Source organism: Hymenobacter sp. BT188 (genome assembly GCF_014333585.1).
GTDB lineage: Bacteria > Bacteroidota > Bacteroidia > Cytophagales > Hymenobacteraceae > Hymenobacter.
On sequence record NZ_JACSCW010000002.1, the window covers coordinates 748,681 to 964,827 of the forward strand.

Annotated in this window: 173 protein-coding genes and 2 tRNA genes (1 of these 175 only partly in view); 92 read left to right on the forward strand and 83 right to left on the reverse strand. The window is 53.6% G+C overall.

Annotation, left to right across the window (positions count from 1 at the left end):
* From H8B13_RS07275 to H8B13_RS07285, 3 genes are all read right to left on the reverse strand, one after another.
* Positions 1-183, reverse strand: partial view of a response regulator gene (locus tag H8B13_RS07275; RefSeq protein ID WP_187310125.1) — the start only. Its footprint begins 264 nt before the window's first position; 183 of the gene's 447 nt are visible here — the first part of the coding sequence; it begins with the start codon at positions 181-183; its stop codon lies off the left edge, out of view.
* A gap of 65 nt (positions 184-248) precedes the next feature.
* Positions 249-1,781 (reverse strand): sensor histidine kinase, encoded by a 1,533-nt coding sequence (locus tag H8B13_RS07280; protein ID WP_187310126.1) that lies wholly within the window; start codon positions 1,779-1,781, stop codon positions 249-251.
* A gap of 21 nt (positions 1,782-1,802) precedes the next feature.
* Positions 1,803-2,183 carry a CZB domain-containing protein gene (locus H8B13_RS07285; RefSeq protein WP_187310127.1) on the reverse strand — a complete coding sequence of 127 codons (381 nt, stop codon included), beginning with the start codon at positions 2,181-2,183 and terminating at the stop codon, positions 1,803-1,805.
* A gap of 218 nt (positions 2,184-2,401) precedes the next feature.
* Here H8B13_RS07285 and gcvT point away from each other — a divergent pair, with 218 nt between their 5' ends.
* Positions 2,402-3,505: a glycine cleavage system aminomethyltransferase GcvT gene (gcvT, locus tag H8B13_RS07290; RefSeq protein ID WP_187310128.1), complete on the forward strand. Its 1,104-nt coding sequence runs from the start codon at positions 2,402-2,404 to the stop codon at positions 3,503-3,505.
* 141 nt (positions 3,506-3,646) lie between these two features.
* Positions 3,647-4,360 (forward strand): 2-phosphosulfolactate phosphatase, encoded by a 714-nt coding sequence (locus H8B13_RS07295; RefSeq protein ID WP_187310129.1) that lies wholly within the window; start codon positions 3,647-3,649, stop codon positions 4,358-4,360.
* Positions 4,361-4,530: 170 nt separating this feature from the next.
* Here the strand turns inward: H8B13_RS07295 and H8B13_RS07300 are convergent, their stop codons facing one another.
* The 4 genes from H8B13_RS07300 to dtd form a co-directional block, all read right to left on the reverse strand.
* Positions 4,531-5,442: a bestrophin family protein gene (locus H8B13_RS07300; RefSeq protein ID WP_187310130.1), complete on the reverse strand. Its 912-nt coding sequence runs from the start codon at positions 5,440-5,442 to the stop codon at positions 4,531-4,533.
* A gap of 87 nt (positions 5,443-5,529) precedes the next feature.
* Entirely contained in the window at positions 5,530-5,925 is a 396-nt protein-coding gene (locus tag H8B13_RS07305) for a hypothetical protein (RefSeq protein WP_187310131.1), read from the reverse strand.
* 264 nt (positions 5,926-6,189) lie between these two features.
* Complete coding sequence (locus H8B13_RS07310) at positions 6,190-6,516, reverse strand: nucleotide pyrophosphohydrolase (RefSeq protein WP_187310132.1); 327 nt, start codon at positions 6,514-6,516, stop codon at positions 6,190-6,192.
* Positions 6,517-6,542: 26 nt separating this feature from the next.
* On the reverse strand, positions 6,543-6,992 hold the full coding sequence (dtd, locus tag H8B13_RS07315) for a D-aminoacyl-tRNA deacylase (protein WP_187310133.1): 450 nt from the start codon (positions 6,990-6,992) through the stop codon (positions 6,543-6,545).
* A 146-nt stretch (positions 6,993-7,138) separates the two neighbouring features.
* Here dtd and H8B13_RS07320 point away from each other — a divergent pair, with 146 nt between their 5' ends.
* Positions 7,139-8,596 (forward strand): hypothetical protein, encoded by a 1,458-nt coding sequence (locus H8B13_RS07320; protein WP_187310134.1) that lies wholly within the window; start codon positions 7,139-7,141, stop codon positions 8,594-8,596.
* Between the two features lie 167 nt (positions 8,597-8,763).
* Here the strand turns inward: H8B13_RS07320 and mltG are convergent, their stop codons facing one another.
* The 3 genes from mltG to H8B13_RS07335 are packed head-to-tail and all read right to left on the reverse strand — an operon-like array spanning position 8,764 to position 12,185.
* Positions 8,764-9,837: an endolytic transglycosylase MltG gene (mltG, locus tag H8B13_RS07325; RefSeq protein ID WP_187310135.1), complete on the reverse strand. Its 1,074-nt coding sequence runs from the start codon at positions 9,835-9,837 to the stop codon at positions 8,764-8,766.
* Positions 9,838-9,876: 39 nt separating this feature from the next.
* Positions 9,877-10,656: a class I SAM-dependent methyltransferase gene (locus tag H8B13_RS07330; protein ID WP_187310136.1), complete on the reverse strand. Its 780-nt coding sequence runs from the start codon at positions 10,654-10,656 to the stop codon at positions 9,877-9,879.
* Between the two features lie 41 nt (positions 10,657-10,697).
* Complete coding sequence (locus H8B13_RS07335; RefSeq protein WP_187310137.1) at positions 10,698-12,185, reverse strand: helix-turn-helix domain-containing protein; 1,488 nt, start codon at positions 12,183-12,185, stop codon at positions 10,698-10,700.
* Positions 12,186-12,366: 181 nt separating this feature from the next.
* On the opposite strand from H8B13_RS07335, the gene aceB reads away from it, so the two are divergent.
* On the forward strand, positions 12,367-13,995 hold the full coding sequence (gene aceB, locus H8B13_RS07340; protein WP_187310138.1) for a malate synthase A: 1,629 nt from the start codon (positions 12,367-12,369) through the stop codon (positions 13,993-13,995).
* Between the two features lie 150 nt (positions 13,996-14,145).
* Positions 14,146-15,432, forward strand: coding sequence for an isocitrate lyase (gene aceA / locus H8B13_RS07345; RefSeq protein ID WP_187310139.1), 1,287 nt, complete (start codon positions 14,146-14,148; stop codon positions 15,430-15,432).
* An 85-nt stretch (positions 15,433-15,517) separates the two neighbouring features.
* Here aceA and H8B13_RS07350 read toward each other — a convergent pair whose 3' ends face one another.
* The 4 genes from H8B13_RS07350 to argB all read right to left on the reverse strand — a co-directional run bounded on the left by H8B13_RS07350 (position 15,518) and on the right by argB (position 19,980).
* On the reverse strand, positions 15,518-16,711 hold the full coding sequence (locus H8B13_RS07350) for a ribonuclease D (RefSeq protein WP_187310140.1): 1,194 nt from the start codon (positions 16,709-16,711) through the stop codon (positions 15,518-15,520).
* 108 nt (positions 16,712-16,819) lie between these two features.
* Complete coding sequence (gene argH, locus H8B13_RS07355; protein ID WP_187310141.1) at positions 16,820-18,139, reverse strand: argininosuccinate lyase; 1,320 nt, start codon at positions 18,137-18,139, stop codon at positions 16,820-16,822.
* A 3-nt stretch (positions 18,140-18,142) separates the two neighbouring features.
* On the reverse strand, positions 18,143-19,210 hold the full coding sequence (locus H8B13_RS07360) for a M20 family metallo-hydrolase (RefSeq protein WP_187310142.1): 1,068 nt from the start codon (positions 19,208-19,210) through the stop codon (positions 18,143-18,145).
* Entirely contained in the window at positions 19,198-19,980 is a 783-nt protein-coding gene (argB, locus tag H8B13_RS07365; protein WP_187310143.1) for an acetylglutamate kinase, read from the reverse strand. The genes H8B13_RS07360 and argB overlap by 13 nt, the downstream gene beginning before the upstream one ends.
* A 582-nt stretch (positions 19,981-20,562) precedes the next feature.
* Here argB and H8B13_RS07370 point away from each other — a divergent pair.
* The 13 genes from H8B13_RS07370 (at position 20,563) to H8B13_RS07430 (ending at position 36,756) form a co-directional block, all read left to right on the forward strand.
* Complete coding sequence (locus H8B13_RS07370; protein ID WP_187310144.1) at positions 20,563-21,132, forward strand: GNAT family N-acetyltransferase; 570 nt, start codon at positions 20,563-20,565, stop codon at positions 21,130-21,132.
* Between the two features lie 58 nt (positions 21,133-21,190).
* Positions 21,191-22,378, forward strand: a complete 1,188-nt coding sequence (argG, locus tag H8B13_RS07375; protein ID WP_187310145.1) for an argininosuccinate synthase — start codon at positions 21,191-21,193, stop codon at positions 22,376-22,378.
* Positions 22,365-23,348 carry an N-acetyl-gamma-glutamyl-phosphate reductase gene (argC, locus tag H8B13_RS07380; protein ID WP_187310146.1) on the forward strand — a complete coding sequence of 328 codons (984 nt, stop codon included), beginning with the start codon at positions 22,365-22,367 and terminating at the stop codon, positions 23,346-23,348. Before argG ends, argC begins: the two co-directional genes overlap by 14 nt.
* Complete coding sequence (locus tag H8B13_RS07385) at positions 23,348-24,511, forward strand: aspartate aminotransferase family protein (protein WP_187310147.1); 1,164 nt, start codon at positions 23,348-23,350, stop codon at positions 24,509-24,511. The genes argC and H8B13_RS07385 overlap by 1 nt, the downstream gene beginning before the upstream one ends.
* A gap of 125 nt (positions 24,512-24,636) precedes the next feature.
* A complete protein-coding gene (gene carA, locus H8B13_RS07390; protein WP_187310148.1) occupies positions 24,637-25,713 on the forward strand; it encodes a glutamine-hydrolyzing carbamoyl-phosphate synthase small subunit in 1,077 nt (358 codons plus the stop codon).
* 10 nt (positions 25,714-25,723) lie between these two features.
* Positions 25,724-26,338 (forward strand): GrpB family protein, encoded by a 615-nt coding sequence (locus tag H8B13_RS07395; protein WP_187310149.1) that lies wholly within the window; start codon positions 25,724-25,726, stop codon positions 26,336-26,338.
* Positions 26,339-26,395: 57 nt separating this feature from the next.
* Complete coding sequence (locus tag H8B13_RS07400) at positions 26,396-26,764, forward strand: hypothetical protein (protein WP_187310150.1); 369 nt, start codon at positions 26,396-26,398, stop codon at positions 26,762-26,764.
* A gap of 92 nt (positions 26,765-26,856) precedes the next feature.
* On the forward strand, positions 26,857-30,087 hold the full coding sequence (gene carB / locus H8B13_RS07405) for a carbamoyl-phosphate synthase (glutamine-hydrolyzing) large subunit (protein ID WP_187310151.1): 3,231 nt from the start codon (positions 26,857-26,859) through the stop codon (positions 30,085-30,087).
* Positions 30,088-30,119: 32 nt separating this feature from the next.
* Positions 30,120-30,398 carry a hypothetical protein gene (locus H8B13_RS07410; RefSeq protein ID WP_187310152.1) on the forward strand — a complete coding sequence of 93 codons (279 nt, stop codon included), beginning with the start codon at positions 30,120-30,122 and terminating at the stop codon, positions 30,396-30,398.
* An 18-nt stretch (positions 30,399-30,416) separates the two neighbouring features.
* Entirely contained in the window at positions 30,417-30,809 is a 393-nt protein-coding gene (locus tag H8B13_RS07415) for an Imm44 family immunity protein (RefSeq protein WP_187310153.1), read from the forward strand.
* A gap of 25 nt (positions 30,810-30,834) precedes the next feature.
* A complete protein-coding gene (locus tag H8B13_RS07420) occupies positions 30,835-31,779 on the forward strand; it encodes an acetylornithine carbamoyltransferase (RefSeq protein WP_187310154.1) in 945 nt (314 codons plus the stop codon).
* A gap of 586 nt (positions 31,780-32,365) precedes the next feature.
* Entirely contained in the window at positions 32,366-35,332 is a 2,967-nt protein-coding gene (locus tag H8B13_RS07425; RefSeq protein ID WP_187310155.1) for a SusC/RagA family TonB-linked outer membrane protein, read from the forward strand.
* Between the two features lie 17 nt (positions 35,333-35,349).
* Positions 35,350-36,756, forward strand: a complete 1,407-nt coding sequence (locus H8B13_RS07430; RefSeq protein ID WP_187310156.1) for a RagB/SusD family nutrient uptake outer membrane protein — start codon at positions 35,350-35,352, stop codon at positions 36,754-36,756.
* Positions 36,757-36,822: 66 nt separating this feature from the next.
* Here H8B13_RS07430 and H8B13_RS07435 read toward each other — a convergent pair whose 3' ends face one another.
* Together H8B13_RS07435 and H8B13_RS07440 are read right to left on the reverse strand one after the other, a co-directional pair.
* Positions 36,823-37,731 (reverse strand): prohibitin family protein, encoded by a 909-nt coding sequence (locus H8B13_RS07435; RefSeq protein WP_187310157.1) that lies wholly within the window; start codon positions 37,729-37,731, stop codon positions 36,823-36,825.
* 129 nt (positions 37,732-37,860) lie between these two features.
* Positions 37,861-38,346, reverse strand: a complete 486-nt coding sequence (locus H8B13_RS07440) for a hypothetical protein (protein ID WP_187310158.1) — start codon at positions 38,344-38,346, stop codon at positions 37,861-37,863.
* Positions 38,347-38,572: 226 nt separating this feature from the next.
* Here H8B13_RS07440 and H8B13_RS07445 point away from each other — a divergent pair, with 226 nt between their 5' ends.
* Positions 38,573-38,836: a hypothetical protein gene (locus H8B13_RS07445; protein WP_187310159.1), complete on the forward strand. Its 264-nt coding sequence runs from the start codon at positions 38,573-38,575 to the stop codon at positions 38,834-38,836.
* A 129-nt stretch (positions 38,837-38,965) separates the two neighbouring features.
* Here the strand turns inward: H8B13_RS07445 and H8B13_RS07450 are convergent, their stop codons facing one another.
* The gene (locus H8B13_RS07450) at positions 38,966-39,418 is read right to left on the reverse strand and encodes a DUF2721 domain-containing protein (protein ID WP_187310160.1); all 453 of its coding nucleotides are present in this window, start codon (positions 39,416-39,418) and stop codon (positions 38,966-38,968) included.
* 42 nt (positions 39,419-39,460) lie between these two features.
* The gene (locus H8B13_RS07455; RefSeq protein ID WP_187310161.1) at positions 39,461-41,359 is read right to left on the reverse strand and encodes a CocE/NonD family hydrolase; all 1,899 of its coding nucleotides are present in this window, start codon (positions 41,357-41,359) and stop codon (positions 39,461-39,463) included.
* Between the two features lie 173 nt (positions 41,360-41,532).
* Here H8B13_RS07455 and H8B13_RS07460 point away from each other — a divergent pair, with 173 nt between their 5' ends.
* Entirely contained in the window at positions 41,533-44,145 is a 2,613-nt protein-coding gene (locus tag H8B13_RS07460; RefSeq protein WP_187310162.1) for a M14 family metallopeptidase, read from the forward strand.
* 78 nt (positions 44,146-44,223) lie between these two features.
* Here H8B13_RS07460 and H8B13_RS07465 read toward each other — a convergent pair whose 3' ends face one another.
* The 3 genes from H8B13_RS07465 to H8B13_RS07475 all read right to left on the reverse strand — a co-directional run bounded on the left by H8B13_RS07465 (position 44,224) and on the right by H8B13_RS07475 (position 46,799).
* Complete coding sequence (locus tag H8B13_RS07465) at positions 44,224-44,553, reverse strand: hypothetical protein (RefSeq protein WP_187310163.1); 330 nt, start codon at positions 44,551-44,553, stop codon at positions 44,224-44,226.
* A 103-nt stretch (positions 44,554-44,656) separates the two neighbouring features.
* The gene (locus H8B13_RS07470) at positions 44,657-45,907 is read right to left on the reverse strand and encodes an S-adenosylmethionine:tRNA ribosyltransferase-isomerase (protein WP_187310164.1); all 1,251 of its coding nucleotides are present in this window, start codon (positions 45,905-45,907) and stop codon (positions 44,657-44,659) included.
* A gap of 109 nt (positions 45,908-46,016) precedes the next feature.
* Complete coding sequence (locus H8B13_RS07475; RefSeq protein ID WP_187310165.1) at positions 46,017-46,799, reverse strand: class I SAM-dependent methyltransferase; 783 nt, start codon at positions 46,797-46,799, stop codon at positions 46,017-46,019.
* 227 nt (positions 46,800-47,026) lie between these two features.
* On the opposite strand from H8B13_RS07475, the gene H8B13_RS07480 reads away from it, so the two are divergent.
* Positions 47,027-47,638: a hypothetical protein gene (locus H8B13_RS07480; protein WP_187310166.1), complete on the forward strand. Its 612-nt coding sequence runs from the start codon at positions 47,027-47,029 to the stop codon at positions 47,636-47,638.
* A gap of 75 nt (positions 47,639-47,713) precedes the next feature.
* Here H8B13_RS07480 and priA read toward each other — a convergent pair whose 3' ends face one another.
* The 6 genes from priA to rpsF form a co-directional block, all read right to left on the reverse strand.
* A complete protein-coding gene (gene priA / locus H8B13_RS07485; protein ID WP_187310167.1) occupies positions 47,714-50,251 on the reverse strand; it encodes a primosomal protein N' in 2,538 nt (845 codons plus the stop codon).
* Between the two features lie 158 nt (positions 50,252-50,409).
* A complete protein-coding gene (locus H8B13_RS07490) occupies positions 50,410-52,449 on the reverse strand; it encodes a thioredoxin domain-containing protein (RefSeq protein WP_187310168.1) in 2,040 nt (679 codons plus the stop codon).
* Positions 52,450-52,512: 63 nt separating this feature from the next.
* Positions 52,513-54,333: a GSCFA domain-containing protein gene (locus H8B13_RS07495; RefSeq protein WP_187310169.1), complete on the reverse strand. Its 1,821-nt coding sequence runs from the start codon at positions 54,331-54,333 to the stop codon at positions 52,513-52,515.
* Positions 54,334-54,556: 223 nt separating this feature from the next.
* On the reverse strand, positions 54,557-55,000 hold the full coding sequence (rplI, locus tag H8B13_RS07500; protein ID WP_187310170.1) for a 50S ribosomal protein L9: 444 nt from the start codon (positions 54,998-55,000) through the stop codon (positions 54,557-54,559).
* 109 nt (positions 55,001-55,109) lie between these two features.
* The gene (gene rpsR, locus H8B13_RS07505; RefSeq protein WP_086593116.1) at positions 55,110-55,361 is read right to left on the reverse strand and encodes a 30S ribosomal protein S18; all 252 of its coding nucleotides are present in this window, start codon (positions 55,359-55,361) and stop codon (positions 55,110-55,112) included.
* Positions 55,362-55,368: 7 nt separating this feature from the next.
* Complete coding sequence (gene rpsF / locus H8B13_RS07510; RefSeq protein ID WP_133271966.1) at positions 55,369-55,746, reverse strand: 30S ribosomal protein S6; 378 nt, start codon at positions 55,744-55,746, stop codon at positions 55,369-55,371.
* Between the two features lie 442 nt (positions 55,747-56,188).
* Between rpsF and H8B13_RS07515 the strand changes: the two genes are divergently transcribed.
* The 18 genes from H8B13_RS07515 (at position 56,189) to H8B13_RS07600 (ending at position 80,859) form a co-directional block, all read left to right on the forward strand.
* Entirely contained in the window at positions 56,189-57,535 is a 1,347-nt protein-coding gene (locus H8B13_RS07515; protein ID WP_187310171.1) for a c-type cytochrome, read from the forward strand.
* Between the two features lie 136 nt (positions 57,536-57,671).
* Positions 57,672-60,713 (forward strand): TAT-variant-translocated molybdopterin oxidoreductase, encoded by a 3,042-nt coding sequence (locus H8B13_RS07520; protein ID WP_187310319.1) that lies wholly within the window; start codon positions 57,672-57,674, stop codon positions 60,711-60,713.
* Positions 60,714-60,784: 71 nt separating this feature from the next.
* Positions 60,785-62,251 (forward strand): NrfD/PsrC family molybdoenzyme membrane anchor subunit, encoded by a 1,467-nt coding sequence (gene nrfD, locus H8B13_RS07525; protein ID WP_261990257.1) that lies wholly within the window; start codon positions 60,785-60,787, stop codon positions 62,249-62,251.
* Complete coding sequence (locus H8B13_RS07530) at positions 62,244-62,771, forward strand: DUF3341 domain-containing protein (RefSeq protein ID WP_187310172.1); 528 nt, start codon at positions 62,244-62,246, stop codon at positions 62,769-62,771. The genes nrfD and H8B13_RS07530 overlap by 8 nt, the downstream gene beginning before the upstream one ends.
* Entirely contained in the window at positions 62,771-63,496 is a 726-nt protein-coding gene (locus tag H8B13_RS07535) for a c-type cytochrome (protein ID WP_187310173.1), read from the forward strand. The genes H8B13_RS07530 and H8B13_RS07535 overlap by 1 nt, the downstream gene beginning before the upstream one ends.
* Before the next feature lie 4 nt (positions 63,497-63,500).
* Positions 63,501-64,817 (forward strand): quinol:cytochrome C oxidoreductase, encoded by a 1,317-nt coding sequence (locus tag H8B13_RS07540; protein ID WP_222841358.1) that lies wholly within the window; start codon positions 63,501-63,503, stop codon positions 64,815-64,817.
* Positions 64,818-64,913: 96 nt separating this feature from the next.
* Entirely contained in the window at positions 64,914-65,981 is a 1,068-nt protein-coding gene (locus H8B13_RS07545) for a cytochrome c oxidase subunit II (protein WP_187310174.1), read from the forward strand.
* A gap of 75 nt (positions 65,982-66,056) precedes the next feature.
* Positions 66,057-67,865 (forward strand): cbb3-type cytochrome c oxidase subunit I, encoded by a 1,809-nt coding sequence (locus tag H8B13_RS07550; protein WP_410054431.1) that lies wholly within the window; start codon positions 66,057-66,059, stop codon positions 67,863-67,865.
* A gap of 167 nt (positions 67,866-68,032) precedes the next feature.
* Positions 68,033-69,109, forward strand: a complete 1,077-nt coding sequence (locus H8B13_RS07555) for a COX15/CtaA family protein (RefSeq protein ID WP_222841359.1) — start codon at positions 68,033-68,035, stop codon at positions 69,107-69,109.
* 52 nt (positions 69,110-69,161) lie between these two features.
* A complete protein-coding gene (gene cyoE, locus H8B13_RS07560) occupies positions 69,162-70,013 on the forward strand; it encodes a heme o synthase (RefSeq protein WP_187310175.1) in 852 nt (283 codons plus the stop codon).
* A 12-nt stretch (positions 70,014-70,025) separates the two neighbouring features.
* Positions 70,026-70,613: a heme-copper oxidase subunit III gene (locus H8B13_RS07565; protein ID WP_187310176.1), complete on the forward strand. Its 588-nt coding sequence runs from the start codon at positions 70,026-70,028 to the stop codon at positions 70,611-70,613.
* 21 nt (positions 70,614-70,634) lie between these two features.
* Complete coding sequence (locus H8B13_RS07570; RefSeq protein WP_187310177.1) at positions 70,635-71,408, forward strand: cytochrome c oxidase subunit 3; 774 nt, start codon at positions 70,635-70,637, stop codon at positions 71,406-71,408.
* 74 nt (positions 71,409-71,482) lie between these two features.
* Positions 71,483-71,824 carry a cytochrome C oxidase subunit IV family protein gene (locus H8B13_RS07575; RefSeq protein ID WP_187310178.1) on the forward strand — a complete coding sequence of 114 codons (342 nt, stop codon included), beginning with the start codon at positions 71,483-71,485 and terminating at the stop codon, positions 71,822-71,824.
* A 45-nt stretch (positions 71,825-71,869) separates the two neighbouring features.
* Positions 71,870-72,505 (forward strand): SCO family protein, encoded by a 636-nt coding sequence (locus tag H8B13_RS07580; RefSeq protein WP_187310179.1) that lies wholly within the window; start codon positions 71,870-71,872, stop codon positions 72,503-72,505.
* On the forward strand, positions 72,477-73,034 hold the full coding sequence (locus H8B13_RS07585) for a DUF420 domain-containing protein (RefSeq protein ID WP_187310180.1): 558 nt from the start codon (positions 72,477-72,479) through the stop codon (positions 73,032-73,034). The genes H8B13_RS07580 and H8B13_RS07585 overlap by 29 nt, the downstream gene beginning before the upstream one ends.
* Positions 73,035-73,074: 40 nt before the next feature.
* Positions 73,075-73,326 carry a hypothetical protein gene (locus H8B13_RS07590; RefSeq protein WP_187310181.1) on the forward strand — a complete coding sequence of 84 codons (252 nt, stop codon included), beginning with the start codon at positions 73,075-73,077 and terminating at the stop codon, positions 73,324-73,326.
* A 128-nt stretch (positions 73,327-73,454) separates the two neighbouring features.
* The gene (locus H8B13_RS07595) at positions 73,455-77,180 is read left to right on the forward strand and encodes a sensor histidine kinase (protein WP_187310182.1); all 3,726 of its coding nucleotides are present in this window, start codon (positions 73,455-73,457) and stop codon (positions 77,178-77,180) included.
* A 127-nt stretch (positions 77,181-77,307) separates the two neighbouring features.
* Entirely contained in the window at positions 77,308-80,859 is a 3,552-nt protein-coding gene (locus tag H8B13_RS07600; protein WP_187310183.1) for a hypothetical protein, read from the forward strand.
* 6 nt (positions 80,860-80,865) lie between these two features.
* Here the strand turns inward: H8B13_RS07600 and H8B13_RS07605 are convergent, their stop codons facing one another.
* Together H8B13_RS07605 and H8B13_RS07610 are read right to left on the reverse strand one after the other, a co-directional pair.
* Entirely contained in the window at positions 80,866-82,965 is a 2,100-nt protein-coding gene (locus H8B13_RS07605; protein WP_187310184.1) for a beta-N-acetylhexosaminidase, read from the reverse strand.
* A 142-nt stretch (positions 82,966-83,107) separates the two neighbouring features.
* Positions 83,108-84,646 (reverse strand): bifunctional GNAT family N-acetyltransferase/carbon-nitrogen hydrolase family protein, encoded by a 1,539-nt coding sequence (locus H8B13_RS07610; RefSeq protein ID WP_261990288.1) that lies wholly within the window; start codon positions 84,644-84,646, stop codon positions 83,108-83,110.
* Positions 84,647-85,176: 530 nt separating this feature from the next.
* Between H8B13_RS07610 and H8B13_RS07615 the strand changes: the two genes are divergently transcribed.
* Positions 85,177-85,392, forward strand: a complete 216-nt coding sequence (locus tag H8B13_RS07615) for a hypothetical protein (RefSeq protein ID WP_187310186.1) — start codon at positions 85,177-85,179, stop codon at positions 85,390-85,392.
* Positions 85,393-85,476: 84 nt separating this feature from the next.
* Here the strand turns inward: H8B13_RS07615 and H8B13_RS07620 are convergent, their stop codons facing one another.
* The 9 genes from H8B13_RS07620 to H8B13_RS21530 form a co-directional block, all read right to left on the reverse strand.
* Complete coding sequence (locus H8B13_RS07620) at positions 85,477-86,133, reverse strand: CoA transferase subunit B (protein ID WP_187310187.1); 657 nt, start codon at positions 86,131-86,133, stop codon at positions 85,477-85,479.
* Positions 86,134-86,214: 81 nt separating this feature from the next.
* The gene (locus H8B13_RS07625; protein ID WP_187310188.1) at positions 86,215-87,549 is read right to left on the reverse strand and encodes a serine hydrolase domain-containing protein; all 1,335 of its coding nucleotides are present in this window, start codon (positions 87,547-87,549) and stop codon (positions 86,215-86,217) included.
* A gap of 73 nt (positions 87,550-87,622) precedes the next feature.
* A complete protein-coding gene (locus H8B13_RS07630; protein WP_187310189.1) occupies positions 87,623-88,318 on the reverse strand; it encodes a CoA transferase subunit A in 696 nt (231 codons plus the stop codon).
* 70 nt (positions 88,319-88,388) lie between these two features.
* Positions 88,389-89,342: a bifunctional riboflavin kinase/FAD synthetase gene (locus H8B13_RS07635; RefSeq protein ID WP_187310190.1), complete on the reverse strand. Its 954-nt coding sequence runs from the start codon at positions 89,340-89,342 to the stop codon at positions 88,389-88,391.
* Between the two features lie 28 nt (positions 89,343-89,370).
* Entirely contained in the window at positions 89,371-90,183 is an 813-nt protein-coding gene (truB, locus tag H8B13_RS07640) for a tRNA pseudouridine(55) synthase TruB (protein ID WP_187310191.1), read from the reverse strand.
* The gene (locus H8B13_RS07645) at positions 90,180-90,968 is read right to left on the reverse strand and encodes an undecaprenyl-diphosphate phosphatase (protein ID WP_187310192.1); all 789 of its coding nucleotides are present in this window, start codon (positions 90,966-90,968) and stop codon (positions 90,180-90,182) included. The genes truB and H8B13_RS07645 overlap by 4 nt, the downstream gene beginning before the upstream one ends.
* A gap of 3 nt (positions 90,969-90,971) precedes the next feature.
* On the reverse strand, positions 90,972-91,295 hold the full coding sequence (locus tag H8B13_RS07650; protein ID WP_187310193.1) for a DUF3098 domain-containing protein: 324 nt from the start codon (positions 91,293-91,295) through the stop codon (positions 90,972-90,974).
* A 59-nt stretch (positions 91,296-91,354) separates the two neighbouring features.
* On the reverse strand, positions 91,355-92,254 hold the full coding sequence (locus H8B13_RS07655; RefSeq protein WP_187310194.1) for a cell division protein FtsX: 900 nt from the start codon (positions 92,252-92,254) through the stop codon (positions 91,355-91,357).
* Between the two features lie 131 nt (positions 92,255-92,385).
* Positions 92,386-96,954, reverse strand: coding sequence for a translocation/assembly module TamB domain-containing protein (locus H8B13_RS21530; RefSeq protein ID WP_187310195.1), 4,569 nt, complete (start codon positions 96,952-96,954; stop codon positions 92,386-92,388).
* Positions 96,955-97,306: 352 nt separating this feature from the next.
* Here H8B13_RS21530 and H8B13_RS07665 point away from each other — a divergent pair, with 352 nt between their 5' ends.
* From H8B13_RS07665 to cphA, 10 genes are all read left to right on the forward strand, one after another.
* On the forward strand, positions 97,307-98,917 hold the full coding sequence (locus H8B13_RS07665; protein ID WP_187310196.1) for a DUF4394 domain-containing protein: 1,611 nt from the start codon (positions 97,307-97,309) through the stop codon (positions 98,915-98,917).
* A gap of 246 nt (positions 98,918-99,163) precedes the next feature.
* The gene (gene tsaD / locus H8B13_RS07670) at positions 99,164-100,177 is read left to right on the forward strand and encodes a tRNA (adenosine(37)-N6)-threonylcarbamoyltransferase complex transferase subunit TsaD (protein WP_187310197.1); all 1,014 of its coding nucleotides are present in this window, start codon (positions 99,164-99,166) and stop codon (positions 100,175-100,177) included.
* Between the two features lie 155 nt (positions 100,178-100,332).
* Entirely contained in the window at positions 100,333-100,746 is a 414-nt protein-coding gene (locus H8B13_RS07675) for a thioesterase family protein (protein ID WP_187310198.1), read from the forward strand.
* Positions 100,747-100,774: 28 nt separating this feature from the next.
* Complete coding sequence (gene smpB / locus H8B13_RS07680) at positions 100,775-101,245, forward strand: SsrA-binding protein SmpB (protein ID WP_084446556.1); 471 nt, start codon at positions 100,775-100,777, stop codon at positions 101,243-101,245.
* A 137-nt stretch (positions 101,246-101,382) separates the two neighbouring features.
* Positions 101,383-102,174, forward strand: coding sequence for a C40 family peptidase (locus H8B13_RS07685; protein ID WP_261990258.1), 792 nt, complete (start codon positions 101,383-101,385; stop codon positions 102,172-102,174).
* A 140-nt stretch (positions 102,175-102,314) separates the two neighbouring features.
* Entirely contained in the window at positions 102,315-102,806 is a 492-nt protein-coding gene (locus H8B13_RS07690; RefSeq protein ID WP_187310199.1) for an HNH endonuclease, read from the forward strand.
* A gap of 142 nt (positions 102,807-102,948) precedes the next feature.
* On the forward strand, positions 102,949-104,013 hold the full coding sequence (locus H8B13_RS07695) for a fatty acid desaturase family protein (RefSeq protein WP_187310200.1): 1,065 nt from the start codon (positions 102,949-102,951) through the stop codon (positions 104,011-104,013).
* Positions 104,014-104,405: 392 nt separating this feature from the next.
* Positions 104,406-106,535: a 30S ribosomal protein S1 gene (gene rpsA, locus H8B13_RS07700; RefSeq protein WP_261990259.1), complete on the forward strand. Its 2,130-nt coding sequence runs from the start codon at positions 104,406-104,408 to the stop codon at positions 106,533-106,535.
* Between the two features lie 186 nt (positions 106,536-106,721).
* Positions 106,722-106,792: transfer RNA gene (locus H8B13_RS07705), tRNA-Cys, on the forward strand.
* Between the two features lie 291 nt (positions 106,793-107,083).
* Entirely contained in the window at positions 107,084-109,723 is a 2,640-nt protein-coding gene (gene cphA, locus H8B13_RS07710; RefSeq protein WP_187310201.1) for a cyanophycin synthetase, read from the forward strand.
* 86 nt (positions 109,724-109,809) lie between these two features.
* Here the strand turns inward: cphA and H8B13_RS07715 are convergent, their stop codons facing one another.
* Complete coding sequence (locus tag H8B13_RS07715; RefSeq protein ID WP_187310202.1) at positions 109,810-110,757, reverse strand: hypothetical protein; 948 nt, start codon at positions 110,755-110,757, stop codon at positions 109,810-109,812.
* 131 nt (positions 110,758-110,888) lie between these two features.
* Between H8B13_RS07715 and H8B13_RS07720 the strand changes: the two genes are divergently transcribed.
* Positions 110,889-111,488: a methyltransferase gene (locus tag H8B13_RS07720; protein WP_187310203.1), complete on the forward strand. Its 600-nt coding sequence runs from the start codon at positions 110,889-110,891 to the stop codon at positions 111,486-111,488.
* A gap of 16 nt (positions 111,489-111,504) precedes the next feature.
* A complete protein-coding gene (gene kdsA, locus H8B13_RS07725; protein ID WP_187310204.1) occupies positions 111,505-112,329 on the forward strand; it encodes a 3-deoxy-8-phosphooctulonate synthase in 825 nt (274 codons plus the stop codon).
* A 19-nt stretch (positions 112,330-112,348) separates the two neighbouring features.
* Here kdsA and H8B13_RS07730 read toward each other — a convergent pair whose 3' ends face one another.
* A complete protein-coding gene (locus tag H8B13_RS07730; RefSeq protein WP_315985115.1) occupies positions 112,349-113,083 on the reverse strand; it encodes a class I SAM-dependent methyltransferase in 735 nt (244 codons plus the stop codon).
* Positions 113,084-113,237: 154 nt separating this feature from the next.
* A complete protein-coding gene (gene apaG / locus H8B13_RS07735; protein ID WP_133272011.1) occupies positions 113,238-113,624 on the reverse strand; it encodes a Co2+/Mg2+ efflux protein ApaG in 387 nt (128 codons plus the stop codon).
* Between the two features lie 107 nt (positions 113,625-113,731).
* Between apaG and H8B13_RS07740 the strand changes: the two genes are divergently transcribed.
* The gene (locus H8B13_RS07740; protein ID WP_166073003.1) at positions 113,732-114,397 is read left to right on the forward strand and encodes a uracil-DNA glycosylase; all 666 of its coding nucleotides are present in this window, start codon (positions 113,732-113,734) and stop codon (positions 114,395-114,397) included.
* An 87-nt stretch (positions 114,398-114,484) separates the two neighbouring features.
* On the opposite strand, the gene lepB is transcribed toward H8B13_RS07740, so the two are convergent.
* The 6 genes from lepB to H8B13_RS07770 form a co-directional block, all read right to left on the reverse strand.
* Positions 114,485-115,645, reverse strand: a complete 1,161-nt coding sequence (gene lepB, locus H8B13_RS07745) for a signal peptidase I (protein ID WP_187310206.1) — start codon at positions 115,643-115,645, stop codon at positions 114,485-114,487.
* 149 nt (positions 115,646-115,794) lie between these two features.
* Positions 115,795-116,514 carry a 4-hydroxy-tetrahydrodipicolinate reductase gene (dapB, locus tag H8B13_RS07750; protein ID WP_187310207.1) on the reverse strand — a complete coding sequence of 240 codons (720 nt, stop codon included), beginning with the start codon at positions 116,512-116,514 and terminating at the stop codon, positions 115,795-115,797.
* Positions 116,511-117,119: a DUF5683 domain-containing protein gene (locus tag H8B13_RS07755; protein WP_187310208.1), complete on the reverse strand. Its 609-nt coding sequence runs from the start codon at positions 117,117-117,119 to the stop codon at positions 116,511-116,513. Before H8B13_RS07755 ends, dapB begins: the two co-directional genes overlap by 4 nt.
* Positions 117,120-117,174: 55 nt before the next feature.
* Positions 117,175-118,122, reverse strand: a complete 948-nt coding sequence (locus tag H8B13_RS07760) for a ParB/RepB/Spo0J family partition protein (RefSeq protein WP_187310209.1) — start codon at positions 118,120-118,122, stop codon at positions 117,175-117,177.
* Positions 118,123-118,292: 170 nt separating this feature from the next.
* A complete protein-coding gene (locus H8B13_RS07765) occupies positions 118,293-119,099 on the reverse strand; it encodes a ParA family protein (protein WP_133272017.1) in 807 nt (268 codons plus the stop codon).
* 99 nt (positions 119,100-119,198) lie between these two features.
* Positions 119,199-119,879, reverse strand: a complete 681-nt coding sequence (locus H8B13_RS07770; RefSeq protein ID WP_187310210.1) for a metal-dependent hydrolase — start codon at positions 119,877-119,879, stop codon at positions 119,199-119,201.
* Between the two features lie 93 nt (positions 119,880-119,972).
* Here H8B13_RS07770 and H8B13_RS07775 point away from each other — a divergent pair, with 93 nt between their 5' ends.
* Complete coding sequence (locus tag H8B13_RS07775) at positions 119,973-121,640, forward strand: ABC transporter substrate-binding protein (protein ID WP_187310211.1); 1,668 nt, start codon at positions 119,973-119,975, stop codon at positions 121,638-121,640.
* Between the two features lie 87 nt (positions 121,641-121,727).
* On the opposite strand, the gene yidC is transcribed toward H8B13_RS07775, so the two are convergent.
* Complete coding sequence (gene yidC / locus H8B13_RS07780) at positions 121,728-123,587, reverse strand: membrane protein insertase YidC (protein ID WP_187310212.1); 1,860 nt, start codon at positions 123,585-123,587, stop codon at positions 121,728-121,730.
* Positions 123,588-123,839: 252 nt separating this feature from the next.
* On the reverse strand, positions 123,840-125,489 hold the full coding sequence (locus H8B13_RS07785; RefSeq protein WP_187310213.1) for a CTP synthase: 1,650 nt from the start codon (positions 125,487-125,489) through the stop codon (positions 123,840-123,842).
* A gap of 308 nt (positions 125,490-125,797) precedes the next feature.
* On the opposite strand from H8B13_RS07785, the gene H8B13_RS07790 reads away from it, so the two are divergent.
* Positions 125,798-127,174 (forward strand): D-alanyl-D-alanine carboxypeptidase/D-alanyl-D-alanine-endopeptidase, encoded by a 1,377-nt coding sequence (locus tag H8B13_RS07790; protein ID WP_187310214.1) that lies wholly within the window; start codon positions 125,798-125,800, stop codon positions 127,172-127,174.
* A 3-nt stretch (positions 127,175-127,177) separates the two neighbouring features.
* Here the strand turns inward: H8B13_RS07790 and serA are convergent, their stop codons facing one another.
* The 4 genes from serA to H8B13_RS07810 all read right to left on the reverse strand — a co-directional run bounded on the left by serA (position 127,178) and on the right by H8B13_RS07810 (position 132,250).
* Positions 127,178-129,079, reverse strand: a complete 1,902-nt coding sequence (serA, locus tag H8B13_RS07795) for a phosphoglycerate dehydrogenase (protein WP_187310215.1) — start codon at positions 129,077-129,079, stop codon at positions 127,178-127,180.
* 172 nt (positions 129,080-129,251) lie between these two features.
* Complete coding sequence (locus H8B13_RS07800) at positions 129,252-129,968, reverse strand: DUF421 domain-containing protein (protein ID WP_187310216.1); 717 nt, start codon at positions 129,966-129,968, stop codon at positions 129,252-129,254.
* A gap of 87 nt (positions 129,969-130,055) precedes the next feature.
* Positions 130,056-130,961, reverse strand: coding sequence for a YitT family protein (locus tag H8B13_RS07805; protein WP_261990261.1), 906 nt, complete (start codon positions 130,959-130,961; stop codon positions 130,056-130,058).
* A gap of 116 nt (positions 130,962-131,077) precedes the next feature.
* A complete protein-coding gene (locus tag H8B13_RS07810; RefSeq protein WP_187310217.1) occupies positions 131,078-132,250 on the reverse strand; it encodes a serine hydrolase domain-containing protein in 1,173 nt (390 codons plus the stop codon).
* Between the two features lie 42 nt (positions 132,251-132,292).
* Here H8B13_RS07810 and H8B13_RS07815 point away from each other — a divergent pair, with 42 nt between their 5' ends.
* The 4 genes from H8B13_RS07815 (at position 132,293) to H8B13_RS07830 (ending at position 136,071) form a co-directional block, all read left to right on the forward strand.
* Positions 132,293-133,498: a helix-turn-helix domain-containing protein gene (locus H8B13_RS07815; protein WP_187310218.1), complete on the forward strand. Its 1,206-nt coding sequence runs from the start codon at positions 132,293-132,295 to the stop codon at positions 133,496-133,498.
* 169 nt (positions 133,499-133,667) lie between these two features.
* Positions 133,668-134,174, forward strand: coding sequence for a hypothetical protein (locus H8B13_RS07820; protein WP_187310219.1), 507 nt, complete (start codon positions 133,668-133,670; stop codon positions 134,172-134,174).
* An 80-nt stretch (positions 134,175-134,254) separates the two neighbouring features.
* Positions 134,255-134,812 (forward strand): YceI family protein, encoded by a 558-nt coding sequence (locus H8B13_RS07825; RefSeq protein WP_187310220.1) that lies wholly within the window; start codon positions 134,255-134,257, stop codon positions 134,810-134,812.
* Positions 134,813-134,880: 68 nt separating this feature from the next.
* On the forward strand, positions 134,881-136,071 hold the full coding sequence (locus tag H8B13_RS07830) for a serine hydrolase domain-containing protein (protein ID WP_187310221.1): 1,191 nt from the start codon (positions 134,881-134,883) through the stop codon (positions 136,069-136,071).
* 108 nt (positions 136,072-136,179) lie between these two features.
* Here the strand turns inward: H8B13_RS07830 and H8B13_RS07835 are convergent, their stop codons facing one another.
* Positions 136,180-137,136: an aldo/keto reductase gene (locus tag H8B13_RS07835; protein ID WP_187310222.1), complete on the reverse strand. Its 957-nt coding sequence runs from the start codon at positions 137,134-137,136 to the stop codon at positions 136,180-136,182.
* A gap of 134 nt (positions 137,137-137,270) precedes the next feature.
* On the reverse strand, positions 137,271-140,033 hold the full coding sequence (locus tag H8B13_RS07840) for a TIM-barrel domain-containing protein (RefSeq protein ID WP_187310223.1): 2,763 nt from the start codon (positions 140,031-140,033) through the stop codon (positions 137,271-137,273).
* Positions 140,034-140,456: 423 nt separating this feature from the next.
* On the opposite strand from H8B13_RS07840, the gene H8B13_RS07845 reads away from it, so the two are divergent.
* Positions 140,457-140,807 (forward strand): hypothetical protein, encoded by a 351-nt coding sequence (locus H8B13_RS07845; RefSeq protein WP_187310224.1) that lies wholly within the window; start codon positions 140,457-140,459, stop codon positions 140,805-140,807.
* Positions 140,808-140,905: 98 nt separating this feature from the next.
* Positions 140,906-141,247, forward strand: a complete 342-nt coding sequence (locus tag H8B13_RS07850; protein WP_187310225.1) for a hypothetical protein — start codon at positions 140,906-140,908, stop codon at positions 141,245-141,247.
* Positions 141,248-141,334: 87 nt separating this feature from the next.
* Here H8B13_RS07850 and ggt read toward each other — a convergent pair whose 3' ends face one another.
* Positions 141,335-143,086, reverse strand: a complete 1,752-nt coding sequence (gene ggt, locus H8B13_RS07855; RefSeq protein ID WP_222841360.1) for a gamma-glutamyltransferase — start codon at positions 143,084-143,086, stop codon at positions 141,335-141,337.
* A gap of 250 nt (positions 143,087-143,336) precedes the next feature.
* On the opposite strand from ggt, the gene H8B13_RS07860 reads away from it, so the two are divergent.
* A complete protein-coding gene (locus tag H8B13_RS07860) occupies positions 143,337-145,379 on the forward strand; it encodes an alpha-amylase family glycosyl hydrolase (RefSeq protein ID WP_187310226.1) in 2,043 nt (680 codons plus the stop codon).
* A 151-nt stretch (positions 145,380-145,530) separates the two neighbouring features.
* On the forward strand, positions 145,531-145,965 hold the full coding sequence (locus H8B13_RS07865) for a VOC family protein (RefSeq protein ID WP_187310227.1): 435 nt from the start codon (positions 145,531-145,533) through the stop codon (positions 145,963-145,965).
* A gap of 72 nt (positions 145,966-146,037) precedes the next feature.
* Here H8B13_RS07865 and H8B13_RS07870 read toward each other — a convergent pair whose 3' ends face one another.
* On the reverse strand, positions 146,038-146,523 hold the full coding sequence (locus tag H8B13_RS07870; protein WP_187310228.1) for a DUF1905 domain-containing protein: 486 nt from the start codon (positions 146,521-146,523) through the stop codon (positions 146,038-146,040).
* A 41-nt stretch (positions 146,524-146,564) separates the two neighbouring features.
* On the reverse strand, positions 146,565-147,494 hold the full coding sequence (locus H8B13_RS07875) for a glycosyltransferase (protein ID WP_187310229.1): 930 nt from the start codon (positions 147,492-147,494) through the stop codon (positions 146,565-146,567).
* A 194-nt stretch (positions 147,495-147,688) separates the two neighbouring features.
* On the opposite strand from H8B13_RS07875, the gene H8B13_RS07880 reads away from it, so the two are divergent.
* On the forward strand, positions 147,689-150,118 hold the full coding sequence (locus H8B13_RS07880; RefSeq protein ID WP_222841361.1) for a TIM-barrel domain-containing protein: 2,430 nt from the start codon (positions 147,689-147,691) through the stop codon (positions 150,116-150,118).
* A 64-nt stretch (positions 150,119-150,182) separates the two neighbouring features.
* Here H8B13_RS07880 and H8B13_RS07885 read toward each other — a convergent pair whose 3' ends face one another.
* From H8B13_RS07885 to H8B13_RS07900, 4 genes are all read right to left on the reverse strand, one after another.
* A complete protein-coding gene (locus H8B13_RS07885; RefSeq protein ID WP_187310230.1) occupies positions 150,183-151,289 on the reverse strand; it encodes an esterase/lipase family protein in 1,107 nt (368 codons plus the stop codon).
* On the reverse strand, positions 151,286-152,248 hold the full coding sequence (locus H8B13_RS07890; protein WP_187310231.1) for a T9SS type A sorting domain-containing protein: 963 nt from the start codon (positions 152,246-152,248) through the stop codon (positions 151,286-151,288). The genes H8B13_RS07885 and H8B13_RS07890 overlap by 4 nt, the downstream gene beginning before the upstream one ends.
* A gap of 165 nt (positions 152,249-152,413) precedes the next feature.
* Positions 152,414-153,256, reverse strand: a complete 843-nt coding sequence (locus H8B13_RS07895; protein ID WP_187310232.1) for a rhomboid family intramembrane serine protease — start codon at positions 153,254-153,256, stop codon at positions 152,414-152,416.
* A gap of 19 nt (positions 153,257-153,275) precedes the next feature.
* Positions 153,276-154,100: a hypothetical protein gene (locus H8B13_RS07900; protein ID WP_187310233.1), complete on the reverse strand. Its 825-nt coding sequence runs from the start codon at positions 154,098-154,100 to the stop codon at positions 153,276-153,278.
* A gap of 139 nt (positions 154,101-154,239) precedes the next feature.
* Between H8B13_RS07900 and H8B13_RS07905 the strand changes: the two genes are divergently transcribed.
* The 7 genes from H8B13_RS07905 to H8B13_RS07935 all read left to right on the forward strand — a co-directional run bounded on the left by H8B13_RS07905 (position 154,240) and on the right by H8B13_RS07935 (position 164,012).
* Positions 154,240-154,563 carry a hypothetical protein gene (locus H8B13_RS07905; RefSeq protein WP_187310234.1) on the forward strand — a complete coding sequence of 108 codons (324 nt, stop codon included), beginning with the start codon at positions 154,240-154,242 and terminating at the stop codon, positions 154,561-154,563.
* Between the two features lie 49 nt (positions 154,564-154,612).
* A complete protein-coding gene (locus tag H8B13_RS07910; RefSeq protein WP_187310235.1) occupies positions 154,613-154,906 on the forward strand; it encodes a hypothetical protein in 294 nt (97 codons plus the stop codon).
* Positions 154,907-155,029: 123 nt separating this feature from the next.
* Entirely contained in the window at positions 155,030-156,331 is a 1,302-nt protein-coding gene (locus H8B13_RS07915; protein ID WP_261990262.1) for a class A beta-lactamase-related serine hydrolase, read from the forward strand.
* Between the two features lie 317 nt (positions 156,332-156,648).
* The gene (locus H8B13_RS07920) at positions 156,649-157,266 is read left to right on the forward strand and encodes a M15 family metallopeptidase (protein ID WP_187310236.1); all 618 of its coding nucleotides are present in this window, start codon (positions 156,649-156,651) and stop codon (positions 157,264-157,266) included.
* Positions 157,267-157,502: 236 nt separating this feature from the next.
* Positions 157,503-159,170 carry a glycoside hydrolase family 10 protein gene (locus H8B13_RS07925; protein WP_261990263.1) on the forward strand — a complete coding sequence of 556 codons (1,668 nt, stop codon included), beginning with the start codon at positions 157,503-157,505 and terminating at the stop codon, positions 159,168-159,170.
* A gap of 295 nt (positions 159,171-159,465) precedes the next feature.
* The gene (locus H8B13_RS07930; protein ID WP_187310238.1) at positions 159,466-162,660 is read left to right on the forward strand and encodes a SusC/RagA family TonB-linked outer membrane protein; all 3,195 of its coding nucleotides are present in this window, start codon (positions 159,466-159,468) and stop codon (positions 162,658-162,660) included.
* A 32-nt stretch (positions 162,661-162,692) separates the two neighbouring features.
* Complete coding sequence (locus tag H8B13_RS07935; RefSeq protein WP_187310239.1) at positions 162,693-164,012, forward strand: RagB/SusD family nutrient uptake outer membrane protein; 1,320 nt, start codon at positions 162,693-162,695, stop codon at positions 164,010-164,012.
* A 71-nt stretch (positions 164,013-164,083) separates the two neighbouring features.
* On the opposite strand, the gene H8B13_RS07940 is transcribed toward H8B13_RS07935, so the two are convergent.
* The 3 genes from H8B13_RS07940 to H8B13_RS07950 are packed head-to-tail and all read right to left on the reverse strand — an operon-like array spanning position 164,084 to position 170,118.
* Positions 164,084-165,337, reverse strand: coding sequence for a hypothetical protein (locus H8B13_RS07940; RefSeq protein WP_187310240.1), 1,254 nt, complete (start codon positions 165,335-165,337; stop codon positions 164,084-164,086).
* A gap of 56 nt (positions 165,338-165,393) precedes the next feature.
* On the reverse strand, positions 165,394-166,935 hold the full coding sequence (locus H8B13_RS07945) for a SusD/RagB family nutrient-binding outer membrane lipoprotein (RefSeq protein WP_187310241.1): 1,542 nt from the start codon (positions 166,933-166,935) through the stop codon (positions 165,394-165,396).
* A 60-nt stretch (positions 166,936-166,995) separates the two neighbouring features.
* On the reverse strand, positions 166,996-170,118 hold the full coding sequence (locus H8B13_RS07950) for a SusC/RagA family TonB-linked outer membrane protein (protein ID WP_187310242.1): 3,123 nt from the start codon (positions 170,116-170,118) through the stop codon (positions 166,996-166,998).
* A gap of 370 nt (positions 170,119-170,488) precedes the next feature.
* Here H8B13_RS07950 and H8B13_RS07955 point away from each other — a divergent pair, with 370 nt between their 5' ends.
* On the forward strand, positions 170,489-171,667 hold the full coding sequence (locus tag H8B13_RS07955) for an acyltransferase family protein (RefSeq protein ID WP_187310243.1): 1,179 nt from the start codon (positions 170,489-170,491) through the stop codon (positions 171,665-171,667).
* Between the two features lie 55 nt (positions 171,668-171,722).
* On the opposite strand, the gene H8B13_RS07960 is transcribed toward H8B13_RS07955, so the two are convergent.
* The 3 genes from H8B13_RS07960 to H8B13_RS07970 all read right to left on the reverse strand — a co-directional run bounded on the left by H8B13_RS07960 (position 171,723) and on the right by H8B13_RS07970 (position 178,143).
* A complete protein-coding gene (locus H8B13_RS07960) occupies positions 171,723-173,348 on the reverse strand; it encodes a 3-(methylthio)propionyl-CoA ligase (protein WP_187310244.1) in 1,626 nt (541 codons plus the stop codon).
* A 333-nt stretch (positions 173,349-173,681) separates the two neighbouring features.
* Complete coding sequence (locus tag H8B13_RS07965) at positions 173,682-176,810, reverse strand: glycoside hydrolase family 3 N-terminal domain-containing protein (RefSeq protein ID WP_187310245.1); 3,129 nt, start codon at positions 176,808-176,810, stop codon at positions 173,682-173,684.
* 325 nt (positions 176,811-177,135) lie between these two features.
* Positions 177,136-178,143 (reverse strand): alkaline phosphatase D family protein, encoded by a 1,008-nt coding sequence (locus H8B13_RS07970; RefSeq protein WP_187310246.1) that lies wholly within the window; start codon positions 178,141-178,143, stop codon positions 177,136-177,138.
* A gap of 183 nt (positions 178,144-178,326) precedes the next feature.
* On the opposite strand from H8B13_RS07970, the gene H8B13_RS07975 reads away from it, so the two are divergent.
* Complete coding sequence (locus H8B13_RS07975) at positions 178,327-179,628, forward strand: carboxypeptidase-like regulatory domain-containing protein (protein ID WP_187310247.1); 1,302 nt, start codon at positions 178,327-178,329, stop codon at positions 179,626-179,628.
* A gap of 102 nt (positions 179,629-179,730) precedes the next feature.
* On the opposite strand, the gene H8B13_RS07980 is transcribed toward H8B13_RS07975, so the two are convergent.
* Positions 179,731-181,266, reverse strand: a complete 1,536-nt coding sequence (locus H8B13_RS07980) for a glycosyltransferase family 39 protein (RefSeq protein ID WP_187310248.1) — start codon at positions 181,264-181,266, stop codon at positions 179,731-179,733.
* 232 nt (positions 181,267-181,498) lie between these two features.
* Here H8B13_RS07980 and H8B13_RS07985 point away from each other — a divergent pair, with 232 nt between their 5' ends.
* The 5 genes from H8B13_RS07985 to H8B13_RS08005 all read left to right on the forward strand — a co-directional run bounded on the left by H8B13_RS07985 (position 181,499) and on the right by H8B13_RS08005 (position 189,644).
* Entirely contained in the window at positions 181,499-183,307 is a 1,809-nt protein-coding gene (locus H8B13_RS07985) for a DUF885 domain-containing protein (RefSeq protein WP_187310249.1), read from the forward strand.
* 138 nt (positions 183,308-183,445) lie between these two features.
* Positions 183,446-185,269: a DUF885 domain-containing protein gene (locus tag H8B13_RS07990; RefSeq protein WP_187310250.1), complete on the forward strand. Its 1,824-nt coding sequence runs from the start codon at positions 183,446-183,448 to the stop codon at positions 185,267-185,269.
* Between the two features lie 116 nt (positions 185,270-185,385).
* Positions 185,386-187,215, forward strand: a complete 1,830-nt coding sequence (locus tag H8B13_RS07995; protein ID WP_187310251.1) for a DUF885 domain-containing protein — start codon at positions 185,386-185,388, stop codon at positions 187,213-187,215.
* 65 nt (positions 187,216-187,280) lie between these two features.
* Positions 187,281-188,888, forward strand: coding sequence for a serine hydrolase (locus H8B13_RS08000; protein WP_187310252.1), 1,608 nt, complete (start codon positions 187,281-187,283; stop codon positions 188,886-188,888).
* Positions 188,889-189,143: 255 nt separating this feature from the next.
* Complete coding sequence (locus H8B13_RS08005; RefSeq protein ID WP_187310253.1) at positions 189,144-189,644, forward strand: DUF4126 family protein; 501 nt, start codon at positions 189,144-189,146, stop codon at positions 189,642-189,644.
* 90 nt (positions 189,645-189,734) lie between these two features.
* Here H8B13_RS08005 and H8B13_RS08010 read toward each other — a convergent pair whose 3' ends face one another.
* Complete coding sequence (locus H8B13_RS08010) at positions 189,735-190,205, reverse strand: hypothetical protein (RefSeq protein ID WP_187310254.1); 471 nt, start codon at positions 190,203-190,205, stop codon at positions 189,735-189,737.
* Between the two features lie 146 nt (positions 190,206-190,351).
* Between H8B13_RS08010 and H8B13_RS08015 the strand changes: the two genes are divergently transcribed.
* Positions 190,352-191,050, forward strand: coding sequence for a diphthine--ammonia ligase (locus H8B13_RS08015; RefSeq protein ID WP_261990264.1), 699 nt, complete (start codon positions 190,352-190,354; stop codon positions 191,048-191,050).
* A gap of 97 nt (positions 191,051-191,147) precedes the next feature.
* The gene (locus H8B13_RS08020) at positions 191,148-191,639 is read left to right on the forward strand and encodes a VOC family protein (RefSeq protein WP_187310255.1); all 492 of its coding nucleotides are present in this window, start codon (positions 191,148-191,150) and stop codon (positions 191,637-191,639) included.
* Between the two features lie 52 nt (positions 191,640-191,691).
* Here the strand turns inward: H8B13_RS08020 and H8B13_RS08025 are convergent, their stop codons facing one another.
* The 6 genes from H8B13_RS08025 to H8B13_RS08050 form a co-directional block, all read right to left on the reverse strand.
* Positions 191,692-192,561, reverse strand: coding sequence for an RES domain-containing protein (locus H8B13_RS08025; protein WP_187310256.1), 870 nt, complete (start codon positions 192,559-192,561; stop codon positions 191,692-191,694).
* A gap of 132 nt (positions 192,562-192,693) precedes the next feature.
* Positions 192,694-193,653, reverse strand: coding sequence for an MBL fold metallo-hydrolase (locus tag H8B13_RS08030; RefSeq protein WP_187310257.1), 960 nt, complete (start codon positions 193,651-193,653; stop codon positions 192,694-192,696).
* Positions 193,654-193,802: 149 nt separating this feature from the next.
* Entirely contained in the window at positions 193,803-195,314 is a 1,512-nt protein-coding gene (locus tag H8B13_RS08035; protein WP_187310258.1) for an HTTM domain-containing protein, read from the reverse strand.
* 122 nt (positions 195,315-195,436) lie between these two features.
* Positions 195,437-196,099, reverse strand: a complete 663-nt coding sequence (locus H8B13_RS08040; protein ID WP_187310259.1) for a hypothetical protein — start codon at positions 196,097-196,099, stop codon at positions 195,437-195,439.
* A gap of 210 nt (positions 196,100-196,309) precedes the next feature.
* A complete protein-coding gene (locus H8B13_RS08045; RefSeq protein ID WP_187310260.1) occupies positions 196,310-196,723 on the reverse strand; it encodes a hypothetical protein in 414 nt (137 codons plus the stop codon).
* Positions 196,724-197,000: 277 nt separating this feature from the next.
* Entirely contained in the window at positions 197,001-197,198 is a 198-nt protein-coding gene (locus H8B13_RS08050) for a hypothetical protein (RefSeq protein ID WP_187310261.1), read from the reverse strand.
* Positions 197,199-197,202: 4 nt separating this feature from the next.
* On the opposite strand from H8B13_RS08050, the gene H8B13_RS08055 reads away from it, so the two are divergent.
* Positions 197,203-197,445 (forward strand): hypothetical protein, encoded by a 243-nt coding sequence (locus tag H8B13_RS08055; RefSeq protein WP_187310262.1) that lies wholly within the window; start codon positions 197,203-197,205, stop codon positions 197,443-197,445.
* 229 nt (positions 197,446-197,674) lie between these two features.
* Positions 197,675-198,079 carry a thiol-disulfide oxidoreductase DCC family protein gene (locus H8B13_RS08060; RefSeq protein ID WP_187310263.1) on the forward strand — a complete coding sequence of 135 codons (405 nt, stop codon included), beginning with the start codon at positions 197,675-197,677 and terminating at the stop codon, positions 198,077-198,079.
* A 65-nt stretch (positions 198,080-198,144) separates the two neighbouring features.
* Here H8B13_RS08060 and H8B13_RS08065 read toward each other — a convergent pair whose 3' ends face one another.
* On the reverse strand, positions 198,145-198,609 hold the full coding sequence (locus H8B13_RS08065; protein WP_187310264.1) for a MarR family winged helix-turn-helix transcriptional regulator: 465 nt from the start codon (positions 198,607-198,609) through the stop codon (positions 198,145-198,147).
* A gap of 365 nt (positions 198,610-198,974) precedes the next feature.
* On the opposite strand from H8B13_RS08065, the gene H8B13_RS08070 reads away from it, so the two are divergent.
* Positions 198,975-199,979, forward strand: coding sequence for a zinc-binding dehydrogenase (locus H8B13_RS08070; RefSeq protein WP_187310265.1), 1,005 nt, complete (start codon positions 198,975-198,977; stop codon positions 199,977-199,979).
* Between the two features lie 173 nt (positions 199,980-200,152).
* A complete protein-coding gene (locus H8B13_RS08075; protein WP_187310266.1) occupies positions 200,153-200,410 on the forward strand; it encodes a hypothetical protein in 258 nt (85 codons plus the stop codon).
* 67 nt (positions 200,411-200,477) lie between these two features.
* Here H8B13_RS08075 and H8B13_RS08080 read toward each other — a convergent pair whose 3' ends face one another.
* Entirely contained in the window at positions 200,478-201,860 is a 1,383-nt protein-coding gene (locus H8B13_RS08080) for an FAD/NAD(P)-binding protein (RefSeq protein WP_187310267.1), read from the reverse strand.
* A 109-nt stretch (positions 201,861-201,969) separates the two neighbouring features.
* Entirely contained in the window at positions 201,970-202,935 is a 966-nt protein-coding gene (rfaD, locus tag H8B13_RS08085; protein WP_187310268.1) for an ADP-glyceromanno-heptose 6-epimerase, read from the reverse strand.
* 143 nt (positions 202,936-203,078) lie between these two features.
* Here rfaD and H8B13_RS08090 point away from each other — a divergent pair, with 143 nt between their 5' ends.
* From H8B13_RS08090 to lpxB, 4 genes are all read left to right on the forward strand, one after another.
* Positions 203,079-204,008: an ABC transporter substrate-binding protein gene (locus tag H8B13_RS08090; protein WP_187310269.1), complete on the forward strand. Its 930-nt coding sequence runs from the start codon at positions 203,079-203,081 to the stop codon at positions 204,006-204,008.
* Positions 204,005-205,012, forward strand: a complete 1,008-nt coding sequence (locus tag H8B13_RS08095; RefSeq protein WP_187310270.1) for a FecCD family ABC transporter permease — start codon at positions 204,005-204,007, stop codon at positions 205,010-205,012. Before H8B13_RS08090 ends, H8B13_RS08095 begins: the two co-directional genes overlap by 4 nt.
* Positions 205,013-205,141: 129 nt before the next feature.
* Entirely contained in the window at positions 205,142-205,558 is a 417-nt protein-coding gene (locus H8B13_RS08100) for a 6-pyruvoyl trahydropterin synthase family protein (RefSeq protein WP_166072939.1), read from the forward strand.
* Positions 205,559-205,616: 58 nt separating this feature from the next.
* A complete protein-coding gene (lpxB, locus tag H8B13_RS08105) occupies positions 205,617-206,726 on the forward strand; it encodes a lipid-A-disaccharide synthase (RefSeq protein WP_187310271.1) in 1,110 nt (369 codons plus the stop codon).
* A 107-nt stretch (positions 206,727-206,833) separates the two neighbouring features.
* Here lpxB and clpX read toward each other — a convergent pair whose 3' ends face one another.
* The 4 genes from clpX to H8B13_RS08125 form a co-directional block, all read right to left on the reverse strand.
* A complete protein-coding gene (clpX, locus tag H8B13_RS08110; RefSeq protein WP_166072936.1) occupies positions 206,834-208,060 on the reverse strand; it encodes an ATP-dependent Clp protease ATP-binding subunit ClpX in 1,227 nt (408 codons plus the stop codon).
* A gap of 208 nt (positions 208,061-208,268) precedes the next feature.
* Positions 208,269-208,967, reverse strand: a complete 699-nt coding sequence (locus H8B13_RS08115; protein ID WP_133272071.1) for a ClpP family protease — start codon at positions 208,965-208,967, stop codon at positions 208,269-208,271.
* Positions 208,968-209,075: 108 nt separating this feature from the next.
* Entirely contained in the window at positions 209,076-210,410 is a 1,335-nt protein-coding gene (gene tig / locus H8B13_RS08120; RefSeq protein WP_187310272.1) for a trigger factor, read from the reverse strand.
* Between the two features lie 108 nt (positions 210,411-210,518).
* A tRNA-Leu gene (locus H8B13_RS08125) sits at positions 210,519-210,600 on the reverse strand.
* A 313-nt stretch (positions 210,601-210,913) separates the two neighbouring features.
* Between H8B13_RS08125 and H8B13_RS08130 the strand changes: the two genes are divergently transcribed.
* The 4 genes from H8B13_RS08130 (at position 210,914) to H8B13_RS08145 (ending at position 215,423) form a co-directional block, all read left to right on the forward strand.
* Complete coding sequence (locus H8B13_RS08130) at positions 210,914-213,124, forward strand: RelA/SpoT family protein (RefSeq protein WP_187310273.1); 2,211 nt, start codon at positions 210,914-210,916, stop codon at positions 213,122-213,124.
* A 213-nt stretch (positions 213,125-213,337) separates the two neighbouring features.
* A complete protein-coding gene (locus H8B13_RS08135; protein WP_187310274.1) occupies positions 213,338-213,808 on the forward strand; it encodes a Fur family transcriptional regulator in 471 nt (156 codons plus the stop codon).
* Entirely contained in the window at positions 213,805-214,152 is a 348-nt protein-coding gene (locus H8B13_RS08140) for an STAS domain-containing protein (protein ID WP_187310275.1), read from the forward strand. The genes H8B13_RS08135 and H8B13_RS08140 overlap by 4 nt, the downstream gene beginning before the upstream one ends.
* A complete protein-coding gene (locus H8B13_RS08145) occupies positions 214,152-215,423 on the forward strand; it encodes an adenylosuccinate synthase (protein ID WP_187310276.1) in 1,272 nt (423 codons plus the stop codon). Before H8B13_RS08140 ends, H8B13_RS08145 begins: the two co-directional genes overlap by 1 nt.
* Positions 215,424-216,147: the final 724 nt, after the last annotated feature.

Here is a 216,147-nt window from a genome sequence, read left to right on the forward strand (position 1 = left end):
CTTAGCTATCTTATCCTGTCCATTTTCGCCGCGCAGCAGATTAAGCGCCTCACGGCCGTTGCGGGCCAGATGGAGCGGCACGTCGATGTCGTGCTTACGCAGTTCGCGCTGCACGTTCATGACATCCATCTGGTCATCTTCAACAAGCAGGATACTAGGGGTAATAGTGGTTTCGAGCGACATAGAACACAGAAACTAAAGCGGGAAAACAGACTCGTTTCTGGCTCCCTATACGACCGGGGGGCAAATTAGGCTGTCCGAACACCAGTTTCAATAGCGCGGCCTACCTCCGCCACGGCTAATTTGGGCCAGGTAAACGTGAAAATCGCCCCCTTTCCTTCCTCCGATTCTATCTTGATAGTGCCACCCTGGCGCTCCACTATCTTTTTTACAATAGCCAGGCCTACTCCAGTGCTTTCCAGCGTATCACGATCGGTGAGGGTCTGAAAAATCACAAATATTCGCTCGTGGTACTCCGGATCGATGCCCGGCCCGTCGTCAGCAATGGAGAAGGTGTATTGTTGGCGGTCTTCGCGGCAGCCAATGCGAACGGTGCCCGTTTCTGGGTGGTCGTGGTACTTGAAGGCGTTGCTGATCAGGTTGGTGAATACCTGCTGTAGCTGCACCCGGTTGGTAATGAGCGTGGGCAGATAACTAGGCAAATCAACTGTAAACCCGTCCGGGGGAGCCAAAGAGTCGACAATTTCGGTGAGCAGCTCCCGAACATTTACGCGCTCCTGAGTCTGAGCTGTGCGACCCACGCGGGCCAGTTCCAGAATGCCGCTAATCAGGTTTTCCATGCGATGTACACGGATCCGCATAAGCTGCAGGAACTCGCGGATATGATCGGGCAACTCCTGTCCCAGATCCTCCTCAATCCAGCGGGAAGCGCTTTCAATGCCGCGCAGAGGTGCTTTCAAATCGTGGGAAACGACATAGGCAAATTGATCCAGCTCATTATTGCGCCGCTCCAGTTGCGTAATAGTTGAGCCGATGGTGCGGGCCATCATATTCAGCGAGTTTACCAACTCGCTTAGCTCATCTTGGTCCGTGTCCTTCAGTTGGGTTTGATAATCGCCCCCCGCCACGCGCCGAGACAAATCCAGCATCATCGCAATGCGCTGAGCTAGTAGGCGGGTGATATAGGTAGCCCACACAATGCCCATGGTGATGGCAATGATAGTGAGAGAGATAGACAGCATGCGGGTTTGCTGAATACTATCGGTGAGCTTGTCGCGCCGCTCCAGGCGGGCCGCCAGTTCATCGGCTTCAAACCCATTAAACAAGGCCCGAATCTGATCCATGAGCAGTTTGCCTGTCAGACCTTCCGCTAGCAATCTGTGCTCTAGTCCTTCAAGTGCTACCTGATCGGGGTTGCGGCGTAGGGCCTCACGCTTCTCACTGATCATTAAGTGTGAGTATGACGCCCACTGCTGAAATAAGTGCTGGGCCCGTTCCAAGCGGCCGCGCTGGGGGCTGTCGAGGGGCATTTGTTGGCGGAGATTCACGAATCGACCCAACAGATTACGCTCGCCCATGTGATAAGGCTCCAGCATAGCCTCATTACCCACCAGCATATAGCCCCGAAAGCCCGTTTCCATGTCAATGATATTGCGGAGCAGCGTGGTGGCTTCTTCTGTACGCAGCTGCGATTCTTCTACCCTGAGTGAGTTGCGCAGAACTTTGCGCGACAGCTGATAATTAATAATTACCACTGCCGCGAACAAAACTGAAATGGCCAGAAAGCCGGCGAAGAGTTTAGTAGAAAGCTTGAGCTTCATGCGGGGCGGTAACAAGAGGAACTACCGGCCCAGACCTGGGCTTTCGGCGCGCAATTTCTGTTCCATGATACGTAGCAGGCGCGTAATTTCATCGACGTAGCCTTGTACGGAGGTCAGGCCAGCAATGGCTTGGTCTACCTTACCCTGCTGGTGCAAATCAAGTAAGCGGTTGGCTTCCTGATGAATCTGCTGGTGCACTTTATCCAGCTCGCGGCTTTCGGGCAGATGGGCATAGGCTATCAAGGCCCGTTCCCGAATCCAGACACCAAGGGCGCATACTTGCGCATCCCGAATGGGCGCTTCGGCGGTACCACTGCCGTAAAGCGCGGAGCGGAGCTTCGATTTAAACAACAGGTGCCGAACCTGCGCCATTTCAAAGTCCTGTTTTAAATCTTCGTGCATAGAAACCTTGCCCATGAAACGCCAAAGTCTCACTGGGCTAATGCAGACTTTCTATACCGATGCGCCCCGACCAACGAGAAAAACAGGGTCTTTGTTCACGCGTTGAGCACTCTGGCTATAATAACTCAAAGGTAGTAGACGCGCATACGCAGCCCAGCCGATAGAATTGGCTAGTTTTGCCCTCCAGAACCCACCCTTGTATCTCACTCATTTTACCGATGGCCGAAGACCTCAAAACCGTTATCCTCAACGACGTACACCAGCAGCTGGGGGCCAAAATGGTGCCCTTCGCGGGCTACAACATGCCTGTGCGCTACTCTTCCGACCTCGACGAGCACCACACGGTGCGTCGGGCCGTCGGTATTTTCGATGTGTCGCACATGGGCGAATTTCGGGTGCGTGGCCCCAAAGCTCTCGACCTAATTCAGCGCGTAACCAGCAACGACGCCAGCAAGCTTGTAGATGGCAAAGCTCAATATGCGTGCCTGCCAAACAATGAAGGCGGTATTGTTGACGATTTGCTCGTATATCGCCTGGCCGAAAACGATTACCTGCTGGTGGTAAACGCGTCCAATATTGAGAAGGACTGGAACTGGATCAGTCAGCACAACACGGAAGGCGTGGAGATGGAAAATATCTCGGATCAGATCAGCCTGTTTGCCGTGCAAGGACCCAAAGCGGCGGCCGCGCTGCAAAGCCTGACCGACGTAGATCTGGGGGGCATTTCGTACTACTCTTTCGTACAAGGTACATTTGCTGGCGCGCCCAACGTCATCATTTCGGCCACAGGCTACACCGGCGCGGGCGGATTCGAGCTGTATGTGCCCAATGAAAATGCCCGCGAAGTGTGGGAGAAAATAATGGCCGCCGGCGCGGCGTTTGGTATAAAGCCCATCGGCCTGGGTGCCCGCGATACGCTACGCCTCGAAATGGGCTATTGCCTCTACGGCAATGACATCGACGATGCTACTTCGCCCTTGGAGGCTGGGTTAGGTTGGGTAACCAAGTTTACCAAAGACTTCACCAACGCCGAAAACCTCAAAAAGCAGAAAGAGCAGGGCGTGAGCCGCAAGCTAGTCGGCTTCCTGATGGATAGCGGCGGCATTCCCCGCAGCCACTACGAGCTGGTAGACGAGGCGGGAACCAAGATTGGCGAAGTAACCTCTGGCACGCAGTCGCCATCGTTGGGCAAAGGCGTGGGCTTGGGCTACGTAAAAATGGAGTTCAGCACGCCCGGCAGCAAGGTTTTCGTGCAAGTGCGCGGCAAAAACCTGCCTGCGACGGTCGTGAAGCTGCCTTTTGTAAAAGGCACGGAAGAGTAAAAATCTGTGCTGTATAAGAACGTCATGCAGAGCGGCAGCGAAGCATCTCGCGTGTTTGGTTGAGTTACTACTCTCATCTACCGCACGCGAGATGCTTCGCTGCCGCTCTGCATGACGTCCTATTTTTAATGAATTTCATTTATGCCTACTCTCGACGTTTGCTTTTCGCCTGAGTTGCTGCCACTCTATAATCTGCGGGGTAAGGTGGCCGTGGTGGTCGATATTCTGCGGGCTACTTCCTCCATGGTTACGGCGCTGGCGGCGGGCGTTACGCATATCGTGCCAGTGGCGGAGCTAGCCGAATGCCGCGAATTTGCCCCCCAGGGCTACCTCACCGCTGCCGAGCGCGACGGTCTGCAAGCGGAAGGCGTCGATTTGGGCAATTCACCTTTTGGCTACCTCGATGGCAAAGTGGCCGTGCGCGGCCTTGCCGTGGCTATCACGACTACCAATGGTACCCGCGCCATCCATCTCTCCTTGAGCGCTGATGCAGTGGTGTTGGGAGCCTTTTTGAACCTGGATGCAGTAGCCCAATTCCTGCGCCAGCAGAACAAAGACGTAGTCGTTGTGTGCGCCGGGTGGAAGGGAATGTTCAACCTGGAAGACACGCTCTACGGTGGCGCTTTAGCCGAACGCTTGGCCGACGATTTCGATATCCGCAGCAGCGATGCGACGCTGGCCGCGCTGCATTTGTGGCAACTCGCCAAGCCTGACCTGGCGGGCTACTTGCTCCAATCATCCCACGTGCGCCGCCTCAATAGCCTAGAAGTAAATCAGGATATGGAGTTCTGCATTCGCCTCGATGAGTATAATATTGTTCCTGTCTGGCAAGAAGGCCAAATCGTGGCCCTGTAACGCGAAGCGCCAGCTTCGTGGTCGAGAAAAGCGAGAAGCCACGTTCATGCGGGCGTGTGGCTGACGTGCTGCTGGCATCCCAGTCCCGCAGAAGTCAATAGCCTGGCGTATCGCGATGGACTGCCTTCTGAGAGAAAAAACGCAGGACTCAGGTGGTTCCCAAACATGAACTACATCCGGTAAAAGGTCTCGTGCACTGCCGGAAATACGGGCGTGGGCTCGCCCACCAGTTGCCGCAGGTTGGCTTCTACGGTACGGGCCAGGGTGGTGACCGGCGTATCGGTGGGCTTGTTGTTGAAAGGGTCTTGGAGGTAGCGGGCGGTGCGCTCCAGCAGAAAAAACGATGAAGACAGGGTGAGCAGCACCGGAATCTCCCACAGCCCGATGGCCTTGACCAGCCCGAGGGAAAGCGTCATCAGAAACAGGTAGATAAAACTGTACACCAGCAGTCGGTAGCTGACGGGAAATACGGTAGTTTTAATGCGCTCTGCCTGTCCCATGGCGTCGGCCAGGCGCACCAGCGTGGCGTCGAGCTGTACCTGTTGGTACGCGTTGAGCGCCCCTTGCTGATATAGGCCACGAAATTGGTCGGCGTGCAGCGTCAGCAGGGCCAAGGGCTTGTGGCCTTCCTGCCTGAGGCCAGCCAGCTCCGATTCTGTGAGGTAAGCTTCTAGCCCGGCCAGGGGAGCTAACCCGCGCAGGCGCTGCCCCAGACAATAGCACCACGCCATCTGCCGATAAGCCAGCATTTGCAGCGGTGCGGTCGGGCCGGTCTGCTGCCGGTAGGCATCGGGCAGAAACGTGCGCGCCTGTAGTACCAGCGTACGCGAGTCGTTGACGATGGCTCCCCATATTTTGCGCGCTTCCCACCACCGGTCATAAGACTGACCGGTCTTAAAGGCTAACAGCAGCGAAATCAGACTCCCCAGGATTGTCGGCAGCTGTAAGGGAATCAAGGGTAGATACGTGCCTAACGCCAGCTTGAGCAGGTGAAAGAAGATGGAAATCAGCAGCACGCGCATCACATCGGCCCGGATATGCCTGAAGATGTAGCCGACGGGAAAAGACTTGTTGAGTAGCATATGCCCAGTAAGAAAGAGGTCTGCGACAGGTATGTTTGAACATCACATCCAACTGCCTGAAAGGGCAAATGTGTATCGGCAGAGAACTCAGAAAGCCAACAGGGCCCGCCGCGCTACCTCCACATCCTCGAAGCCGACAATGACCCCGCCCGCGATGCGGCGCAAGACTTCCTCCGTCGAACGCCGACCGAAAAATTCGGTCGCGAAAACGACGGTGTGCGCTTCCAGGCCCGCCCGCCGGGCTCGTGGATACCAGTTCTGACTGAGCCAATCAGCTGAATCGGTCCAGATGCCATGAATGGCGCCATGATTGTCCAGCAGCCGGTGGCAATGCTCGCGTTGAAGCGTGAGCAGGATTTGCTCGTAGCCGGCCTGAATGGTCTCCAACGTCTGCTCCCGCCCCCAGATAGCATGCAGGTAGTTAGCTAAAGCGTCATATTCTAATACCAGGTGGTCAGCCACAAACAGAATACGGTGATGCATGAGGCAAACAGAAAGGCGCCAATGGAAGTAGCCTCGGATTCAAGTACCCGCTAAAGGCGGTAAAAGTACGGAATAGCGCAACACGAGGCAGTGTGATGTAGTTAGCTGTGGCTCAGACTGCTGGAAGGGGGTAAAATTGTCGGAGCAGGCTGTCTAGCCGGGCGTAGCCTACCTAGCCGCATAAATAAAGACCCGCTGAGGTACTAAGAGGGACAAGCAGTTGAAAGTAAAGCGGCCGTCTGAATCCGCTCTTCAACCCGGTGTCTAACGTAGCTTCTCGTTGTCGTGGTGACGCGTGGCGTCGCGCTTCGTTTTTTTCTCCAGGTTCTTTGCCAGCGCTTCGGTCAGATTAACGCCGGTTTGATTCGCTAGGCAAATCACTACGAACAGCACATCGGCCAGCTCGTCGGCTAATACTTTGTCTTTATCGGATTCTTTAAACGATTGCTCGCCGTACTGACGAGCAATAATGCGGGCTACTTCGCCCACTTCTTCCGTGAGCATAGCCATATTGGTCAGCTCGTTGAAATACCGCACGCCGGTAGTTTGAATCCAGGTGTCGACGGTTTGTTGGGCTTGTTCGATGGTCATAAGGGGAAAGAAAAGGTTGAGTTGGATTAGCTCGGGGGCGAATCGAGCACGAGCGTTACCGGGCCGTCGTTGAGCAAGCTTACCTGCATATCGGCCCCAAACTCGCCGGTGGGCACGGGCTGGCCGAGCAGTTCTTCCACTTGCCGTACGAATTGTTGGTAGAGTGCATCGGCCACAGGAGGCGGGGCGGCGCCTATGTAGCTGGGACGGTTGCCTTTGCGTGCATCTGCAAGCAGCGTGAACTGGCTGACCACCAGTATTTGCCCCCCAGTGTCCTGCACGCTGCGGTTCATCTTGCCCTCCTCGTCGGAGAAGATGCGTAGCTGCACGAGCTTACGCGCCATCCAGTCCAGAGACTTTGAGTCATCATGAGGGCTGAATCCGGCTAGCACAAGCAATCCTGGCCCTATCTCTCCCACCGTTCGGTCATCCACTACCACGCGGGCCTCACGCACCCGCTGAACTACTACGCGCATTTTGGATCTCTAAAGTAAGAAGGAAGCAATACGCCCCGAGTCGCAACGGATAAGCAAGTAAACCCTTAATCTTGCCTTCTCAAATGAAAGGGCCTGATTTGGGTCGCTCATCACTAACGGTTAGATGCCCCTTGAATCAGCGTTCGTTGCTACTGTTCCTGGCTTTAGTGGTAGTAGCGGCCGTGCGGCTGTACGGATTGACGGGTGCCTCTTTGCCCGATTACGACTCAGTCCGCAACTGGCAAATTGTGCAGGAAGTAGCCACGGGCAACCTCACGCATTTGTTTCATCAGGGCGCCCCGCTGTTTTATTTGATTTTTGCGCCTTTTGTCTGGCTGGGGGGCAATTTTCATGTTCTCCAACACGTCAATTCCTTGTTAAGCGTGGCTGCTGTCGGCGGCTTAGCAACGTTTGTTGGGCGCGAAGCTCGTCTTTCCACTTGGGAAATGGCTGGCTTAGCGCTGTTCATCGGTACCTCTGTATTTCTGACTTTCTCCGGCCGCGACTTCACCATGAATTCCGGCAATCTGCTGGTATTGGCCGGCCTGCTACGGGCTTATTATCATCGTTTGCAAGCACCCAGCCGCCAAACCTTACTGCGGGCAGCCATCTGGCTCATGCTGGGAATCGGCTTTAATTACCGCTTTCTATTTACCGTTCCGATTCTGGTTGCCTTCGAGTTGCTGGCTGCCGACGGTCTGCTGTTGCGTCGTGGCAATGCATGGCGAGTAATAGGTGTTCTAATCGCGCCCTTTGTGGTGCTGGGCTTGATGAGTTTGGTGGCTGGATTGCCTTTGCAGCGCCATTGGCCAGCCGTTTATTATGGCCTGATCATGCGAGGCGAGCCTAATCTGGCCGGCAACGTTGGCATCTTCCACTTCGACTTGCTCTACTACGTCTACTTTCTGTGCGACTTTGAGTCGCCGCTGGTGCTGCTGACGCTACTGGTGGCGCCGGTGCTGTGGCGGCGGGAGCTGTTTCAGCAGCTGCGGCAGCCTAATCTGGTGCGCTACCTGGCCGTATGGGGCTATTGTTTCCTGGCCGGTATGTCGCTGCTCATAAAAGCCCCCCGCGGCCTTTTGCTGGCCTATGGTGTGTTCTATGCCCTGGCCTTCCTTAGTCTGCGCCGACAGGTTTCCGGTAAAGGGTTAGCCGTGCTGGTGCTGCTGGCAGCGGGGTTTAATGTGTACCGGATTGAGCGTGAAGTATATGCGTATGCGCCCACCAATTACCCGCAGGTAGCGGCGTGGCTTCAGAACCAACAGGTTGATAAGCTGCTCAGTACGATAGGGCAGGGGGTGGCTCCGTTCGTCGAACCGATGCCAGTTGCGGTTATTACCGATGAAAAGCAACTGCCTGCCCTGCGCCAACAAGGCTACCGCTACGTGCTGCTCGATTCCTATTGGCGAGTAGCTGGTGTCCATCGGTTTGATGACGTGCGCCGACAGCCGGTAGTAGCTGCCTGGCCCGAGTTGCAGCTTATCTCACCCTTACTTTTTCTGGAACACTCAGAATACACCGGCCTGACGTATCATCAAACCCTAGCCCGCCAGCAAGCTGCTGCCCGCGACTCTTTTCAGCTCCGGTTAATCAGGCTTGATTAAGTAAATATCGAGAAGCTAATTTTTTTAAGTGACTGTCATGCAGAGCGCAGCGAAGCATCTCGCTCACGTATTTAGATTACTAATCTAAATACGTGAGCGAGATGCTTCGCTGCGCTCTGCATGATGGCCTTTAGGGATGAATTATACTAATTAGGACCTCTTAATTCTTACCGCCTAATCTTCAAACTGTCCAGCGTGCGCTGGTAGCGGCGGGCGTTGCGGCGGTGCTCGGCGTAGGTGGAGGCAAAATCGGAGTAGCCGCTAAAATCGGGGCGGGCGCAGAAGAAAAGGTAGTCGTGGGCGGTGGGCTTGAGCACCGCGTTCAGGCTCTGCCGGTTGGCTGAGGTAATGGGGCCGGGGGGCAAACCCTTGCGCTTGTAGGTGTTATAAGGCGAGTCTACCAACTTGTCTTTGTTGAGCACGCGCCGCACCCCAAAGTTGCCAATGGCCCAGAGCAGCGTCGGATCGGCCTGTAGGCGCATGCCCTGGCGCAACCGATTTAGATATACGCCCGCAATAATGGGCTTATCCTCCGGCTTGGCCGTTTCACGCTGCACAATGCTGGCCAGCACATGGACCTGCACGGGCGTAAGCTTCAGAGAATCGGCCCGCTGGCGGCGCTCCGGCGTCCAGAAGCGACGATGCACGGCCGCAGCCGAATCGAGAAACTGCTCGGCCGACGTATTCCACAGAAAACGGTAAGGGCCAGGCAAAAACATAGTCAGGACGGTGGTCGTGTCGAGCTGGTAGCGACGGCGCAAAAAGCTGTTGTCCTGCAGCAAAGCGCGCAGCTTAGCCGAGTCAGCTTCTATCTGGGGGACAATTTGGCTTACCAGTTGCGGCTTGTACTTAAACGCGTTCAGCTCAAAAGCTACCGTATCCTGCTGGCCATTCATCAGCTTATCTAGCAAGGCATCATTGCCCAGGCCAAACTCCAACCGGTAGCGGCCCGGTTTTACCTGTCGCGGATATTCCCGATGCTCGGCCAGCCAGGTAAAAGTCTCAGTATCAATGAGTAGCTCTTGCTGTTGAATAGAATCGAGCACTGCCTGAAACGAAGAACCCGTGCGGATATATAAATAAGCGGGCCCAAAAGGCGACACGGCCACATTGGGTTTCCACCACACGCGCCAAGCTGCATACAGCCCCACGCCTCCCGTTACTAAAACGAGGGCCAGCAAAAAGCCCCCCAGCCAGCGCCAGCGCCGTGTTGAGGAGTGAGAAGAAGCTACTTTATTCAAACCTGATTCGTATCAACAAATGCCTATTAGCGTGGTCAACTAGCCAAGCTTTTCTGCTCTCGCAACGAGGCGCTGCCACACAAAAGTATAATCATCGGGCGGCGCTACCTGAATTTGAAACGCTTCTACGGCTGCGGCCGCTGCTTCGGCGAAGGCTTGTCGTACGGCTGCGGCCGGCGCATTCGCACAACCTGCTTTTTCAAGCCAATCGTTCAGCGACATAGGCGTAGTGCCGCCCGCTAATGTCATTGCCTGTAACGTCAGGCCCGCATCGGTCATCGCCTGCCGCCACTCACTCGGGGCCAGATTGCGGGCGTGTGAGGGGTCGCGGAGAGCTTCCACGCGGTTTTGCCACTCGCCGGTTGTCGGGTCATCGTCTGGAATAGACGTATCAGCCAGCAAAAAACGCCCCCCAGGTGTCAGTACTCGGTTTACTTCAGCCAAAAAAATCGGCACCGACTGAAAATGGTGGGGCGCAATCCGGCACGTAACCACGGAGAAGCTGGCTTCTGGAAAAGGCAGCGCCTCCGCCGCGCCTTCCCACCAGCTCACATTCGTAATCCCACGCGCCGCCTGATTCTGCTCCGCCTGCGCTAGCATTCCCGGCGATACGTCCAGCCCCACCACCGACTGCACGTGGGGGGCAAATGCCAGCGCCGTGAAGCCCGTGCCGGTAGCCACATCCAGCACCGTATCGGTGGGCTGGCACGCGGCCTGTGCCAGCATCCAATCCAGAGAGGAAGCCGTCCACGAGTTCCACTGCGCGTTGTAGTGCGTGGCTTGGCGGTCAAACTGTTCTTTTGCGGAGCTGGGGGGCATTTTGCTGGGGTTTCAGGGTGAAAGTGTCCTTTTACTGCCTTCTACGCGCCATGCACCAGCGCGGCTACCGCGTCCGCGAGCTGCTGCTGCCGCTGCTGCCGCTCAATTTCCACAGGTGGCGCCGAGCGCACTTCGCAGTCCGGAATCGGGCACCGCTCACAGGTTTCATTCACGATGCGCAGCGGAATAGCCGGATCGTCGATAAAACGAACTTTGCGCTTCAGATTCTCATCGCAGAGCAAGCCAACGGTCACGCTTACCGCCGGTTCAGTTGCAGTCGAGGCTCGAGCCAGCGTCAGGCAGATATACTCGTTATCGGTGCCATAGTAGCGGGAACGTTGGGCGCCAATGGCCACCGTAGGCGCGCCCGGCTTCGCCTGCTGACGCAACTCAGCCAGCAGCCTAAGCGAAATCCAGCGCCGGCAATAGTGCTCGTGCAGCTCATTGCCGTGCGGGTTGTGCAGGCGCGAGAGGTGCAGCTCCTTAGTCAGTTCGTAGGGCGCGGTGGCATTTGCCTGGTCAAAACGGAGGAAAAACAGGCTTTGAAGGCCAAAATGCCTGGGCAGCAGATTGGTGAGGCGCTGCATAAACATCTCCGGCGACACATTATACTTGGTCAGTAGGCCCAGCCATTGGCCGGCATCCCATTTGGTGGCGTCAAACAGTTTTTGTAGGTCCCGCACCAGGGCTTCTTCCTCCATCAAGAGCGCCCCAGCGAAATAGGAAGCTTTAAAATTGTTCAGCACCTCATCAAACGAGCGTACCGGAAAGCTGGCATTTACATAGGGCCGCTCCCGCAGGTTGAGGTAGTGAAACGCTACCTCCCGCCCCAACACAAAAGCCTCCTGCGCACTACTTAAGCCAGGCCGCAGCAACAATCGGCGGGTTTTGGGCTGGAACACCGACCGCAGCCGCCCCAGCGAAGCGTACTCACCAAGCAGCGTGCGATCCAGGGAATACCCGTACTTCTCGGTCAGTACACGCTCCAGTTGGCACGTGTCGAAGGGCGCGGCAGCGTTGAGTTTTTGCTCCACGGTGAAGGTGCGGACGTCCTGCTCCAATTCCTCAAAGTAGTTGTCGTGCATTTCCTGGTAGGAGCGCAGCGCCGCCAGAAAAAAGTGCTCCTGCCGCATCTCGTAGTTGCGACCAATCTCGAACAGCGTGCTGATAAAAGCATTCATCTTGGCCGGCGCATCCGCAATCAGCTCCACAATGCGCATCGGATCCAGCCCGAACATCTCCAGCGGAAATTCCTTGAGTAAATCTGACTGAAGTAGCTCCGAGATGGGCTCCAGCTTGCGGCTCAGCGTGAGCGACGTAAGCTGATCGTAGCTTACACCCAGGACCTTGCTCAAGCTCAGAATCTTGTCCGCCTTTGGGTACTTCTTGCCCTTCTCAATCTCATTGAGGTACGAAACCGACACATCGCAGGCGCGAGCCATTTCGGCAGGAGTAAGCCCGCTCTCTTGCCGCAGCTCGCGGAGCTTCAACCCAAAAATCAATCGTACTATCTGGCCGTGACTCAGCATATTAATATGTATAGGACAGGAAGGAGTGTTATTTCTGTTCTAATTCTTAAGAAGTGAAAGTGTAACAAATTTAGGCTTTATGAGCGATTATTAAATATTAGCGAATATTCGCTTGTTTTATAAAATTCGCTTATGTATGTTTGGTGAGTACTTTATCAACTTCACCAAATCACCTTGAGCCATGACTTTTTCCGAGCCACACACATTGGTTTCTCACCCGAAATATTTGGCCCCCGAGCGTGTGAAAGTTCTGGGCGCTTATACATCGGAGTTTGCCGAGATTTTGACTCCGTCAGCGCTGGCTTTTGTAGCCGAGCTGCATCGGCGCTTCGACCGCACCCGCCGCGAACTGCTAGCTCGTCGGGAAGCGCGCCAACGGGAGTTTGCGGCTGGTATTCTCCCCGATTTTTTGCCCGAAACCCGTTTGATCCGCGAAAAGCCGTGGACAGTTGCGCCCCTGCCAGCCGATCTGCTCGACCGGCGCGTAGAAATTACCGGGCCCGTGGAGCGGAAGATGATTATCAACGCTCTGAACTCGGGGGCTAAAGTATTCATGGCCGATTTGGAGGACTCGAATGCTCCTACCTGGGAGAACGTCATTGGGGGGCAAATTAACCTGCGCGACGCGGTACGGCGCACTATTTCACTCAGTACACCTACCAAAGAATATCGTCTGAATGAGGAGGTCGCCACGCTCATCGTACGCCCTCGGGGTTGGCATCTGCTCGAAAAACATGTGCTAGTGGACGGAGAGCCCATCAGCGCTGCGCTGTTTGACTTTGGCCTGTACTTTTTCCACAACGCCCACGAGTTGCTAGCGCGGGGTAGCGGACCCTATTTCTACCTTCCCAAAATCGAAAGCCACCTGGAGGCCCGCCTGTGGAATGATGTGTTTAGCATTGCCCAATGGTCGCTCAAGATTCCGAAAGGCAGCATCAAAGCAACCGTACTGATTGAGACGCTGCCCGCCAGTTTTGAGCTTAATGAGATTCTGTATGAGTTGCGGGAGCACTCCGCTGGCCTGAACTGCGGACGCTGGGATTATATTTTCTCCTATATCAAGCGTCTGGGACTGAATCCAAACTTTCGTTTGCCTGACCGCGCCCAGGTTACCATGACGGTGCCTTTCATGGCGGCTTATTCCCAGCTTGTTATCCAAACCTGCCACCGGCGCGGCGTACACGCTATTGGGGGTATGGCTGCCCAGATTCCTATCAAGAATGACCCAGAAGCTAATGAAGCTGCCTTAGAGAAAGTGCGGCTGGATAAAGTGCGCGAGGCCAAAAATGGCCACGATGGCACGTGGGTAGCGCATCCGGGCTTGGTGCCTATCGCCCTAGCCGTTTTTGATGAGCTGATGCCTAATGCGAACCAGATAGAGCGCAAGCGCGAAGATGTGCACGTAACCGCCGCCGACTTGGTGCAAGCGCCCGAAGGCACTATCACAGAAGCTGGCTTGAGGCTTAACATCGATGTGGCTATTCGCTACCTCGAAGCCTGGCTGGGGGGCAATGGTTGCGTGCCGATTTATAATTTGATGGAAGATGCGGCTACAGCCGAAATCTCGCGAGCACAGGTGTGGCAGTGGCTACACACGCCCGGCACTACTTTGCAGGATGGTCGCCCCGTCACGCTAGAGCTATACCGTTCCCTCATTACTGATCAGATAGCGCAGATGCGCAAAGCAGTAGGGGAGGAGCAATTCGCGCAAGGGCACTACGAACAAGCCGCCCGCCTCTTCGATCGCCTCGTGACCAGCAAGGAATTTACCGAGTTTCTGACGCTGCCCGCCTACGAACAACTGGCCTAAACAGCCCACTGTGGTACCACAACTTTAGATTCGTAGTACTACTACCACTCCACCACGCTGCTGTCTTTTTATCGCTAAAAAAGCCGCTCTTCTGAGCAGCCTGGGCCTGCCTTGCCTTTTCTCACCGTCACATCCTAAACCATAACTGCCATGAACAAGCTCGAACGTATCGCCGCCATCAACCACGACTGGACGACCAATCCCCGCTGGGCAGGCATCACCCGTCCTTACACTGCCGAGGAGGTAGTGAAGCTGCAAAACTCTATCAAGATCGAGTATTCGTTGGCTCGGCAAGGGGCTGAGCGTTTGTGGCAGCTGTTGCACTCGGAGGAATATGTAGCTGGACTAGGCGCGCTCACCGGCAACCAGGCCGTGCAGGAAGTACAGGCCGGCCTGAACGCTATCTACCTCAGCGGCTGGCAGGTAGCCGCCGATGCCAACGGGGCCGGCCAGATGTACCCCGACCAAAGCCTGTACCCCGCCGATAGTGTACCCAACGTGGTGAAGCGCATCAACAACGCCCTGCTGCGAGCCGATCAAATTCAGAATCTGACCGGCGATGGCAATGTGCATTGGCTGGTGCCCATCGTAGCTGATGCGGAAGCTGGTTTTGGCGGCAACCTGAATGCCTTTGAGTTGATGAAAATGATGATTGAGGCGGGTGCTGCTGGGGTGCATTTTGAGGATCAGCTGTCATCGGCGAAGAAATGCGGGCATCTGGGGGGCAAAGTTCTGGTGCCTACGCAGGAAGCCATCAACAAACTGGTGGCCGCCCGCCTCGCTGCGGATGTACTGGGTGTGCCTACGCTGGTAGTAGCCCGCACCGACGCCGATGCCGCCGACCTCATCACCAGCGACGTAGATGAGCGCGACCAGCCCTTTGTAATTACACATGATGGTCGTACCAATGAAGGGTTTTACCGCGTACGCCCTGGCGTAGAATCGTGCATAGCCCGCGGTCTGGCCTACGCTCCCTACGCTGACCTGCTGTGGATGGAAACTTCGCATCCTGATTTGGGGCAAGCGCGGCAGTTTGCGGAGGCCATTCATGCTCAGTATCCGGGTAAGCTGCTTGCTTATAACTGCTCGCCTTCCTTCAACTGGGCCAGCAAGCTAAGCGTGGAACAGATGGAAAGCTTCCGGGAAGAACTAGCTGCGCTGGGCTACAAGTTTCAATTTATTACGCTGGCTGGCTTCCATGCTTTGAATACCAGCATGTTTGAGCTTGCCCAAGCCTACCGTGAGCGCGGCATGGCTGGCTACTCGGAACTGCAAGAGCGGGAGTTTGCTTTGCAAAAATCTGGCTTCAAAGCCGTAAAGCATCAGGCATTTGTAGGCACTGGCTACTTCGATGCTGTGCAAAATGTAGTTTCGGGGGGCAAAACCAGCACGGCCGCATTGGTTGGCTCAACAGAGGAAGCTCAGTTTCATGGGTAGTACCAAGCGTTGACGTTTAGTTACATAAACCAAAAAGGGCGTCAGGTATATACCTGACGCCCTTTTTGGTTAGCGAGCTAGTCACTTAAACTTGACTCGAGTGATCAAAAGGCTGAGCAATCAGAGCGTAGTCTAGGGAATGACGCTGAGCAGTTTCGCGCAGGATAGTTTGTTGCCAGGGACGTAGGACTTGCTCGGCGCCTAGCTCAATGATATCCGCTACGAGCCGGTTAGAAAGCACGAGGTTCGCCACGTAGCTATTCATGTCAGTTGTAATGAGGTTTTTCAAATGAAGCAAAAGCTGCTCGCGGGCATCGGCTCGGGCGGCTTTTTCGCCGCTGAGGCGGCGGCGAAACGGGAAGCGCCGCTGCTCACCAGTAGCGGCGGGCTCAGGCGCGGGCACAAAAGTATCAGATGAAAGTGCCGCTAATTGATCTAGATAAGGTGCACGCTTCAGTTCTGGATGTAAACCACGAGCCGCTTTCCAGTCGCTGAGGTCACGAGGAGTATCGCGCACCAGCTCCGACAGGCGATCATTGGCAAACACCATGTAAGGCGGCCGGTCCAATTGCTTCGCCACTTGATCGCGCAGCATATACAGGTCGCGGAATAACGGCAGCTCGCCGGGAAGAATCCGGTATTTGCCGGCAATGCGCAGGTACGGGCGCTCGTCGCGGGTGTAGCGCACCAGCTCCAAGGCAGCATTTTCTTCGTCAGCCCAATGTGCCCGGCCCAGTGCTTCCAGTTTAGTCTTCAGCCGGTCAGCCAGCTCAAACAGATAAATAACGTCGTTGGCCGCGTACACTTTTTGGGCCTCCGTCAGCGGACGCTTCAGCCAGTTCGACTTCTGCTCGCCTTTGTCCACTTCCAATCCTAACTCACTTTGAATCAGACGACCCAAGGAGATATTGTTATCAGCTTCCGCCAGCAGCGTGTACTGCACGCTGGTGTCGGTGATGTGGCGTACGTGCACGCCATACAGCTCATCGAGCAGCAGAATATCCGATTTGCAGCTGTGGAATACCTTCTCAATGGCCGGGTCGCGCAGCAATTCCCAGATGGGCTCCAACTCTTCGGCCGGATTGGTGAGCGGCAGCGGATCAATCAGATAGGCGGTTGAGCCGTCAAAAATCTGGATCAGAGCAAGATTGCGGCCGTAGCGGTGGCGCATATCATCAAACTCCAGATCCACGGCCAGACGCGATGCTTTCCGCATGGCATCGGCCGCGGCCTGTACGGCGCCATGGGTGGTTAGGTATTGTATATCAGGTTGTAACATGGAAAAGCAAAACGAAAAACGAGCCGCGAAAGTCAGGAAGTAGGCCGGGGGGCATTTTACCAAAGGTAGGCAGGACTGGGGGGCAAAAGCAACGTGGATACCCTGCCGCTAAGTGCCGCTTTGGGAGCGCTGCAACACGGCGCTACGCTGTTGCACTTGCTCGACTTTTGCCCGAATTTCGGCCAGCCCCAGATTGTGCACGCTGCCCAGGTGCGTGGTCGCGAACTCCCGGTGGGGCACGTAACTGCCGTCATTCACTGCCCGGCCCACCTGCTGATAAGCCTCGCGAAAAGGCACCCCAGACTGTATAAGCTGATTGATATTTTCTACGGAGAAAACACCGTCGTATTTGGCCTGGTTCAGTAAGTCAGGCTTGATTTTAAGCTGCGGCAAAGCAAACAGCAGCATGTCCAGAATATCCCCGAACTGCATCATCGGCTCGAAAAGCAGTTCTTTCAGCAACTGGAAGTCGCGGTGGTAACCGCTGGGCAGGTTGTTCACGCATAGCGTAATGGTGTTGGGCAAAGACTGTAAGGCATTGCAACGCGCCCGCACCAACTCAAATACATCCGGGTTCTTCTTGTGAGGCATGATGCTGGAGCCCGTGGTAAAGGCGGGGGGCAATTCTACAAACGCAAGATCCTGACTGTTGTAGAGCACTAAGTCATATGCCATTTTCGAAAGCGTAGCCCCCACGCCGGCCAGCGCGAAAGCCACCGTTTTCTCGGTTTTGCCGCGTAGCATTTGTGCCCCCACGGCACTAACAGCTAGGTTGCCAAAGCCCATCTGCTGAGTTGTCAGCTTGCGGTCGATGGGGAAGCTGCTGCCAAAGCCGGCTCCAGAGCCTAAAGGGTTTTGATTGGCGACGGTATAGGCGGCTTCAAACAGCGCAATATCCAGCAGCAAATGTTCGGCGTAGGCCGAAAACCACAAGCCGAAGCTGCTGGGCATAGCGGCCTGGAAGTGCGTGTAGCCGGGCATTAAATCAGCTTGGTGGGTTTCAGCTTTTTGCAGCAGCACATCCACCAGCGCCATAATCTTCGTGGCAGTTTGCTCCGTGTAATCTTTCAGGAAAAGCTGAATGGCCGTCAGCACCTGGTCGTTGCGGGAGCGGGCTGTATGAATTTTTTTGCCGGCATCACCGAATTTCTCCGTCAGGTAGAATTCAATTTTCGAATGAACATCTTCGAAGCTTTCCTCAATAACAAACCTTCCCGCCGCAATTTCCGCTTCCAATTCGTTGAGTCCTTGGACCAACTGGTCTTTTTCCTCGACCGAAATCAGTCCAACCTGCGCCAACATTACGGCTTGCGCCTTGGAAGCCAGCACGTCGAAATGAGCCAGGTACATATCCAACTCCCGATCTCTGCCGATGGTGAACCGCTCTATTTTTTCGTCAACCGCAATGCCCTTTTCCCAGATTTTCATGTCTTATAAACTAAAGCCTTCCAGCAACTCGATGTAGCCCTTGATGCCGGCTCTCATCTCGCTAAGGTAAATGTATTCGTTGGGGGTGTGGGAGCGGGCCGAATCGCCGGGCCCAATTTTGACCGTGTCAAACGGCATCACCGCTTGGTCGGAGAGCGTAGCGGAACCGAAAAGCTTACGGCCCAAATTTGCCCCCCGCAGCACCAGCGGGTGTGTCGGAGCGATGCGCGAAGAGTTCAAATGCACGGACCGTGGCGTCACGTCGGCTTGTACATGCTCACGCACGATGCGCACTATTTCTTCATTGGAGTATAGCTCGTTGGTGCGCACATCGACCACAAACCGGCAGGTATCGGGCACCACGTTATGCTGCGAGCCAGCCTGTATCTGCGTCACCGTCATCTTCACGGGCCCCAACAACTCTGACTCATTGGGAAAACGGTAGCTCCGCAGCCATTGTATATCGTCCAGGGCTTTGTAGAGGGCGTTTTCGCCTTCGTCGCGGGCGGCGTGGCCGGTGCGGCCGTGGGCTACGCAATCCAATACAACCAAGCCTTTTTCCGCAATAGCCAGATCCATTTGGGTGGGCTCACCAACAATACCTAAGTCAATTTTGCCTAATTGGGGCAAAATACTGCGAATGCCATTTGTACCCGAAACTTCCTCCTCAGCGGTAATAGCGCAGATGAGGTTAAAGGCTGATTCTTTGTCTTGGAAATAAAGAAATGTAGCCAGTAAGCTCACAGCCGAGGCACCCGCGTCATTGCTGCCTAGCCCAATTAGTTTGTCGCCTTCGAACACAGCGCCGAAAGGATCGGCAGTCCAGCTTGCGCCGGGCTTTACGGTATCGTGGTGGGAGTTGAGCAGGATGGTAGGCTTGTGGGGGGCAAAATGCTTCGATACCGCCCACACATTGTTGCCTGAACGCTGAGGCTGAGCGCCATGCGCTGTCAGAAAACCGAAAAGCAACTCGGCCGTCTTGTCTTCCTCACGCGAAAAAGAAGGCGTTTGAATCAGTTTAATTAATAAAGCAATAGCGTCTTCGGAAAGCTGCTCGATTAGTCCCGGCATAGAATGGTTTTTACCGGTTCGTTGATTTTTAGTGCGTTCTCAATAATCACTTTCGATACGCCCTCATCCATCGCTGCAAACGCATTGTCAAGCTTGGGCAGCATACCGGCGGCAATGGCACCGCTAGCTTTCATGTCGGCATAAAGGGCCGGCGTGATTTGCGGAATGACGGAGCTTTCGTCATTTACATCAGCTAGCACGCCATCTTTCTCAAAACAGAAATGTAGCTCTACTTGGTAGGAATGCGCTAGCGCGCGAGCCAAAGTGCTGGCAATGGTATCGGCGTTGGTGTTGAGGAGCTGGCCCTGGCCATCGTGGGTAATAGCGCAGAATACGGGCGTCAAATTGCCCCCCAGCAGCAGTTCTATCAACTCTGTATTGACACTTTGCTTCTGCAAATCGCCCACAAAGCCGTAATCAATTTCTCCCACGACGCGCATGGTGGCTTGAATAGCATTGCCGTCGGCGCCGGAGAGGCCTAGCGCATTTACGCCGACTTGCTGGAGCAAGGCCACAATCTGCTTGTTGGTTTTGCCGGCATAAAACATCGTTACTACATCCAGCGTGGCTGCATCGGTGATGCGGCGGCCGCTCACCATGTTGGGCAGCATGCCGAGGCTGGCTAGCAGCTCGTTGGCACCCTTGCCGCCGCCGTGCACCACGATTTTTTTGCCCCCCACCTGCGCTAGCTCCGTTAAGAACTGAGTAAGCTGGACCGTGTCATCGATAATTCCCCCACCGATCTTAAATATTTTCAGGACTTCGCTCATGCAGATAAAAAGTAAAAAAGGGACTGTGGTCCATGAAATGCGAGGCTTTCTATATACCCCAACTGCCAGCTGACTCAGGGCTCACTATACTCAGCACGTATTTTTAGAGTCGGGCCGGTAAAGTTTCCAAAAAAAAACATCTAGTTTTGCAACGATTTAGCGGTCTATTCAATTTAAACCGCATAAACCCACACCGTGTCCCGGTAGCCGTCATGATTCTTCTCTCTTCTATTGCACTTCTGCCGCGGCCCACATTGGCCCTGCGAACAATGCCAGCTTGATAGCTGGCTTGCAATATTTCGCCTGCGTTTTTCAGAACGATAAAAACCGGCACCGGGGACTTGGAATACCCCAGTAAAGAGAACTTCTACTGAATCATTGATTGACACGAGTGTAAGCCAAAGCGTGCCCTTTCCCGACTACTTACCGTAATAACCTTCTATAGTCGGGCTCCCAAGCTGGATCCTTTTCTTCTGGGTCTCTCTTACCGCCGGTTTCGGTTGCTGCGTAGGCTTGTTCGTAAGCTGCGCTTTTCTACTACATCCTTTTCTGCCTGTCTATCAGGCATCTAGTAGTTATCCCATGATAATACGAGTAGCCAATGCCGACGATGCGCGGTATGTGGAAACACTTTGTCAATGGTACGAGGAATCGGCCAAACAGCGGGGCGTTGGTATTGCCAAACGCGACCCCGAGTATGTGCGCAAGAAAATGCTGAAAGGCGACTCCATCATTGCTTTTATTGATGATCAGTTGGCTGGTTTCTGCTACATCGAGACTTTCGAGGACAATAAGTTTGTGGTCAACTCGGGCCTGATTGTGAACACCGCTTTGCGCAAGGAAGGCTTGGGCCGCGCCATCAAGCACGAGGTGTTCAAACTCTCGCGCACCAAGTACCCGGCAGCCAAGATTTTCGGTATCACCACCAGTCTGGCGGTAATGAAAATCAATACGGAGCTGGGCTATAAGCCCGTGACTTTCACGGAGCTAACCCGAAGCGACGACTTCTGGAAGGGCTGCTCCAGTTGCAAAAACTACCCCATCCTAATGGAGAATGAGCGCAAAATGTGCTTGTGCACCGGCATGGTCTACGACACGTTGAACGACCAATTCAGCCAGCAGACAATCGAAATTTTAAGTCAAGAGAAATAAAGTTGGTTGTCATGCTTTGCGGTGCTCGGCATGACGTTTCCCTTCAGTTAATCAAGAAATGAAAAAGGTAGTTTTAGCGTACAGTGGCGGCCTGGATACGTCGTATTGCGTGGTGTATCTGACCAAAGAATTAGGCTTGGAAGTACACACGGTTATTGTCAACTCAGGGGGCTTTTCTGCCGAGGAATTGCAAAGTATCGAGACGCGAGCCTACGAGTTGGGTTCATCCAAGCACGAAGTAATCGACGTCACGGAGCGCTTCTATCAAGACTGCCTACGGTTCTTGCTGTTCGGCAACGTCCTAAAAAACGATACTTATCCGCTCTCCGTTAGTGCCGAGCGTATGTTTCAGTCGTTGGCCCTGGCCGAGTACGCCCGCGAGCATAAAGCCGACTATATTGCTCACGGCAGCACCGGCGCCGGCAACGACCAGGTGCGCTTCGACGTGGCATTCTCGGTAATTGCCCCCCAGACCGAAATTATCACGCCCATCCGCGACCAGAAACTCTCCCGCCAAGCCGAGATTGAATATCTGCGAAGCCACGGCGTGGAAATGAGCTGGGAAAAGGCCAAATACTCCATTAACAAAGGTATTTGGGGCACGAGCGTAGGCGGCGTAGAAACGCTGACTTCGCACCAAGCGCTGCCCGAAACGGCTTATCCCACCCAGCTTCAGCAAACCGAACCGATTTCTATCGAAGTCGCTTTCGAGAAAGGCGAACCTGTAGCCTTGAACGGCCAAAAAATGCCCCCCGTGCAGCTTATTCAAGAATTGAACGAGCTAGCTGGTCAGTACGCTATCGGCCGCGACATCCACGTGGGCGACACGATTCTGGGTATCAAGGGCCGCGTAGGCTTTGAGGCCCCGGCTCCGCTGATTCTTATTAAAGCGCACCATTTGCTAGAAAAGCACACGTCGTCGCGCTGGCAGCTGTTGCACAAAGACTACATCGCCAACTGGTACGGCACGCTGCTACACGAAGCCCAGTACTTAGATCCAGTAATGCGCGATATGGAAGCTTTCTTAGAGTCGTCGCAGGCGCGGGTGTCGGGCACGGTGTTTATCAAGCTGAAACCGTATCAGTTTGAACTGCAAGGTATTGATTCCAAATATGATATGATGCGCTCCAAAGTGGCGACCTACGGCGAGGAAAACGACGCCTGGGATGCCCGCGATGCGCAGGGCTTCATCAAAATATTCAGCAACCAGCTCAAAATTCACAGCAGCTTCAATGGCGAAGGTTAAGGTAGGCATCGTGGGCGGGGCCGGCTACACGGCCGGCGAGCTGATCCGCATTCTGCTATATCATCCGCAGGTGACCATCGGGGCGGTGGTCAGCTCCTCCAACGCCGGCAACCCCGTATACCAGGTGCACGACGACTTAGTGGGTGAAACCGACCTGCGCTTCCAAAGCGACCTGAATGGCGACGAAGAAGTCGTTTTCCTGTGCCTGGGCCACGGCAATTCTCGCAGCTTTCTGGAAAAGAACAGTGTGCCCGTGGGGGCCAAAATCATTGACCTGAGCAATGATTTTCGGCTGAATGCAGATAATGATGTGGCCGGTCGCAGCTTCGTGTATGGTTTGCCGGAGCTGAATAAAGTGGCCATACAAGCGGCTCAAAACATTGCCAATCCCGGCTGCTTTGCCACGGCTATTCAAATGACTTTGCTGCCGCTTGCCCAAGCTGGCCTGCTTACCGACGACGTGCACGTGTCGGCCATAACGGGTTCTACGGGTGCCGGACAAAGCTTGTCGGAAACAGTTCACTTCTCGTGGCGCACCAACAATGTGTCCATTTACAAGCCCTTCACACACCAGCACCTTGGCGAAATAGGGGAGAGCCTGACGCAATTGCAGCCGCACCTGGAAGGCGATATTCACTTTATTCCCTACCGCGGCAATTTCTCGCGAGGTATTTTTGCGAGTGTGTATACGCCTTCGGATTTAAGCCAAGATGAAGCGCGGCAGCTGTTCAAGGATTTCTACGCTGATGCGCCTTTTACTACAGTGTCAGACAAGGAAGTTCACCTGAAGCAAGTGGTAAATACAAATAAGTGCGTCCTACACGTGCAGAAATTCGGCAAGCAGCTGCTCATAACGTCTGTTATCGATAATCTAGTGAAGGGTGCCTCCGGGCAGGCTGTGCAGAACATGAATCTGCTGTTCGGGTACCCAGAAAATGAAGGTCTTCAGCTTAAATCAGTTGCTTTCTAATGGATTTATTCAACGTTTACCCGCTCGTTAATATCACACCGGTAAAGGCGCTGGGAGCCACGCTGTGGGATGAGAACGGCCAGGAGTACCTGGATTTTTACGGCGGTCACGCCGTTATTTCTATCGGCCACAGTCACCCGCATTACGTTCGTCGCATCAGTGAGCAGCTAAACCAGATTGGGTTTTATTCTAACTCCGTTCAAATCCCGATTCAGGCTGAGCTAGCGCAGAAGCTTGGTGAGGTGTCGGGGTATCCTGACTACAGTTTGTTCTTATGTAACTCCGGTGCCGAAGCCAACGAAAACGCCCTGAAGCTGGCCTCGTTTCACACGGGCAAAAAGCACGTCATTGCCTTCAAAGGTGCCTTCCACGGCCGCACATCTGGCGCTGTAGCTGCCACCGACAACGCCAAGATCGTAGCGCCCTTCAACGCGGGCCACGGCATTTCCTTCGTCGGCTACGACTTGGCCGAGGTGGAGCGCGTAATACAGACCGAAGAGGTTTGCGCCGTCATCGTTGAGCCAATTCAAGGCGTGGGGGGCATTATTGTGCCATCCGATGAGTTTCTGCAAGGCCTCGCTGCACTGTGCAAAATGCACGGTGTCATTCTCATTGCCGACGAAGTGCAAAGCGGCTACGGCCGTAGCGGCCGTTTCTTCGCCCATCAGCACGTGGGCATTCAACCCGATATTATTTCAGTAGCCAAAGGCATGGGCAATGGCTTCCCCATCGGTGGCATCCTGATTTCGCCCGCACTGAAGGCGTCATACGGCTTGCTAGGAACCACGTTTGGCGGCAACCATCTGGCTTGCGCCGCAGCGTTGGCTGTGCTGGAAGTTATTGAGCAGGAAAACCTGATAGCCCACGCCGACGAGCTGGGGGGCTTTTTGCGCGCTGATTTAGAAGTCAACGCCGGCGCCCAGGAAATCCGCGGCCGCGGCCTGATGGTCGGCATCAAGTACGACTTCCCTATTAAAGACCTGCGCGACAAGCTGCTATCGGATTACCGCATTTTCGTAGGCAACGCCTCCGACCCAACGGTGCTGCGCCTGCTGCCGCCGCTGAATATCACGCGGGCGGAAGTGGACCGGTTCCTACTAGCGCTGTATTCGCTGACGGAAAAGTCGGTAAATGTCATTCAGCAAGCTTCGGCGTTGGATTAGGACGGTGTAGAGACGCAATATTTTGCGTCTCTTTGTTTAATGGCTTGCGCCAGAATGATGCGGCAATAACAACATCAGCAACGATTGAGACTCCAACTAGTGCGTCTCTACAATCAAAACGATAGATGTCCCAAACAGTAAAACTAGTTCTCGAAGACGGCACCGAAATCCAGGGCGAATCCTTCGGCGCGTTTACGTCCGTTGCCGGTGAGGTGGTGTTCAGTACAGCCATGACCGGCTACCCCGAAAACCTGACCGATCCATCGTTCAGGGGGCAAATTCTGGTGTTGACCTACCCGATGGTGGGCAACTACGGCGTGCCCGGAGAGGAACTGTACGAGTCAATTTCCAAGATTTTCGAGTCGGATAAGATTCATATTTCTGGGCTGGTCGTCAACTATTACTCTGAGGAGCACAGCCACTGGAACGCCGCCAAAAGCCTCGGCGACTGGCTCAAGGAGTACAACATCCCCGGCATTTTCGGCGTGGATACGCGCATGCTCACCAAAAAGCTCCGCGAGAAAGGCGCTATGCTCGGCAAGATCGTAGCCGAAGCCGACGTTCCCCTCCACGACCCCAACCAGGAAAACTTGGTAGCCCAAGTAAGCCCCACCGAGGTAAAGCACTACGGCAAGGGTCAGCACAAAATCGTGCTCGTCGACTGCGGCACCAAGACCAATATTATCCGTTGCTTCCTGGAGCGCGATGTGGAGCTGATCCGTGTGCCCTGGGACTACGATTTCACCACGCTCGACTACGACGGCCTATTCCTCAGCAATGGCCCCGGCGACCCAAAGATGTGTGAAGCTACCATCGGTCACCTGCAAACCGCTCTCCAGCAGGACAAGCCCATTTTCGGCATCTGCCTGGGTAGCCAACTTATGGGGCTAGCCGCTGGCGGCGATACGTTCAAACTCAAGTACGGTCACCGCAGCCACAACCAGCCGGTGAAGCTCACCGGCACCCAGCGCAGCTACATCACCAGCCAAAACCACGGCTTCGCGGTAGACACCGACACGCTGCCCGCCGAGTGGACCATGCTATTCGAAAACCTGAACGACGGCACCTGCGAAGGCATCAAGCACAAAACCAAGCCGTTCTTCTCCACCCAGTTCCACCCCGAAGCCGCTGGCGGCCCCGAGGATACGGAGTATCTGTTTGATGACTTCTTGAAAGCGGTAGCGGAGCATAAAAACCGATAATGTGTAACACATGCTTCATCATCAGTTTGCAAGCTCCCGGCCGGTAGTGCTTCTACCGCATCAAGCATCTTGGACTAGCGAGTTCACTGAAATGGCTAGGCGTATTGATGATATTACTGATGATACTGTATTGCACATCGATCATATTGGCTCTACTGCTGTGCCCTCTCTGACTGCGAAGGATGTGATTGATGTGCAATTGACAGTGGCGGATCTTGCGGATACAACTGCCCTGATAAATTCCTTGGAGGAAGCTGGGTTTCGACCAAAGAAATCATTTGAATACGATGAGTTTCATGGGTTACCGTCTCAATCTCCAGAGCTACGCAAACGCTACATTCGTGAACCACTTGGCGAGCGACGCGCCCACATTCATGTGCGTGAAGCAGGCCGGTTTAATACTCGCTATGCGCTGCTATTCCGGGATTATCTGCGCGCAAATGCTAATGCGCGTGAGGAATATGAGCTAGTAAAGTGTCGTGCCGCCAAGCTATTTCCGAATAGTATAGAAGGGTACCTCTTCCTAAAAGAACCAGCGTTTCATTTAATCTACTATGCTGCCGACTTGTGGGCCGAAAAAGTAGGATGGGAGCCCCATACAGAGAAGAGCCGAGGTTCTGACTAATAGCTTGATCGATAATCGGCCTTTTTAAATTTCATCACTTCCCAACGCACTACTCTTATGCCAGCAAAACATAGAGGTTTTCCGAACTGGGGATATCTGGTGTTGGGAGCTTTGGCTTTCGCAGGGTTCTATTTCGTCAAGAACATGGGCCAGCGGACGATAATGAAAGCAGTGCTTGGCGAACCGGGTGGGTTGATTACAAAAGCCATGAGTTCGGCCCGAGTTTCACAGCGGATAACCAGTAGAACAGGAAAAATAACTGCCAAAAACTTCAAGGTGGAGAAACTCGGCGCTACAAAAGATTCTCTCTCCTTCCGCTTCTTCTTGGATGGTGAGCGTGCCGATGCCACCGTCAGACTTTGGATGGCCAGACGCTCGTCTGGCGAATGGCACATAGTGAAAAGTGACACCATCTTTACCGAATAGAAGCCACTCACCTAAACCATCGGCTGTAGCCGACTTAACACGACTGCCTTTGAACATGACCGCACCAGCGGCCTGTTACCCCAACCCTTAGAATGGAAAAACCCAACAAAGTTCTCATCCTCGGTTCCGGCGCGCTGAAAATTGGCGAGGCCGGTGAGTTCGATTACTCCGGCTCCCAAGCCCTCAAGGCGCTGAAAGAGGAAGGTATCCGCACTATCCTCATCAACCCCAACATCGCCACCGTGCAGACGTCGGACAACATTGCCGACGACGTGTACTTCCTGCCCGTGACGCCCTACTTCGTGGAGGAAGTCATCAAAAAGGAAAAGCCCGATGGTATTCTGGTAGCCTTTGGGGGGCAAACTGCCCTGAACTGCGCCGTGGCATTGTTCCGCGACGGAGTGTTTGAGAAGTATAACGTGAAGGTGCTGGGCACGCCCGTGCAAAGCATCATCGACACCGAGGACCGGGATATTTTCAAGGAGAAGCTCGAACAGATTGGGGTGCTTTCGGCCCGCAGTGTAGCCGTGACGAACATGGAGGATGCGCTGGCCGCAGCCGAGAAAATCGGTTTCCCGATTATCGTACGGGCGGCGTTCGCGCTGGGTGGCTTGGGCAGCGGCTTTGCCAATGACATGGACGAACTGCGGGCCCTGGCGCAGAAATCCTTCACCACATCCGACCAAATTCTGGTGGAGGAGTCGCTGAAGGGCTGGAAGGAAGTGGAGTACGAAGTGGTGCGCGACCAGTATGACAACTGCATCACGGTCTGCAACATGGAGAACTTCGACCCCATTGGCATTCATACTGGGGAGAGCATCGTGGTGGCGCCGTCGCAGACGCTGAGCAACCGCGAGTACCACAAGCTGCGCAGCATCGGCATCAAGACCATTCGCCACCTCGGCATTGTGGGCGAGTGCAACATTCAGTACGCCCTCGACCCCGTTTCGGAGGACTACCGCGTGATTGAGGTGAATGCCCGCTTGTCGCGCTCCTCGGCGCTGGCTTCCAAGGCGACGGGCTACCCACTGGCGTTTGTGGCGGCCAAGCTGAGCTTAGGCTACTCGCTGTCGGAGCTTAAAAACAGCGTGACGCAGACGACTTCGGCTTTCTTTGAACCGGCTCTAGACTACGTGGTAGTGAAGCTGCCGCGCTGGGATCTGGCCAAGTTTGAGGGCGTGAACCGGCAGATTGGCTCGGCCATGAAGAGCGTGGGTGAGGTTATGGCCATCGGTAAATCCTTCGAGGAAGCTATTCAGAAGGGCCTGCGCATGCTGGATACCGGCAAGCGCGGCTTCGTGGCCAACAAGCCCGAGCAGGTGGATAACGCTACCATCGACAAGCTGCTGAGCGAGCCGAACGAGGAGCGCATCTTCGCCATCAACTTGGCGTTTGAGGCCGGCTATACGCTCAACCAAGTGCACGATCTGACCAGGATTGACCACTGGTTCTTGCAGCGGCTGCTGACCATTTTCGAGTTGGGCAAGAAGCTGGCCGCTAAGCGCGGCAACGGCCTAGATGCCCTGGAAACTGGCCTGCTGCGTGACGTGAAGAAAGCCGGCTTCTCGGACCAGCAAATAGCCGTGAAGCTGCTCGGCGAAGGCGACGTAAAAGCCGACGAGCTACTCGTGCGGGCCCGCCGCAAGGCCCTGGGTGTGCTGCCCGTCATCAAGCAGATTGACACGCTGGCCGCCGAATTTCCGGCCAAAACCAACTACCTCTACAGCACCTACCACGGCACCGAAAACGACCTGGAGCCCGAAACCGCTAAGTCGGTGGTGGTGCTGGGCTCGGGCGTGTACCGCATCGGCAGCTCTGTGGAATTCGACTGGTGCGGCGTGCAGGCTGTGCAGACGGCTGCTGAGGAGGGCTACAAAACCATTATCATCAACTACAACCCCGAAACTGTCAGCACCGACTACGACGTTAGCGACCGGCTGTACTTCGAGGAGCTGAGCTTCGAGCGGGTGATGGATATTCTGGATTTTGAGCAGCCGGGGGGCATTATTTTGTCTACTGGGGGGCAAATTCCGAACAACCTCGCCACTCGTTTGGCCGATGCGAATGCGCCCATCCTAGGTACAGCGCCGGCTCGCATTGATGAAGCTGAGAACCGCCACAAGTTCAGCAGCATCATGGACGAGCTGGGCATTGCGCAGCCCCGCTGGAAAGAGCTGACTTCGCTGGACGCCATGTTTGAGTTCGTGAACGAGGTGGGCTACCCCGTACTGATTCGTCCGAGCTACGTGTTGTCGGGAGCTTCTATGAACGTGGTTTCCAACGCGTTTGAGATGGAAGCATTTCTGCGGGCGGCTACTGAGGTAAGCGCCGAATACCCCGTGGTGGTGTCGGAGTTTATCCAGGAAGCGAAGGAGATTGAGCTGGACGCGGTGGCCGACAAGGGCCAAATCGTGAGCTATGCCATTTCCGAGCACGTGGAGTTTGCCGGGGTGCACTCCGGCGACGCCACCATGTACTACCCGCCCCAGCGCGTGTACGTGGGCACGGTGCGCAAGCTCAAAATCATTGCTGAGAAGATTGCCAAACGCTATGAAATCAGCGGGCCATTCAACATCCAATTCCTGGAGAAAAACCGTGAAATCCGGGTGATTGAGTGCAACATCCGCGCCTCCCGCTCCTTCCCGTTCGTGTCCAAGGTGTCGGGCCACAACCTCATTCGCAAGGCCACCCAGGTGTTGCTGGGCAAGAAAGTGGAGCGCGACGCGAGCGAGCTGGTCTACGACCTGCCCTTCGTGGGTGTAAAAGCCCCCCAGTTCTCGTTTACTCGCCTGCCCGGCGCCGATCCGGTACTGCGGGTGGACATGGTGAGCACCGGCGAAGTGGGCTGCCTGGGCGACACGGCCGAGGAAGCCCTGTTGAAATCGATGCTAAGCGTGGGCTACAAGATTCCGCAGAAGTCGGTGCTGATTTCCAGCGGCCCTATCCTCTCTAAGATAGCGTTGCTAGAATCGGCGCGGCTGCTGTTGCAAAGCGGCTACACCATCTACGCCACGCAGGGCACGCACCGCTTTTTTGCCGAAAACAACGTGCCAAGCTCCCTGGTCTTCTGGCCCGACGACCACCAGGAGCCTAACGTACTAACTTACCTCAAGGAGAAGAAAATCGACTTGGTCATCAACATCCCCAAGAACCTCTCAAAAGGCGAGCTGGACAACGACTACAAAATCCGCCGCACCGCCGTGGACTTCGGCGTAGGCTTGCTAACGAATGCCCGGTTGGCCAAAGCGTTTATTCAAGCCTTCTGCACGCTGAAACTGGAGGATCTGAAGATCAAGAGTTGGAACGAGTATAAGGCGATGTAGAGACGCATAGTTGCGTCTTACCGTTGAACATTATGCGCCAAGAAGACCTGCCAGAGCGCTGGAAGATCAAGCTTCAAGACTATTTAACTGCTAAAGGAAGCATCGAGCAGCATAAGCTCGATGCTTCCGATTTTCCCCTGGAAGGTATAGTAAGAATTCAGTTTGAAGACGACTCCAAAGTTGAATTCCATTACGCTTTTGCCATTGAGGCACCGGAATTCCGAGAAGTTGCAGTTTTCACTGAGCACTGTGGCTATCATGTGTTTCCGCTGTATGAGGGACTTCAGTTGACAGTTGAGGCTAATTCTTAGTCTAAGAATATCGTGCTTATGAAGCTTTGGATAGGCGGGATTATTGAATCTGATATTGGTGACGCATTCAGAGAGATCAGAAGTTCAACGGAAAAGGTTGTTAATTCTAAAATCGAATCTGTGTATTACGGCTCTGGAATTTCGACCTGGGATGTGGTGCTAGTTATTCTTGAGTCCAATCATCCTAAAGAGCATACTAGAATTTCCAAGGCCAGCCGTGAAACAGACGTAAGAATCGTAATAGATTACTTCGCTTTTCTACATGGCTCAATCCCACAAAGAGAACTACTGCTTCAATCAGCTTTATTAGAATCAATCCGACGTCTCTCAAATAAGCGAATACCTGGTTTTGATTTTAGTAGGCTTGAGCAAGACACAACAGCAGCCTTTCGTCTCCGTGCCTCAGTCTGACGCCATTTCCCTTTGTGCACATCCCATGAAAAACTTCACCTCCTTCGCCGATGCAGGCGACTACAAAGCCCTGTTGCAGCAAGCCCTAGAAATCAAGGCGAACCCCTACGGCTACCAGCACATCGGCAAGAACAAAACCGTCGGGCTGATCTTCTTCAATCCCAGCCTACGCACCCGCCTTAGCTCCATCAAAGCGGCTTACAACCTTGGTGCGCAAGCCTGGGTGCTCAACGCCGGCGCCGATTCCTGGACGCTGGAAATGGCCGATGGCGCGGTGATGAACGGCGGCACCCAAGAGCATATCAAGGAGGCTATTGCCGTGATGAGCCAGTATTGCGATGTACTGGGCGTGCGCACCTTCCCCACGCTCAAAGACCGCGAGGCTGACTACAGCGAGGAAGTATTCAACAAGATTCTGACGTACGCGACCGTGCCCATTATCAGTCTGGAAAGCGCCACCCTGCACCCGCTCCAGTCGTTCGCTGACCTGATTACGGTGGCCGAGCATAAGCAGAAGGAGCGCGTGAAAGTGGTGCTGACCTGGGCTCCGCACGTGCGCGCCCTGCCCCAATGCGTGCCCAACTCTTTCGCCGACTGGTTCTCAGAAATCGATTGGGTCGACTTTGTCATCACCCACCCCAAAGGCTACGAATTAGCCCCCCAGTTTACCAAAGGAGCCCGCATCGAGTATGACCAGAAGAAGGCCCTAGAAGGCGCCGACTTCGTGCAGGCCAAGAACTGGAGCAGCTATTTAGATTACGGCCAAGTCATCAGCAACGACCCCGCGTGGATGCTCACGCCCGAGTATATGGCTGGTACCCACGATGCCAAATTTCTGCACTGTCTGCCCGTGCGCCGCAACGTGGAAGTGTCGGACGCTATTCTGGATTCGCCCAATTCACTTGTGATTCAGGAAGCTGGCAACCGCGTGTTTTCTATGCAAACCGTGCTTCACGAGATGCTAAAGTAGTTATCAGTTACAACACTCAAAAAAAGCCCCCCAGAGTTATCTTGGGGGGCTTTTTTGAGCATGTGCAGCAGTCAGCATATTAATTGTGCTGATGTGCGCGAATCGTTATTTAATAAGACAGAACAGCAGTAAGTATGCATATTACTTACGCTTTTTATAACTTGTTAAAATAATACTAGAAATGAGTAACTCTATCTAAAGTCACTCTAGCGGTTGGATAAGGCGATAGACTGACAAATGGGGGCTTTTTGATAGAATAGGGATCAGGAAACCGCTCTCGCGCTTGAAGACGTATGTCCAAAGAAGGCTATAATAGGGAAGAGGAGGTTAGGTCGGCAATAGAGGAAGGAGAAATAAAAAAGCCCAAAAGCACGAGTTGGCCCTCGCTAAGATGGCTGCCATAGCATCCAACACTAAAGAAAATGCATTTATTCCTTAATTTAAGCGCCACATACGCTAATGCAGGCTTGCATTGGCAAAAACGGTAGTAACATTTCTTTCACTTTTTCCACTCTTTCACACTTATGCTGCCGGTTTGGCAAATCGGTATTTGTTCACTCTAACTGGGCCACAAGCCAATCTCTAAATGAAACAAAAATTTTTACTCTCTCTTGTCTGGTGCTTACTGCTGGTGACAACCGCGTGGGCTCAAACCCGGACGGTGACTGGCCGCATAACCGATGCTGATGGATCGGGCCTACCCGGTGTAACAGTGCTTGAGCGCGGCACCACCAATGGTGTTAGCACGAGCGCCGATGGCGCTTTCTCGCTCACCGTGCAGCCTAATGCTACCTTGATTGTTAGCTCTATCGGGTTTAACACCCAGACTATCCCAGTCGGCGAGCAATCAGTGGTTAATGTGCGTTTGGCTACCAATGAAACGGTACTCAACGAAGCCGTAGTAGTAGGTTATGGTAGCCAAGCCAAGTCAGAAGTGACCGGCTCCGTAACGCAGCTCAGCAGCAAGGACGTAGAAAATGTGCCAACTGTAAGCTTTGAGCAAGCCATTCAAGGTCGTACACCTGGTGTTACAATCAACCAAGGTTCGGGGAAGCTCGGATCCGGGGTGCAAATCCGGGTGCGAGGCTCTTCGTCCGTAACTGCTTCCAACCAGCCTTTGTATGTAATTGATGGTATTCCTGTGACTTCGCAGGATGTTGGCTCGGATACGGAGCCTTTGAACCCGCTAGCTGATTTAAACCCAAACGACATTGAGTCCATTACTATTCTAAAGGATGCGGCTTCATCAGCGATTTATGGCTCACGCGCGTCTAACGGCGTTATTCTCGTAACCACCAAAAGTGGTCGTCAAGGTCAGACCAAAGTCAACCTAGGCTATTATGTAGGTACCAGCGAAACCACTCGTCGGCAAGAGTTTCTGAACGCGGAGCAGTATAAAGAGCTGTTTACAGAAGCTGCCGACAACGAAGGCTATGATGCTGCAGAAGAGTTTGAAGCTAGCGGCTTAGATATTAATTCTGACGTTGATCAAAAATGGTCCGATGAGCCTTTCCGCAAGGGTAAAGTAGCTCAGTATGATGTGAACGTAAGTGGAGGGGATGCCAAAACGCGCTTCTATCTTAGTACAACTTACAACGACCAGACGGGTATCATCGTTGGTAACCGCTATCGCCGGGGTAGTGCCCGCATCAACCTCGACCACTCTATTACGGAGAAACTGCGCGTAGGCTTAAACTTATCTTTAACGCGTTCGGTGAATGATCGTACGCCTAATGATAATGCGTTCTCTAACCCTGTGCAGTTAAACGCCTTACCACCTATTCAGCCCAAGATCGATCCTGAGACAAATGAGCTGAACCGGAACACGCTTTACTACAATAACCTGATTGACTTGGCAAGAGGCCAAAATCGTGCTGGCACATATCGTTCATTCAGCAATTTTAACCTCTCTTATCAACCTATCAAGAACTTGACGCTGCGCACAGAAGCAGGTGCTGACTTTCTCAACCTAAACGAAAACCTATACCGTGCAGCTGGTACCCAGGACGGTGGTAACACAGGCTATGGCTTCAGCAACCAAGTGCAGGTTATTAACTACACCACCAACAACACGGCTGTTTATAACACTACTTTTAACGAAGACCACAACGTAGAGGCACTGCTCGGTTTCTCCTTCCAGCGTTCTGATACGAAAGAGACTTCAGCCGAGGGCCGGGGCTTTCCTAATCCTGAGTTTACCAAGGTCGCCAGTGCGGCCATCAAAACAGCAGGCTCAGCTTCTGAGCAGACTGGCTTCTCATTCGTCTCTTACTTCGGTCGACTCAACTATGCGTTCAAAGGTAAATACCTGTTGTCAGGTAGCGTACGCCGCGACGGCTCGTCGCGCTTTGGCGCGAATAACAAATACGGCAACTTCGGCGCTGGTTCAATCGGCTGGGTAATTTCGGAAGAAGGCTTCCTACAAGATAATTCCGTCCTGAACTTCCTTAAGCTGCGCGCCAGCTATGGCCTCACGGGTAACGCCGAAATCGGCAACTTCGCTTCGCGCGGTTTGTTCCTGGCAGTTCCTTACGCCGACCAGGCCGGTATCCGTCCGAGCACGGTGGTAGGTAATCCCGATTTGTCGTGGGAGAGCACCGCCCAGGCTGACCTCGGCTTAGAGTTCGGTTTCTTCGATAACCGCATTTCGGGTGAGATAGACGTGTATGAGAAGAAAACCACCGACCTGCTGCTCAGCCGTCCGTTGGCCTTCAGCAATGGCTACACCAGCATCACCGAAAACGTTGGCTCATTGCAGAACCGCGGTCTGGAAATCGCGCTGAACACGCGCAACTTCGATGGCGACTTCAAGTGGAGCACCAACTTCAATATCTCTTTCAACCGCAACGAAATCACTTCATTAGCCGCGCCTATTCAGAGCCAGTATCTGGGTAGTGTGCGCCAGGGTGAGCCAATTGGTGTGTTCTACGGTCGTAAGTACGCCGGGGTAGACCCCGCAAATGGTGATGCTCTTTACTTCGCAGAAGACGGCAGCACGACAAACCTTGCTTCGGGGGCATTCCTGCAGAAAGTAGGTGACCCAACGCCGGATTACACGGGTGGTATCACGAATACTTTCTCGTTCAAAGGCTTTGATTTGAGCGTACTGGGCCAGTTTGTGTACGGCAACGACATCTACAATTCAGCTGGTATCTTCCAGTCGGCCAACGGTGACTACTTCGATAACCAGACCATCGACCAGCTGGATCGGTGGCAGAACCCCGGCGATATTACGGATGTGCCCCAGGCCCGCTTGTATGCTGGTAATGGCACCGTGCAGTCGTCGCGCTGGGTAAGCAAAGGGTCTTTCCTGCGGGTAAAGAACCTGACCCTGGGCTATACGCTACCTCAGACGCTGGCTAAGCGCGGCTACGCACAATCGGCCCGTATCTACGTGTCGGCTCAAAACCTGGCCACCATCACCAACTACGATGGCTATGACCCAGAGGTAAACACCGCTGCTTTCGGTCAGGCTAACTTCCTGATTGGTCATGACTTTTACACCCCGCCACTGGCCAAGACTATCTTGGTGGGTATTAACGTAGGCTTTTAATCTCAACGGAATTACTGATGAAAACGATATTTTTCCGGTCGGCCGCTATTACAGCCCTGAGCTTGAGCTTGGGCTTGGGGGCGTGCGACGATAAACTTGATATTGAACCGCTGCAAGCCATTGATGCCACTACGGCGTTGAGCTCAGAGGATAACGTAACCAGTGCAGTTACTGGCTTGTACTCTTCCATTGGGGGCTCCAACCTGTACGGCACCAACCTGATTCTGGTACCGGAGCTTATGGCGGCCGATGGCTACATCAACTTCCAGGGTACCTTTGCCAACTACCGGCAGCTGGCCCGCCGAACTACTAACTCGGAAAACGCTTCGGCCCAAGGTATTTGGCAGGCCGCATATCAGACCATCAACCAGGCTAATTTGGTTATTGATGCGCTGCCAGTAGTAACCACGGCCGGCCTAAAGGCGCGATACGAAGGCGAAGCTCGGTTTATCCGGGCGGCAATGTATTTCGAGCTGGTACGCTTGTATGCCAAACAGTACACCCCCGGAACGACCAACACACAGTTGGGAGTGGCCATTAATTTAGTGCCTGTGAAGTCGCCTATGGAGGCTTCGGTGCTGGGCGCACGGGCTACGGTAGAAGAGGTGTATACACAAGTAATTACTGACTTGACCCAAGCTTCCACGCTACTGCCAGTTAACAATGGCTCGCGGGCTTCACGCTTTACGGCCAGGGCTTTATTGGCCCGCGTGTATTTGCAGCAAAGCAACTTCACGGCTGCCCGTACGCAAGCCAACGACGTAATTACAAATAGCGGCAAATCATTGTCGCCAACTTTGCAATCGGTGTTCACGGGCCGCAATACCTCTGAGACGCTGCTGGAAATTCAACAGAACGATCAGAATAATGCAGGTGCTGCTAATACGGGTCTGGCTACGCTGTTCTCCAGCATCGGACAGCAGGGCCGCGGCGACGTACAGGTTCTGACTGCTTTTGCTAACCAGTATGAGGCAAATGATGCCCGTGGTCGTTCACAGCTTATCTATGTAGGAACGGGTGCCAACAGCTTTAGTGGACAGCTTCGCTCGGGCAAGTACACGACATTCGGTCAGAATATTCCCGTAATTCGGTTGGCTGAAATGTACTTGATCAGAGCTGAGGCTGCCTTCAGAGCTGGGGACATCCCTTCTGCCTTGGTTGATATCAACCGTGTTCGTACTCGCTCTGGTGCTACTACACTTACGGCTCCTCAATTGACGTTGGCCACTATCTTGCGTGAGCGGCAATTGGAGCTAGCTTTCGAAGGCTTCCGCATTCACGATTTGAAGCGTACTGGTACCAACATCGTAACTACAGGTACGCCGCCGGTCATCATTCCAATTACCAGCAACATTTTGGTGCTTCCAATTCCGAAGCGCGAAACGGATCTGAACTCCAACTTAGTCCAGAATCCAGGATACTAAGTTATTTATCTTAAAAAAAGCCCCCCAGAAGAAATCTGGGGGGCTTTTCTATGAAATATATTGAAGCTATTTATCCGTCATCAACACTTGGGGGGCATTTTGGCTGTTGCCCATGATGATGACCTTGCTGTTGGCGGAAGTGGCAATAGCCTGATTGGCCTTGATAGTTTCGTATTGCAGGAGCCGGTCGCTGAGCTCGGCGCTGATGATTTTCTGGTAGTCGGCGATGCCCTGGGCTTCAAGGCGCTTACGCTCGGCTTCCTGACGTTCTTTTTGGAGTACAAACTGCATTTTCTGGGCTTCCTGTTCGGCCGAAATCTTGCTTTCGATGCTCCGCTTGACGGGTGCGGGGAGTTGAATATTGCGAATCAGAAGCTGCTCTAGCTGAAGGCCACGCTGCTGGAAGTCGCGGTTGATGGTGTTATAGATGCGGCTCTGAAATTCGTCGCGGCGGGTGGAGTAGAGCGCTACGGCATCGTAGTACACGGCATTGTCGCGGATGCGGGTGCGCGCGACGGGCCGAACAATGGCATCCTGATAATTGGGGCCGATGGTGGAGAGAATATGCGGCGTCCGGGCGGGCACTACGCGGTAGAGCACCGTTAGGTCGATGACAACTTCCAGCCCGTCGGCCGTCAGCACCTGAATGGCATCATCGCCGGCGCGCTGGCCTTCCTCGCGCTGCACCGACATGGTATAGTTCTGCGTGCGCGTGTCAAACTTGGTCACGTTCACCAAAGGGTTCACCACATTCAGACCACTGACAAGAATGCGCGGCTGCACCTTGCCAAACAACGTCTGAACGCCCACCTGCCCGGCATCAATCTGCACGACGGTGCTCAGCGCCAGCCCCAGTACTACCAGCGTTGCGCCCGCAAACAGCAGCAGGCTGCGAAACCGATGAACGGAATACGATATCTTACTCGCATTGTACCCCACAATAAGTAGCACGAGGCCAACGAAAACCAGGGTCATAGCGGAGGGAGTTGGGTGGAACAGGACGCGGCAAAGTGAGCGCAAATTGCCCCTCAGCCGCTACGAAAAGATAAGCTTTTGCCGGCTGTTTTGGAAGCAGTGCCCCGACTTCGCTATTTCCCCTGCTTCCTACTCATCCTCGTCGTCCTCGTCTTCATTCAGGGCATCGAAGTCGATTTCCTGGGCCAATTCCAGGGCTTCTTCAATGACAGCATCCATCATGGGCTTAGTAGCCGCGTCGAGGGTGCGCTCGAAAAGCTGCAGAATCTGCTCGCCCTCGTCGTTCACGTACAGATTGGTGTAAAGGCGTTCAAACAGCTTGGCGTCGCGGGTAATGACGTTGTCGATGTCGGCGACCGAGCGGGCGCCCAGCGCGCGGTGCAGCACATCGAGCACACGGCGGCTTTCTTCGTGGTCGCCTAGGTCGGTGAGCAGCTTGAGCAAGGACATGGCGACGCCCAGGCGCACGCGTTCAAACCGAAAGGGGACATCGGCGCGGGTGGCATGCTCGAAAGTGGCGTATGCAGCCGTGTCGGGCTCAGTGAGATAATAAGCAGCATCGGCGTCGGTGCGAAAAGCAGCGCGCAGCAGTTGTTCGTAGCGAAGAGAACTCATGGTGGCAGTGAAATAAGGCGAAGGAAGAGAAGGCGGCGCTTGGTCTGAGTTGGCTCTGAAAAAGCCCCCCAGCTACGAAAGACGTAACCTAAAGGGCGAAAGGTACGATTGAAGAAAAGACGCGCGCGTTTTTTAGTCGTCACTTCATTCCTGCCTCTCGCTCAGATCCCCTGAGGCGGCGACAAGATTCTTTCATTTATATCCTATCATTCCAACCTTCCTACAGATGACACATAAGAAAAAATGGCTGCTATTTGCCCCGTCCGGGCTCATGATTATTGGTTTTGGAACCTGCCTTATTCAGTGGGCTACCGCCTTGCAGCGCAAACAAGTGCCTACCGGCGAATGGGTAGCCGCCGGCACAGTAGCGCTGGGCGTATTTAACGCCGGTTTGTGTGTATTCGGCCGGGGCGTGGCTGAAGGCGTGCTGCACGAAATCCGGGAGAAAGGCCCATCGGCTGTTGTAGCAGCTGAAATTCCGCAGGAGTAATCATTCAATCGGCTCCAGATAGCATTCGGAGTGCCGACGTCACTTCTTAATTATTAGAGAAGATTAAGAATAAAAAAGCCCCCCAGAGCGCACTTTGGGGGGCTTTTTCGTGCCTTTTAAAAGCGTGAACTATTCTGTTTCATCGTGGTTTTGCAGCGGAGACAGGCCCGCCGCTTCGCGCCGGCGCTCTTCATCATTCTCCATATCGTTGAGCTCGATATTAAGTGCATCGCCGGAAATCTGAATTTCACGCAGCGACATTGCCAACGATACCAGCAGCGCCAGCAAACTCGCGCCGAAGATAAACTGACCAGCCTGCACGAAGCCCGCAAACAGCAGAAACATACACAGCACGCAGCCAAACATGCTGGCTATACCCACTGCCTGCATATTGCGCACAATCACGAGACGCTGTCGCAGGTTCTGAATCTGTAGCATCAGGTGCGAGCTATGCGTGGTCTGATACTGCGATTTGAGCGTGCGCACGCGGTTGGCCAAGGCCATAAAGCGGTTGGTGTAAGCCAGCAGCAGCAGCGACAATGCCGGAAATAGTAGCGCCGGGGTAGTAAGCGTAATTTCCATGGAAAGAGAGTAATACGCGGCCTGAGCCGCAGAGGTATTCTTCTACAGTACCTTCACCACCAGCTGCGAAGCGTGCTCCGGCGAGTGGTAGAGGCGGTGCGTGGCTTTCTGGAAATCCTCGTCTTTGGCTTCGTAAATATTAGGCACAAAGGTCTGCGGATTGCGGTCGACGAGCGGAAACCAGGAGCTTTGCACCTGCACCATCAGGCGGTGGCCTTTCTTGAAGGTGTGACACAAGTCCTGCAAGGCAAAGGGTACGGCCGTTACTTCATTGGGTGTGAAGGCTTTGGGCTGCGAAAAGCTTTCCCGGAAGCGGCCGCGCATCACCTCAGAGCGCACGAGCTGCTGGTAGCCAGCAAGTTTCACATTGGGCAGGTTGCGTGGGTTGTCGGGCGTATCGTTTGGGTACACATCAATGATTTTGACAACCCAATCCGCATCGGTTCCGGTGGTAGCTACTTGCAACAGCGCCTGAATAGGGCCAGCCAGGGTCAGGTCTTCGGTGAGCACGTCGGTTTGGTAGGTGAGCACATCGGGGCGGCGGCTGGCGAAGCGCTGGTCGTCGGTCATGTACTCACGCGTCATACCGGTGGCTGTAGCTTCAGTGAAGGGAACCGGCTTGGCGGGGTCGCTGATGTATTCGTCAAAAGGCCCCCCAGCGGCAGTAGTGGTTGGCTTACTGAACGAAATTTGCCCCCCAGGCTGGAAAAATAAAGTCCGGTCCTGCGCCTGCTTGGGCGGCCACGCATCAAAAGTGCGCCAGCGGTTTGTGCCACTCTCGAAGATGTAGGCTTCGGGCAGCTTTGGGTCCGTTGGCTTCTCTGCTTTCAAGTGCGCCCGGAAAAACGGCGCTTCAATGCTATCCTGGTAGAAAAGCGACGGCGACGCGCCGTAGGCCACGTTGCCCACCATTTCGCCGGTGCCCCGCGCCCAGCCGCCGTGTACCCACGGCCCCATCACGATGCGATTAGAGAGCTTAGGGTTCTGATTTTCGATGGTTTTATAGGTTTGCAGCGCTCCAAACAGGTTTTCGGCATCGTTGAAGCCGCCCACGGTGAGCACGGCCGTCTTCGGGTTCAGATCTTTCAGGTGCGGGCGCAGGTTGCGCGCCTGCCAGAACTCGTCGTAGTTGGGGTGAGCCATCAGGTCGTTCCAGAAGGCAACATTGTTCTTGAAATAGCGCTCATTGGCGTTTTTAAGCGGACCCAGGAGCAGGAAGAAGTCGTAGCCATCGGGTGTGCCGTGCTGAAACGACGGGTTGCGGTTGGGAGTGGGCTGGGGGCGGGGCAGCCCGAAGCTGGCCAGGAAGTTGAAAGCGTGGGGTAGGAAGAAAGCGCCGTTGTGGTGAAAGTCGTCCCAAAACCAATCCGCAATCGGGGCCTGCGGTGAGGAAGCCCTAAGCGCTGGATGCCGGCTAGTCAGGCCCACCGACGTGTAGAAGCCCGGATACGAAATGCCCCACTGACCCACGCGGCCATTGTTGCGAGGGCCTTTTTTGACCAGCCACTCAATGGTATCAAACGTGTCGGTGCCTTCGTCGATGTCCTGCTTGCCGCGCGGCTTATCCTTAGCTGGGCGCATATTCACGAACTCGCCCTCCGACATATATGCGCCTCGAACATCCTGATACACAAAAATGTAGCCCTCGCGCATCATGGTAGGCGACGGGCCGAGCGCTGTTTTATAGGTATCAGCACCATAAGGGCCGGCTGAGTACGGCGTGCGGTTCATGAGCACTGGGTAGCGCTTCGTGGCCGCATCGATGGGAGCGTAGATAATGGTGTGCAACTTGCGGCCGTCGCGCATGGGTACCAGCTGCTCTGTTTTGGTGTAATGCTGACGCACATACACCGAGTCAGCATTGATTTTCTGTCCATACGCGGTAGTGCTGGTCAGCAGCGCGGCGGTAGTCAGCAAGCGGAAGAATAACGGTAGCTTCATCGGCGGAAGAAAAAAGTGGACAGTCGGCAGAAAGAATACGACGAAAGTAACAGAGATTCGCGCACTGCTACCAGCGGAATAGCACCTTGCTTTAAAAGTAGCGATGAGCTGCTTGAGCCGCTGAGTTATTTGTCCTTTTTGTTGTTCCAGCAATAGCTGGTCATTTTTAATCTATGAAGAAACCTGCTACCTGGCGGACCCACCTCTCTGCCGGCTCTTTCCAAACCCTGTTTTTCCTTTTACTGCTACCACTTTGGAGCCTGAGCGCGACGCAGGCCCAAACGACCCCGTCAGCTTCCAATGCTGGTACTCTACTCACGCCTTCTCAATTCTTAGGCTATCCGCTGGGGGGCAATTTTACGCCCCATTCAGAGCTGCTGCGCTATGTAGACCATGTAGTGCAGCACTCCGGTGGTCGGATGCGCCTACAGCCCTACGGCCGCACCTATGAAAATCGGCTGTTGGAAGTGGTACAAATCGCTTCGCCCGAGAACCTAAGCCGGCTAGACGAAATCCGCCGCAATAACCTGCGTCGGGCTGGCTTGGAAAGCGGCGCAGCTAGAGCCTCTGATCCCGCCATCGTTTGGTTGAGCTACAACATTCACGGCAACGAAGCCGTGTCGTCGGAAGCCATGATGCAGGTGCTTTACGACCTGGCTAACCCTCAGAACCAACAGACCCAACAGTGGCTCCAGAATACGGTGGTACTACTGGACCCGTGCGTGAACCCCGATGGGCGTGAGCGGTATGCGCAGTGGTATAACCGCGTCCGCAACCGCACGCCCAACGCTTCACCTTATGCCTGGGAGCACCACGAGCCGTGGCCTGGGGGGCGTTTTAACCATTATTACTTCGATCTGAACCGCGACTGGGCTTGGCAAACGCAACAGGAAAGTCAGCAGCGAGTGGCGCTGTATAGCCAGTGGCTGCCCCAGGTGCACGCCGACTTTCACGAGATGGGCGTGGATAACCCGTATTACTTCTCGCCAGCTGCTAAGCCTTTTCATGCGGATATCACGCCCTTTCAGCGGGAGTTCCAAAATACGATTGGCGAGTACAATCGCAAGGTGTTCGACCAAAACAACTGGCTGTACTTCACCCGCGAAACCTACGACCTGTTCTACCCCAGCTACGGCGACACGTATCCATCGTTCAACGGCGCCATCGGCATGACCTATGAGCAGGGCGGTTCAGGCCGGGCGGGGGTCCAGATTCTGAAATCCGATGGCGACACGCTCACGCTCAGCCAGCGGATTGCCCACCACCACGCCGCCAGCATGGCCACCATTCAGGCCACGGCCGAGCGCCACGACCCGCTAGTGCGGGAGTTTGAGAAATACTATACCACCGCTCGCACCAAGCCAGGAGGTGACTACAAAACGTACGTGCTGGCCGCCTCCAACGATCCTGGCCAGCTGGAAAGCCTTCGCAAATACCTCGATCGGCAGCAGATCAGCTATGGCTATGCGCCGCGCAAAATGCGTACGAAGGGCTTCAACTACACCACTGGCAAAAATGAATCGGTGGAAATACAGCCCCGCGACCTTGTGGTGAGCATGTACCAGCCTAAGTCGACACTGGTGAAGGTGCTGTTTGAGCCGCGCCCCGCGCTGGAAGATTCACTGACCTATGATATTACCGCCTGGGCCTTGCCATATGCCTACGGCTTGAAGGCGTACGCGCTGAAAGAACAGTTGAGAGGTGACGACGCGACAACTGCCAGAGCACCTGCAGCACCAGTTCGCAATGCGCCTGCCACTGGTACTCCGTATGCCTATGTAGCTCGCTGGACTAATATTCAGGACTTGCGCTTTTTGAGTCAACTGTTGCAGAAAAAGGTGAAAGTACGGGTGGCAGAGCTGCCATTTGAAGCCGAAGGACAAAAGTATCAGGCCGGTACGCTGGTTATTACCCGCACCGGCAACGAAAACATGGGCCCACGCTTCGACCAAATTGTACGCGCCCAAGCCGATTCGATGGGGGTGATGGTGCAGGCCGTGCGCTCGGGATTCTCAACGACAGGTGCTGATTTGGGGTCTAGCTCGGTGCGCTATGTGAAGCAGCCTACGGTGGGTCTGGTGGCTGGTGAAGGCATTTCGCCTACCGCGTTTGGCGAGATATGGCACTTCTTTGAGCAGCAAATCGGCTACCCTATTACCGTAATAGGCACGGACTACCTGAATAGTATTCCGCTGCAAAAATTCGACGTGCTCATTCTGCCCGATGGGAATTATGCCGATATCTACCCCGAAAAGGGCTTGGAAAACCTGAAAACCTGGGTGCGGGCTGGTGGTAAGCTGATTGCGATGGAAGGGGCCGCCGCTTACCTCGCCAACCGCAAGGATTTCCTCCTGAAAACAAAGCCCGCCGATACCGCTGCCGCCAAAAAAGCGGCTCCTTACGCGCCACTGCGGCGCTACGCCGATGCGGAGCGGCGCCAGATAGAGGAGCGTGTGCAGGGCAGCGTGTACCGGGTGCAGCTCGATAATACGCACCCGCTGGCTTTCGGCTACGGCTCTACTTACTACGCTTTGGTGCGCGATACGCTCAATTACCGCTTTTTGGGCGACGGTGGTTGGAATGTTGGTATTCTTAAAAAGGAGGGCTCTGCCGCAGGCTTCACCGGCCGTCGTGCCCGCCAAAAGCTCACCGATACGTTTGTGCTCGGTACCCAGAGCATGGGTCGGGGTCAGGTGGTGTACCTGGCCGACAACCCGTTGTTCCGTGGGTTCTGGCAGGGTGGTAAGCTGCTGTTTGGCAATGCGTTGTTCTTTGTTGGGCAGTAGTCTGAAACATCCTAACTGACACAAAAAAGCCCCCCAGAAGTTCTGGGGGGCTTTTTAATGCACAAAAACTAAAAAATACTAATCAACAACGTCTTCAACTTTGTTGCCGACTTTGTTAGCACCTTTCTTCACGGCTTTGCCGGTTTTCTTGGCGCCTTTTTCAACGGCTTTGCCAGTTTTCTTGCCAGCACGCTTCACGTCCTGGGTGGTGTTGTAGCGCTTCTGGCCAACTTCGGTGCGACCGGTGCGGGTGGTGGTTTCTGCTTTTACAGTACCATTGTCACGCACATCAACTTCCGTTTTGGTAGTGTTGCCGGTAGCTTCGTTGCCAGTAGTAGTGGTAGTAGTCTGCGCGAAGGCAGCGGAAGAAAAAGCTGTTGCAAAGAACAGCAAAAGAGCCTTTTTCATAACGAGTTTAATAATTAAGGGAGAAGACAAATGTGTCTTACGGGGCCTTATACGGCAGGCTCGCAAATAAGTATGGCTTATTCCTTTCTTTCTTCTGATAGAGCTACAACTTGGGCTCAGGTGGCAGCAGCAGCGAGCTGTCGCCGTAGCTCAAAAACCGATACTCGTGCGCTAAAGCATGGTCGTAAACTCGACGCCAATCGGGGCCGATAAGTGCTGCCACAAGCAGCAACAGTGTGCTTTCCGGTTGGTGGAAGTTGGTTACTAAGCCATTCACTACCCGGAACTGGTAGCCGGGCGCAATGAGCAACTGAGTGGTAGCTCGAAGAAAGGAGCTGCCCGTGCTATCCAGGTACTGAAGCAGCGTCTGGAACGCCTCCGTAAGAGAAACTGTGGCCGTTCCCTCGTAAGGCTGCCATTGTGCAATGTGCAGTTCAGTGGCTGGCCCCTTAGTGGATTGGGTGGCCAGCTTAGCACCCAGCCAATACATGCTCTCAAGGGTACGCAGGCTGGTGGTGCCTACTGCAATGATGGGTAAGGGCGCATGTGCCAGCAACTGCCGGAGTACGGCCGCTTCTACCACAAACGACTCGCCGTGCATGGCATGGCCCGCCATGTTTTCCGCTTTTACCGGTTGGAAGGTGCCGGCGCCCACATGCAGCGTAACGCGGGCCGTATGAAAGTCGCGGGCAGTCAGGTCGGCCAAAACGGCGTCGGAGAAGTGCAGGCCAGCCGTCGGGGCCGCTACCGCCCCCTCATTAGCAGCGTACACGGTTTGGTAGCGTACGGCATCTACGTCTGTGTCCTCGCGATTGAGGTAGGGCGGCAACGGCAGATGCCCGGCGTAGCGTAGCACATCTGCGAACGGCACAGCGGCCGGCTCCCAACTGAACTGAATAAGTGAATAGCCCTCGGCGGCCTCCAAACGCTCGGCTGTGAGCATGGCGGGCTTATCATCAACAGTGAAAGCCAGCTGTACGGGCCCGCTTTTCCAGCGCTTGCCATTCCCAACCAGGCATTTCCAGATACAGTTGCCAGTTTGTTGCATGGCTGGCTCCACGGCCCGGTGGGGCGCTACGGGCTCCAGACAAAACAACTCTACTAAGCCACCTGTGGGCTTTTGGCAAAATAATCGGGCCCGCACCACTTTCGTATCGTTGAAGACCAGCAGGGCGCCGGGGGGCAATTCGGAGGGTAGCTCGTGGAAGCGTTGATCGGAAATTTGCCCCCCACGATACACCAGCAGGCGCGACTGGTCGCGGTTGGGCAAGGGCTCCGGCGCAATACGGCCGGGGGGCAATTCGTAGGTGAAATCCTGGATGGAAAGCTGACGAGGATCGGGGAAGGCGGACATAGCTGCAAAGGTAAGCAGGCAGTCGGCGGCTGGCGCGCAAAAGTCAGCCGCCCCGGAACAGCGGCCTGTGCGCTACTCCGGGGCGGCTCAATCTTTCACTCAAAACAGGCTAATCAGCCCGTTGGAAAAACATCAGATGTTGTTGCGGCAGGCTTTCCACGCTTTCAATAAACTCCAGCCCCACGGCGGCCATTTCCTTGCGTGCCTGCTCTATGCTCATTTTATGAATGCGCTTGATGGGCACATTTACGTCCTCGGCACGGTACTCCACCAGCGCCAGCCGACCCGTAGGCGTGAGGCTTTTGCGAATGGCGGTCATCATTTCGCGCGGGTAGTCAAACTCGTGGTAGGCATCCACGATGAGTACTAAATCGACACTATTGGGGGGCAAATTGGGGTTTTGCTTGGTGCTTAGAATGGGCTCTACGTTAGATACTTTGTTGCGAGCCTTGTTCTCTTTCAAATAAGCAATCATCTCGGGCTGAATATCCACCGCAAGTACTTTACCCTGTGGAACCAGTCGGCTCATCTGAAAGGTAAAGTAACCGGTACCCGCGCCGATATCGGCCACCACATCAGTGGGCTTCAGCTTGAGCTCGCGCAGCAGAATATCGGTGCCTTCTTCCTGCTGCCGATCATCGCGCTCCAACCAGCCCGCGCCCTCGTGGCCCATTACGTGGGCAATCTGGCGGCCCATATAGTACTTGCCAATGCCATTGGGGTCGGTGGGGAGCTTTATTACATAGCCGCTGGTATCGCGCGATGAGCTCAGACGCTGCTCCGTTTCGAGCGGGAAACGGCTTTCGGTGGGGGGCTGCGTGCAGGACGTTGTCTGGATAAGCAGCGCGGCTGGCAATACAACCCACGAAAAAATCAGCGAAACGATATGCATAGAAAATAAACAGAGATGCTACGGATGAGCTAAACAGACAAGCGGCCCGAAGCGTTCGGAAAATAAATCTGCCCGCACTTTCTTACTTCGCCACAAGGTCGAGCAGGTAATATAACGCTGGTCAATTCAGAAAAAATATATTCAAAACGACGATTTTATCCACCCCTTTCTACCTTTGGCCCGTACAGAACATCGTTTTTGTTTCTTTTAACCACATTTTACGCCTTATGAAACACTTATCCGGACTCTGGCACAAGCTGACGCTCGTTGTAGCCGTAACTGCCGCGTTGAGCAGCTGTAATCGCGCCGAATACGCTATGCTGCCCAAAACAACATCGTATCATGGCCCCGCGCAGCGCGCCGTAACGGTAGCTCCGGCCACCAAAGAAACTGCCGAAATCGAAGCTGCTCCCGTTGCCGAAGCTCCTGTAGAAGTTTCAGAGGAAGTAGCTATGGCTCGTCCAGTAGAGTCTACTGCTGCCACTGTAGCCGCAACCGAAGCCCCTGCTCAGGTAGTAGCTCCCGCAGTTGCTGCCGCGCCCGCAAAGGCTACTACTGCTCAAAAGCTGAGCATAGTGCAGAAAGCACTGGTACAAAAGGTGGTTAACAAAGCTGATAAAATGGCGGGCAAGCTGGCGTTCAAGCAGCGTTCGGAAATAGCTTCTGCTGATGACACAACGGCTCTCAATAGCAACATCCGGAATGGTATCATCCTCTTGTTGGTTGGTCTGTTGGTATCGCTATTCAGCGGTATCAGCGGTATTTTCGGCGTGCTAGGTGGTATAATCTCCATCATTGGTATTGTCTTGATTATTCTTGGCTTGCTCGATTCGCTGTAAGTCAACTGATCTTTTAGATAAAAAAAGCCCCCCAGCGTCGTGCTGGGGGGGCTTTTTTGTGAAATATTGGTAAGCTTACATCGGGTCTACATCAGCAACAATGCGCGCTTGCTTAAACTCTTTTTGGTCTTTGACCACGTTTATAGCCGCCAGAACTTCCGCTTTGGCCTGCTTCAGCACCGTGTGTTCCCGGTCAATCTTGACGGTAATTTCCTGCAAGTAGAAGTTGCGAATGCGGAAGATGTACGGCGCCTCAGGTCCTAAAACTGCCTCCCGTCCCAGCCTTTCCACTAGTTCCTGCGTGAGCAGAATGGCCGCTTGCTCCGCCAGCAGCTGGTCGACGTGCTTCACCGTGAGCCGAATCACGCGCATAAACGGCGGGAAGCCGTACTCACGGCGCTGCCCGATTTCGTACTCGTAAAACTCGAGGTAGTCGTTGCGGATTACCTTATCGAAGATGACTTGGGTGGGGTCAGCGGTCTGAATAATGACTTTGCCTTTCTTGCCCTTACGCCCGGCTCGGCCACTTACCTGCACAAACATCTGGAAAGCTCGCTCGTGCGCCCGAAAATCGGGGTAGTGAATGATGCTGTCGGCGTTGATAATGCCTACTAGGCTCACGTTGGCGAAGTCGAGGCCCTTAGTCACCATCTGCGTACCCACCAGCACGTTCGTTACCTGATTCTCGAAGTCCGCAATGATTTGCTGATAGGAGTTTTTGGCGCGCGTCGTGTCCAGGTCCATGCGCTGCACGTTGGCGGCGGGCAGCATGATTTTGAGGTCATCTTCGATTTTCTCCGTACCAAAACCCACGGTTTTCAACGCCCGCGAGCCGCAAGCAGGACATTCAACCGGCATGCGGTCGTTGTAGCCGCAGTAGTGGCAGCGTAGCTCGTGGCTGTGCTTGTGGTAGCTCAAGCTCACGGCGCAGTTCTTACACTTCGGAATCCAGCCGCAGTCTAAGCAGTTAATGAAGGGGGAGTAGCCGCGCCGGTTTTGAAACAGAATTACCTGCTCCTTCAAGCCCAGCTTACGCTCAATCTCGCTAAGTAACTCGGGCGTGAAGTGGTTGTGCATCTTCTTCGCCTCGCGCTGCTTACGCGTATCTACCAGCTCAATTTCGGGTAAACCCGCCTCGCCGAAGCGCTTTGTGAGCTGCACTAAGCCCCAACGTCCGGCGCGGGTCTGGTAATAGGTTTCGACGGCCGGCGTAGCTGAGCCAAGCAGCGTTTTTGCCCCCTGAAAGTTGGCCATCATCAACGCTACCTCGCGGGCATTATAGCGCGGCGCCGGCTCATACTGCTTATAGCTCGACTCGTGCTCCTCATCCACGATAATCAGCGCGAGGTTATCGAAGGGCAGAAACACGGCCGAACGCACGCCTACCACCACCTGAAACCGGCCCGAAAGCACGCCATTCCACACTTCCACGCGCTCATTGTCTGAGAATTTGGAGTGGTATACGCCCAGCCGCGTTCCAAATACGCGCATCAGGCGAGTTACTATCTGGGCGGTGAGGGCAATTTCAGGCAGCAGATACAGTACTTGCCCTCCGCCGTCCAGGGCATTGCGAATGAGGTCAATGTAGATTTCGGTTTTGCCCGCGCCTGTTACGCCGTGCAAGAGCACGATGTAGCGCTGGCTAAACTGGGTCAACACCTCATCGCGGGCGGTAGTTTGGGCTTCGCTGAGGGTAAAGTGGAGCTTGGCTTCGGGCTCATCATCGAGCGGGAAGCGTGATACAATCACGTCGAACTGCTCCAATACACCGTTTTTGATGAGCGTATTCACCGCGGAGGGCGAAAGGTGCGGACTGCTGGTCAGGGCATTTTTCTCTAGGCCCCGATGATTAGCGTAGATATTCTGGTACACTGGCACACGCTGCAAATAGCGCATGAGCACATCAAGCTGCTTGGGCCGACCAGCCAGTTGACTGAATAACGCTTCCAGAGCGCTTTCCTCAATAAAATGATGAGCCAGCCGCACCTTCTTCACCACTTTCGGCGAGTACTTATCAGCCAGATGCTCAAACAGAAAGATGATATCCTTCTGCATCAAAGACTTAATCACCTTGTGGAAATTGCTGCTACCAAGCAGCTCCCCAACTTCGGTAAACGTCATCGACTTGCCATCCTCTGTGCTCAGCGCCGTCAGAATCTGCTGTTCCTGCTCCGAAATAGGGTAGGGGCTGCCATCGGCTATGTAAGCCGGATGTAGCTGAATGCGCGACTCGGAGCTAAGCTTCAGCGCGGAAGGCAGGGCCGCGTTGATAACCTCGCCCAGCGTACACATATAATAATCAGCCATCCAGCGAAATAGCTTCAACTGCGGCTGCGTCACGACGGGGGCATCGTCGATAAATTCGAGAATGTACTTGGCCTGATACTGGGCTGGCGGTGTTTCGTGTACAGCCGCTACGATGCAGCTAAGCGTTTTTTTGGCCCCAAACTGCACAATCACCCGTCCCCCGATCACGACCTCGTCGTTCATCTCGTAGGGCACGCGGTAGGTGTACAGCTTGGGTAGGGGCAAGGGCAAGATTACGTCGGCAAACAGCGTGACGCGGTCGGTAGCCGCCGGCTCCGGCGAAACAAAATCAAAAGTGAGGCTCAACGGAAAGAATAGGCAAGGTCGGAAGGTAAAGATAACAGGAGATGCGGCGCGAACCCGCGCTTACTGCCTGCTATTCGTAAGAATGCAGCAGCACAAGCACTCGTTTTACTTAACAGCCAACGGGCCTAAATGCAGCCAAAAACACCTGCCAATTACTACTAAAGTTGCGCTAATGCCTCAACCACAGTATGAACCGGCTGCTGGCAAGCCCTATTGAAACACACGTAAAGCGTAGTCTGGCCGCCAAGCGTCGAGCGCTGCTGCAATAGCGGAAGCTCGTCGGTAGGAGTGAGGCTACCTGCTAACACCACATTAGGCAAAAAGTGCTGGCTTAATTCTTTTCGGGCTTCTTCCGCCTCGGGGCCAACCATAGCAATCTCGGCTGTCGGCCGTAGGAAGGCAGCATACAGACTAGCCCAATTGGTAAGATGCTGGGGCTCTTTTATCATCAGATCCTGCACTTGTGCCAGCATGGTAGCGGCCAGTTCGCTTTGGGGGGCTTTTTCTAAGTGCAAACCCAGCCGGTGCATATTATGCGCCATGAGCGAGTTCGAGGCAGGAATGACATTATCAAACAGCTCCTTCTTGCGGGCAATTAAAGCCTCAACATTGGCATCGGTATAGAAAAACAGGTTCTCTGTTGGGTCGAAGAAGTTTTCCTGCACATAATCAGTAAGTGCCTCGGCCTCACGCAGCCATTGAAGATCAAAAGTGGCTTCGTACAAGTTGATATAAGCTTGAATAACCAAGGCATAATCTTCCAGAAAGCCCGCAATTGTGGCCCGGCCGGCCTTGTAGTTGCGCCACAAACCAGGCCCATTGCGCAGGTTCGTTTGAATAAATTGTGCGTTCCGCAGGGCTAATTCCAGAAACTCCTTGTCGCCAAAAGCGCGGTACGCGTCAATGAGACCATTAAGCATAAGCGCATTCCAAGCCGTCAGAATCTTGTCGTCTGTAGCAGGACGGACACGCTTGGCACGAGCCGCTATGATCTTTTTCTTCCAACCCTCCACCAGCTCCGCGAGAACCTGGGGGGCAATTTCGTGGGCTACTGCAAAGTCCTCGTTCGACTGACGGCGATGCAGGATGTTCTGACCGTGCTCCCAATTTCCCGCAGCCGTGCAGTTGAAGTAGGCAGAGAACAGCAGTTCTTCATCACTCAAAATGTCGCGCAACTCGTTTTTGGTGAAAACATAGAATCTTCCCTCAACGCCCTCGCTGTCGGCATCCAGAGAGGAGTAAAAGCCTCCTTCCGGACTCGTCAGCTCCCGGCGTACGAACTCAACCGTATCATACACTACTTTCTTGTACAGCTCATCCTTGGTCGCCTGATACGCCTCAGCATATAGACTAATGAGCTGCCCATTATCATAAAGCATCTTCTCAAAATGAGGCGCGAGCCACTCCCCGTCAACCGAGTAACGGGCAAATCCACCGCCCACCTGATCATAAATGCCTCCCCACGCCATTTCACGCAAGGTTCGATTTATCTGGTCGAAGATGCTTTGGCTGCCTGTCAGACGGTGGGCACGCAACAGAAAGCGCCATATACTGGGCATCGGAAACTTGGGCGCCCGGTTCATGCCGCCCCATTCTCTGTCAAATTTGCTCCCCAGATTATCCAGTAGCAACTCAAATTGCTCATCCGATACCGTAGCCGCCGCAGATCCTAGACTGTACTTAGCCAAGTCGCTGGCTTGCAGAACACTCGCAAACTGCTCCGCCGATTCATCCAGCTCCGCCCGGTGCTCACCCTGATATGCTTGGCCGATACTGGTGAGCAACTGCGTCCAGTTGCGCGGCGGAAAATAGGTGCCGCCATAAAACGGCTTCGCATCGGGGTTCAAAAATACATTTAGCGGCCAGCCGCCTTGTACACCCATCGCGTGTACAGCATCCATATACACCTGGTCCACGTCGGGACGCTCCTCGCGGTCCACTTTGATGCACACGAAATACTCGTTCATTATCTCCGCAACGGGCTCATTTTCAAAGGATTCACGCTCCATTACGTGGCACCAGTGGCAGGCGGCGTAGCCAATACTTACCAGTATCGGCTTCTGCTCGGTTTTGGCCTTTTGCAACGCCTCCTCACCCCACGGGTACCAGTTTACCGGATTGTGCGCGTGCTGGAGCAGATAGGGGCTGGTTTCGCGGCTAAGAAGATTGGTATAAGCGGGCGTTTGAGAGCTAGACATGGGATAAAATAAAATATGATGCTATCTAAAGAAGAAACCCGGCGAAAAAGGCCGGGTTTCAGTTTACGTTTCAGAAGTTGGTTGGTCGGCAGATGGCGTTGGCTTTTTGCGTGGGGGTCTTGCGCGGCGCTTCGGTGACGCTTTAGCAGCCTTTTTCTCCTTTATAGGAGAAGTTTCCAAAGCTAGTGCCGTAGGAACTTCTATTGCAGGCAGGCCAGCCGCGTCTATCATAGGTGCTGACTGCTCTACTGCAGGTAAAGCAAGTGGGCCGGTTGGCTTACGTCGGGCCGGGCGAGCAGTTCTTGGCTTGCTTTCCGCTTTTGCCGTTACTGTTTTAGTCGGTTTGCGCGAGGTTTTGGCAGCTTTCACTTGAGCTGCTGTTCGCCGTTTAGGCCGCGCCGATGCAGGTGTGGGAGTGGCAGCCGACGTTATTTCGGACTCCGGTACCTCGGTAGTCGCCTGTTCTTCCGCAGCAACGGTCTGAATAGAAGCTTCAACAATTGTGTCCGTATAGTCGGTCGTCTCGATTGGTAAGCTGGGGGGCATCTCTACCGCCGCATCTACTATTTCTGGTTGCTCTGACGAGTCATCAGCAATCGGAAGTTCGTCATTTGCTGAATTAGCTAATGATGCTGCCAACTGTGCTGCCTTCTTGCGGCCACTGCGCTTAGCTCCACCCCGCGACCGACGTTTCTTCTTGAAAGGAGCAGCTTCTGTCACCTCCGGTATTGCTCCCTCACTAACGGCTTTATTCAAGGCAGGAGAAAGGTAAGCAGTAGGTGGAGAAGCAACCACAGCCGGGCTTATTACACGCTGGGGGGTATTTTCAGGTTCTCCTATATCAATACGCTCTTCTTGATCCTCGTCAGCTTCAGGTACAGGAACTGGCAGAGGCTTGAGTGGTACTGGCAGCGAATGAAGCTGTTTCTGCACCTCCCGAATCTCTGGGCGTACGTCCACTTGGTTGCCAAGCCGTTGCAGTCGAGTGAGAGTTGCCTCCAAAAACTGCCGGTGCTCGGGAGCAGCTGGGTACAACGGGCGGTGAGCCATTGCCTGGCGCACAGCATCCCATTCCTTCTGAAAGCGCCCAAAATTGCTGTCGAAATATTCACGCGAGAAACGCTCCCAGACGTATTCTTCCGCCACTGCCGACGGATGAATCATGTCGGCAGCATAGAATCGATAATCCCGCAAATCATCCATTAGCAACTCATACGCCGGGAAATACGTCACATCGGGCAACAACTCACTGAGGTAGTGACAAGCCACTCGCAGTATCGATTTGCTGACCGCGTTCAGTGGCAGCGTATCCTTGATATGACGTACAGGACTCACGGTCAGCACAAAGCGCAGCTTCGGATTGCGCCGCCGCAACAAAGCATGAGTCTCAGCTATGGCATTAATAATTTCGTCGGGAGTGAGAAGCTCTTTCTCAAACTGGTCAGCAGGTACTTTATGACAATTGCTTACTATTTCCTGCGTTTCACGCAACCGATACGCGTAAGCCGTTCCCAGAGTCAAAACAACTACATCAGCCGTTTCGAGAAACTGGCCAGTACGCTGCATAAGATCCTGAATGTGCTGTAGTAGCTCCACGGGCGAGTCGGACCCTACCGCAGCATGCAAATCATAGCTCTGCCAGCGTCCCCGAGCAGGCACTAAGTGCTGTTGCCAATCCGTTTCCTCTCCAGCTGCGGCACGTAGCAGTTTGCAGGCCGACAGTGGATTAAAAACGGTCCCAAACGGATTGGCAAGAGACCGTACTTTATAGCTGCTCAGGCGATTACCCAGTACATCTGAAAAGCAGGAGCCTATCGTCAGCACGCGAGCCGCGAGCGAAAAGGGGGTAGGGTGAGGGGTTAGCGGTATTTCAGTACGAAACATCAGAATAATAAATGACCAGAAATGGGTCAATGGGTAAGCAACCTACTCAACTCTCCTCTTTTAGCCAAAACAGCGGTTTTCACCTCATGCAATGCTTACCTTTTATCCAGCCAATAGACATAGCATTATCAAAGTTACTGTCCTTGATCAAATGAGTAACGATGATTAATAAAAAAGCCCCCCAGCGCGGCGCTGGGGGGCTTTTTTATTAAAGCGAGGCAGATTACTCAGCTACAACATTAAAGCGAACCTGATGCTTTACTTCTTTGTGCAGGTTGATAGTAGCAGTGTACTCACCAACAGCAGTTGGCTCCTGATCAAAAGAAATACGCTTGCGGTCCACGTCGATGCTTTTGGCTTTTAGTGCCTCAGCAAGCTGAAGCGTAGTCACACGGCCGAAGATCTTACCGCTCTCACCTACTTTGGCGCGAATGTCGAAAGCAACGTCACCGATCTGGTTGGCGATACCTTGAGCTTCGGTTTTGATCTTTTCAGCTTTGTGCGCCGCTTGGCGTACGTTTTCAGCTACAATCTTCTTGTTAGTCTTGTCGGCTAGAATAGCCAAACCCTGCGGGAGCAGGAAGTTGCGACCATATCCAGGCTTTACCGTCACGATGTCGTTCTTGTAGCCCAGGTTCTTTACGTCGTCTTTCAGAATTACTTCCATTGTCTGTATAAGAAGTGAGAAAGAAGAAAGTAAGGTAAGATGGTCCTGCTGCTGCTAAGCCTCATCAGGAATTCTCATATCTTATTTCTGCCCTTCTCAGGTCTACAATCTATTTCAAAGAGTCGGTTACGTAGGGCATAAGAGCGAGGTGACGGGCTTTAGCCACGGCCTGAGCCACTTTGCGCTGGAATTTCAGGCTAGTGCCCGTGATACGGCGGGGCAGCACGCGGCCCTGCTCGTTTACAAACTTCAGAAGGAAGTTAGGGTCTTTGTAGTCCACGTACTTAATACCGTTCTTCTTGAAGCGGCAGTACTTTTTGCGGGTATCCTGCTTGTGGATCTTTTCGTTGGCGAGGCTCATCTTCTTGTTATTGGGCAACTGCTTCCGATTGTTTCTGGGCTTTCTGCTGATTCATTTCTCCGTTGCGACGGCGCTCGTTATAGGCTACTGCGTGCTTGTCCAGCACCGTAGTCAAAAAACGAATCACACGCTCATCGCGGCGAAATGCTAGCTCCAGCTGGTCCACTATATTACCCGAGCCAGAGAACTCTACCAAGTGATAATACCCGGTTGATTTCTTCTGAATTGGGTAAGCAAGCTTTTTGAGGCCCCAGTTTTCAGTGTTGATAATGTCGGCGCCATTTTCCTTAAGCACCTGCGAGAACTTCTCGATCGTCTCTTGCACCTGACCTTCGTTCAGAACGGGCGTCAGGAGAAAGACCGTCTCGTAATTTCTTACTTCCATTAGACGGGATGAAAAAATTAAGTGAAAAACTAAATTAGGGGGCAAAGGTAGCTAAATCGCAGGATATCTGTGCTAAGCACTGTGCTTATTTTTCCTTAGATGGCAAATCAACCTCTTGTCAAACACCTATATAGAGGTGCTAAAAGGAAAACTTTACGTAAACATTACTTAGTATTAAGTAAGTAAAACCTTTCACACAGAACATGAGTTGGATAACTAACGGCCAACTGCCAAGTGTGCTAGTATATTGGACTAATGTCTGGTCAGTTGAGCTACAACACCTTATTTAGTGTCTAGGTGCTACGAAGTGGGTTTTTGATGGGTTTTGCTGTGTTTTCCTTTCCCAAAAATTAGAAGTATCGCTTTTGTTTCCTGCAATTCCCGACCTACATTTGTGGCCTTAAGGCACCCCTGCGTTTCTTTTCCCCAGTGAATTTGTGCTATGGATAGCATCCGACTTCGTACCCTCCCCCATTTCTTTCTTGCTCTGTTTCTGACGTTTGCCTCCGTCGGCCGTGCTTCGGCACAAGACGTTGGCGACGCTCCGGCCGTGAGTAAAGAAGGGGTGGCTCCCGGAGCTGCAGCTCAGGCTGCGCCCGCTGCCGCCGCAGGCACTACTACCGGCGACGCTGCTGCAATCGCTGCTGGCGACGCATTATATAAAGGTAACTGCGCCCAATGCCACGCCATCAACGAGGTTGTGGTAGGTCCGGCACTGAAGGACGTCCACAAACGCCGCCCTATTTCCTGGCTGATTCCCTGGATCAAGAATTCTAGCAAGATGGTCGCCAGCGGGGATGAATATGCCGTGAAGATCTTTAATCAGTACCAGAAGCAGCAGATGCCCAGCTTCGCGCTGACTGATGCTGAAATCACTTCTATTATATCCTACATCGCTGCCGAAAGCGAGAAGCCGTCTCAAGTGACTGCCGGTGGTGCTACTGCCGGAAATGCTGGCCAGGTTGATGGTCAGGAAACTGGAGGGGCAGCCTCTGCTGGTACAGGCGCCGGTCAATACGTTGATCTGCTCTTAATCGTATTAGTAGTAGTTCTGATTGTATTGGTTGTAACGCTGGTTATCATTGCCAATATCATGGGCGATGTGCTGAAAGGTAGAAAAGACCTTGATGGCCGCGACGTAGAGCTACTCGATCAGAAATTCGATTTCAGTAAAATATATAAGTCTAACCTAGTACGCGGCTTAGCTGTGGGGCTTTTTGTTCTCGTAGTTTTATATGAGTCAGTACAAGGTGTAATGGCTATTGGCTTGGACCAAGGATATCAGCCCACACAACCAATCGCCTTCTCGCACAAGCTGCATGCCGGCGAGAATCAGATTAACTGTGCTTATTGTCATACTAGCGTTTACAAAAGCAAGAGCGCTAACATTCCTTCGGCTAATATCTGTATGAACTGCCACTCGCAGATCAAAACAGAATCGCCTGAAATCAAAAAGATTTACCGTGCCATTGAGCGCAAGCAGCCTATCCAGTGGGTACGTGTGCACAACCTGCCAGATCTAGCTTACTTCAACCACTCCCAGCACACGCAGGTAGGAGGTATTGAGTGCCAGACGTGCCACGGTCCCATCCAGAATATGGAGGTAGTGTATCAATATTCGCCCTTAACTATGGGCTGGTGCATCAACTGCCACCGTGAGCAACCGCTTAATACAAAGGGCAACGGCTATTATGATAACCTCGTGAAATTGCACGATGCTGCCAACCAAGGTGCCGCATTTACTGTGTCATCAAATGGTGGTACTGAGTGCTCTAAGTGCCACTACTAAGTTGTCATATAGCCTAAGTGTCAGCAGGTTTTCACTGATACGTTAAGTCCAGTATCTCAAAATAATACGTCTTACTTAGAGATCTAACTGATTTGCTCTCAGACTTTTGAATCTCCAAGAATATAAGTCAAACAAAATGCAAGAGTCGCCCAAGTACTGGAAAGGAATCGAAGAGCTAGAAAACTCACCAGAGTTTGCAAAGAATGCTTTCAGCGAATTCGCCGATTTCCTGCCGGTTAGCGAAAAAAATAGCTCTACTGACGCCACTGTTTCTCCACGGCGTGATTTTTTGAAGCTAATGGGATTCAGCTTAGCCGCAGCCACTTTGGCTAGCTGTGAAGCACCCATTCATAAGGCAATTCCATACCTGAATAAACCCGAGGAGGTCGATCCAGGCATTGCTAACTTCTATGCTTCGACTTATTTCAACGGTGCAGATTACAACAGCGTATTAGTAAAGACCCGGGACGGTCGTCCAATTAAGCTGGAGGGAAACCCAGAGTCACCAATTACGCGTGGCGGTTTGTCAGCCCGTGCTCAAGCCTCCGTTTTGAGCTTGTATGATAGCGCTCGTCTGCAGCATTTTGCCATCAAAGGTCAACAGGCCGATAAGGACCGCGTTGACCAAGAGATTCGCAGCAAGCTTGCAGCTACGGGGGGCAAAATTGCTATCGTATCCCCAACTATTATTAGCCCGTCGACTAAAAGAGCTATTGCTGAGTTCGCCTCACGCTATCCTACTACCGAACACGTGATGTACGATGCTCAATCGCAATCGGCATTGATACAGGCTAATGGAGGTGTACTGCCTTCTTTCGACTTTAGCAAAGCTAATGTGATTGTGAGCATAGGAGCTGACTTCCTGGGTACTTGGATATCGCCAGTTGAGCATGCTCATCAGTATATCACTAATCGAAAAGTATCAAGCGAAAAAAGGACAATGTCGCGTCATTTTCAGTTTGAGCCCAATCTTTCTTTAACTGGCTCTAATGCTGATGTGCGCGTACCACTCAAGCCGTCAGAAATGGGGCAGGCTACGCTGGCACTCTATAATGAGGTGGTAGGTGGCGGTTCTGCATCAACATATAATAATGCACAACTGAAAAAGGCCGCATCTGAGCTGAAAGCTAATAGAGGACGTAGCTTAGTTGTAGCTGGCTCAAACGATGTAGCTATCCAGACGCTTGTAGCTGCTATCAACCAGTCGCTAGGCAACGTAGGCGCAGCTATAGATACTGCAAATCCTTCTTTGCTACGCCAGGGAGATGATGCACGCATGATCCGCTTGGTAAATGAGATGAATGCAGGCAGCGTTGGCGCTGTAATATTCTATCATGCCAATCCCATTTATGATCACCCACTAGCTGCTAAGGTAAAAACGGGGATTGCTAAAGTGCCCCTGAGTATTTCTCTCAACGACCGCTTGGATGAGACAGGTAGCCTCTGTTATTACGCTGCTCCTGACCATCACTACCTAGAGTCGTGGAACGACTATGAGCCCAAGCGTGGCTCATTGAGCTTAGCTCAACCTACGATTTCGCCCTTATTTGCTACTCGTCAGGCTCAAGATAGTTTGCTAACTTGGGCGGGGAATTCCCAGAGCTACTATAATTTCTTGCGTGCCAACTGGAGAAGCATTCTAGGGGGCAATTTCCAGCAAGGTTGGGATAAGGCTGTCCATGATGGAGTTGCTGCTGGTACTCTCTCTCCTGCATCTGTTGCCCCGGTTGCTGCTTCAATTGATATTAACCAAGCAATCAGTTCTATATCCCGCGCACCAAAAGGTGCCGGCGTTGAATTCTCGCTTTATGAGAAGGTAGGTATCGGCAATGGTTTTGAAGCCAATAACCCTTGGTTACAAGAGTTACCTGACCCAATATCGAAAGCTACTTGGGGTAATTACGTAGCCGTACCACGGGATATGGCCGTAGCAAATGAGTGGGAGCAAGGTGATGTAGTTAAGATTACCGCGAACGGTATATCTATTGAACTTCCTGTTCTTATTCAGCCGGGTCAAGCAAAAGGAGCAGTTAGTATTGCTGTCGGCTATGGCCGGGAGTTAGCTGGAAAAGTAGGTAGCAAAGTGGGAGCCAACGCTTATCCATTAGCCACCGTACGCGGCAATTCATTACAATATAATGGTACTGTCACGCTTGAGAAGACCGGCGCAAAGTCCCCTATAGCTCAAACGCAAACGCATCATACGGTCATGGACCGTAAGCCAGTAGTACAGGAAGCTACCTTGGCTGAGTATATAAAGAACCCTAAAGAAGTAACTGAATACGACAAAATAGCCACTCCTGATGGTTTAGAGAAGCCAAATAAGGTTTCTCTATGGCAGGACTACGAATACAAGAACCATCACTGGGGTATGGTCATCGATCTGAACTCCTGTATCGGTTGCGGTGCATGCGTGATTGGTTGCCAAGTAGAAAACAACATAGCAGTAGTAGGTAAGCAGGAAGTAATCAATCGTCGTGAGATGCATTGGTTGCGTATTGACCGCTACTATAGCTCAGATACCACCAAAGAGGATTTCGCTGAAAAAGGTAAGCTAGATACTTATGCAGCAATGGAAGATCCATCGGAAAACCCGAGTGTGATCTTCGAGCCAATGCTGTGTCAGCACTGCAACCATGCCCCCTGCGAGACGGTTTGCCCAGTGCTTGCTACAACGCACAGCAGCGAAGGCTTAAACCAGATGACTTACAACCGTTGTGTAGGTACTCGCTATTGCGCTAACAACTGTCCTTACAAAGTGCGGCGCTTTAACTGGTTCTCTTATTACACAAACGAAAAGTTTGAGGCAGTGAACGGTCATATGTTCACGGATCTCGGTCGCATGGTTCTGAACCCCGATGTAACTGTACGGGCACGTGGTGTAATGGAGAAGTGCAGCTTCTGTGTACAGCGTATTCAACTTGCGAAGCTTGAAGCTAAAAAAGAGCGTCGTCGTCCGGTGGATGGTGAAGTAGTAACTGCTTGCGCGCAATCTTGCCCTACTCAAGCCATCATTTTTGGTGACTTACGTGATCCAAACTCACGTGTATCACAAGTTACTCGTCGTGAAGATGGCGAGCGTGGCTTCCACGTACTTGATGCAATTAACGTGCAGCCAAACATCACGTATCTAACGAAGATCCGTAATGTGGAGCCAAACAAAGAGCTAACAGTCTAGAAACAGCGAAGGGACAAGGGGTTTATCACGGTATAAAATAGCTTGTCTCGCCACTTTTTACATTCAATATTATGCAGCACGTATCGCCAGTAAGAGAGCCGCTCGTTACGGGGGGCAAAACTTACCACGACATCACACAGGACGTGTGCCGCCAAGTGGAAGCTAAGCCAAACATCCGGTGGATGGCAGCTCTGAGCGTGGCGCTCTTTTTTCTGGGTATATTCTTCTATTCTGTATACCGCACCTTATGGTACGGTATCGGAGAATGGGGGCTGAATAAAACAGTTGGCTGGGCTTGGGACATCACCAATTTTGTATGGTGGGTAGGTATCGGCCACGCTGGTACTCTGATTTCAGCTGTATTGTTGCTATTCCGTCAGAAGTGGCGCAGCTCAATTAACCGCGCAGCTGAGGCAATGACCATATTCGCTGTAATATGTGCGGCGATGTTCCCAGTACTACACATGGGCCGTCCCTGGTTAGCCTATTGGGTATTCCCGTTCCAGAATACATTTGGTTCGTTATGGGTAAACTTTAACTCTCCACTTCTGTGGGACGTTTTTGCCATCTCCACATACTTCTCCGTTTCACTGGTTTTCTGGTATATCGGTCTCATCCCCGATTTCGCTACTATTCGTGATCGAGCCAAAGGCCCTATAGCTAAGCGCGCTTATGCATTGTTAAGCTTTGGATGGAAAGGATCTGCAAAGGCTTGGTCACGTTATGAGACTGTATCTTTAATCTTAGCTGGTGTTGCTACGCCTTTGGTGCTCTCAGTACACACTATTGTATCAATGGACTTTGCTACCTCTGTGGTACCAGGATGGCACACTACTATCTTCCCTCCTTACTTCGTTGCAGGGGCCATTTTCTCAGGCTTTGCGATGGTTTTAACATTGATGCTTATCACGCGGGTAGTCTTCAAACTCGAAGATTATATTACTATAGAACACATCGCTCTCATGAATAAAATCATGATGATTACGGGCTCTATTGTAGGTGTCGCATACATCACTGAATTCTTTATTGCTTGGTATTCACAGGTTGAATTTGAGCAGTATGCATTCATCAACCGAGCCACAGGGCCATACTGGTGGGCATATGCATCTATGATGACTTGCAACGTAATTACACCTCAGTTGGTGTGGTTCCGTCGCATCCGCTATAGCATTCCCGCTACGTTCATTCTTTCCATTATCGTGAACATCGGTATGTGGTTCGAACGCTTCGTAATTATTGTGACGTCCTTGCACCGGGATTATTTGCCTTCAAGCTGGGTGATGTTCTCACCAACTTGGGTCGATATTGGAATTTATGTAGGTACGCTGGGCTTATTCTTTACTCTGTTCTTACTCTTTGCGAAGTTCTTTCCAGTAGTGAATATGGCTGAGGTTAAGACCATCCTTAAGTATGGGGTGGATAATGGCCCAACATATACTGGTCATCATGGCCATGGCCACCAAGTAACTCCAGCTCATCAACCCGTTGCTCCTGCTATCCCAGCTTCTGCTCCCGTAAATTATAATAAGCATGACTAAGCGCTTCGCCCTCGGCATCTTCGACGACGAGGACGTGCTATTGCACGCCATCGAGAACATCCGCGCCGCTGGGGTTAAGATCCACGATGTGTTCTCTCCTTACCCAGTTCACGGTATTGACGACGCTCTCGGTATTGAGCGCTCACGCTTACCAATCGCAGCATTCTTCTTTGGTCTAACAGGCTTGTCATTTGCCCTGTGGATGCAGATTTATATGCTAGGTTTCGATTGGCCAATGATCATTGGTGGTAAACCTCATATTGCTCTACCAGCATTTATTCCTGTGAGCTTTGAAATGACGGTTCTTTTCTGTGCTCATGGAATGGTACTTACCTTCTTTACAATCAGTAAACTATATCCACGTTGGAAGGTGCCAGTGATGGATGTGCGTGCTACAGACGATAAGTTTGTAATGGCCATAGAATTAAAAGATGATGCTTCTGAATTGAGTCGCTTGACTCAACTACTCCGCGAAAACGGTGCATCAGAAGTCAACGAAAAAGAAATGACCCAGAAATAATGATGCACTGGCTGAAATTAAGTCTTCAGGGGTCTACGATGCTCTTTGCTGCAGTATTAGCTACTAGCTGCAATCGTGCTGATGTTCCGGCTATTCAATATGCCCCCGAAATGTATGAGCCTATTCCATATGAAGCGCTCAAACAAACAAACGTCAATGTAATTAACCCACTGGGGACCAACCAACGTGTTCCAGTTGTGGGAACCGTTCCATTGGGTAAACTAGATTACTACACACACATACCTAAGGATAGTGTTGGTATTGCGGAACGCGTGCTACGTAATCCTCATCCTTATTCGAAGGCCAACTTAGAAGAAGGAAAAGCACTCTATACTAGAGTTTGCTCTCATTGCCACGGTGAAGACGGAAAAGGTCAGGGCCCTGTAGGCATTAAGTTTAAGGGTGTGCCGAGTTACTCTGCAGGCGCTTACAAAACAATGAATGATGGGCATATCTATCACGTCATTCAATGGGGACGTAACCGCATGATGCCACATGGCTCCATTGTTAATCCTGAGGAGCGTTGGAAAATAGCTATGTACGTTCGTGTACTACAGCAAGGTGAAGGTCCTGATGGTTTAGCTAAATTAGTAGACATTAGCCAAGATTCAACTGAGATGACTGATCGTGCTAACCAAAGTCCAATAGAAGAGGCTCAAGCTGACAAAGCCTCTAAGACCCCAGGACAAGGTGGCACGGAAGCAAGAAACGGAACGGCGAACTAATAATATGGCAACTCTGACGCACCAAGACAGTGTTACGGCTGAACATTTACAGCTTCCGCCCAGCACTCGTAAGAAATTTATTATAATAATTGCGGCAGGTATTATCCTGTTGATAATTGGAGCTGTACTAGCTGCTCTCGGAATAGGAGAGGAGCATAGTGCTGTTGCAGGACATGAAGCCGGGACAGGAGCAGGAGCTTCTGCAGAACACCATGAAGGCAGTCCTACTTGGGTCAAGCGAATTCTTGTAAGCCTTTGGCATAGCAATGTGTACTTCATTGGTATTGCTGTAATCGGCACATTCTTCGTTGCACTACAGTATGTGGCTTACGCTGGTTGGTCAGTATTAATTAAGCGTATTTCAGAGGCATTGAGTGCTTGGCTACTACCGGGCGCGATCATTATGCTTATCGTGTTCTTCGTTGGTCGCCATGATCTTTTTCACTGGACGCATGATGGCATTATGACTCCTGGTCACGAAAATTATGACGCTATAGTTGCTGGCAAAAGTGGTTTTTTGAACTTGCCATTCTATGTTATTCGAATGGTCATATACCTGGGTATCTGGTGGTTCTTTTCAGAAAGGCTAAGAAAACTTTCGATTGAGGAAGACCTTAATGGCGGAACTGAGTATTTTCATAAAAGCATAAATGTTGGTGCTCTATTTCTAGTTCTATTTGCTGTTTCATCTTCTATGGCGGCGTGGGATTGGGTCATGTCAATTGACGTACATTGGTTCAGTACAATGTTTGGGTGGTATGTATTCGCAAGTTGGTGGGTATCAGGCCTAGCAGCTGTAACACTCACAGCCATTTATCTAAAGCAAGCCGGTTACCTACACTTCCTGAATGCTAACCATCTGCATGATCTAGGTAAATTCATGTTTGGCTTTAGTATCTTCTGGACATACATCTGGTTCTCGCAATTTATGTTGATCTGGTATGCCAACTTGCCAGAAGAAGCAGTTTATTTCAATCAGCGCTTGGGGGGCTTTAATGGCCACTATACTTGGATCTTCTATTTCAATTTGATTATCAACTTTGCTTTCCCATTTCTGGTGATGATGACCCGGGATGCAAAGCGTCAAATGATCATGCTGAAAATTGTATGTATTGCCATCTTGATAGGTCATTGGTTTGATTTCTACTTGATGATCATGCCCGCCACTATGAAAGGTGAAAGTGGATTTGTAATTGAAATAGGCATTGCACTGATCTTTTTGGGCTCTTTTCTGTTGTTATTTACGAAACGTTTAAGTCAGGCCTCATTGGTGCCTGTGAATCACCCTTTCCTCGATGAAAGTGTGCATCATACAACCTAAAATTGATTTGAGTATTAGGTGATAAATTACCTAAGTAGATAGTCTCAATACTATTTACACACTCAGTATCGCTGTATTCACATCTATCCCTAGATAATGATTGCTCTTGGTATTCTACTGGTACTGGTGCTACTTCTAGTCGTATTCGGCTTGTTGTTCCGCCTCCAGATCCTTACTTCCATCTTTTCTGGTAGCTTGACCCGCGAAATCGGTATGAGCAACCGTGTTAATGCTATACTGATGATCATCTTCATGGTGGTCGGCGGAGGCGCTTTCGCATGGTCGTTTATTGAAAATTACGCCAAGATGAATCCTCCTATTGCATCCATTCATGGGTATGCGGTGGAAAATATGTTTTGGACTACGATGATCATTTTGGGTGTAGCGTTCGCGCTTACCCATCTTATGTTGTTCATCTTCTCATATCGTTATCAGCATAAGGATGGACGGAGAGCATTCTTCTTTTCTCACAATAACAAGATCGAGATTATCTGGACACTGATTCCAGCCATCGTAATGGCTAGCCTCGTGTTCGCAGGTTGGAAGGAGTGGACTAAGATTACAGGTCCGGCCCCTAAGGATGCCATTGTACTTGAAGTAATGGGCAAGCAGTTCAACTGGCTGGTACGTTATCCCGGTCGTGATCAGAAATTAGGAGTTGTTAACTACCGCCTAATTGATGCTACTAATGAGTTCGGATTCGACTTGAATGACAACAATGCCATGGATGATTTCACTGTGAACGAAATCCATGTGCCAAAGGGCCATCCTGTTTTGCTGAAGATTCGCTCGCGCGACGTACTGCACGGCGTCTATATGCCAAACTTCCGGGTTCAGATGTACGCGGTACCAGGCATGCCAACCAAGTTTTGGTTCACTCCCACTAAGACGACGGACGAGATGCGCGCGCAGTTGGGTAATCCAAAATTCAACTATGAGTTAGCATGCTCACAGATCTGTGGCCGAGGTCACTTTGCCATGAAAGCGATCATAGTTGTAGATGAGCCAGACGATTATGTAGCTTGGTTTGCTCAGCAAAAGTCATTTGCAGAGCAGAATCCTGATGTTTTAGCTAGCTTCAAACAGAAGTCGGATAAACTTGTTAAAAGCAAGAATGCTGATGCTGCCGCTGTCATGACTCAGACTACCAAAGCCTCGCTTTAACTTACCTTATAACGCACGCTCCACTGTATGGCTGCTAATATTCCCACCAATGCTCCAGTGCATGGAATGCCCATCATGCCTCGTATCGAGCATGATGAGCACACGCATCATGATGAGCACCATGAGCAAAGCTTTCTGACTAAATATATATTCAGTCAGGATCATAAAGTCATTGCTAAGCAATTTCTCATAACTGGTATTTTTTGGGCCATTTTAGGAGGAGCGCTTTCTAGCCTGTTCCGGATTCAATTAGGATGGCCTGAGTCAACTATGTCATGGTTGACACCTGTATTAGGTAAATGGGTTGAAGCCGGTAAGCTCAACCCAGAGTTTTATCTTGCTCTCGTTACGATGCACGGCACTATCATGGTGTTCTTTGTGCTAACTGCCGGATTAAGTGGTACATTTTCCAACTTCCTGATTCCATTACAGATTGGAGCGCGTGATATGGCTTCAGGATTTATGAACATGCTTTCGTACTGGTTTTTCTTCGCTTCCAGTATCATCATGTTCATCTCTATTTTTCTTGAGACTGGCCCTGCTTCAGCTGGTTGGACTATTTATCCCCCGTTGAGTGCATTACCTCAAGCAATTCCTGGTTCAGGGGCTGGCATGACGCTTTGGCTAGTGAGTATGGCTTTGTTCATCATATCTCAGTTGCTAGGTGGAGTTAACTATATTACCACGGTCATCAACCTGCGGACTCGTGGAATGTCGATGTCCAAATTGCCACTTACGATTTGGTCATTCTTTTTGACAGCTGTATTAGGCTTGCTTTCATTCCCTGTATTATTTTCAGCTGCTCTATTGCTGATATTTGACCGTTCGTTTGGTACTAGCTTCTTTTTGTCAGACATATATATTGCTGGTCAAGCACTAAGCAACACAGGTGGTAGCCCTATCTTGTTCCAGCACTTATTTTGGTTCTTGGGTCACCCAGAGGTATACATTGTTATCATGCCTGCCATGGGTATGGTTTCAGAGATTCTTGCTACGAACTCACGTAAGCCTATTTTCGGCTATCGTGCTATGATTGGCTCGTTGCTCGGTATTTCTCTGCTCTCATTCGTAGTGTGGGCCCACCATATGTTTGTGACGGGCATGAACCCATTCTTAGGGTCAGTGTTCATGTTTCTAACATTGATCATTGCTGTGCCTTCTGGTGTAAAGGTGTTTAACTGGCTGGCTACGTTGTGGCGGGGTAACATTCGCTTCACTACGGCTATGCTGTTCTCGATTGGCTTTGTATCGTTGTTTATTTCAGGTGGTTTGACCGGTATTGTTCTGGGTAATGCTGCTCTGGATATTCAGATGCATAACACATATTTTGTAGTGGCCCACTTTCACCTTGTGATGGGTAGCTCAGCGTTCTTTGGTCTGTTTGCTGGTGTGTATCACTGGTTCCCAAAGATGTTTGGACGTATGCTTGATGAAAAACTAGGTTACGTTCACTTCTGGCTCACCTTCATTGGTGTATACTTGGTGTTTATGCCGATGCACTACGTTGGTATAGCTGGTTTCCCACGTCGCTATTATGCTTTCACAGGATTTGACAGCTTTAGCCAATTTGCTGACTTGAATAAGTTCATATCCGCTGCTGCCATATTCGCTTTCTTTGGTCAATTCGTCTTTATCTTCAACTTCTTCTATAGTATCTGGCGAGGCCGCCGTGCTACTGAGAACCCATGGAACTCGAATACCTTGGAATGGACCACTCCAATTAATCCTGGTCATGGTAACTGGCCCGGTGCTATTCCAGCTGTACATCGTTGGCCTTACGATTATAGCAAGCCCGGTGCTGAAAAGGACTTTATTCCTCAGAACGTACCATATTCACAAACGCAGTCGTCTAACCTGCCCAACGAGCGGGAGATGGCGGAATAATTGCCCCCCAATCAAATAAAAGGAGCCGCTGTATTTACGGCGGCTCCGTTTTTTATTAAAAGGGAAGTTCAGTGTCGGCTGGTCGACCTGAATTTCCCTTCTTTTTTGGGCAAAAAGTCAGTTATGATTGTTATATATCCAAACGTACTCGACAACCCTTGAGCATAATGATTCCTGCCTTCGTGCGCCGCTTTCGCTTTATTGGTATCCTGACAGTTGCTGCTGTTTACTTACTAATTCTAGTAGGTGGAGTGGTGAGAAGTACTGGTTCAGGAATGGGTTGCCCTGACTGGCCTAAGTGCTTTGGTACTTGGATACCACCAACTCATATAAGTCAACTCCCTTCTGATTACAAAGAAATTTATACAGCCCAACGAGTAGCCAAAAACAAACGGCTGGCTGCTACGCTGGAGCGTTTTGGATTTGCCCAAGTAGCCGGCGACATCTTCGCGCACCCAACGCAGTACATTGAAACAGACTTCAATGTCACCAAAACTTGGATCGAGTATCTGAACAGGTTATTAGGAGCTTTAATTGGAGTCTTTGTTTTCCTAACAGTGGTTTTTGCATTGCCCTATTGGCGACTCGACAAAACCGTCTTTTGGCTTGCCTTCGGAAGTTTTGTTCTGGTAGGGGTGCAAGGATGGTTGGGTTCATTAGTCGTCTCCACGAACTTACTGCCTATTATGGTGACTATCCATATGGGATTAGCACTTGTTATCGTAGCTATGCTATTATATGCTGTCGATCGTTCTCAGCAATCCGCTGAGCGTACAGAAACAATACAGTTCTCTCCTGCCTTAGCAGTTGGGCTATGGGTAGTTGTTTTGCTCACGTTCGGCCAAATTGTACTAGGTACACAGGTACGTGAAGAAGTAGACCTAGTGGCATCATCAATGAATTATAGCAATCGTTCAGAATGGGTTGAGCAACTGGGGGGCATTTTTAAGGTACATAGGACTTTCTCTTTGGTGTTATTGATTCTTAACATCTATGTCGCTTATCAATTGTACCAGCTACCATCCAAGCGGCTACACAAGTTAACTAGCGCAATGCTTGGCTTCTTGGGTTTGGAGATTCTAGCTGGTATTATCCTCGCTTATTTTGCGGTACCTGCCGCTGTGCAGCCTGTGCACCTTACGGTAGCTACTTTATTATTTGGGGGGCAATTCTTGTTGTTGGTAGCTTATCATAGAAGGGCGAAATCAGTAGTAAAGCCCACTTATCCGCATGTTGTTGCGTAACTTTGCGGCCCCGTTTGACAAAGTTCAGGCGGGCGTTTTGTACCCATCCTTGATGACGAAACTCAAAGCTTATTTTCAGCTACTCAAATTCCGGCTTTCAATCACTGTTGCCTTCTCAAGTGCTATCGGTTACCTTCTTGGGGTACACGAACTAGACTGGAGTCGGGCCTTGCTGGTAATGCTCGGTGGGTTAGCCGTAACAGGTTCGGCCAATACAATTAACCAGATCCATGAGCGGGATTTAGACAAGCTCATGAAGCGCACTGCTAAACGGCCTTTACCAACGGGAGTGCTCAGCATTCCAGAGGCTTGGGTATTCGCAGTAGTCTTAGGATTGGCAGGTTTAGGCCTATTGGCTTATTATTTTAACCCTTTGACTGCGGCCCTTTCTCTCCTGTCGCTCATTCTATACGGTTTCATTTATACGCCCCTAAAAACCATTTCACCAATCTGCGTTTTTGTGGGGGCCATTCCTGGTGGTATGCCACCACTTATAGGTTGGGTAGCCGCCACAGGGGTGTTAGGAGTAGAGGCCTGGGTGCTATTTGGGATCCAGTTTATGTGGCAGTTTCCGCACTTTTGGGCCATAGCTTGGGTTCTAGATGAGGACTACAAGCGTGCGGGATTTAAGATGCTGCCTACTCCGGGGGGCAAAGATTTGCGCACCGCTTTCCAGATAATGACCTACACGCTTCTGCTGATTCCACTGAGCCTATTGCCACTTCAGTTTGGGATGGCCGGCAAGGTATCAGCCATGATCGCGGTTGTGTGTGGAGTATTATTTCTCATGCAGACTTTTTACCTGATGCGCACCTGCTCCAAAAAAGCGGCGATGAACATCATGTTTGGGTCTTTTCTGTACCTGCCAATCGTTCAGATTGCGCTGGTATTCGACAAAATATAAAGCTTTTGCTGTATGCATCCTTCTGAAACGCTTACCGACAAAGAGACCGGCACTGGCTTGCATCCGTTGCGGCTACTTCTCATTCTGCTAATTATCAGTATTCTGATGATGTTTGCAGGCTTAACCAGCGGCTACATTGTCCGTCGAGACGAGGGTAACTGGCTGGAGTTCGATCTGCCTACCGGGTTACTGTTTAACACGATCATCATTGCCATTAGCTCTGCTACTATGCAATGGGCTTGGTTTTCTGCCCGCAAAGACAATCTACGACAGGTTAAAATCGGAATGCTTGTTACCCTGGCTTTAGGGATACTTTTTCTGATTGGGCAGTGGCAGGTGTGGAGCGAATTAGTGAGTAACAGGGTATACTTTGGCGGGGCTGATTCTAATCCGTCGGGCTCCTTTATGTATGTACTCACGGGGCTTCACGGATTTCACTTAATCACTGGACTTATTTTTCTCGTACTGGTAGTAGTTAAGAGTCTGCGCTATCAGGTGCATTCTCGCCAAATGCTAGCCATAACGAATGGAACTATCTACTGGCACTTCTTAGGAGCGCTTTGGTTGTACTTGTATTTGTTCCTACTTTTGAACCACTGATTTCGTCCTTACCCGCTTTATATGGCCACTACCTCCACGACACAGACTCTATCCTCGCCATCTACCCAAGAGCAGCCACGCACTGGCACCTGGGATGGGGGCAATGAGCCTTTTAAGGCTAGCTATGGCAAGCTGATGATGTGGTTCTTCCTGTTGTCGGATGCCTTTACGTTTGCTGCCTTTCTAACTACCTATGGCTTGATGCGTCATCGCCATTTGGCTTACACCGGCACCAACGAAGCTTTCGAGTTCTCAACAGCTTATTGGCCTATTCCGGATAAAGTTTTTAACGCTTTTCCTGGACTCCACGGCATAGATTTGCCTCTAGGATTCGTGGCTCTAATGACCATGATTCTCATTTTCAGCTCTGTTACAATGGTGTTAGCTGTAGAGGCTGGCCATCGTATGGATAAGAACGATGTTCAGAAGTGGTTGCTATGGACTATTTTGTTTGGTGCCACCTTTTTGAGTTGCCAAGCTTGGGAGTGGTCTCACTTTATTGCCGGAACTGATGAAGGTACCGTAATGGAAGATGGGACGCGTTTCTTCGGCGCTAACCTGCAAAGAAACCAGTACGGTCCAGTGCTTTTCGCTGATCTCTTCTTCTTCATCACCGGCTTCCATGGTACCCACGTATTCAGTGGTATTTGCTTACTAATCTGGTCGTTTATTGCTACTACTAATGGTACCTTCGAAAAAAGGGGCCATTATGAGATGGTAGAGAAGATCGGTTTGTACTGGCACTTTGTAGACTTAGTATGGGTGTTCGTGTTTACCTTCTTCTACCTCGTTTAATACCTTAGAAGCTAAAACCCTAATAAAAACGATCTGCATTTGATCGTTTGAGTTAAGATCTAAATTCAAAAGTTATGGCTCAACATAGCAACAATCAGCCGCCACAGCTAGGCGAAATTCCAAAGCCTAATACGGGCTGGATATGGAAGACATTTTGGGTACTTGTAGGTATTACAGCACTTGAGTTCGTGTTCGTGTTCCTTATGGATCCGGGCACTCTGCGTAATACAATCTTCATCATCCTCACAATTTTCAAGGCTTTCTTTATTGTGGCCGAATTCATGCACTTAAAGCATGAAACGAAAGGACTGATTTGGACTATTCTTATTCCAATGGGCCTCCTGATTTGGCTATTGGTAGCTTTAGTTAGTGAAGGCTCTTATGTGGGAGAGTCGATCCAAAACGCTCTTAATTAAGTAATGAGGCCCAAACAAACACTGTTTCTGGGCCTTATTCTTTTGGTGCCTGTACTGGCTTTTTTGTTTCTTAAATCATTCGGTACAAACCGTTTCGCGCTGCCAACTTACCTACCCAACAGTGTTGACTCAACACAGGTCGATGGTAAGTGGCAGCGCGATACTGTTTTTCACCAATTGCAGGATTACAGCTTTCTGTCTCAAACGGGAAGGATTATAGGCCAAAAGGATCTGAAAGACGGTCTTTATGTAACCAGTTTCTTTTACACAGCCTGTTCTCAGGATTGTGCACAGCGGAACAGCCAGCTTACGCGTGTACAGGAGAAATTTCGCCTTGAGCCAAGAGTTCGGTTGGTTTCTTATACCGTGAACCCAGCGCAGGATTCAGTAGCTGTGCTGGAGCGCTATGCCGAGCGATACGGAGCTATTGCCGGCAAATGGTTTTTTCTAACTGGTGACAAAAACCAACTCAACCGGTTATTAACGGAAGAGTATCGACTTCCTGCCCTTACGGGAGAGGCGCCTACAATACAGCATAGTCAACAGTTGTTCTTAGTAGATCGCAACCACCGGGTACGGGGCATTTATGACGGTACGAAAGCAAGAGAGATTGATCGCCTGATCACCGAAATTACCGTGTTGCTTTACACCTATGACCACAACGACGAACCCCGCACTTAAGCCGGGCGATTTTACCAAGTATAAAATCATCCTGGGTATTCTAGCGGCTGTTGTACCTCTGCTAGTTGCTGTCCTCCATTATTTCCCCCATACTTTCCGTATTCCGGGCGCAGAAGTAAAGTTTTTACCTGCCCTAAATGCCGTGCTTAACTCGCTAACGGCATTGTGCTTATTACTAGGGTTCTACTTTATTAGAAACAAACAAGTAGCTCGTCACCGAGCTATGATGGCTACTGCTTTCACGCTGGGGGGTATTTTTTTGCTCTCTTATGTGGTGTACCACTCTCAGGTAGATTCTACTCGGTTTGGGGGAGTCGGTGCTATACGATATGTGTACTTCTTTCTTCTGCTTACGCACATTGCTTTAGCAGTTGTAACAGTAGGGTTGGTGTTGTTCACACTCTATTTTGCTTTGACGGAGCAGTTCGTCAAACACCGCAAAATAGCTCGCTGGGCTTTTCCGGTCTGGCTGTATGTATCGGTCACGGGCGTTATCGTGTACTTCATGATATCGCCTTATTACACCTAGCAATAAAGAAACTTTGTCTTATTAAATATGTTGAAATAGTATGAAAAAGGCAGTTGTTACCGGTTTGTATACCTTCCTGTTGGGCTTATTACTTTGTATAGCTCCAATTTCGGCACAAGCTCAATGCTCAATGTGCAAAACGCAGGTTGAGTCGGCGCGGGGCGATAAAGATGAGTACGATGCTTCCGGCTTAAATAAAGGAATATTGATGCTTATGACGGTGCCCTATGTTCTGATGGGGGTCGTCGGATTTATTTGGTATCGGCATAGCCAGGCTAAAAAACAGGGCTAAGAAGCACTGATTATCTAGTGTTGATAAAGAGCATGGCTTTTAATAGAATAGGAAATGCCGCCGAATGGCGGCATTTTTGTTGAAACCCTATTCTCATTTCTGGTGGTGCCTTAGCATCCTGATTGCCTTTGAAGCTAGTCCGTTCCTCTCCGTTGGTCTTGCTGTTAGCTGCCACGCTTTGCTTCGTAGCGGCTTATCTGAGCAATCGATATGGCCAAGTGCCGGAGGTGTTATTGCGTGCCGAAACGACGCGTCTGCAAAACCTGGTAATTGAAGCTCAGCGCACCGCCGAACGCGAAGCCGACGAAGTGGCTGAGCGCTTGCAGGGCCAAGCACTCAATTTCAACTCCCTTATTGGTTTAACGACTTACCCTTGCTTCGTATTTGAGGGCGAGAAGCTATTGTATTGGTCGGACCATACTATCCGGCCGGAGGTAGCTAACGCAGGCCAAGACTTCCGCGAGAAGCTGGTAGATATGCGTTTTGGGCAATACCTGGTGTTGCGCCGCTCCGTTGGGCGGCACGTTATTCTGACGTATGTGCCCCTGGAAAAGCGGTATGGCATCAGCAACCGCTATCTGCGCGAGGGAGCTGAGCAAGCTCTGTTCCGGGGGGCAAATGTGCGTTTAGTAGTCAATAATAACCCCCGATTACCACGCCTGTTTTCTGAAGAAGGTGATTATCTCTTCTCGATAGAAAGCTCTGCTCCCGACCCTGTTACGGGTAAATACCTGCCCGTGGCGTTCCTGCTATTGGGTTTCGGGTTGTATCTGGCGGGTTGCCTTCGTTTGGCCATCGGGTTGTTCTCTACCGGTCGGGTATTTGCCGGCGTCGGTTCCGTCGTACTGTCGCTCATGGCGATGCGAGCGGCTCTGCTATTTTTAGGGCTTCCCTTCTCACTGGTGGAAGTGCCCTTGTTCGATCCGCGCTTGTATGCGGCTTCGTGGCTTTCCCCCTCACTGGGCGACTTGTTGATCAATGCCTTCCTGTTTGTGGCCCTGGCGTATTATGCCCTGTTATTGTTTCGGCGCTTTGGAATAGTGCGCCGGGTGCGGCAAATCCGTCGTTTTTACTTGCTTTTTATCATAGGTACTGCGGCAGTACTGAGCTTCTATGGCTTATTACAACTGCTGTTTAGTTTCTATTCCAATAGCTTCAATAACTCTCAGTTAGTTCTCGATGTGACCCAAAGTATCGATGTATCGGTATTCAAGGGGTTGTTGTGTCTGGCTATCATTCTGCATACCGGCAGCTATCTGGTTGGGTTTTACATGCTGTCGCAGTTGTTCATAGCAGCAGTTCGGCCAGCTACACGCAGTGCAGGCATTATCTTGTTAGGGCTCGCTACGCTTACAATACTGCCTTTGGGGCTTGCCTTTGGCCTGACCAACGGAATACTGTTTGGGCTCACCCTGCTCTTCTTCTTCATCGTACGGCTGACGGGTCTGCGCCAAGTAGCGTCGGTGGTGCCTTATCAGGTCTACCTGTTTATCTTCCTGATGCTGGGGGTGAGCTCGGTAGTAGGCGCTTTGGCTTTGTATGAGCATTTTGATCGTCAGCTGGTTATTAATAAACAGCGTATTGCTAGCAATCTTCTGGTCGATAATGACTTGCAGGGCGAGTACCTGTTAGCGGAGCGCTCCCGCCAGATGGCCGCCGACCCATTGATCCAGACCATGCTGGCGCGACCATTTGCCAACCAGGATGTGGTGCGTCAGAAGATCATTAAGTATTATCTCCGTGACTATTTCGATAAGTATGAAATTGTAGTCACGCTCTTCGACCCAGCGGGGCGCTCGTTGGATGGGAACGAGGAAACGCTGAATCTGCCTCAGTTGCGGCGGCGCCTTCTGCGCACGGCCTTGTCCACGGACCATCCCGACCTGTATCTGATTCACAACAGCAACTCCTTTAGCTCCCGGCGCTATGTGGCTTTTGTGCCGGTTGTTACTTCTGCGGGCGGTACGAGCACCGTTCTGCTGGAGCTTTCGCTGAAAAAACTGACAGCCTATAGCGTAGTACCTGAACTGTTGGTCGATCAGAAGTTTTTCCAGCCTGGCCTGGGCTCTGATTTAAGTTATGCCGGCTACGAAAACGGACGGCTAATTTATAAGGAAGGCGACTTTGATTACGTAAATCAGCTTACCTCAGCTCAACGGCAGGATCCGCGCCTGTTTAGCGTGGGGTTGTCTGTTGATGGCTTCCATCATCTGGCTGTTCGTGGTGCACAGCGTCGCATGGTAGTCGTAACGACGGCCACTTATGCCTTCAACGACTGGCTAGCTAATTTCTCCTTCCTCTTCTTGCTGCATACTTTCTTTAGCTTGTTGGTAATAGGAGGCTACATGCTGGCGCGCGGGCAATACTTTCAGGTTTTTCGTACCACGTTCAGCACCAAGATTCAGCTGTTTCTCAACTTCGGTATTCTCGTTCCGCTCCTCATTGTGAGTATCGCCACGGCTAGCCAGGTTACGTCGTCGTACCAGCGAGATTTGCGGCGTACGTATGAGCGCAGGGGCAAAACGGTACAGGAAAACCTGCTGAAAAATCGGGCGCTGCTGGCCGATTCCTCCGGCCGGGCCGCTCTGATTGATTTGGCGGAAAACGTGTCGGATCTGACCGAAACGGATCTTAACCTGTACGGCGCCGATGGCACCCTGCAAGTGAGCAGTCAGCCCTTGATTTTTGAGTCAGGGCTGTTGAGCACCTTAATGCACCCGCGTGCGGTAGCCGAATTGGCAGAGAAAGGGCAACCACAAGTGCTACTCACTGAAACGGCCGGTTCATTGTCCTTCAATACGCTGTATCTGCCACTGCGGGCAGTGGTGCGGCCCGGCCGCCCCGACGTGGTCGTTGGCTACGTCGGTATTCCATTCTTCGATTCCGAGAAAGAGCTTGATAATAAGCTCATTGAGTTGATTTCTACTATCCTGAACATCTTCACGGTGATGTTCATTATCTTTTTGGTGCTGGCTTTTGTCGCTTCCCGTATTCTGACGGCCCCGCTCAAAATCATCACGGAAAAGCTTAAGCAAACTACGCTTACGGGGCAAAACGAGATGCTGGCCTACGAATCGTCGGATGAGATTGGGCTGCTGGTGCGGGAATACAATGCCATGCTGCTGAAGCTGGAGGAAAGTAAGCAGGAGCTGGCAACTCAGGAAAAGGAAGCCGCGTGGCGCGAAATGGCCCGCCAAGTGGCCCACGAAATCAAGAACCCGTTGACGCCGATGAAGCTTTCCCTACAGTATTTGCAGAAAGCCATTGCGGAGCGCCGCCCGAATACGGAGGAACTGATAGGTAAAATATCCCAAACGCTCATCACCCAAATCGATGTGCTCAGCGACATCGCTACGTCGTTTTCTACCTTCACCAACCTGCCAGCCATGCGCCCCGAGCGCTTGGATGTAGTGCCTATTTTGCGGCGTTGCGTGAGTTTGCACAAAGGCGGAGTGGGCGAAGGCAGCATTCGATTGAAAGTGCCAGCTGACGCGAAGAACGGCCGGTATATTGTTTTTGCCGACGAAAACCTGTTGGTGCGTACCTTTAACAACTTGCTGATCAACGCGCTACAATCGGTGCCGGAGGGGCGCAAGCCGCAGATAAATGCCAGTCTGGAACTCCGTGGTACCGACCGCATCGTGATTTGCATAGCCGACAACGGGGCCGGTATTCCCGAGGAGGTGCAGGCGAAGGTGTTCGTGCCCAATTTCACCACCAAGACGTCCGGGTCGGGAATTGGCTTAGCTGTTGCCCGGCGAGGAATCGAAAGCGCTGGGGGGCAAATATGGTTTGAAACGGAGGAAAATGTGGGTACGCGGTTCTGTATTGAGCTGCCATTGGCACCGGAATAAAAATTGGTAGTGGCCCTCCACTTCTTTTGTCCGCGCGTTATCCCTGATTCTAGCATAGCGGCACGAATCTGGCGGCTTCGCACGTTGTGGGGCTGAAAAAAAGCCCCCCGCTTGTAACATACCTAGCATGAGTAGCAGCATTACGCAAAGTCTTCCGCGTTTCAGCCTGCTACTCACGTTTTTACTGTTGGCTCAGGTAGTAGCGGCTCAGCAAATTGGGCCGCCTACTACGCGGCGCTGCCATTGGGTGCGCCTGCTACCCAACCGCGACACCACCAACTTTTCGTTGCCCGATACCCTAACGATTGTTCCGGCGTCGGTAACGGCTAATGGGCGCTCCGTCGGCTACAACCCAAACACGGATCAGTACCGTATTATCCGGCCGTCCCGACGATTTCCGGCCCCCGACCCCGGCCAGCCGGATATTGTGTTTCAGCCTACTGGTCCCGATTCAGTGCTAGTTTGTTATCGGGTGCTGCCACTACGGCTGGCGGCGCCGGTAGCTCGGCGCCCGCGTACGCTTATTGATAGCGTCAATTTTGCCCCCCGGTCTTTCGGCTACAATGATTTTGCAGTGAAAGAGCAGATTCTGGCCACGCCGGGCATCAACAAAACGGGTAGTCTGGCGCGGGGCATTTCCTTCGGCAACACGCAGAACGTATTTGTGAACTCGGCTCTGAACCTACAGTTGGAGGGCAAGCTTACCGATCAGATCAACCTCACGGCTGCTATTTCCGACCAGAATGTGCCATTTCAGCCCGAAGGCAATACCCAGCAATTGCAGGAGTTTGACCGACTTTATATTACGCTCACGCATCCGCGCTGGAGCCTGACGGCCGGTGACGTGGTGTTGCGCAACCGCCCCGATTATTTTCTGCGCTTCTACAAAAACGTGCAAGGAGCCGCCATAGAAGCAAAATTAACGCAAGGCGTCGGCAAGCGTAGCGTGACCACCGCCGCGGCCGGCGTAGCCAAGGGAAAATTTGCTTCCATCGAATTGCCCCCTCTGGAAAATGTTCAGGGCCCGTACCGGCTGCGCGGCACAAATGGCGAGCAGTTTATCGTGGTTCTGGCTAATTCAGAGCGGGTGTACCTCGATGGTCGACTGATGACGCGAGGCTTCGATTTCGATTATATCATTGACTACAACCAAGCCGAAATTACGTTTTCGCCCCAGCACCTGATCACTCGTAATTCCCGCATTCGGGTCGATTTCGAGTATTCAGATTTCAACTATGCCCGCTCCCTGTTTGATCTGAGCCATTATCAGGAGTTGGGAAAGCTGAGTGTGCACCTGAATTATTACCGCGAGTCTGACAATCCAGACAACTCACCCAACCTGATTCTGAACGAAAGCGACCGTGAGCTGCTGCGCAATATCGGCGACAACGTGAGCCTGGCAACCACACCCGGCGCCGATTCAGTTGCCTACGACCGTCGCCAGGTGCAGTACCGCCGCGAAGTGCTGACGCGGCCCGGCGAAGAGCCCGTGCCCATATTTGTGTACAGCACCGACTCCACGCGCGGCGTGTATAATGTGCGCTTTACGAGCGTGACTCAGAATGAAGGAGATTATATTCTGAGCACCAGCGCGGAGAATATCAACGCCAATGGCCGCGTATTTCAATACGTAGGAGCGGGGAGGGGAAACTACCGGGCCGAGCGCCGCTTGCCCACGCCCCTGCAAAAGCAGCTCGTGACGGCCGGGGCCAGCTATCGTCTTGATTCGACCTCTACCGTGTTCATGGATCTGGCCTCCTCAGAGCTGGATTTGAATCGATTTTCGCCTCAGTCAGATCAAGGCCGCGCTTTTCGGGTGGGCTACGCAGTGCTTGATAAACCGGTGAATCTGCCCTTTATGAAGCAATACAAGCTACGTTCTACGCTGGACTATGAATATAGCAGTCGGCAGTTTGCCCCCATCGACCGCTACCGCGATATTGAGTTTGACCGCAACTGGAGCACTGCCAGCACGGTGCAGGGCAATGCCGCTTTCCGACCCGCCCGCGAGGATAATATTTTTAACTTCTCGGCTGGCTTAGTCAAAAATGAGAAGAACGCTTTTTCCTATCGTCTGAGTCGGCGCTACCGGGCCGGCGAGGTGAGTGGCGTGCAGCACTGGGTGGATGCGGCCCAACAAATTGGCGACGTGGAGCTGCGTGGGGGGCTTTTTGTATTGAACTCGCAGGCGGGGGCGCGCCAGTCCAACTGGGCAAGGGGCGAGGCCACGGCGCGTTTCGTGCGGGGGGAAATTGTGCCGGGCTACGCGTATCGTTTCGACAAAAACCGGGTGTCGTTGCCTGATGGCACTGCGCTCACGTCGGCTAACTATTTCGATGAGCACTCCGTGTTTGTGCAAAGCCGCGACAGCGCGACCACGCGCTTTCGCCTCGACTACACCTACCGCCGCGACCAAGCGCCACTTAATGACGAGCTGCGCACGCGCGGCCGGGCCCAAACCTGGCAAGGAATGTTTGCGAGTCGCTTGGGCAAAAACCAGGACTTATCCGTGCTGCTTACCTACCGCGACCTGGCCGCCCGCGACAGTGCTCGCCAACGCACTGTACTGGGTAAGCTCGACTGGAACGCTTCTTTCTTCAATAATCTGCTGCGCTCGGAGCTAAGCTACAGCGTGGCTACAGGCCGCGAGCTGCGACGTGACTACTCTTTCCTGCCCGTGCCCAACGGGCAGGGAACCCACTTTTACGCGGGCGATGCCAACGCCAACAATCGGCAGGACAAGGAGGAGTTTTTTGAGGCCCAAACGCCCGACGCGCAGTATCGCACGCATATCAAGGTGTTTTTGCCCACCGATGACTATATCATCGCCTTCACCAACCGCTTCAGCTACCGCCTCACCAGCAGTTTGCCCCGGCAATGGCGCGATCAGCCAGGCATTCGTGGTTTTGCTGCCCGGTTTACTAGCATCAGCACTGTATCACTGGACCGGCGCACTACCGAGCGTGACCTGAGCTCCCGTCTCAATCCATTTGCCTTTCAGACCGAAGATCAGTTTTTGCTTTCGCTCAATAAAATGCTGCGTAATACGCTGTATTTCAATCGTTCCAATCCCATTTTTGGGGCTGAGTTCACGGTGCAGCAAACCCAGCAAAAGGCGCTGCTCACCCAAGGCACTGACATTCGCAATCTGGCCAGCCAGTCGGTGTTGTTGCGGCGGACGCTGGCGCAGTCATTCACAGGCCGTCTTATCACCACCCGCAGTATTCGGGAAAACACTTCAAACTACCTCGAAGCCCGCAACTTTCGGGTGCTCCTATACGAAGTTGCTCCCGAGCTGAGCTACCAGCCAAGCCCGGCCCTGCGCTTTACCGGTACCTATATGCATTCCAACAAACGCAACACCTTTGCCGGGCCCGATGAGAATACCCGCGGCGTGTTCGACGAACTAGGAGTAGAAACCCGTCTGAGTCAGGTGAGTAAGCGCACCCTTACGGCGGCCACGCGGTACGTGCGCATCGATTTTGAAGGTAATCAAGCTTCGGTAGTAGCTCTGGAAATCCTGAATGCACTGCGCCCCGGCAACAACGTGACATGGAATTTGAACGTGGAGCAACGGCTGAGCAACGGTCTGAACGTGACGTTAGCCTATGATGGCCGTAAGCCCAATGGCCTGAGCGCCGTCCATACGGGTCGGATGCAGGTATCGGTGCTGTTTTAGTGGGGGTTATTTGCTCTCGATCAACTTTCGTACGCTTGCCACTACCGCCAGTTCTGCCTGTCCGGCCGGTGCTTTGGCAGCGTCGAGTTGCTTGAGCGCTGCGGCTTGCCAGGCAGTTGAAGGCGTTTCGCCTTTCTCCATTTGCCGTAGCCGCTCCAGCGCCAGCGCTGAAATACTGCTTAGCTGCGCTGACAACGGTGCGTATTCCTGCAAGCTAGGCTGAGCCAGTAGCATCGGGCGCACAAGGGCGTCATTCAATTGCCATTGGCGCAACGACGTCGCGACGGGTACGGCGGCCACCTTGGCTTCAGCATGGAGAGCAGAACCAGTCTGGGGGGCATTTTGGCGCAGCCGCAACAGATTATCGACTGCTATACCGAACTCGCGGGCCGCGTCCGACTCCGCGGGCGCGGCATCGACTAGCCGGTTTAAGGGCGTCTGGGTTGTGTATTTCATGCCCTGGAAATGGCGCTTGTATTCTTTCACCGGCTCCAGCACGCTGGCAAATGTGCGTAGCGGAGCCACCTCCCGACCCGCGGCCAGCTGAGTCAGGAGTTTCTCCGGCGCACGCTTATGCTGGAGGCCCAGCGTTTCGAGCAGAGTAGAAATGCCCCCCAGGCGCCGGTACATATCCGGTACATCCTTCACAGTAGCCGGCGACCAAAGCCGTTCAGCGATAGCGGCCGCGCGTGGCCAAATGCGACTGTCGACAATGACCGAATCGGTAAACTCGGCCCACATCGTAGCCTCACCGCCCAGGATGCGCTGCTTTTCAACGGCCGTAAGTGGCGCGTCGGCGGGCAGCGGATCGTTGAGGTAATGCGAAGCAGCACTGTAGTTTAGGTCGATGTAATAGCCATTTGATAAAATAGTGGCGTGACCAGCTTTTGCAGCTTCGTAAAGGCCCTTACGGCCGCGCCAGCTCTGAATAACGGCACTGGGGGGCAAACCTGGACCAAGAATCTCGTCCCAACCCACCATCTTCTTATTCCGCGCCGTTACCGATTCCAGAATGCGCCGATTAAAATAGGTTTGCAAAGCGTGTTTGTCGGGCTGCCCCTTTGCGGTCATAAAGCCTTTCTGCTTCATAAACTCCACGATGCGCGGATTGCGCTTCCACTGCCGACCGTCATTCTCATCGCCGCCAATATGAAAGTAGGGGTCCGGAAATAGCGCCGTCATTTCGCCAACTAAGGTGTCGAGCATCTGATAGGTCGTTTCCCGGCTTGGGTCCATGGCAATGTTGAGTACTCCCCAGCGTTGGGCCACGCCATAGGTTGAGTCGTTGCTGGCCAGCACGGGATATGCAGCTAGCCAGCTGGTAGCATGGCCGGGCATATCGAACTCCGGGATAACCCGAATGCCGCGGGCGGCAGCGTAGCGTATTACCTCTCGCACTTGCGCCTGGGTATAGTACTGCCCTTCGCTTCCTACTTCGTGAAGGCGGGGTAATGTTTTGCTCTCCACCCTAAAGCCTTGATCATCTGATAGATGCCAGTGCATCACGTTCAGCTTCACCGCCGCCATACCATCCAGGTTGCGCTTGATCACGGCTACCGGCATAAAGTGTCGAGCCGCATCAATGAGAAGGCCCCGCCAACCAAACCGGGGCTGATCGGTGATGTATACTTCAGCGAAATAGAAGTTCTTTTTGTCCTTGGTCAGCAGTTGCCGAAGCGTTTCCAGCCCCCGCAAGGCTCCTAAGCTCGTAGGCGCATCCAGTGCAATGCCCGCCGGAGTTACACACAGACTATAGCGCTCCTCGTCGCCAGCCTCCATACGACCTACCTTACCGTAACGAATGGTAAGATCGGCGGCGCCGGAAGTAGTAAACTCAGGAGTTAAGCGCTTTCCATCGGTTTGCTGAACTAGCCAGGTGCCAAGGCGCTGAGCAGCGGCTCGCACAGCAGAGTCAGAAGTGGCCGGAGCATTAAGCTGTATGCGCCAAGTATTTTTCAGCGCAAAACGGCTTGCTCCCCATTTTACCTGAGCTGGCACCGGCAATAAGTTGCGCGTTTCCGTCGCAGGCTGGGCGTAGCTGTTATGGCCGAGAAGCAGTAGGAAACAGGTAAACAGGAAAGGAATATAGGCGAAAGAACGGAGCATATGGACAGGAGCAGATAGGTGTCAAAATTAAACAGCTTATTTTATCTCAACTGTTTGTTACGCATTCTAAGCTTTTTGAGAAGAAAAAGCCCCTCACAAGACTATGTGGGGGGCTTTTGTACCTTATCGACAATAAACTAGCTTATCCAGCCGCAATAGCTTTGCGCTTGCTCGTGCGGGGCGCACGCTCTTCGCCCTGACTTAGCAGTTCGTCATCACGCTCGGCTTTCTTTACCACCCAACTCACCGAGTACAAATCCTTACGACGGTCGCGGAGGTTGCGCACGGCGCCGCTGCTGTTCAGATCCTTGAGCAAGTCCAGGTCGAGGTCAGCAATAAGAGTCATCTCGGTATTAGGCGTTGCCTCGGCCACGATGGCGTCGTGGGGGAAAGCAAAGTCGGAGGGACTAAACACAGCTGATTGCGAATATTGAATGTCCATGTTCTCAACGCGGGGCAAGTTGCCAACCGAGCCTGTAATAGCAACATAGCACTCATTTTCAATGGCCCGCGCCTGCGCACAAAGCCGCACCCGCTGGTAGGCATTTTTAGTGTCCGTCCAGAAGGGTACGAACAGAATTTTCATGCCTTCATCGGAGAGCATGCGGGCCAGTTCAGGAAACTCTACATCGTAGCACACGAGAATACCGATTTTGCCGAAGTCGGTATCAAAGCATTTGAGCTTATCACCGCCACGCATACCCCAATAACTCGCTTCATCAGGCGTTACGTGGAGCTTGTACTGCTCGTCCATGGTGCCGTCGCGGCGGCAGAGGAAAGCCACGTTGTGCAGCTTACCATCTTCATACACAGGCATAGAGCCGGCCACAATGTTGATGTTGTAGCTTACTGCCAGCTCCATCATTTTGGCTTTGATGGGCTCTGTGAAAGCAGCCATGGCCCGGATAGCTACCGAAGGCGAATCCTCGTTGGTAAGCGCCATCAGCGGAGCATTGAAGAACTCCGGGAACATCACACAGTCCGACTTATAGCCGCTGACCGTGTCCACGAAGAACTCAATTTGCTGCAATAAATCTTCCAAGCTGCGAGTAGCACGCATTTGCCACTGTACAATGCCAATGCGCACGTTGCTTTTCTGGTTACCGATGAGCTTTTCTTCCTCCTCGTAGTACACATTCAGCCATTCCAGAAGCGTAGCAAAGGCTTTCGACTCAGAATCATAAGGCAGGTAGCCACGAATGATTTTGCGAACGTGAAACTCGTTGGAAAGCTGGAAAGTCAGGATCGGGTCCGTGATTTCCTTGTTACGCACCATTTCCACGTACTTGGCTGGGGTCATTTGATCGGCATAAGCCGCGTAGCCCGGAATTCGCCCCCCAGCTACCATCGCACGCAGGTTCAGGTTCTCGCAAAGCTCCTTACGGGCATCATAAAGCCGCCGACCCAGCCGTAGGGAACGGTACTCGGGGTCAACGAATACGTCAACTCCATACAGCGTATCCCCGTCAGGATTGTGAGTGTCGAACTTGCCGTTGCCCGTGATTTTGGCGTAGGTATGGCGGTCTCCGAAGTCGCTGTATTGCACGATGATAGCCAAAGCGGCAGCTACTAAAGTGCCGTTGTCCTCAATGCCAATTTGCCCCTCCGGAAATTTCCGGATCAAAGCCGCGTACTCGTCTGACGACCAGGAGCCCTCCATGTTGGAGTACACCTTGTCCATGATGCCTTTCACCGCCTTGAAATCGGAGCGGCGCAGGGTCCGGAGTACCAACTTGTGGGCTGGTACTGCTGTCGGCGTAAGCAACTCAGGAATTGGCAGCGATGGTTTATCCGTTATTTTTTTGGCGTGGCTGCCACCAGTGCCAGCCTTACTGTTTGAACTTGTTGCCATAGGTATTATGTGATTTTGTAAACGCAAGCGAAAGCCCAGTATCCTATTGGAAGTATACTGTTAGAACGTGGCTTGTGGGTAGGGTACTCTGCTTTGGCCCCTAAGGTTTATAGAAGGGCCATCCAAAACCGGAAAGATTGCCACAATTTTAAGGTTCAGCTTGTTAGCAAGCCCAGTTCCTTGAAGTGCAGCGGCCTGCTACATTAGAGCAGAGTGGAGAACAGCCACTAGGCTTAAAGCAAGATAAGCACGTGCCGTGGGAGATAACTACAAGGTGCAAAGATTCGTTTCGGGTAGTAGTAATTCACTCTTAGCACCCTAGCCTTATGCGCGCTGCTCGCTTTCTTCTCCTATTCTTTGTGCTTGCGTCCGTTGGGGCGTGTACTGCTGATCCTGCCGCTTCCGATGCGCCAACAACCGGCGCCGATATGACGCCAGCAGCCACTTCCAACGATACATCAGCCGTTGCTGAACGCGTTGATTCAGCCGGGCCGGTACCCGACATGCCCCAGAATGTTCGCTCAGAGGAATATTCTGCCCCTCCCCGCAAAACGACAACAACCGGCAACCAGTAATGCCACACGTTGGTAGTGCGATAAATAGTAAAAGCGGGCTGTTGCGGCCCGCTTTTACTATTTATCGCACTACCAGTTATTAGACTATAGTTGCATTTCCGGCACGTCGCCCTCAGGTACTACGAGCTTGCCGGCTGTCGCGGCTTTAATTTGTTCTACACTCACGCCGGGTGCTCGTTCACGGAGCACAAAGCCATCGGGCGTAACGTCGATTACGGCCAACTCAGTTACAATTTTCTTCACGCAGCGCAAACCAGTAATCGGCAAGGTGCAGTCAGTCAATAGCTTGCTGCTGCCGTCCTTGGCTACGTGCTGCATGGCTACAATAATGTTTTTGGCTGAGGCTACTAAGTCCATGGCGCCGCCCATGCCCTTCACCATCTTGCCCGGAATCTTCCAGTTGGCAATGTCGCCGCGCTCGGATACTTCCATAGCTCCCAAAATGGTCAGGTCCACGTGCTCGCCCCGAATCATGCCGAAGCTGTCGGCTGAGCTGAAGAGGCTGGAGCCGGGGAGCGTGGTTACGGTTTGCTTGCCCGCGTTGATAAGGTCAGGATCTACTTCGGCCTCGGTAGGGAAGGGCCCCATGCCCAGCAAGCCATTTTCGGACTGTAGCTCGACGTTGATTCCCGCCGGAATATAATTCGCTACCAGCGTGGGAATGCCGATGCCAAGGTTGACGTAAGAACCATCGCGCACTTCCTGAGCGATGCGTTTAGCGATGCCGTGTTTATCAAGCATAAGAAGTGTCATGAACCACTGATTCGACGTATGGGTCGGAGTCGCGGATTATGTGGGTGGGAAAGTGGGAGGGTTACAGAATTACTTCGCTGCGGGAGCCGCCACCGCTGCGGGAGCCGTTTGCTGGGGTGCCAGCGACTGATAAACAGCCGTTTTGAACTTATCGGCCAGGGCGCGGGCCGTGCCACTTGGGTACTTCTGGGTATAAATCAGGGCTACCAGCTTTTCTTTAGGGTCGACCCAGTAAGTAGTGCCAAAAATGCCCCCCCACTCGTATGAGCCTTCCGATAAGCCGGGCTGTTTGGCAGCCGCGCTCTGGGCGGTAGTGATACTGAAACCCAGGCCGAACTTGTTGTTGCCCTGGTTAACTTCACCCATCTGGTTCTGAGTTATCAAGGCGACTGTGGCAGGCTTGAGCAGACGGCGGCCGTTGTGCGTGCCGTTGTTGAGCATCATTTGCAGGAAGACAGCGTAGTCATCGATGGTTGACGATAAGCCCGCGCCGCCCGAAAAGTATGTGCCTGCCGCCTTGGGATAATCTGGTATCATGCCCTGGCGCGGACGCATAAGCACAGTGGTTTTCGTAGCCTCATCCTCGGTGTAGAGCTTGGCTAAGCGCGCTTGCTTGGCTTCGGGCAGGTAGAAATACGTGTCCCGCATACCCAGCGGCTCGAAAAGTCGCGTGCGCAGGTACTGGTCCAGCGACTGGCCCGACAGCACCTCAATTAAGCGGCCCAGCACGTCTACGCTCAGCCCGTAGGTGAACCGCTCGCCCGGCTGGTGCATGAGCGGCAGCGGTCCTAGCGCGTCCATGGACTTAGCCAAATTGCCCCCCGGCGTACCGATGCCGCTGGGAATGTTGGCCTTTGCATAAATGGCCTGCGCTTCCTTGCTGCCGATTACCGGATAGCTGATGCCCGACGTATGCGTAAACAGCTGTCGGATGGTGATTTCGCTTTTGGCCGGTACAGTGGTGTATGTGGAATCCTGCTCATTAAATGTTGCCAGTACTTTGGGGTTGGCGAAGGCTGGCAAATACTTCGAAATAGGGTCGTCGAGCTGAAACTTCCCTTCGTCATAGAGCAACATTAGGCCAACGCTGGCCACCGCTTTGGTTTGGGAGGCAATGCGCATAATGGCATCGGGGCGTAGTGGGGTTTTGGCCGCCATGTCGTCCACCCCGAAAGCTTTGCGGTACACTACTTTGCCGTCGCGCATCACCAGAGCAATAGCGCCGGGCACGCGACTGTCGGTCGTGTATTCTTGCAGTAATTGGTCGATGCGCTGGAAGTGGGCTGGCTTCGGCGCCATCATCGCCTTGCTCGGGCGAGTGGTCTTTTTAGCCGGTGCCGCAACCTGAGCAAAAGTGCCGTAGCTACTCAGCGCCAACAACAGAATAAGGGAAGTCTTTTTCATAGTACCGTCTAAAACTTCAGTCAACGCCAATCAGCTGGGCTGAATCACAACTTCCGCAAACCAGCCACTAAACTTAGCTGCGCACGGTCCGTTGCTCGATGCGCTTCTCGTAATTCTTGCCCTCAAATATGCGCTGCACGAAGATACCGGGCGTATGAATCTGGTTGGGATCAAGTTCGCCGGCGGGCACAAGTTCCTCTACTTCGGCCACGGTAATCTTGCCGGCCGTCGCCATCATGGGATTGAAATTGCGGGCGGTGCCTTTATAAATGAGGTTACCTGCCGTATCGCCGCGCCAGGCCTTTACGAAGGCGTAATCAGCGGTGAGGCCGGTTTCGAGTAGGTACATCTTGCTTTTAAACTCCCGGCTTTCCTTGCCTTCGCCCACTTCGGTGCCGTAGCCAGCGGGCGTATAAAAGGCTGGAATACCGGCTCCACCCGCCCGGATGCGCTCAGCCAGGGTGCCCTGCGGAATTAGCTCTACCTCAAGCTCACCCGATAATAGCTGCCGCTCAAACTCTGCATTCTCCCCCACATAGCTCGATATCATCTTGCGCACCTGCTTGGTTTGCAGCAAAAGCCCGATGCCAAAATCGTCGACACCGGCGTTGTTGCTGATGCAGGTTAAGTTTTTAACACCGAGGCGCAGCAGCTCCTGAATAGCGTTTTCGGGGATGCCACAGAGGCCAAAGCCGCCGAGCATGAGCGTCATGCCGTCGGTGATGCCTTGTAGTGCCGCATGGGCGTCGGCTACAACTTTGTTTATCATATCAGGTGGGTGGGGTAATTGGGAGCGGGAAGTTAAAAGGATAATAGGTTTCGCGGAAGCAGGCTGCAAATTAGCCCCCCACTAAGTGCTGGCGGGCAGCATCGGCGTCTTTGGCCAATTGTGCCTTCAACTCATCCAGGTTCGCAAATTTCTGCTCATCGCGGAGGCGGGCTATCAACTGAATAGTCAGCGGCTGGTCGTAAATGTCGTCCGAGAAATCCAGCAGATGTACTTCAATAGTCTGCGCTAAATTGCCCCCCACAGTAGGGCGCACGCCAATATTGAGCATGCCCTGTTGCACGTCGCCGTCGGCGGTGGTAGCCAGTACGGCGTACACGCCATGAGCCGGCACCAGCTTAGAAGCCTCTGCCAGTTCCAGATTGGCCGTAGGAAAACCGATGGTGCGGCCGAGCTGCTGACCACGTACCACTTTGCCAGTCAGTGAATAAGCGTAGCCGAGGTGACGGTTGGCCGTGGCAATATCGCCGCTCAGCAGGGCGCGACGGATACGAGTGCTGCTCACACCCACGGCATCCACGTCTTCGCGTGGAATCTCTTCTACTTCCAGGCCGTAGCGGTCGGCGTGCTTGCTGAGATATTCAAATCCTCCTTCGCGGTTTTTGCCAAAACGATGATCGTAGCCAATTACTAATTTCTTGGTGCCAACGGTCCGCAGCAATAGCTGCTGAATATATTCTTCGGAAGTCAGCTGCGCGAACTCGCGGGTGAATGGCACAATCAGCAAGTAATCGACGCCAAACTGTTCGAGGCGCTCAATTCGCTCATCCAAGGTAGAAAGCAGCTGTAAATCAAGCGGCTCTGGGTGAGTGGGTGGCGGGTCGAGCACCAGGCGCGGGTGCGGCCAGTAGGTAATAACTACGGCAGGGCCACCGCTTTGACGGGCCACTTCCAGCAGCCGATGCAGAATTTTCTGGTGCCCTACGTGTACGCCATCGAAGGTGCCGCTCGTCACGACGGCTTGACCTAGAAAGGGAAATTGCGCCGGGTCGCGGAAAACTTGCATCTGCTTGGGTGGCTAAATGACGGGGAAATTATTCCTGGGGGGCTTTTTCGTCGGGGGCGGAAGCTGCCGCGGCAGTAGAAGCGTCGTAGTAAGCTAAGCCTTGGCGCACGGGCCGCCGCCGATTATCGGCTGGCCGTGGTGGCTTGGCTAAGTCAGCTTCTGAGCGGGGTGGGCGCAGGGCCTCAATATCAGCTATAGTAAGAGCATCCGATAACGAGTACTCCCCAATACGAGTACGAGCGAGCTGGGTAAGATGGGCGCCGCAGCCAAGGGCGGCACCAAAATCGCGGGCCAGGCTGCGGATGTAAGTGCCTTTGGAACACACCACCCGAAACTGAACGGTAGGCAAATCAATGCTGGTTAGCTCGAAGGCAGTAATGTTAATCTGCTTACTCTTAATTTCGACAGTATCGCCACGGCGGGCTACTTCGTAGGCGCGCTCGCCGTTGATTTTTACAGCTGAGAATAGCGGTGGCGTCTGCTCGATAAGGCCAATAAAAGGCGCAGTAGCTGCTTGCAGATCGGCCTCGGTGAGGTGAGCGTAGGGGAGCTCGGCATCGACGGGCGTTTCCAGATCGAAGCTGGGCGTGGTCTGGCCGAGGCGGAAGGTGCCGGTGTACTCTTTTTCCTGCGCCTGAATGGTGTCAATTTCCTTAGTTTTCTTGCCCGTGCACAAAATGAGCAGGCCCGTCGCCAGCGGATCGAGGGTGCCCGCGTGCCCGATTTTCTTGATGCGCAACATGTTCTTCACCTTGCGCACCACGTCAAACGACGTCCAGGTAAGCGGCTTGTCCAGCAATAGAACCTCACCGGTCTCAAAGTCAAATTCTTTCTGCTTCATATCAATTGCAAATCAATACCCAACCCTATCATTAGCAGAATAATAACGCCGATACCAATGCGATATATGCCAAAGGACCGGAAGCCGAAGCGCGAGACAAAGTTTACAAACGAATTAACCGCCAACAGCGCCACCACAAACGCTACCACATTGCCAAACGCCAGCACCTGCAGGTCGCCGGGCTGTAGCGGCGTGATTTTGTAGGCTTTATAGAGTTGATACGCAGTAATAACAAACATGGTGGGCACCGCCAGCAGAAACGAAAAGTCGGCGGCGGAGCGGCGGTCGAAGCCCTGGCTAAGTCCACCGACGATGGTGGCCGCCGAGCGCGACACGCCCGGAATCAGGGCGATACACTGAAACAACCCGATTTTGAACGCCTGCTTGATGTTGGGCGTCGTCACTTGCTTGCGCTCCCCATCAAACCACTTATCAACGAACAGCAGAATAAGGCCCCCCAGCACCAAGGAAACGGCTACCACCGTCACGCTCTTCAATAATTCGGTAATAACATCTTTGAGCACGAAGCCCAGAATACCAAATGGAATAAAGGCAACGGCCAGCTTCAGGTAGAAATCAAAGCTCTGCAAAAAACGGCGCCAGTACAGCGCTACCACCGACAGAATGGCCCCAAACTGAATAGAGGTGATGTAAACTTCCGTAAACGGAGCCTGCCCGATTCCGAGCAGATTGGCCACAATAATCATGTGGCCGGTGCTTGATACCGGTAAAAACTCCGTCAGACCCTCCACAATCGCGAGGATCAGCGCATGCCAATAATTCATCTATTAACGCTTGTAAGTAGGGCGAGCTGCCGGGGTAGGGGCAACCACTGGTGGCGAGACACTGGCAGTTGAGGATGCCTCCACTGAAATAGTCTCGGCGGGGTTTGAACTTTGCCCTCCAGGCTTAGCCATAATGGCAAAAAACTCAATAATGAACCCAACAACCAATAAGATGGGACCAAGTGTGATGCCCAGAAACCCAAGGCCGTAGTCCGCAGTGTCGAGGGTCATGGTGATAAAGCCCGCCACCAATACGGCCAAGCCTATGAACATGAGCCGATAATTACGGGGCCCAAATGCGAAATGGGAAGTGGGGCGTTGTTCCATGGAATCCAAATGGGGTTTCAAGCGGTGGTTCAATACAGCTTGATAAAAGTGAATTGATGTTAATATAAATCGTCGAGCGACATGCCTAGGTACTTACGCACGGCGCGGTAGGAGCTGAAAAAACCGATGACGCAGCCTAGCACGACCATCAGCACCAGCAAAGCACCAATTAGACGCTCATCGAGCAAAAGCCGAAGCTCATCTACCTGCAAGTAAGCGTATTGCTGCAGCGCCAGCAAAATAAGAGCCGCCAGCGTGCCACTGACAAAGCCTTGCCAGGTAGCGCGCCGCAAAAACGGGCGTTGAATAAAGAAGGAAGTAGCCCCCACCAGCTGCATACTCCGAATCAGGAAACGCTGGGAGAAAAGAGCCAACTTGATGGTGTTGTTAATCAGGATGGTTACAACGAGCGTAAGCACTACGGCAAAACCGAGCAGTACCAAGCTGAGCTTGCGTACGTTTTGATTGATGCTGGTAATCAGGCTTTGTACGTATTGTACCTCATGCACGCCGCTTTCGGCCCGCAGCTCCTGCTCTATTTTGCGCAGATTGAGCGAATCAGTATACTCCGAATTTATGCGCAAGATATAAGCATCGCGCAACGGATTATCGCCCAGAAACTGCTGAAAGTCCTCGCCGGTTTGCTCGATGAACTGACGAGCTCCTTCTTCTTTGGATAGGAAGCGCACTTGGGGTTGCCGGTCGCGGAAGGCGATGTAGGGCTTGCTCGAAAAGGCTTGCTGCAAGCGCAGGAGCTGCGCTTCGGGCAGGTCGCGGTCTAGGTACACCTGCATTTCCAGGTTCTCTTTTACCAGGTTGGAAAGCTTGTGGGCGTGAACCAGCAGCAGCCCAAAAAGCCCAATTACCAGCAACGCCAGTGTGATACTAAACACGACCATCGTGTGCGGATAGTTACCCAGCTTTTTCTTACGAGTGGACGAACGGGGAGGGGAAGCCATGCCGCAAAGGTAGGATTAGCAATTAGCAATGAACGCAATTACCAGGTTTGAATTCGAAAAAAGCCCCCCAGAGCTATTTGAGCGTCATGCACAGAATGCTCTGCATGACACTTACCTGGGCAACAACCCTATCACATGATCGTGCGAGGATCATCGTCTACGATGAGGGCTTCGCGGGCTTTGCGGGCGGCCTCGTCGCGGCGACGAACGCGCTTACGAGCGAACAGCTCTTGTAACGAATCGAACTGCTCCGTATGAAGCAAGCTGACAGCCGCGCGGGGCTGGTTAATAGTTTCCAGGTCGCGAGGCGTAGTTTGGTAGCGCAAACGAGCCCGAAAGCGACCATCGGGCTGTAGGTAATATTCCAAGCTAAGGTCGCCGAGCAAGGACGTTTGGGCCGTTTGGTCGATGTCGCCGGAGCCCGGTACGGTGCCCAGGTTGGTTGAATTCGTAAAGCCGCCTTCGCGCGTCACGCGCAGGCGGCCATTCATAAAGCTGTAGCTCAGCCGCACCTGCAACGCTTGAAGCTGCTCCTGGGAAAGCCCGTTGAGGTTAAAATCAATCTCCAGATTCTGGTCAATCTGAGAGGTGAGCAGACCCAACTGCGTAGAAAGAACCTGCCCCAGGCTATTGCCCACCGTGTTGTTGCTGCCGCTCAGTGAAAGCTGAGCAAAAGAGCCGGGGGGCGAAAGCTGCTTAAATACCAGTAAGCTGAATACCTGACGGTTAAGCTCCTGTTCGTCGTTGCGTAGCGAGTTAGTAAACGAAGCCAAATCGCCCTCTAAAGCGGAAGGCGCGTCATTAAACTCCAGCCCCAGCTGAATGGCTGGCAGCAGCAATGGACCCGTCAGATTCATAACGGCCGTAACAGGAACTACCGCACCCGCGCTGGGAGTAGCCGTGCCCAACACCGGCGCAAGGGAGGTGCGCTGCGTGTAAGCGGCCGTCACGTTCATCTGGCCATCCAGCGGGTTGCCATTCCACGAAATGGTGCCGCCGGGCCGCACCACAAATTCCTTATTGATAAGGCCTTGCAAAGTGAAATTATAAGCCCCCCGCACAATCTCAATCTGGCCATACATATTGAATTCGCCGCGGGTATCCACGTTTAGTCGCAACTGGCCCACGGCCGTGCCCCGAATTACGTCGCCGGTGCTTTCATCGAGAATAATCTCCACGTAAGCATCCTCGGTGACTGTCAGGTTGAAGTTGAGCTGCAAGCCCGACAGATCCACACGGCCAGCGGCGGCCGCTACAATGGGCACAGTGGAAGTAGTATCGGTAGGCAGGTTGCGGTTTACGAACTTGATATAGCTGGCCTGCTCGGCCTTGGCTGCATTATCCAAGGGAAGTGAAACCCGGGTGCCCGCCTCGCTACGTGCCGTAACGTTCACAGTCAGGTTATCGACCGGGCCAAACACACGTGCCTCGCCCGTACCGTAGGCTCGGCCGAAGTACAGCTCGTTTTCCTTACGGGTGGTATTAAGCAGCTGGAGCTTGCGGAAATCGGCGCTCAGATTAAGCACCATGTTTTGAAAGCCCTGATGTCGAATTTCCCCGTCGAGCGTGCCCGTGTTGCCGAACACGTCGCGCAGAGTTACCTCCCGGAAAACAATACGGTCTTCGCGGAAGGAAATACGGTCGGTAAAACGGTAGGTGGTGCCCAGGTAAATAAACTTGAAGCGACCATTGCTCACATCCACATCACCCACAAGGTTGGGGCCGGCCAGCGGGCCAGTCAGCCGCAGCCGACCGACGGCCGTGCCACGCATATTATCGAAGAGCGTGCCTAGTAAAGGCTCCGCTATTTTCACTGGCGCACTGTCGAGCACGGCGGTAAGATCGAGCTGGCGTATGGGCTCGCGCGGCGCTACAGTGCCGGTGACCGTGAGCACACGCTGCTCGCTGTTCATCACATCCAGGTTCACTCCTAGCTTACTAGTAGTGTTATCCCAGTCGCTGCTGCCCGTAACGTTACCGATCAGAATATCATCAAAGCGAAGCGAATCGACAACCAGCGAGCTGTTCACAACCAGGGCGCCAAAAACGCCACTCACGGTTCCCTGCGCATTGGCCACGCCCGTAATGTTCTGCTTGGTCAGCGAGCTTAGCGTAGCCAGCTCCAAGTTCTGAACGGCCAACTGCAAGGTTTTGGCCGGATCGGTGGAAATGAAGCCCTGGGCACTTACCTGTTGGGCACCATTCGATAGGGTGAGGCTGCGGATATCAATCTCTTTGCCTCCATTGGAAATCAAGACTACGTTTTCAGGCGCCAGCGTCCAGTCTTTCCCCAAAAGGTTGAGGCCCGACTGCCGGAATATCACTTGCACGGCCCGCGGCAGAAACGCAACCGAGCCATTAATTGCCCCCCGGTTGGTGGTGCCGGTTTGGGCGAGCGAGGTCGAGAAATTGATTTTATCCTGATCCCAAACTCCCTCCACGTAGAAGTTTTCCGTCTGATTCAGAAGAGGAAGTTTTTGCTTTGCGGAAGTAATATTAGCCTGCGCGAGTATTTCGGGTTGATAAGGCAGCTTGGAGGTGAGCAGTTCCATTGACGTATTCACGGCCCGAATGCTGTCGTAGCGCAGGCTGTCAAATTGCCCGGCCAGGGTGAAAATAGAAGTAGGGCCATTGCGGAAAGAGCCATCCACCCGTGAGTAGTCGGATATCTCCAGCTTGGGCACAAATAGCTGAATAACCGGATTAGCCCGCTTCAGATAAAGGTCTAAATCGATAGCATACTCGGAAATTGCCCCCTGGCGCTTGCGGCGGTAGTAGTTGGCGGTTTCAGTGTCGTTGCTTTCGAAGTTGAGCTGATATTCCTTGATGAGCGTTTGTACGTCGCGGGCTACGGTGGTGAAAATGAAGTCGCCGTTGGCGGTAAGGTTCAGCACTTCGGAGCGCACGGCTACGCTGCGCTGCCCGTTCTGGCGCTGGCTTACGATGTCGAGGGTGTCGATGGCTACGTTGCGGCCGGCGTAGCCCACCTTGGTTTCGCGCAGGATAATGCGCCCAATCAGATCATCAAGCTTCAATCCTTGAAACCGCAAATCAGCTTTGGTGGCAACGGTAACGGCCTGATCGGTGAGGCCAAGGGCGCGCAGATCGGCGCGACGTACCTGCGCCCGCAAATCGAAAGCCTGGCGTTTTTTGTTCAGGTCTACGCGGCCGTCGGCGGATATCTGCAGGGCGGGATCGTTCACGGTCAGCTTGCCCTCAAAGGTTTCGCGGCTGAACTGCCCATTGGTGGTGATGTTGCGAAGACGGTAGCCTTTCAGCCAAATGCTTTGCACGGTTGCATTGGCCCGCAGGCGGGCACCTTCAGGCGTAAAACCTATGCCTTCTACACGTCCACTAAAGGCAATGTCGCGCACGGTGCTTTGGTCGCCCAGAAACTTGCCCAGCTGGAAGCCGGTAGTTTTTACTTGCCCTTCATAATTAGAATAGCGAGGGTCAGTCTTGAACTTGATATTAACATCCGAAACTACATCACCCAAAGCCGTATTGAAGGAGCCGTTGGCGACGAAGTCGTTGTAGAAGCCCAAAAATTGCCCCTTGAGCCGCACTGTACCTAGGCGCTGCACATAGGCCCAACCCTTGGCCGGTACGAATTTGCGGATGTCGCGTCCGTCTATCACGGAGGGCTGCAGACGCATTTCCACGAAGCTTTCCTTAATATTGGGCAGCCCTTCCACGTTAATGCTGCCTACCACGTGCGTGCTTTGCCCGTAGCGCACGTCGAGGTTGCGGGTCGTGAAATTGGTGACGTAGCCTTTGGCTTCCCCTGAGAGCAGCACCGTTTCGTTCAGGTCGCGTAGCTGGGGGGCAAAATGGGCGATGTCGTCGGAGAAAAGCCGCGTTGGACCCAGTCGTGCCGTTACGCGTACCGAGTCGTTGAAGTGGGTGAAGTTGAGAAAGCGCTTATAATCAAAGCGCACGTAGTCTTTGAGGTAGCTGCGGCCCACGCGCAGGTCGGTATTGGCAAACTCCCAATACGTAGGCGCAAACGTCATGTCGGTATCCCAGTGCTGCACGCGGGTTTTTGAGGGCTTTTCTACGGCGCGCATATCCCGAATGCGGGTGACGATGGTGTCGCCGTGCATTTTGATGCCCGAGAAATCAGCATAGATGCTGTCGACTCGCATGTGCGCGTAGTCGATGCCGTATTTGACGCGCGGCTGGTTCTGCCTCTCTAATACGAAGCGGCCATTGCGCAGCCCAACGCTTCTAATTTGAAAATCGAAGGGCTTCTTGACTTTAGTGGTGTCGGTGGGGCCAAGAAGGCGGCGCACGGCAGACACAAACTGACTTAAGTTGGTAGAATCAGGTGCGTCGGCGTAAGTGACTAGAGCAAAGCGTGGCTCATTCAGGATTAGCTGGCCCACATGCAGACGGCGCGGATTCAACAGCGAAAACAGCTGAATATCCGCCTCCGCCTGCCCTATGTGAAATAGCTCACCGCCGCGCCGGTCCAGCACTTGCACGTTCTGGAGCAGCACCCGCGAAAACGGCCGCACATCTAACCGCCCAATACTAACGCGCTGCCCCAGCTTATCCGACAAAAAAGTGGCTGCCCGCTGCGCTACCCGCGTCTGCACGCTCGGTATCCGCAGCGCCACCAACACCGTGCCCACCGCCAGCACCACAAGCAGGAGCAGCCCCAGCAGGATTTTGAGCAGAACGGAGATAAAACGGGGCACGGGGAGAGGATAAGCAGAAAGGAATGTAACGACGAAGATGCTGCTTTTCGCCTAATCGTTGGCTGACGCTGCCATAAGTACGAATCAGGGACTTAAACGTGGCCCCAAGAATTCATTATTTCCTTAGAGAGTTTAACGCGCCTGTTTAGTTTAATCGACAGCTCGGCTTTTTTGATTTTAAAGTAGAAAACGTGCCTGACATATTCTCCAAAAAGCCCCCCAATGAGCCAAATTAGAGCCTCTGAAATATTCTTTAAGTAAGACCATAAATAGTGCATCCTTAGCAAATCTCTCTACGTTAGAAAATATATAAGTTAAATTTTTATTGTTTAAATCCTAAAAGATTAGATGAATGAAAAAAGCCATTTACTTATCGAAGCTCTGCATTTGCCTGCTGCTATTAGCTTCTCTGACTAGTTGTGAGGATATTCTGGAGCAGTACTTTCCAAAGCCCACTCCACCACCACCTGCTTTTCCTAGTCTAGGTTTAGATATTCCATTCTATACCTTGTCTGGTGGTACCAAGTTAGATGCCTATTCTACCAAAGATCCTGCTGTCCGTACTTCATCGGTAAACATTACAGGTTTGCAGAGTGGAGAGCGCATCTTAGCTATCGATTTTCGGCCCGCCTCAGGTCAGCTTTATGGCGTAAGTAGCTCTAACCGCATTTATATAATTAACCATCTGACTGGCCGAGCCCATGCTGTTGGTTCGGGAGCGTTTACGCCTGGATTAGAGGGTAACTTAGTTGGGTTTGACTTTAATCCTACGGTAGACCGCATCCGGATCGTGACCAGCACGGGGCAGAACCTGCGGCTGAATCCGGAAACTGGAGCCGGAACTATCGTTGACGGAACTATTAATGGCGCCGCCGGAGCCACTATCACGGCTTCCGCTTATACAAATAACGTGGCTGGTGCAAGTACCACTGTGCTCTACGACCTCGACCCAGCCACCGACAAGCTCTACCGCCAGGATCCGCCCAACAATGGTACGCTGGCGGCCGTGGGCAATTTGAACTTAGACATCACAGGTGAGGGCGGCTTCGACATTGATGCCAAAAGTGGTGCCGCTTTGGGCTTATTTGAGGTAGCAGGCAAAATCACCTTATTTACTGTCAACCTGACTTCGGGTGACAGCCAACCGCTCGCGCAATACAGTCAGAGCCTTGGGTATTCAGGCCTAGCTATTCCAACGCAACCCGTGGCCTATGCTATACTTGCTAATTTTGAGAATACAAACCCTATCAAATTCAACGATTTAGTAATTTTTAATCCGACTAATCCCGCTGCTCGCATCATCAAACCCATTACCGGATTACTCACCAACGAATTTATTCAGGGAATAGACTTCCGTCCGGCTAATGGGCAGATTTATGCAATCACTACGAATAACCGGCTTATTACGCTGAACGCAGCCACGGCCGCGGCTACGTTTGTTGGCTCCTTAAATGTACCGCTTACAAGATTCTTCCTTGGCTTTGATTTTAATCCCGTAACGGATCAAATCCGCATCACGGAGGCTTACACTAACACCAATCTGCGTATAAATCCACTTAAAGCAACTGTTACTGTAGATGGGAGTTATAATCAGCTCTTTGATTCCTTTAGGCCATTCGTTGTCGCAGCGGCCTATGATAACAACTTTGTGGGGGCTACATCCACGAATTTGTATGTAATTAGTATCAATGCTAATAAGCTATATCTGGAGAATCCGCCAAACGCGGGCACGTTGGTAGAAATCGGTAGCCTAGGTGTTAGAAACGGCAGGACCGATTTCGACATCGGTAGCACCAGCAATACTGGTTATGCTATCATGAATGCGAGTGGTAGCAGCTTTACGAGCGGTCTCTACACCATTAGTCTGTCGACGGGTAGGGCAACGTTCGTAAGTAACATTGAATCGTTTGTTCCTAATTCTGATAAAGACATTAGTGGTTTCACAATGGGTTTAGGCTTTTAAGGCTAACCATCCTTATTGTTGAACTCTGATACAAAAAGCCTTGGCCCGTAAGCCAAGGCTTTTTAAGTTTCTCAATCAATTGTCGAGTCAGGTTACCATGGCCCCAAGTGTCGACAGCAGAGCAGAAATCTAGGTATTTAGACGACCTTTGGGTGATAAATCTGGTGGCGGTTGGTTAACAAAATGCTAACTGCTGTTTACTCTCTTTTGACGCCAATAGCACTAAGGCACATTGGCTTGCGACATATGAATCCTTATCCTATCATTCTGGCCATCGAATCATCCTGCGACGATACCTCGGCCGCCGTGCTGGCTGGGGGGCAAATTCGCTCCAATGTAGTAGCCACCCAGCGTGTGCACGAACAATATGGCGGCGTGGTGCCGGAGCTGGCCTCGCGTGCCCACCAGCAGCACCTGATTCCGGTGGTGCAGGAGGCGCTGCGCCAAGCCGGCGTAACCAAAACGGAACTCGACGCGGTGGCTTTCACCCAAGGGCCGGGGCTGCTGGGCTCGTTGCTGGTCGGCAGCATGTTTGCCAAAACCTTTGCGCTAGCGCTCGGCAAGCCGTTGCTGGCCGTGAATCATATGCGGGCGCACATTCTGGCGCACTTTATCAATGAGCCACGCCCCACGTTTCCCTTTCTCTGCCTGACAGTGAGTGGTGGCCACACGCAGCTGGTGGTTGTAAAAAGCCCCCCAGACATGCAGGTAATTGGCCAGACCATCGACGACGCAGCTGGCGAAGCTTTCGACAAAACCGGTAAGCTACTCGGCCTGCCGTATCCTGCCGGTCCGCACCTAGATAAGCTGGCCAGCACCGGCAATCCCACGCGCTTCCCGTTTCCGGTAGGCGCTATGCCCGGCTACGATTTCTCGTTCAGCGGCCTCAAAACGGCCGTGATGTACTTTCTGCGCCAGCAAACGGCTAAGAATCCGGAGTTTATTCGGGAAAACCTGTCCGACCTGTGCGCCAGCATTCAGTACACGATTATTCAAACCTTGCTGCGCCAGCTTCAGCGCGCCGCTGCAGATCTGGGTCTGACGCAGATTGCCTTGGCTGGTGGCGTGGCTGCTAATTCCGGCTTGCGCGCCGCTTTGCAGGAATTAGCGTTGGAAAAAGGTTGGGCTGTATTTATTCCCGAGTTTCAGTACTGCACCGACAACGCTGCTATGGTCGCCATGACAGCGCATTTCCAGTTCGAGGCCGGCGATTTTGCCCCCCAGCTTGTTAGCCCGGACCCTCGGTTGAAGTTGGGGTAGGGGGATTTAAGTGGAGTTAATAACTGAAAAAAAGGCGGTCATGCAGAGCGGAGCATCTCGCGTGCTGATGAGAGGTTAGTAATTCAACCAAACACGCGAGATGCTTCGCTGCGCTCTGCATGACCGCCTTTAGTGTAATATTCTCTTAGTGTTTGATGAAAATCCCTTTTCAGCCCGGCGACGTCAAAACCTATTCTCTCATTGTGACAGCTTCTGACTTTGCAACAATGGAGGGCCACACAGTACACGAAGTATTGAGCACATTTGCGCTGGGGCGGGGCATGGAGTGGGTGGGGCGGTTGTTTGTGCTGGAAATGCTGGAGGCGGGGGAGGAGGGCATTGGCACGATGCTGCACGTGGAGCACCACGCGCCGGCCTTTGCGGGCGAAACCGTCGAATTTCGCGCTACTTTTGCGGCCCTGGAAAATCGGGAACTGACTTGCGCCGTAGAAGTCCGTGTGGGCGAGCGGCTGGTAGCAACTGGTCGCACCGGACAGCGCATCGTACGGAGCGAAAAGCTGGCAGCTCGTTTTGCTGCCTTGCGCGCCAACTCCCCAACATCTGCTTAATCAGCGCCTCACCGCGCTTTCAATTATTATGGCCAAAGAAAAAGACGCTCCGCGCAAAGTCAATATTGTTAATCGCCGGGCCAGCCACGAGTATTCTTTCCTGACGAAGTACGACGCTGGTATGATGCTGCAAGGCACCGAAATAAAGAGTATCCGCGACGGCAACGTGAACATGCAGGACGGCTTCTGCATTTTCCACCCCGATGGCAGTCTGTGGGTGCACAATCTCTCCATATCTAAGTACACCGAAGGTACTTACAACAACCACGAGCCCACCCGCGAACGGAAGTTGCTGCTCACCAAGCGCGAGCTGCGCCAGCTTTCCGACAAAAGTCAGGAGCAGGGCCTCACTATTGTTCCCATTCGCTTATTTGTGAGCGACCGGGGCTTTGCGAAGCTGGAAATTGCGCTGGCCAAAGGCAAAAAGCTCTACGACAAGCGCGAAGATATCAAAGCCAAAGACCAGAAGCGCGAAATGGACCGGGCGCGCGACTACTAAAGTTTAGAGCTGAATAGGGTGCATTTCCCTTATTAGGAATATAGCTTTGCCGGTGGTTTTTAAAAACCGTTGCTACCAGACCGAATGGCCGCTAGTAGCTAGCTTTCTGGCTTCAAAACTTAAACCTTCAAATTTCCTTGGAATACGGAATTTGCCCCCTGAGCGTGGTGCCGGTGCGGGCCGAGCCTAATGATCGGGCCGAAATTGTCACCCAGCTCATTTTTGGCGAGTGCTACACCGTTAAGCTTATTCAGGGCAATTGGTGCCAGGTCCGCATTGCCGCCGACCAATACGTGGGCTGGATGGACGTGAAGCAACACCAGCCCGTGACCGGTACTTACTTTGCCGAATGGGGCGCGCATGCTCACCCGCGCAGCCTCGATGTAGTCCAAATGGTAAGCGATGCTGACTCGCGCCAGCCTATTTCATTGGGCGCCCGCCTGCCTTTTTTTGATGGCATGACCTTTCGTCTGGGTGAGCGGCAACTCTTTTATAATGGAGCCGCCACCAATCCTACGTCTAACGGGGACCCGGGGCGCAAGGCCGCGCTGCTTCAAAAAATGGGCTTGGCCTTTCTGAAAGCGCCTTATCTGTGGGGAGGCAAAACGCTGTTCGGTATCGACTGTTCGGGGCTTATGCAGCAATTGTATGGCTTGGTTGATATCCAACTGCCCCGCGACGCCCGTCAGCAGATTGACCACGGCCGCACTGTCCATTTCGTTTCGCAGACCCAGCCTGGTGATCTGGCCTTTTTTGATAATGCTGAAGGCAACATCGTGCACGTAGGCATGCTGCTGGAAGACCAACAAATTCTGCACGCCAGCGGTGAAGTTCGTATCGACCCGCTCGACCACAACGGCATCTATAACCGGCAGCGCCAGAAATACTCGCATAAGCTGCGCCTGATTAAGCGGCTGTTGCCGGATTGAAATAGTACCAAGCCTAGGCTTGGTACTATTGCTTTAAAAAAGCCCCCCACAGCCCTGGACTAAAGGAAACTTAACCCAGCGGCTGTTGTTAATGCGCTAAGAATCACCTAGCTTTCGCTAACCGGATTCTCCCTGAGCGTATGGATCAAAAAGTGCTTGTCTTAAACGGTGACTACACCGCGATTACGCTTTGCAGCGTGCAGAAGGCTTTTGTGTTGCTTTTTTTGGATAAGGCGGAGATGATTGCCAAGTCTGATGGCACGCTGCGTACTATTAGCCAAGCTTTCCCAAAGCCCAGCATTATCCGCTTGCAGCGCTATGTGCGCGTGCCTTACAAAGGCATTGCCTTGAGTCGCCACAACATTATGAAACGCGACCATTTTGAGTGTCAGTACTGCGGATCTACCAAAAACCTGACGCTGGACCACGTACTGCCCCGTTCTCGCGGTGGCGAATCGTCGTGGACTAATCTGCTCACGGCGTGTGCCCGCTGCAACCACGCCAAAGGGCATCGCACACCACACGAAGCGGGCCTCACGGTGCGGCAGCAGCCCAAGAAGCCTACCTTGGCGGGCTTCCTGAAGCTCTCGGCCGGTACGATAGATCAGAACTGGCATGATTACCTTAATTGAACTAAGAATGGGTCGGTAAACAAAGGTTTGCCGACCCATTTTCTTCTCGTACCAAAAGGAATTACTGCTCTGCTTTAAACTAACCGTCGCTGGTTGAGGTTAGAGGCATACCTTTGCCCCCCGTTCCACCCAATTAGCGTTCATGTCAGTTCCTAAGTTTGCGGCTTCCCGCTCTTTTCATACCGAACTAAAGTCTCGGATTAACGCCTACTTCGAGGAAGCGGGCAAATCGCAAACCGGTAATTCTGGGCTTTTCGTCAAAGCGCTTATTCTGACGACTGCTTTTGTGCTGGTGTATCTGCACTTAGTGTTTTTCACACCAAGCGCCTTCATAGGTATTCTGGAGTGTATTCTGCTCGGTGGTATTGGGGCGGCTATCGGCTTCAACGTCATGCACGACGGCGCCCACGGCAGCTTCAGTAAATCGAAGTGGCTCAACCAGTTCGCGGCGTTTACCCTGAATGTGCTGGGCGGCAATAGCTTCATGTGGAATATGAAGCACAACCTCATTCACCACATGTATACCAATGTGGACGGCGTAGACGACGACCTCGACGTGCAGCCGTGGATGCGCATGAGCAGCACTCAGCCCCGCCGTAAGCTCCACCGCTTCCAGCACCTTTACTTTTGGTTTCTATACGCCCTGCTCTACATCGCCTGGATCTTCTTTATGGACTACCAGAAGTATTTCAAAGGCAAAATCGGTGGCATGCCCATCAAAAAAATGACGGCCACCGACCAATCGGTTTTCTGGGGCTTCAAGGTGATTCATCTCTTACTCTTTATGGCCCTTCCCATCTACACGGTAGGGTTTGTGTCGTGGCTAGTAGGTTTCGTAGTATTCGCGGCAGTAGCTGGTTTCACTCTTAGTTTGGTGTTCCAACTGGCACATACAGTAGAGCACGCCGCCTTTCCCATGCCCGATGAAATCACGAATAAGTTAGAGGACGAATGGGCTATTCACCAGATTAAAACTACTGCCAACTTCGCCACGCATAATAAAGTCATCAGCTGGCTAGTTGGTGGCCTGAATTTTCAGGTAGAACATCACTTGTTTCCTAAGATTTCGCACGTACACTACCCAGCCATCAGTAAGATCATCAAGCAGATGTGCGAGGAGTTTGACATTACTTACAACGAGTATCCCAAGATGCGCTACGCTGTAGCCTCGCACGTATCGTATCTGCGCGAAATGGGCCGTAAGTAATATGTATTATTTATAAAAAAGCCCCTCAGAAATGTTTCTGGGGGGCTTTTTTATGCAAGCGGTAACCTATCCTCAATAATAACTTGGCCACATAAAGCAATAAGAACGTTGTCTTCCTGCTGCTGATAGAAAACGGAATTGGGGTGATGTACATCGATTTCCTTATCACAACCCATAAGTGTAAACAGGAAGCTAAATAGGAGGCAGTACTTCATAGTCTGAAAGTAAGTAGATTCTGCTCCAAACAGTGCTTAGTTTCCTGCATCAAACTCCGTATCTTTGCCGCCCCGCCAGGGTGGTGGGTCTGAAGCCTCAGCTTCAGCGAGTTACTCATAACGCGTTCCGGTAGGTGGCCCTGAGCCGGACGTGTAGATAAGGGCCAAACAGTAACTATGGCAGAAGTAGCAGATAACTTCGACTGGGACAACGTCGGAGCGACCGGCTTTGGTGGCAATTATAGCCCCGAGCAGCGCGCCGAGATGGAGAAAATGTACGGCGACACGCTGACCACCGTCCAGGAGGAAGAAGTTGTGAAGGGCACCGTAGTCGGCATCACCGACCGCGACGTGATCCTTAACATTGGCTTCAAATCAGACGGCCTCGTGCCCCTGTCCGAATTCCGCGATTTGGTTGACCTGAAAATTGGTGACCAAGTAGAGGTATTCATTGAAGACCAGGAAGATTTGAACGGTCAGTTGATCCTTTCGCGCAAGAAGGCGAAGATCAAGCAGGCTTGGAAGTCGATTTACGACGCTCTGGAGTTTGATAACATCCTGGAAGGTGTAGTAAAGCGTCGGACCAAAGGTGGTCTGATCATGGAATTGGATGGCGTTGAAGCCTTCCTACCCGGCTCGCAGATTGACGTGAAGCCTATCCGTGACTTCGACATTTATGTTGGTCGCCGCATGGAAGTGAAAGTGGTAAAAATCAATGCCGCTTTCGACAACGTAGTTGTTTCGCACAAAGTCCTGATTGAGAAGGACCTGGAGAAGCAGCGCGAAGCCATCCTGAACAACCTCGAAAAAGGTCAGATTCTGGAAGGTGTGATCAAGAACATGACAAACTTCGGTGTGTTCATCGACCTCGGCGGTGTCGACGGTCTGTTGCACATCACCGATATCTCGTGGGGCCGCATCGCTCATCCAAGCGAAGTATTGCAGCTTGACCAGAAACTCAACGTGGTTGTTCTTGACTTCGACGAAGCCAAGAAGCGTATCTCGTTGGGCCTGAAGCAGCTGACTCCTCACCCATGGGATTCGCTGCCTGCCGATATGGGCGTAGGCTCGAAAGTAAAAGGCCGTATCGTGAACGTAGCCGACTATGGCGCATTCATGGAAATCGTGCCTGGCGTAGAAGGCCTGATCCACGTTTCAGAAATGAGCTGGAGCCAGCACCTGCGCAACCCGCAGGATTTCATCAAGCAGGGCGACGTAGTTGAAGCGCAGATTTTGACGCTGGACCGCGAAGACCGCAAGATGAGCTTGGGTATCAAGCAATTGAGCGAAGATCCATGGACTCGTGGTGACTTCGGCGGCAAGTACGCTGTGGGTACCAAGCACAACGGCCTCGTGCGCAACCTGACCAACTTCGGCCTGTTCGTAGAACTGGAAGAGGGTGTAGACGGCCTAGTACACGTGTCTGACCTGTCATGGACCAAAAAGATCAAGCACCCATCCGAAGTGGTGAAGGTGGGCGACCGTCTGGACGTGCTCGTGTTGGAGCTGGACGTTGCTAACCGTCGTTTGGCCCTTGGTCACAAGCAATTGGAGGAAAACCCATGGGATACGTTCCAGACGGTATTCACTCCTGGTTCGGTGCACAAAGCCACTATCACGGAGAAAAACGACCGTGGCGCGGTACTCGAGTTGCCTTATGGCATCGAAGGTTTCGCTTACCCCAAGTCGTTGGTGAAGGAAGATGGTTCGAACGCCGAAAACGGCGAATCGCTCGACTTCCGTGTGGTTGAGTTCTCGAAGGATGATCGTCGTATCGTGTTGTCGCACACTGCCGTCTTCAATCAGGCGCAGCAGGAAGAAGACACCCGTGCTTCGAAGTTCGCGAAGAAGAAGCCAGCCGGTGGCCAAGCTGCTGGTGCCGCACAAGGCGAAGGCAAGCTGAGCGACCTCAAAAAGCCGGCAACGGCTGACAAGTCTACCCTCGGTGACCTGGATGCTTTGTCCGCTCTGCGCGATAAGATGATGGGCAACGAGCGCGACGCTGGTGTTCAGAAGCTAGAAGCAAAAGCTCCTAAGGCTGCTAAAGCCGAAGAAGCTCCTGCTGCTGAAGCTGACACTACCGAAGATGCTCCGGCCGCTGAAGGTGGTATCCTTGCTGCCGTAACCGGCGCTGCATCCGCTGCTTTCGACAAAGTAACTGAAGTAGCTGGCGACGTAGTTGACACTGTAGCTGATTCGGCCGCTTTCGCAAAAGCGAAGGAAGTAGCTGGTGATGTTGTAGAGAAAGCAAAAGACCTCCTACCTGGCAACGAAGATGCCGACAAGAAGGACGAAGAGAAAGCCTAGGCTTTTGTAGCTTATGATTAATAAAAAGGCCCTGACAGTTGTCAGGGCCTTTTTTGTGAGCTGCAGGCGCTAGTGATTTGAATCTACTTCGCACGCAACCAATAGCTTAGGATGCCAATGGTTGAAAAAAGCCCCCCAGGTTTGGCGAAGGTCAGATAATGGCGTAAGTTTGCACCCTCATTACCCGGTGACGTGACCGAGTGGCTAGGTAGAGGTCTGCAAAACCTCCTACGGCGGTTCGAATCCGCCCGTCACCTCTTTCCTGTTCCTGTTTTCTTTTGCCTAGTGCCCCGGTTGATTAGCCCCAACCGGGGTTTTTTGCTTTTTTCCCTAATTACTTTAGCAAAGAAGCAGTTGCGCCAGACGTATTTGTGAATCCTGTGCGTGGCAGGTAGTGAAGAATGGTCGTAAAGCCAATATGTTAGCTAAAAGCTAGTCTGAGGGCTTACATTGCACCTCGACACATGGCTTTATGGGCGCATTATCCATACATTTCATTTGTGCGTACAACCGCCCGCTAGCATTCCCTCTTTTCGCCTCTATTTCCTATGAAAATTACCGATCTCCGCACCATGCGCGGCCCAAGCTATTGGTCTGTTAAGCACCTGAAGCTTATTGTGATGAAAGTAGACCTCGAGGATCTGGCCGAAAAATGGTCTAATTCCATACCAGGCTTAGCAGGCCGACTCACAAAACTGCTACCTGGAGTAGGTCAGCCTTGTGCCACGCCCGACTCATCCAAACAGGCTACTAAGCATCCGCCTTTAACTCAAGAGCAACTCATGGATGGCGAGCCGCTGGGCCACGTGATTCAGCACGTAGCATTAGAACTGCAGCGCTTAGCAGGCATGCCGGTGTACTGGGGCAAATCGTATCCGGCCACGCAGGAGCAAGGAGTCGAGTACGTCGTATTTACGTACCAAGAAGAGCGCGCCGGACGCGTGGCTGCTAATGCTGCCGTAGAGATTGTGGATGCCTTATGCCACAAGCAGAAGGTAGATATAAAGCCCATTATTGCGGAGCTGCACAATATTCGTGAGGAAGAATTTTTCGGACCTAGTACCTATAGTATTGTGTCGGAGGCAGTGTCGCGCAAGATTCCTTATATCCGGCTTAGAAATACTTCGGTTATTCAACTCGGCTACGGTGTGAATCAAAAGCGTATTCAGGCCACTACGTCGTCCAATACAAGCTATTTCGCCGTTGAAATCGCCGGCAATAAGAACCGCACAAAAGCAATGCTTGCTGATGCCGGTGTGCCTGTGCCGCGTGGTACCACGGTTTATTCACTTGATGGATTGCGCGATGCCATTGAAGAACTAGGTTTTCCTATCGTGACGAAGCCACTGGATGGGAATCATGGCAAAGGAGCTAGTATTAATATTATGGACTGGAAATCGGCCCAAACTGGCTTTAAAGAGGCGCAGGAATACTCGCGCGCCGTTATCGTAGAGCAATTTATCGAAGGGTTTGACCACCGGCTATTGGTGGTAAATGGCAAGTTGGTAGCTGCCGCTAAGCGTACCCCAGCGGCCGTGGTTGGTGATGGGCACAGCACGATTCAGGAACTGATTGACCAAGTAAATTTGGACCCACGTCGGGGGGAAGGCCATGAGAAAGTACTCACCAAAATCAAAGCCGACAAGCATACCAGCGCTATTCTTAAGGCCCGCGACTTGACGCTAAAATCAGTGTTGCCGGAAGGGGAGGAGCTATTTCTGAAGAGCACTGCCAATATCAGCACGGGTGGTACCGCTACCGATGTTACCGACTTGGTACATCCTTATAATGTGCTATTAGCGGAGCGCGCGGCCGGTATTATCGGCCTCGATATCTGCGGCATTGACTTGCTGACCTCAGATATTGCCATTCCGTTGAATGAAACGCGCGGCGCGGTGATTGAGGTGAATGCTGCTCCTGGCTTCCGCATGCATATCTCACCTACCAAAGGCTTGCCGCGCAATGTGGCAGCGCCTGTAGTAGATATGCTTTTCCCACGCGACTCTACTTCGCGCATTCCCATTATTGCTGTAACGGGCACCAATGGCAAAACCACCACTACTCGCCTGATTGCTCATATGGTGGCGGCCCAAGGCTATAAAGTAGGCTTTACGACTACCGATGGCATTTATATCCAAGGTAACCAGTTGCAGAAAGGCGACTGCACGGGTAGCCAAAGCACGGAGTTTGTGTTGCGCGACCCAACTGTAAACTATGCAGTGCTGGAAGTAGCACGTGGCGGCATGCTACGGTCAGGCTTGGGGTTTGACACTTGTGATATTGCCGTGGTTACCAACGTAGCCGCTGACCACTTGGGCATGCGGGACATTTATACGGTAGAGGATATGGCCGCTGTTAAGGGTGTGCTGCCTCGCACGGTTAACAAAAGCGGCTGGGCCATTCTGAACGCCGACGACGACTTGGTGTACGCTATGGGCGAACGGCTGCAGTGCAGGGTAGCGTTCTTTAGTATGAACGAAAACAACCCGCGCATCCTCGATCACGTGGAAGCGGGTGGCGTAGCAGCCGTGTACGAGGAAGGCTACGTAACCATCTATCAGAATAGCTATAAGCTGCGCATAGATCGGGCAGCTGAGTTCCCAGTTACACTAGGCGGGCGCGCTGGGTTTAACATTGAAAACTGCCTAGCTGTGGCCCTAACAGGCTATGTAGCCGGCTTTGAGCGCGATGACATAAAGACCGCCCTGCGCACCTTTGTGCCGTCAGCGGCCAAGACGCCGGGTCGGATGAACGTGTTCAAATTTCCCAATTTTGAGGTCATTGTCGACTACGCGCACAACACAGCGGGTATCAGCAAGTATGCTGAGTTCTTGAATAACACGCCGGCTACGCACAAAGTCGGGATAGTGTCAGGGCTGGGAGATCGGCGCGATGAAGACACACTAGGCTTTGCGCGCATCGCGGGAAGTATTTTCGACGAAGTCGTATTGCGCCAAGACCGCGACTTGCGAGGAAAAACGGCTGAATACCTCAAGGAGATTATGATGCGAGGGCTGCGCTTAGATAAGCCTGATCTGCCAATTACCTATATCGAAAACGAAGTGGACGCCATTCGCCATGTGCTGACCACGGCCCGCGATGGATCGGTTGTTACTATTTTCACAGAGAACATCAGTGCGACTATAAAGCAGATTGAGGAGTTTGAAGCGCAGATTATGCAGGCGTAAGTAACATTCATTTATTCGCTATTAACTACAAAAAAGCCCCCCAGAAATAATCTGGGGGGCTTTTTATAAGCAAAAAGATCTGCGACCTACTTCAAAGTGAAAGTTGATTTGCCAATCATTACGCCGCCTTCATACAGCTCAACGGTGTGCAAACCAGTCTTATAGGCTGCACCTTTGGCGTACACAAACTGCACAGGCTGACGGGTGTTGTCGTACACGATGTCCTGCTTAGCGGTGTAAAAGGCTTCTGAGCCATCAATCATGAAAGTGCCACCACCGGTGCTCAGATTATACAGTGCCGAGCCATCAGGCTCCACAAGACGCATCATAATCTGTTTGGTTTCCTTGGGCGATACGTCGTTGCGAGCAAGGTTGAAAGTAACCTTGATTTTCTCTACACGCTTAGCCCGAAACTCGTTATCGTCGTCGTCCTTCTCTTTGTTCCGGGCGTTAATCACGTTCACCCGAATGTTGTCGGCCTGAAGGCGGGATGCTACGGCCACCTTCTCCGAAAGCTCCTGGTTGGTGCGAGCAATAGTCGAAATAGTGTCAGTCAGCTTGTTCTGACGCTCTTTTAGCGTAGTCGTTTCGGTGTACAACACCTCGTTATCAGCTTTTAGCTGAGCAATCTCCTCGTCTTTCTTTCGCAGCTGCTGCTCCAAGTTGGTAGCGCGGTTGCGGAAGCGAGCTTGCTCAGCCAGCGAGAAGCTGCCTTTGCGGAAGGAGCGAAGTTTCAGCAAATCAGAGTTGATCGTAGCAATGCGGGCTTCCAACGAGTCATTGGCAAGACCCATCGCCTGTACTTCTTGGCTTTGACGCTCAAAATCAGCCTTGAGGGTCTCGTACTGTTTAATCTGTTCTTCAAGCCGTACATCCTTTGCTTTTACCTCAGCTGTCAACTGCTCATTCTGCTTGCCTTTCTGATTGTTCATGTAGAAAAGCAGGGCATTAATACCGGCCAGAACCAGAAATAGAGCCACTATTAGCAAAAGACGGCTCTTGTTTTTAGGCTCCGTGTTTTCGTTTTGTTCCATTGAGGAAGGGAATTGGTTAATTAATGTGGGAGTACGCGGCTAGTTAGGACGGTACGCTACCTTTACGCACAAAAATAAAGGACTTACCCACGTGGGCAAGTTTCGGCACTAAATACTGCATTTGCGCGAATATGGATTTACTGCTTGATGAGACCTACTGGCGAGCCCGTTACGCTACTGGCCAAACAGGTTGGGATGTGGGAGCAATAACGCCTCCGCTACAGGATTATTTTAAGCAACTAGGTCCGCCCGATGCTCGGCGTATCCTCATTCCAGGTGCGGGAAGGGCGTACGAAGCCGAATGCCTACACAATCAAGGATTTAGTGAAGTGTTTGTAATTGACCTGGCGCCAGAGGCGCTGGAAGCGTTGCAGCAGCGTGTGCCCAGCTTTCCTGGGGGGCATTTATTGCAGCATGATTTTTTTACGCTGTCGGCTGAGCCCCCTTACGATTTAATTGTAGAGCAAACGTTTTTTTGCGCACTGCCCCGCACGCTTCGTCCGGATTATGCCCGTCAGTGTGCGCATTTACTGCGGCCGGGGGGCAAATTGGTAGGCTTGCTCTTCGAAACGGATTTTGGCCCCTCATCCGAACCTCCCTTCGGCGGCACCCGCGACGAATACCGAGCGTACTTTGAGCCGTATTTTAAGTTCGTCCATTTTGATACTGCCTACAACTCTATTCGGCCCCGGCAGGATAGGGAGTTGTTTATTTGTTTAGAGAAAAAGTAAATCATATACCCAGCTCATGTTTGACTCACTCGCCAACGCGCTTCCTCATTTTCGTAATACCAACTCCGGCCAGTTTTTTCTGATGGCTGGCCCCTGCGTAATTGAGGGTGAAGACATGGCCTTACGCATCGCGGAGCGCGTGCGCCATATCACGGATAAGCTGCAAATTCCATATATCTTCAAAGGCTCTTATCGGAAGGCAAACCGCTCCCGCCTCGATTCTTACACTGGCATTGGTGATGAAACGGCGCTGCGCATCCTGCAGAAAGTAGGACGCGAAATTGGAGTGCCGACCGTCACGGATATTCACGAGTCGGATGAAGCGGCTCTCGCGGCCGAGTATGTGGATGTCCTTCAGATTCCCGCCTTCCTGTGCCGCCAGACGGATTTGCTCATAGCAGCGGCCAAGACCGGCAAGGTGGTCAATATCAAAAAAGGCCAGTTCCTGTCGGGCGAGGCTATGCAATTTGCGGTAGACAAAGTGCGCCAGTCGGGCAACGAGCACGTGGTGCTCACCGACCGTGGTAACTCCTTTGGGTATGCCGATTTGGTGGTCGATTTTCGCAATTTGCCTGTTATGCAGCGCTTCGAAGTACCCGTGGTGATGGACGTAACGCACTCATTACAGCAGCCCAACCAAGCCAGTGGTGTCACGGGCGGTCAGCCGGCTCTTATTGAAACCATCGCTAAGGCCGCTATTGCCGTTGGCGCTGATGGTTTGTTTATCGAAACGCATCCTACGCCAGCCACTGCCAAATCGGATGGGGCCAATATGTTGCCTTTGGATCAGCTGGAAGCGTTGATGGTGAAGCTCACACGGGTTCGGGATGCGATTCGGTAGCTAACAGTCTACCTCTAGCTTACGCAGACAAGCGGCGGGCTCTATCTAACAAATTGTCCAACACATTATCGAACCGAAGCGAGAAATGCTGTTTTGGCTGGTTTTTTCTGAAAAACACTAACCCCATAAAAAATAGGTCAACGGTCAACATCACTTCCGGGTGCACTTTAATGGTTTGCCAGGCGCCTTCCATTTCCGCTGACCAATGAATATCGTCGAAGACGAACACACTTTGATCGGTGCGGCGAGTTAGGCACTGCTCAAAGTAGCGTACCGTTGGCTCGTAGCGGTGGTTACCGTCGAAAAAAACGAAGTCGACGGGTGTATCTAGCGCGGCTAGGGTAGGAGCAAGGGTAGCGTCGAGGTTGCCTTCAATAAGCTCCGCATTGCGAAGTCCCAAACTGCTGAATGTTTCGCGGGCCACAGCAGCGGTAGCTGGACAGCCCTCAAACGTAATGACACGGCTGTGGCTGTTTGGCGTAGCTAAGTAGGCAGTAGTGAGCCCCAATGATGTGCCTAGCTCCAGCACCGTGCGCGGCTGAAAATGGTTAACCAACCGAAACAGAAGCTGCCCAAGCTGCCGCGACTTAGCGGCGGTGCGCGCAATGTCACGCACGCGGCGCTGCTGACCGGCACCCGTATGAGAGCCAGCACCAAAGTCGGTTACGGTTATCGTTTGCTCACTGGCTTGCAATTCAGTGCGGCGGTGCTCCACAGCCTCATAGGGAGCAAAAAAGCCCGTGTGGCGAACCACATGGTTGTAGAGGGCAAAAACGAACGGGGAATGCAGTCCGTGTGCATTCCCCGATCGGAGCAAAAATCGGATGTAACTGAATGCTTGGTAAAGCAAGTACTTGGGGTTGCGGGTTGAAAGAAGTGAGTTAGAAAATGAAACTCACAGCTTGCCGCTAATTTAGGCGATATGGTACAACCAGCGTGAATTCGGGAATCTCAACTGTGAATTCGCGGCCGTCGGCGAGGCGCTCCATCTGGTAGGTGCCCCGCATCTTACCCAGACCGGTCTTAAGATTACAGCCCGATACGTACTGATGTGCCTCACTGGGCTCCAGTACGGGTTGCTGGCCTACCACACCTTCGCCCTCCACTTCGCGCACGACGCCGTTGGCATCATATATATACCAATGGCGACGGAGCAACTTTACGGTATACTCGCTGTTGTTGCGAATATCGATTTTATAAGCAAACACGTAATGTTCCTGGCCGGGGCTGGAATAATCGGGTAAATAGTTGGTCGTAACACTTACGGTCACTCCCTGCGTAGTGGTAGTATTCATGGCGCCTGTGCGGTTCGGTGGATAACTAACAGCCGTTCTCGGAATTTGGTTTATCTACGCAAGCTATCCACAGAAAGGCTTGCCGAACCTGTAAAAAACTTTTCCCTATGTCCATAAAGATAGAAGAAAGCTGGCGCAAAGTACTACAAGACGAGTTCGAAAAGCCCTATTTTCAACATCTTACTGCCTTCGTCCGGGGCGAGTACGCCACGACTACTGTGTATCCGCCCGGGGGGCAAATTTTTCATGCTTTTGAGGCGTGCCCTTTCGATAAAACCAAAGTGGTGATTCTGGGCCAGGACCCATACCATGGAAAAGGTCAGGCGCATGGTTTAGCGTTTTCCGTGGCAGAAGGAGTGCGCACCCCGCCTTCCTTGCAAAACGTTTTTAAGGAGTTGCAGGCCGATTTACCTGAAACGCCGCCTGCCCCCAATGGCAACCTCGATCGCTGGGCCGAACAAGGCGTGCTTTTGCTTAACGCTACGCTTACTGTTCGGGCTGCAGAGCCCGGCTCGCACCAAAAAAAGGGCTGGGAGCAATTCACCGATACGGTTATTCAGCGCGTTTCGGAACAGAAAGAACACGTCGTATTTATCCTGTGGGGCGCTTATGCACAAAAGAAGGTGGAGCTAATCGACGAGAAAAAACACTTGGTGCTTAAAGCTGCACACCCGTCGCCCTACGCCGCCGACCGTGGTTTTTTTGGCTCTCGACCTTTCAGCAAAACCAACGAATACCTGCGTCAGCATGGGCTAGAGCCAATTAAGTGGTAAAACAACGTTTAATATGTGAGCCATATATCGGAAAAAGCCCCCCAGAATCATTCTGGGGGGCTTTTTTGATACCAAGTCAAGGTAGACTTAGTGGATAATGTCGAATAGACGGCTCCAACGGATTTTGCTGAAGAAATCAGCATAAGGGTCAACCGAGAGCCATATCAGAACTGCTTTACCTACAATATGATCTTCGGGTACAAAGCCCCAGTAGCGTGAATCAAGCGAGTTGTGGCGGTTGTCGCCCATCATGAAGTAGTAATTCTGCTTAAACGTGTAGCTCGTGAGCGGCTTGCCATTCTGCGACAACACACCATTCGCATACGTCACGCCTTCATTGCGCTCGTAGCGCATAATGATTTTCTGATAGATAGCCGTATTCTGGGACGTAAGCTCCACTGTCTGACCTTCTTTCGGGATTTGCAGCGGACCATAGTTGTCCCGGTTCCAAGGAAAAGCAGCCGTAGGCGTGCTGTGCGGGTAGTCTGGGTTGTTCGGGAAAACTTCCGATTCAGCTTGGCCCGGCTGCGCTACTTCTTCCACCACACCTTTGATAAAAGGCTGCTGCTTGAAATAAGCTGCAATAGTGGACGTAGTATTTACCACGTAAGCAGGTCCCATGGCCGTCGTTTGCGCTTGGGGCACACCGTTAGGCGTGTTGGAGTCCGTTACCCCCAAATCCTGGAATACCTTATCACGCACGGGCTCAGCTACCTGTAGGTAGTAGCTGGATTGCATTTGTGGCGGGTTCGCCAACGGCTGTCCGTTGATATACACCTGCGTCTTCTTTATTTCCAGTACATCGCCAGCTACGGCTACGCAACGCTTGATATAGTTAGTGCGCAAGTCGGCGGGGTGTTCGCTTTCAAATGGAATATTAAAGACTACAACATCACCACGCGTTACTTCTGAAAAACCAGGTAGGCGGTAGGAGGGAAGCTGAATAGCATCGGAGTAGCTCTTAATGTTGGTGCCCCAGATGGTTTGGTGCGTAAGCGGCACCTGCAGAGGCGTTTGAGGCGTGCGTGGGCCGTAGTGCAACTTGCTTACAAATAGATAATCGCCGACTAGCAAGGAGCTTTCCATGGAAGGCGTCGGGATAGTATACGCCTCAAAAGTGGCCCAGCGAATAAGCGAGGCCACCACCACGGCAAAGAGAATGGCGTCGCCCCACTCCCGCAAAAAGCCCTTTGGCTTCTTCGGTACTGCTTCGGTAGTGGAGGTTTTCTCCCAAAATTTTACGGCCATAAATCAAGACGAAAACGGGCAGCACGCTGCCCAAACAAAGCAAGGATACAATTGAATGATTAAATATCCGAATTAATGTAAGAATGTGATTTGTAGAGATAAGACACTGAATAATCACCTGATAACACACATCATAACAGGGTGCGTTCCTACAATCCGAGTAGCTCCTTCATCCCAAATACACCCTTGCGCCCCGGCAGCCATTCGGCAGCTAGCAGTGCTCCCTGAACAAAGCCATCCCGCGTATGTGCTTCGTGCTTCAGCTCAATGGTATCAGCGGGTGAGGAATATGTAACAATGTGTGTACCAACTACCTGACCTGTGCGCTCCGAAAGTACAGCCAGCTCTTGCGGAGCCGTAGTAGGTTCGTTGCGCCAGATGGTCTTGGTCGGAAAGTGACGAATGATAGATTCAGCGGTGGTAAGAGCTGTACCGCTGGGCTGATCTACCTTCTGCGTGTGGTGAATTTCGCGAACCTGCACATCGTAGCCCCCAAAGTGGTGCATTTTGGCGGCGATATACTCATTGAAATGAAAGAACAAGTTTACGCCCACGCTGTAGTTGGAAGCGTAAAAAAGCCCCCCACCCATCTCCTTACATAGGTCGCGGGCTTCCTGAAAATGATGGAGCCAACCTGTAGAGCCACAAACCACTGGCAACCCTTGGCGCAGGGCAGCGCTCACATTAGCGAAGGCAGCATCAGGATGGGTGAACTCAATGGCCGCGTCAACGGTCGTAGCGTCGAAGTCGGAGATGCGTACACCGGGCCGTGAGGGATCCACGATGCCAACAATCTGGTGGCCTCGGGCAATAGCCTGGGCCTCAATGGCCTGGCCCATCTTGCCGTAGCCAATCAGCAGCAATTTCATTTCGTTGAGCGGGAAGTAGACTTCAAGTTTAAACTAAGGTTGATGCCGGCCGTGGGCTGCGCCGTGGGCATATAGAGCATCGTGGGCTCCCAGCGCAGGCTCAGATCGTCACTGACGTCAAAGTCGCGTAAGTGGGCATCAACAAGGGCATCAACCACGCCTATGGCATACGCCACGGCGGAAAAGGCAATCCATTTGTCGCGGTTGCGGCGGTAGATAATTAACCCTCGATCTATCGTCGCATTGTCCTCAATGGTGCTAGAAAGAGGTCCAGTATCGATGGTCAACGGGTCGTTGTCATTGCGGGCTATTTTGGCTTCCCGAAACTCTTTAAAGCGACTTTGATAGAAAAACTCCACCGTAAGTGCCGTGCCTAACACGCCATACACAATGGGGAGCTTCCAGTACTTGCGGTTATAAATCTGGCCAGCACCAGGCACGAGCGCCGACAGCATAGCTGCTTTGGCAGGCCGCGTCAAGTGAAGTCCGAACAGCCTTTCGGTGCGCCTCGTAGTATCAGCTACCGCTGGTGTACTCACGCGGGTCGAATCGGGCCCAGTAGTCACTACTTGGGCTTGCGCCGACTGGGCTAGTGGAACTCCCACTAAGCAAAACAAAAGCGCTGCTTTACAATACCCAGTCATCTGCTGTTGCTATGTACTAAGACGGTTGAAGAATATGAAGAATACGCTGCATATCCTCCACCGAGTCAAACGCGATTCTGATCTCGCCATTGCCCTGGGGATTTGGTTTCACCTGCACTCGGCTGCCGAAGCGGTCGGAAAGGTGGCGCTCGGTGCGGCGCAGTTCGGCTACAGGAACCGGCTGGGGGGCATTTTCGGCAGCCTTCTGACCAGGCGCAGTGGCCGGAGCAGTAGCTGCGCCACCACCACGCACAATCTGTTCTACACGACGCACCGAAAGGTCTTCGGCTACAATGCGACGATAAAGCATCAGCTGTTGCTCGGCATCCTCAATGTTGATGAGGGCGCGGGCATGGCCCATTGAAATTTCAGCGTCGCGCAAACCAATCTGGATGTCGGGAGGCAATTTTAGGAGCCGCAGATAGTTGGTTACTGTCGAGCGGTTCTTGCCTACCCGGTCGCCGAGTTCTTCCTGCTTTAGGCTGCACTCACTCACCAATCGCTGGTAGCTAAGCGCAATTTCTATTGCGTTAAGATTCTCGCGCTGAATATTCTCAATCAGGGCCATTTCCAGCATTTGCTGGTCGTCGGCCTTGCGGATGTACGCCGGAATCGTATCCAAGCCCGCCAGCTTAGAAGCCTGCAAACGCCGCTCGCCGCTGATAAGCTGATAAGAATTGGTACCCAACTGGCGCACGGTTACGGGCTGAATGATGCCCTGGATCCGAATAGACTCGGCCAATTCCTGCAGCGCCTGTTGGTCAAAGTGAGTGCGAGGCTGGTACGGGTTCGCCTCGATATGATTCACCGAAATGAAGCCTACCGAATTGACCGGATGCGGCACCAGCCGTTCGCCTTTTTTCTCGTAGCTGCCTTCAATAAGGGCATTTAGCCCGCGACCCAAGCCGCCAATTTTGCGCTTCGGAACTGATGCGGGAGTTTTTTCTTCGTTCTTCTCTGACATACCTACTAACAGCCTAAGCCCAGTACCGGGCCAAAGCGGGATTCAAAAATACACAAACGCCGGGGAAGGACCGGAAATTTTACTCACTACTATCGTCATTGCCCTTAAACGAAAGCTGGCAGATGGAATACCACCTGCCAGCTTTCGTTTCTTTATCAAGAAGTCAGACGTTAAGCTGCTTCATCCTCAGCCGCTTCCGGGTCGGCCGCTACCGAGTTCTTCTCCACAATCTCGCGGGCTAAGTTCAGGTAACTGATAGAGCCTTTGCTGTCGGCATCGTGCAGAATAACCGGAATACCGAAGCTTGGCGACTCGCTCAGCTTCACGTTGCGCGGAATAATTGTATCAAAAACCAGCTGCTGGAAATGCAGCTTTACTTCTTCTACTACTTGGTTGGAGAGGCGCAGGCGCACATCATACATAGTCAGCAGAATACCTTCAATTTCGAGCTCAGGGTTGAGTCGGCTCTGAATGATTTTGATGGTATTCAGCAATTTGCCCAAGCCTTCCAACGCGAAGTATTCGCACTGAACCGGAATAATGACGGAGTGAGCGGCCGTAAGGGCATTCACTGTAATCAAACCTAAGCTAGGCGAGCAGTCGATGATGATGAAATCATACTGATCGGCCAATGGCCGCAACGCCTCTTTCATCTTCTCCTCCCGATTAGGAAGGTTAATCATCTCTACTTCCGCTCCCACCAAATCGATGTGGGAAGGCATGAGGTCGAGGTGAGGCAAGATGTTGGTTTGCAGAATGATATCCTGAGCGTTGATGCCATCCACCATGCACTCATAGATGCTGTTCTGAATATCCTTGGGGTCGAAGCCAACACCGGAAGTAGCATTGGCTTGCGGGTCGGCATCTACGAGCAGAGTACGGTATTCCAAAGCTGCCAAGCTAGCCGCAAGGTTGATGGATGAGGTGGTCTTGCCCACTCCACCCTTCTGATTGGCTACCGCGATAATTTTTCCCATGTGGGTTTATTCTTACTTGTTTAATAGTTGACAGTTTAAGTAGTAAAAGGCTGAAGGCTGATGTTATAGATCAATGATTCAGCTATTTAACTAGTTAAATTACAACTCCATTGTCGACCCGATGGCCATCAACACTAATTCTTTTCCGGCTTGCGTGGCCTGTTCACGGGCCGCGTCATGGTCGATTTTAATAGGCGGGAAAGTGTCGTAATGCATGCCGATAAACTGACGAACTCCTACCCAGTTGGCTGCCTCAATTGCATCGTCAACGCCCATGGTGAAGTTATCACCAATGGGCAGAATAGCAAAATCCAATTCATGCCGCTCATTAATGAGCTTCATGTCGTAGGTGAGGGCAGTATCGCCGGCGAAGTAAAAGTTTTTTTCGGCTGTTTCAATCACAAAGCCGGCCGCCAAGCCCCCATAGGAGCCATCGGGCATAGAGCTGGAGTGAGCCGCGGGAACAAGTTTTACCGTACCGAAAGGCAGCTGTATTTTGCCCCCCAGGTTCATTTTGTAGTTCGCTTTCAAGCCCTTCGCTTCAAACCAGCTAAGCACCTCAAACATCCCTACCAACTCGGCACCTGTGCGCTTACCGATTTCCTCGACATCGGCAACGTGGTCGCCGTGGCCGTGGCTGAGCAGGATAAAATCAGCCCCAATTTTCTCGACGTCAATGTTCTTCGCTAATTCATTAGGACGAATAAAAGGGTCGAAGAGCACTTTAGTGCCGCCAATCTCAGCCAAGAAGCAGGAGTGGCCGTAATAGGTCAATTTCATAAATAAAGCGAAGCGGAAAGGAGCGGTCAGACGCCAATTTAGCGTTACACTTGCACCGAACTTAGCACAAATATACACTGTTTCGCCTTTCTCATGTTTCCGTTTTTGCGTCGTTTTGCTGGTTTTGCCCTTCCGTTGCTCACGGCATTAGCTAGCTGCGGCGGCCCAAGTAGCCCTACCGACGAGCGCCGCGTTTTCCGTTATAACCAGCCAGAAGCCCTCAGTTCACTTGACCCTGCTTTTGCCCGCAACCAAGCTAATACCTGGGCGGTGACGCAGTTATATAATGGCTTGGTGGAGCTAGACGACCAGTTGAAACCCGGTCCCGCGCTGGCCCGCCACTATGATATTTCGTCTGACGGCCGCCGCTACACGTTTACTCTACGGCCTAACGTATTCTTCCACGACAGCGAGGTGTTTCCGGGGGGCAAAGGCCGGCGAGTAACGGCCCAAGATTTCGTGTACAGCTTTCGGCGGCTGCTCGATCCTGTTACGGCCAGCACTGGCGGCTGGATTTTTAGGGGGAAAGTGCTGGAAAACGCGGCAGGTGAGCCTTCGGATACGGCCTTTGTTGCGGTGAACGATAGTACTGTGCGTATTTATTTGCAGGAGCCGTTTATTCCTTTTTTGAGCATCCTGACGATGCCTTACGCCTACGTGGTGCCCCGCGAGGCGGTGCAGCGCTATGGCAAAGACTTTCGGGAGCACCCGGTGGGTACGGGGCCGTTTCAGTTTAAGGATTGGGACGAAGGAAATGCGATTGTTTACCACCGTAATCCGCACTATTGGCGCAAGGATGCGCAGGGCCAGGCGCTGCCGTATCTCGATGCGGTCCAGATTTCTTTCATTCAGGACCGAAAAACGGAGTTTCTAACCTTTCAGCAGGGTAAACTCGACTTTGTAAGCGGTATTCGGGCCGGCTCTCGTGATTTGATTTTACACCCTGATGGCACTGTTCGCGAAGATTTTGAGGGCAAGTTCCGCTTTGAGAAAGTGCCGTATCTGAATACGGAATACCTCGGGATTCAGCAGGATCCTACTAACCTGCGGGGGGATGCGGCTAACCCGGCGCTGCGCGATAAACGGGTGCGCCAGGCTTTAAGCTACGCGCTTAATAAGCCTGAACTGATTGCTTATTTCCTGAATAATGTAGGCCGGCCTGGCAACTCGGGGTTTGTGCCCGCTTCATTGCCATCGTTTAGCGAAAAGCTGGTTCCGGGCTACACGTATCAACCCGAAAAGGCCCGCGAGCTACTGAAGGCTGCTGGCTACGGCGTTGGCAAACCGCTACGCCTGCGCCTTGGTACGGTAGCCGAGACCAAGGAAATAACAGAGTACCTGCAGAAGAAATGGGCCGAAGTAGGGGTACAGGTAACCATTGATGTGAGCCAAGGGGCGGCTCATCAGGAGAACGTAGATAACGGCCGCGCTGCATTCTTTACTAAATCTTGGCTGGGTGACTACCCGGATGCGGAGAACTATCTGGCCCTGTTTTATAGCAAGAACTTTTCGCCCGCCGGCCCCAACAAAACGCATTTCAATAACGCCACTTACGACCGTCTCTACGAGTTAGCCCAACTGGAGCAGGACACGGAGAAGCGCTATAACCTATACCGTCAAATGGACCGTATTATAGTTGAGGAATGCCCCGTTATTCCGATGTATTACGATGAAGTAGTGCGACTTACACAAAACAACGTACAGGGCTTAAAGCCAAATCCCATGAACCAACTGGTACTGGAGCGGGTGCGGAAGCTGTAAGTTCGAACTCATGAATTCAAAGCATCTCTAGAGACAAAAAAGCCCCCCAGATTATTTCTAGGGGGCTTTTTTGTGAGATAACCTTTCTTATTTAGTCTTTGGCTTCGCAGGACCTGGCTTGCGAGCTTCAGCTTCACGCTCCTGTGCGGTTTTCATCGCTTCAGCAAGGCGAGCCTGGAAGCCGCCGGGCTTTTTGTCCTTGTTCTTCACCTTGTTGGCTTCGAGTTGAGCCCGCAGCTTGGTTTCATCCACGAATCGGCGGGTAAGGGCTTGCTGACCGAAGGTGATGACGTTGGAAACGAAGTAATACCAGGTGAGGCCGGCCGCGAAGCTGTTCAAAACGAACAGGAAAATCAGCGGCATCAGGTAGCTGTAAAACTTCATTGGGCCCTGCATGGCAGTGTTGAGCTGGTTGCTCTGCCACGTCATCAGCAGGGTGGAAGCTGTCATGAGTAAAGTGAACATGCTGATGTGGCTGCCATAATAGGGAATGGCGAACGGCAGCTTAGCGAATACGTCGTAGCTACTCAAGTCTTTAGCCCATAAAAATGCTTCCTGCCGCAGCTCAATGGAGTTGGGGAAGAAGTTAAACATTGCAAACAGAATAGGCAGCGTCAGCAACGTAGGAATGCAGCCGCTCAACGGGCTCACACCCATAGACGTGTAGAGCTTCATTGTTTCGCTCTGCACTTTGGCCTGGTCGTCGCCGTATTTCTCCTTGATCTCGTCCAGCTCCGGCTTCAGCACCTTCATGCGCGCCTGCGACACGTACGTTTTGTAGGTCAATGGCCAGGTAACCAGCTTAATAAGTAGCACCAACAGCGCGATGATGATGCCGTAGCTGCTAATAAATTGCTCCAGGAAATGGAACACTGGAATCACGATGAAGCGGTTCATCCAGCGGAAAATACCCCAGCCTAAGAATACGTTGCGGTCGAAGCCGGGTGCCACTTCCTTCAGAATCTGGAAGGAGTTAGGGCCGAAATAGTAGCGGAACTGACCTTTGCCCCCCAGCACATCGGCGGCCGGAATCGTAAGCGTAGAGCTTAAAGTTTTGATGAACTTGTTGGTCGAATCGGCAGCGGCGGGCACCGTCGAATTGAATTTGCCGGTGCTGAACTGGTTTTCGGCAATCAGGCCCGCCACGAAGAAATCGTGCTTGTGCGCGGCCCACTTCACCGGCTCGTTGATAACTATTTCCTCAGGGTCTTCACTGGCCTCGGCCAGCGAGCCGTCGTCGTCGTTAGCTAAGTAATGGTTGATGGTGGTGTGGTTGCGGTTTTGGGCACGGTCTTGCTCCGTCTGGCGCACGCGGTCTAGGAAGGTGAACGTGATAGGCTCTTGGGCAATGACGTTGCTCAGGCCTGTAAAGCGCATCTCGTAGGCCAGCTGGTAGTTGTCATTATACAGCGTGTATATCTGCTCAATTTGCCCCCCAGCCACAGCGGCGGTGAAAGTTAGGCGCTGGCCTGGGCGGTTGGCATCGGCAGTAGGCTGGAGCGCACTTGGCTGAAAGTATAGGTCTGAAAACCGTACTGTGCGGCCGTCGGTAGTTCGAAAGCGGGTGTCAATCTTTGCGCTTTCCTTATCCAGCAAATCGAAGGGCTGACCAAAGAAGGTCTTGTACTTGTTCAGACGTACGGCTTGCACCTGCCCTCCTTTGGTCGAAAAGGTTACTACTAAGTCTTCGTTGCTCAGCTGCACATCCTGGGCGGTGCCTTGCGCTGCGGTAGCAAAAGCGCCGAATGCCTGCGCCTGCGCGGCCGAGTCGAGGGGAGCAGGCGTAGCGGCGGCGGCTGTATCTGCCGACTGAGCCGGGGCGGTAGCAGCGGTAGTGGTGGGCTTAGCGGGGGCTTTTTCCGGCTCTGACTTCGGCGCGAAGAAAAACAAATAGATGAGGAGCAAGGCCGAAATCAAAAATAGGCCGGTTGCTGAGTTCTTGTCCATCGAAGGGGAAATAAATGCGTAGGTATTCGGTACTAAGGAAAGAGCTGAAAAATGCTTCCAGCGAGCAGAGTTGCCAGCAAAAATTCGGCTGTGCCGCTACAAAGGTCGGTAGTGGCAGCTTATTTTATGCAGAAGTCGAAAAATCGGACGAGGTGACAGGGAAACTGCCCTGTTGTTACAAGCAAGAGAGGAACCTGGCTGAGTAGTAACATGAACTCAACCAAATTCCTCTCCTTGTTCTTAATCAATTAGTTACAGCTCATTCTTATGGTGCTGAATGGCAGCCCTCACGAAGCGCACAAATAAAGGATGTGGATTTTCCACGGTGCTTTTCAGCTCGGGGTGAAACTGCCCCGCCACGAACCACGGGTGGCCATTCAGCTCTATCACCTCCACCAAGCCAGTGCCGGGGTTCAGGCCGGAAGCGACCATGCCAGCGGCCTCAAATTGCTCCAGATACTCGTTGTTGAACTCGTAGCGGTGCCGGTGGCGCTCACTAATATGGTTGCGGCCGTACGCTTTGGCAGCTTTGGAGCCGCGACGCAGGTCGCAGTCGTAGGCGCCGAGGCGCATGGTGCCGCCTTTCTGAGTGATATTTTTTTGCTCCTCCATCATGGCAATGACGGGAGTAGGCGTCAGCGGGTCCATTTCGGTAGAGTTGGCGTTAGGCAGGTTCAGCACGTGGCGCGCAAATTCTACCATGGCCACCTGCATACCCAGGCAAATACCGAAAAAAGGAATGTTGTTCTCACGGACGTGACGCACAGCGCACACCTTGCCCTCGAAGCCCCGCTCGCCAAAGCCTGGCGCTACCAACACGCCATCGACACCCTGCAGGAGCTGGGCGACATTTTCGGGCGTGATATGCTCCGATTGAATGCTGCGCAGAGTCACTTTACACTCGTTTTGAGCGCCAGCGTGCACGAATGACTCATTGATGGACTTGTAGGCGTCGGGCAGTTCTACGTATTTGCCAACCAAGGCGATGGTCACTTCCTCGGTTGGATTTTTTAGGCGGCCCAAAAAGTCCTTCCACACTTCCAGATCGGGCTGCTGGGCGCCGCCTGTAAGCTTTAGACGCTTAATTACCCGGTCGTCGAGCTGCTCCTTGCGCATGAGCAGGGGCACGGAGTAGATGCTGTCGGCGTCTAGACTTTCAATAACCGAGTTGATTTGGACATTACAGAAAAGCGCTATTTTCCGACGCATCTCTAGTGGAATCGGGTGCTCAGAGCGGCACACCAGAATGTCAGGTTGCAAGCCAGCTTCACGCAAATCGCGCACGGAATGCTGCGTGGGCTTGGTTTTTAGCTCACCGGCTGCCTTCAAGTAGGGAAGCAGTGTGAGGTGAATCACCAGCGAATCATTGGGGGGCAATTCCCAACGTAACTGGCGTACGGCCTCCACAAACGGCAGACTTTCAATGTCGCCAATGCAGCCCCCGATTTCGGTGATGATGACGTCAAACTCGTCGCCTTGCCCCAATAGCAGCATGCGCCGCTTGATTTCGTCGGTGATGTGGGGTACTACCTGCACGGTTTTGCCCAGGTAAGCGCCTTCGCGCTCCTTGCTAATCACGTGGTTGTAAATGCGACCCGTGGTTACATTGTTGGCCTGTGAAGTGGGCGTGTTCAGGAACCGCTCGTAGTGGCCCAGGTCGAGGTCGGTTTCGGCACCATCATCCGTCACAAAGCATTCGCCGTGCTCATAGGGATTGAGCGTGCCGGGGTCGATGTTGATGTAGGGGTCGAACTTCTGAATGGTAACCCGGAAGCCGCGGGCCTGCAGGAGCTTGGCCAAGGAGGCAGAAATGATGCCCTTGCCCAGGGAGGAGGTCACCCCGCCGGTGACAAAGATGTACTTGGCCGTTGCAGTCGGGGAGGAGGTATTTCGGTCTGGCATAACGGGAAACAAAGTTAGGCGGAATATCCGGGGCCACGAAGATTTTTTGCTTCAACCCCATCTGATGCTCAGCAAATCGTTCTTTGTAGAGTGAGGCTTCTGCTTCGCGTTTCGTTGTTTACTTGAGCAAGCCAGCTGAAAATGCCCCCCGCCGTGCGTCGTCCGTCGCGACGCGAAGCAGAAGCCTCGCGCTACATCTCTACAACTTTTCAAGCAGGGGATTAAAGCACGAAATTACTGCGAAAACACCCTTCAGTGCTTCTATTCCGGCTTATTTATGTGCATATTGCGTGTTAAATACCTGTGCAATGTCGCCCTACTTCCGATTGCTTTCCTTTTTGTTCTTGCTGCTGTTTCCGCTTAGCGCCGCAGCCCCGCACTTCGGTGTCGCCAGTGACGACGATGAGGCCGAAATGAGTTCTAACCGCGGCAAAGGGCCGCGCTGGCTGAATAAAATGATTGCCGAATCGGCGGTGCTGCGCCAGCATCAGGTGGGCATTTCGATTGCGGAAGTTGCCTCGGGTGAGAAGCTGTACGAACTGAATGCCGACCGCTATTTCACTCCGGCCAGCAACATGAAGCTGTTCAGCTTTTATGCTGGTCTGCACCTGCTTGGCGACTCCCTGCCCAGCCTACGCTACGTCGTGCGCGGCGACTCTCTGCTGTTCTGGGGTACCGGCGACCCCACACTGCTTCACGGCGATGTGCCCTCGCGGAAAGCGTTCGACTTTCTGCAGAAACGTCCCGAGAAGCTTTTCTATCGGGAAATTCCGATGACCGAAGCAGCCTTTGGACCCGGCTGGAGTTGGGATGATTACAACTACTACTACCAGCCCGAGCGCTCCGCCTTTCCGGTATATGGCAATGTGATTCGCTTCTATGCTGGCCCAAACCGGCGACCGTCCGTTCGTCCGCGCTTCTTCAATCCTGTAGTGAAGGAAGCCCCAGCCGGTTTTCCGCATCCTGCCGACGACCATGTGCGCCGTGAGCTAACCGACAACCGCTTCGTGTACTTCACTTCGCCCAAAAAGTGGATTGATGAAACGCCTTTTCGCCCTAGCTCGCAGCTTGTACTTCAGTTGTTGCAGGACACACTGCGTCGGCCCGTGCTAAATGCCCCCTGGCGCCCGATGCACCCGCAGGAAGCTGTACGTACGCTAGCGGGCTTGCCCGTTGATTCGCTGTACCGGCGGATGCTGCAAGTCAGCGATAATCTTTTGGCAGAGCAGCTGTTGCTTATGTGCTCCGCGCGCCTGCGCTCCGACTCGTTGAGCACCCAAAGTGTTATTAAGGCTGTCCGCGCGCAGTATTTACAAAACTTGCCCGATGCCCCGCATTGGGTGGATGGCTCTGGTCTCTCGCGCAAAAACCTAGTTACGCCCCGCACCTTATCAGCCTTGCTACTCAAACTGCACCAGGAAGTACCAGAGCCTCGTCTGCTGAGCTTGCTCGCGGCTGGTGGTGGCCACGGTACCCTGCGCCGCGTGTACCGCGATAAGGCCGGGCCGTGGTTTTGGGGCAAAACCGGCACGCTCAGCAACAACCACAACGTGTGTGGCTACCTCAAAACGCGAAAAGGTAATCTGTTGGTTGTGAGTTTTATGAATAACAATCACGTGGCAGAAACAACCGTTGTGCGCCAGGAGATGGAGCGCGTGCTTAAAGAAGTGCGCGAGCGGATGTAAGTGCTAGTACAGCACTCGAAACTTAATCGTGTGCTCCACCTTGCGCAAAGCCCCAATTACCTCCGGCTCATATTCCTTATCAATGTCGGTAATCACGTAGCCGATGTGCTCGTTGGTTTTGAGGTATTGACCGAGAATGTTGACCTGATGGTCCGCCAATACATTGTTGATGCTGGCAAGCACACCGGGTACGTTGGCGTGCAGGTGAATAAGACGATGCGCCTGCTGCACAGGAAGTTGAATGTTGGGCAGATTCACGCTTTGCTGGGTGTTGCCGGTATTGACGTAGCCCATAATGCGCTCGGGCACAAACTCTGCGATGTTACGCTGGGCTTCGGCCGTACTGCCGCCAATGTGAGGAGTGAGCAGTACATTGGGCAAGCCCCGCAGCTCGCTTTCGAAGGTTTCGTGGTTGGTTTTGGGCTCGTAAGGGAACACATCGATACTGGCGCCGCCGAGATGACCGCTTCGGATGGCCTCGGCCAGGGCCGGAATATCCACGATGTGGCCGCGGCTGAGGTTGAGAAAAATGCCCCCCGGCTTCATCAAAGCGAATTCTTCGGCACCGATGAGGTTCTTGTTCTCGGCGCGGCCATCTACGTGTAGCGTCACGACGTCGGCTTGCTGCAAAAGCTCCTGCAAGGTGCGGCACTTCACAGCATTTCCGAGCTGAAGCTTTTCAGCTATGTCATAGTAAAGCACTTGCATGCCCACCGCTTCGGCTACCACCGACAGCTGGCTGCCGATGTTGCCGTAGCCCACGATACCCAACTTTTTACCCCGAATCTCGAAGCTGCCGCGGGCCGATTTGTCCCACTCGCCCTGATGCATTTTGGGGTTCTTATCAGGAATACGGCGGGCCAGCACGATGATTTCGCCCAAGGCCAATTCTACTACGGAGCGGGTGTTAGAAAAGGGCGCATTGAACACAGCGACGCCCTTTTTCATGCAGCCCACTAAATCAATTTGGTTGGTGCCGATGCAAAAGGCCCCCACGGCAATCAGGCGATTAGCTGCTTCGAGTACGCGCGGTGTTACTTGGGTTTTAGATCGGATGCCGAGAATACTCACGCCCGCGATGCGCTCTACCAGTTCGTCTTCGTCGAGGCCGCCGGGCACGCTTTCCACCTGGTAGCCTTCCTGGCGGAATAGCTCGGCGGCGCGGGCGTCGGGGTTTTCAAGCAGGAGTACGCTGATGCGGTTTTTGGGGTAGCTGAGCGTCATGGGAAGCTTATTTTGGTAGAGAAACTCGTCGAAGGACGGAATGACTTCGTCGGCCTGGGCTACTACGGCGGCGCGGGCCACGTTTTCGGTGAAAGCGTAGAATCGGTTGGCGAGGCCGGCTTCGCGCATCTGGTAATCGGTGTAGCCGTCGCCGAGCACGTACACGTCGCCGGCCAGATCGAGCTGCCGGAGCTGCTCTATTTTGCCCCCGTCGCGGCTGAGCACGTTGTCGGGATCGAAGCCGGTAATTTGCTCCCCAGCGTCATAAGTAAAGGTGTTGGCCAGCACAAATTCAGGCGCAATATCGAAGTCGGCAACTACGGGCTCAATGAATTCGCGAAAGCCGCTGCTCACAATGTAGATGCGGCCCCGAAAACGCTCAAAAAAGCTGCGATTGCGCACAATGCTGTCCGAAACCTTGGTTTTGAGCTGTGCCACCAGCAAGGGCAGATGCTCGCGCCGCGCCTCCAACAACGCCAGGCGCTGCTTCAGCGACTCCGAAAAGTTCAGTTCCCCGCTCATACCCCGATCCGTAAGACTGCGGATCTGCCCCACGATTTTTTCGCGTTCGGGGTGATGCTGGAGGGCAATATCCGCCAGCTCATCAAGGCCTTCGACCTGTGTAAAGGTGCTATCGAAGTCGATGATAAGGTAGGGGAGAGGCTGGGTTACGCTAGACATATTGGGGGGCAAATTAGCGCTGTAGATGTAATCAAATGGCGCTTAAAGCAAAGTTGATGCGCTGCCAAAGCAGTCTATAACTTCTAAGAATGGACAAAGCTAATAGCCGCAGTTGCTTGACTGTGAAGCCGCAATAATACCACATGAAGCAAAGGGAGCCGCAAAAAACTTCTTATGCAATCCGGAGCGTAGCGCAGGTCGGCACCCACGCGTCGTGCTGGCAGACCGTACACTTAGTAGCTTCGCCGCGAGCCAGCTCCTGCACGTGCGCGCACTGGGCGCAGGCATGAGAGCCGGCTTCCTGAGCCCGACGGTGCGTGTCGGCCACGCGTTCGGGCCAGATAGGCAGACCAGGCTGCACATTTTTATCCTCAAAAAAGTAGAGACTTATGTCGCCAGTAGCTTCGATGTAAGCGCGCCGTACTTGGCCCAGATGCTCTACCTGCAATTGGCGCATTTCACCGAATAGCTCCTTCTGCGTTAGGTTTTGCTTTTTGAAATTTTCTAGATGAATTCGGCCATTTTCCACCAAGAGCACGGGCGCGCCTTCCAGCCAGTCGCTAAAGCCGGGATACCACTCGGTCAAACGGTTGAAGAACAGATAAAGGCCCGACACCATCAAGAATACCACGAGCACATGCAGGATAGGCACATCGTCGTAGAACATAGCATCGCCGGCCGCCGAACCCAGCGCCAGGATAATGCTCAGCTCGAAGAGGGAAAGCTGCCGTACGCCGCGCCGACCCGTAACGCGCAGGGCACCAATAATGAACAGGTAAGTAAGTAGGCAGCGGAAAGCTATTTCCAACAGAAATAGCGGCGGCATGTCCTCGGACAGGAAGATACGGTTCCAGTCAAAGGGCTCAATAGGGGCAGCAAGGAAAAGCATAGGGCAGATAAATTCTACTACCCTAACGCGACCGAGGAGCTCTGTGTTGAGCTCCTCGGTCATATGCTATGCTTTTTCTGGTAATATCTAGTGAAAAGGGCGCTTTTTGACCATGCCGCCTTCCGCATCATCAATGTGGTGCTGCACTACGAACGCCTGCGGGTCGAGGCGACGTATCTCGGTGCGCAGGGCCGGCAGCTCTAAGCGAGTAACGACGGTAAACAGGATATCCATTTCCAGGTCCTGGTTCTCCCGGTGGCCAAAGCCCCGCTTACCTTGGTAGATGGTTACGCCTCGCCCCAGATTGGTGGTGACGGCCTGCCGGATGGCCTCGCTTTGGGCCGAAATAATGGTAACACCTGTGTATTGTTCGATGCCATTGAGCACAAAATCAAGCGCTTTGGAAGCTGATACATAGGTTAGAATAGAATACAGCGCTACCTGCACGCCCAGAATAAAAGCGGCAATGCCAAAAATCACGATGTTGAGTAGCAGAATAACGTCGCTGACCTTGAGCAGGGAACTGCGCTTGCTGATGAGAAGCGCGGCTACCTCCGTGCCATCGAGTACAGCCCCGCCGCGCATAGCCAAGCCAATACCTGCGCCAATAAACACTCCCCCGAATACGGAAGTCAGGAAGAAATCCGGGGTGACATCGGGGTAGGGCACTACGGCCAGGCACAGCGCTAGCCCAGCAATAGCTACGGCACTTTTTATCGCGAATGCTACCCCTATCTGGCGGTAGCCCAGCAGCAGAAACGGGATATTGATGATGATGAGCAGCCAGGACAACGGAATGCCCAAAGTGGATGAGAGCAGCATAGAAACCCCCGTGACGCCGCCGTCAATGAAATGACTGGAAAGCAAAAAACCCTTCAAGCCAAAGCCGGCAGACAGAATACCAACCAGCACCAAGGCTGTATTTTTAATTCGGCGACTCATTGACAACGCTGGGATGTCGAGAGAGGCGGTGGAGGAGACAGATTCAGACATAAAAGGTGAATGAAACAGGATAATGGTAGAGAAGCCCCCGAGAGGAAAGTTCAACTGTAATTGGAGAGGCGTGGTCTACCGTACGGCAGCGTTTTGCAAACGCTATATAGCAAAGCCTACTCCCGTACCGCCGCCAGTATCCGCTTGATCAGTTCATCGGGCTTGCCATCGTGCCAGCGCCATACGACGACGATATCATGCTCCGGGTCAATCCAGATGGTGTTGGAGCCCGCCCCGAGAGCGGCGTAGCTAGTGGCTGGGGCGCTCGGCCAAGCTTTCTGCTCCGTATTCAGCCACCACAAATAGCCATAGTCGGGGCCTACGGGGCCGCGGGTAGTGGCCTGCTTTATCCAGTTGGCCGGTACGAGCTGTTTTGCCCCCCAGCGACCCTGACGCAGCATAAGGTAGCCAAAGCGAGCCTCGTCGCGGGCGCTGATCCAGAGGCCGCCGCCCCAACGCGTGCCGCCACTCACGGAAGGCATCGCCTTGCCATCAATTTCGATTATAGAGTTGCGATAGGGCACCCATTGCCAAGTATTGGATGCCCCGATGGGATTCATGATCTCATCGCGAAATATGTCCGGCAGCGGCTTGCGCCAAAGCTGCAACAAGGACAGCGCCATGCGGTTGATGCGCACGTCGTTGTACTCGTAGTATGTGCCGGGCGGCTGGAGCGCGCGGGGCTTCCGCTCGCCTTGCCCGAAGGCTTCCTTGCCGATAAAATTGACGTTTTTGCCCCACAGCGCGCCGGCCCACTCGCTGGTCTGGCGCAGGTGGTGCTCCCAGGTAATGGACCGGTTCTGCTCAGAGGCGTAGCTGCCATCTTTGATGTAATTGGCCACCGGGTCGCGCACATCTTTGATAATGCCTTTCTCTACTGAAATCCCCACAATAGTCGACAGCACGCTTTTAGCAACGCTGTAGGTGGGGTCGGCCGCTTTGGTGTCGCCCCACTCCGCCACGATGTAGCCGTAGCGCAGAATGAGGCCATTGGTGGCGGCTCGGCTGGTGGGCAATGGGCCGAGAGGCTCGCCAAAAATCTCCTTTTGGGTGGAGAAGTCGGGCTTCATCTGGGTGGTTTCCTGCTGCTTGGCAAAGGCTACAGCCTGTTCCAGTAGGGCGGCATCCATGCCTACCTGTGCGGCCTCCTTGCGCTGCCAGGCGTCGCCGGCGGCGGGGAAGTAGAGGTCGGTTGAAGTTTGAGTGGTTTGCTGCGCCGTTTGGGAAGGCGTTTTGGCGCAGCCCAAAAAGGCGAGAAGAACGAAGAGATAGTAGGGGGTGTGGCGCATGGGGGGCTTTTTCGAGAAAGCCAAAGATGCTTAACTTTCCCCATGCAGCTCACCATTACTCCGGATATTGTTCTTCTTTTTGCGGTGCTGGCGCAGGCAGTATTTGCCGCAGGGCTGCTCTGGTTTGCCCCCCACAACCAGCTCCCCAACCGTTTTCTGGCCTTGCTGCTGCTGACCATTGCGCTCTGGGTGCTGGATGGCTTGTGGCGGGCCTCAGGCTTGTACGGGCAGAACGCCGAGTGGTATTTCACCCCGATTTACTATTCGCTAGCCTTTGGGCCGCTGCTGTATTTTTATGTGCAAAGCCTCGTCAGTCAACCCTTTCGGCTACATAGGCGCCATCTATGGCACTTTGGGCCTGTGCTGGTGCAGGGAGCGCTTTACTGGTGGCTGCGGTTTCAGCCGTACGCAACGCGGCTGTGGTTTTGGGAGCAAGTGCATCAGCCTTACACCTACCGCGTAGAGTTTATCGGCACTTGGATTTCCCTTATCGTGTACCTTGCCCTGAGCCTGCGCCTGCTGCGGCGCTACCAACGCTGGCTGCCCGATAATTTCTCGGAACTATCACAGCTGCGCCTGCAGTGGCTGCAAGTGCTTCTGCTGGCGCTGGGTATGGTGAGTGTGCAGTGGCTGGTGGAAGTGGTGCTGCGCGAATTCTTTCAGCTGTACTACGCCTACGATTATTCTACCTGGCTGCTGGGCGGCGTGGTGCTCCTGATTGGGGTGGTGGGCCTGCGCCAAGCTGATATGCGAGCCGTGCATTTTGCGCCGCCCGAAGCCACGCAAAAAGCCCCCCAGCCGATAAGCGCGGCGTCATTGCACGGGGAGGCGACCGGGGGGCTTTTTGCGGCTGCGTCGGATGCGGATGTAGTTGCGGTGGCGCCCACGGTGCAGCCAGCGCCGGCGGCGGTAGACGCAGCGGTACTGGAGCGCATCCGGCGGGCACTGGAAGAGGAGCAGCTGTACCTGAACCCCACGCTGACGCTGGCGGAGCTGTCGGCGCACACGGGCTTGGCAGCGCGGCTTATTTCCTTCACCGTAAACAACGGTTTCGGGCAATCCTTCAACGACTTGGTGAATGGCTACCGCGTGGAAGCTGTGAAGCGCCGCCTCGCTAATCCTGCTGATGTGGCCCGGCTCACGCTGCTCGGTATTGCCTTTGAGTGCGGCTTCAACTCCAAAACTACCTTCAACCGAATTTTTAAGCAGTTCACGGGCGCGGCCCCCAGCGAATTTGCCCCCCAATGAGCTAGTGCCGGCTGCGGGGCTTCGCAGCTTATCGGCATCGGCCAGCCGAAGCGGCTTTTCGGAGCTACTTGGTGCCACATCATGATCTGGTACGCCCCATATCTGTATCTGGGGCGCTTACCGGAGCACAGACGCCCACCTTTGGACCGTACTCATCTGAATTACGGTCATGAAAAACATCCTTCTTACGCTGACCCTGCTGGCCATCAGCTTCTTAGTAGCGGCCCAAACCGCCTGGACCGACCATACCCGCGCCCTGCCCGATAAGCTCCGACAGGTGCCCGTAGGCCTCACGCTCTGGCACACGCCCAACCCGAATTATCCCGAAGGCGACCCCGCCAAGCCGGGCCAGTATGTGTGGAAGCACAGCACGATGCTGCGCGCCGAAGTGGCTGACCTGGAGATAGTGGAGTGCGGCAGCTTTATCTGGTACAGCGCCGAGGGCTGGCAAGCCAATATGCGCCAAACGCCCGCCGAGTTTGCGGAGCTGTTCAACTGCCCCAACGGCCGTCTGCGCCAGGGCGCTACCTACACGTTCGCCAAAAACTACCGCTACGCCGCCAGCGGCCAGCAGCTCTACGGCGGCGACGCGCTCTGGTACATTCTGGCCAAAGACAAGAACGGCAAGCTCTACAAAGGCATGGGCCTGATCGAAACCGAAGCCACTGTGCGCTAAGCCGGATCATGCCGGTTGGCTACCGCTTCCGGGGGGCTTTTTCTCTATTTCCAACGAGAGTTTTACTTAGAAATTCCATCATGAAAACGTTGCTGCTAACACTCATCGTCACTATTTGCCTGGGTTTCCGGGCAGCTGCCACAACCTACCAAGCCCTTCCCGCCGCCAGCCAGCTCACTTGGACGGGCTACGCGGAAGCGGGCTCCTGGGCGCCCAGCGGCACGCTCCAGCTTCGGCGCGGCACCTTCGTGTACGAAGGCAGCACCCTGCGCCAGGGCCGCTTTGAATTCGATATGAGCACCATCACGCACACCGACGCCACGTTGCAAAGGCACTTGCGGGGGGCAGATTTCTTCGATGCGGAGCGCTTTCCGGTGGCCGTTTTTGTGCTGCGCGAAGTCGTGAAGGGGCAGGCGGTGGGTGAGCTTACGCTGAAAGGCATTGCCAAACCGGTACGCTTTCCCGTCACCATCACAACTCAGCCCGAAGGCCTGCGAATACAAGGCACCGCCACCATCGACCGCACGCAGTTCGGCGTGAATTATAATTCCAGCAGCTTCTTCCAAAACTTGGGCAGCTACGCCATCCGCAACGACTTCACCCTGGCGTTTGATGTGCTGGCTAAAGCCGATAAGTAGCTGATAGCCAATTGATGCATTATATTAGCAAAGCTGTGTATAGATGAATAACGTTGCTTCTAGCCGATATGCGAATCAGAACTCAGGCGCTGAAGCCACTGGTGGCTTTCGGGCTTCTCCTGCTGCTGCCCCTGATCAGTCAGGCTCAGAAAGCAACTATTCAGCGGCTTGATGGCAGCCGTATATCGGTGCAGAAAATAGAGCAATTGGTGCTCGCCCTCATGGATTCGGCTAAGGTGCCGGGCTTGGCATTGGCTATTCTGGAAGATAATAAGGTGCGATACGTGAAAACGTTCGGGTACCGCAACGTGCAGAAGCGTTTGCCTTTGGAACCTCAGACGGCCATGTATGCCGCGTCTTTCAGCAAAGCTGTGTTTGCCTACCTGGTAATGCAACTGGTACAGGAAGGTGCCCTGGATCTGGATAAGCCACTGTATCAATATCTTGACAAGCCCTTACCTGAGATAAAGGACTACCAGGACCTCGCTACTGATGAGCGCTGGAAGCAAATTACGGCGCGCATGGCGCTCACCCACACGACCGGGCTCCCCAACTGGCGCTGGATTGAACCCGATGAAAAGCTGCGGTTTAGGTTTGCGCCCGGCGCCCAATACTGGTACTCCGGCGAAGGGCTACAACTGCTGCAAATAGTGGTGGAAAAGATTACCCGAAAAGGCCTGCTTCAACTAGGTGAGGAGCGAGTGTTTAAGCCTCTTGGGATGACGCGCACCAGCTATATCTGGCAGCCGACTTTCGAGCAGAACTACGCCATTGGCTATATGGAGGATGGTAAGGCGGTGCCCAAGGAAAAGCGCGATGAAGCACAAGCGGCCGGCTCCATGGAAACGACCATCACCGACTACGCAACCTTCATGGCCGCCGTGATGCAAGGCAAAGGGCTCACTCCTAAAGCGAAGCAGGAGATGGTGCGGGCGCAGGTGGCTATTCCGTTCAAGGCGCAGTTTGGCCCGCTGGCCACCGTATCCACCGACGAGAACAAGGCGATTAAACTGGCTTATGGGCTGGGCTGGGGCGTGTTTGAGTCGCCGTATGGCCCTGCTTATTTTAAGGAAGGCCACGACGACGGATGGGAAAACCACAGCGTAGCGTTTAGTGACCAGAAGAAGGGCCTGGTTATCATGAGCAACAGCTCCAACGCGGATAAGCTGTTCAAAGAGCTGCTGGAAAAGATACTCGGCGACACCGCCACGCCCTGGCGCTGGGAGAATTATGTGCCTTACAATTACTCAGGTAAGTAAAGGTTGCCTGTACATAAAAAAGCCCCCCAGTACACCTTTAGACAGGTGTCTGGGGGGCTTTTTTATTACTGCATCCGAAAATTAAATTAAATTCTGCTCGGGCTGTAGCTAGGCTACTACGCTGGCACCTTTGAGCTGCTCCAGCGCCTCTGCATCAAGCTGTAGTTCGGTGGCTTTCAGCAACTCTTCTACTTGTGCTACGCTGGTGGCGCTGGCAATAGGCGCAGTGAGGCCGGGCTGGGCCATAATCCAGGCTAGGGCTACTTGGGCGGGCGTCGCGTGCAGGCGGGCGCTGGCTGCATCGAGAGCTGCCAGAATAGCCAGGCCCTTATCGTTCAGATACTTATGGCCAACGCCGCCACCGCGGGCGCTTTTCTTGAGGTCAGCTTCCGAGCGGTATTTGCCCGTCAGAAAACCTGAGGCAAGGCCATAATAAGGAATGACGCCTACGTTGTGCTCTTGACACAACGGCAGCAGCTCCTGCTCAAACTTGGCGCGGTCGTAGAGGTTGTAGAGCGGCTGCAACGACTCGTAGCGGGGAAAGCCATGCTGCTTGCTGGCTTGCAACGATTCGCGCAAGCGCGCCGCCGAAAAGTTGGAGGCCCCGATTACGCGCACCTTACCTTCCTTCACCAGCTGAGCATAGGCTTCCAGCGTTTCCTCCACCGGCACGGTCAGGTCGTCTTTGTGCGACTGATACAGATCGATGTAATCGGTTTGGAGGCGTTTGAGCGAGCCTTCCACCGCCCGCAGAATATAATTCTTGGCTAAGCCTTTATTCTCCGCATTCACTTCCCAGCCTACTTTGGTGGCAATCACCACGTCGTCGCGGCGGCCGCGCTGCTTCAGCCATTTACCAATGATAGTTTCCGATTCGCCCCCTATATGGTCGGGCACCCACACGGAGTAGCCGTCGGCGGTGTCGATGGCATTGCCGCCCCCCGCCACAAAGGCGTCGAGCACGGCGAAAGAAGTAGCCTCGTCAGCGGTCCAGCCGAATACGTTGCCACCTAATACGAGAGGAGCTATTGAGAGCGAAGAGTTGCCTAATTGACGCTTGTTCATGATAATAAATGATGTTTTGCTTGAATAAGCTAGGTTAAAGATGCTTCCGGTTTACGGTGGAAATCGGGTAAAGGAGGAAAAGCAACAAACCAGCAGGCCAAAAGTCAGCGAGAGAGCCGTTTCAGCACCAAGTGTTAGTCAGGGCGCACCAGCACCAGGCGCTGATGCTGGCCTAGCATTTCGGCCGTGTACACGCCGCCGGGCAAAGGCCGGCCGTTTTGGTCTTCAGCATTCCAGGGCAGCTGGTGAGTACCCATTTCAGTGGCTGACTGAAAAGTGCGTACTACCTGGCCTTGGGCATCGCGGATGCGCAATGTGTGCTGACCGGGCGTGTGCAGCGTATAGTGGAGGGTAGTGCGGCCGCCAAATACCCGGTCGCCGGGGGCCGCCAGCGTTAAGATTTCGGGAGCCGCAGCGGTATACACAGGGTTCAGGCGCAAGCCCTGAATAGCAACGATAAGCGGCTGATTCTGAAAGCGTACGCGCACATGCAAAGCTTGCTTGGTAGTATCGTAGCGCCAGGTATCGGCGGGGGCGGGCTGTCCGGCTACGAGCACAGCGCTAGGGGCGGCAGCTACGCGCGGAATCAGCAGCTCGATAACGCGGCTGGGGGGCATTTTGGCGTAGCCTTGGCCACTGGCACTTATATGAATCTCGGATTGGTTAGCGGCCGTTGTGCCCAAAAAAGAAAGTAGCTGAAATTGCCCCCCAGCCATTGCCTGTGCCGATTTTCCGTCATCTTCATATAGCGTAAAGCTGGAGTTAGGAACGTCGTAATCAGCATAAAAGCGCACACGTAAAGTATCAGTGTGGTAGCGGGCCGTGGTGTTGACATAGGGTGCAAGCGGTAAGAAAGCACCGGCCTTCACAAGAAGCGGCACACGCTCCAGGGGTGCGTTTCTGCCCACAATTTGCCCCCCAGTCAGGGTTTCATGCGAATAAAAATCAATCCAAGTGCCGGCAGGCAGCAGCACGTTGCGTCGACGCTGCCCCGGCTGTATTACGGGTGCCACTAACAGGTTAGGCCCGAGTAAATACTGGTCGTTTATGTTGCCCAACTGCTCATTATCCAACCCTGAAGCTGCCTCGTAGTTCATGGGGCGGGCTAGCGGTGCGCCGGTCTGGGCATTTTGCCAAGCCAGGGTGTAGAGATAGGGAAGTAGCTCGTATCGCTGGCGGACGGCGTTGCGCACGATGCTTTTGTAGGGCTCTGGGTAATAGTAAGGCTCAGGAGGAACGCCTTCGCCGTGGGGGCGCATAATAGGGCAGAGCGAAGCCATTTGTAGCCAGCGCGTGTACAACTCTGGGTCGATGGGCCCCACGCAGAAGCCGCCAGCATCGGAATGCATGTAGCCCACGCCGCCTATGCTCACGCCCAGCATAATGGGGATCTGCGCCTGAAAGCCCGACCACGACCGATTAATATCGCCCGACCAGGGAAACACGCTATAGCGCTGCATGCCCGCCCACCCGGACCGCGCCAGATTGAACAAGCGCTCCTGTGGATACTCCTGGGCGTATTTTTCGGCGAAAATGCTGGCCCAGGCCTGCCCATAAGCATTATGCACTTTGCGCGTGGGGCCGGTGACGTGGTGCATTTCCACGGGGTGATTCTCGGGCTCGCCTAAGTCACTCCACCAGCCGCCCACGCCTTCGGTTTTGCGCTTTTTGTAGTACGACCACAGCCATTCGCGGGCGCTGGGCTTAAACATATCGAGTAACGACGCCGGCCCGGCCCAGAACGAGGCCACCGTGAAAGGACGCCCCACCGAGTCGGTTCCAATCAGGCCCTGGGTGCGCACAACGGAGTCGTTGCGGGAAGCGCGCATCACATACGGCTCCGAAATCAGGATAGTCTTGACGCCCACCGAATCCAGATTGCGCATCATGGCGGCGGGTTTGGGGAATTTCTGGTAGTCCCAATCAAGGTTGCCCTGGTCTTTGGTAGTACCAAACCAATACAGGTCCAGCACCAGTGCATCTAGCGGAAACCCTTCTCGGCGCATACGTTGGGCTACGGCTTCGGTTTCGGCCTGAGAGCGATAGCCAAAACGACTTTGAATGAGACCCAGCGCCCAGCGCGGCGGCAGGGGCTGACGGCCAGTAAGAGACGTGTAGCGGTCCAGAATAGAAGCGTACGAATCGCCCGCCACCAGAAAGTACCCGACGTTATCCAGAGCTTCGCCGCCGTATTCCATGACGCTTTTATGGGTGGCACCCAGATCGAGGTAGCCGGCTGTGTGGTTGTCGAAGAACAATGCGTAGCCCCGGCTCGACACGACTACCGGCAAGGTTAGGTTGAGGTTTTCGGCGCCGTTTTGATAAGCATACCGGGCTTGATTGTATAGCTCCAGGCGGCGTCCGCGGCGGTCCAGCGGCAAGGCCCGGGCGCCGGTACCGTAGAGTTGCTCGCCGGGCCGCAACCGAAAGCTTACGCCCGTTACACCTTGCTTTGAAACAGCCGTTGCCATGCGCTGAAAAGCCCCCCAGGCCTCGGTAGCTATGGTATCAGCGCCCCGCAGCAAGTGCAGCCTGAGTGGGTTTTTGCTTACTGCTACGCGCAAATTTTCTGCTAGTTCTAAATCCACACTTTGGCTGGTTTCGCGCACACTCGTCGCCAATCCCGTAGCAGGCAGCGTAACCACGCTTACTGAGCCCATAGTCTGCAAGGGGCTGCCTGCAGGAACATATTCAATGCGCACAACGCCGGTAGCCCATGGGCGTACCTTCAACATTGCCCCATCGGTGGCCTTGATGCTGAGTTGCCCGTTCGTGTACTGGTGCGAGCGGTAGGCCGCAATAGAGCGTACCGTAGCGTCTGGCCTTTGAAACGGGTCCTGAGTAGGTGGGCCGTCACCCTCCCGCTGCCCGTAGCCAGGCAGGCTCAACGTAGTCAAAAGGGAAAGCAGAAGTAGGCAAGGGCGTAAACGTGAAAACATAGGGGAGCGGAGGGCAGATGGCTTTTTGGATAAGCAAAGAAACTCTGCAAAGTGTACTCGAGGTGTAATACAGTTCATCGGTTAGACCATAATGCAAGCGTAAAGTAGGAAGGGAAGGTTGCGCGGCGAGATAGAGGTACCTGTTAGATCAGGCGGTAAAGCACAGATAAAAAGGTGTTGAGCCTGCTAAGGGCCGCAAGAGTAAGCGGCTAGCAGGTCAGTGTTCAAGGTTTAGGTGGCCGCTTAACAGGCTGGTTTTCTATTTGTTTTAAGTATCTGATAATGAATATTTTGAACATAATTATGTACTGTCAAAAACTCAACTGCACCGAGGTGGGTCCGTAAGCCTAGTCATCTATCTACCCACCAAAATCCATCGTTATGCAAGAAGAAAGCAAATCAACCGGTACTGCTCAGCTCGACGCTACTATTCAAGCCCTGCAAGGAGGTAATCTTGCAGGATTAGCCCCCCAGGCTGGCTCTAATATTCAAAGCTGGATTAGCACCCTCCAACACTCTAATAATGGTCAGCTCTCCGGTATTGCCTCGGAGCTGGAGCGCTTAAACGACGCGTTGTCGGGCAGCACGCCCGATACCATGCAGGTGCAGCAATCGTTGCGCACGTTGGGCGAGCACACAACGCGCGCCGCCGAATCGGCTGATCCTGGTTCGCAGGATAAAGTGCGCCAGTTGGGCCAAGCGCTTAGCGCGGCCGCTAGTCAGATTCGCTAAGTACACCTTTAGTCCCCAGAAATCGGGCTGATGCTGCAAGGCGTCGGTCCGCTTTACTTTGCCTCTGTTTTCTGCTCTTTCTTAAGCCTTTCTCTGCTATGTCAACATCCCAGAATAATTTATCCCACCTCGACTCAACCCTCAATTCGCTCAATGGCGGCCTGCACGAAGCGCGCCATGGCGCCACTCGCAGCATCAACAGCTGGATCGATACGCTCAAAGTCAGCGCCGATACCAAGCTAAATGGTGTGGCCCACGAGCTAGAGAACCTCAAGGAACTGCTCGATTCGCCCATGCCCGATACCAACCAACTCAGCCAGTCGCTGACAAAGCTGGGCGAGCATACCACCAAAGCCGCTGCCGGCGCCGACGGTGCCACGGCCGATAAGCTGCAGCAGCTAGGCCAAATGCTTAGTAGCGCCGCTGGTCAGTTGAAGTAAAACTTGACTAGCATAAAGTAGAAGAGGTTGAGTAAAGGCTATGATTAGTCTTTACTCAACCTCTTCTGTTGTTAATGAAGATGGGTCCTAGTAGCCCATCGCCTTATCGTCGCCCCGTGGGTCGGCGCCGCCTTCCAAGTGACCGTCGGGTAGCACACGGATGGCATCGACGCGGCCCCAGGCGCTACGGGGATTGATCTTGTAGCCACGGCGCTGCAGGGTGTCGCGGGCGGCGGGGAGGAGGGCGTTTTCTTCGGCGTCAATCTGATCGGGGAGCCATTGATGATGCAGGCGCGGTGCGGATACCGCTTGCTGCATAGTCATGCCATAATCGAGCACGTGAATAATGGTTTGAAGCACACTGGTGATAATAGTGCTGCCGCCGGGCGTGCCCACCACCATGAACAGTTTGCCGCCCTGCGTAACGATAGTCGGCGTCATAGACGAAAGCATGCGCTTACCGGGCTCAATAGCGTTGGCCGTGCCGCCCACCAGGCCATAATAGTTGGGCGCACCAGCTTTCACCGAGAAATCGTCCATTTCATTATTCAGCAAAAAGCCCGCGCCGGCTACTACCACTTTGCTGCCGTAGCTGCCGTTGAGCGTAGTAGTGCACGATACCGCATTGCCCATAGCGTCCACAACGTTGTAATGAGTGGTTTGGTCGCTTTCATACACAGGCAGGCCCGCGCCGGCTTGCACCTCCGAAGACGGAGTAGCCCGGCCATTATTTTCCAGCGTGCTCATCCGATTCTTGACATAAGTCGGGTCGGTGAGCTGGGCTACGGGCACTTTACCGAAGTCCGGGTCACCGAGGTAAGTGGCGCGGTCAGCATACACCCGGCGCTCAGCCTCCGTGATATAATGCACTGCCAGCGGCGAATGCCAGCCAGCGGCGCGCAAATCATAGGGCTCCAGCATTTGCAGCATTTGCAATAAAGCCACGCCACCGCTGCTCGGTGGCGGCATTGCAATTAAGTCGTAGCCACGGTAGCTGCCGCGCAACGGAGCACGCCACTTAGGTTGGTACTTCAGCAAATCCTGCTCAGTAATAATGCCGCCGCCCCGCTGCATCTCAGCCACGATTAACTTGGCCGTTGGGCCCTGATAGAAGCCCGCCCGACCCTGGTCGCGAATGCGCTCTAAGGTGCGGGCCAGGTCGGGGTAGCGGATAGTGTCACCGGCCTGCCAAGGGCGCGTATCTCCATCGGGCCGCACGTATGCGGGTGTATGCTTGGGGTTGTACTTAATGAAATCTGGACGCGTGCGGTTGAGGCCAGCGGCTTCTTTGCTTGTGAGAACCACGCCGCGACGAGCCAGCTCTACGGCAGGCTGCACCAGATCGGTCCAAGGAAGCTTGCCCAGCTTCTGGTGCACGGTTACCATACCGGCCACGGTGCCCGGCACACCCGATGCCAGGTGGCCCGCCGTGCTCAGATCCGTAATGACATTGCCTTGCTTGTCTAGGTACATATCGCGACTGGCGGCGCTGGGGGCCATTTCCCGAAAATCTAACGCGCCTATGCTGCCCTCATTTCCCCGATACAGAAAGAAGCCGCCGCCGCCGAGGTTGCCGGCCGTTGGTAAAACTACGGCTAGCGCAAACTGTACCGCTACGGCCGCGTCATAGGCATTGCCGCCCTTCTGCAATACTTCCAGCCCAATGCGCGACGCCTCCGGGTGAGCCGACACAACCATAGCCTGGGCTGTAATCAGACTCGGCTCGGAAGCTGGCAACGGCGCTGCCAGCGTGTTCGCGGAAGTAACAGAAGCGGTTGGCGTGCTGGTAGTGCACGCCAGCAGCGCCAACAAGACAAAGGAGTAAAAGTGGGACTTCATACAGGTAATATAGGGCTTACAGCCGTTACCAAGCTTTGTGCCCCTTTTAGTAATATAGCCTCGGTAAAATATATTTTTTAAAACGACCCCAAATTTGCCCCCCAGTACGCCATGCTACGTTGAGAAGATAAAAATAAGGCAGCTTTGAGTAGCTTAAGAACCGAACTGCCTCACTAACACCAACTCCGAAAAAAGAGCAGAGGTGATAATCCGATGGTAATGATAGTTTTGCCTAAACTCTAGTTGCGCTATGAAAACTCCTGACCTCACTGTTGTCTCAACTGCTATCCTGCCCATTGTGCAGCAGGACCCCTGGCTCGAACCTTACGAACCTGTGCTGCTGGCCCGGCAAGAGCGCCTGCGACAGCGTTTGCAGGAAATTGAGCAATCGCATGGTTCTCTGAGCAAATTTGCCACCGCTCACCAATATTTAGGCCTTAACTACGACGCCCGGCGCCGCGGCTACTGGTTTCGGGAGTGGGCGCCAGCGGCTGAAGGGCTGTTTCTGGTGGGCGATTTTAACGGCTGGGACCGCACCGCTACTCCTTTGAAAAAAGGCGAAAATGGCGTATGGGAGGTGTTTCTGCCTGATAAAGACTATAAGGAGAGGCTCACGCACCACAGCCGCTACAAAATACATGTAGTTACGCGTCGGGGGGCAAAAGACCGCCTGCCGGCTACGCTGCGCAGGGCTGTGCAGGACCCCGAAACCAAAGACTACACGGGTCAAGTGTGGCGCCCCGAAGCGCCCTTTATCTGGACTGACCAGAAGTTTCGGATCAATAATTATGTGCGCGAGCCCTTCATTTATGAATGCCACGTAGGCATGGCTACGGAAGAGGGGAAGGTGGGCAGCTACCTGGAATTCGCTGAAAAAGTGTTGCCCCGCGTGCAGGCTTTAGGCTATAACTGCTTGCAGCTCATGGCTGTGATGGAGCACCCATATTACGGCTCCTTTGGCTATCATGTGGCCAATTTCTTTGCGGTTTCGTCGCGGTTTGGCACGCCTGAGGAGCTGAAGCACCTGATAAACGAAGCGCATAACAGGGGCATCGCGGTGCTGCTGGATGTGGTGCATTCGCACGCTGTGAAGAATGAGGCGGAAGGATTAGCTGATTTCGACGGCTCTGGGGGGCAATATTTTCACGCCGGGCCCCGCGGCAACCATCCCGGCTGGGACTCCAAGCTATTTAACTACGGGCAACCGGAGGTGCAGCAGTTTTTGCTGTCCAATCTGCGCTATTGGCTGGAAGAGTTTCACTTCGATGGCTTTCGCTTCGATGGGGTGACTTCTATGCTCTACCATCATCACGGCGAGGGCGTGGCTTTCAGTTCCTATGCCCAGTATTTTGGCCCGGAGGCCGATGAAGACGCTATTCTATACTTGCAATTGGCCTCTACGCTGGTGCAGGAGCTGAAGCGCGGAGCCTTGCTCATTGCCGAAGATATGAGCGGCCTGCCGGGCTTGTGCCGGCCTATCAGCGAAGGCGGCGTCGGCTTCAACTACCGCCTGGGTATGGGCATTCCTGATTATTGGATTAAGCTGCTTAAGCACCGCCGCGACGAAGACTGGAATCTGGGCGAATTGTGGTACACGCTCACCAATCGTCGCGTAGGGGAGAAAACCGTGGCCTACGCCGAGTCGCACGACCAGGCATTGGTGGGGGACAAAACCTTGGCACACTGGCTTATGGATGCGGCCATTTACTCGCACATGAGTAAGAATGACCCTGACCCCGTGGTGGCCCGTGGAATGGCGCTGCATAAGATGATTCGCCTCATTACGTTGGCATTGGGGGGGGAAGCCTACCTCACCTTTATTGGCAACGAGTTCGGGCATCCTGAGTGGGTCGATTTTCCGCGTCAGGGCAATGACTGGAGCTACCACTACGCCCGCCGGCAGTGGTCGTTGGCCGATAATCCTGATCTTAAGTATCAGTTCCTGCTGGCCTTCGACCAAGCGATGATAGACATAGCCAAATCGCGCCGCCTGCTGGCGGCCGCCCATGCCCATCTGCTCAACAATGACCCCGAGAACCAGGTTCTTATTTTCGAGCGTGGGGGGCTAATTTTCGTGTTCAACTTCCATGTTGAGCGCAGTGTGCCAGACTACCGCTTCTTCGTGCCCAAGCCGGGGCGTTACCGGGTTGTTCTGTCCTCCGATTCGCCCCAGTTCGACGGCTTCAACCGGGTAGATGACGCGTTGATCTATGAAACCTTCCAAGAGGATGAGGTAGACAAATTGAGCCTTTATGTAACGAGCCGCACGGCTTTGGTACTGGCGCGGGTGTAATGTTTTATCAGGGGTATTAAGGCAGCAATTTTAGGGGTAAACACAGAAAAAAAAACTGTCGCAAATACCCCCTCACATTGTCGCATTCACACAGTTTTGCTCTAGTGGGGGGCTAATATCTTTGTTGTGTACTCTTTAAAATAATACTGTTATGGCAACTCAGATCTTCGTAAACCTGCCCGTGAAAGACCTCAACAGGTCGGTGGAATTTTTTACCAAAATCGGCTACCACTTCAATCAACAATTCACGGATGAGAACGCTACTTGCATGATTGTGGGGGAGAATATATACGTTATGCTTTTGGTGGAGTCATTCTTCCAGACTTTTACCAAAAAAGAAATCGTGGATGCTACCAAAAGCACGGAAGCCATCATCTGTCTTTCGGCAGATAGCCGCGAGCAGGTAGATGAAATGGTTCGCAAAGCAGTTAGCGCTGGTGGCACTATAACCCGTGAGCCTGAGGACCACGGCTACATGTATGGGCATGGGTACCAAGACTTAGATGGGCACCTGTGGGAGATAATGTACATGGACCCAACCACCATTATGCCGGAGCAACCCGTAGCAGAAGCTAGTGCTCACTAGTCAAATAACTACAAGCGAAAGGGCCGTATCCAGCTATAGCTGGATACGGCCCTTTCGCTTGTAAATCGATTCCTACCGAAAGCGACGCCCGATTTTAATCCGCTCAATTGCTTCTGCTACCCGCTCGGCGCGTTTTTCGTATTTCTTGGCGCGGGTTATCCACTGCGCGTACTCTTTGCGCTGAGCGTAGGAAAGCTGCTCAAACTTGGCGAGTAAATCGTTTTGAGCCAGCGCATTGGTCAATTCAGCCGGAATATCCAGAACGTCCTCTTCCGTGTCGGGGGCCAACACAACATGCACCATTTCGCCCCACGTTTTATCAATCGTGTTGCGGATTTGCTTGTGCACAGTCAGAATGTGCTCGCCGTCAGGAGTGGGAGTTAGGGGCAAACGAAACGGGAATCCATCGATGGTGCCGCGCACGTGCAGGGTGCCGCGCTGCCCATACACTTCCTCTACATTGAAAGGAACGGTCAGGAATACGCCGCCATCGGAGCGGTGTAGCTCAAGCTGGGCGTCGAAGGTTTGCTCAGAGGCGGTAGGGGAGGGAGTCGTCATCAGTCAATTTTTTGACAAAGAAACAACGCTGCCAACTACTACTAGTTCCGGTTGATGGATTGCAGCGCCACTGTTAAGGCTTCCTCATCGTGGGCCGCAACCACTTTAATGCGGTCGGCGGCTACGGAATAAGCGCTTTGCAGGCGCTCAGCCAAGGTTTCGGTCGCGGCCAGAACCAGTGTTGCCCGGCGCAGAGCCAATCGCTCCAGCTCCAAAATCCAGCCCCGGTCGTTAGGCGAATCGCGGTCCAGCGCCAGCGAATGCACGTGTAGCACCAACGGCCGGCCGGTAAGCTGCCGGATTTCGAGGCCCGCCAGCCATACATGCCACTCGGGAGCGTAGATCACGCCGAACTGTTCGCGCAGCGCCAGACGCGTGGCAAAGCGCGTGTACTGAATTACCTGAAAATTTAGGTCGCCGGGAGCTTCGGGCAGCGCATTAAGTAAATTGCGCAACGTCGCCCGGTCGGCCGAAAACTCGATAGGGGGCAAATATTCTGGCTGAACAGTCACGGCTGGCTTGTCCAAGGTCAAATTATCGCCGGGCTGGTCCAGATCGTGAGCCTCATCAGCTCCAGGCTCCGACGCCTCAACGGCCTGCTCATCGGCCAGGAGAAGATCTGGCGGGCTATTTTGTATTAGATAGTCCGTTTCCTCGGACGCTGCTTCACCCAGGCCTGCTTCTTCTGTCTGATCCTGTGCTGCTCCTATGTATGGCGCGGCCGGTGACTGCCAAGAGCTAATATCGCGCACTGGCTGTAGCTCGTCCAGGTCCGCTAGGGTTAGCGTATCGAGGCTCGTAATGCGTGCGTTAGAAAGCTGGCCTGTAGGCAGATGCGGCAAAATAGCCGTCAGGGTAGTACGAGAAGCTAAGGCTTGCAACAGCGGCAGCGACTCGGGTTGATCCGAGTCGGTGACTTGCGTTGTCTCATCCCAGCCTAACAACAATACCTTGAGATTGGGATTTTCCATGGGAACGGGACGATGACAGGAAAAAAATGGGCAACAAAAAAGCCCTGTAGAAGCTCTACAGTCGTGTTTAACGGATTCTGCTCCTAAGGTTAGGCAATTTTCGCGGTAATCAGTTTTACCTTGCAGACTTATGTGAAAAAACTTTCCGGCGCTGCCGGTATTTTTTTTGCCCATTTCAACTGCTGCTTACGCTCATGGCTGATATCATTCAGGAAAATAATTACATGGTGAACGACCTGGCTACCAAGGGAAAGCAAGAGCTTTCGCCCGGCCAGATCGTATCATGTAAGCAAATAAATAACAACTTTCTGTTCACCTGCGACAACGGCGTACAGCTGTGCTTGCAGGTAATCACGGATAAAATACTGCGTTTTCGCTACGCTACGGAAGTTGGCTTCGCGCCCGACTTCAGCTATGCCGTACCCGCCGATCTGCCCCGCGCCGCACTGGACTTTTTGGAGTTTCGGGAAAAGACCGATCACTACCGCATTACTACTGACCGGCTTATCTGCACGATAGCCAAAGAAAACCTGACCACCCGCGTGCTCGACCGCTCCGGTACGGTGCTGTCGGCTGATGAAAAAGGCTTTCACTGGGAGCACGATGATGACACCGGCAACGATGTCGTGAAGATGAGCAAGCACGTGCAAAGCGGCGTGCATTACTACGGCCTCGGCGACAAGCCCGACAACATGAACCTGCGCGGCAAGCGCTTTACCAACTGGGGCACCGACACCTATGGCTACGTAAAAGGCTCCGATCCGCTGTACAAGAACATCCCGTTTTATCTGGAGCTGCACCAGAAAATTGCCCACGGCATTTTCTTCGACAACACATTTAAAGCCAGCTTCGACTTCGCCGCCGAGCGCGCCGACGTGACCAGCTTCTGGGCCTTGGGCGGCGAGATGAACTACTATTTTCTCTACGGCCCCACGCTCACCGAAGTAACCCAAGAGTACACCCGCCTCACCTGCCCCCCCGAAATGCCCCCCATGTGGGCCTTGGGCTACCACCAGTGCAAGTGGAGCTATTATCCCGAGAGTACTTTCAAGGCGATTGGGGCTGGGTTTCGGGAGCGGCAGATTCCCTGCGACGCCCTGTATCTGGACATTGACTACATGGATGGCTACCGGTGCTTTACCTGGAGCCCCACCCACTTCCCCGACCCCAAAACCATGGTGCGGGAACTGGCTGCCGATGGCTTTAAAACCATCGTCATCATCGACCCCGGCATCAAGATTGACCCTGAATACTCGGTGTACACCGAAGGCCTGGCCAACGACTACTTCTGCCGCCGCGCCGACGGGCCGCTGATGCGCGGCTCGGTGTGGCCGGGCCTGTGCAACTTCCCCGACTTCACCCGCCCCGATGTGCGCGAGTGGTGGGCCGGTCTATTTAAAGGTTTGATTCAGGAAGATGGCGTGCGCGGCGTGTGGAACGATATGAACGAGCCGGCTGTATTCGAGAAAGGTACCTTCCCGGACGATGTGCGCTTCAACTATGACGGCAATCCTGCCTCGCATAAAAAGGCGCACAATATCTACGGTATGCAGATGGCGCGGGCTACGGCGGCGGGCGTAAAGCAGTTCACGCATCCCAATCGTCCTTTTACCATTACGCGCAGCACCTACGCTGGCGGCCAGCGCTATTCTTCTGCCTGGACTGGTGACAATATTGCTTCCTGGGACCACCTTTGGCTGGCTAATATTCAGTGTCAGCGCCTAAGTATCAGTGGTTTCTCGTTCGTTGGCTCTGATGTGGGCGGCTTCGTAGAAACGCCTGATGGTGAGCTATATGCCCGCTGGATTGCGCTAGCGGCCTTTCATCCGTTCTTCCGCACTCACTCTAGCGGCGACCACGGCGACCAAGAGCCTTGGTCATTTGGGGAGGAAGTAACCGATCTGGCGCGCAAATTCATCAGCCTGCGCTACCAACTGCTGCCTTACGTGTACACTACCTTCTGGCAGTATGTGCAGCAGGGTACGCCCATGTTGCGCCCCCTGGCTTTCATCGACCAGAACGACACGGACACCTATCTGCGCATGGCTGAGTTCAGCCTCGGCGACCACCTGCTTGTGTGCCCCATCACCACTGCTGGCGCCGATGGCCGCTGGATGTATCTGCCGAAAGGCCAGTGGTATTACTGGTGGACGGATGAAGAGCGCACTGGTGGCGCCGAAGTGTGGGCCAGCGCCAACCTCGACCGTATTCCGCTTTTCGTGAAAGCTGGCGCTGTTATTCCGCTTTATCCGGTCATGCAGTACGTGGGCGAGAAAGTAGTGGAAGAAGTGACGCTGCATGTATATTACAAAAACGGCACGGAGCATAGCGTCCTCTACGATGATGGCGGCGAAGGCTACGGCTACCAGGAAGGCCACGCCACGACGCGCCGCTTCACCCTCACCGGCACCGACACTACGCTCACGCTCCGCCAGGAAATTGAAGGCGACTATCAGCCCAGCTTCACTACGTATCGGGTGGTATTTCACGGTCTGCCCTTTGCGCCGATGAAAGGCTCTGTTGATGCCAAGGCTGCGCCTTTAACAGAGAATGACGCCGATACGGGCGCCACGCTGCCGCAAACTATTGTCAAAGCTGGCTTCGCAGAGTTAGTGATTAAGTAAGCGTTTAACCGTATAAAAAGCCCCCCAGAGTTGCTCTGGGGGCTTTTTTGTGTGGAATAGCACGCTACACGTGCTCCCGCAAATACTGATACACGTCTGGGTTACTGAGCAGCCCAATATGGCTTTGCTGGGCAAATACGCTGGTAGTCACTATGGTACCGGCTGGTAGCGCCGGGTCGCCGAAGGTGCGGCCGATGGCGCTACCACCACCTACTAGGCCGTCGCCGAAGTAATGATCGAGGGCTGAGCCCATCGTTTTGAGCAAGGAGCCAACCAGCACATGGTAATGCACGCCGGGCAAGGGCGGAACCACGGTGCGGGGGGCAAATATGTCGTTGGCGCGTGGGTTTTGCCAATCCTCATCTACCAGCCAGGCGTGGCGCAGATCCTTGATGCCGTTGCTGCGCTGGTCCATGGCTTTGCTGAGAAAGCGCGTGGGCGCTACATTTATTTTGCGCAGCAGCACGGATGTAAGGTGGCTATTTTGCTCCAGAAAAGAGCCGTCGTTGGGCACGCCTAACAGGAACACGGACTTCAGGTGCTTCACCCACGGCGCCTGCTCCTGACCTTTACGAGTACCATAATGGCCTGCACTGCGAATGACCAAGCCACCCATGGAATGGCCAACCAGCACCAGCTCGCCGATGGCTTCAGCGTGAATTTCAAATAGCTCGGTCAGTAATGTGTTGAGCAACTGTCCATTCTCCGAAATATGCAGGCCGCTATTATAGCGCACATACAGCGACCGCACACCCACTTCGCGCTGGAGCAGCGGCCCGTAGCGCGGCGTATCGGCCGCACCCGATTGCCAGATCATCTCATCGCCCATCAGGCCATGCAAAAACACAACGGTTTTTTGCGGCTCACTGCTCAAGCGCAAATCAGCGACGTCGACATCAGCGCCGTGCTGGCGAAAGCTCATCTGAATAGCCCGGCGGTCCTGGCGCTCGGCTAGCTGGTCGCCGATGGCGCCGTTGAGCACCGGTAAGGTAAAATGACGGTACGCCTGCCCCGTGCGGTACAGAAAATCCAAACCCGTGACGGGCAAAGCGGCCGCCCGGCGCATAGCCGCTCTGGCCCGCTGCCATCGCGACGACGACTCTTGGTTGGGCGATGGGTTATCGGAGTCGGGATTGGGTACAGAACCCTCGGGGGGCAGATTTTCGGTCACTGAATCAATAATTTGCGCGTCAGCGTGCCTTCCGGCGTGCTCAAGCGCAGTAAATAAACGCCCGCAGGTTGGCCCCGCAGACTAATAAGCCGGCCATTGGCAGCGCTGGTAGGCGCCGCGCCCTGCCGCTGAACTATCCGGCCAGCGGCATCCGAGATGGTAAAAGGAGCAGTGGCTACACCGGGTTTCTGTAAAGAAGCCAGCGAGAAGTCGCCGTTGGAGCTTGGATTGGGGTAAACAACTAAAGCGGCTTCCAGTTGCGGGTTTCGGTTGGCAGTGACGGTGAGAGGCAGGGTCACATCATCCACAAACAAAGCGGCAGTAGGAGAAGGCGTTGCACCAGTGCCGGCCACGAAGAAAATGCGTAGCGTATCGGGCATCACTGTGGCGGTGGCAGCATCGTAGGAAATGGGCAGGTTAATGAGTCGGTAATCTGGTACGCCACCCGTGAGTTGAATAGAGGTTTGGCCCAGAATCTGGCTATTCTTCGACAGTACTAAGCCTACTTGGCCAGTCTCAGTAGAGGCTCCGGTGTACTTAAACCAAAACTGCAAAGAAGTCGGGCGGGCTGTAAACGGAATGCCGCCGGGCCTCAGCCGCAGGATATCCTCCTGCGTGCGCGGAAGATTGTTGGGGTTGATGAGCGGCGTTTCGGTACCGAGTAGCAGTACTGCCGGCACCGGAATAGTACCTACCAGCGGGATGCTTAAGCTCTTGAACATCAGGCGGGCAGCAAACTGTCCGGCGTGCGCTTCTGTCGATTTTGATACCCCATTTATTGCTAGGGGCAGGATTCGGACGGCGATTTCGTCGGAGGTGATCCACTGCGTGGGCGCTTCTACGTTGCTTTCCGTAGTCCACGCTTCAAAAGTGCCATTCGCTAAAGTGCTTTGGGCCGCGGCCGTGCCCGACCACCATAAACCACTGAATAATAAAAGAGAAAGTAAGGGAGCCTTCATGCAGGTGTCAGATTGAGGTAGGATAAAAGAAGAGCAAAGCAACAGCCCGCTCAATTGTAAGATACGGGTACACTACGTTGCTAATTAGCTATTTGGTTGTTTGTTCAAAGCTAATTCGAACAACAAATAAAACGCCGCTGAGCTTTTGTAAGAAAATGCAAAAAATCAGGAGGTTTCGGTGGCACCCGGTAGCCGCGTCCGGCCGAGTATTGCCCCAACCAGTAAGCCGGTAAATAAGCCCCCCAGATGCGCCGCGTGGTCAATATTACCCCCCAGCCCGCCCACCAATCCGTTGAGCATAAAATAGAAAACAAACCACATCATGGTACGGCGCTGAGAGCGGCCGAAGGGCACTGCACGCGTCAGGAGCAACGCCAGCAAAAGCCCGTACAACCCAAAAATGGCCCCTGAGGCACCCACCGAATTTACGCCCGCAGTATTCCACCACAAGCTGGCCAGGCTACCCCCGATGCCGCACACCAAAAAGCCCCCCAGCAAGCGCCCACGTCCCAGCAGCGGCTCCAGCAATGACCCCAAAAACAACAATCCCAGCCCATTGAGTAGCAAATGTGCCATGCCACCGTGCAGAAAGCAGCTGGTAAGCAGGCGCCAGGGCTGGCCATGCAACGTGAGCGGCGAAAAATTGGACCCCCACATTATCAGTTCCTCGCCACTCGGCGCGAGCGGATCAGCGGCCGTTAGCGCCAAGAGCGCATAAATTATTAAGTTAAGGTCGAGCAGCAGGGGCGTGACGAAGAACGACCCGGACGGCCACAGCATCGCCCGCAAGCTTCGCAGCACCAGGCGGCCAGTGCTTTCGTCGGGAAGCGGTGGAGGCGGGGGAGAAGGTGGCGCAGGTGCCTCGGCTGGCACAAGGCCGCGTCGTTGCAACTCGCGTACGGCGGCCTGTACCACCGCGGGCGGAAAGCGCTGAGCCTGCTGAGCTAGAAAGAAAAGCTCAGCATCGGTTTTCTGGGCAAATAAATCGATGGGTTCGTCGGGGTCCATAAGGACAGTAGCCTGATTCTCAGCGCGCCATCGTCAGATCGATGTGGCGGGTAGGCTGCTTGCCGCCGCGCAGCTCATACAGCATATCCTCCACCGGGGCCAGGGTCTTGAGTACTTCGCTATTCATTGGTGGGCGACCAAGAGAATAATTTTCGCGCATTATCTGCAACGACTGCATGCGCCGGTTGGCTATGTCATGCATCATGTTTACGCGCTCCTGCATCATCGGCCGCAGATTATGATTATACACCAACACGCGTGTTAGCTCGCGCCATTGATCGTATACCAGTGAGGCTTTGCCCGGAAAAGTCGAATCAATCTTGGCGATGGCTACCTGGTCGGCCAGGAACTCAGCTTGCTTTTCAGCCTTCCAGAAACGACCCGCCAAAATCAGGTATTTGCCCAGCGGCTTTTTGTCGGTGCGCTCTTTGGCTGGTAAAAGGCTCGGCTCCGTTTTTACCTGGGCGGCAGTTTCAACTTCAAAGGTCGGTAGCACATTCAGCTCCACCGACTGTAGCTCTGTGGGAGCTTTCGGCACGACGCCCAATGCAGGCGAGGGCTTATGGAACTGGCTATACAGCACGCATCCAACTGCCAGCAGGGCCGCGCCAATAGCGGGGACCAACCAGCGCCGCTCAGCGGGCTCATTATCATAGTCGTCAGTTGCAAATTCTTCAGCTTCAGTAAGGTGGGAGCGAGTCGCTACTTCGCGCCGATGCAGTTCTTGCTGTGCTGCCGCTACCACGTCAGCGTGGTACAGGTCTGGGTTCTCAAGGAAATAGAGGAGCTCGGTATCGGTTTTCTGGGTAAATAAATCAGCTGGAGTAGTTGAGCCTGATGACATGTGTAAGCTGGATAGCAGGTGAGAAATAGTGAGAATAATAAACTCCCCAAGTTGGCAAAAAAGCACGGCAATGCTACCCCTTTTAAGCTGAACCCGCGTATAGTTTAGCAAGTACCTTTTCGCACTAATTACTTCTGCTATGGCAAACGACCAAAACCAACCCGAACAAGAACCTGCCGATGGCTACGCTATCCAGCAAAGCACCGTTTCCCAATCTGATCAGCGCCAGCCAGAAGGCCGCCAGGCGTCCGGTGCCGGCAACGATTCGCTGCGCGGCCTCAACGCCGATGACAACTCAGGCAGCGGCGGCACCGAGGGCGGCCAGGAAATAAAAGGCAAAAACGTAAGCACCAGCACCACCTATGATACGCCCGGCAACGCCGCCGAGGGCGATGTAGGCGGCAGCACAACCAGCAGCGGCACGGGCGTATCGGGTGGTGAAACCGGCCAGGTAAATTTGTAGCCCACCCCAGCTCTGCTTATATCCCACTCATAATCTACCGCACAGCATCATGGCAAACGACACGCAGAATACCGACCCTACTACCGAAGACAGCGGCGTAAACCGCGAAAGCATCACGAATAGCGACGAAGCCAACGTTATAACCAATCAGGACGCAGCCGGAAACGAGGATGAGTCCCAAAGGCCGAAAACCACCAGCACCCAAGGCAATATGGGCGATGGCGCCGGCATTCGCGGTGATTACGGCAACAGCGACCAAACCAATGGCATGGAAGGCGAAGATGGCGCCGATATGCGCCGCGCCGCTGAGGCAGGTGGCGAAAGCGAAAATTCAGGTCGCTAAGCGGGAGCGGTAACGCTTTCACCGTTTAGATTCCCAAGGCAAATTTGCCTCCCAGAGGTCCCCAGTACTTACCCAAGCTTCATTTGGTAGGCTGAAAGCACGCCCCCGCGTATCTTCCCAGCCATGAAAACTACTAGATGGTGCCAAAGTAGGTGGTGGGGGCCTTTTTGTGGGCTTATAGTTGGGTTAAATGTGCTAGCCAACCCAATGGCAGCGGCTCAATCAGGAAACCCTTTGCGCCGGTTGTTGCACGCCGACACGGCTCGCTTCGGGCGGATACTGCGCGCCCCGGATCAGTACCGCGTCCAGATTATTTATACCCAAATAAACCGCGACGCCCAGAACAAGCCTCACTTTTGCTCTTACACCTATGGGGGGCAAAATTTGCGGCGCTACTTCTACCCGGCCAGCACCGTGAAGCTGCCGGCCGCCGCTGTGGCCCTCGAAAAGCTGCGCTCTCTCCGCACGCAACTCGATGGTCATGGCCTGACGTCCGAGTCGCCCATGCGTATCGACTCCGCTTTTGCTGGTCAGACCCGCGTTGATTGGGATTCTACCAATACTACGCTCCGGCCCAGTATTGCGCACTATGTTCGGAAAGTGCTGCTGGTGAGCGACAATGACGCCTACAATCGACTGTATGAGTTTGTGGGCCCCGGCCCGCTAAACGCGGCCTTGCAGGCACGGGGCTACCGGCGGGTGCGGCTCATGCACCGGCTGTCGGTGGGGGACAAGGAGCCAGGCTCCCGCCACACCAACCCCATCACGTTTTTCGCTGATTCATCGCTGAAAACCCCTGTTTATCAGCAGAAGGCTGGATTTTTTGCTGGTGCTTGGCCGCAGCTGGACCTGAAAGGAGAGAAGATAGGCCAGGGCTACATGCAAGACGATAAGCCAATACAAGAGCCCCTCGACTTCAGCACCAAAAACTATATTTCCCTGGCCGATCTGCAAGGCGTGCTCCGGGCTATTATGTTTCCCGAAAGCCTGCCAGCAAAACGGCGCTTTCAGCTCGCCGCCGCTGATTATCAGTTTCTGAGGCAATATATGTCGATGTTACCGCGGGAGAGTAAGGCCCCGCGCTACGACTCGCTGGAATACCCTGACAACTACGCTAAGTTTTTGTTGGCGGGCAGTCCGGCAGGACCGTTGCCACCCGGCGTGCGCATTTTCAACAAAATAGGGCAAGCTTATGGCTTTCTGATTGATAACGCCTATATCATGGACGAAACTCGGGGTGTGGAATTTCTGCTGTCGGCCGTGATCTATACCAATGCCGATGGCATTCTCAACGACGACCAATATGAGTACGATGCAATTGGCTTTCCATTCATGCGCGATTTAGGCCAGGCCGTGTATCAGCATGAACTTAAACGTACCCGCCGCAACCGGCCCGATTTAAGTCAATTCAAGGAAGCGCCATAGAAGTAATTTATTAAATCATGTAACCTTTTGTGACTAGGCGAAGAAGCCATAAAAACCTGTTTTCAAGTATTTTACATGAATGAACAGGTGTTAAAGCTCAACTGTTAAATATCTTTTGAAGCTGACCAGCAACTAATAGTCGAATGAAGAGTAAACACCAGTACTCGAAACTCAGCTATGTATTCGTTAGGCCTTTTTGGCGCTTGTCGGCTGCGTGAAAAGTGGCCGCTATATTGCATGAGTACCAAGCCTGCCTTCACCTATGGGCAGGCTATTGAGAACCAAAAATGCCCCCCAGCGAGCTAATTTCCCCCAATATGCATGGCCTACGGGTCGTCACAACCCCGGACTATTACCGCCGGCAGGTGCGGGAAACCCCAGATAGTGAGTTGGTTAATCTCGCAGAATTTATTCCCGGTATTATACTGGACATCCGTTACGCCACTGCAGCGAATCTGCTAGGCCGGCCTTTATACCAAGCGCCCAAAGCCTTTCTGCGCCGCCCGGCTGCGGCCGCGCTGCGAGCTGTTCAGGAGGAGTTAGCTACTGTCGGAATTGGATTAAAGGTGTTTGACGCGTATCGGCCATACAGTGCTACTGTGGCTTTCTATGATCATGTGCGCGATGAAACCTACGCCGCTCCTCCGTGGCGAGGCTCGCGTCATAACCGGGGCTGCGCCGTGGATGTAACGCTGGTAAGCTTAAGTACTGGCGAGGAGCTTGCCATGCCCACCGACTTCGATGACTTAACCCCTGCCGCTCACGCCGATTTTTCGGAAGTTTCGGCGCTGGCTCAGCTAAATCGGGCTGTTCTGCGGGCCGTTATGAGCCGCCACTGCTTTGAACAATACCCCGGTGAGTGGTGGCATTTCGATCATAAGTGCTGGGAAAATCAAGACTTAATGGACCTGGAGTTCGCTGATTTACAGGCATAGTCCAGATCAGGTGCTGGCTCACAGGTTGGCCGGTACCTCATATAAATAGCGGTAAATGTGCGTTTTGTGTCGGCTACGAGCGTTGAGCTGTGTAATTTGCGGGCGTCTTACCCGTTTATGTGCCGATGCCCCCATTGCTTTCCACTGATTCTCGTGCTTTCTTTTTCCTATTAACGCTGTGCGGGCTACTATGTGGCCCCGCTGCTCGTAGCCAAAATGCCCCCCCGAAACGGGAAATGCGTGGTGTTTGGATTGCCAGCGTCGAGAATATTGACTGGCCCAGCCGCCGTTCGCTCACGCCCGACCAGCAGCGCCGTGAGTATACCCAGATGCTCGACACGCAGAAAAAGAATGGCATCAATGCCGTGTTTGTGCAGATTCGGCCCGCCGCCGATGCTTTTTATCAAAGCGACTTGGAGCCCTGGAGCAAGTGGCTGACCGGCCAGCAAGGCAAAGCCCCCAGCCCCGCCTACGACCCACTTCCTTTCCTGATTGATGAAGCCCACGCCCGCGGCATGGAGTTTCACGCCTGGTTCAACCCATATCGCGCGTCCCTCGATTCGGTGACGACCAAGCTGGCCGCAAATCATCCGTATCGGCAGCATCCTGAATGGTTTTTGCGCTACTCCGGCAAGCTGCTCTTCAATCCTGGCTTGCCCGAAGTGCGGGGCTACATCAACAAAGTCATCCTAGACGTGGTGCGCCGCTATGATATCGATGGGGTGCATTTCGACGACTATTTCTACCCCTATCCCGAAGCCGGCCAGGTTATTCACGACGAAGCAGCCTTCCAGCAACACAACCCCGATCAGCTGAAACTGTCCGACTGGCGTCGCCAGAACGTGAACACGCTGGTGCGGGATCTGCACACTAATATTCAGAGCACGAAGCGCTGGGTGAAGTTCGGGATTTCGCCGTTTGGCGTTTGGATGAATCAAACCAGCAATCCCGAAGGCTCGAACTCGGCTGCTTTCGAGGGCTACTCAGGCCTTTATGCCGATGCTCGCCTTTGGATGCAGCAGGGCTGGGTCGACTATATTCTGCCCCAGCTTTATTGGAGCACCACGTTCAAAGTGGCCTCTTACCCTGTCCTGCTGGAGTGGTGGGCGCGCAACCGCTTCGACCGTCACCTGTACATCGGGCAGGGCGCGTATCGCATCTTCGAAACCAGCAAGCGCGACCCATCCTGGCGCGATCCCACGGAGCTGCCCCGCCAGATTCGTCTCAACCGCTCGTATCCGACGCAGGTAGGCGGCAGCGTATTTTTTAGCTCCAAGTCATTAGTAGCCAATCCGCTGCACATAGCCGATACCCTGCGCCAGAACTTGTTCCGCTACCCGGCTTTGGTGCCTACCATGCCCTGGATGGATGCCGTGCCGCCTCGTCCGGCTCAAAACCTAGTACTAACGCGCACTGGTCGGGCCGTAACGTTATTCTGGCAGCCCGGCCCCGCTGCCACCGATGGTGATGTGGCCCGCTACTTTGTGGTTTACCGCTTCGGCCCCGGCGAAACGCCCGCCCCCGACGACCCGCGCCACATCGTAGCCCTGGTGCCCCGGCCCGCTAACAACCAGCCCGCTCTGGTAGACACTACGGCCCGCCCCGGCGTGGACTATGCCTACTATATCACCGCCGTCGACCGTCTGCATAATGAAAGCCCGCCCGTGCGCGCCAGCACCGGAGCTGGCTCACCAGTGCTTGTGGCGCAGACCCCGCCCGTAGTGCCCACGCCAGCACCCACTGCTCCGCCCGTAGCCTCTACTCCGCCGCCTGCCCGGTCCGGGCCACCCGTTGCGCCCCGCCCTACCATCAGCCGACCCGCGCCTAACACCACCAGTAAAACCAAAGTGAAGATTAAAAAGCGTAAACGCGGAGGTTTATTGGAACGCGTATTTGGCCGGTAGCTGGCATCAGCAATCTAAATAGTAAGCTCACCATCGCATAAAAAAGCCCCCCAGACATGCATCTGGGGGGCTTTTTGTGCGGTGGTAAGTCAATATTAGCTCAATACCTGATGCGTACCAGCTACCGCACAGCCCTACAGACGCATTTCATAGCTCCTTACGATAAGTAGCTATGAAATGCGTCTGTAGGGCTGCCTACATTGTCTATGATAGGTATAGTATTATTCAGAATGGTATTTATACCATATATTGATAGCGTTGACACCACTCCTTTCTCACTTTAATTCTTCCTTTTATGCGTAACACTTACCCATTGAGGCTAGTCCTGTCATTTGGCTGGCTTCTCATGTGCGTGCTATTGACTACGCAGCTGGCAGCGCAGCCCGGCGGTGCCCGCCAGCCCTACACCCTGCAGGGACGTGTCGTGGATGAGCGCGGGCAGGCCCTGCCTGGTGCTACAGTCTTGCTGGGGGGCACTACATTCGGCACGGCCACCAGCGCTGATGGTTCCTACAGCCTGCCGGTGCAGGTGACGCCTGGTGCTTATACACTCTCGGTTTCCATTATCGGCTTCCGGTCCCAGTTCAAACCTATCAATCTGGGCAGCACCCCAACCGTAACTACCGATGTCACGCTCACAGAAGCTGTCCAGACCTTGGATGATGTGGTAGTAACAGGCTCCACGATAAGCGTAAACAAGCGGGAGCTAGGCAACGCCATCAGCACGGTGACGGCCCGCGACCTGGAGCAGACCGGCACGGGCGGGGCGCTCAACGCCTTGCAGGGCAAATTGCCCGGCGCGCAAATCGTGCAGAACTCCGGCGACCCTTCGGGCTCTATGTCGGTGCGACTACGGGGCATTCACTCGCTACGGGGCTCTTCCGATCCGCTGTATGTAATTGACGGCGTAATTGTGAGTAATAACAGTGCGAACGTGTCGCAGCTGGCTGCGGGGCCGGACATTGGATCTGCGAATGCCGGCCAAAACCGCCTAGCCGACCTCAACCCCAACGACATTGCCAGTATCAACGTCATCAACGGCGCGGCGGCGGCGGCGCAGTATGGCTCGCGGGCCTCAAATGGGGTAGTGCTTATTACCACCAAACGCGGCAAGACGGGTGCGGCGCGGGTATCCGCTTACGCTAGCTTTAATATAAATGAGCTGCGCAAATCAGTGCCCGTTAACACCTTTGGCCAGCAGTTTGGCTTTGCGGGGCTACGCCTGTACACAATTGGTGCTCCCACACCTGCGCAGATAGCTGCCAACCCTGGTATCACGACAACAAGCATTACGCGGGCCGGAGCCACCACGCTATTGGCAACCAACCTAGTAGAAACACCGCGCTACGACTACTTCAACGATATTTTCCGGACGGGCTACGGCACTGATAATGGTGTTTCCATCTCAGGCGGGGCCGAGCGGACCCAGTATCTCGTGTCGGTTGGTTATCTGAAAAATCAGGGTATCATTGATGGGACCGAATTTACGCGCTACAACGTGCGGGCCCGCGTTGACCAACGCTTGGCCAGCTGGATTCGGGCTTCGGCAGGGGTAGCTTATAACAATAGCCTTTCCGATGAAAAGGCCAACGGTAACGTGTTCTATAGCCCCATCAACTCCATTAACATCACCAACAACATCTACGACATTAACCGGCGCGACCCCAATGGCAATCTGCTGGCCGTAGAGCCCACCCGAGTTAACCCGCTGTCCACAATCGAGGACATGAAGTTTACGCAGCGTATCAACCGCACCATTACCGACCTACAGGTGAATCTGACGCCGTTCAGAGGATTATCGGTGGATTATATTCTGGGGTTAGATACGTATTCGCAAGTGGGCGAGAACTACATTCGACCCTACCCATATCAGGCTGCGGCCGGCCTGCCGTTGCAGCGCTACCCATCGGGTTTCGCAGCCAACGCCAATAATAACGTGCTGCAGCTCAACTCTGATGTGAACGTGGGCTACGACCGGCAGCTCACCGAAGACTTCAAGGTGACACTGCTGGCCGGCTATAGCTACCAGTACCTGCGCGGGGAGCTGGTGCGTACGCAGGGGCAAAACCTGGCGCCGTTTATCACCACCGTTAGTGGTGCGGCCAGCAACACCGTAGCTTCCAGCGCGGATCTGGACCAGTTTGATTTGAGTGGCATTTTTGGGCAGGCCACCTTTGGGTTTCGCAACCTGGCCTTCCTCACGGGCGCTATTCGCCGCGACCGGTCGTCGAAATTCTCATCCTCCGAAACCAACCAATACTACCCGAAGGTGAGTGGCTCGCTGGTGCTCTCCGATCTGGGCTTCTGGAAGGATGCGGCGTACGCCAAGACCTTCAATTCGCTGAAGCTGCGCGCCAGCTACGGTGAGGCTGGCAACCTGAACGGCATTGGTTCCTACGACCGATTTTACCAGTTTACACCCATTGGCTTTCAGGGCCGCAACACCTTCCTGCCCAACGCGCGACTGGCAAACCCACGGGTGCGGCCGGAGCGCGTAGCCGAATTGGAAGTAGGAGCCGACCTGGGCTTTTTCAACGACCGCTTGGGCCTGGGCGTAACGGTGTACAATCAGAAAACCACGGATCTGGTGGTAGACCGGCCACTGGCGCCGTCGCGGGGTGGCTCATCCATCGTTGAGAACGTGGCTCGGCTTAATAACAAAGGTGTGGAAGTGCAGCTGAGCGCTGTGCCGGTGCGCACTGCCGATTTTAGCTGGGACTTCACGGCCATCTTCAGCCGCAACCGCAATAAGATTGTGGATCTGGTGGGTTCGTCGGCCATACTCGTTGATAACGTTGCCGGCGCGCCGGTATATCTTATTAATGGACAGCCAGCGGGCGTGTTTTATGGCTCAGCTTATGCCCGCAACCCCGATGGCTCCCTGCTGCTGACTCCACAGGGCTTTCCGCAGGACGAGCGTACCACGGGCCAGAGCGTCGGCTCGGTTGACTTCACACCCGCCCGCAACGGCGAGGGTCAGCCCAGCTACGCACCGGGCACTACCATTGCCAACGTTGTCATCGGCAACCCCAACCCGGACTGGACTGGCTCCTTCAGCACCAGCTTCACCTACAAGAAATTGTCCTTGCGGGTGCTGCTCGATGCCGTGCAGGGCGTGGATGTATTCAATGCTGACTACCGGACCCGTCAGGGCGTGGGGCTGGGCGACCTGGCCGAGCAGGAGTTGCGGGGGGAGCTGCCGCGCGGCTACATCTTTGCTGTCTATAACACCCAGGAATTTCGCATCGACGACGGCTCGTTTGTGAAGCTTCGTGAGACGGCCCTGACCTACACGCTGCCTCCCATCAGCAAGTTTATCAGCGACCTGAACGTGTCGCTCATTGGCCGCAACCTCTACTCGTGGGATGATTACAAGGGCTTCGACCCCGAAACCAGCGCGGGCGGCGCTTCCGACTTGTTTCGGGCCGTGGACTTTGGCAATGTACCGATTCCACGCACTTACCAGCTTCGGTTGTCGGCTACGTTCTAATGAGGTCCTCTCTTCTCCAAACTTGCCATTCCATGAAAAAGATATTGATACTGCTGGCTGTGCTGTCGATGATGACAAGCAGCTGCGACAAAGAATACCTGAACCCCAGTACCGCCAGCGACGTGCAGGTGCTAACCAACGCCGACGGCCTGATTACGGTATGCAACGGCTTGCAGGCGCGCTTCACGACGGGCGGTGCGCTGAGTCCGCTCTATAATACGGTGGCCGCTGGTGGCCTGAGTACCCGCGAGCTGAGGATTATTAACGTCGGCAATATTGAGGAATTTAATATCAGCCTGGGAGCGGGCAACGTAACAAACCTCAACGGCGTGGTGCGCAACCTCTGGACCCAGTCGCAGCTGGTGCGTGCCAATGCCGACCTCGTGCTGGCCAATGCCAACAACGCAGCCGATCCTGGTACGCGCAGTGGGATTGTGGCGTATGCCAGCATCTTTCGGGCGCTGGCAATTGGCACCTTAGCACAATCCTTCGAGCAGATTCCAATTGTAACGCAAGCCAACGCACCCTTTGTGAGTCGGGTGCAGGCGCTGCAGTCGGCTGTAGAACAGTTGGAAACGGCCGCCGCGCAACTGAATACGGCGCCAGTATCAGCTGATTTCAACAGTAAAATTATTGGGGGCATCAACCTGCCCAACACCGTGCAGGCCCTCATTGCCCGCTACAGCCTGATGTCCGGCGACTATGACAAAGCTTTAGCGGCCGCCGGGCGGGTGGATCTGGCTAGCCGTTCGGTATTCAGTTTCGACGAGTTGGCTCGCAATCCAATATTCGAGGTTGCTTTCGGCAACCGCAACGTGTTTGAGCCGACTGATGTGAACCTGGGCCTGACGGGAGCACTGGCGCCCGAGGCGGGTGACCGGCGAATCCCGTTCTATACCCGCGCCAACGCCACCTCCACGCAAAATTTGGGCACCGGCTTTTATAGCGCCAGCGCGGCACCTGTTCCGGTGTATATACCCGGCGAGATGCTGCTTATCCGGGCCGAAGCCTACGCCCGCAAAAATGACCTGACCAACGCCGTGCTGGAGCTGAACCGGGTACGAACCAGCACAGCGCCCGCAACCACTATCACTGGCGGCTTGCCTACGGCACCTCCCGGTGCCGGTCTGGCGCCGTACGCCGGTCCGCTTACACAGCAGGCGGTGCTGTTGGATATTCTGCGAAACCGCTTTGTAGAGCTTGCCTTCCATGGTTTCCGACTGGAGGACAGCCGGCGCTTCAATCGGCCTGGTCCGGGCGCGGCTGGTTCCGAGCGCAACCGTAATTTCTATCCATACCCGCGCACCGAGCGTGAAAACAACTCTGTTACGCCTGATGACCCTGCGGCGTAGCATCAACTAAACGCACAAAAAAGCCCCCCAGAAATTCTGGGGGGCTTTTTTGATAAATGCAAAGAGCTAGACTACAGGGCTTTTACATCCAGCGCCAGGCTGACGCCAGTAGCCGTCCGGTTCAGGCCGGTTACTGTGAAGACTACATACTGGTCGCCGCCCCGCACGCGGGCCACATACACGTCGCCCACTAGTACGTTGGCTACGCTGGCTACCTGATTCGCCGCCGTGGCCGTGAGATAGGTTTGACGGATGCTGTTCGACGTAGCAGCTGTGTACACCGCGGCGGTCGTTTTTACCAACCGGGTAGTGTTCAGGGCGTCCAGCTTCACTTGGTTGGTGGCAATGCTGGTGATGGCAATATCCTTCACCGTAGCCGCGTCGGCAGCAGCGGCCGCACTGAATGCAGCAAAGTTGAAGGCTGCCAAATCGCCGCCGGTGGTGCCGGTGTACGTGAGCGTGATGGGGCGCACCGCCGCTAGAGCTGTGGGTGTACCGGGCGTAATAGCGCTCGAAGTAACTGAAGCCGAACGGGCTGGCGTGCGCACTTTTGCCTCAAAGCGGAAGGTAACAGCCTGACCGGCCGAGTTGGCCGGAATAGTTGCATCAACGCTTAGCGTAGTGGCCGCGCCGGTTTGGGCACCAACCGCGGGCAAGCGCTGGCGCAGCAAGCGCCGCTCAGCAGTGGTTCCAACCTGAACATAGGTAATCAGGCTGTCCAAGTCTTTGTACAGAATGGAAGTGGCGGGCGTGGTCGTTGTCGCCGACGTCACACCGTTCACGTTCAAAGTCAGGTTGTAGCGCACCACATCGCCAGCTACTATGGGGCCAGCGGTGGGGGCCGTTACGTTCGCAACGCTGTTGATGCGAATGGTAGGCGTGGCCTCCGCTACCCGAAACTCAGCGGAGCGGGTTCTGAACTGGCCGTTTTGGCTAACCACGCGCACATCTACCCGAATCAACGACTTGTTGGCAGCCTGCGGCACTACGTAGTTTACCACCAGCGTGTCAGCCCGCTTAAGGCGAGAGTAAGCAGGTTTATAAGGGATGGTTTGCACCACCACGGAGTCGCGGCTGGGCTCCACTTTTTGCAGCACCAGGATCTCATTGATAGGGTCTGTCTGTTGGGCAAAATTTAGCTCTAGCGGCACCGTTTCACCCACAGCATATTTGGTGGCCGGCGTAAAGCTGGAGTTGGCAAGAATGGTCGGGAATTGTGGCCCAACTTCAGTATAAAGCTCGTCCAGCTTCTCATCGCAGCTGGTGGTAAGGCCAGTGAGCGTGAGCAGTAGGAGAGGGGCGTAACGTTTTAGAAAATGCTTCATATGCAGAGTTGCGGAAGTAAGTCAAAGAAAAACGCGCTGGGGGGGCAAAACCGGCCTTACGGCTGGTCCCACCACACAGGCAGCGCGATATAATCAGGAGCATTGCCACCTATGCGGGCAATTTCGTTCGGGTTGTACAATACCTCTGTAGCGCCGGGCAACAGGCGGCGCGGGAAGCGCACACCGGCGGGCGTAGTAGGCGTAGCCGGCACGACAAGCGCCTGGTTTACACCTGTTGGTACCCGCAAATTCACATAAACCGACGGGTTGAATTCGAAGCGGCGCAAATCAGACCACGACTCCGGGTTCAGGAACATGGCGATGTACTTCTGCTCCATGATGTTCTTTAGCGTCAGGTCGGCGGCACTTTGAGGTACGGCGGCGCTGGCTAAATAAGCCGTAATCTGGGCTTCGGTAATGGTAGGATAGGTAAGCACCGGTGTGCTGGTGCTGGAGCCGCCCACGCCGATTTTGCGCATGTGCGCCCGAATGCCCTCCTGGAAAGCCGTGAAAGCCCGCGTGCGGTTGTTAGCCCGGAACGCCGCTTCGGCCTCAATAAACTTCAGCTCGTGGTAGGTAATCAACTCAAAGTAGCCCAACTCGCGGGCGTACCAACTGGCGTAGAAATCGGTCTGTACGGTTGTGGGCTGGGGGCCGCCACCCACGCCGGGGTCGGCGCCGGTGCTGGTGGCCGTAGCCATAATGGGTAGGCGAGGATCGACAACCCCAAAGGTGCGTCCATCCAGATACTTAATGAAGTTGGCCGAGAAAGTTGACGTCGCGAAGTTGTTGCGGGTCGTACCGAAGATATTGGTAGTGCTTACCAATGGTGCCACGGCCACCTGAAACTGGAGTTGAGCATCATCAGCGGTAGCCTTAAATCCCTGATCGACCAGCGCTAGAATAGCGTTGGGATCATAGGGGGCTTTCTTGGTGAGGTGATGATTCTGCCGGGCCTTGAGGGAGTAAGCCAGCTTAATCCACTTGCTTACATCACCGCGGTACAGGATGTCGCCGCTGACGCTGGGCGAGGTCACGTAAAGTGGACGGAAGTTGGCCGAAGCCGGCTTGCTCATTTCCGTAATGCCTTCGTCGAGCAGCTTGTTGATGTTAGCATAAATCTCTTCCTGCGGATCATACTTAGGCGTATAGTTCCGCGCACCCAAAAAGGCCTCCGAGTATGGAATGTCACCGAACATATCGGTGGCGTGGCTCAGAATGAGCGCCATCATGATTTTGCCCGCGCCTACATAATACACCGAGCCTTCAGCTTCCGCCGCCGCTATCATCGGCGGAATATTGCCCCCCGAGTAGAAGTAGGTGTAGTTGAAAGAGTTGGTGCTTTGTGCGTTGGTGTAAAAGAAGTTGTCAACGGTATTGTTAGCCGTACGGCTAACCAGATATTGCGTGATAAACGGCGTACGCAGGGCCGTAAACATCTGCGTTTGAGCCCCGTTCGAGATGATATTCGGGAGCAGGAAGTTAGGCGTGGCCGTAGTTGGGTTGTTCGGATCGGTGTTCACGTCGAGGAAGTCGTCGCAGGAAGTGAACATACCGCCGCCCAGCACCAGGCCCAGCAGAAGGATAAGTTTTTTCATAAAAAGTAAAGACAGACAAGGCCGAAAAAGCCCCCCAGGGGAGGTGCAGCCAGATGAAGTTTAGAAAGTAACACGTACGCCCATGTCCACGCCGCGCGTGGCCGGAACGCTACCGAAGTCGAAGCCATTGGAACCGCCGCCGCGCACGCCAGCACCAGCCGCCGATGTCTCAGGGTCAGCGCCGCTGTAGTTGGTGAGTAGCAGCAGGTTGCGTCCGGTTACGCTCAGCTCAAGCCCCTTCACGAACGACTGACCGAAAGCCGCCGCCGGAATGTTGTAGCTCAGTGTCGCATAGCGAAGGCGCGTCCAGGAGCCATCCTCGATGAAGGCCGAGCCCACGACGCCCAATACGTTCTGGTAGTATCCCTGGGTCAGCTCCACGGGGCGAGTGTTCTGGGTGTAAGTGGTCGAGCCGTCACTGTTAGGTGTTGCAATTACGCCGTCGAATACCACTTCCTTGTAGCGGTCGAGGGTGCGCTCGCTCAAGCCGCTGGTGCGGGTGGCATACCAGTCGTTGCCGTTCACTACCTTGCCGCCCTTGCGGAAATCAAGCAGGAAAGTGAATTGCAGGGCTTTGTAGCTGAACGTGTTGGTAACCTGCGTAGTGAAGTCAGGAGCACGGTCGCCCTGGTAGGTGAAGGCGCTATTTACCAACGGATAACCTGTAGTGCCATTGATCAGAATGCGGCCTTCAGGGTCGCGCTGCCAGTCGCTGGCACCGATGCCCGTTAGCGGCTTTCCAGGGTAAGCACCGCCCTGAGCAAAGTCAATAATAAAGGCGTCGGACTGGTTTACCACGGTCAGTACGCTAGGTAGCTCCACCGTCTTGTTTTCGTTGCGGTAGAAGTTCGCGTTTATGTCCCAGCTGAAGTTGGTGGTCTTGATGGGCGAGCCATTCAGGGAGATTTCAACACCCTTATTTTCTACGGTTCCGCCGTTGATGTACTGCAGAATAAAGCCGGTAGCCTGACTCACGCGGGGGGCAATTAATTGGTCAGTGGTGCGCGTGCGATACACGTTCACATCCAGGCCCAAGCGGTTTTGCAGGAAGCGCATTTCGATGCCCAACTCATACGAGCGCGTACGCTCCGGAATGAGCAATCTGTTCGAGCCGAAGAAGCCATTGCGGAAGCCGCCACCGATGTATGTGTTAGCCGCTAGCGGCGACTCTACGCGGTAAGGACCCGTGTCTTTGCCTACTTCTGCCACCGAAGCCCGCAGCTTGCCATAGTTCAGGATTGGGTTCTGCTCGAGACCCAGTGTGCGGGTGAACTCGTAGCCCGCCCCGATGGAGCCGTAGCCGAAGCCCTTGCCGTAGATCTTGTTCTTATCTGGGCGGGGCAGCGTGGAGGAAATGTCGTAGCGGCCGCTGAACTCGAGGAAGATCTGATCCAGCAACACCAAGCTAAGTTGAGCAAAGTTGCCTACCAACCGGCGCTGTACGTTGCTGGTTAGAGCGTTGCGGTTTACGGTGTTGTTGATGCTAACGAAGGTTGGGTTCTGAAAAATCAAACCGATAACGTCCGTCTTCTCATTGCGAAGTTGCTCGACCGTGTTGCCCAAGGTCAGCGTGCCGCTGAAATTTTCGCTGAACTGATGGTTCAGGGTAGCCAGGAAGTTGGAGGTCAGAAGGCGGTTGGCATTCGTCGTTTCGGCAATACCGCCATCCTGGTTATTTACTAGTGAGGTGCCCACGGCCCGTACCGAGCGCACGCGCTCCTGGTAAAAGTCGGTGCCCAGCGTATAGCTGAAATTCAGCCACTTGTAAGCCGCAAAGTTCAACGTCGTATTACCGATAAAGCGGTTGGTGCGGTCGGTTTGTGGGTTGCGATTTACCGTGAAGTAAGGATTATCAGCATCGCTGGCGCTGGTAGAAGCACCCGTCAAACGGCGGCGGCTGCCGTCGGGGTTGAGGTAGTTGCGGGCGTCGTCATTACGTGGCCAGTTGAGCAAGCTGATCAAATAGCCCCCCGAGCCGCCAAATAAGCCCGGACCCTGCACCGGCCGCTCGCCACCCGAGTTCAGGTAGTTTGCGGAGGCGTTGGCGCTGAACTTAGGCGAAATCTGCACGGTGCCGGCCAGGCGAACGGACGCTTTGTCGTACTGGCTTTCAGGCGTAATGCCTTTGGAATCGAGGTGCTGTGCCGAAAGCAGGAAGCTGGCTTTTTCCGTGCCGCCTGTCATCGTTAAGTAGTTCTGGAAAGAGGTGCCCTTCTGATAGAAGTCTTCTAGGTTATTGAATACTTCTTCACCTGGCGCAAAGCGCGGCCCCCACGACTGGCGAGTGCCCGGATCGAAAATACCATTCGAGCCTTGCTTGTATTGGTCCTGGAGCTTGGGCAGACGATTTACTTGGTCTACCGAGAATTGGGTGCGATATGTAAGCGTGGTACGACCGGCAGTGCCACTCTTGGTCTTGATGATTACGGCGCCGTTGGCAGCACGCAGGCCGTAGAGTACGGAAGCAGCGGGGCCTTTCAGCACGGTCATACTCTCAATATCTTCGGGGTTGATGTCGGAGGCGCGGTTGGTGGTACCTACCGAGCGACCCAAAATGCCGTTGAAGGCCGAACCGCCACCGGGTGCCGTCGATTCGGCGAAGGACGAGTTATCCATGATAACGCCATCGATGACGAACAAAGGCTGGTTGTCGCCATCAAGCGAGGTGCCGCCGCGAATCACGATGGCGGCGCCCTCGCCGGGGCCACCACCTGAGCTGGTGATGTTTACGCCCGCGATTTTGCCCTGCAAGGCATTCACGATGTTTGGCTGGCGCGAGTCAATAAGATCTTTGCCTTGTACTTGCTGTGCACCGGTTACTTCCGTCCGCTTTGCCTTCTCGATGCCAAAAGCACTGGTGATAAATACTTCACCCAAGCTAGTGGTGCTGGCGGCCAAAGCCACGTCGATGGTAGCGCTGGTTGCGGGGCGTTCCTGCGCAGTGTACCCAATGAAGCTGAATACCAAGGTGCTGCCCTCGGCTACATTGTTGAGCGCGTAGCGGCCTTCAGCGTCGGTCTGAACACCATTGGTGGTGCCTTTGACAATTACGTTTACGCCTGGTAGGGGCGAGCGGTCATCGGCGGCTGTCACAACGCCGGTTACGGTTCGGGTGGTTTGGGCAAGAGCCGGAGGGGCTAGCAGCCACCCCAGCGCCAGGAAAAACCATAGAAGTTTTTTCATTGAAAGGAGAGAATGGTGAAAGGGAAGGAAAGGAGCATGAAAAGAAAAGACCGGAACCCGAGTGCTCAAAGCAGTTGGATTCCGGTCGACAAAGCGTCCGAAGTTATTGGGGGTCAATACACAAACAGGTACAGGTGCCCATAGAGGGAATAGCTAAACTGAACCGCAAAGTATAAACTACTTAGCAGCTATTCATCGATTCAGCGCACAGAAATGCGTAAAAGTGGATTTAAAGCTAAAGCTGAAGATTAAGCTGCACAACTATATATGGAATTTTATTAGCGGAGCTTGGACTCTGAAACAGTAAGTGAAACCTATCAACTTTTCCTAAAACGTATTTTTTACCTTAGAGCGCCTCAACCTACTTCCTATGCAATCTACTACGCAAGCTGCCATCAACACGACGCACACGGTGCCGCTGGTAGAAGCCGCCGGCCCAGGCCGACTGGTGTCACTCGATGTATTTCGGGGCATCACCGTCATGGCCATGATACTGGTAAATAACCCCGGCAGCTGGGGCCACATCTATGGGCCGCTGGAGCACGCCAAATGGCACGGCTGCACCCCCACCGATCTCATATTTCCCTTCTTCCTGTTTATAGTAGGCGTCAGCATTGTGTACGCGCTCGACTCGGCTAAGCAAGACAAAAGCCGCCACCCGCAACTACTGCTGCGCATTGTAAAGCGCTCGGCTATTCTGTTCGGGCTGGGACTGTTTTCAGCGCTGTTTCCCAGCTTCGTGTTCGAAACGGTGCGGATTCCGGGCGTGCTGGCGCGTATTGCCGTTGTATTCTTGATGTGCGGTACAATATTCCTGAAAACGAACTGGCGCACGCAGGCGTGGCTCCTGGGGGGCATTTTGGTGCTCTATAATATCCTCATACAAGTGGTGCCGGTGCCTGGTTTCGGCCCAGCCAACCTAGAACCCGCCACCAACCTCGGCGCCTGGCTCGATCGCCTCATACTAGGCGAAAATCACTTGTGGAAATCCAGCAAAACCTGGGACCCGGAAGGGTTGCTGAGCACCTTGCCAGCCATTGGTACAGGCATCGCTGGTATGCTGGCGGGCCAATGGCTGCGGTTGCGCAACGTAGAGCCAGCCACTAAAGTAGCTTGGCTTTTTGTAGCTGGCGGCGCTGCTATTGTGCTGGGGATGATCTGGAATGGCTGGTTTCCGATCAATAAAAGTCTCTGGACGAGCTCATATGTACTCTACACGGCTGGTATTGCAGTGGCTATGCTAGCAGCACTCTACTGGCTTTGCGACGTGCACGGCTACCGCGCCTGGACTAAGCCTTTTTTGGTGTACGGCGTGAATGCCATTACCGTATTCTTCCTGTCGGGCTTGGTGCCGCGCCTGCTGCAGATGATTAAAGTACCTGTGGCTAATGGCGAGTCAGTGGGCCTGCGCACCTGGCTTTACAATACGTTTTTTGTGCCCTATTTCAGTCCTATCAATGCTTCGCTGGCCGGCGCCATTGTGTGCGTACTGATTTGGTTGGGGATATTGTGGGTGATGTATAGTCGGCGGATCATTATTAAGGTCTGAAGAAAAAAGCCCCCCAGAAAGACTCTGGGGGGCTTTTTTCTTAATAGGTTAAAGTTTAGAAAGTATAATCAGCGAAATCCTGGCGCAGCTTGGTTTTTAGCAGTTTGCCGGTGGCGGTGTGTGGTAGTTCTTCCACAAACTCCACTGCATCGGGCGTCCACCAGCGAGCAATTTTGCCCTCGAAGAATTGCAACAGCTCTTCCTTGCTGACTTCGGCGCCAGGTTTGAGCACTATGACCAGCAATGGCCGCTCGCTCCACTTAGGATGGGGCACACCAATCACGGCCGCCTCGGCAACGGCTGGGTGTGCAATGGCGTGGTTTTCTAGATCAATGGACGAAATCCATTCGCCGCCCGACTTGATGACATCCTTGGAGCGGTCGGTGATTTGCATGAAACCATCGGGGTCGATGGTGGCCACGTCGCCAGTTTTGAACCAGCCGCTTTGGGTTAGCTGACCCGGCTCACCGGATCGGAAGTAATCACCTACGATGAAGGGGCCGCGCACGAGTAAGTCGCCGAAGGCGACGCCATCGTGGGGCAACTCTTGTCCGGCATCATCTACTATCTTCATGTCTACCCCAAAGATGACGCGACCCTGCTTGGTTTGAATGGCGAATTGCTCATCGGGAGAGAGAAGTAAGTGCTTGGCTTTGAGCGTGCAGGCCGTACCTAGTGGGCTGGTTTCGGTCATGCCCCAGGCGTGCCGAATTTCGATATGCAATTCTTCGTCAAAGGCTTTCAGCAGTGCGGGTGGGCAGGACGATCCGCCTACAATCATGCGCTTGAGGGTGCTGAATTGCAGCTTTTTCTCTCGCATAAACGTCAGCAGACCAAACCAAATAGTGGGCACACCAGCCGTAAACGTGACTTTTTCCTGCTCAAACAATTCAAACAAACTGGCGGCATCGAGGCCGGGACCGGGCATTACCAGTTTGCAGCCGTTCATGGGCGCCACGTAGGGAATGCCCCAGGCGTTGACATGGAACATGGGTACTACGGGCAAGACCACGTCGCGGGCCGAGCAGTTAAAGCAGTCGGGGAGGGAAGCGGCGTAGCTGTGTAGCAAGGTGGAGCGGTGGGAGTAGAGCACACCCTTGGGCTCGTCGGTGGTACCGGACGTGTAGCAGAGCGACGAAGCGGTGTTCTCGTCGAAAACGGGCCACTCGAAATCTGATGTTTGGCCGGCCAGCAACTCCTCGTAGCAAAGCAGCTCGCCGGGCAAAGAGGAGTCGGCGGGCATGTGGGCGCGGTCGGTGAGCAGAACCCAACCGGCAACTTTTTGGCAGTGGGGGGCTAATTTCTCGGCCAGCGGCAGAAAGGTGAGGTCCAGAAAAATGTAGCTGTCCTCGGCGTGGTTGATGATGAATACCAGCTGCTCGGCAAACAAGCGCGGGTTGATGGTATGGCAAATCGCCCCCAGCCCCGATACGCCATAATACAGCTCGAAGTGGCGGTGGTTGTTCCAGGCCAGCGTCCCGATTCGGTCGCCCATGCCGACGCCCAAACTCTTGAGCGCGTTGGCTAGCTGCTTGCTGCGCTGGTGAGCATCGTGGTAAGTGTAGCGGTGAATGCCGCCTTCCGTTAGGCGCGACACGATTTCGGTGTCGGAGTGCCATTTGGCCGCGTGTTCAAGGAGCCCCGCGATGCGCAGGGGCTGGTTCATCATCAAGCCGAGCATAAAAAACGTTGGTTGGGATACGGACTATACCGTTTTCTAAGCTAAGAAAAAACAACGATTGACCTCACGTGCGCCTCATCCCCCGGCCCCCTCTCCGCGGGAGAGGGGGAGCCAGCTGACTGGTTCTACGCGGCTACGTCGGCTGGCGCCTCCGCAACCGCTACCGCCTGCTAGTTTTTAGAAAATAAAAAAAGCCCCCAAGAATAACTCGGGGGGCTTTTTTGATACTATGAAACTGGTAGCCGTACCTGAAGCGAAAGCGGAAGGTGCGGCGTAGGCCGAGCGCTTAGCTCCCCCTCTCCGCGGGAGAGGGGGCCGGAGGGTGAGGCCCACCTATTGCTCCTTCAGCACCGGCGATTCAATGGGCGTGCTTTTGCCCTGCTGTACAGCTTCGATAGCAACTTGCAATAAGTGGCTGCGCACGCTCAGGTCGCTGATCTTATTATTGTTGCGCGTGGGATTTACGCGGTTCGAGAGGAAAATAACGGTTAGATCATACTGCGGATCGACCCAGAAGTAGGTGCCGGTGTAACCCGTGTGGCCGTAGCTGCTTTGGCTGGCATTTTTGGCTGAATTCACCGAGGGGTTGGCCGCGGGCCGGTCGAAGCCGAGGGCGCGGCGGTTATCGGGGCAGAACTGGCAGCGCGTGTACTCGACTATGGTTTCGGGCTTGATGAGCTGCTGGCCGCCGTACTTGCCATTCCAAGCATACATCTGCACCACTTTCGCTAGGTCATTCGCATTGCCGAACAGGCCTGCGTGGCCAGAAATGCCTCCTAGCAAAGCCGCGCCTTCGTCATGCACGGTGCCGTGTAACTGGGTGTGGCGGAACAAGGAGTCATATTCGGTAGGCGCAATGCGGCTAAGCGGGAAGCGGCGGGTAGGATTGTAGCCCATAGTTGTCGCGCCCAACGGCTTATAAATCTCATCAACCACAAACTGATTGAGCGGCTTGCCAGAAGCTGACTGCACAAACTGCGGCGCCATAATAAACGACAAATCGGAGTACACGTAGCCGGGCTTCTCATTTAGCGGCGACTCAGCGATGGCTTCGCGAATGCGTTCGGGGAAATCCTTGCGGGCCCACAGATTGGTGGCAGCTTGATACGGAAAGCGCGCCGAAGAATCAGAGCGGAAGAAGCGGCGGTTCAGCTCCGATGGCTTGGTAGCTGACACATCGGCTGCGTCGGGGCTTTTGCCAAACAGCTTGTTAAAAATGCCGCGGGGCTTGGTGTAGTCTTTCCAAAACGGAATCCAAGCCTTGAGGCGAGCTTGGTGGGTGAGTACGTCACGCAGTTTCAAATCCTGCTTATTCGTGCCTACAAACTCAGGATAGAGCTGGCCCATGGTCATGTCGGGATTGAACTTGCCCTGATCCTGAAGGCGCATGAGCGCCGGCAGCGCCGCCGATACTTTCGTTACCGAAGCCAGATCGTAGATGTCGGTATTCTGCACTGGGCGCGGCTTTTTGCCCCCCAAGCGTGGATTGTCGGCGTAGTCGTGGGTGCCGTAGCTTTTGCGCAATACCACCGTTCCTTTGCGGGCAATCAGCACTTCGCCACCGGGGAATGCCTTGGCCTCTAACGCCTGCTGCATCATCGAGTCCACGCGGGCTTCGAGGTTGTTGTTCATGCCTACCGCTTCGGGCCAGCCGTAGCTCAGGCGTATGCCGCCCTGGGTGCTGAGACCGAAGCCGCGCGGGTACTGGTCGGAGATGGTGACGGGCAATTTGCCTTGAGCCCCAATGCCGCCAAAAATCATCTGCGCGGTCAGATCCTGAGCATTTTTGCTTTCTTGGTAAGCCAGCACCACGGCGTCGGCGCGGGCCAGGTCGCGGACTTTGGCCACGGCGTAGGCATTGCCGAATACGCTTACCACGATGCGCTGTTTGGCCGTCGCCAGTTCGCGCAGCAGCACGTTGGTTTCTGGCGTCACGCCAAAGTTGGTAGCCGGTAAGCGTCCCAGATTATTGAGACCAACAAGCAGCGTATTATAACCTTTCAGCGCCTCCCGAATCTTCACCAGCTCATCCAGCGTAGGCGTGGCCGACAGCCAGAAATGGTCGGCAGGTGCGTAGTCCGTCACCATGCGTTGAAAGTCGGTGGTGTCTTTGGTGCCGATGGTCACCGTGGCAATGCGCAACGTGTCGAGGCCTTGCAGAGGCAGCAGGTTTTTCTCGTTGCGCAGCAAGGTCAACGACAACTCGCTCAGGCGCTGACTCAAGTAGTTGGCGTGCGGCGTGTTGAGGTCCTTACACAAGTTTTTGAGGTCGATGGGCTGATACTTGTTCAGACCGGCCCACTCCTTCAGCGCCAGCACCTTGCGGCAGCGGCGGTCAATTTCTGCCTGCGTAATCTCGCCCCGATTAATAGCTTCCCGCACCATCGTTAGAGCCAGCGGGATGTTTTTGGAGAATTCCAGAACGTCGTTGCCGGCGAGCAGGGCGCGCACATCGCCTTCGCCGGGCGGAAACATGTTGGTGAGGCCCTTCATGTTCATGGCATCGGTGAAAATAACACCCTCAAACCCCATTTTCTCTTTCACCATCCCCGTCACGATGGGCTTAGACAGGGTGGAGGGAATGCCCGTGCTGTCGAGGGCCGGAATATTAAGGTGGGCAATCATAATGCCCCCCAGGCCACGCCGCATCAGGCTGCGAAAGGGAAACAGCTCCAGCGTATCGATGCGGCGCTGGTCTACCCGAATCAGGGGCAGGGCCAGGTGGGAATCGGTGTCGGTGTCGCCGTGGCCGGGGAAGTGCTTGGCAACGGCCAGGATGCCGTTGTCCTGCATGCCGCGCATGTACTGGTAGCTTTTGGCAGTTACTTCCTCGCGGTTGTCGCCCCAGGAGCGGTAGCCGATAACGGGGTTGGCAGCGTTGTTATTCACATCGACCACCGGCGCAAAGTTGACGTGCATACCCGTGCGCTTGAATTGGCGGGCAATTTCGGCGCCCATCTCATACAGCAAGGCCGTGTCCTGTACGCCGCCCAGGCTCATTTGGTAGGGAAACCGCGTGGTGCTGTCCAGGCGCATGCCCAGGCCCCACTCAGCATCCATGGCTACCAGCAGCGGCACTTTCGCTTGGGCCTGGTAGCGGTTGAGTAGCTTGCTTTGGCGCACCGGTCCGCCCTGAAAGAAAATTAGCCCCCCAACGCCGTATTGCTGCACCAACTGCGACACGGAGTCCTCATCGATGCGCTTGCGGTTGGAGTAAGCCGCCACCATAAACAGCTGGGCCACGCGCTGATCGGGCGTGAGCGTGGCCATCACCGAGTCAACCCACCGCGACTTTGCCATCTGGGGGGCAAAAGGCACCGGCGCGTTCAGGGAAACCGGCTTTACCGGCGCAACCGCAGTTTTAGGCTTAGCGGGTTTCTTCCGTCGTTGCTGGGCCGACGTGGCGAAGGGCAGGAATAATAGAATGAGAATGAAGAGCGAGAAATTCCGGGACGTGAGCAAGGGCGCAGGGTTCGGGTGAAAGTCAACCGTAAAAATACGGCAACCCACGAAGTTATGCGAGAATAGCTGAGAAGTGAATTGTAAATGCAGAGCAAGAAGCTGCGTTTATACTATATCTATTCTATTTAGCCCGCCATGCCGAGCGCAGTGAAGCATCTCGCTCGCGGTCGTTTGATTGGTACTCAAGCATCAGCACGCGAGATGCTTCGCTGCGCTCGGCATGGCGGGCTAAATAGATGTCAGGTTCTTCGAATGGTCGATTACTCTCGCATAAAAAAGAGCCGAGGACGTCCCGGCTCTTTTCTCACTCACGCAAAAAAGCTTGTTACTGAATCACTATTTCCTCGGTGTGAAATACGTTGCCCTGCTCGCCTTTTAGCTGCACCGTTGTTACTAGCTTTTTACCTTCCCGCCGAAAGCGAAACACGCCGTAGTGCTTCTGATTCACCAGCGGGCCGATGCGATATTGGTTGGGTTCGCCGGTATTATTAGTGGCCGAGTGAGTCAGGCCGCTGGAAGTGATTTCGTAGATGGGATAGGCTACGCCGGGCAGCGTTATTTTGGCCATTTCGCCGATGTGCCGGTCGCCGCTGATGAGCAGCACGCCTTTGGCTTTGGTGCTGGCCAGCAGGCTGAACAGGCGCTGGCGGGCGGCCGGAAAGTTGGCCCATTTCTCGTACGGATGCTCCTGGGCCAGAAACTGAATACCGGAGCCAATGATGTGGGCGTCGGCGTCGCTGGTGATGAGCTGTTCTTCCAGCCACTTCCACTGCGCTACGCCCAAAATATCGCCGGTTGGGTTGGGCTGATACACCTTATTGGCATCCCGATATATCTCATCCTGGTGGTAGCGGTCATCCAGCAGAATCACCTTGATTTTCTTGCGCCCGACAGTATAGGTATAGGCCGTATAAATGCCTTCCTGCTGGCGGCGCGGACTGCTGGCCGGTTCTTGTAAAAAGTCGAGCGCTAGTTGCTGACTTTCTTTTTTGGGGCCAAATGATTTGTCGCCGTCGTTGCGGCCGTAGTCGTGATCGTCCCAGGTACCGATGACGGGGACTTGGGTGCGGAAGGCTTTGTAATCGGGTTGGTTGAACTGCTGATCATACTTGGCTTTAAGCACGGTCATATCTTCCGTGTCGCCGTAAATGTTGTCGCCCAGCCATACCCAGAGGTCCGGTTTATCCTTGGAAATTGCCTCCCAGATGGTCTGCGGGAGGTCTTGGCGGTCGCAGGAGCCGAAAGCAATCGTCATTGCTTTTTTGCGCTGAGCCACGGCTGCTGGGCTGCCCAGAGTTAAAAGCAAACCCAAGATCAGGAGATAGTTCTTCATGCTGCAAATATGAAAAATAGAGCAGAAGGAGCGACGTGCTTGGTGTGAAGCTACTGTTATAAAAAGCCCCCCAGCCGTCAAAAGCATCCGCCGACGGTCTAATTTTTGTGAGTCGGGCACACGCCACGCCGCCGCTGCGCGTTAAGAGTGCTACTTGCCTTGAAAACTAAACGACTATTGCCCTTGAATACGCTCCTGATTCTTCTTGCTTTTCTTCGTGTGCGCCTGATGGGTGGTAAACTCGCTGCCCGCTTCGGTGTCGTCGTGCTATTAGTTGGTGGCTTAAGCCACGGCGCCTATGCCCAGTATCCGGTGCGGGGTATTATTCGGGATAAAGAAACCAAGGAGCCGCTGCCATTTGTGGGTATTGGTGTAAAAGGCACGACCATGGGCACGGCCAGCAATGAGAATGGAGAATTTACACTGAGCTTGTCCTCGGTGCCCCAAACGCTGATTTTTTCCGAGCTAGCCCATATCAAGGATACCGTGCGCGTTACGCAGGCGGGTCAGTCGTTGGAAATAGAGTTGGCGCCGGCTACGGTGGTGCTGTCGGAGGTGAAAGTGGCCAGCTACGCCTACCAGCTGGTAGACCGTGCGTATCAGCAGATGAAGAAAAACTATGGCCGCAAATTCTACGGTAAAGCCTATTACCGCCAGATCACGCGCATCGACAACGACCCCACGGAGCTGCTGGAAATGGTGTGGAATGCGAAGTCCAACATCGCCCGCATTGAAGGCACCAGCATCGCACAGGGGCGCTACGCCGCCAAGCAAGCGCTGATCAGCGACAAAAACTTTTCGCTCTACACCAAAGCCTTCGGCCTCTACGATGATAAGGCGGACACAACCAAGGCGCTGGGCCTGTTCAGCCCAAATGTGGTGGCAAACTACCTGCTAGAAATCAAAGGCGTGTTGGAGAAAGGAGAAACCGGCGGCGTGGCCGAAATTGCCTTTGAAACGCGCCCCGAGCAAACTAAATACCGCTCGAAAGGCACCGTCTGGATTGATGTGGATACCTATCAGGTGATTCGCTACAAAATGACTACGCCCCAGCTTACCCGCAAAGCCAACAACCCGACGTTCTCCTTCAAAAATACGGAGCTGGAGCTGGATATGGTGTTTCAGAACGATACTACGGCCGTAAACCCATTGGAGCACATCAAAGCAGACATGACCTACGATTTGGTGCGGCCTGGTTTGCCACCATCCAAAATGAAAGTGTCGGCTTTCACCTTCTTCTACGACACCAGCCGCAAGCCTACCAGCCTGACGTATAACAAAGTGACCAGCAACGAGCGTGACCTGGAAACCATTAGAAAGGTAAAATACGACCCCGAGTTTTGGGCTAATAATCCGGTGGTAAAACGTACTCCGCTAGAAGATGAAGTAGCCAAGTCGTTTGAGCAGAAAGGCGCCTTCGGAACGATGGTGAAAAAGCCCGAGCCTAAGGCCGACGTCCGCATTCGCAATGGCCGAATAGAATAGCACGCTGGGGGGCTTTTTGCTAGCCCCAAAACAATACTTTTCAACATTACGCCCCAACTTCTGCACGGAGTTGGGGCGTGGTGTTTTCAGCGGATGTGGCGCTTACTTGTGCTGCTCCCACTCGGCCAGCTTAAGCCGGTGCTCTCGATAAATCCGGTTAATAATAGCTGTATCTGGATTGGTGCCGAGCGCAATGGTAGTGCCTTGTTCGCGAGCATAACTGTTCTCGATTTTGCCTCGGCGCTGGTAGTTGGAAAAATGCCCCCCAAAGTCCTCCGAGTCATCCGTGACCAAGAGTATGTGCCGGTACGGCTGCGCCGGGCGCGTTGGAAACCAGTATAAATAGCTGCCATTGAAGCTGTGCGCCGCTGGCATATTCCGGTCCCGATTGTAGTAATTCAAAGCCCCGGCCTGGCCGTAATTATCGCATAGCACGAGGGTGCGGCTGCGCGAAGAGTCGGGCAGACTTTGGTACGCTTGCCAAGCTTTGTCGGCTAATTCCTGCCAGCCCAGCATATCGGCGAAATCTTGGGGTAGCGGGTGAAGCTTGCCGTCTTCCCAGCGGTTGGCGCCGGTGCTGCGGTAGGATTCGCCAATCTTCTGCATTTGGGCCGGCGGATACAGCGCGTAGGCATACGGAAACAGGGGTATAGCCAGCACCAGCAACACGGCCGGCAATATGGGTCGTGCCAGCTTGCTCAGTCGCGGGAAGTTCCCTAGCTGATGCTCCAGCCACCCCGCGCCGGCCGCGAACAGAATAGGGTAGTAGCCCAAGGCATAGTAGCTCTTGCCGTGGAGCACAGTCAGCAATAAAAGCCCCCCAACGAAGACTAAGCCCACGCTGTGGTACGGCCGAAACGGTTGATAGAACAACAGGGCCAGCAGCCCCGTCACCCATACCCACAAGGCCGGAAAACACATGAGCAATTGGTCTTGCCAAAAGTCGGCTACCGACACATTCACCAGCTGCGATTCGTGCAGCAGGGACATATGGTGCAGAAAGGGAATGCCGTGCTGTATCTGCCAGATCAGGTTGGGTAAAAACAGCGCCAAGGCAATGCCGGCCGCAATCCACCCAGCTTTGGTAACCAAAATACGGCGCTGCTCAGTCAGGAGTAGGGCGGTGATCAGGGCCCCGATGAAAAAGAAAGTGGTGTACTTATTCAGCAGACTCAGGCCCAGCACCACGCCAATGCCATACAGGTAGCGCGGCTCCGGTTGCTGACTATAGGCAATCAGCCAGTAGCAGCTCAGCGTAAAGGCGAATACTTCGAACGAGTTGGGTTGAAACAGAAAGTTGAGGCGCGAATAAGCACAGACGATATAGCTAAGGCACGCCAGTACCTGCGCCCACCTGCCGCCGCCCAGCCGCTGGGCGGCCCGCCCCACCACGTACACCGTGCCCGCGCCCCACAGCAAGGGCCAGAATTTTACCCAAAAATACCCCCCACCCAGGGCCAGCGTGAGCCAGCTTTGCATGGCCATCAGGGGCGGCACTTCCAGGTAGCCCCAAGCCAGATGCTGGCCATAATTGAGGTACAGATATTCGTCGCGGTGCAGCTCGTAAACCCGGCTGGCCAGCACAAAGCCGAGCACAAACTTAAGACCGGCGAAGAGCAACGGAACAAGACGTTTCATGCCGGAATATATTCGATTCGTAATGAACACCAAGCCCGCATTATTTCCGGCCGAGCGGTGCAGCCTTTTCAGAGTAGAACGACCTTATTTATGGACGGGACTAGAACGGTGCGCTTGACTGGCCGGAATAGTACTCCAACCTCGCTTCCGCCTGCAACTTTAGCCTTACTGTGTGGCTGACTAGCTATATTGCTCCCCACTCAAACCCTCCTCATCTCTCACCCCTTTCCCCATGAAAAAACTAGCCCTTACCGGGTTGCTGGTTGGCTCGCTGCTAACCGCTTGTAATCAGCAGAAAACCACGTCGGATGGCGGCAGCGACACTGCGGCTACCGGCACCGCCGAAGTGAAAGACCTGTCAACGCTGTTTGCGAATTTCTGGGAAGAAAACCTCAAGCTTTTCCCGCTGGACGCCACTACCCAGGGCGATAATCGCTACAACGACCGCCTGCCCAACGACCAGACCAAAGCCTTCCGCGACACGCTCCAGACCACGTATCAGAATTACCTCAGCCAGCTGCAAAAGTTTGACCGCGAAAAGCTGTCGGACAATGACAAAATCAGCTACGATATCTTCAAGTACGACCTCGAAAACAAGCTGGCTGGCCTGAAGCAGAACACCTGGATGATACCGTTTCAGCAGTTCTGGGGCTTGCCCATTACGCTGGGGCAGTTTGGCTCGGGCTCGGGCATTCAGCCCTTCAAAACAGTGAAGGACTACGACGACTGGCTGGGGCGCGCTAAAGGCTTTGCCGCCTGGGGCGACTCGGCCATCGGCAACTTCCGCAAGGGCATGGCCACGGGCGTGGTATTGCCGCGTCCGCTGGTGGAGAAAATGATTCCGCAGATGCAGGATTTGGTGGTCACGGACCCAACCAAGAGCTTGTTCTACGGCCCGGTAACGAAGTTTCCGGCTGGTTTTTCGGACGCGGATAAGCAGCGCCTCACCGCCGCCTATAAGGATGTTATTCTGCAAGATCTCGTGCCGACCTACCGGAAGCTGGGGACCTTTTTGAAGAATGAATACCTGCCCAAAGCCCGCACAACCACGGGTATTTCGGCTATTCCCGGCGGTCCGGAAATCTACCGCTACTACGTGAAAAGCTGGACTACTACCGACAAAACGCCCGAGGAAATCTATCAGACGGGCTTGGCGGAAGTAAAGCGTATTCGCTCGGAAATGGAGCGTGTAAAGAACGAGACAGGCTTCAAAGGCGACCTGCCAGCTTTCTTTAACTATCTCAAAACGGACAAGAAATTCACGCCTTACCAGACGCCGGAAGAAGTGTTGGGTGCGTTCCGCGCCATTCAGGCCAAGATTGATCCGAACCTGAAAAAGATGTTTGGCCGCACGCCCAAAACGCCGTTCGAGATTCGGCAGACGGAGGCTTTCCGCGCTGCCTCAGCCTCAGCCGAGTACAACCAGGGCAGCCCCGACGGCTCGCGTCCGGGCGTGTTCTACGTACCAATCCTGAACGCCAAGGAGTTCAACACGACCTCGGGTATGGAGTCGCTGTTTTTGCACGAAGCCATTCCGGGTCACCATTACCAAACTTCCTTACAGCAGGAAAATGAAAGCCTGCCCAAGTTTCGCCGTTTTGCCTGGTATGGTGCTATGGGTGAGGGCTGGGCATTGTATACCGAAAGCCTGGGCAAGGAGCTAGGCCTCTACAAAGATCCGTACCAGTACATGGGTGCGCTTGGCGACGAAATTCACCGCGCTATTCGCTTGGTAGTAGACGTAGGTATGCACACTAAAAACATGACCCGCGAGCAAGCCATCAAGTACATGATGGACAACGAGGCCATCAGCGAGCAGGGCGCCACGGCCGAGATTGAGCGCTACATGGCCATTCCGGGGCAGGCGCTGAGCTACAAAATCGGGGCGTTGAAGATTCGGGAGCTGCGCCAGAAGTACGAGAAGCAGCTGGGGGGCAAATTCAACCTCAGCAACTTTCACGACGAGCTGTTGAAAGACGGCGTGATGCCGCTGGCCGTGCTGGAACGCAAAATGGATGCTTGGGCTGCTACGCAGAAGTAGCCTTGCTTCTCTTTCGCTGAAGTCAAATTGTCTTTGCAGAAAAAAGCCCCCCAAATCTATTTGGGGGGCTTTTTTTGGCTTGGTTGAGGACACTGAAAAAGGTTTTACATTTGATGAATTATACTTTTCCCCGCTTTTATGAAATCACCTTTCCTCACTGCTTTAGTAGCCTTCGCGCTGATAAGCCCGGCCGTGGCGCAAAAAGCTAAGCCGGTCACGACCAAAGCCGCGGCCAATTCCCAAGCTGCTTCGTCATCTTCTTCAGCGCCTCTGGCGGCTTTGTTTGAGGCTTACTCGGAGGAGGAGGTCCAACTGGACCCAATTCTTGCCACCTCCCGGGGCGACAATCGCTACAACGACCAGTTTCCCAACTCCCGAACCCAGGCCTACCGCACCTTGGAGCGCAGCTTTTACCAGCGCTACCGTACGCAGTTGCAGAAGTTTGACCGCACCCGCCTCAATCCTACTGATCAAGTAAGCTATGACATGTTCGCCTATACGCTAGACCAGCGGCTGGCGAGCTTTGCATTCAACAATTGGATGATGCCTTTCAACCAGTTCGGCGGCTTGCCTAGCTCACTGGTACAGCTGGGGTCGGGTACCGGCGCGCAGCCTTTCAAGACGGTGCAGGACTATGACAAGTGGCTAAGCCGGCTGCAAAACTTCCCAGTCTGGGCTGATTCGGCCATCGGTAACTTCCGGCGCGGCATGCGGGCCGGCGTGGTGCTGCCCAAGGCCTTGGTACCCAAAATGGTGAGCCAACTGCGCGCCGTGGCCGGAGCCGATCCTGCAAAAAACTTATTCTATGGCCCGGTCAAGACTTTCCCAGCCAGCTTTTCGGCGGCCGATAAAGCCCGCCTCACACCCCTGTTTGAGCAGGCCATCCGCCGCGACGTGGTAGCACCTTACCAGAGGCTAGCCGACTTTCTCGAAACCGAGTATCTGCCCCAGGCTCGCAGCAGCAGCGGCATTGGAGCGCTGCCGCAAGGTGCCGCCCGCTACGCATATGCCGTGCAGGTAGCTACCACTACCAACAGTACCCCGGAGCAGATTTATCAGACCGGCCTGACCGAAGTAGCGCGCATCACGGCCGAGATGGAGCGTGTGAAAGCGAAAACCGGCTTCACCGGCGACCTGAAAGGCTACTTCGCCTTCATTAACACTGATCCCAAATTCCGGCCCTTCAAAACCGAAAAGGAAGTGATAGCGGCGTTCGAGGCCATACAGACGCGCATCGCGCCAACCCTGCCGAAGTTGTTCAGCCGCACGCCCAAAACTGCGTTTGAGGTGCGAGCCACCGAGGGATTTCGAGCGGCTTCTGCCTCGGCTCAGTACAACCGCGGCACTCCCGACGGCTCGCGGCCGGGCATTTTCTACGTCCCAATTCTCGACCCACTCAAGTACAATACAGTTGCCAATCCGGCTATGGAAACCCTGTTTCTGCACGAGGCAATTCCGGGCCACCATTACCAAGTGTCGTTGCAGCAGGAAAATATGGCTCTGCCCCGGTTCCGCCGCTTCGGTGGCTACGGCGTCTTTAGTGAAGGCTGGGCCTTGTACACCGAGAGCCTAGGACCGGAGCTTGGCGTGTTCCAGGACCCTAATCAGCTCATGGGCCACCTAGGGGCCGAAATTCACCGGGCCATACGCCTAGTGGTCGATGTGGGTCTGCACACCGGTAAGCTCACTAGAGAGCAGGCCATTGCTTACATGCAAGCCAACGAGGCCATCACCGAACAGGGTGCCACAGCCGAAGTGGAACGCTACATGGCCTCTCCCGGCCAGGCGCTGAGCTACAAAACCGGCCAATTGAAAATCAGTGAGCTGCGTGCCCGCTACGAGAAGCAGCTGGGCTCAAAGTTCGATTTGCGCGCCTTTCACGACGAGATTTTGGCTGGGGGCTCCATGCCGCTAGCCGTGCTGGAAAAAACAATGGACGCCTGGGCCGCGAAGCAAAAGTAGACTTGCTGCTCTTTTACTGAAAAAGCTCCCCAACTCCAATTGGGGGGCTTTTTTGTGCCCAGCTAGCTGCACTAAAAAACCTATATATTTGATAAATTATACATTTTCTACTTTTTATGAAATCACCTTTACTCACTGCCTTCGTGGCCTTGGCGCTGATAAGCCCGGCTGCGGCGCAAAAAGCGAAGCCGGTCACAACCAAAGCTGCAGCTAATTCCCGAGCCGCACCGGCCACTCAACCCGCTGACTCGGCGCCGCTGGCGGCTTTGTTTGAGGCTTATTGGGAAGACCAAGCCCGCCTGGACCCGCTCGCCGCCACTGCCCGGGGCGACAGCCGCTACAACGACCAGCTGCCCAACGACCAGACCCAGGCGTCGCGCAACGAGTATGTCGCTTTTGCCCAGCGGTACCTGGCCGCCCTTCGGCAGTTTGACCGGGCCAAGCTGTCGGCCAACGACCGCCTGAGCTACGACGTGTGCGAATACGAGTTGAAAACGGGGTTGGAGTACAACCGGTTCAACAGCTGGATGATGCCCTTCAACCAGTTCGTATTTTCCTTCACCAATACCTTTCCCCTGCTCGGCTCGGGCACGGGCGGGCAACCTTTCAAAACGACTCAGGACTACGACAACTGGCTGGGCCGCCTGCGCCAGTTTCCAGCCCTGATCGACTCGGCCATCAGCAACTACCGCCGGGGCATGCGCGCCGGCGTGGTGCTGCCCAAGGCCGTGGTGGTCAAGATGCTGCCCCAACTGCGCGCCTTGTCGCCGGCCGACCCCACTGCCAGCGTGTTCTACGGGCCAGTGGCGACGTTCCCGCCCGCCGTGTCGGCCGCCGACCGGGCCCGCCTCACGCCGCTCTACCGTGAAGCTATCGGCCGCGATGCCACGGCCCCGTACCGCAAACTGGCCGACTTCCTCGAAGCCGAGTACCTGCCCAAGACCCGCAGCAGCTCGGGCATCAATGCCCTGCCAGGCGGCCCGGAGATGTACGCGTTTTTGGTGCGCGCCGTCACCACGACGCAGGTGTCGCCGGCGGAAGTGGCCCGCACCGGGGAGCAGGAGGTCAAGCGCCTGCGCGGTGAGATGGAGCGGGTCAAGCAGCAGGTGGGTTTTAAAGGTGACCTGCCGGCGTTCTTCGCACACCTGAACACCGACCCGCAGTTTCGGCCCTTCAAAACGCCCGAGGAAGTGCTGGCCGTGTACCGCGGGGTCCAGGCCAAAATTGAGCCTAACCTGAAAATGATGTTTGGCCAGGTGCCGAAAACCGGGTTTGAAGTGCGCCGCACCGAGGCCTTCCGCGAAGCGTCCGCCTCGGCTCAGTACAACCAGGGCCTGCCCGACGGCTCGCGGCCGGGCATCTTTTACGTGCCCATCCCCGACGTAACGCAGTACAACGTGACCAGCGGCATGGAGTCGTTATTTCTGCACGAGGCTATTCCGGGCCACCACTACCAGATTTCGCTGATGCAGGAAAACACCGCCCTGCCCAAGTTCCGCCGCTTCGGCGGCAACGTGGCCTACGTCGAAGGCTGGGCCCTATACACGGAGTCTTTGGGCAAGGAACTCGGCCTCTATACCGACCCGTACCAGTACATGGGCAGGCTGAAAGACGAGATGCACCGCGCCATTCGCCTCGTGGTCGACGTGCACCTGCACACGGGTCAGATGACGCGCGAGCAGGCCATTCAGTACATGATGGCGAACAAAGGCGATACAGAGGCCGAAGCCACCGCCGAAATTGAACGCTACATGGTCATTCCCGGCCAAGCCCTGGGTTACAAAGTGGGTGAGCTCAAGATCCAGGAGCTGCGCGCTCGCTACGAAAAACAGCTGGGCAAGCAGTTCAGCCTGCGCGATTTTCACGACGAGCTACTCAAGGACGGCTCGCTGCCCCTGCTGGTGCTGGAGCGCAAAATGGACGAGTGGGCCGCCCGTCAGCGCTAGCTAGTAAACCTGTCCCTCTTCTTAAAGCAACAGACTACAACAAGACAACCTTTTAAGCTGCATACATGCGTTTAATTTCTTTGCGCGGCTGGGCATTGGCCCTCTTCCTGTCGGGACCGGCACTGGCCCAGACCGCTCCGCCTGTTACTGCTCCGCTCGACGTGGCCGCCGTCGATGCCGTCGTGGCCCGCACCCTGAAAGCCTTCGACGTGCCCGGCATCGCCGTAGCCGTGGTCAAGGACGGGCAAATCGTGATGAGCAAAGGCTACGGCGTCAGCTCGCTGAAAACCAAGGCGCCAATGGATGCCAATACCTTGGTTGGCATTGCCTCCAACACTAAGGCCTTTACCACGGCAGCGCTAGGCTTGCTCGTGGACGAGGGTAAGCTGTGCTGGGACGACAAGGTGACGAAGTACATCCCGGAGTTTAAAATGTACGACCCCTACGTCACGGCCGAGTTTACGGTGCGCGACCTGCTCTGCCATCGTAGCGGCCTGGGCCTGGGCGCCGGAGATTTGACCCGGTATCCCGACTCGGCCAACTTCACCATCCAGGACATGATTCACAACCTGCGCTACTTCAAGCCCGTGTCCTCGTTCCGCAGTAAGTTCGATTATGATAACGTTTTGTACCTGGTAGCCGGCGAAGTGGTAACGCGGGTATCGGGCCAGCCCTGGACTGCTTTCGTGGAGGCCCGTCTGCTCAAGCCCTTGGGCATGAGCCGCAGCGCTACTAGTTTTGTCCGCCTTCCCGACCCCACGAATGTGACTGATGCCCATGCGTTGGTGGAGGGGCGAGTGCAGGTTGTCCGGCGCCATTTGGGCTCGACTGCCGACCCGGCTGGGGCCATGTTTAGCGCAGGCGGCATTTACAGCAGCGTGGCCGACCTGTGCAAATGGGCTCTGATGTTGCTCGGCGGATCCGGCGCGCCAGCGTCGCTGCTCAAGCCCGCAACTCAGCACGAACTGTGGTCGCCCCAAACCATTTTGCCTGTTGGCCCAACACCGGCAGTGCCCTCCCCATTCAGCTACAATACACACTTTGCGGCCTACGGTCTAGGCTGGAACCTGCGCGATGTGCGCGGTTATAAGGAAGTATCGCACACTGGCGGCACTACGGGTATGGTAACCAAAGTAACGCTACTGCCTGAGCTGCACTTAGGCATTATTGTACTCACTAACCAAGAAAGCGGCGCCGCATTCACGGCTGTTTCCAACACCCTGGTAGACCATTACTTGGGTATTACTGGCAAAGACCGAGTGCAGGAAATGACCGACATTATGAAGACGAGGACCGCCGGCAACACGCAAGCCGACGAGGCCGTGTGGAAACAAGTGGCCGCCGCCCAAAAGGCCGCGCCCAAAAAGCCGAATTACGCAGCGTATGTCGGCCGCTACAATGATGCCTGGCTCGGCGACGTGAACATCATTGCCCAGGGCAACCAGCTCTGGCTCAAAGCCAAACGCTCGCCCCGCCTGACGGGCCAGCTGCTGCCTTACGGCGACAATACTTATGTGGTGCGCTGGCGCGACCGTAGCTTCAATGCCGACGCCTTCGCCGCTTTTACCCTCGATGCGCAAGGCAAGGCCAGTAGCATCAAGATGAAGCCTGTTTCCGCCGCCACCGACTTCAGCTACGACTTTCAGGATTTAGACTTGCAGCGGGCAGAGTAGCGTCGGGCCGTAATGTGCCTGCTTACTTTAGCCGCTAAGCAGTGATAGGCTTCCGCGCCGCTGGTCTTGAAAAGAAAAAAGGTAGCCTAACCAGTTGCCTTTTTTTGTGGCCGACAACATTTGGGGGGCTTTTTTTAAAGCCTCATTTACCCTTACACAACTACAAAAAACAATGCTTTTTAAGCTGAGCAGTCGGCTTTCTGCCAACGCTGTTCGTTTAAGACACTATCCATTATTTTATTAACAGTCAATCCAATGTCTAAGCAACTCCAACAAGCGCTCGCCCTTGGCGCGATAGCCGGTATGCGCAGCATGTCGGCACCCGCCACCATTAGTCATGTCCTCAGCAACAACAAATCGAAGGCAATAGGCCGGTCGCCGCTGCGGTTTTTGCAATCGCCGACTACGGCTAAGGTGCTGAAAGGGGTAGCTCTATCCGAAATGGCCGCCGACAAGCTGCCCGGTATGCCCGACCGCACCGCGCCGCCGATTCTGATGGGGCGTATTTTGGCGGGTGGCTTGGCGGGCGCGGCGGCTTATAAAGCGCAGAAAGACAGTGTAGTAAAAGGCGCACTTATTGGCAGTGCCGTAGCGGTGGCCGCCACCTACGGAGCCTTGTATCTGCGCAAGGCGCTGGGCTCTAGCACCGGTTTGCCCGATCCTGTGTGGGCAGTGGTAGAGGATAGCTTGGTGCTCAAAAGCTCCCTTGCCGTGGCGCACGATGCTCGTCGCAGCACCAATAATCAGCTGTATTAATTTAGTATTTGCACAAAAAAGCCCCCCAAACTGATTTGGGGGGCTTTTTGAGCTTAGTAGTAGCATGTAGCTACTTGATTTGACTGGCTGTTATCGCTGCGTGGTTTGACCACCGCCACTACCTGACGTTGTGCCGCCTGCACCAGTGCCGCCGCTTGTTGTGCCGCCGTTGCCGCTCTGATCAGTGCCTGACGCTTTGGATGGGGCCTGCTTGGCGTTCTGGCTGTTGCCATCCTGCGACTTATCTTGCTGAGGAGCTGGCTGACCCGAGGCCGTTTGCGGCGAAGTAGCCGTGTTGCCACTTGGAGCCGAGTCCATCGCCTTGTCAACAGACTGCTGCTGATCAGCGGCCGAGCCTTCGCCCAGCGGGGGCTGCACGTTCTGTACACGGTTTACGCTGTCGCGGGCCACTTCATTGCTGGTAGGCTCTTTGGCTGCTTCTGTGTTGAAGTTTTTATCGAATTGGGTGTTTTCGCCAGGGCCCTTTTCGTAGTCGCAGGAGGCTAGCGGGGCCGTAGCGACCAGCAGAATAGCCAGCGCATAACGCTGTTGGAGTTTCATAGAAAGTGTTTTGAGTTGAAAGAATAGGTTGGAAGCCCTGTATACGGCAAGCGGGCGTCAATAGCCGAAGCTACGGCCGTAACAGAACCTCCTAGCCGCAATTTTTTCAGATTAGCCAATCCCGCGGTGCCTAATACCTTTGCCAGATGCCCGTTTCAGCCCTTATGAATTGGAGTGGGGGCAAAGACTCCGCCCTCGCTCTCTACTACGCCCTGCGCGCTCCCAGCTACCAAGTGTCGCACCTGCTCACCAGCATCAACGCCCACTACCAGCGCGTATCCATGCACGGCGTGCGGGTGGCGCTGCTCGAAGCCCAGGCCCAGCGCATCGGTTTGCCGCTGGCAACGCTGGCGCTGCCCGAATCACCCAGCATGGAGGAGTATGAGCGGCTTATGCACGATGCTTTAGCGCCGTTGCAGGCCCAGGGCGTGAGTCAGGCCATTTTCGGAGATATTTATCTGGAAGATCTGCGGGCCTACCGGGAGCAGCAGCTGGCGCGGGTGGGGCTGGGGGGCGTTTTTCCGCTTTGGCAGCGCCCCGTCGCCGATTTGCTGCGCGAGTTTCTCGATCTGGGTTTTCAGGCCGTAGTGGTGTGCGTGAATGAACAGCACCTCGACGCCAGCTTCTGCGGCCGCCTCCTCGACGCTGATTTCCTCCGCGATTTGCCCCCCGGGGTTGACCCCTGCGGCGAGAATGGCGAGTACCACAGCTTCGTCTTCGACGCCCCGTATTTCAGCAGTCCGATTCCGTTTGTGCGCGGCGAGATAGTGCGCCGTACCTATCCGTCTCCCACGCCCGGCACTCCCGAAGCCGGCTTTTGGTATTGCGATTTGCTGCCAGCCTAAAGTTCATTCTGACAGTGTAGGTAAACAGGAGTGGAGAATTATTTTATCCGCATAACTTGAATAACGCATCCATACTCCTCCCCAAATCTGAACGCCTATGAACCAGCCGTATATCATCCCCGCAACTACCCGCATCGGGCACGTACACCTGAAAGTGGCCGACCTAGACCGCGCCACCGACTTTTACTGCGGCCTGTTGGGCTTTGAAATAACCCAGCGCTACGGCTCGCAGGCCGTGTTTATCTCGGCCGGCGGCTACCATCATCATATTGGCTTGAACACCTGGCATAGCCTGGGCGGGCCGCCCGCGCCGCGCAACACGGCCGGCCTCTATCACATAGCCATTCTGTACGCCACCCGCCCGGAGCTGGCCGTGGCCTTGAAGCGGCTGCTGGATGCCAACTACCCCGTAACCGGCGCCGCCGATCATGGCGTGTCGGAAGCTATTTACCTGAATGACCCGGACGGCAATGGCGTCGAGCTTTACTACGACCGGCCGCAGGAAGAGTGGCCCCGTTCCGCCGCCGGCGAAATCAACATGGTGACTGATCCGCTGGACATTCCGGCACTGCTGGCATTGGCTAAGTAAATTTTGTAACCAAAAAAAGCCCCCCGGAAATGTATCTGGGGGGCTTTTTGGGTTATAGGCAATGCTCATTGGCCTGCGCTCCTTCGCGCAGAATCCAGTTGCCGGGTCTGTGGAGCCAGTGCAGCTTTTCATCGGGACCTACGCCGCGCGCAAAGTTGAGCGAGCATACATCAATAGTCTCGGTCTCGACGCGATTCACCGACAAGTGCTCCACGTATTGAAGTACCAGCTTTTGCTCATCAATGCAGCGCGGATGCAGCGCCATGTTGTGTGAAGGGCTGGGCATGGCCGCCGATGGGTACAGGAGGCCATCGAAGTGCTCGCCTAAACCAAGCGCTTCCGTGAGGGCAATGGACATGCGGTAGCGGTATTCCTCGCCGGGCCCGATGGGCTGGGTAAAGCAATCTAGCATAAACTCGGTCAGGTGCTGCTCCGCTTCCGGCAGCTGCTTCAGGGACTTCCGCAGTACCTTTTCACGGTCGGAGTGTGGGTCGTCGGCACACAGATCGGCATAGCCAAAGCCCGCAATGCGCAAGGGCTCCCGCGCCTGCCAGCGGCTGATGATGATTTGTTCGCCTTTTTTTACACCGGCCTCAAAAAAAGGCGGGTGCCAAGTGGCACTACAATAAAACATGGGTACGCCCGCCCGGTTGGCGCGCTGATCGTTTTTTACCTGCTCGGCCGGCGCATACGATACATCAGCGAAGCGGTGCGGAAGCTTTTCGCAGGGTGTACCCCGAAACAGGAGCAGGCCGGCATCGAAATCGAGGCAGCGTAGCGAGTGGCCCGTTAGCAGCTCGCGCATCAGCGGCACCAAGTCATCAACGGATTGCTCGCGAAGGTCGAGCTTATGAATAGCAGCTATTTTCTCTTTAATTTCCTTCGCAGCCGATTTGTGGGTGTTGGGTTGTGAGGAACGCATGGGTGGGAGAGAGGAATTAGAAATATAGATGAGCTTAAGCGGTATATTACCTAATGAGACCTCACCCCAGCCCTTTTGAAAAGGAGCAGAGTGAGGTCTCACGGGGAAAACGAGAGTGGTTTACGGCAAAAACTAGCGTCGGTAACGCTTTTTGCCTTTTTTGTTATTCACCAATACTAAAGCGACAGTTGCGGCCAAGCCCAAGCCCAGTGCCCACTTAGAGAACGTAGTGGTCACCGCTGGCGGCACCGACGTTACGCCTGTTTCGTCGGCGGTGGCGGGCTGGGACACGTAGCGGCCGTGCTTCGGAATAGCTACTTCATCAAAATTATCTACGAGCGCCTGGAGTTGCTGTAGAAGCTGCGTGCCGTGCATCGGAATGCCGTGGCCGGTAGCAGCAATTTGGGGCTTCAAATCGGCCAGCAAGGCTACTGATTGACGGGCTTGGGGCCAGTTGGGCGTGAAATACGCGGGCGGGCCATGCACCTCTTGGCGCTGCTCCCACACTGCCGAGCCCGATTCCTGCTTCACGGTTACGAAGGCGTCGCCGGCAAGTAATACGCGGTCATGCTCGCGGAAAAACGCGACGTGGCCCGGCGTATGGCCGGGTGTATGGTACCAGCGCCAGCCCGGCATGTGCGGCACCAAGCCATCGGTGGGCAGGGCCTGCACCCGGCTGCCTAGGTCGATGGGCTTCTTTGGATAGAGAAAAGACATGGCCGCCATCGCACCGCCGCCTACCGTTGGGTCTGGTGGTGGGTAAGACGAGCGGCCCGTGAGGTAGGGCAGCTCCAGAGGGTGCGCGTACACGGGCACATCCCACTCATTGGCCAGCGTCAGCAATGCGCCTACGTGGTCGAAGTGGCCGTGGGTGAGGATAATGACGGCCGGCCGCGCCTCCGAACCGAAGATTTCGGCCGCGTGGCGACGGATAGTACCAGCGGAGCCCGGCAGGCCCGCATCCACTAATACCCAGTCAGAGGTTGGCGCTTCCGGCTCACGCACATAGTATAGGTTGGTAAATACATTACGCAGACCCCAGATACCCGGCGCAACGGCCTGGAGTTGGGGTGTACTAGCTCGGTTAGCCATACAGAAGTGTTTTGGTTAGAGATAGTAAAGTAGGTAGCAAGTGATACGCCGGGGGGCTTTTTCAGGTTGAAGTCAACCAAAAAAAGCCCCCAATAAAGCCACGGGCACTATGCTGGCCACCGGCGTATTTACAGAATCAATGAGGTCGCTTATTTAGCAGGCAGCGCGGTTTCGCAGCTACAGAGCACTTCCCGGGTAGGCTTAACCACCCGGTAGTTGGGCTGCGAAACTTCCTTCATATAAATGACATCGAGACGCTGCACGGGGGAATTGCCGGAGTCTTCATTCCACACGCGCAACAGGTAGTTGCAGTAGTACGGGCGCAGATAAGCGTTGGAAACAAACAGGTAATTCTCGGAGTACTTGCGCCAACGGTCGTTTTTAAACAGCGACACCACCGACTTTGGCTTGCGTAGCGTAACTGGGTTTCCTTGCCGGTTCAGGTCGATGTGCTTGCCTTTGGGCGTGGTAGCATCCAGGATATACCAGCCGTCATCTTTGAAAACAGCCGGCGCAAACATGCCCCAGTGCTGATCGACGCGAAACAGGTACCCAAACCACCGCAAGGGCTCCGACATGGTAAGCGAAGGCTTGGCAATCGAATCGAGGTTCCACCAGCATATATAGGCCAGCAGCAAGGTAACCACTGCGTTGCGCAGTCCGTGCAGCATTCGTATGGTCTTGGGGGGCAAATTCAGGCTCGATTCCACGTTTACCCGCACCGGACTGCGCCAACTATTTAGGCGGGCTAAATGCAGCTGCAGGCGCTGTGTGCGCGTCCGAACGTGCCGATCTATCCAATTCATGGCGGGTGTAGGCAGTAGCCCAAGCACGGAAGCCATGTTGATCAGGAAAAATAATCCCACAAACAATGTCAGGCTGATGCCGAGATGAAACCCGTACATCACCACCACAAACAGCATGCGCCAGGAGGGCACGCCCACCGGAATAAACAGTATAAACGGCAGCAGCAACTCTGTGTAGTAAACCGCGAAGGTAAGAAAGCGCATTACCTCCGGAAACTGATACAAAATCCGCCCCCCCGGCATTAATACTTGGTCGAGGCTGAGGGCGTAGTAGATGGCGGTGCCTTCTGTGGTCCATTCGGGGGCATTTTTGAGCAATGCCGTACACCAGTACACCAGCGCCAGCTGCACCACATACGCTACCGTAGCTGCGCTGAAGTACGAGTACGAGGCTGGTTTAGGCTCCGTCCGATCCGCATCGGCGGAATACATACGACCCCAAGGCAGAAAAATTCCCCAGAACAGCAGCATCCGCAGCAGATCGTCGCCGCCCTGCCCGATGATGGGATTTCTGTTTTGCAGCGACACTAGCAGCAGCCACGATACTACGGTCGCTAAGCGGGTTTTGTAGCCCAGCAGCAGCATTATGGCAAACCCGGCTGCTATCAGAAACAGCAGGGCCTGTATTTGCCACAAACCGCTGATGTTGTGCAGGCTAACCTGGTAAGCGTTCCAGTTGCGCTCGTACAGCACATGCAGCGGCAGAACGCCCATGTTGGCATAATGCGCCTCCAAATCGGTGCTGCGGATGGCAAGGTCGGTCAGAACAACGGCTGCCGTTGCCATGCGCAGTAAGGCCAACGCGCGCAGATCGAGAACGAAAGGACGGCGCAGAAAATCGAGGACACGGGTCATAGGAGCCGCGCGGGGGGGCAAAATGAAAGATAAAAAGAAAGCGAAAAGGTACGCCACCTAGTTGGATGGTTAACCTTTTCGCTTTCAAAAAGAGCAACCGACTGTAAGGCCGGAGTCAGAAATTAGTTGGTAGTGGTACCTGTAGTGGTACCTGTAGTGGTGCTACCGCTGGTAGTGCGCGTAGTACTTCCCGATGTGGTGCCAGTAGTAGTACGGCCCGAAGTAGTACCGGTAGTAGCGCCAGTAGTAATACGACCTGAAGTGGTACCTGTAGTGGTCCGGCTAGTAGTAGTGCTACCCGATGTGGTACGCGTGTTCACGCGGCCCGAAGTAGTACCCGTAGTAGAGGTGCGGGTAGATTGAGTAGTCGTGGTACGGCCACTGGTAGTGCCAGCAGTAGTACCGGCAGTTGAGCCAGCAGTGCTGCCAATAGTTGTACCGGTCGTTGAGCCAGTGGTAGTGGAGCCCGTTGTGGTGCTACCAGCCGTCATTGTGCCCGTGGTAGAGCCGGTGGTCATGGTGCCAGCGGTGCTGCCCGCTGTCATGGTGCCGGCAGTAGTTCCTCTGGTAGTACCAGTTGTAGTAGAGCCTGCGGTTACGCTTCCGGTAGTGGCACCGGCAGTAGTGCCATAGGTTGTGCCTGTGGTGGCACTGGTAGTGGAGCCAGCGGTAGTGCTGCCTGTGCTACCGGTAGTAGAGCCTGCGGTTGTTTGAGCGACGGCACCGGTCGAAACGAAAACTGCCGCCAAAAGAGCCGCAAATGATACAAAGGATGACTTTTTCATAGCTTTTTGAAAATGAGTGATATGGAAATGAACTGTAGTATAACAGAAACCATAAACGGCAACTTGCAGGCTGGTGAGCAACCTACGAGTAGTACTACGGCCATAAATAGACCATAGGAACCAACTGCTTATTACAAAAAGAGGGATAATTACTGAGTAGTAATTATCCCTCTCGTCTTAGTTTATATGTTCAACTGAATGAACATAACCCTAGCGGGTGGTTGTGCCCGTAGTAGTGGTACCAGTTGTAGTGCTACCGGAAGTAGAACCGCTAGTGGTGCCCGTAGTGCTACCTGACGTAGAGCCGCTGGTAGTACCCATAGTAGTGCTGCCGCTAGTGCTGCCCGACGTGGTACCCATAGTGGTGGTGCCAGTAGTAGTTGAGCCAGATGTAGACCCGCTAGTAGTGCCGTAAGTTGTGCTACCTGTAGTAGTACCACTAGTGCTACCCGAGGTTGAGCCGCTAGTGCTACCACCAGTCATTGAATCGCTGGTTGTACCTGTTGTGCTACCGCTGGTGGTAGTTCCATCTGTGCCAGTAGAGGCGCAAGAGGACATCAGTGATGCTGATACAAACATGCCAGCAAATGCGAGGGTCGATACAAAAATCCGTGACTTTTTCATTGGAAGGATTAGTTGGTGAATGGGTTAAACCAGAGCGGGATAGAATTCAAAGAGCCCCTTCTACGTGCAAACCGAAAGGAATAGTTACTGATAGGTTAATTTATTTTTGCTAATACATCCGAATAATAGACAAAAAATCAATGTTTTAATTATAAAAAGGCCCTTGTAGCTATCGATTTGACCGATATTAAGAGCTATAAATAACGATTACATAATAGCGTATTTAGGCTTGAATGTGATAGATAAAATAAGCACGGGGGGCACTTTTCACTAATGACTAGCGAGTCGTTGAGCCGCTGGTCGTGCCCGTACCAGTACCACCGCCGGTCGTGCCCGCACCACCAGTCGTTGAGCCAGTTCCGTCGGTAGAGCCACCAGCGGTTGAACCCATACCACCAGCTGTGCTACCAGCCGTAGAACCACTAGTGGTGGTCGAGCCTTCCATCGTGCCTCCAGCCGAATCAGTAGACATCATATTAGTGTCTGACGATGTGCCTGTGCCGCTTTCTGTGGAAGTGCCGCCTGCGCCTTCCGTACCACCTTTGTTACTTTCACAAGCGCCTAAGGAAAGGGTTGTAGTTAAAAATAGGGCAGTTAAAATGTTGATTCTTAGCTTTTTCATAATGAAAGAAAGGATGGATGTTGGTTGTGGATCAGAAACAGAAATTAAAATTGTATTCAGCAGCTATACGGGTACAATAGACCGTGAAGCTAAAAAGTAGACTTTGAAGAAATACCTGTTTTTTAGGAGACAAACCACAGGTAGGAAATACGTATTGAAAATAGTAGTCCGTATTTATTGCTTGTCAGACAGCTAGTTGCGGAAATCCTGGTAGCTCCAAAACACAGTAGCTTATCACACTGGGCAGACTGGTTTGCGTGCGCTTCGTATGACTGGTAAAAGATACTTTCCTGCTTAGCTGGTTATAGCTGCAACTACAGCTACTAATTATGGTGCGTCAGCCCGCCGTTATCTTGTTTGATGGAGTTTGTAACCTCTGCAACGGCTTCGTGCAGTTCGTCATTAATCACGACTCTGGGGGGCATTTTCGGTTTACTTCCCTGCAATCAGAGGCAGGACAAAAGCTGTTGGCTCAATACGGCACAACCGTAGCTGCCACTCCCGAGACGGTAATACTAATTGAGCAGGGCCAACTATTTACCCACTCCACGGCTGTATTGCGGATTCTGCGCGGCTTAGGTGGCGCTTGGCAATTGCTGTATGTGGCTACGATTCTGCCGCGCGCGCTGCGCGACGCGCTGTATCGCTTCGTGGCGCGGCACCGCTACCAGTGGTTTGGCCAGCAGGAATCATGTATGCTGCCCACGCCTGAGCTGGCGCAACGTTTTCTGTAAACTGAGCAGCTTGCAGCTAGCGAGTTTGCTTTTTCCTGTCAGAAGACCTTAGGTTACCACACTGCCTATATAGAAGACGCCTCCGTGATAGCGGGCAACAGTGCTTTTAGCTGCTTAAGCACTGCGGCATCAGCACCCAGAGAGGCAAAAAACTGGTTTTCAAACTCCTCTACGGCCCATGCGGCCTGCACAGCCGTCCGCACGCCCGCTGAAGTAAGGCTTATGGCTTTGGCGCGGGTATCGGTGGCATGCTCGGCGCGCAATAGTAGCCCTTTCGTCTCCAGTGTACGGAGCAACTTGCTGGTCATCATCTTATCGATACGGGCGTGTGCTGCTAAGTCTGTCTGCGTGATGCTGCCCTGCTGCCCCAGCCAATAGGCGGCCGCCAGCACCACAAACTGTGCATGCGTAAGCCCAAATTGCTCCAGGGCCTTCTTTATTTCCCGCTGCCAATGATTGCTTACCTGCCAAAGCAAAAAGCCAGGGCTGTCATCCGGGCTTTCAAAGGAAAAAAGCGATTGGGCAACCATTGGCTATGGGTAGTGAAAACAAGGTGAACTAGATCTGTCGCTTCATCATACGGACAGGGGATTAATAGCGCTAAAAAAGCCCCCCAGCAATTTTTTAAAGGCTAGTTTAACTCTCCGCAGAAGTAGTACTTTCGAACTGTCGTCTCGTTCGAGCCACCAGATTATAGCGCCCAGCCAGTACAGCATGTCTAACTACAGCGCCTTTGCTCGATTGTGGTGTAAGCCACATCAGAGCCATTCAGAGCATATTTTGCGGGCAATTTAGGTAGTAACTATATTTATAGTAATCATATTTACTATAACCATGTTTGCATTTTTTGCTTTCTATTCGTATTAAATACTATTCCTTCACTTACCACATCTCCATGCAAGTTTTACAACTCGATGGTATCAACCAACAGCTTGTTCTTCAGGAAGTACCTACCCCCATGCCCGCCGCCGGCGAAGTGCTGGTAGAGCTTAGGGCCGCTGCCTTTAACCACCGCGATGTCTGGATTCAGAAGGGTCAATATGGCGGCTTGAAATTCCCGTGCATTCTGGGCTCTGATGGCGCCGGCGTAGTAGTCGCCGTGGGAGAGGGTGCCGATGAGTCATTGCTGGAGCAAGCCGTAGTTATCAATCCGGGCCATAACTGGGGCGGCAACCCGAGGGCGCAAGCGAAAAACTTCAAGATTCTGGGCTTGCCAGACCAAGGTACGTTTGCCGAGTTTCTGAGTGTGCCTGTTCAATACGTGCGGGCCATGCCGGCTCATCTGAGCTTCGAGCAAGCGGCTGCGCTGCCGCTTGGCGGGCTTACGGCTTACCGTGCTGCCTTCACACGGGCGGGTTTGCAGGCAGGCGAGCGGGTGCTCATCACGGGTATTGGTGGAGGCGTAGCAGTGTTGGCCTTGCAAATGGCGGTAGCCCGCGGCGCGGAGGTATGGGTTACGTCGAGTTCGGTCGAAAAGCTGGCTCGCGCTCAGGAGCTGGGTGCTAAAGGGGGAGCTAATTATAACGACGAAAACTGGGTAGCCGACCTTACTAAAGAGGCTGGGGGGCTTTTTGACGTGATTATAGACAGTGCAGCCGGTCCCAGCTTCAACGCCCTGCTCGATGCTGCCACACCTGGTGGTCGTATCGTGTTCTTTGGCGGCACGTTGGGCGCTATTCCGCAGGTGCCACCAGCAAAGGTTTTCTGGAAGCAGCTCACCATCCTGGGCTCTACAATGGGAACAGAGCAGGATTTTGCCGATATGGTGAGCCTGATAGAGGAAAAACAGATTGTTCCTGTTGTAGATCAGGTTTTCCCATTCGCCGACGGAGAAGCCGCCATTCGTCGTCTGGCCGACGGCGCCCAGTTCGGTAAAGTTGTCCTTAAGATTAAGGAGTAAAGGCAGTATTTTGGGATTTAAACAAGCCTCAAATAGAGTAGATGAAGCGGAGATTCTAGGTAGTATTTTACGGAAAAATACAAGCCGATAAAAGGCGGATTAGGGAATGAAAACTGCGTCAAGGCTGTTGTATTTTCGACTGCTTTTCTCACGCATATCTTACTTCTCTAGCTATGAAATCACCCGCTGAATACCTCACTGGTCCGGTTTTTCAACTGACTTATCCCACCGGCGAAGTCGCTGAATCGGTGCCGGTCGTTACCTACGACGATGCGTTGCTGGCGCTGGAAGCAGCATTGGCCGACGCGGAAGAGTACAAGTACCTATTGCTGCGCGCCATTCGTCGCAATGCCCCCGAAACAGTTGGTCCTGAAGCTACTACCATTACCGCTGAAACAGCCGTCGTTCCTATGTATGCCGAAGCTGCTTAGGCTGATAATAAAGACAGAAAAAAGGGCGCCACATGTGGCGCCCTTTTTTGTTGCTGGCAGGTTCTGTTTATAGTTTACTAAGAAGGTGCTGAGCCAGGGCCGCTGCTTGCCCCCGTAGCTCCGGCACCGCCGTCGACTCGAAATACGCCGGGCGGCGGCTGGGGCCTAGGGTGAAAAATAACGAAGAGGCTAGGCCAGCATCATCCAAGAGAGCACCGTGTTCGTCGGTCTGAATGCCCAGACGCAAAGGATCGGGGAGGAGGTAGCGTGCTTCTCGGAGACTTTTTACCAGCGGGTCTTCTACGCGACTGTAGTCGAGCAGAGGGCCGGTGCAGGCAATAACATGACGAGCGGAAAGCGACGTTTGTTGGCCGCCGTGGGTTACTTCAACACGCAAATCAGAGCCTTGGGGGGCAATTTGCCGCACGCGGCCCAGGTGAGTTCGTAGTTGTCCGCGGCTTCGCAGCTGCTCAAGCACGGCCACATTCTGCTCCGGACTCCGGTGCCGCACCACCGACCACATAGACGCTACATGCCGCAGAAAACGCTCTTGCTCCAGCAGAGGCCAGCTAGACCAGATTCGACCCAAATCGGGACGAAGCGAGTCCAGAACATCGCGCCAATCGTAGCCTGCAGCCTGAGCCGCTCGGATGTGTTGGCGTACGATGCATACTACATCTCCTACATTCGTGAGGTGAGCTAAATCGGAAGCGTAAAAGCTGGGATATTGCGCGTGCTGGGCTGGTCCGTGCACCGTTGGCCACCAGCCATGCCGTGAAACGGCCATCATAGGGCCCTGGTGCCCATCGGCGTGTAGCGCCATCAGCACATCAACGGAGGTCAGGCCGGTGCCAATAAGCAAAACCGAATCCTGGGGGGCAATTCCGGCCAGTGCGCCTGGCACCCACGGATTGGGATGATAGTTTTGCGGAAAATTGCCCCCCAGCCCGGCACCAGTAAGCCCCACTGGCGGAAAATTGCCCAGCGCCAACACCACGCGGTGGCTGCGCAACACATGGCCATCAGCAAGCTCTACCAGCGCTGTATTATCTGTCTTATCGATGGTGGCGGCTATTGCTGCCTGCGAATGCCATTGAACCCGTATCCCATTTACTGCCTCACCTAGTATCTGCCTGACGCACTCTTGGATATACTGCCCATACGTCTGGCGTGGACAAAATGCGTCCTCGTCGCCGGGCAAGCCTTTCTCACGCAGCCATTCCACAAAATGCTGGGGCTTATCAGGAAAAGCGCTGATGCGGCCGGCGCGCACATTCAGCAGGTATTCCGGTCGCGGTGCTGAATAAGCTAAACCTTGCCCCGGAGCGGAACGAGGGTCTACCAGATGTATATCGTAGGGGTAGTTGCCGCTGGCATGGGCAAGCTGCACAGCCAACATAGAACCCGAAAACCCCGCGCCTATTATTGTAATGGTACGTCGTTGGGGCATGCAGGTGGAGGAAGAACGGGTGGAAGGTAGGCCTTAAAACGGACAGCCTGACCAAGAGTTTACCAAGGTCAGGCTGTTTTTGTTTAGCCAGAAAAAGAGGCAGGAATCTTTATAAATAACTGCCGCTCACCAAGTAGTTCTGCACATAGTCCTGAATGCCGTCTTCCAGACGAGTGAAGGGCCGATCATAGCCAATGCTGCGCAGCTTCTGCATTTCGGCCTGCGTGAAGTATTGATAGGTGTCGCGAATGTCTTCGGGCGTGTCTTTAAACCGAATATCCGCCGTCTGGTTGAGGGCCGCGAACGTGTTGAGCGCTAGGTCTAAAAAAGTGCGCGCCTCACCGCTGCCTAAGTTATAAATGCCCGAATTTTTGCGATGGTGCATCAGAAAATAGCACACCTCGCACACGTCCTTCACATACACAAAGTCGCGCTTCTGCTCGCCATCGGCATACTCAGGGTTGTGGGAGCGAAACAGCTCCATGGAGCCCGTACGCCGAATTTGCTCATAGGCATGAAATATCACCGAGGCCATGCGGCCTTTGTGGTATTCGTTGGGTCCGTACACGTTGAAAAACTTCAGCCCGGCCCAGAAAAACGGCTTTTCAGTTTGCGCTACGGCCCAATTGTCGAAGTCATTTTTTGACTCTCCGTAAGGGTTGAGTGGGCGCAACAACGGCAGCAATGCATCGTCGTCGGCGTAACCCAGCGTGCCTGAGCCGTACGTCGCTGCCGACGAGGCATACACCAGCGGCAGCTGGTACTGACAGCAGGCCTGCCACACCTTTTTGGAGTATTCCAGATTCAGCAAATCCAGAATTTCGCGGCTCTTCTCGGTGGTATCGGTGCGGGCGCCGAGGTGGAAGATGAATTCTACCTGCTCGTGGTTTTTGTCGAGCCAGTCAAAAAAATCGTTGCGGTCCACGTACTCGCGCAGGCGCTTGCCTTTGAGGTTGGCAAGCTTGCGCTCCACAGTGAAGTTATCGACCACCACAATATCATTGAAATTGGCGGCATTCAGGCGGGTGACAAGGCAGCTGGCAATAAAGCCGGCCGCCCCAGTGACGACGATCATAGGGCTAAGTTTGCCTTAAAAGTAGGCAAAAGCCATGGAGTAGACTCTAGCCTCACAACATCAGCACGCCAGATGCTTCGCTGTGCTCTGCATGACGCTCGCTCGAATAGCCATGAGGCAAGTGAAATCACCATCTTTGCAGCATGCTTCGTTTTTTGCTTCAACTCCTGGCATTTCTCCCGTTAGGGCTAATGCTCGCGGCGTGTAATCCAGACCAAAAAGCCCCCCAAGCCACTGCGGCCACTGCAAATGCCCCCCAGCACCTGCGCGACGACCTTGGCCGACCCGTTGTAGTGCCAGCGCATCCGCGGCGCATTATGGCTTTGGCTCCTTCCATGACCGAAATGCTCTACGCCGTGGCTGATACAGCTACAATTATTGGTCGTACGCAGGTCTGTGATTTTCCGAAAGCCGTATTGAGCAAGCCCGTTGTGAATAGCTACCCGCTGGATATGGAGCGCTTGGTGGCCCTACAGCCCGATATCGTGTTTACGGTAGAGGGCATCACCTCGCTCGATGACGCCACACGGCTTCAGCAGCTCGGCGTGCAAGTGTATTACCAGCGCTACACCACCGTGTTCGATGTACTGCGCGGCCTGCGCGATATTGGCCGCATTCTGCACCGCCAACCGCAGGCACGCCGCCTCACCGATTCGTTGGAGGCGGAGCTGAAGCAGCTGGAAAAGCAGCCACCAACTAACTCAAGACCTAAAGTGCTGGCCATTACCTGGCAGGACCCCATATATGTGTATGGTCAGAATACACTGTTTACGGACAAAATTCAGCGGGCTGGGGGGCAAAATGCGGTAGTGGAGAAGTTTTCCCAGCCCTACCCAGCCCTCACGCGCGAGTACATTCTGCAGCTTAACCCAGATGTATTGCTGGGGGGCAGTTTTGGGAAACTCGATAGCACATTCTTCAAAAACTATCCGGAACTGCGCCGCATCCGTGCCTACCAAACGCGGCAGATATACGCTATCAATGGCAACCTGATGGAGCGACCCGGCCCGCGCATAGTAGAGTCGGTGCGGGAACTCCAGCAGTTGTTGCGCCAAAGCCCGGCCCAGCTATGAGCCGCCGCGTGGGGCCCTGGCTGCTGGCCAGCCTACTACTTACGTTTATACTCCTGGTCGCAGGGCTTCGGGTTGGCAGCTTCGAAACGGATTATGCCACCATCTGGCGCGCCTTCAGTCACTACGACCCCACCGATCCGGTACAATTGGTGCTGGTGCAATTGCGTCTGCCGCGCCTCTTGCTGGCCCTACTGGCTGGCGCAGGGCTAGCTTTTAGCGGCTATCTGATGCAAGCGATGGTCAATAATGCCTTGGCCGATCCGTATTTGCTCGGAACGGCCTCAGGAGCATCACTGGGGGCCATTCTATGCTTTGCTTTTCTGGATACCTTGATGCTAGGGGGCTTTTATCTGCCGCCTTTGGCTGCTCTGGCCGGCGCCCTGCTCATCACGATAGTAGTAGTCACTCTTGGTACCCAGCAGGGCCAACTCCGGCCAGCCCAATTATTGCTGGCCGGAGTGGCCGTAGGTGCGCTTACAGCCGCAATTGGCAGTCTGGTTACATTTCTGGCCGCCACCGACGCTAAGCTAAGTACCGTTATTTTCTGGGCGATGGGAAGCTTCGAGCGAGCCGGCTGGAATCTGTTGCCTTATCCGGCCGTGGCAGTTGGCGGGGCATTATTGCTTTTTACTTTTCTGCAGAAAGACCTGAATGTGTTGCTGTTAGGAGAGGAGCGCGCCCAGGCATTGGGCCTGAATGTGACGCGCCTGCGCTGGATACTCATCCTCACCGCTTCCGGCCTGACGGGCTGCGTCGTGGCGCTCTGTGGCCCTATCGGCTTTGTCGGGCTAATGATTCCTCACCTTACGCGCTGGCTGCTTGGTGTCACGGGCAGGGCCAATTTATTGTTCTGCGCCTTGCTAGGGGGCAATTTTATGCTCGTCTGCGACCTATTGGCCCGCTTGCTATATCCCCCCGCTGGCCTTCCTGTGGGCTTGGTCACGGCCCTTTTCGGCGTACCGTTCTTCGTATATTTGCTGCGGAAAAAGCATGTAGCACTTTAATGGGCTGCTAAGTTGAGGTACTAATGTGCTGATTGGTTGAAAAGCTGATACGCTGCTCTGTTAGTTGTTTAATTGCTTGCCGTCCAGCTTATTCCGCGTCTACACATTATTCTACTAGCACCGCAACAAATGATTTACGTCAGCCGCCAAGAGCATTTCAATGCCGCGCACAAGCTGCACAACCCCAACTGGTCCGACGAGCGCAACCGCGAAGTATTTGGCCCCTGCGCCAATACCAACTGGCACGGCCACAATTACGACCTCATCGTCACTGTAAAAGGCCAGCCCGACCCGGAGACAGGCTTCGTAATCGACCTCAAGCAACTCAGCAACCTCATTCGCGAGCATATTACCGATCAGGTAGATCACAAAAATCTCAACCTGGATGTGCCCTTTATGCAAGGCAAGATGGCCAGTACCGAAAACTTGGTAGTGGCGTTTTGGGAAATCCTGACGCGCGAATTAGGCTCTATCTCCTCTGCTCAACTCCACTGCATCAAACTGTACGAGACGCCCCGGAACTTCGTGGAATATTATGGCGAGTAAAAGATTATTCCAGTGAGAATCAACTGAGTAATCTGTCACCTATTCAATTCTGTACCCATTGAAATATTACTTGATTGCCGGCGAGCGTTCCGGAGATTTTCACGCCGCAAACCTGATGCGTGCCCTGCGCACAGAAGATGCCGCGGCCGAATTCCGGTGCTGGGGTGGTGATATGATGGAGGCTGCGGGGGGCAAGTTGGTGCATCATTACCAGGAAATGGCCATTATGGGTTTCCTGGAAGCAGCCACCAGCATCCTCAAGTTTCGCGGATTCCTGAAAGAATGTCAGCGCGATTTGCTAGCGTACAAGCCTGACGTACTGATTTTGGTTGATTATGCGGGTTTCAATCTGCGGGTCGCCAAGTTTGCTAAGCAGCACGGCATCAAGGTGTTTTATTACATCTCGCCTAAAATCTGGGCTTGGAACCAAGGCCGCGTACATACGGTGAAAGCTGTGGTCGATAAGATGTTTGTCATCCTACCTTTCGAGCAGGAGTTCTACCAGCGTTTTGGTTACGATGTCGATTATATTGGTAACCCTACCGTTGATGCCGTTGCCGAGCACGAAGCCTCGACTGACTTCCGCGAACGAAACCGAATTCCAGCTAACAAGCCCATCATTGCCGTTCTGCCTGGCTCGCGTAAGCAAGAAATCGAGAGCATGCTCTACGTGATGCTTTCGGTACTACCACCGTTTCTGAATTACCAATTTGTTATTGCTGCTGTCTCCAATCTGGACCGCAACTATTATCAGAACTTCCAACGCAGCGAAAACATCACCATCGTCTCCGACCAAACCTACGATTTGCTCCGCCACGCCGATGGAGCCATGGTTACGTCCGGTACGGCTACCCTCGAAACCGCGCTTTTCGATGTACCGCAGGTGGTGTGTTACAGCACCAGCATTGTTTCCTATACCATTGCCAAAGCCTTAATTAAGGTGCCCTACATTTCCCTGGTGAACTTAGTGGCCGGCAAAGAAGTCGTAAAAGAATTGATTCAGGGTGAGTTCAATTCCCGTAATCTGGTGCAAGAGTTGAAAAATATTTTGGAGAATCCCGAATACATCGCTCGCCAAAAAGCCGATTATGCCGAGCTGCGAGAGAAGCTTGGGCGTAGCAATGCCGCTCAAAAGGCTGCTAAGCTGATGGTTGGATATTTACAGTAGTAGATTCAATGCTTCTCTACCAGTTCGATTCTAACAGTATTGCTTAAAAAGGAAAGACCCGAGGATGTATCCTCGGGTCTTTCCTTTTTAAGCAATACTGTAATCCACTAAGCTGCTCGCAACTGCTTCAGCGGCGACTTCTCAAATTTGCTTTGCGCGTAATCTAAGTCGATAACGAGTTCCTGAACATCTGTTTCAGAAGGCATATCAAACATGGCATCTGTCATGATGCTTTCGCAGATAGAGCGCAAGCCGCGAGCACCAAGACGATATTCGTCGGCTTTCACAACAATGTATTCCATAGCCGCCTCAGAGAAGGAAAGTTTAATATTTTCCATCTCGAATAAGCGCTGATACTGCTTCACGATCGAGTTTTTAGGCTCCGTCAGAATCTTGCGCAGCGTAGCGTGGTCGAGCGGATTAAGGTGAGTAAGTACGGGCAAACGACCAATCAACTCAGGAATAAGCCCAAACTGCTTCAAATCCACGGCTGTCACGTAGCGCAGGAAATTCTGAGTATCGACCTTCTCGTCCAACATCGTTTTGGAGAAGCCCATAGGCTTGGTATTCAAGCGGCTCTTGATGATGCGCTCGATACCAACAAAAGCCCCCCCGCAGATAAACAGGATGTTTTCAGTGTTTACCGTAATCATCTTTTGCTCAGGGTGCTTGCGGCCACCGTGGGGCGGTACATTCACTGTAGTGCCTTCTAAAAGCTTCAGCATTGCCTGCTGTACACCCTCGCCGCTCACATCGCGCGTGATACTGGGGTTATCGCTCTTACGGGCGATTTTGTCAATTTCGTCGATATAAACGATGCCGCGCTCGGCAGCCTCTACATTGTAATCAGCTGATTGGAGCAGGCGAGTCAGAATGCTTTCCACATCTTCCCCCACATAACCGGCTTCCGTAAGCACAGTAGCATCGGCAATGCAGAACGGTACTTGCAGGATATTGGCCAGCATACGCGCCAAGAACGTCTTGCCCGTACCCGTCTCGCCGACCATAATGATGTTCGACTTCTCGATTACCACATCATCCTTGGTGGCGGGTTTCTGCATCAGGCGCTTGTAGTGGTTATATACCGCCACTGACATTACCTTTTTCGCCTCATCCTGACCTACTACATACTGGTCCAAGTACTCCTTCATCTCGCGCGGCTTCACGAGGTTGAATTTTGGCGTCTTGCTATTTGAGCGAATCTTGTTCTCTTCGTTCAATATCTGCTGGGCCTGACCCACACAACGCTCACAAATGTGTGCGTTGATGCCGGAAATCATTACCGAGACGTCTTTTTTGCTCTTACCGCAGAAGGAGCACGTAATATCTGCCATTGCCTGGATTATCAGAATAGGATAGGTAATCTCCGCTCACGCTGGAGCGGCATCAAAGGTACAAAAGGCTAACGCCCTGCGTACGAAAAAAAGTTGCCCCACCATAGGGCTTCTATTTAAAAGTGAAAATCCCATTTCCGGTTTTCAAGCCAGAAATGGGATTTCAATTTGCGTTAGATCGTCATGCAGAGCGATCAATAAGGCTAGCTTAAGCTACTTTGCGCTCAAGCACTTCATCAATCAGGCCATATTCCTTAGCCTCATCAGCACGCATCCAGTAGTCACGGTCGGAGTTATCATGAATTTCCTGATACGTCTTGCCCGTGTGCTGCGCCAGAATGTCGTAAAGCTCTTTCTTAAGCTTCAGGATCTCGCGAGCCGTGATTTCGATATCAGAAGACTGACCTTGTGCACCACCAGAAGGCTGGTGAATCATCACGCGAGCGTGGGGGAGAGCCGAGCGCTTGTCTTTGGCACCACCAGCCAGCAATACCGCGCCCATCGAAGCAGCTAAGCCAGTGCAAATAGTTGCTACATCAGGACCCACATACTGCATGGTGTCATAAATACCCAAACCGGCATACACGGAGCCACCAGGTGAGTTGATGTAGAGCAGAATGTCCTTTTTGGCATCCGCTGACTCTAGGAATAGCAGCTGAGCAGTGATGATATTAGCAATGTAATCGTCAACGGCCGTGCCTAGGAATACGATGCGGTCCATAATCAGGCGAGAAAAGACGTCAATCTCAGCAAAGCGCGTGGGACGTTCCTCAATTACCGAGCGGGTCATACCCGTCACGGAATGACGCATCTGGCCTTCCATGTGGTGTAGGTATTGATCAACACCCAAGCCGCTCAGGCCTTGGCCTTTAACAGCAAACTTGCGGAATTCTTGTTTATTCAGCATGGCAAATAATAATGGGAGAAGAAGTGTAAAAGCGAAGCCGAAGCCGTTGGGCAACAAAAAAGCCCTAACGGCAAGTAAGGGCTTTTTTGTTGGTTAGAAACCGACAGACTAGCGTTGGCTGGCTGCCTGATTCCGGAAGTCCTCGGCCGAAATCGGCTTATCAGTAACAACAACTTTGCCGCGCAGGTTTTCAAGTACTTTCTCTGCCAGAATGGCCTCATACTCGTCTACGTAATTTTTGCCATTCTCCTGCTTCAGGTAATTGTCAGCGAAGCTGCGGATAGAATCCTGCAGTTCTGGCGTCATTTCCATGTTGAATTGACCCAAAATCTTCTGCATAGTGCGCTCTACGATTTCGTCATTCGACACCTTCAGACCCTGCTCTTCTACTACTTTATTGCGGATCATCGACCACTTCAACTCGCGCTCGTAATCGTCGTAGTGCTCTTCTACTTGCTCCTCAGTGAGTTTGCCTTTGTTGGCACGCACCAGCCACTTCTTGAAGAACTCCTTCGGAACTTCGATGGTAGTGTTATTTACCATCTGGTCTACTATCTGGCGGTTAAGCAAGCCATCAGACTCACGGTCGTAGTTCTCCTGTACCGTAGTACGCACTTTCTCATCAAATTCCTCGCGAGAAGTAATGATGTCTTTGCCGAAAACCTTGTCGAACAACTCCTGATCCAACTCGGGCTTGGTCGTACGGTTGATTTTCTCAACGTTCAGCACGTATTCGCCGCTTACGTTAGCAGCCTCATCTTTCGAAAGGCCAGAGAAGTTGGCAATAGCAGAAGCATCACCATCGAAAGCGTCCTTCAGATCGAAGGTCACCGAATCGTTGGCCTTTACACCGATAAACTTGTCAACGTTGTTCTTTACCTTATTAATAGGCAGCAACACCGTGCGGCCTTCGCCTTCCTCGTTGGCTTTCTTAAGCTTACCATAGAGGTAGTCAGTAGCTTCCGAAGCCTCAGGGTTGGTGCTCTCACCATACTGGCGAGAAATCTGGTCGTAAGTTTCCTGTAGTGTAGCCTCGTCAACACCTATCTGGTGACGCTCCACATTCAGTGTTTGGTCAGCAGGCAGTTCAAAGTCAGGAAGTAAGCCCAATTCGAACTTGAAATCGAAATCTTTCTGCGTGTCAAAGTCAATATCGCTGGCTACTGGCAGGGGCTCGCCCAGAATGCGCACGTTGTTTTCTTTAATGTAGTTATCAACTGCTTTGCCTAGCAAACCATTGATTTCTTCCACCAGAATGCTCTTTCCGTACATCTTGCGAACCAAGCCTACAGGTACTTTACCCGGCCGGAACCCTTTGATTTGCGCTCTCTTGCTGTAGTCCTTGAGCTTGTTATCAACTGTGGCAGCATAATCGGCCTCAGTCAGGTGTACTGTCAGGATGGCACTAAGCTGGTCGTCGTTTTTATCGAGGGTAATATCCAAAACAGGTGGTCGGTTAAAGGGTAACGGAAATGAAACGAGCCGGCAGCCGGCGAAAAAGAAACCCCCAACGTTTGGGTTGAGGGTTTGGGCATTCTTTAAACTAATATGTGCGGATGGAGGGACTCGAACCCACACGCCTTGCGGCACCAGATCCTAAGTCTGGCACGTCTACCAATTTCGCCACATCCGCCGCAAGGCCAACTGCCTCGGGGCCGCAAAGCTACGCAACGAGTCGGGAAATTCAAACCAACTCCGCAATGAGTGAAGAAGGATTATAGTAAACCCGCGCAAATTTGCCCCCCAGGCACTTTATTTAATAAAATTCAAGGCCACTCGCTTTCATTCGGATAGCAATTATTCTTCTAATGCCTGATTTTGCCCCCCAGCAGTCGAGCCGCACCTTTTTAGGTCGCTGGGTTGTTATAAATGCAACTCACCCGCTAATCATACGCTGAGTTCGTACTTTCGCAGATAACCACGGAGTATTTGCTCCGCCCGCTTACATGGCTACCCTCATTGATCCTGAAGTAGAGCGCAACGAGATTCTGCGGCATTACCGTCGCTTACTTCGTACCGCTAAGCCGTATTTGCACGGCAACGACGCTAAGCTTATTAAGAAGGCCTTCAATACTTCCTTGGAGGCGCATAAGAATATGCGTCGCAAATCCGGCGAGCCATACATTTTGCATCCGTTGGCGGTAGCTCAGATTGCCGTGGAGGAAATTGGGCTCGGTACTACGAGTATTGTTTCGGCCCTACTGCACGACGTAGTAGAGGACACGCCGATGGAAATATCGGATGTCGAACGTGAGTTTGGGCCCAAGGTGGCGCGCATCATTGACGGGCTAACCAAGATTTCGGGAGTGTTCGACTACGGTACCAGCGAGCAGGCCGAGAACTTCCGCAAAATGCTGCTTACCCTTTCCGAGGATGTACGCGTCATTCTGATCAAGCTGGCCGACCGGTTGCATAATATGCGCACGTTGGAGTCGATGCCCCGACATAAGCAGCTCAAAATAGCCTCTGAAACCATTTACTTATACGCTCCGCTAGCACATCGTCTGGGGCTATATGCCATCAAAACTGAGCTTGAGGATCTGTACTTAAAGTACACCGATACCGAAGTCTATAATGACTTGGTGGCGAAAGTGCGCCAAAGCCGTAGTGCGCGTAATCGCTTTATCAAGGAGTTTGTTACGCCTATCGACGAGGAATTGAAGGCCCAAGGCTTTGATTTTGAAATAAAAGGCCGCCCCAAATCGATTTATTCTATTCTGCGCAAAATGCGCAAGCAGAACGTGACCTTTGATGAGGTGTATGATTTATTTGCCATCCGTGTTATTCTGGATGTGCCGCAGGAGCAGGAAAAAGCCGCTTGCTGGCAGGTGTACTCTATCGTTACCGACTTTTATCAGCCCAACCCCGACCGCCTGCGCGATTGGGTAAGTACGCCCAAAGCCAACGGCTACGAAAGCCTGCATACTACTGTCATGTCGCGTACGGGGCAGTGGGTGGAAGTACAGATACGCTCCAAGCGTATGGACGACATTGCCGAAAAAGGCTACGCGGCCCATTGGAAATACAAGGATACCGGCACCATACAGCCTGAATCGACTCTTGAGGCCTGGATTGCGAAAGTGCGTGAGATGCTTGAAACTAATAACTCCAGTGCGCTGGAGTTTATGGATGAGTTTCGGCAAAACCTCTTCGTTAAAGAGGTATATGCCTTTACACCCAAAGGCAAGCTGGTGATTTTACCAGATAAGGCAACAGCGCTAGATTTTGCATTTGATATTCACTCTCAAATTGGCTTGCAGTGCTTGGGGGCCAAAGTCAATCAGAAACTGCAGCCCCTAAGCTATCAACTCCGCAACGGTGATCAGGTAGAAATCCTGACTTCTCACAAGCAACGACCTACGGAGGAGTGGTTGCAGTATGTAATCACATCGAAAGCACGCTCAAAGATTAAGGAGTATCTGCGCGATGATAAGCGCGCCAAAGCGGAAGACGGACGCTATCTGGTAGAGAAGCGATTGGAGCTACTTGGTGTTGAGAATAGTCAGGAAAATCTGAACCGCCTGCTTGCTCATTTCAACCTTTATAACGCGCAGGATTTCTTTTATCGCTTGGCAATTGGTCAACTTGATGGGCGGGAGATTAAAGTAGAATTGTTCGATCCAACAATTGAATCGCCTCAATTGCCTTCGTCTTTAGCGCCCAGATCCTTCGATCAGGAGGTGCAAAAGATTCGGGGGGTAAATGCCAATATGCTTGTTATCGGTGAGCATACAGACAAGTTTGATTATCATATTGCCCCCTGCTGCAATCCGATTCCGGGTGATGATGTATTTGGTTTCGAGACAGAAACCGAAGGCATTATCATTCACCGTACTTCTTGTCCGCAAGCTGTAAAGCTCATGTCGAACTACGGCAGTCGTATCGTACGCGCCAAGTGGACTGATCAGTTGGAGCTTGCTTTCTTGGCCGGTATTCGCATTAAGGGCTCCGACCGGGTGGGCTTAGTGAATGACGTGACGCGAATTATCTCTAACAGCCTCAAAGTCAACATGCGCTCTATTACCATCGATTCAAATGATGGAATGTTTGAGGGGCAGATTATGGTTTTTGTCAACGATACTGACCATTTGCACAAAATGATTCAGCGCCTAAGCAAGGTGAATGGCGTACTATTAGTGGAACGTTTCGCTACATAAGTTCTTAATAGTCCTAGTGGGCCCTATTTGGTATAAAGAATAAGTTGGGGGGCTTTTTAGTATTCAGCAATTGGCTTCACCATTCTTCAATAGGCAAAAAGCTTCCCAGTGTGCTGGAAAGAATTTGGTGATTTAAGCAAACGCCTGAAAGTTGAGTCTGTCAACTCATTTTACCCGCTTACCTTTGTTACTCCTTATATATAAGGTTACAGAATGCTTGATCGAGATAAATTTGAGGAGGTGAAGAAAATTTTCACCGCCTATTTAGAGAATAAAGGATTGCGCAAGACTTCCGAGCGCTACGCCATATTGGAGGAAATATATTCTCGTACCGGTCATTTTGATGTTGAGGAGCTGTATACTGGTATGAAAGCCCAAGGCCTACAAGTGAGCCGTGCTACAGTATATAATACGCTTGATTTGTTGGTAGAGCACGGGTTGGTAAGTAAGCATCAATTCGGACGTAACCTAGCTCAATATGAGAAGTCATATGGTTATCGTCAGCACGACCACGTCATCTGTACGGAGTGTCACAAGGTGGTCGAATTCTGCGACCCCCGCATTCACGGCATTCAAACCATGGTCGGTGAGCTTTTGAATTTCCATATCTTGCATCACTCTTTGAATCTGTACGGCGTTTGTGGCGACTGTCGCGCCAAAGCCGCCCGCTTACTTTCTGAATGAAAACTGAATCCGCCGTTCAAGACGGTATCCTCTTCGTTCGCCTCACTGGCGACCTTATCGGTAGTCCCGATTCCCAACCACTACTTCAAACCGTTAACGATCATCTCGGTGAAGGTTTAAGTTATTGCGCAATTGACTTGTCTAATGTGCGCTTTATCAATAGCACGGGCATTGGAGTACTAGTCTCTATTTTGACAAAATTCCGTAACCAAAGCGGAGATCTAGTACTTATCAATCCTTCTGACCTCGTCCGCAAGCTTCTGGTAATTACCAAGCTCGACGCCATCTTTAATATTGCGGCTGATGATGCATCAGCTGCCGAACAATTGAAAGCTACAACCTAATGCCAGTTGACGTACTTGTTGGATTACAGTGGGGTGATGAAGGGAAAGGTAAAATAGTAGACGTGTTAGCCCCCACGTACGACGTGGTAGCTCGTTTTCAGGGTGGTCCCAATGCTGGCCACACGCTTACCTTCGATGGCTTAAAGCATGTATTGCACCAAGTACCATCAGGTATTTTTCACCCGCATATTATTAATGTGGTTGGTAATGGCGTCGTACTCGACCCCGTAGTGTTCCGGGGAGAACTACAAAAGCTAACTGCTCGAGGAGTAAACTGGGGGGCAAATCTCTATATCTCCAAAAAGGCGCAACTCATCCTGCCATCTCATCGTGCTCTCGACCGTATTTCGGAAGAAATGCGAGGAGGGGGCAAAATTGGCTCAACACTTAAAGGCATAGGTCCCACTTATCAGGATAAGATTGGTCGCACTGGGCTGCGAGTAGGTGATGTGCTACTTCCAACCTTTCAAGCTCGTTACGCCGAGGCAGTAGCCCGACACGCACAGTTCGCTTCCTTTCACGGTCGAGATCTCGAAATTGAAGCGTTGGAAGAAGATTTTTTCTCAGCTGTCGAATTCCTGCGTACCCTCCAGCTTACCGATACAGAGTATTTGCTTAATGATCTGTTGCGCCAAGGAAAGCGTATTCTTGCGGAGGGAGCTCAAGGTTCTTTGCTTGATATTGATTTTGGAACTTATCCTTTTGTTACTTCATCCAATACCGTCGTTGCAGGGGCTTGCACCGGTCTTGGTATTGCCCCTCGCCACATTGATCAGGTATATGGTATCACTAAGGCCTACTGTACTCGTGTAGGTAGCGGCCCTTTTCCCACTGAGTTACATGATGAAGTAGGGGAGAGGATTCGGCAGGCTGGACGTGAGTTTGGCTCCACTACTGGTCGGCCACGACGTTGTGGTTGGATTGACTTGCCATCTCTGCGCTACAGTATTATGCTTAATGGAGTAACAGAACTTCACCTGATGAAGGCTGATGTACTAGATGAATTCACCGAAATACAGGTGTGCACCCATTACAAGACACCCGATGGCAACGATACAGACCTATTGCCGGATTATGAAGCATTGCAGGCATTAACTCCTGTTTATACAACATTACCTGGTTGGCGCACCGATTTGCAAAATATTTCAACGGCTGATAAGTTACCTGTCGAGCTTCAATCGTATTTGCAATTCCTTGAGCGTCACTTGGAAGTACCTATACGTATAGTCAGTGTTGGCCCAGACCGAGTGAGTACCCTTCACCTAAACTAGGTAAAAAGGTACGGCGGGTCTTGACTTATTCAATACTCGCCGTACCTTTGTCATCCTGTTCAAGCAATCGGCTTACAGCACTATTTATTTGAAACTTTCATCTGTTTCTTTTGGAATAAGAGTTAGAAAGATATTACCTTTGTAGCCCTTTCGCTCAAATGGAGCTTTATCTGGGATGCGGTGCTTCTGATTTTCAATACATACTTTATTGAAAATAGAAAGGGTTGGGACTTGGAATAATGGTAAAAGTTAAGATGCCATTATGATAGTTATCTACCATCGCATGGTCATTTTGGAGAGAAAATAAATATTGCTCTTCACTTGATAATTGGTTTTGAATTATAGTATCTTTGCAGCCCGCTTCAATAGGAAGGGAGTTATTGAGTTGAAAAGTAAAGAATTTTAATTTATTCTTCTTTTTAACTTGCAAATAGAAAAAAGTATTTTACCTTTGCATCCCCGAACGAAAAGATGTTCGAGATGACAGTAGGGATAGGGCTACGGGAGTAGCGACACGGTTAGCTCAACAGGAGTTAGCACACGTTCTTTGAATGATTGGAAAAGACAAATTGGTAAGGCTGCCGGCGGAAGGAAACTACCCAAGGCAGCGAGCGTAACAACGAAGTTCAACACACAGAGTTGGATCAAGCCCATGACAGCAGCTTAGCTTCGGCTAAGTGAAGAAATTTATACAATGGAGAGTTTGATCCTGGCTCAGGATGAA

Coding starts and splice junctions, on each gene's coding strand:
- H8B13_RS07280 (WP_187310126.1), bottom strand. CDS start 1,781: ATGAAGCTCAAGCTTTCTACTAAACTCTTCGCCGGCTTTCTGGCCATT.
- H8B13_RS07285 (WP_187310127.1), bottom strand. CDS start 2,183: ATGCACGAAGATTTAAAACAGGACTTTGAAATGGCGCAGGTTCGGCAC.
- gcvT (WP_187310128.1), top strand. CDS start 2,402: ATGGCCGAAGACCTCAAAACCGTTATCCTCAACGACGTACACCAGCAG.
- H8B13_RS07295 (WP_187310129.1), top strand. CDS start 3,647: ATGCCTACTCTCGACGTTTGCTTTTCGCCTGAGTTGCTGCCACTCTAT.
- H8B13_RS07300 (WP_187310130.1), bottom strand. CDS start 5,442: ATGCTACTCAACAAGTCTTTTCCCGTCGGCTACATCTTCAGGCATATC.
- H8B13_RS07305 (WP_187310131.1), bottom strand. CDS start 5,925: ATGCATCACCGTATTCTGTTTGTGGCTGACCACCTGGTATTAGAATAT.
- H8B13_RS07310 (WP_187310132.1), bottom strand. CDS start 6,516: ATGACCATCGAACAAGCCCAACAAACCGTCGACACCTGGATTCAAACT.
- dtd (WP_187310133.1), bottom strand. CDS start 6,992: ATGCGCGTAGTAGTTCAGCGGGTGCGTGAGGCCCGCGTGGTAGTGGAT.
- H8B13_RS07330 (WP_187310136.1), bottom strand. CDS start 10,656: ATGCCCCCCAGCTCCGCAAAAGAACAGTTTGACCGCCAAGCCACGCAC.
- H8B13_RS07335 (WP_187310137.1), bottom strand. CDS start 12,185: ATGCTGAGTCACGGCCAGATAGTACGATTGATTTTTGGGTTGAAGCTC.
- aceB (WP_187310138.1), top strand. CDS start 12,367: ATGACTTTTTCCGAGCCACACACATTGGTTTCTCACCCGAAATATTTG.
- aceA (WP_187310139.1), top strand. CDS start 14,146: ATGAACAAGCTCGAACGTATCGCCGCCATCAACCACGACTGGACGACC.
- H8B13_RS07350 (WP_187310140.1), bottom strand. CDS start 16,711: ATGTTACAACCTGATATACAATACCTAACCACCCATGGCGCCGTACAG.
- argH (WP_187310141.1), bottom strand. CDS start 18,139: ATGAAAATCTGGGAAAAGGGCATTGCGGTTGACGAAAAAATAGAGCGG.
- H8B13_RS07360 (WP_187310142.1), bottom strand. CDS start 19,210: ATGCCGGGACTAATCGAGCAGCTTTCCGAAGACGCTATTGCTTTATTA.
- argB (WP_187310143.1), bottom strand. CDS start 19,980: ATGAGCGAAGTCCTGAAAATATTTAAGATCGGTGGGGGAATTATCGAT.
- H8B13_RS07370 (WP_187310144.1), top strand. CDS start 20,563: ATGATAATACGAGTAGCCAATGCCGACGATGCGCGGTATGTGGAAACA.
- argG (WP_187310145.1), top strand. CDS start 21,191: ATGAAAAAGGTAGTTTTAGCGTACAGTGGCGGCCTGGATACGTCGTAT.
- argC (WP_187310146.1), top strand. CDS start 22,365: ATGGCGAAGGTTAAGGTAGGCATCGTGGGCGGGGCCGGCTACACGGCC.
- H8B13_RS07385 (WP_187310147.1), top strand. CDS start 23,348: ATGGATTTATTCAACGTTTACCCGCTCGTTAATATCACACCGGTAAAG.
- carA (WP_187310148.1), top strand. CDS start 24,637: ATGTCCCAAACAGTAAAACTAGTTCTCGAAGACGGCACCGAAATCCAG.
- H8B13_RS07395 (WP_187310149.1), top strand. CDS start 25,724: ATGCTTCATCATCAGTTTGCAAGCTCCCGGCCGGTAGTGCTTCTACCG.
- H8B13_RS07400 (WP_187310150.1), top strand. CDS start 26,396: ATGCCAGCAAAACATAGAGGTTTTCCGAACTGGGGATATCTGGTGTTG.
- carB (WP_187310151.1), top strand. CDS start 26,857: ATGGAAAAACCCAACAAAGTTCTCATCCTCGGTTCCGGCGCGCTGAAA.
- H8B13_RS07410 (WP_187310152.1), top strand. CDS start 30,120: ATGCGCCAAGAAGACCTGCCAGAGCGCTGGAAGATCAAGCTTCAAGAC.
- H8B13_RS07415 (WP_187310153.1), top strand. CDS start 30,417: ATGAAGCTTTGGATAGGCGGGATTATTGAATCTGATATTGGTGACGCA.
- H8B13_RS07420 (WP_187310154.1), top strand. CDS start 30,835: ATGAAAAACTTCACCTCCTTCGCCGATGCAGGCGACTACAAAGCCCTG.
- H8B13_RS07425 (WP_187310155.1), top strand. CDS start 32,366: ATGAAACAAAAATTTTTACTCTCTCTTGTCTGGTGCTTACTGCTGGTG.
- H8B13_RS07430 (WP_187310156.1), top strand. CDS start 35,350: ATGAAAACGATATTTTTCCGGTCGGCCGCTATTACAGCCCTGAGCTTG.
- H8B13_RS07435 (WP_187310157.1), bottom strand. CDS start 37,731: ATGACCCTGGTTTTCGTTGGCCTCGTGCTACTTATTGTGGGGTACAAT.
- H8B13_RS07440 (WP_187310158.1), bottom strand. CDS start 38,346: ATGAGTTCTCTTCGCTACGAACAACTGCTGCGCGCTGCTTTTCGCACC.
- H8B13_RS07445 (WP_187310159.1), top strand. CDS start 38,573: ATGACACATAAGAAAAAATGGCTGCTATTTGCCCCGTCCGGGCTCATG.
- H8B13_RS07450 (WP_187310160.1), bottom strand. CDS start 39,418: ATGGAAATTACGCTTACTACCCCGGCGCTACTATTTCCGGCATTGTCG.
- H8B13_RS07455 (WP_187310161.1), bottom strand. CDS start 41,359: ATGAAGCTACCGTTATTCTTCCGCTTGCTGACTACCGCCGCGCTGCTG.
- H8B13_RS07460 (WP_187310162.1), top strand. CDS start 41,533: ATGAAGAAACCTGCTACCTGGCGGACCCACCTCTCTGCCGGCTCTTTC.
- H8B13_RS07465 (WP_187310163.1), bottom strand. CDS start 44,553: ATGAAAAAGGCTCTTTTGCTGTTCTTTGCAACAGCTTTTTCTTCCGCT.
- H8B13_RS07470 (WP_187310164.1), bottom strand. CDS start 45,907: ATGTCCGCCTTCCCCGATCCTCGTCAGCTTTCCATCCAGGATTTCACC.
- H8B13_RS07475 (WP_187310165.1), bottom strand. CDS start 46,799: ATGCATATCGTTTCGCTGATTTTTTCGTGGGTTGTATTGCCAGCCGCG.
- H8B13_RS07480 (WP_187310166.1), top strand. CDS start 47,027: ATGAAACACTTATCCGGACTCTGGCACAAGCTGACGCTCGTTGTAGCC.
- H8B13_RS07490 (WP_187310168.1), bottom strand. CDS start 52,449: ATGTCTAGCTCTCAAACGCCCGCTTATACCAATCTTCTTAGCCGCGAA.
- H8B13_RS07495 (WP_187310169.1), bottom strand. CDS start 54,333: ATGTTTCGTACTGAAATACCGCTAACCCCTCACCCTACCCCCTTTTCG.
- rplI (WP_187310170.1), bottom strand. CDS start 55,000: ATGGAAGTAATTCTGAAAGACGACGTAAAGAACCTGGGCTACAAGAAC.
- rpsR (WP_086593116.1), bottom strand. CDS start 55,361: ATGAGCCTCGCCAACGAAAAGATCCACAAGCAGGATACCCGCAAAAAG.
- rpsF (WP_133271966.1), bottom strand. CDS start 55,746: ATGGAAGTAAGAAATTACGAGACGGTCTTTCTCCTGACGCCCGTTCTG.
- H8B13_RS07515 (WP_187310171.1), top strand. CDS start 56,189: ATGGATAGCATCCGACTTCGTACCCTCCCCCATTTCTTTCTTGCTCTG.
- H8B13_RS07520 (WP_187310319.1), top strand. CDS start 57,672: ATGCAAGAGTCGCCCAAGTACTGGAAAGGAATCGAAGAGCTAGAAAAC.
- nrfD (WP_261990257.1), top strand. CDS start 60,785: ATGCAGCACGTATCGCCAGTAAGAGAGCCGCTCGTTACGGGGGGCAAA.
- H8B13_RS07530 (WP_187310172.1), top strand. CDS start 62,244: ATGACTAAGCGCTTCGCCCTCGGCATCTTCGACGACGAGGACGTGCTA.
- H8B13_RS07535 (WP_187310173.1), top strand. CDS start 62,771: ATGATGCACTGGCTGAAATTAAGTCTTCAGGGGTCTACGATGCTCTTT.
- H8B13_RS07540 (WP_222841358.1), top strand. CDS start 63,501: ATGGCAACTCTGACGCACCAAGACAGTGTTACGGCTGAACATTTACAG.
- H8B13_RS07545 (WP_187310174.1), top strand. CDS start 64,914: ATGATTGCTCTTGGTATTCTACTGGTACTGGTGCTACTTCTAGTCGTA.
- H8B13_RS07550 (WP_410054431.1), top strand. CDS start 66,057: ATGCCTCGTATCGAGCATGATGAGCACACGCATCATGATGAGCACCAT.
- H8B13_RS07555 (WP_222841359.1), top strand. CDS start 68,033: ATGATTCCTGCCTTCGTGCGCCGCTTTCGCTTTATTGGTATCCTGACA.
- cyoE (WP_187310175.1), top strand. CDS start 69,162: ATGACGAAACTCAAAGCTTATTTTCAGCTACTCAAATTCCGGCTTTCA.
- H8B13_RS07565 (WP_187310176.1), top strand. CDS start 70,026: ATGCATCCTTCTGAAACGCTTACCGACAAAGAGACCGGCACTGGCTTG.
- H8B13_RS07570 (WP_187310177.1), top strand. CDS start 70,635: ATGGCCACTACCTCCACGACACAGACTCTATCCTCGCCATCTACCCAA.
- H8B13_RS07575 (WP_187310178.1), top strand. CDS start 71,483: ATGGCTCAACATAGCAACAATCAGCCGCCACAGCTAGGCGAAATTCCA.
- H8B13_RS07585 (WP_187310180.1), top strand. CDS start 72,477: ATGACCACAACGACGAACCCCGCACTTAAGCCGGGCGATTTTACCAAG.
- H8B13_RS07590 (WP_187310181.1), top strand. CDS start 73,075: ATGAAAAAGGCAGTTGTTACCGGTTTGTATACCTTCCTGTTGGGCTTA.
- H8B13_RS07600 (WP_187310183.1), top strand. CDS start 77,308: ATGAGTAGCAGCATTACGCAAAGTCTTCCGCGTTTCAGCCTGCTACTC.
- H8B13_RS07605 (WP_187310184.1), bottom strand. CDS start 82,965: ATGCTCCGTTCTTTCGCCTATATTCCTTTCCTGTTTACCTGTTTCCTA.
- H8B13_RS07610 (WP_261990288.1), bottom strand. CDS start 84,646: ATGGACAAGGTGTACTCCAACATGGAGGGCTCCTGGTCGTCAGACGAG.
- H8B13_RS07620 (WP_187310187.1), bottom strand. CDS start 86,133: ATGCTTGATAAACACGGCATCGCTAAACGCATCGCTCAGGAAGTGCGC.
- H8B13_RS07625 (WP_187310188.1), bottom strand. CDS start 87,549: ATGAAAAAGACTTCCCTTATTCTGTTGTTGGCGCTGAGTAGCTACGGC.
- H8B13_RS07630 (WP_187310189.1), bottom strand. CDS start 88,318: ATGATAAACAAAGTTGTAGCCGACGCCCATGCGGCACTACAAGGCATC.
- H8B13_RS07635 (WP_187310190.1), bottom strand. CDS start 89,342: ATGCAAGTTTTCCGCGACCCGGCGCAATTTCCCTTTCTAGGTCAAGCC.
- truB (WP_187310191.1), bottom strand. CDS start 90,183: ATGAAGCAGAAAGAATTTGACTTTGAGACCGGTGAGGTTCTATTGCTG.
- H8B13_RS07645 (WP_187310192.1), bottom strand. CDS start 90,968: ATGAATTATTGGCATGCGCTGATCCTCGCGATTGTGGAGGGTCTGACG.
- H8B13_RS07650 (WP_187310193.1), bottom strand. CDS start 91,295: ATGGAACAACGCCCCACTTCCCATTTCGCATTTGGGCCCCGTAATTAT.
- H8B13_RS07655 (WP_187310194.1), bottom strand. CDS start 92,254: ATGGCTTCCCCTCCCCGTTCGTCCACTCGTAAGAAAAAGCTGGGTAAC.
- H8B13_RS07665 (WP_187310196.1), top strand. CDS start 97,307: ATGAAAAAAGCCATTTACTTATCGAAGCTCTGCATTTGCCTGCTGCTA.
- tsaD (WP_187310197.1), top strand. CDS start 99,164: ATGAATCCTTATCCTATCATTCTGGCCATCGAATCATCCTGCGACGAT.
- H8B13_RS07675 (WP_187310198.1), top strand. CDS start 100,333: ATGAAAATCCCTTTTCAGCCCGGCGACGTCAAAACCTATTCTCTCATT.
- smpB (WP_084446556.1), top strand. CDS start 100,775: ATGGCCAAAGAAAAAGACGCTCCGCGCAAAGTCAATATTGTTAATCGC.
- H8B13_RS07690 (WP_187310199.1), top strand. CDS start 102,315: ATGGATCAAAAAGTGCTTGTCTTAAACGGTGACTACACCGCGATTACG.
- H8B13_RS07695 (WP_187310200.1), top strand. CDS start 102,949: ATGTCAGTTCCTAAGTTTGCGGCTTCCCGCTCTTTTCATACCGAACTA.
- rpsA (WP_261990259.1), top strand. CDS start 104,406: ATGGCAGAAGTAGCAGATAACTTCGACTGGGACAACGTCGGAGCGACC.
- cphA (WP_187310201.1), top strand. CDS start 107,084: ATGAAAATTACCGATCTCCGCACCATGCGCGGCCCAAGCTATTGGTCT.
- H8B13_RS07715 (WP_187310202.1), bottom strand. CDS start 110,757: ATGGAACAAAACGAAAACACGGAGCCTAAAAACAAGAGCCGTCTTTTG.
- H8B13_RS07720 (WP_187310203.1), top strand. CDS start 110,889: ATGGATTTACTGCTTGATGAGACCTACTGGCGAGCCCGTTACGCTACT.
- kdsA (WP_187310204.1), top strand. CDS start 111,505: ATGTTTGACTCACTCGCCAACGCGCTTCCTCATTTTCGTAATACCAAC.
- apaG (WP_133272011.1), bottom strand. CDS start 113,624: ATGAATACTACCACTACGCAGGGAGTGACCGTAAGTGTTACGACCAAC.
- H8B13_RS07740 (WP_166073003.1), top strand. CDS start 113,732: ATGTCCATAAAGATAGAAGAAAGCTGGCGCAAAGTACTACAAGACGAG.
- lepB (WP_187310206.1), bottom strand. CDS start 115,645: ATGGCCGTAAAATTTTGGGAGAAAACCTCCACTACCGAAGCAGTACCG.
- dapB (WP_187310207.1), bottom strand. CDS start 116,514: ATGAAATTGCTGCTGATTGGCTACGGCAAGATGGGCCAGGCCATTGAG.
- H8B13_RS07760 (WP_187310209.1), bottom strand. CDS start 118,122: ATGTCAGAGAAGAACGAAGAAAAAACTCCCGCATCAGTTCCGAAGCGC.
- H8B13_RS07765 (WP_133272017.1), bottom strand. CDS start 119,099: ATGGGAAAAATTATCGCGGTAGCCAATCAGAAGGGTGGAGTGGGCAAG.
- H8B13_RS07770 (WP_187310210.1), bottom strand. CDS start 119,879: ATGAAATTGACCTATTACGGCCACTCCTGCTTCTTGGCTGAGATTGGC.
- H8B13_RS07775 (WP_187310211.1), top strand. CDS start 119,973: ATGTTTCCGTTTTTGCGTCGTTTTGCTGGTTTTGCCCTTCCGTTGCTC.
- yidC (WP_187310212.1), bottom strand. CDS start 123,587: ATGGACAAGAACTCAGCAACCGGCCTATTTTTGATTTCGGCCTTGCTC.
- H8B13_RS07785 (WP_187310213.1), bottom strand. CDS start 125,489: ATGCCAGACCGAAATACCTCCTCCCCGACTGCAACGGCCAAGTACATC.
- H8B13_RS07790 (WP_187310214.1), top strand. CDS start 125,798: ATGTCGCCCTACTTCCGATTGCTTTCCTTTTTGTTCTTGCTGCTGTTT.
- serA (WP_187310215.1), bottom strand. CDS start 129,079: ATGTCTAGCGTAACCCAGCCTCTCCCCTACCTTATCATCGACTTCGAT.
- H8B13_RS07800 (WP_187310216.1), bottom strand. CDS start 129,968: ATGCTTTTCCTTGCTGCCCCTATTGAGCCCTTTGACTGGAACCGTATC.
- H8B13_RS07805 (WP_261990261.1), bottom strand. CDS start 130,961: ATGTCTGAATCTGTCTCCTCCACCGCCTCTCTCGACATCCCAGCGTTG.
- H8B13_RS07810 (WP_187310217.1), bottom strand. CDS start 132,250: ATGCGCCACACCCCCTACTATCTCTTCGTTCTTCTCGCCTTTTTGGGC.
- H8B13_RS07815 (WP_187310218.1), top strand. CDS start 132,293: ATGCAGCTCACCATTACTCCGGATATTGTTCTTCTTTTTGCGGTGCTG.
- H8B13_RS07820 (WP_187310219.1), top strand. CDS start 133,668: ATGAAAAACATCCTTCTTACGCTGACCCTGCTGGCCATCAGCTTCTTA.
- H8B13_RS07825 (WP_187310220.1), top strand. CDS start 134,255: ATGAAAACGTTGCTGCTAACACTCATCGTCACTATTTGCCTGGGTTTC.
- H8B13_RS07830 (WP_187310221.1), top strand. CDS start 134,881: ATGCGAATCAGAACTCAGGCGCTGAAGCCACTGGTGGCTTTCGGGCTT.
- H8B13_RS07835 (WP_187310222.1), bottom strand. CDS start 137,136: ATGAACAAGCGTCAATTAGGCAACTCTTCGCTCTCAATAGCTCCTCTC.
- H8B13_RS07845 (WP_187310224.1), top strand. CDS start 140,457: ATGCAAGAAGAAAGCAAATCAACCGGTACTGCTCAGCTCGACGCTACT.
- H8B13_RS07850 (WP_187310225.1), top strand. CDS start 140,906: ATGTCAACATCCCAGAATAATTTATCCCACCTCGACTCAACCCTCAAT.
- ggt (WP_222841360.1), bottom strand. CDS start 143,086: ATGAAGTCCCACTTTTACTCCTTTGTCTTGTTGGCGCTGCTGGCGTGC.
- H8B13_RS07860 (WP_187310226.1), top strand. CDS start 143,337: ATGAAAACTCCTGACCTCACTGTTGTCTCAACTGCTATCCTGCCCATT.
- H8B13_RS07865 (WP_187310227.1), top strand. CDS start 145,531: ATGGCAACTCAGATCTTCGTAAACCTGCCCGTGAAAGACCTCAACAGG.
- H8B13_RS07870 (WP_187310228.1), bottom strand. CDS start 146,523: ATGACGACTCCCTCCCCTACCGCCTCTGAGCAAACCTTCGACGCCCAG.
- H8B13_RS07875 (WP_187310229.1), bottom strand. CDS start 147,494: ATGGAAAATCCCAATCTCAAGGTATTGTTGTTAGGCTGGGATGAGACA.
- H8B13_RS07880 (WP_222841361.1), top strand. CDS start 147,689: ATGGCTGATATCATTCAGGAAAATAATTACATGGTGAACGACCTGGCT.
- H8B13_RS07890 (WP_187310231.1), bottom strand. CDS start 152,248: ATGAAGGCTCCCTTACTTTCTCTTTTATTATTCAGTGGTTTATGGTGG.
- H8B13_RS07895 (WP_187310232.1), bottom strand. CDS start 153,256: ATGGACCCCGACGAACCCATCGATTTATTTGCCCAGAAAACCGATGCT.
- H8B13_RS07900 (WP_187310233.1), bottom strand. CDS start 154,100: ATGTCATCAGGCTCAACTACTCCAGCTGATTTATTTACCCAGAAAACC.
- H8B13_RS07905 (WP_187310234.1), top strand. CDS start 154,240: ATGGCAAACGACCAAAACCAACCCGAACAAGAACCTGCCGATGGCTAC.
- H8B13_RS07910 (WP_187310235.1), top strand. CDS start 154,613: ATGGCAAACGACACGCAGAATACCGACCCTACTACCGAAGACAGCGGC.
- H8B13_RS07915 (WP_261990262.1), top strand. CDS start 155,030: ATGAAAACTACTAGATGGTGCCAAAGTAGGTGGTGGGGGCCTTTTTGT.
- H8B13_RS07920 (WP_187310236.1), top strand. CDS start 156,649: ATGCATGGCCTACGGGTCGTCACAACCCCGGACTATTACCGCCGGCAG.
- H8B13_RS07925 (WP_261990263.1), top strand. CDS start 157,503: ATGCGTGGTGTTTGGATTGCCAGCGTCGAGAATATTGACTGGCCCAGC.
- H8B13_RS07930 (WP_187310238.1), top strand. CDS start 159,466: ATGCGTAACACTTACCCATTGAGGCTAGTCCTGTCATTTGGCTGGCTT.
- H8B13_RS07935 (WP_187310239.1), top strand. CDS start 162,693: ATGAAAAAGATATTGATACTGCTGGCTGTGCTGTCGATGATGACAAGC.
- H8B13_RS07940 (WP_187310240.1), bottom strand. CDS start 165,337: ATGAAGCATTTTCTAAAACGTTACGCCCCTCTCCTACTGCTCACGCTC.
- H8B13_RS07945 (WP_187310241.1), bottom strand. CDS start 166,935: ATGAAAAAACTTATCCTTCTGCTGGGCCTGGTGCTGGGCGGCGGTATG.
- H8B13_RS07950 (WP_187310242.1), bottom strand. CDS start 170,118: ATGAAAAAACTTCTATGGTTTTTCCTGGCGCTGGGGTGGCTGCTAGCC.
- H8B13_RS07955 (WP_187310243.1), top strand. CDS start 170,489: ATGCAATCTACTACGCAAGCTGCCATCAACACGACGCACACGGTGCCG.
- H8B13_RS07960 (WP_187310244.1), bottom strand. CDS start 173,348: ATGCTCGGCTTGATGATGAACCAGCCCCTGCGCATCGCGGGGCTCCTT.
- H8B13_RS07970 (WP_187310246.1), bottom strand. CDS start 178,143: ATGAAGAACTATCTCCTGATCTTGGGTTTGCTTTTAACTCTGGGCAGC.
- H8B13_RS07980 (WP_187310248.1), bottom strand. CDS start 181,266: ATGAAACGTCTTGTTCCGTTGCTCTTCGCCGGTCTTAAGTTTGTGCTC.
- H8B13_RS07985 (WP_187310249.1), top strand. CDS start 181,499: ATGAAAAAACTAGCCCTTACCGGGTTGCTGGTTGGCTCGCTGCTAACC.
- H8B13_RS07990 (WP_187310250.1), top strand. CDS start 183,446: ATGAAATCACCTTTCCTCACTGCTTTAGTAGCCTTCGCGCTGATAAGC.
- H8B13_RS07995 (WP_187310251.1), top strand. CDS start 185,386: ATGAAATCACCTTTACTCACTGCCTTCGTGGCCTTGGCGCTGATAAGC.
- H8B13_RS08000 (WP_187310252.1), top strand. CDS start 187,281: ATGCGTTTAATTTCTTTGCGCGGCTGGGCATTGGCCCTCTTCCTGTCG.
- H8B13_RS08005 (WP_187310253.1), top strand. CDS start 189,144: ATGTCTAAGCAACTCCAACAAGCGCTCGCCCTTGGCGCGATAGCCGGT.
- H8B13_RS08010 (WP_187310254.1), bottom strand. CDS start 190,205: ATGAAACTCCAACAGCGTTATGCGCTGGCTATTCTGCTGGTCGCTACG.
- H8B13_RS08015 (WP_261990264.1), top strand. CDS start 190,352: ATGCCCGTTTCAGCCCTTATGAATTGGAGTGGGGGCAAAGACTCCGCC.
- H8B13_RS08020 (WP_187310255.1), top strand. CDS start 191,148: ATGAACCAGCCGTATATCATCCCCGCAACTACCCGCATCGGGCACGTA.
- H8B13_RS08025 (WP_187310256.1), bottom strand. CDS start 192,561: ATGCGTTCCTCACAACCCAACACCCACAAATCGGCTGCGAAGGAAATT.
- H8B13_RS08030 (WP_187310257.1), bottom strand. CDS start 193,653: ATGGCTAACCGAGCTAGTACACCCCAACTCCAGGCCGTTGCGCCGGGT.
- H8B13_RS08035 (WP_187310258.1), bottom strand. CDS start 195,314: ATGACCCGTGTCCTCGATTTTCTGCGCCGTCCTTTCGTTCTCGATCTG.
- H8B13_RS08040 (WP_187310259.1), bottom strand. CDS start 196,099: ATGAAAAAGTCATCCTTTGTATCATTTGCGGCTCTTTTGGCGGCAGTT.
- H8B13_RS08045 (WP_187310260.1), bottom strand. CDS start 196,723: ATGAAAAAGTCACGGATTTTTGTATCGACCCTCGCATTTGCTGGCATG.
- H8B13_RS08050 (WP_187310261.1), bottom strand. CDS start 197,198: ATGATGTCTACTGATTCGGCTGGAGGCACGATGGAAGGCTCGACCACC.
- H8B13_RS08060 (WP_187310263.1), top strand. CDS start 197,675: ATGGTGCGTCAGCCCGCCGTTATCTTGTTTGATGGAGTTTGTAACCTC.
- H8B13_RS08065 (WP_187310264.1), bottom strand. CDS start 198,609: ATGGTTGCCCAATCGCTTTTTTCCTTTGAAAGCCCGGATGACAGCCCT.
- H8B13_RS08070 (WP_187310265.1), top strand. CDS start 198,975: ATGCAAGTTTTACAACTCGATGGTATCAACCAACAGCTTGTTCTTCAG.
- H8B13_RS08075 (WP_187310266.1), top strand. CDS start 200,153: ATGAAATCACCCGCTGAATACCTCACTGGTCCGGTTTTTCAACTGACT.
- H8B13_RS08080 (WP_187310267.1), bottom strand. CDS start 201,860: ATGCCCCAACGACGTACCATTACAATAATAGGCGCGGGGTTTTCGGGT.
- rfaD (WP_187310268.1), bottom strand. CDS start 202,935: ATGATCGTCGTCACTGGGGCGGCCGGCTTTATTGCCAGCTGCCTTGTC.
- H8B13_RS08090 (WP_187310269.1), top strand. CDS start 203,079: ATGCTTCGTTTTTTGCTTCAACTCCTGGCATTTCTCCCGTTAGGGCTA.
- H8B13_RS08095 (WP_187310270.1), top strand. CDS start 204,005: ATGAGCCGCCGCGTGGGGCCCTGGCTGCTGGCCAGCCTACTACTTACG.
- H8B13_RS08100 (WP_166072939.1), top strand. CDS start 205,142: ATGATTTACGTCAGCCGCCAAGAGCATTTCAATGCCGCGCACAAGCTG.
- clpX (WP_166072936.1), bottom strand. CDS start 208,060: ATGGCAGATATTACGTGCTCCTTCTGCGGTAAGAGCAAAAAAGACGTC.
- H8B13_RS08115 (WP_133272071.1), bottom strand. CDS start 208,967: ATGCTGAATAAACAAGAATTCCGCAAGTTTGCTGTTAAAGGCCAAGGC.
- H8B13_RS08130 (WP_187310273.1), top strand. CDS start 210,914: ATGGCTACCCTCATTGATCCTGAAGTAGAGCGCAACGAGATTCTGCGG.
- H8B13_RS08135 (WP_187310274.1), top strand. CDS start 213,338: ATGCTTGATCGAGATAAATTTGAGGAGGTGAAGAAAATTTTCACCGCC.
- H8B13_RS08140 (WP_187310275.1), top strand. CDS start 213,805: ATGAAAACTGAATCCGCCGTTCAAGACGGTATCCTCTTCGTTCGCCTC.
- H8B13_RS08145 (WP_187310276.1), top strand. CDS start 214,152: ATGCCAGTTGACGTACTTGTTGGATTACAGTGGGGTGATGAAGGGAAA.